The organism is Fructilactobacillus sp. X8R2C1, from assembly GCF_059900955.1.
Genome location: NZ_JBWXVI010000002.1, coordinates 115343 through 346028, shown reverse-complemented (window position 1 = coordinate 346028; position 230686 = coordinate 115343). Strand labels below are relative to the sequence as shown.

The following is a 230686-nucleotide window of genomic DNA, read 5'->3' as shown; positions in this document are numbered from 1 at the left end:
CCTGGTGTCGTCTTGATTGCGGTTCTTTTGTTTTCGGTTATGTACATGTTTCAAGTCTTAAGTGAAGCTCCGATCAATTGGATAATGGTGACTGGATGTTTGGTGGTAGCAGTTATTAGTGGAATTTTATTTTATCGACAGGAGAAAAAAGCGACTGATCCACTAATTCCAATCCAGATGTTTAAAAGTCGAACATTTGTCACCCAGAATTTAATTGCAGCTCTGATTAGTGGTTTTATTTTTGGATATGAGGTTTATTTGCCGGATTGGACCCAGGGTATTTTAGGATTAAAGGCCACCATGGCTGGTTTTGCGATCACACCAAGTTCCGTTCTATGGCTGGTTGGTTCTTTTATTTCGGGAAAAATGATTCTGAAGTACCGGCCACAACAAATTATGAACTTTAGTTTGGCATTTGTTTTGCTAGGAGCAATTTGTATGGTCCTACTTCCGATTACTACGCCATTTTGGGTTTTCTTTGTTCTTTCAGCCGTTTTAGGAACTGGCTTTGGAATTACCATTACTACTTCCACCGTTACGGTTCAAAACGAGGTCTCACCAGAACACGTTGGAGTAGCTTCTTCATTCAATACTCTGAGCCGAACTCTCGGTCAAACAATTATGATTTCTATTTTTGGAATTGTGATGAACACCTCGATGGCAAAAGGAGTTAGTGAACATCCAGGGACTAACTTAAAAATGATGAATACACTAATTAATCCCCAGACGGCGGTTAATTTATCCAAAAAAGTTCTGCCCGTACTGCATGAGATTCTTTACAGTGCCATTCATCATATCTTTATTTTGGCTTTATTATTAGTGATTTTATCGTATGTTGTGAACTGGTTTGACCATAAAAACACGCAAAAGAAAACGAACTAACATTACTTAGCTCGTTTTTGAATTGCCACTAGGATTGGTGGATCATTGATTTGATTGATAAATTGATATTTTAAAACGTGGTAACTGTGTTGATCGAGGCTACTAGCAAATTTTAAAACCTGTTCCTTTTCCTCTTTGCCGCCAGCGTGACCATAGTACAGTACTAAAATGATGATTCCGTTAGGAGTTAAACATTCAAGAATATCACTAATAGCTTTAATGGTGGTTTTGGGTTTTGTTATGATTCTTTTGTCACCAGTGGGAAGGTATCCTAAGTTGAAAATTGCGGCCACAATTGGACTGTTCTGAACGTATTTCTTAACGTTTTCATGCCCATCAAGAATAACTTGACATTGTTTTTGCTCACCATATTTCGTTAAGCGTTGTTTGGTGGCTAAAACGGCATTCGGTTGAATATCAAAGCTAAAAACATGGCCGTTTTTACCAACGAGTTGAGCTAAATAAAGGGTATCGTGGCCTAGTCCGGCCGTTCCATCGATTACGGTTTCACCTGGTTTAACAATTTGTTTTAGTAGAGTATGGCTAAAATTTAATGCTGATTGTAGTTTCATTTGAAACACCTCACTAATTATTATATCAGTTGTTTGTGATTAACTTGTTTTTTTGGATAAAATTTGGTAGAGTTTATTTAATCATATAATATATCATGTAGGTGAAGTATTAGATTGTTTTATTTTTCAGAAACCAAGTGGGTGATGCAAACTTGGAAATAGAATGATTGAACTTATCATCGAAGTTTTAACCGAATTAAAAGTTAAACGTTTTTCCGCGTTATGGAATCAAGGGTCTCTTATGAGAAATTTAGGTGGTACCGCGGAACCTCGTCCTATAGAATTGTTTTTCTATAGGCTTTTTTTATGGTGATTTTTAACGAACTAATAAGGAGTGAATTTGATGGCTTACGATCATTCAAAAATTGAAAAGAAATGGCAGAAGTATTGGGATGATCACCAAACTTTTAAAACCAGTGATAAACAAGAGAAAGATAAATATTACGTGCTAGACATGTTTCCTTATCCATCGGGTCAAGGGCTTCATGTCGGTCATCCAGAGGGCTACACTGCTACTGATATTATGGCACGCTTTAAGCGAATGCAGGGCAAAAATGTCCTTCATCCAATTGGATGGGATGCTTTTGGGCTACCAGCGGAACAATATGCGTTAAAGACGGGTCACAACCCACGTGATTTTACGAAGAAAAACATTGACAATTTTAGACGTCAGATTAAATCACTTGGATTTTCCTATGATTGGGATCGTGAAGTCAATACTTCGGATCCTAATTACTATAAATGGACCCAATGGATTTTTGAACAGTTGTACAAAATGGGATTAGCCTATGAAGATGAGATTGAGGTTAATTGGGCTCCTGATTTCATGGGTGGAACCGTTGTTTCAAATGAAGAGGTTGTTAATGGAAAAACTGAACGTGGTGGTTATGACGTTTACAGAAAACCTATGAAACAGTGGGTTTTGAAAATCACTGCTTACGCTGACCGTTTGCTAGATGATCTTGACGATTTAGACTGGCCTGAAAGCATTAAACAAATGCAACGAAATTGGATTGGTCGTTCCGTTGGGGCTAGTATCTCATTTGATGTAAATGAAGAAGACGAAAAGATCGAAGTCTTTACTACTCGTCCTGATACTATTTATGGGGTCTCTTACCTGGTGCTTTCACCGGAAAGTCCGATTGTAGATAAGATTATGACTCCAGAACAAAAGGCCGATGTAAAAAGTTACCGGGCTAAAATTGCCTCTAAATCAGACCTTGAAAGAACTGATTTAAACAAAGATAAATCGGGAGTATTTACCGGAGCTTACGCAATTAATCCTGTGAATCAAAAGAGAATTCCAATTTGGATTGGTGATTACGTTCTGCCAAGTTACGGAACCGGTGCAGTCATGGCCGTCCCCGCTCATGACCAACGGGATTTTGATTTTGCTAAGAAGTTCGATTTGCCCATCATTCCAGTGATTGAGGGTGGTGATGTTGATGATGCACCTTACACGGGCGATGGGGTTCACATTAATTCCGGTTTTCTTGATGGGTTGAATAAGAAACAAGCTGTCGATAAAATTATCGAATGGTTAAAAGATCATCATGCTGGTAATAAAAAGGTTAATTATCGATTACGTGATTGGATTTTTAGTCGCCAACGTTATTGGGGTGAGCCCATTCCAGTAATTCACTGGGATGATGGCACAACTTCCTTAGTTCCAGAAAACCAGTTACCATTACGACTTCCTAAAGCGGCTGACATTCAACCGTCTGGAACCGGAGAGAGTCCGTTAGCCAATCTTACTGACTGGGTGAACGTGACAGATAAGAACGGTCGTCATGGTAAACGCGAGACTAATACGATGCCACAGTGGGCCGGCAGTTCATGGTACTACTTGAGATACGTTGATCCTCATAATGATAAAATGATTGCTGATCCAGAAAAATTGAAGTACTGGCTTCCAATTGATTTGTACGTCGGTGGTGCTGAACACGCTGTTCTTCATTTGTTGTATGCGCGGTTTTGGCATAAGGTGCTCTATGATTTAGGGGTGGTTCCGACAAAAGAACCGTTCCAAAAATTAGTTAACCAAGGTATGATTCTTGGTACTAATCATGAAAAAATGTCAAAGTCCAAGGGAAATGTAGTTAATCCCGATGACATTGTTAAACAGTACGGTGCTGATACGTTGCGACTGTACGAGATGTTTATGGGACCACTTTCTGAATCTAAACCGTGGAATACCGATGGAATTGTTGGTGCCAACCGCTGGATTAAACGAGTTTGGCGCTTGTACATGAATGATGATGACACGGTAAGTGATGTGATCGTTGATGATAATGACGGAAAGCTTGATAAGATTTATAACCAAACCGTTAAAAAGGTGACTGATGACTTTGAAAATATGCGTTTTAACGTTGCCATTTCTCAAATGATGGTTTTCATCAATGATGCATATAAAGCACAAAGGTTACCTAAAAAGTACGCGGAAGGGTTCATTAAACTTCTTTCACCAATTACGCCACATGTTGCTGAAGAATTGTGGCAAAAGTTGGGTCATGATCATTCCATTGAACTTGCCAAGTGGCCAGAAGCTGACGAAAGTAAGTTAAAAGAAGACCAAGTTGAACTGGTGGTTCAGGTTAATGGAAAAGTAAGAGGTCACATTAAAGTTAGCGTGGATGCTGGGAAGGACGAGTCTGAAAAAGTTGCTTTAAATGATGAAAATGTTAAATCATTCCTGGATGGAAAGACTGTTAGAAAGGTAATCGTCGTTCCAAAGAAAATTGTTAATATTGTTGCAAATTAAGCTTGAATAAATTTGAAATTATTTTTCGAAATGGTTAAAATTTATATTTGTAACGTGAAAGTAGGGGAAATTTGTGAACAACGATTTCGAGCAAGATGAATTAGAAAAAGAAGAAATTGAAGATAGTGAAAGATCACAAGGTAAGATGGTTAAAGGATCAGCCTGGATGACCATTGGAAGCATCCTCTCACGAATTCTTGGTGCCATTTACATCATTCCTTGGCGATTAATTTTTGGAGCGTCATTGTTTCCGCTTGCCAACACGTTGTATACCATGGGTTACAACATTTATAGTGAGTTTTTGACAATTGCCATTGCGGGGATTCCGTCGGCGGTTGCAAAAGAAGTGGCCCATTATAATGCGTTAAATGAGTATGGGGTAAGTGCGCGACTTTATAAGAAAGGAATTACCCTTTCGGTTATTACCGGAGTCGTTTGTGCACTTTTAATCTATTTTTTTGCTCCAATCTTAGCTGGTAGTGGGGGTAAAAATGCGGTTCCGGTGATTCGTTCGTTAGCATGGGCCGTCCTAATTATTCCTGCGATGAGTTTAACTCGTGGATATTTTCAAGGCTTCCAACAGATGGCTCCGTCAGCAATGTCACAATTTGTTGAGCAACTCGCGCGTGTCATTTACATGTTGGCTTCAGCCTTCTTCATTATGATCGTGATCCACGGAAGTTGGGTAACCGCCGTTACCCAGTCAACTTTTGCCGCCTTCATCGGTGCTATTTTTGGTTTTTTAGCACTAGGATGGTATTACTGGCGACGACGTGATCATTTTCAGGGGCTTATTGCTTCAAGTGATAACGCTATTAACGTTAAGACTAACGATCTTTATAAAGAAATTATTAGTCAAGCGGTTCCGTTTATTATTCTTGGTTCTGGCATTACCATTTTTCAATTAATTGACCAATATTCCTTTTTTAGTATTATGCGTTGGGCAACTAATTATACTAATACTAATTTACAGTATATTTATGCTATTTTTGCGGCTAATGCGAATAAATTGATTATGATTGTGGTTTCGTTAGCTTCTGCCTTGGCAATTACCGTAGTTCCGTTGCTTTCTGAAGCCCGAACCAAAGGTGACATTCATTCAATTAGTAAGCAACTTAGTAATGCGTTAATTTTATTTGAATTTGTCATGCTTCCTGCAGCTTTAGGGATGGCCGCTATTGCTGGTCCGATCAATCGAACCTTTTATGGAACTGCCAATATGGATTTAGGAGCGGACATTTTAACCTTTTCTGCCATCATTTCAATTAGTCTAGGCTTGTTTACGGTGGTTACCGCATTAATGCAAGGAATCTCTGAAAATAGACGAGCAGTTAAATACTTTGTGGTTGGAATTGTAATTAAGTTAGTTGCGCAAGTTCCTTTAGTTTACTTCTTTGGAGCTTTTGGAGCCTTAATGGCAACCGCAGTTGGATTTACAGTTGCTAACTATTTGATTGTGCATTCCTTAAGACATGAGTTTGGATTGGAAATGAGTAGTATTAAATCTAATTCTGTTAAAATTTTAGCGTTTGCTTTGATCACATACTTTGTGGCCTTAATTGTAGTTTATGGAGCTAACTTCTTGTTTGGGATGGTAGTTAATTACAATAGTTCACTAATCAGTTTGTTTGTTTCGATTTTGGCTACGTTAGCTGGTGGATTTGTGTACCTATTCTTGGTACTTAAAAGTCGGGTAGCTGATAAGGTCTTAGGAAATAAGATGCAAAGTGTAAGGAAGTTTTTACACATTCGATAAAAAAAGAAGATCCAGTCAGGATCTTCTTTTTTTATCAGTTAAATTCATGCTTCGTGTTCATGCATGAAGCATGGAAGCCGTTGTGAGATTTGATGAGGGAGAACTACATATTGAGTGGCTGCTAGTTCATCGGCAATTGCACTGTGGGAATAAACGGCTGCTAAAACAGCATCAACCTCGTCGTCAAATTGGGCAACGAATCCACCGATAATTCCAGCAAGAGTATCACCCATCCCTCCAGTTGCTTGAGCAGGCGTCCCAGTCGTGTTTTGGTATACTTCATCTGGGGTATAAACCTGAGTACGATCAGATTTAAGAACAACAATCCCACCAATTTTGTCGCGGGCTTCTCGGTTACGTGTCTCAGTTTGATCGGCCATTTTAATTCCGGATAAACGTTGCCACTCCATTTGATGCGGGGTAAAAATTAATTTGGCTTGTGGTAATTTTAACCCACGTTCAGCGATCATCGTGATGGCCGAACCATCAATTAAGAGGATTTGATCAGGGGTGACATTATCAAATACGGTTTCCATAATTTCACAACTATGATCATCGGTCCCAAGCCCAGAGCCAATGGTAATAACTTTCATAGCTTTAATGAGTTGAACCATTTGATCAGTGTCATTATAGTCTGCAAACATTGCTTCGGGTAGCCAAGAGTGGAGCGCACTTTGATTCGTTGGATCCGTGATAGTAGTTGTGAGTCCAACGCCAGAGTAAACTGCTCCAAGCGAACTCATTATGATTGCACCACCAAAGTTTTCGTTTCCACCAACTAAAGCGATTTTACCGTAAGTTCCTTTAAAACTATTTTTGGGTCGAATTCGGATGGTTTTAGTTAGAATTGATTTATCAATTTTCTTCATTTTGTTCACCTCGAATGCATTATATCATGCGTTGGTTGAATGTTGTCCAAATGAGTTGTTACTTTCTTGATTATGTTAGAATAAGGAATAACTAAGTAGGAGGGTATAACATGGCAATTGACTGGAAAGATAAAGCACAAAATTACAAAGATGATTACTTAAATGACTTAAAAAAATTGATTTCAATTGATAGTTCGAGGGACTTGGAGCACGCAACGGACGAATACCCATTGGGCCCAGGTCCAGCTCATGCATTACAACAGTTTCTCTCTTTTGGTGATCGTGATGGGTTTACCACCAAAAACATTGATAACGTAGTGGGATACATTGAGTATGGTTCAGGCGATGAAACCATGGCAATTTTGTCACATGCTGATGAGATGCCAGGTGGCGCAGGTTGGGATTCCAATCCATTCGAACTAAAGCTTGAGGGTGACAATGCAATTGGTCGAGGAGTTTCTGATGACAAAGGACCAGGACTTGCCGCCTATTATGGATTAAGAATGCTTAAAGATGCAGGGATTCAGTCGAAGGTCAAAATTCGCTTGATAATTGGAACGGACGAAGAGTGTGACTGGACTGGAATGAAACGCTATTTTGAGGTTGAACCAGATCCTTCATTTGGATTTTCGCCAGACGCCGAATTTCCCTTGATCAATGGGGAAAAGGGTAATGTGACGCTTGAAACGCATTTTGCTTCCAATAAAAGTGATGGTGAGAACACCCTGATGCATTTTAATGCCGGATTGCGTGAAAATATGGTACCACGTGATGCAGAAGCTGACGTTGTTGCTGCGGATGTCTCCAAAATGGCCGATGAATTTGAAAAATATTTAGATAGGGTTCCCGTAACTGGAAGCTATGAAATCGAAGGGAACAATATTAAAATCAGTGTGGTCGGGAAAGCAGCCCATGGAATGGAACCTAAGAACGGTATCAATGCTGGAACCTATTTAGCTGACTTTTTGGTTGATTATAGTTTTGATACTAGTGGTGCTAATATCCTGAACTTCATCGACGAAAAACTGCATGATGATTCTCGTGCTCATAAATTGGGGCTTAATTTTACTGATGATGTGATGGGAGAACTAACCATGAACGTCGGTCTAATGAATTTTGATCATGAAAATGGTGGGATGGTTAACACTAACTTTAGGTATCCAAAGGGGATTACGACTGATAAAATTTTAGCTAAAGTTCAAGATGCCGCTGATCGGTTTAACGGGTCAACCAAACAAATTTCGCAAATGGTGCCCCACTTTGTTGATGCAGACGATCCCATTGTAAAAACCTTAATGGGTGTTTATCGCGATCAAACTGATCAGGATGACGCTCAACCAGAAGTTGTTGGTGGTGGTACGTATGCGCGAATGATGAAACGTGGGGTTGCCTTTGGAGCACTTTTCCCAGGAACAGAGGACACGATGCACCAAGCTAACGAATACACACCTGTTAATGATTTGATTTTGGCAATGTCGATTTACGGTCAGTCAATTTATGAATTGTCTAAGTAGAGATAAAAAAACTTTGAACATCGTGTTCAAAGTTTTTTTATCGGATCGTTTTTAATTTTTCATCAATTTTTTCCAATACCTTAGAGACGTTTTGGGAATCTTCTAGATCGTATTTTTGAAGATTGATTTTCATCTTAGGACTGACGTTATACTCGTCATACCATTTTTGGTAAGCTTTCCACATTTTGTAATAATATTCTTCTAGTCCTGGATCGTTGTCCCATTGTTCATAGTCACGACCACGCTTTTTGATTCGGTATAGAATGGTGTCGAAATCGCTGTAGGCATAGACTAAAAGGTCAGGACTTGTTTTTGGAAGCTCTTTAAGTTCATCCATCATATTGTCAAGTAGCTTTAAATAAACTTCTAATTCAACGTCAGAAATATTTCCCTCAGCATTATTTTCTTTGGTGAAAAGCGCGTCTTCGTAAATAGATCGATCCAACACGTTGTTGTCTTGTTTTAACGCCTTTTTAATCATCGAAAAGCGTTTATTTAAAAAGTATATTTGAAGTAAGAAACCATACTGTTTTGGATCTTTATAATAAAGTGGCAAAACAGGATTGTCTCCTACTGGCTCGTAGAAGGGCTCTGTTCCATAATGTGCGGCAATTTTTCCCGTTAAGGTTGTCTTACCGACACCAATCATTCCAGCTGTAATAATCACCATGCTTAGCTCCTCTTTTAGTTTAATAACGTCTTTTAGTATATCATTTCGAATCAGTTAGGTTAACGATGGATTTGAACACTAATTTTCCTTCTTTGTTTCAGACGTTATTATTATGGTATTCTATGTTAGTGGAAAAATTTGGAGATGAATTGGATTAATGAAGTGGGAAATGAGTTTAATTAAATTTTTGAAAAGAGCCGTTGTATTTATTGGACTAATTTTTTTGATTTTTGCGGTTCAAGTACCAGTTCAAATGATTGGAATTCACGATTATCATGGATTCAAGGCTTTTCTTTATGGAACTTCTTACATTGTTATTTTTCTTGTCGTAATTAGTTTAGCGCTATGGGCTTATCGAAGTGTGTACAGACAACGAAGTCATCGGCTTACTGGTCACGATTTAAAGATTATTTTATTGTCAATCTTTAGCTTTTTTGTTATTGAGATTGTGCTTCAAGTTTTAAATAAATTGATTTTTAACCAACTGGGAACAAAGAATAATAATGCCATTTTAAGTCTTTTTCAAAGTAACATGACGGTGTTGGTTTTGATGAGCTTTTCGGCAGTTTTTTTATCTCCAGTGTTAGAGGAATTGGTGTTTAGGGGATTTTTTATTAATGCCTTTTTTAATCAAAATGCATTTTGGCTGCCAATTGTTTTTAGTGGGTTACTTTTTTCTTGTGGTCACATGAGTTCTAACGTGATTAGTTTTATGATTTATGCTATTTTGGGAATGATTTTAGCGTATGTATACAAGAAAACGGGGAAAATTGAAGTTTCGATTGGGGTCCACTTTTTAAATAACCTAATTGCAACCGGATTTATGCTAATGGCAGTCTTATAGTGGTGGAGTGAAAAATGGACGTAGTTGAATTTAATTATTTTAATCAATTAAAGAATCAATTAATGGTGGCTGATGAAGAGTTGGAGCAGCTTAAAAAGCAGTATTTACACTGGATCATGAATCTTGATCAACTCAAAAATGATTATGACGTGAACACAATTGATGAATTAGCTAGTGTTTTAAACGATGGGGATGACGATCAAAAGTCAGCGGATTTAAAAAATGCCCTACTCAATAATGATAAGGATTATTTGTTGAATGGGATGAAAGAGTTGAATAATACTGACTTTCAGAAGTGTAACGTAATTAATCAACGAATTCATAATTTAACTCAAAAATTACATGAAGTTGAAATATTTTATAAGAATGTTGTTATTCCGATAGTTAACGAGATGAAGAAGAGTAAAATAATAGAGGTCATTGGCGTTTTAAGTTCTAGAAATAGTAGTGACGTGGTTTTGAACTTTAGATTTTTATCGAGTTTTGCCGAATTTCAAAGAGATTTTCATAAAGAGATGTACGTTGATGCAATTATAAAGGGTCATCTTAAGGATAAAAGTGTAATGACAATGATGATTACTCAAGATAATTATCCAAACGAATATGATATGACCCTGATGAAAGATATGGAGGAAGATTAACTAATGGTAGATCGAGGAGACTATAAATATCCTGACACTCAGGCGTATAATTTTGTGCTTAAGCGACTGAATGAACATGGAGTAACGATTAAAGATATTGCACAGATTGCAATTGATTTACAGAAAAAATATTCAAATGTTCCTGATTTAGACTATGTTTGTGGGATTGTTAATGATATTTTGCATAAAAGGGAAGTATTGAATAACGCAATGGTAGGGCTTGAACTGGATCGTTTAGCACAAGATGGCGAGTTAGAAGAGCCACTTGAAAGCATTGTCTCTCATGATTTAGGGGTGTTTGGCGTTGATGAAACGTTGGCACTTGGAATTGCTTCAATCTATGGGACGATTGGGGTTACTAATTATGGTGAAATTGACACTAATAAAAATGGAATTGTAAAAGAACTCGATACAAACGGTCAAATTGTCAATACTTTTATTGATGATATTGTTGGAGCTATTGCTGGCGCTACTGCCGCTAAAATTGCACATGATAATGCTTAAAAAAAGGTCCTCACTTTTGTGAGGACCTTTTTTTAGTTTGACTTCTTTACTGCTTTGATGCATTTTGAATTAAACCTGAATTCATCATGAATACTGGTTGATTCACCAACGTCATGTCTCACGACTTTTAACCAATCGTCTTGGTTATCACCTAAGCCAGTTGGGTTAACAAATGTAACTTCGACTAAATCGCCAACTTCATAAGGAAGATTTTTATCGTATTCAACTAAATTATAAGTTTCATAAGCTTTTGTTTTCATATTATTTCCTCCATTGGTTAATTATATCAAATTATGTTTTAATCGCTAAAATTATGCAGTAAATTTTTGTCAATAAAGCGACTGATTGGTTATATTATATAATAATAATTATTATATTATGAGACAAAAGTGAATTAATAATTAGGATAAATACTGATGTCAAGGTATTATAATTATGTTTTGTGAAATTTAAGACTCTATTGTCGTTGTTTTTAATAAAGTTTATAATCTAAATTGTGAAGTAAGCAGTAAGAGATTCATAATGAAATATTGAATGTTGAGATTAAAAATAACTAGACAATTTTGTGAATGCTAATGTAGGAAATAGTGTTCACGTGGTGTTAGAAAGTGTGAGAAGCTTTTAACACCGTAATTAATACTGTCATAAATGATAAGTTGGTGGAAGATAAGTGTTATTGAGTACGTGAAAAATCATTTAATGATAGCCTAAGTCTTGTTATAAGATTTGAAATTAAAACAACTATGCGAATTTATTCGTATTTCAATATGATGAATACTCTGAAATACCATTTAGGTCATGCTACTTCGTAGTATGACCTTTTTTGATGGGAAAGGAGGTGAGTCATAATGAAGGAGTTTAAACTAGTAGTTCCAAGTACAGATCGAAGCGTTCGGCTTAGTGGTAGAACTATTTACTATTACAGTATTGGAAATAAAAACAATTACTCCGTTGTTTTTCCATATGATGCCGAATATTTGAACTTACCGAACGGGAAAATGGTTTTTCGCTCGATTACAGACGATTATTTTGGCAAGGCCACAGATGGTAGTTCTTATCACGCTACTATTCGTCTAAACGACTAGTTATTGTAGAGCCAGAAGCTAATACTTCTGGTTCTTACATAGACTCCAATGATTTTTATTGGCATGGTGATAGTTTAATCAATGTTTTTATGGATAGATTATAACTATATAAATCCAATGATATAGATTTATAGAAACTAAAAGAGGGAATAATAACGCACATTATTATTCTCTTTTTACATAATTAATGTAATTATTATGGTATTTTTTTCACATGATAAAGCATAAATGTTGACATGACGGCATTTATGGCCTACTTTAGAAGTGTAAGGAAATATAAGAGAGTGAGATGATCTAATGAAAAAGGTAATTAAGGGAGCATTAATCGCAGGTGTGACCGTTGGTTTATTCTTTGGCTTGCAGATGAATAGTTCAGCAAATCACACTGAAACTACATATGCAGCAGCAACGGATACTAAGGAAATGACCTCACAAGCTAGACCTAGGATTTCTAAATTAAGATATGATAGTGGTACGTGGGGACAGGTCAACTGGAACTATAATGAGATCAATCGGACTTTAACGTTGAGCGGTAAAGATAAAACCTTGGGAACCTATGCATATTCACAACTTGGAGATTTACGTCAGGCTTTAAATGATGCGCAAGTTATTAATATCCAAGATAAGATGTATGCCCCATCAAATTCTGATTATCTTTTTTCTCAATCGGCAGATGATGACCCACTCCACCAGGGCAATCAAGGTTTAAAAAACCTGCAAACTATTAATGGTCTCGATAAATTGGATACATCAAAAGTATCTGGTATGGATTATATGTTTAATGGTGATACAGCACTAAAAAGTATTGATGTCACTCACTTTGACACCTCAAATGTTAATCGTATGAGACTGATGTTTGGTGCCGATATTCTTCTTAAAGACATCGACGTCAGTCATTTTGACACTTCTAAAGTTATTGATATGAGTTCAATGTTTGTTTATGACTATGCTGTTAAAAACATTGCCGGTTTAACGAGTTTTAAAATTAATCCTAATAATCGTAGTTTGAGTAATATGTTTCAGGATGACCATCAGTTACAAAGCCTAGATTTAACTAGCTTCGATACTCAGGCAGCTTCTAAGGGTAAATATAATGGATTGTCCGCTTTCATGAAGGGTGATAATAATCTTCACCAAATTAAGTTAGGTGATAAGACAATCTTAAGGGCTCCTGATGCACCTGGTGCAGGTCCAATTATTCCAGAACCGGTAGTAGGTACCCAGTTTGTATTTGACGGAAAAGATTACACTGTTAAATCACCCAATTGGATGAACATTGATAATAACAATCAATTGCAGAATAATTTAAGTCTTGCAGATGGACAATCACATCCCGGTAATTGGATTTGGGCAACCAATTACAATGTCCCTTCGATTTCCATAACTGAACAAGTTAATTTTGTAAATAAAAAGGGGCAGTACGTGAATGCAACTTCAGTTACTGGTATCCCAGGTGAAAAGCAAACTTTAATTGCTCCAACTGGATATCGATTTGAGAATAATAACGCTACCATTACCATTGGAAGTAAAAATGCGACGGTAAACGTTGTTGTTGTTCGAAATAGATAGGTCATAAAGTGGTCCACTTTTATAAATATCGCTACGAAAATTAGTGATACTTATTTTTACAAGTGGCCAAATAGTTTCAAATATTTTTGAAGGGGATAATGTGTATGATTACAATTGCATCTACTACTGATAACAATATGGCGATACCGCTGGCAGTCAACTATTCGTCAATATTGAACCATAATAAGAATTCAAGTTTCACGTTTTACGTTGTTAATGATCATTTAAGTTCCAACAGTGCTGATTTGTTAAAGGCCTTGGAAAAAGTCTACGACAACTGTAAGGCAATTAACTTTTTGCAACCCAACACCGCTGCATATAAGGATGCTAATGTAAAATCTCCGGATAGTGCAATTAAAGAAAACACTTACTATCGAATTGAGATTCCTGAAGAAGTTCATGAACCTAAGATCCTTTATTTGGATGCTGATATGGTATGTGTGGGTGACATTTCGGATCTTTTTAATACCGATCTTGATGGCAACATTGTCGGTGCTGTTGAGGATTCTGGTTACGTTGACCGGTTAAAAAAGATGCATGTTAGTGATGAACCGGGTCAGTATTTCAATGCCGGATTGTTACTAATTGATACGAAAGCTTGGAATGATAATGACACTTCTGAGAAAGTTAGAAAGTTAGCAATTGATAAACCTGATATGCTGAAGTATCAAGACCAAGATGCTCTAAACGCCATTTTTAATGGACACTGGAAAAAACTTGACCCTAAGTATAATTTGCAAAGTCATCTAGTTAAGGGTGAGAGTGGATTAAATCCTATCCCAGAGCGTCGAGCAGCTGAGGCAAATGCACTTAAGCACCCTGTGATTATTCATTACACTAATTTTGATAAGCCATGGATCGTTAAAAATAACCATCTTCATCCATTACGCAATTATTATTACCAAGCTAAGAACCAATTAATTTACGATCTAGGCGATTATATTAGATAAAAAGTAGTGAGAGAGTGGACAATTGTCCACTCTTTTTGTTTACATAATTTAATTACTATTAATGAAAAAAGACGATATCAATAAGCTTGATAACGTCTTGTTAGTAACGAATGCCCGAGATGAGATTCGAACTCATACTCAGTAAACTGAACAGCGACCTGAACGCTGCGCGTCTGCCAATTCCGCCACTCGGGCAATTACTACCTTTCAATCATACAATAAAAATGTCGTAAAATAAACACTCAATTTTGTAGTATCCTTGTATTTATTATTTAATTGTGTAAAATATAAGATAGTACAAGAGTTTTTAGAAAGAAGAGATTATAATGGTTGAACCACGTAAGATTGAAAGCCAGTTGTGCTTTGGAATCTATAATACAAGTAAAAAGTTTAGTCGGTACTACCAAATCGTTTTATCTCCATTTAATTTAACTTATCCACAATACATTACCATGTTGGTGTTATGGGAACATGCCCCAATGACCGTTCGTGAGCTTGGATCTTACTTAGACTTAGATAGTGGGACTTTAACCCCGTTGTTGAAACGGCTTGAAAAGCAGGGATGGGTGACAAGAACACGTAGTCATAAAGATGAACGAGTTGTCATCGTTGACACTACAGAATACGCTAAGGAACGTCGTGATAAAGTATATGAACACGTTAATCAATGTTTTTCTGTTTTGGATATGAGCCAGGATGATATTGAAAAATGTTTGAAGATGGTGAATGCAGTTGGTGACCGATTGGATAATGTTAGTGAGCAAAAATTAAAAGATGTTAAGTAGTAAAAAGACATTCTGTGTGAACTGGAATTAATTTAGTTTACGCAGAATGTTTTTTATTATATTAATTTATGTTTTCATTATTGGTTTTGAGTTAGTCATTATCTCTTTCTTTTGGTAGAATTGTCTAGGAGTAAATTAAAAACAAAATTAAAGTCCGAATGATTTATTTGGATTTCCATTACAAAAATTAGCGGAATGGAGCTGAATTTTTTGTCACTAAGCATTCAAGAAATTAAAAATATTCTTCGTGAACATGACTTATTAAAATCAGTTAATCAGACTAATGATAATGATTTTAACTACGTTAGTTATGATTCACGAGACATAAAACCGAAAACCTTATTCTTTGGGAAGGGAAACTTTAAGCCTGAATTTGTTACGTTAGCAAAAAAGGCTGGAGCAACTGGAATCGTGTGTGAAGATCATTTATCTGAAAGTAACGGAATGAATGAGATTTTGGTTACTAATATTCAAAAAGCAATGTCCTTGATCTCTGCTGCATTTTTCAATTATCCACAAGACGATTTGTTCATCATTGCCTTTACGGGTACTAAGGGGAAAACGACCTCTTCATATTTCACTCGGGATGCAATTAGGAGGGCGAGTGGGAATAAAACCGCCTTATTTTCAACTATCAATACCGTGGTTGGTAATGAACTAAATCAAACATTTAAGTCACATCTAACCACTCCAGAATCACTAGATATTTTTAAGAATATGAGATCCGCTGTCGATAATGGGATGAAATATCTCATTATGGAAGTTTCGTCTCAGGCATACTTAAAAAATCGGGTTTTTGGATTAAAGTATAACGTAGGTAATTTTTTAAATATTTCTCCCGATCACATTGGGGAAAACGAACATCCGACTTTTGCAAACTATTTGCACTGTAAAGAACAACTCTTGGTTAATTCAAATAAGTGCATTTTGAATGCCGATTCAGACCACCTGATTGATATTTATTATGCTGCCAAAACCACAACTGATCCCCAAAATATTTATTTGTTTGGTAAAAAGGGGACGACTCCACAACTTGAAATCGACCTTGATTTCACGTACGAGCCAGTTTCAGATAGCTTGACTGATAACGATATTCAATTAAGTTCCATTTCTGATAAAGCTAAAAAGTTAGGCTTAGACGGAAATTATCGCATTGGTATTCCAGGTGATTACAATGAATCAAATGCAACCGCTTCGATCATATCGGCTGGACTTGCTGGCTTTAAACGTGGTGATATGTTAGATGGTTTGGCAGGAGCAAAAATTCCTGGAAGAATGGAAATCTTTAAGTCTAAAAACCATGGGAACGTTCATGTGGATTATGCCCATAATTATGCTAGTATGAATGCATTACTAGGATTTTTAAAACGACAAGACCCTAGTGGAAAAGTTATTGTAGTGGTTGGAAGCCCGGGCAATAAGGGAATTGACCGTCGAGAGGGATTTGGCAAGGCGTTGACTCAAAATGCCGATGTAGCGTTTTTAACTACTGACGACCCCGCTTATGAAGATCCCATGAAGATTGCAAAGGAAATTGATAGTCATATCGATCATGATAAGGTTGACGTTCATTTCGAAATGGATCGTGAAAAAGCCATTAAAAAGGCCATTAATTTTGGTAAACGTGGAGATATTATTGTAGTAGCGGGTAAAGGACGCGATCCTTATCAAAAGATTAATGGTGTTGATACACCTTATCCAACCGATTCGGTTATCGTGGAAGATTACTTGGAGGGTTTAAATGGTAATGACAAATGAGAAAGTTCCAGATTTCACTCCGATCTTACTTGGAAGTGACTTTAATGTGTACGGGATGGCGCGTTCTTTCTACGAGTTGTATGGTAAGCGTGTCAAGGCTTATGCCCAGGAACGATTAGCCCCCACAAGATTTACCAAAATTGTGGATCTGACGTTTATTCCCGGCTTTAGTGAGGATCCAGTATGGTTTGAAGAGATGAAAAAGTTAAAAAAGAAGTATGCCAACCACAAAGAACCGGTCATTTTAATTGGATGTGGGGATGGTTATGCTGAGTTAATTTCTAAACATAAGAAAGATTTAGAAGATGTCTTTGTCTGTCCATACGTTGATTATTCGTTAATAAAACAACTTAATAGTAAAGAAAATTTTTATAAAATGTGTGATAAGTATGGAATGCCATATCCCGGCACCAAGATTATTTCCAAAAGCAATTTTGAAGATAATGACTTTGATCAACCATTTGATTATCCAATTGCACTTAAACCAACCAATAGCGTGGAATGGTTGGATATCCGTTTTGAGGGAAGAAAGAAAGCTTTTACCATTAAAAGTGATGCCGAGTATCGTGACATTGTTTCAAAAATTTATAATAATGGTTATACTTCAGACTTGATCGTCCAAGATTTCATCCCAGGTGATGACAGCAACATGCGGGTCTTAAATGCTTATGTTGACAAGAATCATCATGTTAAGATGATGTGTTTAGGCCATCCACTTTTGGAAGATCCGGCACCGTCTGCAATTGGTAACTACGTCACGATTATTCCTGACTTTGATCAACGGATTTATGATCAGATTCAACAGTTTTTAGAGTCGATTGAATTTACTGGGTATGCTAATTTTGACATGAAGTATGATGTTAGAGACGATACGTACAAGTTGTTTGAAATCAATTTGAGACAGGGACGCAGCAGTTTCTTTGTCACCCTAAATGGATATAACCTTGCTCAATGGGTGGTTCGTGATTACGTTCAAGATGACCTAGCGGACCAAAAGACAGTGTATGCCAATCAAGATCCTAAGAAATATTATTTATGGTTAGGGGTGCCCAATCGTGTTTTTCGTAAGTATGCCAAAGATAATGAAGATAAAAAGAAGGCGGAAGAGCTGATCAAAAAAGGTCAGTGGGGAACGACTTTTTGGTATAAAAAAGATGAAAACTTCATGCGTTGGCTACTTATGAAATGGATGGACCATAATTACGCAAAAAACTTCAAAAAATATTTTCATATGAATAAGGAATAAGATAATGAAAAAGTTTTTCACAATTATTGGTGGGATGGGGACCCAAGCGACTGAGAGTTATGTTCATTTACTAAATCAACGGACCCCAGCTCACTGTGATCAAGATTATTTAAATTATATATTAGTTAATCATGCGACGGTTCCGGACCGGACGGATTATATTACTGACCCAAAAAATAATCCGAGCCCACTAGTTCCACTTGAAGAAGATATTAAACAACAGAGCAAACTGGGACCAGAATTTTTTGCGTTACCATGTAATACTGCCCATTATTTTTATGATCAGTTACAGAGTATGACGGATGTTCCAATTTTGCATATGCCTAGGCTAGCGGTAGCTGCAATTGCTAAGAAGTTTCCACACGCTAAAAGAGTGGGGCTAATTGCCACTAAGGGAACTCTAAAGGACAAGGTATATGATAAAGAAATTACTAAAGCTGGATATAAAGTTGTGCACCCGACCGCTGAAATTGCGGACGAGACGATGGATTTAATTTATAAAGGTGTTAAGGAGCACGATTATGTCGATCCAAAATTATACCATCATATTTTAAATCAAATGGTTAATGAATTGGATAGCGATGTAGTGATTTTAGGTTGTACTGAGATTTCGGTAGCAGAAGAGCGAGCTGGTAATCATGACTACCCTGTGATTGATGCGCAAGCGGAGCTAGTTGATGAATCAATTCGATTAGCTGAAAAAATGCAAAAAAATAAATCATCCAAGTAATTGGATGATTTTTTAGTAGTAGTTATTGAATGAAAAACAAAAGCCCAATTGAGATTAAAATCGAAATCAGTGTCAATAAAATTACGTAGGGTTTTAAATTACCTTGGATTTTTCTCTGGTAACAAATATCAATGAAAGAAATCGCGACGATTGTCATTATAAAACTTAAAGAGACCAAATAACGATGCTCGTTAAAGTGATTCAGGGTAAAAACCACTTCACTAATCAACAAAAGAATGTAAAACGCGCGCGTATAGATGACACCCTTAATAATCTTTTTGTCTTGTTTACGCGTGATTCCGATTATTAGTGAGATTAATAAAAGAATCCATAGTAAAGTAATTATGTAGATTAACATGATGTTTAGCCTCCAATCAAATTTTATCATACGGCTCTGTAGAAGTCTTGATGACAAGGGGTATAATTCATGATATAATTATACACGTATTGCGGGTGTAGTTTAGTGGTAAAATTTAAGCTTCCCAAGCTTACGTCGCGGGTTCGATTCCCGTCACCCGCTTTGGGAAGCTACCAACGATGAGAGTGTAGTACTAATTATAATTTCAAAGCAAATCTAAGTTGATGTGAGTTAGATAAATTGTGATTGGGAAGGCGTCCTTTCTAGGTATACAAATTTAATAATGAGTGGGTATTTCCAAATAGAGTGGTACCGCGGGTGATCTCGTCTCTTGCATTGATTTAATTAATGTAAGAGGCTTTTTATTTATGAGGAGGATATTATGGATTACAGACAACAAGTTGCAGACGTAGTTGCTGATGCAACTAACAACCAAATTTCAACGAGTGATATTTACGGAAAAATTGAGAAACCGAAAACTTCAGATAACGGGGACTTAGCATTTCCAACTTTTATTCTAGCTAAGGAGTTACATAAAGCTCCTCAACAGATCGCAAAGGATATCGTCAATAATGTTGATGGAAGTCAGTTTGATAAAGTCGTTGCCGTTGGTCCTTACGTTAACTTCTTCTTGGATAAAGGAAAAGTTAGTAAGCAAGTCATGTCAGAGGTTTTGACGGATAAAGAGCACTATGGTGATAATTACGATGGCAAGGATCAGACCGTGACCATTGATATGTCTTCTCCAAATATTGCTAAGCCAATGTCAATGGGACACCTTCGTTCCACTGTGATTGGAAATTCAATTTCCGAAATTTTAAGAAAAAATGGATATAAAACAATTAAAGATAATCATTTAGGTGATTGGGGAACTCAATTTGGTAAATTAATTACGGCTTACTTAAAGTGGGGAAATGAAGAGGACGTAAAGCGTCATCCAATTCATTACTTAGTTCAGTATTACGTCAAATTTCATAAGGAAGATCAGAAAAATCCTGAACTAGACGAAGAAGCACGCGAATGGTTTAAAAAACTCGAAGATGGTGATCCCAAAGCTACCAAACTATGGAAGTGGTTTAGGGATGTGTCGTTAGAGGCTTTTAATAATACCTATAAAAAACTGGGCGTTAAATTTGATACCTATAATGGTGAGTCATTTTACAATGACAAAATGGATGAAGTGGTTGACATCCTAAAAAAAGATGGATTGCTTCAGGAATCTCAAGGAGCTCAAGTGGTCGATTTAAGTAACGCTAACCTAAATCCAGCGCTGATCTTAAAGAGTGATGGGGCTTCTCTTTACATTACTAGAGACATTGCAACGGCGTTATACCGTGAACGGACGTATCATCCAGTCATGAATCTCTACGTGGTAGGATCCGAACAAACTAATTATTTCCATCAACTAAAAGCTGTCTTAAAAAAGATGGGCATAAAGAATGCGGACGGTGTTCATCATATCCCGTTTGGCTTAATTACGGTTAATGGAAAAAAGCTTTCAACTAGACGTGGGAATATTATCTTATTAAACAAGGTTTTAGATGATTCAATTACCATGGCAAAACAACAAATTGCTGAGAAGAATCCTGATTTACCGAATAAAGATGAAGTGGCTACACAAGTTGGGGTTGGTGCCATTATCTTTGGTGATCTTAAGAGTGAGCGAATCAATAGCATTGATTTCGTACTTAAAGACCAATTAAAATTTGAAGGTGAGACTGGCCCATACGTTCAGTATGCCCATGCTCGTGCTGAGAGTATTTTGCGGAAGTCGGGTAAAAAAGAATTTGATGAATCAGCAAATGAATTGACTGATGCAGGTGCTTTTGAAGTTATTAAGTTACTTCAGGCTTTTCCAGAAGTTGTAAAACAAGCTCGAAATGAATTCGAGCCTTCTGATATTGCTAAGTATTCGCTAAGACTAGCTAAGTCATTCAATAAATATTATGCTCATTCTAAGATTTTAGCGGACGATGATGAGCAAGACGCCCGTCTCGACCTTGTCAAAAGTGTTGCGATTGTATTAAAAGAGTCGTTAAGATTGTTGGGAATTAAAGCACCCGATCAAATGTAGAATAAAGTGGATGTCAATTGACATCCACTTTATCTTTTAAAATCCATTAATGTCCATGTGTTACAATAGCATTTAATGATAAAAGGAGATTTGGACTTTTATGGATAACAACAGCAAAAGTAAGTCAATATTTAAAAGAATTTGGGGTTACTTCAGAAAATTCTGGCGTAGATTTCAAATTACGAGATGGATTATTGTAGTTGTTTTATTCGTTATCTTGGTTTTAAGTAGTTATTTGACGATTGTGGCAAAGACTTCGCACGTTCGTGATCTTCAGTCTAATTTATCAAAATCGACTGTGATTTATGATTCACATCACCAAGAAGCTGGCAAATTGTACGCACAAAAGGGTACTTACGTTCAGATGAATAAGATTTCAAAAAATATTCCTAATGCGATTCTTTCGACGGAAGATCGTAATTTCTATAAGGAACATGGTTATTCGGTTAGTGGTTACGGGAGAGCCATTTTACTTGCAATTAAGAATAGGGTACTGGGTCGTGACTACATTAGTGGTGGAGGAAGTACAATTTCGCAGCAGTTAGCCAAGAATACTTTTCTTTCCCAGCAACAAACTTTAACCAGAAAACTTAAAGAATTATTTATTTCAATTGAGATTGAGAACGTTTATTCAAAGAACCAAATTTTGACGATGTATATGAACAACGCTTACTTTGGTAATGGCGTGTATGGGGTCGAAGATGCCTCGAAGCGATACTTTGGGCAGTCTGCGGAAGATTTACCGGTCCAGGATGCAGCTGTGTTAGCAGGGATGCTATCGAATCCTAGTAATAATCCGATTGATCATCCGGAGGCGGCACGTCAGAGGAGAAATGTGGTTCTTGATTTAATGGCAAAGAACCATAAGATCACTAATTCAGAGGCAAAAAAATACCAAGCCATGCCGTTGAACACTAAAAATTCCTATCGTTCTACTAATGGGTATAAATATCCCTATTATTTTGATGCTGTTATTAATGAGGCTATCTCAAAATATGGATTAACTGAATCTGACATCATGAATCACGGGTATAAAATTTATACGAATCTAAATCAGCAACAGCAGCAAAGCTTTCAGACTGATTTTAAAAATCCTAATTTGTTTCCTAATGATGCTTCGGATGGGACCAAGGTCCAAGCTGCATCAGTTGCTTTGAATCCAAAAAATGGTGGGGTTCAAGCGGTTGTTGGTGGACGTGGTAAGACGGTTTTCCGTGGTTATAATCGTGCGACCGATATTAAACGTCAGCCTGGTTCGACGATGAAACCACTTGCGGTCTATACGCCAGCTCTTGAAAACGGGTATTATTATGATTCTGAACTTGAAAACCAGAAGAAATCGTATGGATCAAACCACTATACTCCGCATAATTACAATGATGTTTATACAGGAAAAGTTCCGATGTACCAAGCTCTGGCACAGAGTATGAACGCGCCCGCAGTTTGGTTATTAAATAAGATCGGAGTAAACAAGGGATACGATTCGGTTAAAAAATTCAACTTACCGGTCACGGATAAGGATAAGAATCTAGCATTGGCCCTTGGGGGCTTGTCCAACGGAGTTTCCCCACAACAAATGGCTGGTGCCTATACTGCTTTTGCTAATAAGGGGGAAATTTCACAGCCGTTCTATATTACTAAGATCGTTGATTCGACAGGGAAGACGGTCGTTGATAATGAACATCCAAGTTCAAAACAAATCATGTCTCCTTCAACGGCACGACAGATGACAAGTATGATGCTTGGTGTCTTTGATAATGGAACTGGTGTTGATGCTAAACCGAGCGGGTATCAAGTTGCCGGAAAAACTGGAAGTACTGAGGCTGATAATACTCCAGATTCCGATGCTACCAAAGATAAATGGATCATCGGATACACTCCTAACGTTGTGGTAGCAACTTGGGAAGGCTTTGATAGTACCAACTCTACGCATCATTTAGAGAATTTGACTGGGACCGACGTTGGTCCGTTGTACAAGACACAAATGCAACAAATTCTTCCGTACACCAAGGGAGCCCAATTTGGTGTCCAAGACGCACAAACGGTGGCACGTGATGGTGATGAAGATAATGATACGCAGAATTCTAAACTATTTAAGGGTATTACTAATGATACTGGTAAAGTCGTTAAGGGAATCGTTAAAGAAGGTGCCAGTGGAATTAAAAAGGGTGCCTCAGAAGTTATTAGCGGTGCGAAAGCTTTACTAGGCCGATAGCTTCACGTATGTTAAAATATACACTGTAACAATATTTAAGGAGGGAAATAATTATGGCAGAAAATGATGTAATGAAAGACGCACAAACTTTACAGGATGCACTAGTAAAGACTGATGAATTTAAAGAACTCCAAGCCACATACGATGAGTTAAAGAAGGACAAAGATGCTTTTAAGACATTTAAGGACTTTCAAACTAATCAAAATGAATTAAGACAAAAGCAAATGGCTGGTCAACAAATTTCGCAAGATGATATGAAAAAAGCTCAAGATCTTGCCAATAAAATGAACAGTCTTGATATCATCAAAAAATTGATGGGTAAAGAAAAAGCAATGGGCAAAGTCATTGATGATGCTAATATGTTAATTACTAAGCCTTTACGTGATATGTATGAAGCTTAATTGACCGTTAATCGGAGCGCCCATTGGTGCTCCGATTTTTTTGTATGGGAGAAATTATAATGAAGTTTATTCATGCGGCAGATTTACATTTGGATAGTCCGTTTTTAGGAATCAGAGAGGATGCTACCACTCCGAGTAAGCTGTGGGACATTTTGCACGAGGCTCCATTCGATTCATTAAAGAAGATTATTGATGATGCCATTTTAGATGATGTTGATTTTGTTTTGCTAGTGGGAGATTTGTTTGACAGTAGTCACCAAAGTGTCAAAGCCATTAGTTTTTTGATTAAACAGTTAGAACGATTGGATGAACATGGTATTCCTGTACTTCTTTCGTTTGGTAATCATGATTATCAAAGTGAAGGTGCTAAAAATTTCAATTTTCCGGCTAATGTTTACGTATTTCCCAAAGAAGTGACGACGCACACATTGACTCTTAAAGACGGAAGAACAGTTGCTATTACAGGTTTTAGTTACGCTACTAGGAATATTTCAGATGATATTATCTCTGGATTTCCAGAACGTTCAAACGCTGACTACCAAATTGGGATGGTTCACGGTGCTATTAAGGGTGGCAAAGACTCACAGTATGCACCGTTTACCATTAACGAAATGGAAAATTTGGGATATGATTATTGGGCATTAGGGCATATTCATAAGCGTCAGCAGTTAGGTCATCATCCTTTAATTGAATATCCGGGAAATATCCAGGGCCGTCATAAAAATGAAATGGGTGAAAAGGGGTACTTATTAGTCAGTGATGAGACTAATGGAGGTTTAAACGTTCAGTTTGAACCCACCTGTCCGCTCATTTGGTCAAATCTTTCAATGAATTTACGGGGAACTGACTCAGAAGAAGCGGTCGTTAATCAAATTATGGAGAAAATTGAGTCGAGTGATTTTTCCAAACTTAATTTATTGAGTGTGAAATTAAATATGAGCGAAGAAGCCAATTTTTCGTCAGAAGAATTGCTCGACCGGGTTAAGGAAAAGTTACAATATGATTTTGAACGATTTAATGCTTGGGTTTATGAAATTGACGTTGTTGATAATTCTGGGATGAAATTTAATGATCTAGATCAGAAATTCTGGGATGACACTAAGCATGAAGTTTATAATGAAGAAAACCTTAAAAATTTGGCGAAGAAGCTTTTTAAGCACTCTTACATTCGTGACAACTTTTTAAGTGATGAAGCCATCTCTAAATTACTTGATGAAAGTATGAATTTAATTACTAGTAAAACGAAAGGGAACGTGAAGGATGAGGATTAAAAAAGTTGAAGTATTCGGCTTTGGAAAACTTCATAATTTAACACTGAACTTTAGTGGGTTCCAGGTTATTTATGGAAGAAACGAGGCTGGAAAAACAACCCTCTTAAATTTCATTAAAGATGTTTTATTTGGCTTTCGGGACAGTCGGAGTAAGCGAGACTTCACTCCCAAAGATGACTATAAAATGGGTGGTCGTTTAACAGTTGAACAAAATGGAACTACTTATCTTGTTCAAAGAAATGAAGGTAAAAATGGTGGGTTATTAACCGTTTTTGATCAAAATAAAAATGAATTACCTGCTGGAATTTTGGATAAAATTTTAGGTCCAATCAATCGGGAATCATATGATAACCTGTTTTATTTTGGCAACGTTGATTTAAATGATATTTCGAGATTAAATCGTGAAGAATTGTCAAAACGAATCCAGCGTGTTGGGGTCGTAGGGATTGATAACTGGATTGAACTAGAGGACGAAAATCAGGAAAATGGTGGTAAGATCTATAAGCCGACTGGTAAAAAGCCTGAGTTAAACCGACTTTTAGTTGATCGAGAAAGATTGAACGCGAAAGTACATGAAGCCAGTAATGAATATCCCAAGTACCATGAATTGACCCTTCAAGCTAAAAAAGAACAAGAAAAAAAGACTCAGAATCGCAATAAAAGAAATAAATTTTCTGAGCGATTAAATCAGGTTAATCAAGATTTAGCGAACTGGGATAAATATGCTCAATTAAGACAATTACAAGACGATAAATTAGCGGTTAAACACGGCTTTTCTGAGCATGACTTTGAAACATTTCAAGACATCCAAAATAAGATTAGTAATATTCAATTAGATGTTAAGAATGATGAACAAAACATTATTGATTTTAAGAATACGCATCAGGAATCCAATTCTGATTTGAAATTTTACAATGATAATGCTGATTTAATTCGTAATTTATATTTAGAACTGGACGGCCAAATCCAACAGGTCAGACGGATTGAACAGCTTGATCATGATATCAAAACATATCAGACTCGTTTGGCTAATGATGAATTTGATGCTGGTGGAAGTGAAAGTATTCCGTTTAATGATGATGAGATTGACAAAATATCGACCTTAATAGATGAGTATCAAAATGTAAAAGCACAAATAAACTATCAGGTTCATGCGATGCCCACAAATGAGAGCGGAGATAATTCGTTATCATTAATTGCTGATACGGTTGGTCTAATAATTATTGGAATTGGAATTTTTATGGGTGGAGTAACTCTTCCTATTTTGGTGGTCATTGGGTTATTGTGTATTGGTTTTGGCATTTATCGTTATGTGCAAAAATCGAACCAACCAGTTAAAGAGGAGAATGATACTGACCATTTAAAGCGAAAATTGACTCAGATTGAGCAAGAGTTGGGTCAAATGGGAAACGAGCATCACATCCAGAGTATTCCATTTAACCAATGGACAAGTGCTTTACAAAACTCCATTAAACGACGTGACTTAGATCGTGATAGTTTACAGAATTTCATTGGAAACCAAAAGACAATGAATGAGAAGGTTGAGAGTTACCTCGATCGTTGGAATTTTGCTTCCAGTAAAATTGGTTTAAGTGATTCCGATAATGAAATGGTAGCGTTAAGTAAAATTAGACAGTTCATCTCAAATGTAAATGATCAAAAGCGAAATGCAGAACAGGTGAGCCATGAATTGAGTAGTTTAACTTCAATGGTTGATCGCCATCGTGAGCAGTTGAAAGAAGTAAGTGATCGTCTTGACCATTTCCTAAAGGAACGAAACGTTGCAAGTAGTAGTGATTTTAAAAAATTATACGATGAGCAGCGGATCGCTACGGATAAAAACAAACGTAAAGTGGAGTTAGAAAACTCACTTGATCAGACAATTGTTGAAAGATTACAAAAATACGATAATGTTAATCAGTTAAAAAACGTGATTAATGATCTTCAGAAACAAATTGGACAGTTGGACGCAGATTTTTCCGATCAATCTGATCGGTTGGCGCAACTTAACGTGCAAATTAATAACATGGAAAAAGATGGGACGCTTGATTCATTGACCCAGGAATTGGCCAGTATGGATACTAAAGTTAACGAATTGGTTCAAAAATGGTTGGTTTACCAGTTAACTAATCAGTGGATTGAAAAAGTACTCGATGCCGCTAGTAGTGGAAGAATTCCTAAAGTTAGAAAGGATGCAGCTAAATTCTTTGAAACACTAACGGACGGTCATTATAGTAAAATTGATTATAATAAGAGAAGTATTACGGTTGTTAACTCTGATGGAGTTAAGTTCAAGGTTGAGGAACTTTCAAAAGGAACCATGCAGCAGTTATACTTATCGTTGGTTTTTGCGTTAACGTTGGCTTTTAGTGATGAATATCCAATGCCAATTATGATTGATGATGGTTTTGCTGACTTTGATCACTTTAGAACTGATAAGGCAATTGAATTAATGAAAGCTTTGGCTAAAAGCACGCAGGTGATTTATTTTACGGCTGATGATCGAATTAGACACGATGTAAGTGGCGATCATTTAATTGAATTAAAGTAGTGGAGGTGGAGTCAAATGAGCAAAAAATTGAAAGAATATCAAATGGATGAAGAAATCGATGCGTTTGTATTGGTTAAGTCGGCCGATACTAGAATTGCTAAGAACGGAAAACAATTCATTTCGTTTGTTTTTGAAGATAATTCCGGAGAGATCGGTGGAAAACTTTGGGGTGCCAGTAATGAGGATGTAAAGACTTTTAAAGCTGGGCAGGTCGTTCACATTAATGGCAAACGGGAAGCTTACCAGGGAAGTCCACAAATTAAGATTAATCATCTTCGACAAACAGAATCTGGTGAACCCAGTGATCCATCTAAGTTTATGCAACATGCTCAAATGACTCGTTCCGAGATGGAAGAATATATTGGTCAGACAATTTTCGAAATTATTAATCCAACGTGGAATCGAATTGTTCGGGTACTTCTTAAAAAGCACCAGGATGAATTCTTTACTTTTCCGGCAGCTAAATCGAATCATCATGCTTATGCAGGCGGATTAGCATTTCACACCATTTCGATTTTGAAGCTGGCCAAGGAAGTCGCTAAGCTCTATCCACAAGTTAATTCTTCACTTCTGTATGCAGGTGCCATCCTTCATGATTTAGGCAAGACTACTGAGCTGTCAGGACCTGTTTCGACATCTTATACTAGTGAAGGTGATCTGTTAGGACATATCAGTATTATTGATGGGGAAATTGTTGAAGCTGCTGACCAACTAAAAATCGATCAGCATTCTGAAGATTTATTACTTCTAAGACATATGGTGCTCTCACATCATGGAATTAAGGAGTATGGATCCCCGGTTACGCCTGAATTGCTGGAAGCGCAGATTCTCCATGATTTAGATGAACTTGATGCTTCAATTAACATGATTACTGGGGCTTTAAATGATACGGAAGCAGGATCATTTAGTAAACGAATTTTTGGAATGGATCGAAATAAGTTTTATAAACCTGATAAAAAAGAAAATGGTCAGTAACTTAAAAGTTACTGACCATTTTCTTTTTATGATTGATTATTTCATTGGTTTTGGAGTTGATGTGTAATCAGCTAAGATGTTTTGTAAGTCTTTGTCTTGGATCTTTACATCTCCATCTTTAAGAACTTTTGAAACGACAGCGTGTAAGACATTACTATCGCTCATGCGTTCAGTTGCCAACTGGTCTTTTAATTCAGCTTTGTGATCCTGATATTTACCCTTGGAAGGGTGGTTGACCATTTGGATTACTTGGTATCCAGCTTTAGTTTTGACAGGTTCTTTGGTGTATTCACCATTTTTGAGTTTAAAGGCAGCATTTTTGAAGTTATTGTCAAGACTTGGATCCATATTATCGAATGGAGCCATCTTGCCGCCGTCTTTCTTGTTAGCATCAGTTGAGTACTTCTTGGCTAAGTCAGAGAATTTTTGACCGTTTTCTAAGCCAGAAATTACTTTTTCAGCGTCACCTTGATTTTTGGTGGTAATCTCATTAACGGTTACTTTAGGTTGATATTTCTTGAATTGGTTTTGCAAATCTTTGTCAGAGAAACTTGTGTTAGCAATCACAGCTTGCTTTAACAGAAGATTATCTTTGATTTGTTCTTTTAAACTTTTCTCAGTTAAACCTTGTTGACTGAGAAGGGTTTTAAATTGAGAACCATATTGTGACTTGTATTGGTTAAATTGGTCATCAACTTGAGATGATTTAACTTTATTACCATATTCTTTGTTAAGAACTTTGTTCAAAATCATAGTTTGGAGAACTGTTTTACCCTGTGGGGTCTTTTTCATACTATTGTAATATTGACTTTCTGTAATTTTACCACCACTAGTAGTAGCAACTGTTTTACTACCACAGGCAACCAGTGAAACACTTAAAAGTAATCCTGCAACTCCAACGAGCCATTTTTTCTTCATATATTAGCACATCCATTTCTTCAAAATATTAAAGTACTCAAGACATTCAGTACTCCATTTATTTTTAATATAACATATATTTGATGCAAATTAATATTTGGTCGAATAATTTAATTGAAATTAAATGTTATTTATTTCGTTAGATAAAAGATCAATTCTAGGCTTTAGCTGAAATTGGGCTTCCTGTACGTCACGATTAAGACCATCTATTATCGGTTTTGCATCATTTAAAGCTTTTGTGAATTGGTTTAAATTTTGTTTAACTGAACTAGCTGAATGAAAAATGTTTTTAAGGTCGGCAGTGGTTACGTTGTCTGTGGGATTAGACTTCCTTTTTAAAAGTAGTAGACCCGTAACAGAAACACCAACTATTATTCCGGCACTAACTAAGCAAGCGGTCTTTTTTTTCATGAGTTAATCCCCCAATTGTTTGGTAATTGAATCGGCAACTTCTTGGTATTTAGTTTCGTCATATTCTTTAGAATTATCAGAAAAGTTAATTGAAAAAGTATCATCCACACTGTAACGGGGAATTAAATGAAAGTGAGCATGTGGAACAGATTGATAAGCAATTTTCCCGTTATCATTGACAATATTCATTCCCTTGATGTTTGGGTTAGAATTTTTGACCGCACGTGCAATTTCTGGTACTTTCGCAAATACTTTACCCGCTGTAGCTGAGTCAAAATGAAAAATATCTTGAATATGTTTTTTAGGAATCACCAGAGTGTGGCCAGGAGTTGTTTGGGAAATATCTAAAAATGCAAGAATTTCGTCATCTTCATAAACTTTATAACTAGGGATTTCACCCTTGACAATTTTACAAAAAACGCAATTTGGATCGTAATCAGTCATATAAATCTCTCCCTTCAAGTTAATCCAATTATACACTAACATTACCTGCATAATAAGTGATAGCAAGCAATTATGGTATACTGATTACAATAATGAAAAGAAATGAAGGGTAAATATGAGTTTGCAAGTAGAAGACTTGACTGGTGGCTACTCTAGTGTGCCAGTCTTAAAAAATGAGACTTTTGATGTTAATGATGGCGAATTAGTTTCTTTAATTGGTTTAAATGGTGCTGGGAAGTCAACTACCATTAATCATATTATTGGACTCATGAAGCCATTTACTGGAACCGTTAAAGTCAATGGTTTGCAGATTGGTCAAAACATTGAAAAATACAAACAACAAATTGCATATATTCCGGAAATGCCAGTATTATACAAAGAATTAACTTTAAAAGAACACATTGATACTACTATCATGGCTTATAATTTGGATAAACAAGTAGCGTGGGAGAAAGCTAATCAGTTACTTAAGACTTTTCGGTTGGATAAACGACTTGATTGGTTTCCTGCCAACTTTTCAAAGGGAATGCGTCAGAAAGTGATGATTGTTTGTGCGTTCATTACTAATGCGTCGCTTTATGTAATTGATGAACCATTTTTAGGTCTCGATCCGCTCGCGGTCGATGATCTTTTGCAGTTGATTGAAGAAAAGAAGAGTAAGGGTGCCAGTATTTTAATGTCGACTCATGTTCTTGATACCGCAGAAAAGTATTGTGATCGTTTTGTGTTAATTAACAAAGGTGAGATTCAAACGGAAGGAACGATGGAACAGATTAGAAAAGAGTATCCCAATGATGGGAAGTCACTTTCAGATATTTATCTGTCTTTAGCAAGGGATGATAAAAATGAATAGGATTTTCCAAAAAAGGTTAAGCAATCATTTAATCGAAATGACTAAATACCTTAAATATGTTTTTAACGATTTTTTTGTGATTGCGATTATGTTCTTTGTGGGTGGTCTGGGCTACGCTTACTCTGGATTTTTAAAGCAATTATCAGGCAATTTATGGTGGGAGCGCCCGATTGCAATTTTGATTTTACTAGTGGTGCTTCAACTTGGTGGACTGGCAACTTTAATCAAGTCCGCTGATAAGGTTTTTATGGCCCCTAGGGAATACCAATTTGCTGGTTACTTTAAGGGAGCATTTCTCTATAGTTTGTTTATGGCATTGCTGATTGATTTAGTAACGTGGTTTGTACTAATGCCATTTTTAAGTGTTTCAATTGGTTGGACAATTTCAGAGTTAATCGGGTTGTTAATCGTAATTTTGCTTTTGAAAACCGGTTGGATGTCATATCAAGTAATCAAACTCTATTTTCAGTTAAATCGACATGTAGTATTAGCCGGTGTAACTGAGTGGGTTATCCCCCTTATTATTCTAGTATTAGCATTGTATTTTAATGTTTTTATAGCTTCACTATTAGCATTAGTTGTGGCTGCATTGTTAATGTATGTCGCTATTCTAACCAAAAATAAGATCTTAAACTGGAATTATGCAATTGAACATGAAGATTCTCGTATGAATCGGATTTATCATTTTTATAGTTTATTCACCGAAGTCCCTGAACTTTCAGGTCGGATTCACCGCAGAAAATACTTGGATCCAATTTTTAAGTTGTTAAAAAAAGATCAAGGTCACGTCTATTCGAATTTGTATCTTCGATCATTATTAAGAGACAGTGGACCAGGTTCACTATACTTTCGCTTAATAATTATTGCCGTTATTTTGGTATTGATTATTCCTAATCAAATTATTGTTTCGTTAATGACAATTATTTTTGTTTATTTAGTCGGATTTCAGTTAATCCCATTTTATGAGCATTTTGAAAGTAATGTGTTTACCCATATTTATCCGGTTAGTCAGAAGATCCAGCTGACGGATTTTCGACAGATCGTTCAAATTTTACTTTTGTTTGAATGCTTTATCCTCCTGATTGCAATGTTAATCGCCCAGATGTCGGTTCCTGTAATCTTAATAACGGTGGTGATTTGGATTGTTGAGGAATATGTCTTAACGATTCCCTATTTAAATAAAAAAGTTAAACAAATTAGAAACTGAGGTTAAATGATGAGAGTTAGAAATAAGCCCTGGGCAAATCAATTTATTTTGGATCATCCTGAATTAATTGTTGATGATCCAGAAAAATACATGGGAAAGTGGGAAACACGTTTTTCTAGAGACGCCCCAATTTATGTCGAAATTGGTTGTGGTAAAGGAAAATTTATTACTGAAATGGCAGAAAAAAATCCCAATATTAATTTTATTGGGATTGAAATTCAAAAGTCAGTAATTGCAATGGCACTAAAAAAAGTCGTAAATAGTCGTTTAGATAACGTTCAATTGATTCATACTGATGGCGGTTTTGTGAACACCATTTTTAAAAAGGGTGAGGTTTCAAAAATTTTTCTAAACTTTTCTGATCCCTGGCCAAAGAAACGACATACAAAACGGCGACTTACCTCGCCGCGTTTTCTTAAGAGTTATCAAGACGTGTTACCTGACCAAGCTAAACTGGAGTTTAAAACTGATAATCGTGGATTATTTGAGTATTCGTTGGTTAGTTTGAATAATTTTGGGATGAAGTTTGAATCCGTTAATCTTGACTTGCATGCTAGCGATGCTGCTAAAGATAATGTAGAAACTGAATATGAAGAGAAATTTAAAGAAAAGGGCCCAATCTATAAGATTGTAGCCCAATTTGTTGATTAACTAATCGACTTTGTGTTTAAAAGTTGAACGTTATCGAGGTTATTTGTGGTCAAATCGAATGTAAATCCATATGATTTAATGTCATGGTTATCATCGTCTAAAATGTTGATTCCGCCAAGGAACTGGCCATCTTCGTTTTGGTTAAAGTCGATCCAGTAACCATACAACTCACTATTATCAAACTTTTTGCTTAATGTATCGGACAAGTGACGTCTAACCCGATCTTGGTCGCGTTCTTGCTTGAATTTAATAAGTGAATACAGCGAAACTCCCGCAATTACGGATCCAGTAATAAAAGCTAGTTTGTGTTTTATGATAATAAAAAGCATCCCTTCGATTGAATTTGTTGAATTTATTATATAACATTTTTAATACGAGTGGGTTATAATATTAATGTTTAGGAGGGATACGATGGAACAATTACCAGTAATGAATCTTAACGAATTAAAGCAAAAAATTAAGCATGGAAAGTACATCCTATTTTTCTCTGCCACATGGTGTCCAGATTGTGCGTTTATCAAGCCTGCTATGCCAGAAATTGTAAAAGATTTTCCAAACTATGACTTTATTGCAGTTGATCGGGATGAAAATATCGATTTAGCTAAGGAAATGAACATTTTTGGAATTCCAAGCTTCGTTGCCTTTGATAATGGGATTGAGACTGGTCGTTTAGTTAATAAAGATCGAAAAACCAAGGAACAAGTAGAAGATTTTATTAAATCTCTTCCACAATAAATTCGGAGGTGAGCTAAATTTGATGATCGCAAGTTATAATCCAAGCCAAATGGGTGATGTTTTGGTTGTCATTCTTGGAGAAGGATTGGAACCACAGAAAATATCAAAATCAAATGATATTGTTCAGATTAAAGATAAGAAGGGACACGTAGTTGGCTATAATTTTTTCAATGCCAGTGAGATTTTAGGGAACTTAAAATCAGAGAATGGAAAAGTTGATCTTTCAAGTAACGATGTTGAAGTTTTAAATGATGCGTTGAAAGAGGCTGGGTTTAAAACTTTCTTACCTACTAGTACCGAACCAAAGTTTGTGGTTGGCTACGTTGAAAAAATGGAAGATCATCCGAAGTCTGATCATCTTCACATAACTCAAACAAAAGTCCAGAATGGGGAAATGCTGCAACTTGTTAGTGGGTCTCCCAATATGAGACCGGGAATCAAAGTTGTCGTAGCGGAAGTTGGAGCCATGATGCCAAATGGACAAATTATTTGGCCAGGAGAGCTTCGTGGGGTAAAAAGTGATGGAATGATTTGTTCTGGGAGAGAATTAGACATTCCTAATGCACCCGATAAACCAGGAGCTTTAGTTTTACCCGATTCTTATGAAGTTGGGCAACCATTTGATTTTGATAAAGCAAAAAATCTTTTTGACGAATAGTTTCTATTCGTTTTTTTATACATAATTCTTTAAGGGTGATTAAATTGGAACATTATGATGGACCGGCATTTTATCGTAAATACTTTAATGGGAAAGTTCCCTTTAAGAGTAGCGATAAAAAAATCAATGATTTTCATAGAACAACAAAAAAATCAAATCAAGAAATTATCCGTAGTGACGATTCTAATGTTAAACAATCAGCCTATCAGTCTCGTTATCAACCAAAGTATCAGAGCGGATTTCAGTTGCGATTTAAAGATGATAAAAAGCACTATGTTGAGTCCCGAAATTCCTTAGTGGAAAGAACAAAAGAATTTACTCCGCGTTCCCGTAACCAAAATAGTAATTTCTATTCCGTTCATCAGTCAGTCGGAAAACCATATCAAGATGCAGCCGTTGAATTGGAGAAGAATGATGATGATTTTGTTCTTTATCTAAATCCTAAAGATCCGACTGCCGTTCCAGCTGATGATCTAGATTTATGGGAAAATGACGTTCAACCAATTGTTAAAGAAAATGTAAATAAGAATGAAAACATTGTGGATAACTCTAAGCCTGTGGATAACTCTGAAGATGATAAAGAATCTTCAGCCAGTAAACGTGAATTAGGCCACTCGCTCGCAGATATCTTTAAAGAGGAGAGTGGCTTAGCGGCTAATCTAGCTTTGTTTAGTGATGATAGAAAAGATAATGATGATCAAAACGCATCAGGTACGGTATCAAGTAATCCCACTTTAAGTGAATCGGAGCCACAAGATAAGTTAAAAGAACCTGATGAAAGAAGCGATAACGAGAAGACGTCTTCTCCAATTGATAGTACTGATAAGCGTCAAGATGAGGAAAAAGCACTTCTTCAACCTGCTAACGAACTTACTGATTCAAAAAGTGAAACCACAACGAATCATAGGCATTTGGCCGACACTTCAAGCAATCAGGAGGGTCAGACTAATTATCAATTTCCTCGTCGTGACCTGCTTAATCCACCAATTTCGACTTCTGATGATGGTTTGAGTGAATGGATTGAAAAGCAAGTTAAAACACTTGATGATACATTAAGGGCGTTTGGGGTTCATGGTCACGTAGTCGATTGGACCGATGGACCGACCGTTACTCAATTTCAAGTTAAGTTGGAACTTGGTGTTAAAGTAAGCAAAATCACTAACCTAACTGATGATTTAAAGATGGCCCTAGCAGCCAAAGATATTAGAATCGAGGCTCCAATTCCTGGTAAGTCGACGGTTGGAATCGAGATTCCTAATCCAAAGCCTAGACCAGTGATGCTTTCAGAGATTCTAGATTCAAATGAATTTGAATCTAGTCATTCACCGTTAGAAGTAGCATTAGGGATGAGTATTGGTGGCGCTTCTAAGACTGCCGATATTCAAAAAATGCCACATGCTTTGATTGCTGGTGCAACGGGATCTGGAAAGAGTGTGTTCATAAACAGTTTGCTTGTTTCATTGTTGTATCGCAATTCGCCTCGTGATTTAAGGATGATTTTAATTGATCCTAAGGCGGTTGAATTAGCGCCATATAATGGGATTCCACATTTGTTAACTCCGGTTGTTTCAGATCCGAAAGAGGCTTCCGCTGCTTTAAAATGGGTTACTGAGGAAATGGACAACCGTTATGAGCGATTAGCTGCTGCTGGGGTAAGAAACTTAACTCAGTATAATCAAGCGGCACATAAAAATGGCCGTGATGCGGATAAGTTGCCTCAAATCCTAGTTGTGATTGATGAACTTGCTGATCTAATGATGGTTGCATCAACAGAAGTCCAAGATTATATTGTTAGGATTACACAAAAAGCTCGGGCAGCTGGGATTCACTTGATTGTTGCTACTCAAAGACCGAGCGTTGATATTGTAACTGGGACCATTAAGAATAATATTCCAACACGAATTGCCTTTATGGTGTCAAGCCAGATTGATTCAAGAACAATCATTGATCAAAGCGGAGCTGAACGACTACTTGGTAAGGGAGATATGCTTTATCTGGGTAGTGGTGCCAGTCAACCAGTGCGACTTCAGAGTGCTTTTGTTACTAACCAAGAAGTTGAGCGAGTTTGTGATCAAGTTCGAAGTCAGGAAACACCAAAGTACGAGTTTCAGCCCAAATCATTGCTTAAAAGTGCAGAACAAGCTCAACAACATGATGACTTGTGGAAATCAGTTTTGAGTTATATCGCAGACGAAGATGGAATTTCAACTTCAAAATTGCAACGAGTGTTTTCCATTGGATACAATCGTGCTGCAAGTATTATTGATGATTTGGAGCAAAATAATTTTATTTCAGGTGAGCATGGATCTAAACCGCGAGATGTTTATTTGACGAAAAATGAACTTGCTAAATTGAATATTTAAATTTTTAGATTTTCATTACTTTAATTGGTATTATTAAACCAGACAATAAAAAGGGGAATTCCAACTAAATGACTAACATAAATAAAGACACTACTTATTTTTTTGTAGGAATTAAGGGTACTGGGATGAGTGCGATGGCACTCATTCTCCATGATCGCGGTTGTAAGGTCATGGGTTCTGACATTGAAAAATATACCTTTACTCAGCAAGGATTAGAAAATGCTGGAATTAAGATTGAACCATTCAATCCTGATAATATTAAAAAGGGAATGACGATTATTAAAGGAAATTCTTTCCCTGATACGCATCCGGAGATTGAAAGAGCCGAAGAGTTAGGACTAAAAATTTATAGTTATCCTGATTTCTTGGAAGAATTAATTGAGGGGTACACGAGCATCGGAGTATGTGGTGCTCACGGAAAAACCAGTACCACTGGACTACTTTCTCACGTATTAGGCGGGATCGCACCAACTGATTATCTGATTGGTGATGGATCTGGGAAAGGAACCACTGATGCGCGTTTCTTTGTCTATGAGGCCGACGAGTATCGCCGCCATTTTCTGGCAACTTATCCGGATTATGCCATTATGACTAACATTGATTTTGATCATCCGGATTACTATACCGGAATTGAGGACGTTTTTGACGCCTTTCAAACCTTTGCGAACCAGGTTAAAAAGGCTATTTTTGCTTGGGGCGATGATCAGAATTTACGGAAGTTAAAAGCTTCAGTTCCAATTTATTACTATGGAACTAGTGATGATGACGATTTTCAGGCGGTGGATATTAAGCGAACAACTGCTGGATCGACTTTTCACGTTAAATATGACGGAAAGGACCTAGGGGAATTCAGTATTCCTTTGTATGGAGAACACAATGTCTTAAATTCTTTGGCGGTAATTGCCGTTGCATATTTTGAAGACGTTAATTTGGACGAAATCAGGCGTGAACTTCAAACTTTCAAGGGGGTTAAGCGTCGTTTTTCTCAAGTTAAAGTTGGCGATATGACAATTATTGATGATTACGCACATCATCCCTCTGAGATTAAGGCCACTTTAGATGCCGCTAGACAAGAATATCCCAATAAGGAGATCATTGCTGTTTTTCAGCCCCATACTTTTAGTCGAACGATTGCCTATCTTGATGACTTTGCTAAAACGTTAAGCAAAGCAGATAAGGTATACGTTACTAAAATTTATAGTTCTCCAAGAGAAAAGTCGGGACACGTTAAGAGCGAGGATTTGGTTAATAAAATTACCAAAGATGGTGGCTTAATTGAGGAAGAAAACATGTCTCCACTGTTGCAATATCACGATGCCGTGGTAATATTTATGGGTGCTGGAGATATTCAAAAGTACGAAAGAGCCTACGAGGAATTGTTAAGTCATTTAAGTAAGAAGGTTAATTAAAGGAGAATAAAAATGAATAATTTTGATGGAGAAAGTGGTCGTCGGGTAGTTGGCGATAATGCTGGACTCAACGCGTTTTTTACCAAAGTATATGGGATTATGGGAATTGCGGTTTTAATTTCTGCTATTTCTGCGTATTTAAGTAGTGTTTTTATGCCAAACATCAGTAGTGGAGCCTCAGGATTAGTAATTTTAATCGTTTGGTTCATAATTTCCTTTGTGATTTCGGGATTTGCACAAAGTAATCCGACGTTAAGCTTTATCGGATTATTGGTTTTCTCGGTTTTAACAGGGCTTTCACTTAGTTACATTTTCATTGCCTTTAATCTTGGTACCATTGGAGCAGCGCTAGTATCCAGTGCTAGTATTTTCTTGGTAATGAGTGCGATTGGTTTCACTACTCACAGAGATTTAACCAAGTTAAGCACGCAATTGTTTGCAGCATTAATTGCTTTAATTATTGCGATGGTAATTAACTTATTCTTGAGAAATCCATGGATTGAGTTATTTATTTCAGCCGTTGGGATCATTATTTTTACTGCGTTGAGTGCTACTGATACACAAAACTTAAAGAAAATGTACATGCAGTACTCTGGTAACATTAATGTAAACGGACTTGCAATTTCTGGTGCACTTCAGTTGTATCTTGATTTTCTAAACCTATTTACATTTCTTCTTGAGGTCTTTGGTATTTTTGGAAATAATCGAGATTAATAAAAAAACATGGTCGAATGACCATGTTTTTTTTCGCAATTGAACTGATTATAAGTGTTAAAATAATAGTAATTAATTCTAAAGGAGAATTTTATGGCAGACAAGAAATTATTATTAATTGACGGAAATTCTTTAACGTATAAAGCATTCTTTGCGTTATTTACTTCCTTGGAACGTTTTACCAATGAAGACGGATTGCACACCAGTGCGATCTATGGTTTTAATCGAATGCTAGATGACATTTTAAAGGATGTTCAGCCAACGTCAGCTCTTGCCGCTTTTGATGCAGGTAAAACAACCTTTAGAACCAAAATGTACGAAGATTATAAAGCCGGACGGGCAAAAATGCCCAACGAATTACGTGAGCAATTCCCGTTTGTAATGGATTTGCTCCATGATCGGGGAATTAAAACCTATGAATTAAAAAACTATGAAGCTGACGATATTATTGGGACGCTTTCAAAGAAAGCGGCTGATGACGGCTATCAAGTTACTATCATAACGGGAGACCGTGATCTTACCCAACTTTGTTCGGATAAAGTTACCGTTGCGATTTCGAAGAAGGGTGTGAGTGAAATTGAGAAATACACGCCAGACTTTGTAAAAGAGACGATGGGAATTACTCCTAGACAGATTATTGACGTAAAGGGTCTTCAGGGAGACAACTCGGATAACTATCCGGGTGTTGAAAAAGTTGGTCCAAAGACCGCGATCAAGTTAATTCAAAAATTTGATAGTATTGATAATCTTTATAATCATATCGATGAAGTTTCTGGTAAAAAATTGAAAGAGCATTTGATTAAGGATAAAGACCAGGCATTTTTGTCTAAAAAATTAGCCACCATTGACTGCAATGCTCCCCTCACAATTTCATTATCAGATTTAAAGTATGATGGTCCCGATAATGATAAGTTAGTTGATTTTTATAAGAAAATGAACATGAAATCCTTTTTAAAGGAAATGGAAGGATCAGAGAGTCAGTCGGCTGAGAAACTTCCAGATGTTAAATATACGATTTTAAATAAAGACAATTTAGCCGAGTTAGATCACTTGTCAGAAGATGTTGTCTTTAACATTGAAATGTTGGATGAAAATTACCATACTGCTCCATTTGTTGGTTTTGTTATTGGGGATAAGGATCATTGGTTTGTAAGTAAGGATATTGATCTTTTAGATGATCCGAAAATAAAAGGCATTTTAGAAAATCACGATATTAAAAAAAATGTTTTCGATGCTAAAGCGCAAATTGTGGCTGCCAATCGCGAACATATTCAGTTAAATAACGTTGATTTTGACATGTTATTAGCTTCATATTTACTGAATACCCTTGATAATAGTAATGACTTGGCCAAAGTGGCTAATCGGCACGGATATTATGGGGTTAAACCGGATAGTGAGGTTTATGGAACTGGAAAGAAAAAACAGCTGCCAGAAAATGATGAGACTTTTTTTGCTCACATTGTCAGGAAAGCATTGGCAATTAATGATTTAAAAGATAAAATGATTGATGATTTAAAGAAACACAATCAATTAGATTTGTACCGTAACATAGAAGTTCCATTGTCTTATGTGCTAAGTGCAATGGAGATTGAAGGAATTACGGTGGACGTAGATACCCTCGAAGCATTGAAGAGTAAATTTACTGAGCATTTATCAGAAATTGAGCAGTCGATTTATCACGAGGCTGGAGAAGAATTCAACATCGGGTCACCAAAGCAGTTAGGTGAAATCCTGTTTGATAAGTTGAAATTACCAGTTGTGAAAAAAACCAAAACAGGGTACTCTACGTCGGTTGATGTGTTAGAAAAAATTGCGGGTCTGAATCCGATTGTCGATAATGTCCTGGCGTACAGGCAACTGTCAAAATTGATTTCAACTTATATTGATGGAATCAAAAAAGACATTTATTCTCGTGATCATAAGGTTCATACCCGTTATCTGCAGACCTTAACTCAAACTGGAAGATTGTCCTCGGTTGACCCAAACCTTCAAAATATTCCAGTTCGAACTGAAGAAGGTCGCAAAATTCGTGAAGCGTTTGTTCCTCGTCATAAGGGATGGCAACTATTTTCATCGGATTATTCTCAAGTTGAATTACGTGTCTTAGCTGCCATTTCTGGAGATAAGAACATGCAGGGAGCTTTTAAAAATGGGGAAGATATTCATGCAGCGACCGCACGACGGATATTTGAACTTCCAAGCAACGAGGATGTTACTCCCGAGTTGAGAAGACAAGCAAAAGCTGTCAATTTTGGGATTGTCTATGGAATTAGTGCTTATGGACTTGCTAAAAATACTGGCATATCACGAAAACGGGCTCAAGCATTTATTGATAAATATTTCAAGGAATATCCAGGGGTCAAAAAATACACCCAAGATAGCGTTAAGTTCGCCGAAGATCATGGGTATGCCGAAACCATCATGAAACGTCGTCGCTACCTGCCGGATATTAATTCTAAGCAATTTCAGAAGCGTTCGTTTGCCGAAAGAACAGCAATGAACTCACCCATTCAAGGGAGTGCTGCCGATATTGTTAAAGTTGCAATGATCAGAATGCAAAAAGAACTTAAGAAACACGGTTTAAAGGCCACGATGTTACTGCAAATTCATGATGAACTAATCTTTGAAGCACCAAAAGAAGAGATTCCAATTTTAGAAAAATTAGTTCCAAGTGTTATGGATTCTGCGGTTGATCTGGATGTACCGCTAAAAGTTGAAAGTCATTACGGACCAAATTGGTATGATATAAAAAAATAATGGGGTGTAGGAATGCCTGAGTTACCTGAAGTTGAAACGATAAGAAGAGGGTTAACCAATCTTGTACAGGGTAAAAAGATTGTTTCCGTGGATGCTTTGTATCCAAAAATGTTGAATTTACCAGTAAAAGAATTTGAAGATTTGTTAGCTGGTAAGGATATTTTACAAATTGATCGGAGGGGTAAATACCTCTTAATCCGGCTAAGTGACGATTATACTTTAGTTTCTCACTTACGAATGGAAGGTAAATATGATGTGGTACCTGAGGGTACTGAGAATCAAAAACATACTTACGTTGTTTTTCATTTAAGCGATGGTCGAAAGCTTCGTTACAATGACACAAGAAAATTTGGAAAGATGAATTTAGTTAAGGATTCTCAGGTTTATGATTTGTCAGGATTGAATAAAATTGGACCGGAGCCAACTGAGAAAGATTTAACGTTTGATTATTTAAAGAAGCAATTGCATAAGTCTCACCGAAAAATTAAGGCATTTTTATTAGATCAATCTAACATTGCTGGGATTGGGAATATTTATGCTGATGAAAGTTTGTGGTTATCTAAGATTCATCCGGAACAGGCTACTAACTATTTAAGTGATCAGGAAATTGAAACTTTAAGGGAAAACATCATTAAAGAAATTCAGTTAGCTATCAAGGGTCATGGAACAACGGTGTTTACTTATAAAAATGCCTTTGGTGAAGAGGGCAGCTTTCAAAATCATCTTCATGTTTATGGTAAAAAGGGACAACCGTGTGAGCGTTGTGGAACTACTATTGAAAAAATCAAGGTTGCACAAAGAGGTACTAGTTTCTGTCCTCATTGTCAAAAAGTTCATGGTGATCTAAGTGAGTAAAGTTATTGGATTAACCGGTGGAATTGCAACCGGCAAATCGGCTGCAAGTGATTATTTAGTTACTTTAGGGGTTTCTACATTAGACCTAGATTCCATCACACATGAATTGGAACAAGATAATCATGAGTTAATTCACCAAATTAGTGAGCAGTTTGGCAGTTTAGTGATTAAAAGTAACGGGCAAATTGATCGAGGTGTTTTGGGTAAGATTGTTTTTTCAAATCGTGATGGTATGAAAAAGTTAGTCCAAATTGTTAACCCATACCTTTTTCGTGAAGTTAATACTCGGCTAAACAAGTTACACGATCAACGTTTAGTGATGTTAAATGCTCCCACCCTTTTTGAAAATGGATTTCAGATTTTAACTGATGCCAATCTGATGGTTACGTGTGATCCAGTTGTTCAGCTGCAACGGTTAGTTAGAAGAAATGATATTTCAATAAGTCGAGCTAGTAAAATGATTGGTGCTCAATGGGCACAACCAATAAAGGCACGACTGTCTGATTGGTGTATTGATAACTCTGGCACTTTCGATCAATTGAAGTCGTCGGTTAAAGATTGGTATGATTTAGTAAGTGTTATGTAATTAGTGAAGGTGAAAAAATGCAATGTCCACGATGTCATCATATCGGTTCAAAGGTTTTAGAAAGTCGTCGGGTCAAAGATGGTGAAAGTATTCGTCGAAGACGGGAATGTGAAGAATGTGGATTTCGGTTTACGACGTTTGAAGTGATTGAATCAAGCCCCTTGTTAGTTGTAAAAAAGAACGGTGATCGAGAAGAATTTAATCGTTCTAAGATTTTGCGTGGAATTGTCAGATCATCTGAAAAGCGTCCAGTTTCGATGGAACAGATGAACCATATTGTTGATAAGGTTGAAAAAATAGCTTATGACGCTGATGATGGCAGCCATGAAGTGGCTAGCCAAACTATTGGTGAGGGTGTTATGAAAGGACTAAAAGAAGTTGACGAAATTGCTTACATTCGGTTTGCAAGTGTTTACCGCCAATTTAAGGATATGTCAGTCTTTTATAATAAACTCAAAGAATTAATGGATGATGAAGACGAAAATAATGAGGATAAGAATAAAGAATGATCAACGGAATTAATCCTAAAACTGATTTTAAAGTTTATCGATCACAGCCCATTAGTGATGTTGAACGTCATTATGTCGATTTGTTGTACATGCCCGTCATTGGTAAAAATGCATATGCCTTATACAATTGTTTATGGTTAATTGATGATGAGAAACACGTTAATTTTGAATTAATGTCTGATCTTAGCATTGATGCCAAAGAACTAGATGATTCACTTATGAAACTTGAAGGATCCGGTTTGCTTAAGACGTATGTTGATCATTCTTTTGAAATCGACTTGTATGAGTATCAACTTTTACTGCCACTTAATCCTGACCAATTCTTTAGTGATAGTCTTTTGAGTCTGTTATTACTTGAAATGGTTGGTGAAGATCGCTATTTACAACTTTCAGATGAACTCTTACCAGAACATTTTGATTTTAGTGGGTTAGATGATCAAACTCGTAATTTCCTGCAAGTATTTTCAGTTAATAATGAGAAAGTAAATGACCAACCAAGTGTAATCAAGGCAGTTCGACACAAGACTAATGTAAAAAAAGATTCCTTTGATGATAAGCTTTCAAACGATCAGTTTGACTTTAAGCTATTGATGAATATTTTGGATAAGTCCTTTGTTGAAAATGAAAGTGTTAAAAAGTATGAGACACTCTTTAGTAACACCAACCGATTATATGGAATTGGTGAACTTGAGATGGCACAATACATTGAGAAGGCCAGTAACTTGGTTAACAATCGTTTTGACCCTAAAAAGTTTAAGATATTAATTTCTAGACGAAATCAAATAAAGGCTCCAGCAGAAAATCAATCCAATCAAAACCATGTCCACGAGGCAGACAAGTTACAAAGTAAGCTAACGGCCAAGGAACAGCAATTGGCCCAAATTGCTGATTCTTCCGCTCCAGTAGAATTTCTTGATTCTTTAAAGAGTGAAAAAGGTGGTTTTACTACTTCCGCTGAAGAAAGGATTCTATCTGAACTTATTAATCGCAACACTTTAAGTAATGGAGTTATCAATATCCTTGTTTATCACATCTTGATTGACGAGGGTAAACCTACCATTAATAAAAATTTAATTGACACCATTGCAAATGATTGGGCGCAAAGAAAAATTAATAGTGCATCGAAAGCGATTGACGATATTAAGCACCGTCAGGAACAGGTTACTGAAAGTAAAAACAATCGACAAAGAAGATACCGAAGACGTACAAATGTCAAAGAAACATTGCCTGACTGGGCTAAGGAAAATAAAAGTCGGGGTAATGAAAAAATTTCGACTACTCAGCGAAAACGAATTGCTGAGAAATTAAATTCATTAAATAAAAAGTCTGGGGATGAGTAATCATGAAGAATGTTAGTGATGAGATGAGCCAATTGATGAAAAAGAAAAATTTGAATCATAATTACCAACAGTTAATGAATTCGGTTTATTCTGATCCAGACGTTAAACAATTTTTAAGTGACAATGAGAGTGAGTTAAGTGATGATGTTGTGAAACGGTCGGCATCAAAACTGTATGAATTTGTCAATGAAAAGAAAAAGTTGGAAGAGGGAAACGCTAACTTTGCTAAGGGATACCAACCAACCTTGGTTTTAAGTGACCATTTGATTGACGTTTCGTACGAACCTACGCAAGCGTTGTTAAACAAGCAGAAGCGAGAACAATTTGCGTCACGCATTAAGTCCATTTCAATGCCCAAAGAAATTAAATCGGCAAATTTAAGTGACTATGAACAGACAGCTGAACGAGCTCAAGCTTTGGAAGGAGCACTTGATTTTATTGGTTCATATGAAAATAATCCTCAGCATTTTCAGAAGGGGTTGTACCTATACGGTCCCTTTGGCGTAGGTAAAACTTATTTACTTGGAGCAATTGCCAATCGTTTGGCCTCTGACGGTTATAGTTCGGTTTTGATTCATTTTCCAAGTTTTGCCGTTGAAATTAAAAATGCAATTGGAAACAATCAAGTTGGCGGTAAGCTGGATGAAATGAAAACTGCTCCAATTTTGATGATTGACGATATTGGAGCAGACTCAATGTCATCTTGGATCAGAGACGACATTCTTGGGGTTGTTTTAGAGTATCGAATGCAAAATGAGCTTCCCACCTTTTTTAGTTCTAACTTTTCCATGGATCAATTGGAACAAGAGCATTTAAAGATTAATGCTCAGGGAGATGTGGAACCACTTAAAGCTAAGCGATTGATGGAACGAATTAAATTTTTAGCAAAGCCCATTGAACTTGATGGTAGGAATCGCAGGAATAAATAATGATTATTCTTGACATGTAACAGGTCGTTGTTTAGACTGTTAATTGTTAAGGACATGAGTGATTACGAATTTCACAGAGAGGATAGGTTTTCTGGAAACTATCTGTTTGGAGTAACTTACTTACCACCTTTATTAAATGACATTAATAAATAGGTTTTAAACGAGATGTCCAAATAAATGGACGAATTTGGGTGGAACCGCGCTAATGGCGTCCCTAGTATTGATTTACTAGGGACTTTTTTTATGAAAGGAATGAGTAAAATGGCTAAATTATCATTTGAGTTTCCAGATGGTAACAAGAAAGAATTTGATTCGGGGGTTACTGCAGCAGATATTGCCAAGTCAATTTCAGTTAGTCTAGCCAAAAAGGCAGTTGCGGCTAAGATTGATGGAAAAGTTGTTGATTTGATGCAACCACTAAAAGATGGTGGCAAGATTGGCATCATTACTTCCGGTTCTGATGAGAGTCTTAAAATCCTACGACAGGGTGCTGCTCAGTTACTGGAAACGGCGGTCAAAGAAAAGTATCATGATATTCGCATTGGTGAAATTGCCGCTGATGAAGATGGTTTCTTTGTTGATACTGACAAGGAAGATCGTCAAGTTAGTTCAGATGAACTAGATGAATTAGCTGATAAAATGAAAAAGATCATCAAAAATAACGCTATCGTCGAAAGGGTTTATCTAAGTAAGGATGACGCTTTAAAAGAAGTTGATGGTGATCCTTATCAAGCACAACTAATTGCCAATATTGATTCTGATAATATTCTTTTTTACAGTATCGATGGGGTTAAAACGCTAGCTCAAGGGGTAGTAGCTCCAAGTTTGAAAGATCTAAAACACTTTAAGCTCTTGTCTGTTGCTGGTGCATATTGGGAAGGCAAATCATCAAACCCAATGCTTCAAAGAATTTATGGCACGGCCTTCTTTAAAGCTGATGACCTAGATGAAGATTTGAAGAAGCGTAAAGAGGCTAAAGAACGTGACCATCGTGTTATTGGGAATAACCTCGACTTATTCTTTGTCGATCCAAAGGTTGGAGCTGGTCTTCCTTACTGGATGCCAAAGGGTGCAACGATTCGTCGTACAATTGAGCGTTATATCACTGATAAAGAGATTGCTCATGGTTACCAACATGTTTATACCCCAGTATTAGCTAATTTGGATTTGTATAAGCAATCTGGTCACTGGGATCACTATCGAGACGACATGTTTCCACCAATGAAGATGGATGATGACGAAATGTTGGAACTACGTCCAATGAACTGTCCATCTCATATTCAGATTTACAATCATCATATTCGTTCTTATAAAGAGCTTCCTCTACGCATTGCTGAACTAGGAATGATGCATCGATACGAAAAGTCTGGTGCACTTAGTGGTCTTCAACGAGTTCGTGAAATGACTTTAAATGATGGTCATACGTTTGTTGCTCCTGATCAAATTCAAGAAGAATTCAAAAAAATCTTGAATTTGATGATGGAAGTTTATCATGATTTTGACATTAATAACTATACGTTCAGATTAAGTTATCGTGATCCAAAGAATACCGAAAAGTACTTTGACGATGATGAGATGTGGAACAAAGCGCAAACGATGTTAAAGGGTGCCATGGATGACTTAGGTCTTGATTACGTTGAAGCCGAAGGTGAAGCCGCATTTTACGGTCCTAAGCTTGATGTTCAAACTAAGACGGCTCTGGGAAATGAAGAGACGTTATCTACCATTCAACTTGACTTTATGTTACCGGAACGATTTGATCTTCATTATGTTGGTGAAGATGGTAAGGAACACCGTCCGGTTATGATTCATAGAGGAATTGTTTCTACCATGGAACGATTTACCGCTTACTTAATTGAAATGTATAAAGGTGCTTTTCCGACATGGCTTGCACCCGATCAAATTCAAATCATCCCGGTTAGTGATGAAAAACACGGAGATTACGCACGTAAATTAAACGAAAAGTTTCGTGCGTTAAACTTACGTTCCAATGTCGACGAACGTGGTGAAAAGATGGGATACTTGATTCGTGACGCACAAACCAAGAAGATTCCATATACACTAGTTGTTGGTGATGATGAGATTAAGAATAATACGGTTTCTGTTCGTAAGTATGGTGAAGACGATAGTAAAGATATGTCAATTGATGACTTTATTTCAGAAGTTCTTCATGATATTGCTACTTACTCACGTAATGATGATGAAGAGTCTAAGTCAGTTGACAAAATTAAATAAAGTTGGTATTATTATGTAGTCAAAAGCAGAAGCTTCCCGCTTCTCGCCTGAGTGATTTTGATCGCTGGGCAATCTACGAATGAAAGTCCTAATGTTTTTAGGTGTAGCGGGTGCTCTGTAGCATCCGCTATTTTTCTGCTTAAAATTACCTGGAGGTGAATTACCATAGCAAGAGATAAGATGGTTAACGAGGGTATCCATGCTCGCGAGTTGAGATTAATCGGTGCTAATGGAGATCAATTAGGAATCAAATCTACTAAAGAAGCTTTGTCAATTGCTGAAGAAGCTAATTTGGATTTAGTTGTTGTTGCTCCCAAAGCAAAACCACCTGTAGCCAAGATTATTGATTACGGGAAATATCGGTTTGATCGCCAAAAGAAAGAGCGTGAAGCTCGAAAGCGTCAAAAAACTGTTAGTGTTAAAGAAATTAGGTTAAGTCCTACGATTGATAGTAATGACTTCAACACCAAACTTAAAAATGCCAAAAAGTTTTTGACAAAGGGTGAACGTGTTCGAGTTTCTATTAGATTTAAGGGACGTGCCATTACCCATAAAAGTATTGGAAGAGATGTCTTAAATAAAATGGCGGAAGCTACTTCTGACGTTGCCGATGTAACTCAACGAGCAAAGATGGATGGCCGAAGTATGTTCTTAATGCTTGCACCAAGTAAGAATGAAAAGAAATAACTCATTTAATTGGGTTATGAATCGATGAGGAGGAATATAATATGCCAAAATTGAAATCAAATCGTGCTGCCGCAAAGCGTTTTAGAAAAACTGCTAATGGTGGTTTAAAGAGTGGTCATGCCTACACTAGTCACCGTTTTCACGGTAAAACTAAGAAACAACGTAGACATTTACGTGGAACACGTATGATGGCTAAGTCAAACTTGAAGACTTACAAAGAATTACTACAAAAATAAGCGAATAATATAGTTTGTATAGGGGGATTTTAATATGCCACGAGTAAAAGGTGGAACTACCACACGTAATCGTCGTAAGCGTGTTCTTAAATTAGCTAAGGGATACCGCGGTGCTAAGCATCGTTTATTCAAAACTGCTAAAGATCAAGTAATGAAGTCACAGGAATATGCCTTTCGTGACCGTCGTGCCAATAAAGGTAATTTCAGAAAGATTTGGATTGCAAGAATTAACGCAGCCACTAGAAATAATGGATTGAGTTACAGTAAATTCATGCATGGTTTGAAACTTGCTAACATCGATATGAACAGAAAAATGTTAGCTGACTTAGCAGTTAACGATGCTGATGCCTTTTCTGCATTAGCGGAAAAAGCCAAAGCAGCATTAAAATAAGCCTAAAAAACTTTCACCGCTCTTGTTTGGTGGAAGTTTTTTTATCGGATTGGGATGCTCCCAATCTATACATAAATGATTTAAAATAGAAACATCAATTCTTATTTACAGAGAGGTCTATATGCTATCATTATTCAAACCGACTTGGATGGTTAACAATATTTATCAAATTTCCCCAGAAAAACTTGAAAGTTACGGGATTAATGTAATTCTGACCGATTTAGATAATACCCTAATTCCGTGGAATAATCCTGAGGGAACCGTAGAACTGCGCGATTGGCTCAAAAGAGTTCGAGATCATGGAATCAGGGTGATTGTGGTTTCAAATAATAATCGGGAAAGACTAGAGAAAGCTCTTACTAGTCTTGAGTTACCATTTATTGCCCGGGCTTTAAAACCACTTACTTTTGGGATTTTAAGGGCTCTTAAAACGTATCGTTTAAAACGAAGCCAAGTGGTAATGGTGGGAGATCAAATTTTAACGGATATATGGGCCGCTAACAATACTCGAATTAGAAGTATTTTGGTAAAACCATTGGTTACTTCAGATGCGTGGAACACACGGATTAATCGTTTCTTTGAAACGTTTGTATATGCACAATTGATGCGAAAGTACAGTGATTTAAAGTGGAAGGATGATATTGATTAATGGATAATGATGAAAATAATGAGCCCTTATATTGCATTGGGTGTGGGGCACAAATTCAAGATACCGATCCGAAACAGGCTGGTTACACGCCTAAATCAGCAATCAAGAAGGGAATTGATTCTGGAAAATTATACTGTCAGCGTTGTTTTAAGCTTCGTCATTATAATCAAATTGAACCAATTAGCATCTCAAATGACGAGTTTGTAAAGTTATTGAGTGAAATTAGCGACACTGATTCGTTAGTAGTATACGTCGTGGATGTATTTGATGTAGATGGAAGTATGATTCCTGGGATTCAGCGCTTTGTTGGTAACAATCCGATTATTTTAGTTGGTAACAAATTAGACTTGTTGCCATCGTCGTTCAACCAGAACAAAGTTAAAGATTGGTTACGTCAAATGGCAAATAAGAATGGAATTAGACCCATTGATATTGAATTAGTATCTGCCAAGACGAATCAATCAGTCGACGATCTGTTAAAAGCCATTTCAAAAAATCAGAAGGGCCGAGATGTCTATGTGGTTGGAGTAACTAACGTTGGCAAATCTACCTTAATTAATCAAATTATCCAACAAAGCACTGGTGAGAAGCAGGTTATTACGACCTCTAAGTTTCCTGGTACTACCCTCGATTTGATCAAAATACCGTTGGAAGATGGAAAAGAATTGATCGATACACCTGGTGTCGTTCATGAAGATCAGATGGCTCACTATTTAAGTTCTAAAGACTTGAAGTATGTTTCACCGCAAAAACGGATTAAACCCAGGACTTATCAGTTGGATCCAGGGCAGACGTTATTCTTAGGTGCGATTGGCCGGTTTGATTTTATCTCGGGGGAACGTCATGGCTTTACCGTTTATGCTGACAATAATCTGATGATTCATCGAACCAAATTAACAAATGCTGATGAATTTTTTGAGAAGCATGCCGGTGAATTATTGACCCCACCAACTGGTAAGGACAACGTCGTTGGGTTAAAACGACATGAATTTAAAATTACTGACAGAAGTGATTTAGTGATTGAAGGACTGGGATGGATTACCGTCCCGAAAGGCTCCACGGTTGCTGGATATGCTCCTAAGGGTGTGTCAGTGTTAGTTAGAAAAGCAATGTTTTAGGAGTATTTAATAATGAATTTAAAGGGAAAACAAAAACGATTTTTAAGAGCAAAAGCGAATCATATGCGGCCCATTTTCTCAGTTGGAAAGAATGGGTTAGATGAGACTTGGATGAATGAAGTTAAAAATGCTGTTGATCACCGTGAATTAATTAAAATTAATCTTCAACAATCTGCCGATGTGGATGTGAGTGACGTTAAACAATTTATTGAGAATAACTCGGACATCCAAGTTGTCCAAACGATTGGTAAGACACTTTTATTGTTTAAGGAATCAAGTAAGGACAATTATCGTAAATTATCGATTGAAGTGGCAAATTTGTAGGAGATTGATTGATGCGCAAAAAGGTTGGAATTTTAGGTGGAACTTTTAACCCCATTCACTATGGTCATTTAATTATGGCTGAACAAGCTTTAACCCAATTAAACCTCGATTTAGTTCTATTTATGCCCGATTATTTGCCACCACATGTTGATCATAAGTCCGCAATTGATGCTTCTGATCGGGTTAACATGATTAATTTAGCCATTAGGGATAACGCTAATTTTAAAATTGAAATGATTGAAGTAAATCGCAAGGGGAAAAGTTATAGCTATGATACGATTAAGGAATTAACTAAAATTCATCCCGATGTTGATTATTACTTTATCATTGGTGGCGATATGGTCGAATATCTGCCAAAATGGTATCGAATTGATGATCTTATTAAAATGGTTAAATTTGTTGGCGTTAATCGTCCGGGTAATTCTGAGTCTTCTAAGTACCCAGTAAGTTTTGTTGACTCACCTGAGATAGCTATTTCATCGTCTTTAATTAGATCACATCTTGAAAAGGGTGAAAGTGTCAGATATTTGTTGCCAGATGCGGTGTTACGGTACATTAAGGAGCATGATTTATATGGATAAAGAGAAAATTAATTATCAAAAATATTCTAAGTATGATCGTGATCAAATTGTTGCCAAACTAAAAGCGACGTTAAAAGAGAAAAGGTTTCAACATTGCTTGCGAGTTGAAGAGACCGCCATTACCTTAGCACGAGAGTTTAATGTGGACGAAACTTTAGCTGGACTTAGTGGTCTGGTTCATGATTATGCCAAACAACGGCCGGATTCGGAATTTATTGACATTATTAAGTCCCATCATTTGAATCCAGAACTACTTAATTATGGAAATGCTATTTGGCATGGCTACGTGGGTTATTTGATTGTGGAATCAGAACTTGGGATTCATGATAGTCGAATTCTAAACGCGATTAAATATCATACGATCGCATCGCCTGACATGGACAAAGTTGCACAGATTACTTATATGGCTGACTACATTGAGCCAGCCCGTGATTTTGATGGGGTTGAAAAAGCTCGTAAGATTACCAATCAAAATTTATGGGATGGTGTTAAATATCAAACTAAAAGTACCATTTCATATTTGGCAAGCAATGGAAAGGCAATTTACCCCGGTGCGATTACAGCTTTTAATGTAATTGTTGCTGGTAAAAAGTAGGGGATTATATGGATAATAATAAAATTTTACAAAATATTGTTGAAACTGCTGATAGTAAACGCGCCCACGATATTGTGGTTTTAGACATTGAAGAATTGTCGTTGGTCGGTCGTTATTTTGTCATTATGGATGCTCCTAGTGTTCGTCAGGTGAAGGCAATCGCAAATGATATTATTGATCGATTGAGTGAGGAGCACGTTGAAGTTTTACGGGTCGAAGGGCTAAATACAGGATCTTGGGTATTAATTGACCTCGGTGATATTATTATTCACGTCTTTAAGAGTGAACAACGGTCCTTTTACAACTTAGAGAAGCTTTGGTCTGACGCTCCTGATCTTGATATAACTGATTGGGTCAGTGAAGACTGATATGATTTATTCTGAGTTTGCGTCATTTTATGATAAATTATTTGACAATTATCTATATCAAAAGTGGTATGAGTTTGTAGCTGATAACGTCCCTAAAGAAAAGCATATTTTAGATTTAGCCTGTGGGACTGGTCGCCTTTTGGTTACTTTAAAAAAAGCAGGTTATGTCGTATCTGGAGCTGATTTATCGGATGATATGCTGGCCATCGCAAATGATCATTTAAATGAAAGCCATGTGTTTGACGTGGCGTTAATTAATGCCAATATGCTAGACCTGGATGGTGTACCCAATTATGGTGCCATTACGTGTTTTGACGATTCGATTTGTTATTTAGAAAATATTGAGCAAGTTAAAACAATGTTTGCTCAGGTTAAAGGACATCTTGTTAAGAATGGTAAATTCTTATTTGATGTAATCACCCCTTATCAGACCGATGTTGTTTATCCAGGCTATATGTTTAACACCAACGATGGTGACCATGCTTTTATGTGGAATACCTTTGTTGGTGATTTTCCTCATTCAGTGGAACATGATCTATCTTTTTTTGATTACAATCGGAATATTAACGGTTTTGATGAATATAATGAAACCCATAAAGAACGAACCTATCCCTTGGTAGAATACATTCAGGCACTGAATGAAATCGGATTTAATAACGTTAAGGTGACGAGTAACTTTGGAAAAGATAAGGTTAAAGATGATACTACCCGTTGGTTCTTTGTATGTAGTGAGGAATAATCCAAATGAAAGCTGTTGGAATAATAACCGAATATGATCCTTTCCATAATGGTCATCTTTATCAATTACAGGAAGCTAAAAGACGAACTGAAGCGGATGTAACGGTAATATTTATGAGTGGTAATTGGACTCAGAGAGGTGAGCCAGCTATCTATGATAAATGGATCCGCACTCAGATGGCTTTAGATAACGGAGTTGATTTAGTAATTGAACTTCCAATATCGGATGCGGTTCAACCTGCCAGTATTTTTGCAGAGCGGTCGATGAAACTTGTAGAAGCTTTGGGCTGTTCATACTTATCGTTTGGTAGTGAGCACAGTGACTGGAATTTTACGAAGTTGGCATCTATTGACGTTCATCCGTCTGATAATTTTCATAATTATAATTTTTCCTATCCAAAATTATTTCAACGAACAATTAAAGAACAGAGTGGAATTGATTTAATTAAGCCAAATGATACACTTGCGTATTGGTATGCAAAGGCCAATCAGGAGTTAGGTTCCCCTTTAAAGCTAGTTCCGGTTAAACGGTACAGTAGTGAGCATAATAGTGGAGAGTTGAGTGGAAAAATTGCGAGTGGCAAAGCTATTCGCGCTTCAATTAAATCACATGATCGTCATTACCAAAAGTTCATTCCCAATTCTTCTGTCGTCTTAGATAACGAAAAACCGGTTTTCTGGTCAGACTTTTGGCCCTTTTTACGTTATGAATTGACTCAAAGTTCGATAGCTGATTTAAATCAAATTTATCAGATGACTGAGGGATTAGAGAATCGTCTAAAGCAAATGGCGGTCAAAGACACAACCTATCAGGCGTTTATTAAAGATGTTAAGACAAAACGGTATACCTACACTAGGATTCAAAGACTGCTGGTCTATACGTTATTTAAAATAAAGAAAACACAAATGATTAGTTATAATCCAGTTGTCCGAGTTTTGGGAATGAACGATACCGGGAAAAGTTATCTGAATCAAGTTAAAAAAGCAATCCCATATCCGATCGTTGATCGAATTGGAAAAGAAGAATTTAATAATACGTTGGAACTTGAATGCCGTTCTGGAATTCTTTATGGAATGATCAATGGTCGAATGCAAGATAAATTTACTTATCCCATTGTTATATAGAAGACCGTGCTATCAAGGATAGGACCTTGACAATGAATTTTATGGTATGTATAATTAGTCGTGTTGCATTGGAGGTTAAATTATGAAGTGGTCATTTGAAAAACTACTAGGATATAAGAAAGAGCCGTTTACAACCCATGAGACAGTGGATTTAAAAGACGATTTAATGAATCGATATCCGAAAAGTATTCTTGATGCCACTTCCTTTGACGTTGATGTATCTGCTACTCCTGACAAGGGAGATGTGATTATAGATGCTCACGTCAAGGGTAGTGTAACAGTTCCTTCTTCACGATCGTTAACCCCAGTTAAGTTACCCATGGATTTTAACATTAGTGAGATTTATGTGTTAACTGAAACTGCGCTAAATCGATATGATAATGAAGAAGTAGTGTTAGTTATTGGTGATGACTTGATGATTGATTTTGATAAAGCAGTTGCTGATAACATAATTGTCAACATTCCGATGCAAGTTCTTTCACCAGAAGAGCAAAAAGGCAAAGCAATGCCTGAAGGAAATGACTGGGAAGTTATTTCTGAAGATGATTTTAATCGACAGGTGGAAGAAGATAAAAATGTTGATCCACGTCTTGCAAAATTAAAGGATTTCAAACCTTCAGACGATGACAAGACTTAAAAATTCACTAGTGGAAATCAAATTAAGAGGAGGTTGTGAATAATGGCTGTACCAAAGAGAAAAACTTCTAAAGCAAGAAGAAACATGCGTCGTTCGCATGACAGTTTATCAGTTCCTGGCATGAGTCCATGTCCTAACTGTGGCGAACTACGTAAGTCACATTTTGTATGTCCTAACTGTGGTTACTATGACGGTAAAGAAGTAGTTGCCAAAAAGGGTTAATTTAAAATAAAGAACTTCAAAAACACCATGGGTTTTTGAAGTTCTTTTTTTGTAATAAAAAACCGACAATTTAATTGTCGGTTTTATTTACTCGTTATGATTATGATGCTGTTGTTTTCCCGCATTACGTTTTCGGTTGTTTTCGTGTTCAATCTCAGTTTCGGATTCTCCAGATTTAGAAACTGTATTTTTGGAGCTGGTTGTTGAACTTGGTTCGGCCCCTGTCTCAATCTCTTCTTCTAATTCCTTTGGAATGACAACTTTGGGAGGATTCTTTTGGGCTTTTTCATTAATTTGTTTTCTAATTCGTGGACGGGACAAATTGATGATAAAGGTCTGAACGCAGGCAAATAATCCGCCAATAAAGAAGTAAATTCCTAATCCAGCTGGGGATGAAAGAGTAACAAATAGAATCATGATCGGACTAATTAACATCATAATCGCCATTTGCTTTTTCTGTTCTTTAGGGATCCCAACGGTTGAAAGGTATCCCTGAAGTGCATAAGCCAGAAACGACAAGACGGCTAATAAGATGCTGGATTGGCCTAGTTTAATGCCCATAAAGACGGTATGAGAAACTTCAGGTGAGTAACGAATAGCTGCATACAGAGCAGCAAACACTGGCAACTGGATCAATAATGGCAAGCATCCAATTCCACCTGTCATACTGATTCCGTTGTCTTTATAGAGTTGCATCATCTGCTGATTTAAGGCAACCTGCTGTTCTTTGGTCGTTGCTTTTTTTAGGAGTTGTTGAATCTTGGTCATTTGTGGTTTAACCAAATTCATTTTTTCCTGTTGAATAGTAGATTTTTTCATCTGACTAATCATCATTGGTAAAAGCAAAGTTCTAACAATTACGGTAATTGCGATCAGGGCCCATCCATAGCCACCAACGTATTGTGCTAGCCAATCCATAACGTGTTGCCCGGGAACGGCTAAATAATGATAAACGAATCCAAAGGGACGTCCCTTTGAATCGGTTCTTACACATCCAGTTAAAAAAATGCCAACCATGGCAATAAAACCGAATAAACCTAGTTTCTTAATTTTTTTCATTTATTTAACTCCTAACTTTTAAGTAACATGTTACATACTAACCTAATAAGAATATTTCAGCAATTTCAAGTTAGATTTTAATTGAAAATGAATTTGGAACTTTTGGAAGTTTAATTGACTGTGTTTTAATGTTTTGGATCTTAGCAAAACTATTGGGTGCAGTTTTAATTGAATGAATAAAATCGTCTAACTCCGATTTAGTCCCATTTGCGATGATTAAAACGGTTCCGTTGGGCATGTTTTGGACACTTCCAGTAATCGAATATTGATCTGCGATTTTTTTAGTACTATATCGAAATCCAACGCCTTGGACAAGTCCTGAAACGATTATTTTGACTGACTGATTGTTTGACAAAATGATTCTCCTTAAAAGCGTTTACCGTAACTGTGATATTATAAGAACAACAATATCAATTCTAATTCATTTTAAGGGGAATATAAATGGAAAGAATTAATTCTAAACAAAACCAAACCATTAAAGATATTAAAAAGTTACATACCAGTAAAGGAAGAAAAAAGAGTGGAGAATATTTAATTGAAAGTTGGCATCTGGTATCCGAGGCAATGAATTATCTTAAAGCAGATCAGTTGGTAACCATCTTAGCAACCGAAGATCAATATTTGGCTCATGGAGATGACCTTTCTGGTGAAAATATCATTGTTATATCAGATGAAGTTGCTACTGAATTAAGTGATACTTCGACAACTCAAGGAATTTTTGCCGTGTGTAAGATTGAAGAACCAAAGATTGATGTTGCTAAAGTTAGCGGAGCTTGGCTTCTGCTTGATAACGTTCAAGATCCCGGTAATATCGGAACGATGGTAAGGACAGCGGATGCCGCAGGTTTTTCTGGAGTGATCTTTGGTGACGGAACTTCTAGTGAATATAACGGGAAGGTTTTACGTGCCATGCAGGGAAGTCAGTTTCATCTTCTTATTATTAAAATGAATCTAGAACATGCCGTTGAGATGTTTAAGAAGCTAAAAATTAAGGTATATGGGACAGAGCTTAATTCCAGTGCCATTAACTATCGAGATGTCCCTTCTAAAAATGATTTCGCTTTAATTATGGGTAATGAGGGGAATGGAATGAGCCCTGGCTTACTAAAATTAACTGATGATAATTTGTATATTCCCATTGAGGGGAAGGCTGAATCTTTAAATGTGGCAATTGCGGCTGCTGTTATCATGTTTCGAATCAAAAATTAAATTGTTTCTTAAAGTGAGTCCTTATGATTGAATGGAACTTATCTAATTGGGTAGAATTAACCTAGAGACGGATTGGAGTAATGTAGTATGGAAACAGAATCGTGGAAAGATGACCCTGAATATGTTTCAATCATTTCTGATTTGTTAGAAAGTCCGCAAATTCAAAAATTAGGTGATTACACCCAACATCACCATTCGACTAGATTGAAGCATTCAATTGCAGTGTCTTATGAGAGTTATAAAATTGCTAAAAAGATGAATTTAGATTATCGAGCGGCTGCCCGTGGCGGATTATTGCATGATCTATTCTATTATGATTGGCGAACCACTAAGTTTGATTTAGGTTCACATGCATATATTCATCCACGTGTTGCCCTAAGAAACGCCAAAAAGATCACTGATATCACTCCGAAGGAACAAGATATTATTCTAAAACATATGTGGGGGTTAACCCTTGCAAGACCCAAGTACATGGAAAGTGTGATTGTTTCACTTGTTGATGATTATTCGGCAGTTGATGAATTTTTCTCACCGATGAAGAAAAAAGTTAAAGGATTATTAAAAAGATAAGTTAGGAGGATATGAGAATGGATTTAACTGATAAAGAAATCATTCATTTGTGTCCTAAATTTCAAGTGGCGTTTCAAATTCTAGGGAAAAAATGGAACGGTTTAATCATTGAATCATTTTTATTGGCCGGACCACTTCGATTTCGCGAATTAGCCAATAAAGTTGAGGAATGTAGTGATCGTGTACTGACCGAACGCTTAAAAGAGTTGGCTAAAGTGGGAATCGTAAAAAGACAAGCTGATAAGAACTCTGGAGTGGTTTATTATCAGTTAACTTCTAAGGGTGAAGAACTTCGTCCGATTATGAAGGCGGTTCATGGATGGTCTGACAAGTGGTGTGATCCTGATCATGCTTGACCAGTGATAAAAATTGCTATAATATTTATTTAAATACAATGATAAAAGAAGTAGTAGACCGACGAACACAGAGAGTTCATGTTAGCTGAAATTGGACGTTACGGTTGAATTCGCTTTTTGATGTTAGCATTGAATATTAAAATGTTCGGTCGATGTCGTTATTCATCATTATAAGTGCGCACTTTGGTGTGAATTTGGGTGGTAACGCGATGCTTCGTCCCTTTTTTGGGATGGAGCTTTTTTTATGGAATTGGAGGTTAGTATGGCTTTAAAAGAAGATTTAGAACAAATTAAATCCAGTGGGTTGCAGGATATTGAGGCTACTAGTGATAGTAAAGCTTTAAATGATTTAAAGGTGAAACTTTTAGGAAAAAAGGGCTCAATTACAAAAGCCCTTCATGGAATATCATCACTTCCAGTCGAAGAAAGACCAAAGATTGGTAGCTTGGCGAATAAAGTTAGAGACGAACTTTCAAAAAAGATTGATTCCAAAAGATTGGAATTAGATCAAGCCGCTCTAAACCAAAAGTTAAAGGATGAAAAGATTGATGTCACCCTGCCAGGTGACTCGGTTCCAAAGGGGCATCCTCATGTTATCCAACAAATTATTGATGAAATTGATGATATTTTTATTGGAATGGGCTACCAGGTTCTTTCGGGTCCTGAAGTAGAAGAGGAAGTTTATAATTTTGAAATGATGAATCTGCCGAAGAACCATCCCGCAAGAGACATGCAGGATACTTTTTATATTACCAAGGATATTTTAATGAGAACTCATACCTCACCGATGCAGGCACGAGCACTTCAAAAACATGATTTTTCTAAAGGCCCCTTAAAGATGGTTTCCCCGGGCGTAGTTTATAGGCGTGATACTGATGATCCAACTCATTCTCACCAATTTCATCAGGTAGAGGGAATTGTGATTGATAAGCACATTACGATGGCCGATTTAAAGGGAACTCTTGAGGTAATGACACACAAATTGTTTGGGGATAAATTTAAAGTCCGTCTCAGACCAAGTTACTTTCCGTTTACCGAGCCATCAGTTGAAGCAGACATTACCTGTTTTAATTGTAATGGAAAGGGTTGCGATGTATGTAAAAATACTGGTTGGATTGAGGTCCTTGGGGCAGGAATGGTTCATCCTAACGTTTTAAAAATGGCTGGAGTAGACAGTAGTGTATATGGTGGATTTGCCTTTGGGGTGGGTCCCGACCGATTTGCCATGCTGAAATACGGAGTAGACGATATTCGAGACTTTTATCTTAATGATCTACGTTTCTTGTCACAATTTGATTAAGGGAGGAAATAAATTTGCTGATATCTTATGAATGGTTGAAAGACTATGTTCAAATTAAGCTTTCTCCAAAAGAACTAGCTAACAAAATTGAAAAAACGTCAGTTGAAGTTGACTCCGTTTTTAAGCGGAGTGATGGATTAAAGAAAATCGTGGTTGGAAAAATCTTGTCCATTAAGGATCACCCCGATGCAGATCACCTTCACATTACGCAGATCGATGTCGGCGAACAAGAACCGATTCAGATTGTTTGTGGTGCGCCAAACGTTCAGGTAGGCAAAAAGGTTATTGTTGCTTTATCTGGAGCGCGAATTGCCAATAACGTTAAAATTAAGAAGTCCAAGATGCGTGGAGTTGAATCAAACGGTATGCTCTGTGCCTTAGATGAGATCGGGTTTGATAAGTCATTGGTACCTGATGAATGGAAAGACGGAATCTATTTCTTACCAGATAATGCCCGAATTGGTGACGAGGTTTATAACTATTTGGGAATGAATGAATCGTTAATTGATTTGGACGTCACTCCTAATCGTGGAGACATGTTAAGTGTTCGTGGAACTGCTTATGATTTGGGGGCGGTATTTAATGAGTCGGTTGACTTCATCGAACATGCTAGTGCTCCAACTGGAACACACGACAGCGAGGAATTTGTTTCAGCAAAGGCTGATACTAATTTAGCGCCAATTTATAAGCTTAAAGTTGTTAAGGGCGTAAACGTGAAGCCTAGTCCACTTTGGCTTCAAATTAAATTATGGAATTCAGGCATTAAACCAATCAATAATGTCGTTGATATTACTAATTTTGTTATGACTAAGGTTGGACAGCCAATGCATGCCTATGATCTTGACAAATTAAAAACTAATAAGGTTGAGGTTAGAAATGCTAAAGATGGTGAGTCAATTACGACTCTAGATGGCAATGACCGTAAATTAACCGACACGGATGTTGTTGTTGCGGCTGACCAGCCAATTGCTTTAGCAGGACTAATGGGTGGAAAAAATTCGGAAGTTACTTTTGACACTAAAAATATTTTATTGGAGGCAGGAGTTTTTGATCCAGTTAAAACCAGGAAGATGGCACAAAAACAGCTCTTACACACGGATGCCTCACAACGCTTTGAACGGGGAATTGACCATGGAAACGTTGAACAAGCACTTGAGTATGCTTCGGGAATGACCCAAGATTTAGCTCTTGGTCAATCTCAACAAGGGGTTGTTAGTGGGAGTGATGTTGAGGTTAAGCCACGAGTGATTTCAATTTCAACTTCTCACATTAATCACGTTCTTGGGACTAATCTTAGTGACGAGGAAATCATTTCAATCTTTAAACGTCTAGGTTTCTCAGTTGAGGCATCTGGAGACGATCTGACGGTCACGGTTCCTACTAGATGCTGGGACATTCAAATTGATGCTGACTTAATTGAAGAGGTTGCCAGAATCTATGGATATGACAATATTCCGTCAACATTACCAATCACTCAAACGACTGAAGGTGGACTAACACCAAAGCAATTAATGATTCGAAAATCTAGAGAAACACTTGAGGGACTTGGATTAACGCATGCTATGTCATATTCGTTAACTACAAAAGCCAAGGCAAAGATGTTTATGATAAATGGTAGTCATGAAACTAATTTGCAGTGGCCAATGACAGAGGATCATGCCGTTTTACGTATGAATTTAATTTCAGGATTATTGGATGATGTGGCATATAACCAGGCTCGAAACGTGCTTAATGTGCCACTTTATGAGCAAGGTCGTGTTTTTTATAAGCAAACTCCTGATCAGATAAGACCAGACGAAGTGGAACATATTGCTGGTGCCATTTCTGGATCGTTAGTTGCTCCAAGCTGGGACCAGAAAGCTAAGTCAGTTGATTTTTATCAAATTAAGGGAATTCTTGAAAAATACTTAGAAAGTCTTTCCTTAAAGGGTGACGTTACTTATGTTGCGACTGATAAAATTCTCGAAATGCATCCAGGTAGAACAGCGCTTGTTAAACTAGATGATCACATCATCGGTTTTTTGGGAGAAGTTCATCCAGAAGTCGCTAAACAATTTAAGATTAAAGAAACCTATGTTTTTGAACTTGACCTTGATTATTTAAATGCGGCTCCTAAGTCTGGACAACAATACCAAAAGGTTGGTCAGTATCCTGCTATTCATCGTGATATTGCTATGTTAGTGGATCGTACCATTACTAATGAGGACATATATAATGTAATTATTAGAAGAGGTGGTGCCTACTTACAAAATGCTACCGTGTTTGACGTATATCAGGGGCAAAATGTGCCTGAAGGCAAAAAATCAATTGCCTATTCATTGATTTTTGAAGATCCTAACGCCACTTTGAAAGACGAGACTGTTGATAAAGCGGTCGATAAAATACAAAAACGTTTGACCACTGAATTAAGCGCTGAGATTAGATAAGGGTGGATTCATAATGAGTGAGAGAAAAAGGCATTTGGGTGGTTTTATTTCCAAAATTAAAACTAGTTCATTTGGGAAGAAAATTATTTATTCTGTGATTGCAATTATTGTAATTTTAGTAATTGCAATTGCGTTATTTGGACATCACTATTTTAAAACTTCACTTCAACCACTGGATCCTCATGATAATGAAGTGACTCAAGTTAACATTCCAAGAGGCGCTTCCACCAAAAAGATTGGGGCAATCTTACAGAAGTCAGAGGTAGTTAAAAGTGGAATGGTATTTAATTACTATGTAAAATCACACAACATCACTAGTTTTAAGTCAGGATATTATCAATTAAAGCCGTCAATGTCCCTAGATACGATTGCCAAGAGTTTACAAAAGGGTGGAAGTTTCGAACCCATTCAAAGCACTGATAGTAAAGTTACCGTTCCAGAAGGAGCTAACATCGACCAAATTGCGGATATTGTGGCTAAAAATACCGATTTTTCTAGGGCAGAATTTATTTCCCTGATGAAGAATCGTAATTTCTTTGATGAAATGACCAAGGATTATCCAGAATTACTGGGGTCCGCTAAAGATGCCAAGGGGACCCGTTATCTTTTTGAAGGATACCTTTATCCAGCGACATATCCCGTCCCTAAACATTCGTCGTTAAAGATGATGGTCAGTTTAATGCTCGCTAAAAGCAATCAAATGTATGGTCCATATTATCAAAGAATGAAAGAGCAAAAGCTGACGGTTCAGCAAACTTTAACGTTAGCATCTTTGATTGAACGTGAAGGTGTAGGTCAAAATGATCGTAATAAGATGGCTGGTGTGTTAAGAAATCGCATTGAAAAAAAGATGCCACTTCAATCGGATGTGGCCGTTTTGTATGCACTTCATAAAAACTCAAAGACACTTTCAAAACGTGATTTAATGGTTAATTCCAAATATAATCTTTATGTTAATAAAGGGTTTGGTCCTGGACCATTTGATAATCCCTCGATAAGCTCAGTTCAAGCTGTGCTATATCCAACTGATATGTCTAAAGGATATTTATATTTCTTGGCCGATCCGAAAACTAAAAAGATTTATTACGCTAAAACCTTAAAAGAACAGCAAAATAACATTAAAACTCATATGGATCGATAGTGGAGGATTAAAATAGTGAAAAGCAAAAAAAGACCTGTAATTATTGGAGTTACTGGAGGTTCTAGTAGTGGCAAAACTACGGTAAGTAGGTCAATCTTGAATCGTTTGCTGGGACATTCAATTGCAATCTTGCAGCAAGATTCTTACTATAAGGATCAATCCAATATGACGATGGACGAAAGAAGACAGGTTAACTACGATCATCCGCTTGCTTTTGACACTGATTTAATGGTTAAGCAATTGAAGCAGCTGTTAAACTATGAATCAATTGAGAAACCGGTTTATGATTATTCCAAATTCACCCGGAGTGGTGAAACTGTCACTCAAGAACCACGTGATGTAATTATTGTTGAGGGGATTCTAATCCTTGATGATAAAAGGCTCCGGGACCTAATGGATATTAAAGTTTATGTAGATACTGATGCTGATATTCGCGTCATTAGGCGGATTGAGCGGGATACCAAAGAACGTGGTCGAACGCTTGATTCGGTAATTCAACAATATTTAGCAACCGTTCGCCCCATGCATCTCCAATTTGTTGAACCCACGAAACGATATGCTGATATAATTATTCCTGAGGGTGGCAAAAATCAAGTAGCAATTGACTTACTAGTTACTAAAATTCAGTCAATTTTAAATGACGTTGGTGACGATCCGATTAGTAATGCAATTGATACGACAATATAATTAAGTTGCCAAACTTTAATTTAAATGGTATTTTAATTTTGAATAAAATAGTGAGGTGTAAGAATGGCTGAAGATGAAATGTACCCGATGACTGAAGAGGGGAAAGAAAAGCTCGAAACTGAATTAAAAGATTTAAAGGTCAATCAAAGACCAAAGATTGTTGATCGAATCAAAGTCGCTAGAAGTTACGGCGATTTATCTGAAAATTCTGAATACGAATCTGCCAAAAACGAACAAAGTATGTTAGAGAGCAGAATTGCTACGGTAGAGCACATGCTACAATATGCTCAAGTGGTTGATAAGGAAGAGACCGACGAAGATGAAGTAACCGTTGGAAAAGAAATTCAGTTTAAGGAACTACCTGATGAAGAGCCAGAGACATTTACAATTGTCGGAGCTGCTGAAGCTGACCCGATGAGTGGAAAAATCTCGAATGATTCTCCAATTGCACAGGCTTTGCTTGGCCATAAAGTAGGGGAAAACGTTGATATTGATATTCCTGCTGGCGTAATGCATGTCAAGATATTATCAGTTAAATAATAATTTTAATTTAAAATAGGGCAATCGTCTCCAGTGACGATTGCCCTATTTAGTATATCTTTTTTTAAACCAACTTCTTAAAATTAAGGTGAGAAGTGTCAAAGCACTAATGATTATTCCCATATTTAAGAATGGTGGCCAATATGAAAGCTGAATGTGCTTCATTCCTTTTCCAGTTTTAAGTGCAATGAAGTAATGATCCCATTTCGTGATTGAATGTTTCTTTCCGTTTATTTGGGCACTCCAGCCTTTCGAGTACGGGATACTTGAAGCAATTACTGAATTAGAACTGTTTGTCTTTATATCAGCCTTTACCGTTCGTGCGTTTGGGCTGGATATTTTTTTGGTTCCCGATTGAAGTTTTTGATCGGTTTGCTTAAATAAAGAATTATTTAGCTGGTATAAAGTAAAGTTTTCTAACCAAAGTGATGACTTTTTCAAGCTGATTTTTACTTTAATCTTTTTGTTTTTTGCGTTATTGGCAATATTAATGACCTTAATCGAATTAGATTCAGGACTAAGTGACAGTTGGTTACCATCAACTGACAAATCACAGTTACCGTTATTTAACGCTGTTCCCATCGTTAAGTAGTAAGAGTCATTAGTTTTTGGCTTAAACGTGAGATCAAGAGAGGCCGGCTGTAAGACGTTGACTTTGTTGAAGATGGTGCCAGTAAGTTGATTGTGTTTGGTTACGTTATTGTATCTAACGTGATTGAAGTTACTGCTCGAAAAGAGGTGACTTTGGACTTGGTTGTCCCCCGCTAGATTTGACCATAGCTGTGCTTGGTATTGAATGGGATCTGGACTGGCAGCATTTTTGTGGATTGATTGGTTACTGGCTCTAAACATCATTGGTAACGCATACGGGTCTCCGTATATTGAGAATCCCTCAGATGATCCCATGTTTTTGTATGAGTTTTGGTCATATCGTTCTGGGAATTCTCTAATACCTGGAACGTCAACTGAAGCTGTGTAGGGACGAGCCAGATGGTATTTCATTGAGAGCAGTGCATCTGAAACCATGGTTCCACTGGAATATTCGATTACGCCATCGCCATTTGGCTGACCAATTTTTCCAACTAGATCAGACATTTTAGGATTCATGACGGATGAAAATAAGGAAGCACCATAAAAATTAAAGTTAAAGGGGTCGTTTTTAGTTCGGGAAAAGTCCTTGCTGATTCGATATGGGCCATCTAAAGAATGATGTTTCAGGTAAGTTGTGACATGATCTAATTTATTTACGTAACCACGGTATTCTGAGTTACTTAAGTATGAGATGTTATTTAAAGAGAGAATAAGATTAATGGTAATCCCAAAGACAATTAGTGAAAAAACACCCAAATTAAACCATTTTTCATTCCGGAAGTGGGTTAATAAAACGATGATGGCGGCTAAAATCATAAGTCCCTCAATCACAATTGTGAACCATTTAAGGTAGTTATATTGAGGCATTCTAATGGTGGTATAAGCGACCATTAGTGCAAGCAATAAAATTATGAGCCACGTTCCAATTTGCTTAAAACTAATTGCCTGAATGTGAGATAAGCTAACTAGCGCGACCATGATGAACCAAAAACATATTACAAACGAAAAACGGTAGGGGTACCAGATTGGAAACTGAAATGCATGCCAAAATAAGTCGAGTGGCTGAAAACACGTTGACAACAGTAAAAAGATGGTCATTACCAAAGTGAAAATTCGAGTTTTTTTGGAGAAGGTTTTATTAACAAAGAAGAACAAAAATAGTACCAAAATCGTTTCTGAAATAAAAAGGTTTGGTAAGCCCTTGGGCATTTGGTCAAAATTAAAGGCCCCAGGAGCAAATTTAGTTACTAAGTCAAGCATTGGATATTCAAATTTAAAGTTCAATTTATCAGAAAATCCCTGGCCCTTGGAGTTAATCAGTGAATAAATGGTTGGCAGAAGAATGAAAGCAGCTAATCCCACCGAAATTAATCCATTTGCGACTAGTCGCAAAAATCCAACAAACATATCTTTGATATTTGAAACATTGATGGCTAAATAGTAGATAGTTAGTGCTACGATAAAAATCGTAATCATGTATGCCATATAATAGTTAATGATCAACATAGCGGTATATGATGTAATGAAAAGTAGTTTTTGGTTGTTTTTTAAGAGTTTAACTAAACCAAGCACAATTAAAGGAAGTAAAATCATGGCATCAAGCCAAATGATATTTAGGTTATTTGCAATCATCCAACCATTTAATGCATATGCAGTTGCAAATGATGACAGTATGAGTGAAGAATTAGTAAGATGAAGTTTGCGAACTAGAATGGTAAAGGTCAAACCAGATAAGCCAATCTTTAAAAGTAATAGGATGAGAATCCCTGATGGGAGGGATGCGTTATTAAAAAAGAGTAAGATAAGGTTTAATGGACTCATTAGATAGTAAGCCCAAGTCCCGATCATTTCATTCCCTAGTCCGTTAGAAAACGAATAAAGAATTGATGAAGGATGGTGCAAGATGGCTCTTCTAAAATATGCAAAAAAATCAACGTACTGTTGTCCTAAATCAACCGTTAGAATCGTATTATTTCCGAAGGGTGCCATATTGCGATATGCTGCGTATAATGCCATAATAACTAGTGGTATTAAAAAGCTTAGGATTAATGCGAAGTTTTTAGATAGGCTCTTTTTTATTTTTTGGTTAAGCATTTAATTACCTCATTAATTTATAAAGCAATGAATTATAATAAGATTAGGTTTGTCGTTTTTCTAATAAATAGAGTATCATATATAAATTAAGAAAAGCGCCATAAGTGATGAATTCGAGTTATTAATTAGTTAAGGAGCGTTAGCATCGTGAGAAACTTTTTTGATCGGTTATTTAGAAGAAGGAGTCGGGATTCAAGCCGGCGAAACGGTAATTCCAAAATTCCATTTCGACTGAATTTTATCTTCGCAATTGTTGGAATATTGTTTGCAGTTTTAGTATTTCGACTAGCATACATGCAGATTTTTCAAGGATCAGTTTATAAATCTGATGTTAATCAGAGCGATAATTCAGTTAAGTATGGTAATGTTCCGCGTGGGATGATCTATGACTCAACCGGGAAAGTTTTAGTTGGTAACAAAACTCATCGGGCCATCACCTATACTAAAGGATTAAGCGTAATGCCCCAGGAGATTTATAATGATGCCAATAAACTTGGGAGTTACATCACCCTCCCAACTAAAGGGCTTACTAAAAAGCAGATTGGTGAATACTACTTGGCCGATAAGACTAACCTTGCAAACGCTACTAAGGAAGTTCCTAATGGAACAAAGTTAGCGCCACAAGCAGCCTACAATAAGGCTTTAGATATGATCCAGAATGGAAAAATTGTAAAGGTTACCCCTCAAATGAAGAACGCAGCTGCTATTTTTACGGAAATGAGTGGGGCTTATCAATTATCAACTACCAACATTAAAACGGATGGTGTAAGTAACAAAGAAATTGCTGAAGTTGGTGAACATGCTTCTGAAATGCCTGGAGTTCAGGTTGGAACAAGTTGGTCTCGTGATTATCCATCTGGAAATGAGATTCAAAGTATTGTTGGAAATGTTTCATCCAGTAAAACTGGGTTACCTTCTGATCGGGTTAATGAACTTTTAGCTGAAGGGTATTCAAGAAATGATTCAGTTGGACAAAGTAATTTGGAACAACAATATGAACCAATTTTACGTGGCTCTAAGTCCCAGACCGAGGTTAAAGTTGGAGGGGATAACAAGATTGTTAAAGAAGTTAAGAAGTATCCAGGCCAACGGGGCCAGAATCTTCAGTTGTCCATTAACTCTAAGTTTCAAAATAAACTCCAAGATTTGGTTAAGGGTGCAGAGTCTGGTGGCGTTGGTGATTCAACGGGAGCTTATGCCGTTGTTATGAACCCAAAGACCGGTGCGGTAATTGGAATGGCTGGTGTTAACCGTGATCCTAAGACTGGTAAAGTAACACCAAACGAATTAGGAACCATCAACAGTGCCATTGTAATGGGATCGGTTGTTAAGGGTGCAATGGTTTCAGGTGCCCTAATGGATAAGGTTATTACACCGAATAACAGTACAATGGAAGATATGCCAATTGATATTGGTGGAGCTAAGAAGAGTTCTTGGTTTAATAAAAATGGTGAGGCCAACATGCCGGTTAACGCCCAGGGTGCTCTAGAGGTTTCCTCTAACTCTTACATGATGCAACTTGCTATGAAAGAAGGGGGCTTCAGGTATAAAGCAGGAGGATCACTTAACATGAGTCCCAACATTTTTAACATCGAACGAAACTACTTCAATCAGTTTGGTTTAGGTGTTAAGACTGGGATTGATCTACCGGGTGAAACTGCCGGCATTCAAGGACCATCAACGTTTGCTAATATTGGGAAATCTTTGGATGAATCATTTGGTAACTATGATTCGTACACTACGATTCAATTAGCCCAATACATGTCCACTATTGCTAATGGCGGATATCGTTTGAAGCCACATGTGGTTCAAAATGTAAGATCAACCAATACCAAGAACGGACAACTTGGAGATGTTCAGAATACGACGATGCCAACGGTGTTAAATGAAATTCCAATGACACAACAAGAACGAAACGTTGTTACACAGGGATTGTATCAAGTAGTTCATGGTACCAATAAATATAAAACCGGTGGAGATTTGTCAAGCCTATCTCCCGAAGTATCTGCTAAGACGGGTACTGCCCAAACATTTTACAATGGAAAACCAACTGTTACTCTGAGTTTGGCTTCCTATGCACCATCAAAGGATCCACAGGTAGTGGTTGCATTAGCCATTCCTAATCTCCCGGTTGACGCTGAAAGTAATAATTTGAATCTTGCTAAACAAATTTATCAAGCATACTGGGATGATGTTCAGAATAAGCCATAAAATACTGTTAAGTAAAATTACTTAACGTTCTTTAAATGAGACTGGATATATAGTGCTAAAGATGTTAATATTATGATTGTTGAATTAGTTATAAAAAACGAATATGTTTGGAGGTATTTGACATGCGTGTTTATATCACTTTGGAATGTACTGAATGCCACGAACGCAATTACTTATCAACTAAGAGTCGTAGAAATAATCCCGATCGCTTAGAATTAGAAAAGTATTGCCCACGTGATAGAAAAGTTACTTTACATCGCGAAACAAAATAAGATTTTGGGTTTTTACCCAAAATCTTTTTTATTATAAAATTAATGGGTGATGTAAATGAATAAAAATAAAGTTAGAGAATTAGTTTTAAAAAGAATGAAAAATGCTAAGCCATCGGATCAATTCTTTTATGGGTTGTATGAAGCGCTCTTTAACCTTCAAGAATGGCAGAACGCTAAGGTGGTTGCCACAACCATGAATACCGCCATTGAGATTCCCACAGCTCCCATCATTTTTGCGGCTTTAAATGATGGGAAAAAGGTGGTGGTTCCTCATACACTTCCTAAGCATCAGATGGAGTTTGTTGAGCTTAGCCATACTTTAAAGTTTCAAAAGACTAAGTTTGGGATCTGGGAGCCCGTTAATGGAAAGACGATCATCAGTAATTTGATTGATTTGATGGTGGTTCCAGGAGTTGCTTTTAATCCTGATAGTAATCAGAGAATTGGTTATGGTGCGGGATTTTATGATCGTTATTTATCTCGATTTGACGGCTATAAGGTTTCACTGGCCCAAGAAGCACAAATCGTTTCTGAGTTAAATTGGAAGCCAGATCCATTTGACGTTAGATTGGATCGGATTATTTTTTAGAGGATTTAAGATGATCAAACAAAAACTTAAAAGAGTCAATAATTATCCCTGGGTAACGTACTTATTACTGTTCATCATGGTAGTTGTATATTTAATGATGACTTTAAGTGGTGGCTCAGAGAACACCGTTAATCTACTAAAGTTTGGTGCGCAATATAACCCCTTAGTAAAAGATGGTCAGTGGTGGCGCCTAATTACTCCCATTTTTGTTCATATTGGTTTTCAACATATTTTAATTAATGGAATCACCTTATACTATTTGGGGAAATTAATTGAACCAATCGTTGGTCATTTAAGATATTTTGTCATTTTTATGGTTGCAGGATTTTGTGGAAATTTAATGAGCTTCGCGTTTGGAAGTGGAATTTCAGCAGGATCCAGTACCGCTATTTTTGGATTATTCGGTGCCTTTTTGATGATTGCTTTTCAGTATCGTGGTGATTCATTTGTCAGAAGTACTGCAAAGACGTTTATTCTTTTTGTGGTAATTAACCTTGTGTTTGATATCTTTACACCTGGTATTGATATTTTTGGTCATATTGGCGGATTCATTGGTGGTTACCTGATTAGTTTTGTTGTAGGATTAAAGCACAATATCAATTTAAATAAAATTATGAGATTATTTTATGCAACCGCTTTAATTATTGGTATAATAATAATGTACTATTTAGGTTCTGTTCGTTGACACGTTGTACATAGTTAATTTAGGATGATGATTAAAATGACAACTCTATATGATGTTCAACAACTGTTAAAAAAATTTGGAATATATGTATATGTCGGTAAACGACTTTGGGATATTGAAGTAATGGCCTTAGAACTCGACCATCTTCATGATGCTCATGTAGTTAGTGATCGAGAGTTTACATCCGCAAAACTAGTATTAACACGTGAACACAGGATTGAAGAAAAAAACTTAAAATCTAAAAATGAGACGGGAGGTCTATAGAATGGCAAAGAATTTGATTGGAATTGACTTAGGTGGTACCACTACTAAAATGGCTTTTTTGGACGAAAATGGTGAGGTCCTTGATAAATGGAGAGTACTCACTGATACTAGTGATAAGGGCGCTCACATCGTTGAGAACATTGTTAAGTCAATCAACAAACATATCGAGGATTCTGACAAAACCATTAATGATTTTGTTGGAATTGGAATGGGAACACCAGGAACTGTAAACCGTGAAAAGGGGACAGTTTCCGAAGCTTTTAACCTTAACTGGAAAGATGAACAACCAGTTCGAGAATTGATTCAGAATGGGGTTGGATTACCATTTCAATTAGACAATGATGCCAATGTGGCTTCCTTAGGTGAATACTGGAAGGGTGCAGGTAGTACCGAAGACGACGTAGTCTTTGTTACGTTAGGAACTGGAGTTGGTGGTGGAGTCATTGCTAACGGTAAACTCCTTCATGGTGTTAATGGTGGAGCAGGTGAAGTTGGACACATTGCTGTTCAACCAAATGGTTACCTTTGTACCTGTGGCAAAAGGGGTTGCTTAGAACAGTACGCTTCAGCAACTGGAATTGTTCACGTAGCTAAGGATATGTCTAAAGATTTTAAGGGACATTCACGGTTAAAGGATCTCGAAAATACTGATGAAAAAATCACTTCAAAAATGGTTTTTTACCTAGCAGATAATGGCGACATTTTTGCTAATCAGGTTGTGGATAAGATTTGTTTTTACCTTGGATTAGCCTTATCTGATATTGGAAATACTTTGAACCCAGCAAGTATCATTATCGGTGGTGGAGTTTCGAATGCTGGAAACACTTTGCTTCAACCAACTACTAGATATTTCCAGGAAAATGCCTTTCCATCAATTAGAGATTCAACTAAAGTTAAATTAGCTCAGTTGGGTAATGATGCTGGGGTAATTGGTGCAGCTTCGTTAGCATTACAATTTAGATAAAAGTATTGGAGAGATTTTAATTGAGTAGTGTGATAGTTTCAGTTCTTTATTTTCTGATCACTCTAGGAGTGGTTCTGTTAATTTGGTGGTTATACCATGAATTTACTATTTTAATGGCCAAACGTTATTGTAAGTTTTTAAATGAAGATGAATTTCAAAGTGGGATTCGCAAATCGCAAGTTATTGACTTACGTGAAAGTAAAGCTTTTAATGATGGTCATATTCTTGGTTCAAGAAACATGCCATATTCAACTTTTCGAAGTTTTTATCAAGAACTGAGACCAGATCTACCAGTTTATTTGTACGATCAGAATAAGACTTTGAGTATGAAAGCTGCCAAATTCCTTCACAAAAAGGGTTTTAAAAATATTTCAATTCTTAACCAGGGTTACCAGCGATGGGATGGCAAAATTAAAAAGGGTTAACTAAAAAGAGAACTCGATCGAGTTCTCTTTTTATTATTAATAATTAACTTAAATGAGCTGAATGACTTTTTCTGTTTGCTCTTTTACGGTTTTCATTAATTTTGGACTCTTGTTCCTCCATTGGTTGAACCACCGTTTTCTTGAATGAAAGCCAAACTCCTGCAGCGATTCCAATACATGCTGCAACTCCCGTAGTAAATCCTTGTGTAAATTTACTCATAGTCATTGCCTCCTTTTTTATTATCTACTTGTCTATTATGCGTTATTTGCGCTAATATATCCAGTATAGAACATCATTAATTAGGTGAATTTATGAACAAATTATTAGCGATTGTTGGTCCAACGGCTGTTGGAAAAACGGACTTGTCAATTAAAATTGCAAAACAGTTTAATGGAGAAATTATTTCTGGCGACTCAATGCAGGTTTACCGTCATCTAGATATTGGTACTGCCAAGATTTCTCGAACGGAGCAGCAGGGAATTCCTCATTATTTAATAAACATCATTGATGTTAACGAACAATATTCGGTGGTTGATTTTGTTGAAGCTGCTGAAAAATTAATTAAGGAAATTACGAATCGAGGGCATCTTCCAATTATTGTTGGTGGCACTGGATTTTATCTTAATTCACTCTTAAGGGGATTAAATTTAGGAAGTAAGAATGATCCTGAAATTAGAGCAACATTGATTAATGAACTTAACGAATTTGGTCCAATGAAAATGTGGGATAAATTAAATCTGGTTGATCCTGTAACGGCATCAAAGACACCTATGCAAAACACACGACGCATTTTACGGGCTCTCGAAGTATACCTTGTTAGTGGAAAGCCAATTTCCAAGCAGGATAATCAGGGACAGCAGTATGATGAGTTGATTGTGGGACTTAATACGCGTCGTGATGTCCTATACCAGCGGATTAATCAACGAGTAGACCAGATGATGGAAAACGGGTTAATTAAAGAAAATAAATGGCTTTTTGAAAATGGTGGGAGTAAAATTCCTGCTAGTAAGGGAATTGGGTACCGCGAATTCATCCCTTATTTCAAGGGTAACGAAAGTTTGGATCAAGTAGTAGAAGATGTTAAGCAAGACTCAAGACACTACGCTAAGAGACAACTAACGTGGTTTAGGAACAAGATGGATGTTACTTGGTATGATTTAATTCAACATCCTGAAGAAATTACTCAAATTGAACAACAAATTAAGGAGTGGCAAAATAATGATGGATATTGACAAAATGGTTTCTGATACAGTCAACTTATATCGGCAATTAGATGCTAAAAATCAAACAATCTGGAAACCCGGAACTCATGTTTCAAGTTCTTACGTTTCGTTAGACATTCACTTTTCTGAATTGGCTAAAAATTCTGGGATGCTTCAAACAGACATCACTAGTTCCGAGAACAATCGTGACAACCAGCTCGAAAGTTACATTAGGACTCTCAGGGATTTTTTGCTAATTGCTAACCTACAAAGTTGGGTGGATGTGATTACTGTAGATGACGAGATGTTAAATAAGTTATTAGGAATGAAAAAGACTGATGACCTTAATTCTTTATATTTATCAATGCTGAATATGTTACTAAAAAGTTATTATGAGAAAAGCAAGATCGGATATAAGCACGCTTGGACTTTATTCTTAAAGTTCGGCCTTGTTGATTTAGGCTTTAGTTCAGATACAATCACCGATAGATTTAACAGTCTACTGCAAGATGATTTAAAGCTGGTTTTAAATGATCATTAAATCAAGCAATGTACTAAAAACCATTGACTTATAGTTCGATATTCAATATAATTATTCTTGTTGTTTGAGTTTATGTCGCAGTAGCTCAGCTGGATAGAGCAACGGTCTTCTAAACCGTAGGTCGAGCGTTCGAATCGCTCCTGCGACATCTCGAGAAAGGGGCACACGCTTAATATCTGGTGTGTCCCTTTTTCATTTGACTTATAACATTAATTTTTATATACTTATGATGTTGTAATTGTGGACTTCCACAGCTACAACCGCTCAGTTTGAGTTTTAAGGCCCATTGGGCACTTAATACTGGCGAGTCTAAGCAAATTATAAGGAGGTGCACTACATGTACGCAATTATTGAAACAGGTGGCAAGCAATACAAAGTTTCTGAAGGTGAAGCCATCTTTGTTGAAAAACTTGATGCTAACGAAGGTGACAAGGTTACTTTTGATGATGTTGTCTTTGTTAGTGGCAAAACCCCTAAGGTTGGTTCACCATTAGTCGATGGTGCTTCAGTCGAAGGAAAAGTTGATAAGCAAGGTAAGGGTAAGAAGATCCGTATCTTTAGATACAAACCTAAAAAGGGTGCTCAATCAAAGAAGGGTCATAGACAACCTTATACTAAGGTTACTATCAACAAGATTAACGCTTAAGTCGTATGATTAAAGCTACATTTGATTTAAATCATAATTTAATAACTGGATTTAAAGTGACTGGCCACGCTGATTCTGGTGAGTATGGGCATGATATCGTCTGTGCAGCAGTATCAGCGTTAGCAATTTCTTCTGTGAACGGGTTAATTACCGTTTGTGACATTGATCCATATGTAGAACAGGATGAAAAAAATGGAGGATATCTCCAAGTTAAGATTCCGGTTGAACATTTGAATGATGTTAAGGTCCAAACGTTACTTAAAAGCTTTATGAATGGACTTATGGATATTTCAAAACAGTATTCGAATTACGTTGAAGTAAAATAACACTTTTAATTTGGAGGTGTAAACGCATGTTAAAAATGAATCTACAATTTTTCTCTCACCATAAAACCGGTGGTTCATCATCTAACGGTCGTGACTCAGCTGGACGTCGTTTAGGGACTAAAGCTGCTGATGGCTCATCAGTAACAACTGGTACAATTTTATACCGTCAACGTGGAACTCATATCTATCCAGGTAAGAACGTTAAACGTGGTGGAGATGACACATTATTTGCTTTAGTTGATGGGATTGTTCGTTTCGAACGTTTAGGTCGTGACAAACGTCAAGTTTCTGTTTACCCTGAAGCAGAAGTAGCAACTAAGTAAATCCAAAGAGGCCTAGCGTTAACGCAGGGGTCTCTTTTTTTATCAATATCGTAACTTGCTTTTACGTGATCAATATTGATATGATAGGAACATAAATATGTGGGAGGCATGAAAATGTCAATTTCAATTGTAAAAGTAAAAAATGGTATGACCATTCAAGCTGACAATAACATCTGGAAGATTGTTAGTTTTCAACACGTAAAGCCCGGTAAGGGTGGAGCATTTGTTCGTACTAAGTTAAAGAATTTAAGGACGGGAGCCGTTCAGGAAAAAACTTTTCGGGCTAGTGCTAAAGTTGAAAAAGCTAACATTGAAACCAAAAAGATGCAATACCTCTATGATGATGGTAGTGGACTTGTCTTCATGGACATGGATAATTATGAACAACTAACGATTCCAAGAGAGCAAGTTAAAGAAGAAATGAACTACTTACAAGAAAATATGGAAGTTCAAGTTATTCAGTATGGCGGTGAAACTCTGGGAGTTGAAGTGCCTAAGACGGTCACACTTGAAGTAGCGGATACTGAACCTGGGATTAAAGGTGATACTGCTTCCGGTGGTTCTAAACCCGCTACTATGACCACTGGTTTAACGCTTCAAGTTCCATTCTTTGTAGATAAGGGTGATAAGTTAGTGATCAATACTGATGACGGTACTTACATTTCTCGGGCATAATGGTCAGAATGATCTGATTGTTTAGCCAATTGGGGGTTATATTATGGCAGCAGACGAAAGTTTCATTACACTCGACAATAAGAAATCAGACCTAGGGTCGATTAAAATTGCACCTCGTGTGATTGAGGTCATTGCTGGAATTGCGGCCGTGCAAGTTGAAGGAGTTAACCGGATGCGTGGTAGTTTTTCTTCCAGTGTTAACGAATTATTTGGAAGAAAAGAGCGCGGTAAGGGCATCAGATTAGCAATTAAGAATGGCAAATTGAATGTTGATATTTTTGTATACCTAAATTACGGGGTTTCGGTTCCTAAAGTTGCTTTAGAGATTCAAAACCAAGTAAAACAACAGTTGTTGTTTATGACTGACCTTCGTATCGGTTCCGTAAATGTTCACGTTGAGGGAATGATTCCTCCAAAGAGTACTGGCAAAGTTGATACTGATAAATTATTCGATAATGAGGATAAAAAGTGAAAATAAGTCGACATCAAATTAGAGAGTTAGCTTTTCAAACCTTATTTGCGATGGAAAGTAATGATGCTGTTGAACCAAGTGAATTTTTTGATTATCTTACAAATGAAGATGTAAGGGCACCAGAATATTACTTGGGAATCGTTAATGGGGTAAGAGAGCATAAGAGTGAACTTGATAAGATCATTACGGATCACTTAGCGAATAAATGGTCGATTGATCGAATTAGTAAAGCTGACCTAATTATCTTAAGAATTGCGCTGTATGAAATTAAGTATGAAGAAGCAACGCCAAATAAAGTTGCCATTAATGAAGCTTTAGAATTAGCTAAAAAGTTTTGTGATGATAAGTCACGAAACTTTATTAATGGCGTTTTAGATAGTGCGATTGAAAAATAGGAACCCGTTATGGGTTCTTATTTTTTTACATTTAGCTAGAACAAAAATAATATGCTAGAATTGTACTAATAATGTATCGGGAGATGTTTTCGTGGTTAGCATAATTGATGGCAGAAAGGTTGCAAAAGACCTGAACTTAAAAACAAAAAAGCGAGTTTTTAAACTAAAACAAGCTGGAATTAATCCGGGATTAGCGGTAGTAATCGTTGGAAATGACCGGGCAAGTCAAAGATATGTTCGAAGCAAAGAAAAAAAGGCAACAGAGTTAGGCATCTATTCCGTTAAGAAAGCTTTACCTGAATCAACCACGCAAGACGAATTGATCCAAATTGTGAGAAGTTTGAATGAGAACCCTGAAATCAATGGAATCTTAGTTCAATCGCCACTTCCTGATCATATTAACGAAGACAAAGTGATTGAGGCAATTGATCCTACAAAAGATGTGGATGGTTTTCATCCCGTTAATGTCGGCAAGTTATTTCTTAATCTTAAGGAGAATTACCCGGTTGCATGTACTCCGAAGGGCATTATGACTTTACTATCGGAGTACCATATTGACTTAGATGGTAAAAACGTTGTGATTGTTGGCCGTAGTTCAATTGTTGGAAAGCCAATGTTAGCGTTGATGCTTAACGCCGATGCAACCGTGATTGACGTTCATAGCCACACTGATGATGTTTCAAAGTACACGAAGCAAGCTGATGTAGTTATTTCAGCGGTCGGCAAGTATGCCATATTAAATGATGATGATTTTAAACCAGGTGCCGTTGTTATTGACGTTGGTCAAAATATGGATGAGAATGGTAAATTGGCTGGCGACGTCGAATACAAATCAAAAAGTGACAATATCGAATATATCACTCCGGTGCCGGGTGGCGTGGGACCAATGACAATCGCAACCTTGATGCAACAAACTGTTGATATGTGTGAATGGAGCAAAAAGAGTGGCAAGTAAATATTTAACTGTATCAGCTTTGACACAGTATATCAAAAAGAAATTTGACGTTGATCCATACCTAGGACGAGTTTATCTTACCGGTGAAATCTCCAACTTTCGCTTGCGACCAACTCATCAATATTTTAGTTTAAAGGATGATAACTCAAAAATTAACGTTACGATGTTTAAATCAGCCTTCTCTAAGATTAAATTCATGCCAGAGGAGGGAATGAAAGTCCTTGTTACTGGACATGTTTCCGTGTATGAAAAAACCGGAATGTATCAGTTTTATATTGATCACATGGAACCGGATGGAGTGGGTCAACTTTATGAAGCCTACGAACAGTTAAAAAATAAACTTGCCAAAGAGGGCTTGTTTGAGGAAATTCATAAAAAACCTCTTCCAATGTATCCTAAGAGAATTGCTGTAGTCACGTCTCAAAGTGGTGCAGTTATTAAGGACATCATCACCACCGTTAGACGGAGATTCCCGATTGCTCAAATTGTCCTGTTTCCAGCAGCTGTTCAGGGTGAGAATGCAGCGAGTGAGATCGCTCATCAAATTAACCGAGTCAACGAAATTGGTGGATTTGATACTCTTATTATTGGTCGTGGTGGTGGTTCTATTGAAGATTTATGGCCATTTAATGAAGAAATTGTAGCAAGAGCTATTTATGATAGTAAAATTCCAGTGATTTCATCAGTTGGACATGAAACTGATACAACGATTGCTGATTTAGTTTCTGACAAACGGGCAGCAACCCCGACCGCAGCTGCTGAGTTGGCAGTTCCTGTGCTTAGTGATGTAATTCTTGATTTAAAGACTAAACAGACTAGGATTTATAATGCCATGGATAACATTTTTGCCCGTTCGAGGTCACAATACGATAAAGTAATGAATTCTTACGTTTTTAACCAGCCCGAACGTCTTTATGAATCCTATGTCCAGCAATTAGATACTTTAAATACCAAACTGGGTACTAACATGAAAGATTTACTAAATCATTACCATAATCAACTTCAAGCTTATTTAGAACAACTAAAATTAAATTCACCGGTTCATAGCATCAATGCAAACCAAAAACAGGTTAATTATTATCTTGAATCGATGAAAAAGTCCGTTCAAGTGATTTTGAAAACAAAACGGAATCAGTTAAATTCAAACGTCAGTGCACTCGACCATCTAAGCCCACTACGTTTAATGAGTTCTGGATATGGGATGGTTACAAACGATCATGAGAAATTAGTTAAGTCGGCTAAGGATTTAAAAAAGGATGAACACATTCGTATTCAGTTCAGTGATGGAAGTGCTAGTGCAACCGTTGATCATGTTGGACTTAAAGGAGACAGTAAATAATGGCAGATAAAAAACCAACTTTTGAAGAAAATATGGATAAATTAGAAGAAATTGTTAATCAACTTGAACAGGGGGACGTACCTTTAGAAAAAGCCCTTTCAGAATTTAAAGATGGAGTTGAGTTAAGTAACGAAATGCAAAAGACACTTTCAAATGCACAAAAAACGCTTACTAAAATGATGGATGACAGTGATAATGAAATCCCATTTGATCGTGATCAACAAGGTGGAGACAGTGATGACACCCAATAAACAAACTCTTTCAGAATTTAAAGATAAATATATTCCGAAAATCGATCGAACTTTAGAAACAAACATTGATAAGTCGAGCTCGATAAAATTAATTGTAGATGCCATGAAATATTCTTTGATGGCTGGTGGAAAACGATTACGACCATTATTGACGTTAGCCACCCTAAAAACTTTGAATTACGAAGTTGACGAGTCCACCATTAAAACCAGTTCTGCGGTTGAGTTAGTTCATACCTATTCTTTAATTCATGATGATCTACCAGCCATGGACAATGATGATTATCGTCGTGGTCAACTCTCCAATCACAAAAAATTTGGCGCTGATATTGCAACTTTAGCTGGAGACGGATTGTTGACGTTAGCGTTTAACTGGCTTTCAAGAGCTGATTTGTCAGCTGTAAAAAAAGTTCAATTGATTCAGTTATTGTCCCATGCTGCTGGTCCAGACGGAATGGTAGCTGGTCAAACTGTAGATGTTAGTTCAGATAACCAACATTTGAATCTGGATGAATTAATGCATTTACATAGAAACAAAACCGGTGAGCTGTTTCATTATTGTGTTATAGCAGGAGCGACCATTGCTGATGCTGATCAAGCAAGTCGGAAATGTTTATCTGCGTTTGCTTGGAATTTTGGGCTAGCATTTCAAATATTTGATGATATTAAAGATGCTCCTAACCTTGAAAATCAGGATGATGTTGATAAAAATACGTATGTAAATTTGTTGGGAATTAATGGAGCAATTCAAAAATTAGATGAGACTGTTAGTAAAAGTCAAGAGGCATTAAGTAAGTTGCCGGATGAATTTTCACCCGATTTGTTAGATTCATTTTTATCTTATTTTGTGGTGAAAAAGTGAGGTTATAATGGCAAAGGATAAAGAGCGGGTTGATGTCTTACTTGTCAAGCAAGGATTGTTTGACACACGCGAAAGGGCAAAAAGAGCCGTCATGGCTGGTGAAGTACTTGGAAAAAATGAACAACGCATGGATAAGCCTGGGGTGAAGATTCCAGTTGAAACCAAGCTGCATTTAAAGGGCAATGCACTTCCCTTTGTCAGTCGGGGTGGATTAAAATTAGCAAAAGCACTCAAAAGTTTTAATATTAGTGTTCGTGATAGAATCGTTTTGGACATCGGATCCTCCACCGGGGGGTTTACGGATGTAATGTTACAAAATGGAGCTAAATTGAGTTACGCCTTAGATGTTGGGACAAACCAATTAGTTTGGAAGCTTAGAAACGACCCTCGTGTTGTTGTAATGGAGAATACTAATTTTCGGTACAGTAAACCAGAAGATTTTACTTGTGGAGAACCTAGTTTCGCCTCAATTGACGTTTCTTTTATTTCTCTTAAATTAATTTTAAAGCCCTTAAAATCAATTTTAGCTAAAAATGGGGAAGTAGTGGCATTAATAAAACCCCAGTTTGAGGCTGGTCGTGGAAACGTTGGTAAGCATGGCATTGTAAGGGACAAAAACGTGCATAAACAGGTGATTAATAACGTCATTCAGTTTGCGACTGAGGCTGGTTTTTCTGTTTTAGGACTTGATTTTTCTCCCATCAAGGGTGGTGAAGGGAATATCGAATTCTTGATTTATCTAAAGTCATCTGATGACCCTGAAGTAGGAAACGATGTTGCAGTTGATGGTGTCATGGATCGGGCTTATAAAAGTTTAAATGATTAAGAAGGTGAGAAGTTGTTACAGGAAATTTCAATCAAAGACTTTGCGATTATTGATCAATTGGAAGTTAATTTTTACTCAGGGATGACAGTTCTGTCAGGAGAAACTGGTGCAGGAAAGTCGATTATTATTGATGCCGTTGGTCTACTTGCTGGTGGTAGGGGATCGTCTCACTTTATTAGAAAGGGTGCGAACAAATCAATTTTACAGGGAATGTTTGCTATTCCTAAAGATGGTCTTACTGCTCATGTGTTGGATAAATTTGGGATCGAACATGATGATGATACGGTAATTTTACAGCGTGAATTATATCGTAATGGCCGCAACGTATGTCGCATCAATGGTATATTGGTGAATACAAATACGCTAAAAAAAGTTGGCGAAACTTTGGTTGATATTTATGGACAAAATGAACATCAAGCGCTGATGCAACCTGATAAGCACATTGGGTTACTTGATGAATTTGCTCGCGACAGCCTCAAACCTACGCTTAAGCTTTATCAGGAACAATATGAAAAATACCTTAAATTAAAGAAAGAATTAAATAATAAAAATAAAAATGAAAAAGAATGGGCTCAACGCATTGATATGCTTAAGTACCAGGTAAATGAAATTGAAACGGCTGATTTAACGGATGGCGAAGAAGAAGATCTGATAGCCGAAAGGGATCGTTTAAATAATTTTCAAGCCATTAGCGATAGTCTAGGAAGAAGTTTTAATGATATTAATGGTGATGAAAGTATTAGTCCGATTGATATGATCGGGGATGCCATGAATGCTCTTGAAGATTTAGAACGGTTAGATGATGAGTTTAAGTCAATTTCTGAGAATGTTAAAAATGCTTATTATACGCTGCAAGATGCTTCTGGAGAGATTAGTAATCAGATGGATAATTTGGAGTTTGATCCTGACAGATTGAACGAAGTTGAGCAACGCTTAAATACTATTTTTGAGTTAAAACGAAAATACGGTGATTCGATTAAACAGATTTTAAAGTATTACGATAAAATCTCTGGTGAATTAACTGATATGGAGACGGATGAAAAGAGTGGCAATAATTTAGAAGAACGCTTCAATGCTTCTGTCAAAGAATTAAATAAACTTGGGAAAAAGTTAAGTGATATTAGACATCAGCAAGCCGAAAAGTTAACGGATGAAATTCATCAACAATTAGCTGATTTGTACATGGATAAAACGCAGTTCGAAGTTCGTTTTTCCAATTTACCTAAAGATACTTTTAATCGAAATGGAATTGAAGAAGTTGAGTTTTACATCCGAACGAATCCGGGTGAGGACATGGCACCGTTATCCAAAATTGCCTCTGGTGGTGAACTTTCTCGAATTATGTTAGCTCTTAAAACGATTTTTTCCCGCGTCCAAGGAGTAACTTCAATCGTGTTTGACGAGGTAGATACGGGGGTTTCGGGAAGAGTGGCTCAAGCAATTGCTGATAAAATTAGTGCAATTGGTAAGAAATCCCAGGTTTTGTGTATCACCCATCTGCCACAGGTTGCCGCCATGGCTGATAATCATGATTTCCTCTCGAAGCATGTTGATTCTAATAATCGAACGGAAACTTCTGTTCAACCCTTATCAGGTGAGCAACGAGTTAAGGAACTTGCTAGAATGTTAGCAGGAACCACAGTTACTAAGTTAACCATGGAACACGCTTCTGAACTTTTAAACTTGGCCAATCAACAAAAAAGACAAAAAATTAAATAGCATTCATTTTATCTCTTATTGATTAATTGATTTATAAATTGCATAATATATATAAAGAAGTTACGAAAAAGGAGCGGTTTAAGTGAGTGAAAGAGGAATGTTAATTGTTCTTTCTGGTCCAAGTGGAGTGGGGAAGGGAACGGTTAGAAAAGCCCTTTTTAATGAGCCTGATGTCGATTTCAAGTATTCAATCTCGATGACTACCAGAAAACCCCGTGAGGGAGAAGTTAACGGGGTTGATTATTACTTTGTTTCAAAGGATCAATTTGAACAGAATATTAAAAATGGTAAGATGCTGGAGTATGCTAAGTATGTTGACAATTATTATGGCACCCCGTTACAATACGTAAACGAGACATTAGATTCAGGAAGAGATGTTTTTCTGGAAATTGAAGTTAATGGTGCCATGCAGGTGCGTGCCAACTGCCCCGATGGAGTTTTTATTTTCCTAACTCCACCTGACATTGATTCACTTAGGGATCGTTTGGTTGGCCGTGGGACTGATGATATTGAGGTTATCAACAAACGAATTGAAAAAGCTTCTAAGGAAATCCGAATGATGCAAAACTATGATTATGCAGTTGTGAATGATAAGGTTTCAAATGCGGTAGACCGAATTAAAACAATTGTTAAAAGTGAACGTTTAAAGGTAAACCGTGTTATGCCAAATTATCTTAATAAATTAGGAGATGAAGTTTAATGTTTATTTATCCACCACTTGAAGATTTATTGCAACACGTTGATTCAAGATATTCGCTCGTTATGTTAGCAAGCAAAAGAGCTGAAGAACTTGATCAGGGTGCGAAGCCATTGCTTCCCCATTATAAGTCAGTAAAATCAGTTGGAATGGCGTTGGAAGAAATTGCTGCCGGCGTGTTAACCATCGCTCCAAAAAGTAAGTAAGAAAGGACTTTTGTGATGAATCTCATCACAGGGTCTTTTTTTATTAAATGAATAATAAGGGATGTGTAGTATAATTAATAAGAAATACTTTGGAGGGTATAATTTTGTTAAACGGGAAGCAAATTGTCTTATTTGTATCTGGTAGCGTTGCTGCTTATAAGGCAGTTTATTTATTGAGACTTTTAAAAAAGAATGGTGCTAGTGTCAAAGTTGTAATGACACCGTTTGCCAAACGATTTGTCTCGAAATTAACTTTTCAAGTTTTATCGAAGAATGATGTCTATGATGATCAAAGTTATTTTGATGACTCAACAACGATTAATCATATTGGGCTAGCTAAATGGGCCGATTTGGCAATTGTTGCCCCAGCTACCGCTGATTTTATTTCTAAAACAGCAAATGGGATTGCGGATGATTTTGCAAGTACGACTATGTTAGCCATGGAGTGCCCCAAGTATTTTGCGCCAGCAATGAATGATGTCATGCTAAAAAATCCAGCTACCCAAAGAAATCTTCAAAGATTAAAAGATGATGGTATCGAATTTATTGAGCCACAAGTTGGTCCACTAGCCGAAGGATATTCAGCTCTAGGTCGACTTGCTGAACCAGAAGAAATTTATCAGTTTGTGGTTAGTCAATTAAGTGATCATGATGACCAACCTCTTTCTGGGGTTAATATACTAGTAACTGCTGGTGGTACTAGAGAACCAATTGATCCGGTTAGGTACTTATCAAATAATTCATCAGGAAAGATGGGATATGCAATTGCTGAGGTTGCTAAAGAAATGGGGGCTAAAGTGACACTTGTAAGTGCCAACAGTCAGTGCCAGATTCCAGATGGTGTGAAAGTTATCAAAGTTAGTTCTGCTGATCAACTGGAGCACCAGGTACAACGCTTATTTTCAGATAATCAGGTTTTGATTATGGCTGCTGCAGTTAGTGATTTTAAACCTGCTCATGCGGAAAAACAAAAAATCAAGAAGGATCAAGACCATGATTCTTTAGATCTCCATCTAATTAAGAACGATGATATTGTTGCAAAAGTGGCACAACAGAAGAACCCTAATCAGGTGGTGGTCGGTTTTGCGGCCGAGACCAATGATCCTCTTAAAAATGCTAAGCAAAAGTTGATGAAAAAGAAATTAGATCTAGTGGTATTAAATGATGTTTCCAATTCATTAATTGGTTTTAATAGTGATGATAATCAGGTTTCAATCATCTCAAAGGATGGTTTGGTCAAAAAGACAGAAGTTGAGTCTAAATTAAAAGTTGCTAGTGAAGTGTTAAATGTCGTTGTTGACCTTTTATAGCTAATCTGTAATATGCAAGAATGGAAAGAAGGGGTAATTTGAAAATTGCAAAAGTGATTGTTGATGTTCCGACCATGCAAACAAATGTACCCTATTCATACTTAATTCCTACTGGATTAGAAGATCAACTGAAACGAGGCATGAGGGTCATTGTTCCATTTGGGAATGGAAACAGAAAAGTTGAAGGTTTTGTCGTTGATATTACAGATGAGAAACCGGACCAGCTTAAGCAACTCAAAAAGATTGATAGTACCATGGATTTGAGCCCAGTGTTGAACGACGAAATGATTGAACTTTCTAAGTGGTTGGCTGATACAACTTATTCTTTTCGAATTAGTTGTCTTTTGACCATGCTTCCTAATGCGATGAAGGCAAGATATACAACCTATGTAAAAGCAACTGGAAATCTTGCCGATCAAGAGCTTAATGATAAGTTTAAGGACCAGAGTATGGTTCCGTTTGACAAGGAGCATTTTAATAGTACTGAGATGGGGAAACTTGCTAAGTTGCGTAAGAACAATAAAATCCAAGTGATTTACAAAGTTCAAAATGAAGCCAAAAAGAAAACGGAAACGGCCATTTTAAATCAATTAAGTGATTTTGGTCAGGCAAAAAAACAGCTTCGTAAGAATGCCACTTCTCAATTAAACTTACTTTCTGTTTTAGAGCACCATACTGATCAACCAATTATTCAGACCCACCTCGTTAATGATCTTAAAATATCCAATTCAGCGATTAGCAGTTTTGAAAAGAAGAATTGGATAAAAAAAGTTCAGGTTGAGAAGTATCGTGATCCGTACAAACATGATATTACAATTGATCAACCAAAAAAGTTAACCGTTGATCAAGCACATGCCGTTCGTGAAATTGATCGTTCCATTGAAGCCCATCGAAATGAAACCTATCTACTTGAAGGAGTAACTGGATCAGGTAAGACTGAGGTTTATCTTCAATCCATCCAAAAGGCTTTGGATTTAGGTGAGACGGCGTTGATGTTAGTTCCAGAGATTTCTTTAACCCCCCAGATGGTTAATCGAGTTAAAAATCGGTTTGGTAATCAAGTTGCTGTAATTCATAGTGGTTTGTCAACTGGGGAAAAGTATGATGAGTGGCGTAGAATTAATAATGGAAAGGCAAAGGTAGTAGTAGGGGCAAGATCAGCAGTTTTTGCTCCTCTTTCTGATATTGGGCTTATTATTCTTGATGAGGAACACGATACAAGTTACAAGCAGGATGATAATCCGCGTTATCACACGCGGGATGTTGCCATTTGGCGTGGCAATTATCATCATTGCCCAGTCGTACTTGGGAGTGCAACACCTTCGCTTGAGTCAAGGGCTCGTGCCGGAAAGGGAGTTTATAAATTTTTACGCCTTCCCGATCGCATTAATCAAAGGCGTTTACCAGAAGTTTCAGTTGTTGACATGACCAGAGAGGAAGAGACTCATGATGGAATCTTTTCGCACCAATTACTTAGTGCGATTAAGCAAAGAATTGAAAAGCACGAACAAGTAGTGTTAATGCTTAATCGTCGGGGATTCTCGTCTTTTCTGATGTGTCGAGATTGTGGCTATGTTTTAAAGTGTCCCAACTGTGATATTTCTTTGACGCTTCACATGGATTCTCATACGATGAAGTGTCACTACTGCGGATTTGAGGAACCAATTCCTAAGTATTGTCCCAACTGTCACAGTAAAAATATTCGTTACTTTGGTACTGGAACTGAAAAGGTAGAGCGACAATTACATGAACTCGTTTCAAAAGCGCGAGTAATCAGAATGGATGTCGATACAACCCGGAAAAAGGGTTCTCATGAGAAGTTACTTCGTGAATTTGGTGAACATCATGCTGATGTTTTACTAGGAACGCAGATGATTGCTAAGGGACTGGATTTTCCGAATGTAACTTTGGTGGGGGTATTAAATGCTGATACCGGATTGGATTTACCTGATTTTCGTTCTAGTGAACGAACGTTTGATTTATTAACTCAAGTTTCCGGACGAGCTGGACGAGCTGATAAGGATGGAGAAGTCATTATTCAGACCTATAATCCAGATAATTATGTGATTCAATTGGCTAAAGACCAGGATTATGAAGCATTTTATCAAAAAGAAATGCAATTAAGACATTTAGCTGATTATTCTCCATACTTCTTTACCATTAAAGTTTCAATTAGTTCACTAAATGAGAGGCAGGCGGCTAATGAATCTTATGAGGTTGCTAATTATCTTAAAAAGTCGCTTGATCAAACTACCATTATTTTGGGGCCAACTCCTAGGCCGATTGCTCGAATGAAAAAACGTTATTATTTCCAAATCATTATTAAGTACAAACGTGACTTAAAACTCAATGAAAGCTTAAAGCATATTTTACAAATATCACAAAAAGAAGTTAGAAAGGGTTTACGGATCGGGATTGATCCAGAACCAGTCAGTTTTATGTAGGTGAATTATTATGAAATCAATTGTATTTATGGGAACGCCTGAATTTAGTGTTCCAATCCTAAAAGCTTTAAATCAGAACTACAAAGTGTTGGCAGTGGTAACCCAGCCAGATCGACCGGTGGGGCGAAAACATCAAATTGAAGAATCACCGGTTAAGAAAGCTAGTCAAGATTTAGGGTTACCGGTACTACAACCGCAAAAATTAGGTGGAAGTCCCGAAATGGAAGAAATTATTCAAATGAAGCCAGATTTTATTATTACTGCTGCATTTGGCCAATTTTTGCCGACTAAATTGCTTGAAGCAGCACAAATTGCGGATATCAATGTTCATGGATCTTTACTGCCGAAATATCGTGGTGGGGCTCCGGTTCAATATGCCATTATGAACGGAGATAAAGAAACCGGAATTTCGATCATGTACATGGTCAAAAAGATGGATGCTGGTGATGTTTTAGCTCAACAATCTGTGAAGGTTGAAAATACTGACGATACTGATAGTATGTTTAAAAAGTTAAGTTTAGTGGGACGTGACCTTCTCTTAAAGACTTTAAAAGAAGTTATTAATGGAACTGCACATCCCCAAAAACAGGATGAAGAGCAAGTTGTGTTTTCGCCAAACATTAAGCGAGAACAAGAAGAGTTAGATTTTTCTCAACCTGCTAGTTTGGTTGATGCAAAAGTCAGAGCGTTAAGACCCGATCCGACCGCATTTGCAATGGTAAATGGGAAACCAAATAAGATTTGGAAAACAACGGTTATTGATGAGCAGACTGATTTAGATCCTGGTCAGGTGGTTAGTAAAGATAAACACCATTTAAAAATTGCTGCTGGGAACGGAACGGTTTTGGGAATTGAAGAAATTCAACCGTCTGGGAAGCCAAAAAAATCAATTACCGAATATTTGAACGGCAACCAGAAATTAGAAATTGGAGATCAATTTATTGACAGAAAATAACTCAAGTAATCCACGATACTTAGCCGTAAGAACACTAGAGCGTGTTCATGGCGGTGCATATTCTAATCTTCAAATCAACAATGTGATCGATTCTAGCACGATGAGTCCCAAAGATATTTCCCTGTATACTAATATCGTTTATGGTGTGATTCAGCACCGGTTAACGTTAGCTTATTATGTTGACCATTTAGTAAAAAGATCTGACAAACTTGATGGTTGGGTCAAAGAATTACTGTATACGGCAATTTATCAAATGCAGTATTTAGACAAAATACCAGATCGTGCGATTTTTGATGAATCAATTAAGATTGCCAAAAAGCGTGGGCATGATGGTATTAGACGACTTGTTACCGGAGTCCTTCACCACATCCAACGAAATGGATTGCCTCCAATTGATAAAATTAAAGACACTGCCACTTACGACTCAATCTTTTATAGTGTTCCGCTGTGGATTGTAAAGCAACTTAATGAGCAACTTGGTATGGATAAGACGGTTGATATACTTAAAAGTATTAATCAGCCAGCTAAGCAATCAGTCCGAGTGAACCATCGTAAGATTTCTGATGATGATTTAAAGAAGAAATTTTTCCAAGAGGGATATGAGGTTAAGAGTAGTGAAGTAGCTGATCATGCGCTTATCTTATCTGGTAAAAGTGCTAGTGGTAGTCCTCTGTTTAAAGAGGGTTTGTTTACGATTCAGGACGAAAGTGCCATGTTGCCAGTTCAATCCATGGACATTAGAAATGATGACTATGTACTAGATGCTTGTGCGGCTCCTGGTGGTAAAACCACGCAAATTGCTGAATATTTGACTACTGGTAAGGTTGAAGCTTTAGATCTGCACCTCAAAAAATTAACCAAAATTGAGCAAAATGCAGCCCGAATGGGTGTGAAAGATAATATTGAAGTTCATGCCATTGACGCTCGTAATGTTTCTGAATTATTTGGTGAAAGTACTTTTGATAAAATCCTGGTTGATGCTCCCTGTTCGGGACTTGGATTGATGAGGCGTAAACCAGAGATTAGATACGATAAGACACTTGATGACGTTTTACATCTTGTAAAGATTCAAACTGAAATTTTGAATGCTGTGGCACCAACACTCAAAGTGGGCGGACAGTTGGTATTTAGTACATGTACCATCATGAATCAAGAAAATAGTGAGAATGTCAGCAGGTTTTTAGATCAGCACCAAAACTTTGAACCGGTTTGGGTCAAGACAAGAAAAGACCTAAAGCCAAGTCGTGATACAGATGCTTTAAAAATTTATCCAGACGACTATGATTCTGATGGCTTCTTTATCGCGGGCTTTCAGAGGATTCAATAGGAGATTAATGTGAGAAAAGGCAAGATTTATCAATCTTTGAGTGGGTTCTATGACGTTGAGTCCGATGAAAAAATGTACCGGACGAGAGCACGAGGGAACTTTAGAAAAAGAAATATTAAACCCATCGTTGGCGACCTGGTTGAGTTTGATGAAACTAATGTGAACGAGGGATACATTTTAAGGGTTTTACCACGGTTTAATCAATTAGTTAGACCACCAGTTGCTAATACTGATCAAGCAATTGTAGTTAATTCAGCCATTGAACCTGCTTTTTCTTTCTCACTATTAGATAAGCAACTTGTGGCCCTCGAAAAGCAGAAGATTATCCCAATTATTTATCTTAGTAAGACTGACTTGTTAACGTCAAAAGCGCAGGTTGATTTTTTTAAAACGGTTGCGGCTGATTATAGGAAAATTGGTTATGAAGTTGTGTTGCCTGATAAAAAAGATGATGTAAATGCAGTGAGCGATGTTTCGAAGTTACTTCCTCACAAACAATCAATCGTAATGGGTCAGACTGGGTCAGGAAAATCAACACTGCTTAACGAAATTGACCCTAAGTTAAAGCTTAAAACTGGAGTCGTATCTAAGTCTTTAAGTCGAGGGAAGCATACCACTAGGAAGGTGTCTTTACTAACGGTAAATGGCGGCTTGATTGCTGACACACCAGGCTTCTCTTCTTTTGATACTTTGGAAATTAAGTCAAATGAATTAAAAAATTATTTTCCGGAATTTGTACGTGCTTCACCCAACTGTAAGTTTCGTGAATGTCTGCATGTTAATGAACCTGGTTGTGCCGTGAAAGCTGGGGTTGAAAGTGGTACAATTCTATCGAGCAGGTATGATGATTATCTGCAAGAATATCATTTATTAAAAGCACAAAAGCCAATTTATAATAAGAAAAGAGGAAATTAAACATGATTAAAGTTGCTCCTTCAATTTTAAGTGCGGATTACGTAAACCTACAAAAAGACATTGAAAAGGTCGATAAGGGTGGTGCGGAATTACTACATATCGATGTTATGGATGGGATGTTTGTTCCAGCGATTGCCTATGGTCCAGGCTGGGTCAAAGAGATTCGCCCTATTACTGGATTAACACTTGACTGTCATTTAATGATTGAGAATCCTGAAAGATATATTGATACTTTTGCTGATGCTAACGCAGATATTATTGGGGTTCATGTTGAATCAACTCCCCATATTCATCGTGCTCTTCAAATGATTAAAGATAAAAACGTTAAAGCTGAAGTGGTAATTAATCCGGGAACCCCAGTGGAGATGATTAAGCCAGTCTTGTACATGGTTGATCAAGTTCTTGTGATGACTGTTAATCCCGGATTTGGTGGTCAAAAGTTTATTCCTGAAACGATTAGTAAGGTTAGAGAATTAAATAAATTACGTGAAGAAAATGATTCATATTCTTATGACATTGAAATTGATGGTGGTGTTAACAATAAGACGGTGGTTGACGCCTATAAAGCTGGCGCAAACGTCGCTGTAGCTGGTTCATATGTTTTTGATGCAAAAGATCCTGCTGCTCGTATTCAGGCTCTTAAGAACGCTACTAATTTTTAGTTATGAATAAGGTAAATGTCGTTGTTGGGGGACCAATTGAGTTATGGCCATCTAACTTAAAGACTAAAAAAATAAAGGGTCCCTTCATTGGGGTTGATCGAGGAAGTTTACGACTAATCAAATTGGGCATTATTCCTGAATACGCTGTTGGTGACTTCGATTCGGTTTCAGATTCGGAATTTAAAATAATATTACAAAAAGCCAAGCACGTTATTCGGGTTGATCCGGTAAAGGATGAGACTGATACTGAATTGGGTATCAGGACCGCTGGCAAGTATTTTCCTAAGAATGAGATCGATATTTATGGCTTTTCAGGCGGGCGTCTTGATCACTTGCTGACCAATTTTTTGATGGTCTTAAAGCCAAATATTAAACCCTATCTTTCAAGGCTGAGACTCATTGATAGTCAAAATGTAATCCGATACTTTCTAAGTGGGTCGTATCATATTAAGAAAATCACTGGAATGAAATATTTAGACTTTTGTCCGCTGTTACCAATGCATTTAACGCTTAGTGATGAAAGATATCAATTAAATCATCATTGGGTGGGGTATCCAACTTCTTATTCAAGTAATGAATTTATTGGAGATAGTGCTTCGTTTGTTTTTGATGAAGGAGTATTGATGGTGATTCAAAGCCGAGACTAAAAAACAGTACAACCATTGAATGGTTGTACTGTTTTTTAATTAATTAATTAAAATAATAATGATTATACTCTGGTAATCTTACCAGATTTTAAAGTTCTGGCACTAACCCAAACACGTTTGGGCTTACCATCAACTAAGATGCGTACCTTTTGTAGGTTTGGCTTCCAACTTCTTCTTGATGAGTTTAAAGCGTGAGAACGACGATTACCGAAATGAGTTCTCTTACCATTAATTTGATCCTTAGCCATAATATCCCTCCTTACTTTGGAATTCTTTTATATTCAATAGTTCACCTAAATAACTTACCATAATACCGTCATAAATGCAAAGTTTCTTTCAAGTAAATGTCCTTGACACCATGATTCATGTTTTTGTTTTATAATGGGGTGTGGTAACATTAGATATCGTTATGAGCTCGAAAGGATAAGGGGGATGCAAACGATGGCTGTAAAGTTAAACACTCAATATGGATCAATTGATATTGATAATGATGTAATTGCTACAGTAGTCGGCGGTGCCGCAACTGATAATTATGGAGTTGTTGGCATGGCTAGCAAAAACCAATTTAAAGATAATATGAATGAAATTCTTCGAAAGGACAGTTACTCAAAAGGAGTAGTTGTCAGAGAAGTTAACAAGAAAGTTCAAGTTGACGTCAACGTCATTGTGAGTTATGGAACTAAGATCTCTGAAGTTTCTCGTAATGTTCAGTCAAAAGTTAAATATAATTTGGAATCAATGTTAGGGATTAATGCGGATTCAGTAAACGTAATTGTTCAGGGTGTTAAGGTTATTAACGACTAGTGGTTTGAGTATAAGGAGGATTTGATAATAGTGTCATTAACTAAGATTACTACTAAAGAGTTCGACCAAATGGTTCAAGCCGCCGCGGTCGTTCTTAATAATAATACGGATTTTATTAATTCGTTAAATGTTTTCCCAGTTCCAGACGGAGACACTGGAACGAACATGAGTTTGTCATTATCAAGTGGGGAAAGTTACGTCGATAAATCAAATGATGATACGATTGGAGGTAAAGCTTCTGCACTTGCTAAGGGGCTATTAATGGGAGCTCGAGGTAACTCTGGTGTCATTATGTCTCAGATTTTCCGTGGTTTTGCAAAAAACGTTGAAGGTAAAAAGGATCTTGATGCTCAAGAATTTGCAGATGCTATTATCGCTGGAGCTAAGACTGCTTATAGTTCGGTCATGAAGCCCACTGAAGGGACCATCTTGACGGTAGTTAGACTAGCTGCTAAAGCTGGTGAAAATACTGCTTCAGATACTGATGATGTTATAAAGGTAATGGACTCAATTCTTGATGCTTCTGAGAAAGCTCTTAAAAAAACTCCAGATCTTCTCCCAGTATTAAAGCAAGTGGGAGTGGTGGATTCTGGTGGACAGGGATTGGTATTTGTTTTTCAAGCTTTTGATGATGTTTTAAATGGTCGAAAGATTGAAGATAAGGGCGAACATCAACCTAATTCTGAAGAAATGAACGAAATGATTGATGTTGAGCATCATAAGAGTGCTCAAGGTAAATTAAACCCAGCAGACATTGTTTATGGGTATTGTACCCAAATTATGGTGCGAATTGGGAAGGGAAAGCAGGTTACCCAGAAATTCGACTACGATACTTTTTATAACTATCTGGCGAAATTAGGGGACTCACTTTTGGTTATTAATGATGATGAAGTGGTTCGCGTTCACGTTCACACGGAGCATCCTGGCAAGGTCTTATCGTGGGGACAACAATTTGGTGACTTAGCAACCGTTAAAGTTGATAACATGCGACTGCAACAAGAATCAATCATGGAAAGCGATGAAAAAGCTCAAAAGACCGATGATTTAAAGGAAGAAAAAGAGCATAAAAAGCCGCGTGACTTAGCAATTATTGCGGTGGTTGCGGGAGCAGGTTTAGAGAAGCTCTTTAAGAGCTTAGGAGTAACTAACATTATTAGTGGCGGACAAACGATGAACCCTAGTACGCAAGATATTGTTGACGCTGTTAATAACAGTAATGCTAAAAAAGCGATCGTTCTCCCTAACAATAAGAATATTTTCCTATCGGCAGAGCAAGCCCAGGGAATCACAGACATTCCGATGGAAGTTGTCCACACCAAGACAATCCCACAAGGATTAACCGCGATGTTCTCATTTGATCCTGATAGTACTTTTAAAGAAAACCAGAACCAGATGGACGACTCTTTAGATACCGTTAAAAGTGGCCAAGTGACGACTGCCGTTCGTGATACAAAGATTAATGGAATGGACATTAAAAAGGGTAGTTACATGGGAATTATTGATGGAGACATTCAGGTCCTTGGTTCTTCTTTAGATGATGCAGCTATTAAGATGCTGAAAAAAATGTTAGATGATGATAGCGAAAACGTTACGATTATTTTTGGAAAAGACGCTGATCAGGATGATGCTGATAAAGTTTCGAATGCTGCCTTATCAGTGGACGATGAATTAGAAGTTGAGACTCATGAGGGGGATCAACCAGTTTATCCGTTGATTATTTCCGTTGAATAGGTAATATTATATAGATAGATACTTAATAAGACTGCTAGTCCTTGTGGATTAACAGTCTTTTTAGGAGGTGAATTTGATGAGTGGGTTAGATGACCATGTGGAAACGCTTAGAGGAGTCGGTCCCAAAAAAGTTGAAGCTCTAAATGATTTGGGGATTGTGACCATTTATGATTTACTGACATACTTTCCATTTCGTTATGAAGATTTTCGAACTAAAGATCTTTCTGAAATTTCTGATCAGCAGGTGGTCACTCTGAAGGGTAAGGTTGCTATCAATCCAACGGTTAATTTTTTTGGAAGACGTAGAAGTCGTTTAACTATTAAGTTACTAGTTGGTAATGATGTGATTCCGGTGTCTTTTTTTAATCAGCCGTGGCTAAAGAAACAGGTTGAAGCCGGGGATGAAATTTTGATTTACGGAAAGTTTGATGCAAATAAAAAATCGATGGCCGGAATTAAAATTTTGAAAGCTGGTGATGGCGAAAAATTTGGTTCAATTTATCCTGCTAACCATAAGATTACCCAGAATACCATTCGCCAATTGGTAACCGAAGCCTATGATCAGTACCAAGGTCAAATTGAAGATTTCATCCCCAATTGGGTTTTAAAAAAGTATAAATTAGAAAATTTAAAAAGTGTCATTTCTAACATGCACTTTCCAAAAAATCAAAGAGCAGCAGCACTCGCACGTAGAACCGCAAAGTTTGATGAATTTTTCTTGTTTCAAATGCGAATGCAAACTTTAAAACATCAGAAAAATCAGGCCCCTAATTCTGCGATAACCATTAATCGTGCTAAATTACAGACGTTTGTGAGTTCTCTTCCGTACGAATTGACCCTGGCACAAAAAAAGGTTATTTCAGAAATTTTATCTGATCTAAAGCGTCCATATCAGATGAATCGGCTTTTACAGGGAGATGTTGGGAGCGGAAAAACGGTTGTAGCGGCTATCGCAATTTATGCTGCGGTTCTTTCTGGGAAACAAGCCGTAATAATGGCTCCCACTGAAATTTTAGCCGAACAACATGCTGACGGACTTGCTGAGCTTTTTAAGGATACTAGTGTTAACATTGGACTACTGACTGGTGATACTTCTAGAGCGGCTCGAAATGAACTTTTACCCCGTATTGAAAGTGGCGAGATTAACTTGGTGGTGGGTACTCATGCATTGTTTCAAAAAGAGGTTAAATACCATAATTTAGGATTAGCTGTCATTGATGAGCAGCATCGGTTTGGAGTTAACCAAAGAAAGGCCATGCGAGAAAAGGGTAAATCAACGAACGTGTTATCGATGACCGCTACGCCTATTCCACGAACTCTATCGATCACAGCGTATGGTGAAATGGATGTCTCGGTAATTGATGAGTTGCCAGGTGGTAGAAAACCAATTAAAACGGCTTGGATTAAGAATCAACAGATTGATGCAATGCTTAATTTTGTCAAAAAGCGCTTAAATCATGGAGAACAAGTTTACGTGGTAGTACCCCTTATCGGTGAATCTGAAGCAGTGGATATGAGAAACGTGACTGATACATACCAAAACTTTCAGCAAGAACTTGGTGATAAATACACGGTTGGCTTACTCCATGGTCAAATGAGTGATGAAGACAAAAATAAAGTAATGGATGCTTTTAAGACTAATAAGGTACAAGTTCTAGTTTCTACAACCGTAATTGAAGTCGGAGTTGACGTTTCCAACGCAAGTACCATTGTGATTTATGATGCTGACCATTTTGGGTTGGCTCAACTACATCAACTTCGGGGTCGTGTGGGGCGAGGGGACCAGCAAGCTTATTGTATTTTAATTGCTAATCCTAAAAATGAAACTGGTAGAAAACGAATGAATGTGATGTGTTCATCAACTGATGGTTTCTTTATTTCACAAAAAGATTTAGAATTAAGAGGTCCTGGGGACATTCTCGGTAAAAATCAGTCTGGAATGCCAACCTTTAAAGTTGGAGATCCAGTTGCTGACATTAATATTTTGAGCACAGCGCAGACCGTTGCAAAAGAAATTGTTGATGATGTTAACTGGGAACAGGAACCGCAAAATCGAAAGTTAGTAAAAAGACTTAAATCTTTAAATCAAGATGTTAAGTTTGATTAAGGAGCTTTGCCTATAATGATAAAAATTGCTGTTGATGCAATGGGTGGCGATAATGCACCTGATGAAATTGTCAGAGGGATTGAGCTTGCTCGTGATGAAATGGATCACGTGGAGTTTCAACTCTTTGGTGATTCTGATAAAATCAATTCGTTGTTAAATAACAAAGAAAATATCAAAGTGATTCAATCAGATGAAGTTATAAAAATGGAAGATGAACCCGTTAAAGCAGTAAAAGAAAAAAAGGGATCAAGTCTGGTCATGGCTGCTCGAGCTGTTAAAGATGGAACAGCTGATGCATTTTATTCCTGTGGAAATACTGGTGCCATTCTAGTTGCTGGTTTATTGATAATCGGTAGAATCAAAGGAATTGATCGTCCGGGACTGGTTACTACTTTACCAGTAATTGATAACGATACTGGTTTCACGTTAATTGATTGTGGAGCAAATGCTGATGCTAAGGTTGTTAACGTTTATCAGTATGCACTACTAGGTAAGTATTATGCTGAAAGAGTTTTAAAGATTAAAAATCCACGGGTTGGGTTGATTAATAATGGCACTGAGTCTGACAAAGGAAATAAGATTCATCAAAAAATGTATCGTGCTTTAAGAAAAAATGATGACATTAATTTTATTGGTAACATCGAATCACGAGGGTTGCTGAATGGAGTTACCGATGTAGCGGTAACCGATGGCTTTACCGGTAATGCGGTTTTAAAGAGTATTGAAGGAACTGCATTGTCAATGATTAATATGTTAAAAGACGGCATTATAAATGGTGGAGTGAAGTCCAAAGTGGGTGCTTTATTACTCAAGAATACTTTAAGAAAGATTGCCCACAAGATGGATTACACTAAGTATGGGGGTGCCGTCCTACTTGGATTGAAGGCCCCAGTGGTGAAGAGCCACGGTAGTAGTAAGGCTAAGACAATTAGAAATACGATACTTCAAATTCAGCAAATTATTAATTCTAATTTTGTTGATTCAGTGAAAGGATATTTTTCTAATCATACTGATGAAATGGATAGTATTAAAAATGGTGAGCAGTAGGAGGGATCACTGATGGATAGAGAAACAGTATTTAAAAAAGTAGCAGAAATCACCTCAAGTCGTTTTAAGGTTCCGGTTGATAAGGTAACGAATGACTTAAACTTTACTAATGATTTAGGCGCTGATTTTATTGATATGGCGGGATTTATCGTTGAATTAGAGGATGAATTTGGCGATGTTTTCACCAGTGAAAATACTGAGAATATCAGTGATGTCGGCGATCTAGTGAATGTAATTATGCGAGATATTGATCCAAAAACGAAAAAACACATTGCAAAGAAATAGATGATTCGTTGTTATGACGGGTCATTTTTTATTATGCAATTATCGTAATTTAGGCATTAATGATATAATTAAAAGAAAAAATGTTACCTTTGGAGGAAATAGAATTGCAAAAGCAGTTTGATGACTTGTTAAAAGACAAGTTTAATATTAAGTTTAACGATGAAGCACTTTTAGATGAAGCAATGACCCAAGCATCATACGTGAACGAGCATCCCGGTCAAGGATTAAAATTTTATGAACGTCTGGAGTTTTTAGGGGATGCTGTCTATCAATTAGTGGTTTCAGACTACATCTTTAGACGTTTTCCTGAATTACCACAAGGTCGACTGACTAGATTAAGAGCTGCTATGGTTAATGAGCATAGTTTTAGTCGTTTTGCCCGTGAATGTCATTTTGACAAGTATATTCGACTCGGCAAAGGTGAAGAAAAGGCGAATGCCAGACAACGTGACTCACTTTTATGTGATATTTTTGAATCATTTATTGGAGCGGTGTATCTCGATCAAGGAATAGAAACGGTGAGGAATTTTTGTCAGATTGTGATTTTCCCTAAGCTTGATGAGGGTTGGTTTGACGAATTCTTTGATCATAAAACTGAATTACAGGAAGTTGTTCAAGAAAATGGACCAGTTGATTTAGACTATGAACTAGTTAGTGAAGATGGTCCTGATAATGACCGTAAATTTAAAGTTGCGGTAAAAATTAACGGCAAAGAAATGGGAGTCGGGTTAGGACATTCCAAGAAAGATGCAGAACAGAAAGCGGCAAAGAAAGCACTCAATGAACTGGGAGTAAGCACAAGTATTAAGTAAATGAGGCATTAAGGTGAAGTTAAAATCAATTGAGATTGCAGGATTTAAATCTTTTGCAGATAAAACCACAATTGACTTTCAGGATGGGCTTACTGGAATTGTTGGTCCAAATGGTAGCGGAAAAAGTAATGTCATCGAGGCAATTCGTTGGGTTTTAGGTGAGCAGTCGGCCAAAACTTTACGTGGTAAAAAAATGTTAGACGTCATTTTCTCTGGGTCCAAGGGGCGCAGAGCTCTTAGTCGTGCAGAAGTTAGCATTTATTTTGATAATTCTGATCATTTTTTGGATTCTGATTATACCGAAATTAAAATCACACGTAAAGTTTATCGAAATGGTGATAGTTCTTATTCAATCAATGATAAAGATTGTCGTTTGAAGGATATTAATAATCTTTTTATGGATACTGGATTAGGTGAAGGTTCCCTTTCCATTATTTCTCAGGGGAATGTTGATGAAATTCTCAATGATGATGCTGAAAAAAGGCGATCAATTATTGAGACAGCTGCTGGAGTTTATCGATATAAAAAACAAAAGGTGGAAACTGAACAAAAGTTAGCTGATACTCAAGGAAATTTGGATCGAATCTCAGATATTATTAACGAGTTGGACAAACAAATTGGGCCTCTAAAGGAGCAAAGTGATGCTGCGTCCCTCTATTTGGATAAGAAAAAATATCTTGATCAATTGAAGTATTCTAAATTAGTGATTAAGATTAAAAATCATGAAGACGCAAAATTGAATCTAGAAAATGAACTTAAAAAGCAAGACACTACTTTTACTAATTTAAAAATAAAAGTTAAGGAAGTTAAAGAACGCAAACAAGGGTTAACGAATAAGATTAAAAGTTTGGGTCAAAAGCGTGAACAACTTCAAAATCAACTTTTAAGTGACACTAAATCACTCGAATCAGCTCATAGTGATCAGCAGTTATCTCAGCAACGACGTGAATTTAATCAACAAAAGATTAACGACTTAGAAAGTAAAGTAAGTGATTTAAAAGAGCAACTGGAAAACGTCAAAGACAATATTACTGACAACCAAAGTCAAATTAGTAAAAAGCAAGCTCTCATTTCCGACTATTCTCATAAGATGAAGCAGCTTGAAGCAGCTTCTATTCGGCAAAATTTATTAGAAAAACAAACAGAACTTGAAAATATAAGAAATGATTACATAGATTTGATGCAGTCATTAGCCAGTGCCAAGAATAATTTAAAGTTAATGCAAAAATTATCCAAGCGTAGTGATAGTGAGGTAAAAGAGAAGTACCAGCAAATTAATGCGATTGAAGATCAAAGCAACCTTTTAAAGCAAGAAATCACTTCAGAAGAGACCGAATTATCGAAACTTCAAAACAACCAGAAACAAATGGTGGATGAATTAAAGCAAGTTGATAAGAAGTTGTCAGATTCAAGGGACAAAGAAAAAGAATTAAAGGCAAGCTGGTATGCTGCATTACGTGTTTTTCAGGAGACTAAAACGGAACGAGATAGTATTAAGTCAATCTTGGAAAATCATAATTCGCTTTATCGCGGGACGCGAAACTTATTAAAAAGCAAAGCGAATTTAACTGGTATTAAAGGAACAGTAAGTGATTTTATTGAAGTTCCTGATCGTTATGTTATAGCCATTGAAACAGCACTGGGAAGTCAGATTCAGCAGGTTATCACCGGGAATGTTAAAGATGCTAGAGATGCAATTCACTATTTAAGCGAGAAGAAACTGGGAAGAGTTACGTTCTTGCCTATGAATGCCGTTAATGAACGTTATTTATCCTCTAATGTGTTAAATGTGGTAAAATCGATTTCTGGCTTTGTTGGAATTGCTTCGGACCTGGTCAAAATGCCAACGGATATGACACGGGTTAAGAATCACCTGATGGGTGGTACGATGATTGCGGTTGATTTAAAAAGTGCTACAAAGATCAGTAAGACAATTGGTCATAAGGCTAAAGTGGTAACTTTAGATGGGGATGTCGTTAATGCTGGAGGTGCAATCACTGGTGGATCAAATCACAACCAGTCCACTGGCTTACTAAGTCAAAAAGAAAAATTGGTCCACTTAAATCAGCAAGTTGAAGAAATGAGCCAGGAGATGAATGCTGGTGAGGAGACTATCAAAAAATTCCAAGATCAGCACACAATAAAGCAGGATAAGCACGATGAACTTCGTCAAAAATTAAATGAATTAAAAGGAGAGATTCAAGCTAAACAAAAAAGCATTAGTATGAATCAAAGTAGTTTAAAGGAGTCTCAAAGAAATGCTGATGCAATTCGATTACAATTAAAAAACACAACTAGTGATGATGGTGTAAATGAGATTGATCTTTCTCATAAGATTAATGATTTAAAAATGCAAATTAAGCAAAATCAGTCTAAGAATACCTCAATCAAAAGTCAGATTGAAAAACTTACTCGGAATGTTAACGAAAATAATATCAAATCATCTGAAATCAAAGAAAAGTTGATTCGCTTAAAGGAACAAAATAGTCAACTCAAGTCCAGCAGGGAAAGTCTTTTAAAACAAAGGTTGAATTTTGAAACTCAATTAAAAAGCTTAGCCAATAGTATAAATGGACTTAAGCAATCAATTAATCAAGAAGTGGTGGCAGTAAAAACTAATATTCCCGAACTAGAACAACAAATCCAAAGTACTAAGCGGGATATTAACGATCTTAATTCAAAAATTGATAAGTTTAACCAAGATGATCAAAAATATGATCATCAAGTTTCCGATCTTCAGGATCGTTTAATTTCTCAAACAGAAATAGTTCAAAAGCTAGAATCGAATTTAAAAACTGCTATAGATAACCTTGATTCTGAGCGTTATCAACGCGATAACATGATTAAAGGAACTAGCTCAATGAAGAAGGTGGAACTTGCATTACCCGAAATCGATTCATTGATTAAATCCATCCAATCTAAAATTGACGAGTTGGGTCCGATTAATGTTAATTCAATTGATGCCTATGCAGAAGTGAAAGATCGTTACGAATTTATGAATCATCAACTTGATGATTTAATTGAATCTAAGAGCCAACTGATTGGGATAATGAATGAAATGGATCAAACGGTAAAAGTTAAATTTAGCGAAACTTATGATAAAATTGCAACTGCGTTTAGTCATATTTTTCGCAATATTTTTGGTGGTGGGGAAGCCAAACTAAAAATGGATGACCCGCATCATTTACTTACAACCGGGATCGATATCTTGGTAAAACCACCCGGAAAGAAATACCGTAATCTCAATTTACTTTCTGGTGGTGAGAAAGCTCTAACGGCTTTGGCACTGCTTTTTTCAGTTCTTGAGGTAAAACCAGTTCCGTTTGTAATATTGGATGAAGCTGAATCTGCTCTTGACCCTGCTAATGTGGATCGTTTTGCGCGGTATATGCAGAGTTTAAAGAATAATACACAATTTATTGTAATTACTCACAGAAAGGAAACGATGGTCTATGCGGATCATCTTTATGGAGTTACAATGCAAGATTCGGGTGTATCTAAGGTTGTTTCGGTCAACTTGGATGAATCTAAAAAGCTAGGAGAATAATTATGGGTTTATTTGATATTTTTAAAAGTAAGAAGAAGGAATCTGACGACAAAGAGAACGAAACCAAGCAGTCTAAAAGAGAAGATGAGAAAGCAAAGGCTACTGGTGACGACACCTCTGATCGAGGTGACCACTTTCAACAAACTGAAGAAAATGAAGTTAGTCAGAAAAATGATGGATCAAGTGAGAGTAAGAATGATGGAGCTGATGTTTCTGAAGAACCGGAAGAACAAACGCAAACATCAAAAGATGGTGTTCGAAGCACTGACGATAACAAGTCAGATGAAAAAGGCCAGTCTATGGTTGATACAGATCATTCTTCTAATAAAAATGAAGATGTCAAAGAGTCTACTGATGATGTAACTAAGCAGCCTGAATCAACTGAAAAAGCATACGAACATGGTCTGGCAAAATCACGGTCTTCGTTTGGACAAAAATTAAATGCGCTATTTGCTAATTTTCGCTCAGTTGATGATGATTTCTTTGATGATTTAGAAGATACGCTGGTTGAATCCGATGTTGGATTTGAAACTGCAATCCAACTAACTGATGAACTAAAAGAAGAAGTTAAATTAAAAAATGCCAAGAAACCAAAAGAAGTTCAAAATCTAATCGTCCAAAAGATGATCGATTTGTATGATGCACCAAGTGATAAAGATAGTTCAATCAAATTATCTCAAACTGGCCCAACTGTGATTTTATTTGTTGGTGTCAATGGAGTTGGAAAAACGACAACCATTGGTAAGATGGCCAATAATTTTAAAAAGCAAAATAAAAAGGTGCTTTTAGCGGCTGCTGATACATTTAGAGCGGGCGCCATTGAACAATTAGATGAATGGGCTAAACGTGATGGTGTTGATATTGTTAAAAAGTCCGCTGGTAGTGATCCAGCTTCGGTTGTTTTTGAAGCAGTAGATAAAGCCAAAAAAGAAAATTATGATGTTTTATTTGTTGATACAGCTGGAAGATTGCAAAATAAAGTTAATTTAATGAATGAACTTGCTAAAATTGATAAGGTCATTAAGCGTGAAATTCCAGACGCACCTCAAGAAGTGTTGCTGGTGATTGATGCAACTACTGGTCAAAATGCTTTGAATCAAGCCAAGATGTTCAATGAAATCACTAACATTACGGGAATTGTTTTAACAAAGCTTGATGGAACTGCCAAGGGTGGAATTGTAATTGCAATCAAAAATAAGTTTAATATTCCGGTAAAGTTCGTTGGACTTGGAGAAACGGTTAATGATTTGCGTAAATTTGATTCTAAGAGCTTTATTGACGGTTTATTTAAGGGATTAATTCAAGACAATTAGTGGTGACTTTAGATGGACATTAAAAAGAATAATCGGATTAATGCTTTGTATGATTTTTATGGTGAATTACTCACTAAGAAACAGGCAGAGTACATTCAAGAATACTATGCAGATGATTTTTCGTTAGGTGAGATTTCAGAAAATTTCAATATTAGTCGCCAAGCGGTTTATGATAACATTAAAAGAACTGAGCAAATTCTCGAAGATTACGAGGGGAAAATGCACCTATATCAATTGTTTGTATTACGCAATCGGCAAACCGATGAAATTAGAGATTACGTTAAGAAGTATTATCCAAATGATGAACACTTAAATGAGTTGGTGGATCACTTAGAAATTACGGAAGAAAATTAGGGGTGAAAAGATGGCTTTCGAAGGTTTAACCGATCGATTACAAAAAGCTTTTAAAAACTTAAGAGGAAAAGGCAAGGTTAGCGAATCTGATTTGCGTGAAACGATGCGGGAAATTAGATTAGCATTACTAGAAGCGGACGTTAACTTTAAGGTGGTTCGTCAGTTTGTAAAGAAGGTTCAAGAAAAAGCTAAGGGAGCTGACGTCCTTGAAGGACTAAATCCAGCCCAACAAATTGTTAAGATCGTTAACGATGAACTGACTAACATGATGGGTGAGTCTGCGACTCCACTAGTTAAATCAGACAAGATTCCTACAATCATTATGATGGTAGGACTTCAAGGAGCAGGTAAAACTACTTCAGCGGGTAAATTAGCTAAAAGGCTTAAATATGAAGATAATGCGCGTCCATTAATGATCGCTGCCGATGTTTATCGTCCCGCAGCAATTGAACAGTTAGAAAAGGTGGGCGAACAAGTTGATGTTCCAGTATTTCAAGAGGGAACGGATGTTGACCCAGTACAAATTGTTCAAGATGGTTTAAAGGAAGCTAGCAAGAAGAATAACGATTATGTGTTAATTGATACGGCCGGTCGGCTTCAAATTGACGAAAACTTGATGGATGAATTAAAGAATATTAAAGAGGTGGCCAATCCAAATGATATTCTTTTAGTTGTTGATGCTATGACAGGTCAAAATGCCGTTGATACGGCGGTCGGATTTAACGATGCTTTAGATATTACCGGGGTTATTCTAACAAAGTTAGACGGAGATACTCGTGGTGGAGCTGCTTTGTCAATCAGGGCTGTGACTGACAAACCAATTATGTTTGTGGGTCAAGGTGAAAAATTAGATGATTTGGACGTATTTCACCCAGATCGAATGGCTTCTCGAATTTTGGGAATGGGAGACATGCTCTCGTTCATCGAAAAGACTCAGAAAGAGTATGATGAAAATCAAGCTAAGGAATTAACCGAAAAAATCAAGGAAAATTCTTTTGATTTTGATGATTTTGTTGATCAATTAGAACAAATTCAAAAGATGGGTCCAATTCAAGATTTGGTTAAAATGATTCCAGGAATGGCTAATAATCCGGCATTGAAGAATTTAAACGTTAATCCCAAAGATTTAGACCATATTAAAGCGATTATCTATTCAATGACTGATGAGGAACGATCCAATCCGGATGTGTTAAATCCTTCAAGGAGACGTCGAATTGCTCGCGGATCGGCTCAACCGATTCAACAAGTCAATCGACTCATTAAACAATTTGATCAAATGAAGAAAATGATGAACAAAGTGTCTAACGGAAATATGTCGGGTTTGTCAAATATGATGGATTCTGCTGGAATGGGTGGAGGAATGACTGGTAAATTGTCGAATCTCGCCATGAAGCGGATGAGTCGCAAGATCAAAAAGAATAAAAAGAAGCGACGAAAAAATAAAAAAAGACATTAATTTCAGACTGTAAAGAAAAAAGCCTTTACATCACTAATATTTATTGGTAATATTAGTAACTGTTAAGAAAACTATTAGGAGGTGTGTTTATGTCATTAAAAATTAGATTAAGAAGAATGGGTTCAAAGAAGCGTCCATTTTACCGTATCGTGGTTGCTGACTCACGTAGTCCTCGTGACGGTCGTTTTATCGAAAATGTTGGTACTTACAATCCATTAACTGAACCTGATCAAGTAACTTTAAAAGAAGAATCAATCATGGACTGGTTGGAAAAAGGTGCTAAACCTTCTGATACTGTTCGTAATATTTTGTCAGATGCAGGTATTATGAAACAATTACATGATGCTAAATTAGCAGCTAAGAAATAAGTGATTGATTATGGTTAATTTTGATAATTTAATTAAAACAATCGTTAAGCCATTAGTTAAATTTCCTGATGATATTAGTATTAATCATCAGGATACTGATCAATTTAGCGAATATATATTGTCTACCAATCCTAATGACGTTGGACGTATTATTGGAAAAAAGGGTCGAGTTGCTCAGACGATTCGAACCATAATTTATAGTGTTCACGTTAATGATGGAAAGCGAATTAAACTCGTTATTGATGATGGCAAAGATTAGCTCTTAGATAAAACTCGTTTTTATTTAAGAGTTTTTTTATAGAAATAGGTGAACTATGGATTACTTAGAAATTGGAAAATTAGTAAATACTCAGGGAATTAAAGGTGAAGTACGAATAAAACCTACTACTGATTTTATTGATCAACGCTTTAAAGTTGGTAATCTTGTTTATGTATTCCCCAAAGACGGAAAAATGGAAGAATTGAAGATTGACGGGGTTAGAAGCCATAAGGGATTTATTCTGTTGCATTTTGCTGGTCGCAATTCCATAAATGATGTTGAATACCTTAAACCTGCCATCCTAAAAATTACGTCGGAGCAAAGAAAAAATACTGACTTACAACCAGGCGAATATTTCTATCAACAAATTATCGGCATGGATGTTATCGATAAAGATGATAATAAAATTGGTGTAATAAGGGATATTATGGATATGCCTGCCAATGATGTCTGGGTAGTGGAGCGTAAAAATAAAGATGATTTGTTACTTCCAAAGATTGATTCGGTCGTAAAAAAAGTGGATATTCCTAATCATAAAGTAGTCGTTGAGTTAATGGAGGGAATGCAGTAACGATGAAGATCGATATATTGAGCCTTTTCCCTAATATTTTAAAGGGCCCTTTGAGTGAATCTATTATCGGTAAGGCCATTGAAAAAGAAATCATAAATATTGATATTATTAATTTTCGTGATTTTTCGACTAATAAACATCATAACGTGGATGATACCCCCTTTGGTGGGGGAGCTGGAATGTTACTTAAGCCTCAACCAATGCTTGATGCTTTTACGCATTCTCAAGAAGTTTCAGAAAAACAGGGTTATTCATCTGGTAGAGTCATTTTAACTGATCCGGCAGGGAAAAGATTTGATGAAAACGATGCTGCAAAACTCTCCGGGGAGGACCATTTAACCTTTTTGTGTGGTCACTATGAGGGGTTTGACGAACGAATTAAATCTGTAGTAACTGACGAGTACTCAATTGGTGATTTTGTCCTGACGGGTGGTGAATTGCCTGCGCTAGTAATGATTGATGCGACCGTTCGACTCATTAAGGGTGTCCTTGGTAATCAAGAGTCAGCTCCAGGAGATTCTTTTTCAAGTGGATTGCTTGAATATCCTCAATACACGCGACCAGCAGACTTTAGGGGGTTAAAAGTTCCACCGATTTTAACTAGTGGTGATCATCAAAAAATTGATGATTGGCGACAGAAGGAATCTTTAAGAAAGACATATTTAAGACGACCAGATCTGATTAATTACAACAAACTGTCAAAAAGGCAAAAGGAATTATTGGCGGACGTTAAAATTGAGGAAGAAGATCTGTAAGTATTGAGTTTTTTGGTTTGTATGTTATAATTTTAAGTGGTCTTTTATGGCTAAATAAAACGGTATTCCGCTGTCGAGAAGATAAGAATGCTAGTTAGGAGAAATGATTATGCGTCAAAATAAATTGATTGATAAGATCAATAGTGATCAACTTCGTTCAGATATTCCTGAATTTCGTGTCGGTGATACCGTTACGGTTTCCGTAAAGGTTGTTGAAGGTAGTAACGAACGTATTCAGAAGTTTACTGGTGTTGTAATTAAACGTCATGGTTCAGGCATTCAAGCTACTTACACAGTAAGAAGAATTGCCAGTGGAGTTGGGGTTGAAAGAATCTTCCCATTACATTCACCACGAATTGCTAAGATTGATGTTGTTAGACGTGGTTCAGTTCGTCGTGCTAAGTTGTATTACTTACGTGATCGTTCTGGTAAGGCTGCTCGTATTAAAGAAGCAAGTCGTAAGCATTAATTTTATGTAAAAAAAAGAGTTCGCATTGCGAACTCTTTTTTTATTGGTCATCAACTTCTTTAGCAGTTTTAGTACCTCTTCGACTGTTGTATTCATACATTAACCAACCAACCAATGCAAAAGCTAGTGGTCCCACAATGGTCCAGAAGGCGGTGGTGTAATCATGAGTCAAGATTGGTTGAATAGCAGTAAAACCAATTCCTAACACTAGTACAACCAAGATAATGGTTACCATGATGTTAGTGACAATTCGGTTCTTGTAAAAGACAAAGGGACGAGGAACATTTTTTAGTTTCTTGAAGAATGGAAAAGCTCCAACTAAGAATAAGTAGGGGAAAGTTGTCGAAATATTAGCCATATCAGTTAAAATTAAGTAAAATTGTTGAGCATTATTGCCACTGAAAGAAATGACAAAGATAACGGCAACAACGACGAATGCTTGAATCCACATTGCAAACCCTGGCATGCCATGTTTGTTTAATTTAACCACTTTTTTAGGCCATAAATCTGGATTAGATCCCTCAATAAATGATTTGATTGGGGAATATATCAGAACAAAGAAAGAACCTAAGTATGGAATAAACATCCCTAAACCGGCTACTCGGGCCATGAAGCGACCAAATTCCATTGCTGATCCAGCTGAAAAGCCAAGGGTTTTAGCGAAAACATAACCAAGGTTATTCATTAAAACGTAAGTGATGTTACCCAAGTTGACCGAACCCTTTCCGACAACTTCATGCCAGTTAGCTGTAATACCAACCAAAAAAATGGATCCAGAATAGATGACTGCCATGATGATTGCCGCAATGATGACCCCACGGGGGAAAGTCTTCGTAGGATTTTTGACCTTATCAACGACTCCACCAATTGATTCCATTCCTCCATACGCAAAAATCGCATAAACAACAAATGACATGATGGCGATTGGGGTTACGAATAATGGATTAGGGGATTGAATGAAACTTTTAGCGCCATTGACTGGTTCAGCAAGTTGGCCCTTATTTAAGACCCAAACAATTACTGATAAGATAGCAAAGATCAGTGGCAAAGCAATTGATAATACTCCCCCGATGTTTGCAATCTTAGCAATTGAATCAAAACCATGAGTCGCACACAAAGTAATAATTAAAATCCAGGCAATCCCGAGGATTCCAATTGTTTGCATTGGGGTAAAAATTCCGAACAAATGCCATGTTTGGGTTTTGTCCGTTCCGAAAATAATGTTAGAAAATGGGATCCAAACCTTAGAAGAAGTCGAGATCATCCAAATGATCCATGATGATAACCAGATAAAGGTTCCGATGAAGGCTAAGCGTTCACCAATTGACTCTTTAAGCCAGGAATAAATTCCACCTTTAGCACTACTGAAAGTCGAACCATATTCGGCAAACATTAATGAAACCGGTAAGAAAAATACTAGTGCTCCAAATATGTACCAGATAATACTGGCGTAGCCCATTTGATCATAGGCGACGGTCGTATTACCAAAGCCAAATATCGCAGTGAGTATCATTAAAACTAAAGACATTAAGCCTAATTTACTTTGCTTTTTCCCTTTAGACATAAAGTCACTCTCCTTGATTAAATTTAATGGAAATACTAATAAAGTATACTCTCTTTTTTTATAGATTTAAATCTTGGTGATAGTTAAGAGGAGAGAAGTCCGTTGAGTTTGTAATCAAGTATTGACCAAGGTTCTTAAAGCTACGCAAAGCGAGTTTACTTGTCTTAGAACTGGCCTCATTAGCAAGCTGAGTTAGTTCTGTTGAATCCAAGCCGTGGGACTCCTGTTCTACCCGCTGTAAAATTTGTTCGTATTGTTCGATTAAACTTTGTTGCACGTTTTTAAGTTTGTCACCAAATTCAAGGTAGTGGGGGTCAACTAAGATTCCAACTAGCTTGAAGATCCAGTAAGCCGATTTAGGATCAAAATCCATCTTGACGTGGTACTTATATGCTTTGGGAGTATCAGAAATTCCCTCAAGAAATGGGACGTAAGTACTCTGAGCCGCTACACCCATGGAAAGCCAGTGAATTCCACCAATTTCAATTGGTAGATTAGGTTTGATTTGGAGCACGTGTGATTCTTGGGTTTTGGCTAAACTCACGGGACGAAATCGAGTTCGATCAGCTTCTTCGCCTGCACCAATTGGATCGAACTGAGTTCCCTGATAGTGTGAACTGAGCAACTTTTGGGCATCGAGTGCCGATATTAATTCTTCACTTTTCCTTGTAAAGGGGAGGTCTTGGGAAGTGGGATCCTGCTTGATTTCTGGGTTAAACATTTTTTGTCCGTACCAAACTCGAGGGATGTTGTAGTAGGTGTCTGATAAGTCATGGGTTCCAAAAATGTGTCTAAAGTTAAAACCAGAACGATCCGGATTTAAATTGTTTTTTGATACAAAGTCCCTAATCCCTGGTGACCACATGAAGTGATCATTATCTTTAAAGTTAACTTCTTCAATGGCCATTTGATTAGCAACGATGGCGTATTCATCGTCAGGAATTCTTTCAGCGATCCATTGGTGTCCGGAACCGATCTCTAAGTACCAAACTTCTTCTTTATCAGACATAAGGACTCCGTTGTTTTCACTGGCCCCATATTTTTCAACAATGTTACCAAGACGTTTGACGGCTTCTTTTGCGGAATGGACATAAGGCAAGACTACGGTTACCATGGCTTCTTCGCCGATTCCATCTTTTACAAGGGGATCATAACCTAGGACACGTGCGTTAGCGTACGTACTTTCAGTTGCACTCATAGCAACCCCATATTCGTTAATACCATCCTCTTCAAATAAACCATCTTGGTCGGTCCATTCGGGAGTGGCAGTGTATTTTCCCCGTGTTTTTGGTAGCGGCATTTTGAAGCCGTTATCAGTTGATTTGAATTCCTGATCATCCTGATGCTCCTTATGTTCATGGACAACAAATCGTTTTGGCCATGATGCTTTAGCATCTTCATTGCGACCAATTAAAGTGCTGCCATCAACCGTGGCATCTTTTCCAACTAAAATGCTGGTACATGCGGAATATTCATTAAAACTTGTCATTTAGATTGCCTCCTATTAAATCACATGTAAGTATTCTACCATATTGCCTTTGTTATGGTATAACTTCACGTTTGGTATGCTAAATTACTTAGGGTATAATTAACACATAACATTTATTTGAAAAAACGAGGGAAAATATGAGTAGCAAGCAATACATAATGGCAATTGATGAAGGAACGACCTCTGCTCGAGCAATGTTATTTGATCATGATGGCCAGATTGTGGGAAAAGTGCAACGTGAGTTTAAACAATCTTTTCCTCATCCAGGGTGGGTAGAACAAGATCCAATTGAAATTTGGAATGCCGTTGAATCTGTGATTTCTGAGGTATTGATTAACTCTGAAGTTCCTCCCTATAAAGTGCGAAGTATCGGCATTACTAATCAACGTGAGACGACTGTAATTTGGGATAGACGAAGTGGAAAGCCCATCTACAACGCTGTGGTGTGGCAATCAAAACAGACCAGTGAAATTGCTGATCGGTTAATAACTGATGGTTACGCTGATTTAATTCACCAAAAGACGGGACTGATTGTTGATTCTTATTTTGCTGGTACGAAAATTAGATGGATTTTAGATCATGTAAAGGGATCCCAGAAACGGGCAGAGAATGGAGATTTATTATTTGGAACCATTGATTCATGGTTGCTATGGAATCTGACCGGCGGAACCGTTCATGCCACTGATTATACTAATGCTAGTAGGACAATGTTATATAACATCAACGATTTGAAATGGGATGATGATCTGTTAGAGCTCTTCGATATTCCTAAGAAAATGTTACCTAAAGTGAAACCATCGTCACACTTCTTTGGATATACGAAGGGATACTCATTTTTAGGGGTACAGATTCCAATTGCCGGAATTGCTGGTGACCAACAAGCATCATTATTTGGACAATTAGCATTACAACCCGGAATGACGAAGAATACTTATGGAACGGGTGCCTTTATTATGATGAATACAGGAAAAACGCCAAGGTTTTCTAGTAATGGATTGTTAACCACAATTGCCTACGGATTGAATGGAGAAGTTAAATATGCTTTAGAAGGTAGCATTTTTGTGGCTGGATCGGCAATTCAATGGTTAAAGGATGAGATGGGTTTAATTTCATCGGCTAAGGCCTCTGAGCAAATGGCTTATGATGCCAAAACGAGTGACGGAGTTTACGTAGTGCCAGCGTTTACTGGACTAGGGGCACCATATTGGGATCAGGAAATTCGTGGATCGATTTTTGGCTTGACATCATCAACGACACGTAATCAATTAGTTCGTGCGACCATTGAATCGTTAGGATTTCAAACAAAGGATGTTCTTGATACGATGGTAGAGGAGACTAAGATTCCGGTTAAATCACTAGTAGTAGATGGTGGAGCTGCTAAAAATGATTACTTAATGCAGTTTCAAGCCGATATTTTAAATGATCAAATTGAACGGTCATTAATTTCAGAGACTACGGCACAGGGAGCAGCTTATCTGGCTGGTTTGGCTGTTGGATTTTGGAAGGATATTGATGAAATTAAAAGAAGTAAGCGTGTTGGTACTTTTTTTGAATCACATATGAGTGGCGATAAAAGAAAAAAACTATACAAGGGATGGAAGATGGCCGTGAGAGCTGCCAAGCAATTTGAATAATAAGGACTTATCAGTATGAAATTACCTGAAGATTTTAAAAGTAAATATCATAATCTGTTAAAAGATGATTATCAAAGTTTTATTGATTCTTTTGATGAAGACTCTTACAATGCCTTTCGAACTAATCCGCTCAAAACTAAAGCTGATGTTCGTTTGGATATGACAAGCCCGATTTCCTATACCCAAAATGGTTATTACGGAAAAATTAGCGGGAAAACCGTCGAGCATCAGAGTGGTTACGTTTACAGTCAGGAGCCATCTGCCATGTACGTAGCAGAGGTGGTTGATCCTAGTGCGGGAGATCAGGTATTAGACTTGTGTGCTGCCCCAGGAGGAAAGTCGACTCATTTGGCTGGTATGATGAAAAACAAGGGCTTACTTGTATCAAATGAGATTGACCGGAGCCGAGCTAAGATTCTAGTTGAAAATCTTGAACGGTTTGGGGTGTGGGATCCTTTAATCTTGAATGAAGATCCACATAACCTGTCAAAGCATTTTCCAAGGTATTTTGATAAGATCTTGATTGACGCACCATGTTCGGGTGAGGGAATGTTTAGAAAAAATCATGACGCAACAAAATACTGGTCAATTGATTATCCGAAAGAGTGTGCTGTGCGGCAAAAAGACATTGTAAGAGAAGCCGTTAAGATGTTAAAACCAGGTGGACAATTGATTTATTCAACTTGTACTTTTTCACCAGAAGAAGACGAACAGATAATTGCTTGGATCTTAGCTAATTATGATTTTAAGGCTCTCCCGATTAAGAAGTATGATGGGATGATCGACGGAAAACCGGAATGGGCGGATGGAAGCGAAGAGTTAACTAAAACGGCTCGTCTGTTTCCTAACTTATTTAAAGGTGATGGGCATTTTATTGCCAAGTTGCAGAGTACAGATGTTGGAAAATCCAAAAAGATTAAGCATCAAAGAAGTAACGTCTCAAGTAGTATAAAAAAAGAGTGGAAAGAGTTCTGTAACGTTAACTTTAAGCGCGATTTTTTGACAAAAGATTTTCTAGAATTTGGGAGTACCCTGTATTCATTTAATCCGGCAATCCCCGATTTAGATGGTTTAAAAGTAATGCGACCCGGAACGCCACTTGGAACGATTAAAAAGAATCGGATTGAGCCTTCGTATGCATTGGCATTGGCAATTAATCCTAATGACGTAAAAAACATCGTTAAAATTACTGATCATCAGTGGCAGAGTTATGTCCATGGTGACACCGTTGCCGTGGATCCCAACTTAAAGAAGGGGTGGTACTTAATTCAATGTCGCGGAATGAGTGTTGGATTTGGTAAAGTCGTGAATGGGACGTTAAAAAACTTTTTCCCTAAGGGATTAAGGTTTAAAGCATGAGAAAATAAAAAGACCTTCGTTTAAAAAACGAAGGTCTTTTTATTTGCGCTGATTTAAGTAATTTTGTAATTCTGGACTGGTTACTGATTCACATTGACGCAGTTCATTAATGTTGTGTGCGCCTAGTGCGGTGAAAATGGATTTAATGCCAATAATCCAATCGTTAATCATTTTCACGGTCTCGTCTTCACCGTCATCAATTAGTTTCACCAAAATCTGACTCGCAATGCCAACGGCATCGGCACCCAAATACAAGGATTTGACGATTTCCATGGGATTAGTGATGCCACCAGTTGCTACGATGTTCATGCTAGGAACTTTTTGGGATTCAAAGAGAGATTCCACCGTGGTAATTCCCCAGTCTTTAAAATAGTCCATTTCTTTTTGATGACGACGGAAGTTCTCAATTTGAGCAAAGTTAGTTCCGCCACGACCCCCAATGTTTACATATTCAACTCCAAGGTCCAAAAGGGTTTGAATTGATTTAGAACTCATCCCGAATCCAACTTCCTTGACGATTACTGGTACTTTAATATTTTGGACAATGTTTGAAATATTGGATAGCCAGTTAAATGAATTTGATCCCTCGGGCATGATGAGTTCTTGAACTGAATTAACGTGGATCTCTAATGCATTAGCTTGAAGAATATCAATTGCTTGCTCAGCCGCTTTTGGGGTTGTCCCAGCACCAATGTTAGCAAAGATCAGTCCATCTGGGTTTTGCTTTCTAATGATCGAAAAGGTATCGATTAGTTCCGGATGTTTGATTGCTACACTCTCTGATCCCGAAGCCATTGCGATTCCGCATCTTTTGGAGATAGCGGCTAGGTGATAATTTAGTTTTTTGGTATACTCACTGCCACCAGTCATCGCTTCAATGTAAAAGGGGACCCTTAAAGACAGCGAGCCTAATTGAGTCGAGATATCTACATCCTGATATGTCATTTCAGGGAATGTTACTGGCATAAAATGAACCTGATCGAATCCAGCTTCAGATTCTATGTGGTGAAATTTTTTAGCAAGCGAGACGTGTTCATCTTTTCGATGTGACTGTTGGTTAGTCATTTGTTTCTCCTAATTATTATGAATATTAAGGTCTAGTAGCTTAATTCCATGGCGGTTCCAATCGCTAACAAGATCATCGATATTATCATCCTTATTAATAATGACGATCCCACAATCACCACCACCTGCTCCCGAAGTTTTGGCTGCACCACCAAAATGATCGGCAATGTCAATTAATTCTTTTAGCTTGGGGGTTTCAATTTCAACGTTGGCAAATTCACCGAGTTTTAAAAGGAGTTTGCGGTTGTTTTCAATGTTCCTTTGGATCATTTCCAGATTAGAACTTTTAAAGCCATTAACAATATTTAAGACACACTCCTGACTGAAGTGAAGAAAGTCTTGATAAAGTTCAGAATTTCTGGCTTTTTTTAGCTCCACTCGATCAACTAGATTTGAAGTTGAAGCGGGTGAACCTGACCATCCAATTAATAATTGTAAATTCTTTGGTGCTGTTAGCGGCATAATTTTTAAACTAGGCCACTTTAAATCTAACAGTTCCACTAAATCCACATCTTTACGGGCATTGGCTAACCACTGTCGGTCAAATGAATGGTAAGCAATCCAACCGCCGAATACACTAGCAGCTACATCGCCTAATGAACCATTTCCTTGAACTTCAAAATGAGCAATTGCGGCTAGCTTGAAGAGCTGCATCGTTGAAAGGTTAATGTCGTAGAATTCGCATAAGGCTTTAACGGTTGCAACCGTGACGGCAGCTGAAGAACCTAATCCGTACTTACGTCCGTCGGCACTATCGAGTTCACTATTTACGATGATATCGTATGTTTTTAAACTTTTATTGAGAGTTTCAACGTATTCTTCAGTTACTTTAATCGCTGAAATGATGTACTGAAAAGGATTATCACGATTATCGAAGACCATGCGATGGCCTAATCTCTTCCAATGGAGCATATTTTCATCGTACTGTTTTGAATAGATGCTTCCAAAATCTGAACTTGCTTTAATGCCAACCCTAACAAAGCGATCACATGCAGCGATGATAGCAGGGTAGCCGGTCTCAACTACTGCATATTCACCAGCTACGTACAATTTGCCCGGTGCTTTTGCGGAAATCATGTAATTAATTACTCCCTTAATTTAAATATTCGATTCCAGGACCTGGAGTGGTAGCAACCACGTTTGATGATCCAAAAGTGCTTTTAAATCGATTTACAACTTGGTTTAAATTATCATGTTGGACTAACACTTTTACATTTGGACCAGCGTCAATTGTAAAATAGCAACTGATGCCATTGTCTCTTAATTCGTGAACAATTTGAATTGCTTTAAGTGTATCTCCATTAAAATATGTAAAAGCTGGATCGGAACTGAACGTGAGGGCGTGCATTTTCATGGCATTTTCCTCAGCAGTGTGGCCCATTAAGTCGAAGTTATGAGTACGAATTGCTTTTCTCATCGTGGTCATGTCATGACTAGTAACTTTTTTCCATGATTGATAGTAAGGGGAGGTGGACTTAGAAATTTTCATACCCTCTCTACTAGAAATCTTTTTTTCGTTTCGATTAATAATAACAGCTACTAGGTTAATGTCCCAATCAATGTCTTCTTCAATTGGAATGGCAAAGGAAGTTTCGTCACTATGACCCTTTTCCCATTTGACGAAACCGCCAAAAATAGAGCGCGTTGCTGAACCTGATCCTCGTCTAGCGAGCCTAGAAAGATCTTTTTTAGAAAGATTCATTCCAATGGCTTTACTAGAAGCGGCAGCGAGAGCAGCAAACCCTGAAGCAGATGAAGCAAGCCCAGCAGCAGTAGGGATATTGTTATTTGTCTTAACGTGGGCGTGAATATCAACATTGGCTTTTTTTCGAACGATGTCAAGAAAACTGACAATCTTTTTTCCTTCCGAATCATTAATTAGATGATTGTTAAAAGTGATTTGATCAGAACTTAGAGATGGGTCAAAGCGAACTTCAGTATCGGTATAGAAGTCATTTAAAGTTAAAGACAGGCTACTGTCTTCTGGAATAATGAGTTGACTATTGGCCTTCCCCCAATATTTGATTAGTGCAATATTAGTATGAGCACGAGCCTTCTGGGTTCTATAGATATTAGTATTGTCGGACATAATAAATCTCCTTACTTCATTTCATTTAATGATTGGACCCAAACTCCTTGTGCTCCACTTTGTTTAAGGGTTGTCTTGATTTTTTGCGTGGTGGTTTTAGAATCTGACAGAGCAATAATGCATCCACCGAGTCCGCTTCCCGTTAGTTTAGCACCGAGGGCACCCGCCTGATTAGCAGCATTTACCAGGGTATTAATTTCCGTTGAACTAACTCCCAATTTTGAAAGATCATTTTGGGCCAGATTCATTAATTTGCCGGTTTGTTTGAGTTTATTGTATGTCAGAGAATGTTTAGCTGCTTCAGCTAAATCCCCGAGGTCGTTAATTAAATCATTCGTATTTTGAAAGTTATGGTCCATTTCATCTCTTACCATTGAAACTGCCGTGGAAGTATTACTTGAGATACCAGTATCAGCAATGATGAGATTTCCTGCGTTTGAAACAGGAAAATCGTAAAACTGACCCTTTTCAAATAAGATTGGATTAAGCGCACTGACGGTTTTAGCGTCAATTCCACTTGGATTACCATGAGTTATCTTTTCTTCTACATCGGTAAATTTCTTAAGCTGGTCGGCGTTCAACTGGTGATTAAAGAAATGAAAAAAGGCTTTGGTAACTGCACTAGCGGTTGCAGCGGATGAACCCATCCCTCTCCCCAACGGAATTGCACTATCAATTTTGATATTAATTGGGATGTTATTAGGATTTAATGATTGGTTAAGACGATTAATAAGTGTCTGTAATCCATTCATTGAAGAAGGGAGAGCACTAATTGGACCATGGTAGTATTTACTGAATAGTTGATTGTTACCATCAGAAGTAATGGTGGTTTTCACTTTAATTTGTGGCACAGGAAAAACAATCGCAGGCTTTTGGTAGACGGCACTGTGCTCACCTAAAAAAATTATTTTTGCATGACTCAACCCGGTTGCAGTCGTGTTCATATTTCAATCGCTCACTTTCCAAACATACCTATTTTATCATAATTTAGAACATGACCAATATATTTTAGAATACTTTACTAATGATTAAATGTTGGTTTATATAAATATTAAGATAAATGTAGTAGTATTATAGTGGAATTAGTTTTAAAGGTAGGTGAGACAGGTGCCCAAGAATACAAAATATGCAGTCGTTGACATGGAGACAACTGGAACGGATGTCTCTAATGGTGACCAAATTATTCAATTTAGTTGTACTTTTGTTCAAGGTGGTCAAGTGGTCGATTCCTACTCAACATATGTTAATAATGGTGAAGCGATTCCTAAAGATATCACCCACTTAACTGGCATTAACGCCCAGACAATTAAAGGAGCACCAACGTTTGATCAGGTTGCTCCCCATATTTATAAGATACTGAGTGGTACTGTCTTCGTTGCCCATAACGTTAATTTTGACTTTCCGTTTTTAAATGCGGAATTAGAAAGAGTGGGTTATCCTGAGTTAGATATTAAAGCCATTGATACGGTCACGTTGAGTCAAATCTTTTTTCCGGAATTAACGGGATATCGATTAAAGGACTTAAGTCATTATTTTGGGATTTCACACACCCATCCGCATTCCTCTAAAAGTGATGCTGACGCAACTGCTCATTTACTGTTAACAATCATGAAGAAGATTGAAAAATTGCCCTTAGTGACAATTCAGTCTATTCTTAAGGTTCATCCTGATCTCCCTAGAGATACGGTTCAATTTATTGGAGATCGCGAAGAGATTAAGCGGGAACATTTAAAGAATTTGAATTCGCAATATGTGGTTGTAAATGGGATTGCGCTAAAAAACCAAGTACCATCCTATTCAATCTCAGAGCACAATTTGATAAAGTATCCTAGGACTAAGAAGCAGAAGGAACGCCAATTTATGGGTAAGTTAAATTGGCGAAGTTCACAAAGTAAAATGATGAACTTAATTTATAATAATTATCATGATAAAGAAAAACCCACCTATAATTTATTAATTGAAGCACCAACCGGGAGTGGGAAAACCCTGGGATACATGGTTCCAATGGCTTATTTGGTTAATGAAGGTGAACAGCTAGTGGTCAGTACTTCTACCAATGGACTTCAGGAACAGTTGTATTCTACAATTAAGAGTCAACTAGAACCGTTACTTAATACTAGTTTTGATGTTGCCATGTTAAAGGGTGTCAATCATTATATTAATCTAGAACGGTTTAGCAAAACACTTCAATTTCACGATAAATCTAAACAGTCACAATTCATGAAAGCACGAATCTTGGTCTGGCTCACTGAGACAAGCACGGGTGATCTTGACGAATTAAATCTTCCCAATGAAGTTCCCTTTATTGATCAAATTAATTATCAAAATTCTCATGTGGAGACGGATAAGAAGAATTCTTTTCTAGATGTTGACTTCTTACTTGCTCAATTGAAGCGGGTGGAACGTGCTGATATTGTTATCGTTAACCATAATTATCTTTTTGAGAATAGTCATCAATTAAGTAGTTACATGACTTCAAAGCCATACTTAGTGGTTGACGAAGCTCATAAGCTGGCTGACGTTGCGTTTTCATCGCAAGAAAAAGTCATTAAATTCAATACTTTAAAGAAAAATATTGGAAGGGTTAAGAATGATTTATTTCAAACCCACGGGTTAAATTTAAATGAAATCTTTTCTGACGATATTGATGAGTTAAATCGACTTAATGGGTTAGATTCCCGGCTAGATGCTATTTTTGATACGAATCAGTTGATTTTACAGGATTTTAAGGTCAAATTCATGAAACCCGTTACTACTAGGCGTTCTGAGTCTTCGATTAGTGCAAAAGAACTACTTCAATTTGTGAAAGACCATCAGGGTCAAATAAACCATTTGACTCATATTAACGTAAAATTGGAAGAATTTATAAATACTTTCAAAAAGTTAGTTAAGAAGGAAAAGAATCGTTGGACGATTTCTGATGAAGCTTTGATTGAAAAGTTTGAACGTCATTTACTTACAATTACTGATTACATTGATAGTGTTAATGTGGATCAAGTTAAGCAAAGGGTTAGTGAGCGATCCTCTTTTTACTGGATCTATTATACAGAGGATCTAGATCCTAATCATGTCATCCTCATGACTGGCGATTTTGCTTCCAAAAATAAGTTAAAGGAAAATATCTATCACTATTTTAAGCCAGCAATTTTTACCGGTTCGACGTTGTTTACATCAAAAAAGTCACAGTATATTTTTGATCAGCTTGATTTAAGTCGGAGTGATACGAGAATGAAACGGCTAAAATCTTCTTTTGATTATTCCAAGCAAACTGAAATGATGATTTCTGAAACGACACCGATGCCGCCTAGTGTAGATAATGATGAATATATCTCTTATCTGGCTAACTCAATTTGGAAGCTTATCAACGCTAATGCAGTACCAACGCTAGTACTGTTTAACTCATTGGATATTTTAAAAAAAGTGTACGAAAAATTAGATCAGAACAATAACGGTAATTTTATGATTCAAGCCGCCGGTGTTTCTGGGAGTCAAGAAAAAATGATCAAAAGGTTTGAGTCAACCAAGGATGCAGTTCCGGTAATACTTGGAGCTAATGGTTATTTTGAGGGTGTTGATTTTTCGGATAATTTACTCAAGCAACTCATTATTACCCGGATACCGTTTGAATCTCCCAATAATCCGGTTGTTTCAAGTCGGGCTAAGTTTTTAAAGGAACAAAACAAGAATCCATTTTATAATTTTGACTTACCAGAAGCTATTATCAAGACTAAACAAGGTGTGGGAAGATTGATTAGAAGCTCAACTGATTATGGTATCATTAACTTTTTGGACAGTCGTTTGATTGACAAACGGTATGGTAAGCAAATCATCGATGCGCTTCCCTCTGATTTACCAATTAAAACGGGGTCGATCGCTAAGATTGTTAAAGATGGTCAAGATTTCTTTAATAAGAGGGATTAATTAATTATTAAACAAGGAAAGTTTGCTATAATGATGCATGTAAAAGCTAAATAAAAGAGGAATTTTCATGTACAGAGAACAATTAAAACGAAAAAGGACTCATCGGATTCGATGGATAACTGTTGCGGTGATCGTTCTAATCATTCTGGGTGTTATTATTTTCTTTCATGTTGCTAAAGCACCCCAATTACGCGCTCGTTCTCATGTCACTACGGTAGCAGAAAATAGTGCTGGATTTCATGATATTAATCATTTCTACTCGTCTAATTTAAATAAGACATACTATTCAGTTGGTGGTTATAATAAACAGAATCAGTATGCGTATGCCATCTTACCTAAGAACGGGAAAAGTATGCAGGTCGTTACCCAAAAGAGTGGGATTACACAACAGGAAGCAGAAAAGACGGCTCAAAAAATTGGGAAAGCCTCTAAGATTATTAACACCGGACTTGGGATTTATCAGGATCAGCCAGCCTGGGTGGTTTCCTATTTAAATCAGAACAATCGAATGAATTATGTCACGGTAAATTATAAGACGGGCAAGATTGTGCAAACCATTAAGAATTTGTAATGATGAATTATTGAAGGAGGAATAAAATGAGTGAAAATTTAGAGCGCTATTTAGAAAGTGGTTCAATTAGCGTTTCTGGTTTTTTATTGCAGCATTTCTCTGAGTTGGGGATGACCCCAACTGAATTAGTGGTCTTCTTGGAGTTAGTACTAGCTCGTTCTAAAGGGGATTTGTTTCCAAGTGCTACTGAGTTGTCGAAAGCAACTGGTTTAAAAGAAGACGATATTTATAATTTATTACATCAATTAGTTACTAAAAAGATTATCAACATTTCTAGTACGAAGTCTGGGAAGGACGAATATAAGTTTGATCTTTTAAATCATAAAATGGACAAGTTGCTTGATTCTACATCGTTAGTAAACACTAATAATCATGCTCAAAAAGAGCGTAACAAACAAAGTAATGATATTAAGGAACGAAAAGGATTATTTAAAAAAATTCAAGAGGAATTTGGTCGGCCATTATCTTCAATCGAGTTGGAAACAATCAATCAATGGCTTGAACAAGATCATTACTCACCAAAGATTATTGAATTAGCCCTCAAAGAGGCGGTGCTAAGTCAGGTTTATAGTTTGAAGTATATGGATCGAATTCTTTTGAATTGGCAGCATCGCAACATTAAAACCGCTGCACAAGTTCAAGAGGCAAATGAGCGACGTCAACGAAGTTTAAATAATGATCAACCAAGAAAACCAAAACAAAATATTCCGATTTTTAAAATTAATCAATAGTGCGTAGATAAAAAATATCTACGCATTTTTTTGACTAGGGTGATAAAATTTAAATAAAAAGTTAAAAGTTACTTTAACTTAATCAAAAAAACAAAAAAGACCCAAACAATAAAAACGGATGGGTCTTAAATGAATATTTAATTTATTGATTTGGAGTAGAAGTACTTGAAGCTTGGCTATTATTAGGAGATGGGGCGCTCTGACTATTATTGTTATTATCGACATGACTTTCAATATTTTGTTTAGCATTGTCAATAGCACTATTGGTCCTTTGATTTGCAGAATCATCGTTAGGCTCTTCAACCTTAGAACTAGACCCCGATGACGTCTGACTTGAACTAGAATTATCGTCAGATGATGATGAACTGTTGGAGTCTTTTGAACTTGATGAATTTGAGACAACTGAACGATTCTTGGATGCTTGTCCAGATTGACTAGCATTATTAGCTGAAACCGCGGTTCCCATGTGGCCTTCGATATAGTATTCGTTTACGCCATCTCGTTTGGTTTCAATCACATTATCCGGCTTCTGCCAATCAATATTAGGTTTATTAGCAGATGCCTGTGACATTACTTCTTTGTAGTAGGTTTGAGCAATTCGTGTTTGTGGCTCGGAAATATAGTTTCCGGGTTTAAATTGATGGTCATATCCGGTCCAAATAGAAAGTGAGAAATTCTTCGTGTATCCACTAAACCATGAATCCATTGATGATTGATCAGGAACTTTCTTAATCCAATCATCCGGATATTGGGTAGTACCGGTTTTACCGGCTTGGTAAAGTCCAGGAATCTTAGCAGCAGTTCCAGAACCATTAGGGGAAGTCATGACGCCTTTGAGCATGTCATTTATCATAAAGGCAGTATCTGGTGACATGGCTCGATGCCCCTTAGGGCTGTATTGCTTTTCAGCTCCGTTGACATTAACTACTTTATTGATTAAATATGGTTTGTAATACGTTCCACCATTTGCAAATGCAGCATACGCAGCTGCTTCCTGCTCTGATGAGATATAGGCACCAATTCCGTTTTGTAGTTCAAGTGGTTTATTAAATGTCATTCCTAATCCAGCCAAAAAGTCTTGTGATCGTTGGATTCCAACCTGTTGAAGGGTCCTGATTGCAGGAATATTACGTGATTCAACAAGTGCTTTTCGCATCGTGATGGTACCTTCATGCTTATTGTCAAAGTCTTGAAGTTCTTTATTTGTTCCGGGATACGTGAAGGGCGTGTCTTGAACAGCTTGATAAGTTGGCCATTTCAAGTATTCAATTGCTGGTCCATAGTCCATTAGTGGTTTCATAGTTGATCCACTTGAACGATCGATTTGAATTGCACGATTTAATCCAAAGGCAATTTTTTGTTTTCTTGATCCAAGCATCGAAACCACTTTACCGTTATTGGAATTTACCATCGTGGCACCAATTTGGAAGTTATTGTTAGGAAATTGAATAGGTGAGTTGGGATCGTTGGCCAGTTTATACATTTGTTTTTGAGTGTCCATATTCAAGTTTGTATAAACCTTATTTCCAGCATTTAATTTGTATCCCTTTTTGTCTAGTTCTTGAACAACTTGTTGGATATAGGCATCGGCATACTTCTCATTTTTTGCGTATGGAGACGAATTTGAATTGTGTTGTTTAACCAGACCATCTTGAATACTGGTCTTTTCAGCTTCACTAGCTTGCTCCTTGGAAATCACTTTATTGTTAGCCATTGCTTCTAGAACTTGATTTCTTCGTTCAGTTGCTAACTTAGGATTTGTATAAGGATTATATTGAACAGGAGCTTGAGGTAAACCAGCCAAAAAAGCCGTTTGTGGGAGGTTAATCTTCTTTAATGGTTTATTGAAATAATAATCGGAAGCAGTTTGCATTCCGTAAGCATTATTACCCATGTAAACCTTGTTGATATAAAACTCTAAAATTTGTTGTTTACTATAATCATGGTCGACTTTGACCGCTAACCAGGCTTCTTGAGCTTTTCGTTTTAGCGTTTGGTCGGATGCCTTAGTCGAAAAGACTGATAATTTGACTAATTGTTGAGTAAGGGTACTGCCACCCTGTAAACCACCTTGGCCACGAAGATTTGAAAATGCTGCTTCAACAATTCTAGCAGGATCAATCCCATGATCCTTATAAAAATGACGATCTTCAATTGAAATAATCGCATTTTTTAGATTATCAGGAATCTGATCTTGTTTTACGTAATCCCGATTTTGGGCACCTAAACGCGAAATTATTTTACCACTTGAATCATAAATCGTCGTTGAATTATCGCTTGAAAGGGTATTATAAGATATCTTTGGAGCACTAGCTGCATAGTAAGTAAAAAGCCCTGCTCCACAAATAAATATGGCAACGATTACTGCTAAAATCCATAAAATGATTTTTTTCCAAAGTTTCATCTTTTTCCTTCTTGGTCGCTGATGATGCTTAAACCTTTGTACCCTAGAAATATTTTCATCTGAATCAGCCATTAGACTTCTCCTTTACATATTGTTCTTATTATCGATAATTTGATCAACCGCTCTGAGGTACGGAATCAAGGGTTGAAGATGGTACTTAATTTGGTATGCATTATCCTGAAGCTCTATTTTTGAAATTGACTTTCTTCCGCCCTGATTTTGTCGGTCCCAATAATAGAATAGATTCGGTCCTTCAAGCACAAAAAGTTCATTACTTTTAACAAATTTTATCATTGCAAAGGTGATCCCACCTAATTTGGTGCATTTTTTCATGTGTTCAATTTGATGTTTATGAAAGTTACTAAGAGGAAAAGAAGTGGTACTAGTAGTTTCTTTAGCATCAAAATCAATATATTTGCCACGATAAATACCGTTATAGTCGGTTGTAGAAGCATGCTGGAAATATGCCTCCCTAATAACGGCTGCACTACGTTTGGGGTAGTCAACATTTACAATTTGAATTGGGGTAGGCTTTTTATGAACCACTGCAATATCCCTTTCCAAATAATATTGGTTGCTTTCATTTAATTCAGCTTCAAGGGACATCCCCCGATCACCGTATTTAATGGTAGATTTATTTTTTTTAATGATAAGTTTACTTGATTTACTGGTACTTCGATAGGAATTACCGTTAGGATAATGGAAATTCATTGTATAACCTCAATCCATTTATTAAAAGTGATCATGTTATCATATACGTAGTATATTATAGCAATTGTAGGTAACTTGGAGAAATAATTATTGAAAGGTGGATAGAAATGAGCCGCGTTTGGGTATCAGGGTACCGGAGTTATGAATTAGGAATCTTTCAAAATGATGATCCTAAGTTAAAAATTATTAAGCAAGCTTTGTTTGATCAACTTTCACAGTTAATTGAAAATGGATGTGACTGGATTATCACCGGCGGACAGCTCGGGATTGAGCAATGGACGGTTGATGTTTCTAAAGAACTTCAAAAAAAGTATCCACATGAATTTCAATTAGCAGTAATGTTACCATTTAAAAAATTTGGGTCAAACTGGAATGAAGATAATCAAGCAAAATTAAATCGAGCAGTTTCTAAAGCTGATTTTGCAAGTTCAGTAAGTGACCATCCGTATGATTCACCTAAACAATTAAAAAATTATCAACGATTTATGCTAACGCATACAGACCAGTCGTTATTAGTGTATGATCCAGAAAATGAAGGTAAAACTAAATATGACTATCAAGCTATTCACCAGTTTCAAAAAAATCATGCATATCCGATGCAATTGATCGATTTTGATCAGTTACAAGATCTTGCTGATGATTATCAAAGACAGTTAAATGATGACTTTTAGTTTTATTTCTGATAGAATAGAATTATGCGGAAATGATTGGTGAGGTGTGCATTAATGGAAAATATTAATTTTACTCCAAAACAAATTCTACAAAAGGAATTTAAGCAAAAAATGCGGGGTTACGATCCTGCTGAAGTTGATACTTTCTTGGATAGTATCATTAAGGACTATGAGACTTTTCAACGTGAGATTGATCAGTTAGATCAGGAAAATCAAGATCTAAAGTTAAAAGTTGACGAATTATCTCGTCAAGTATCAATGGGATCGAGCACACAAAGTACTCAACGTCCTATCGAACGTTCAAGTGCTCCACAACGGGCACCAGAAGAAACAACTGCTGAGCCAACTAAACCTGCTGAGGAAGCATCAAAGAATACTGCTTCAAGTCAGCCGGCTCAAGGTCAGAATCCTACTGACATGGATATCTTAAAACGGTTATCCAGCTTAGAGCGTCGTGTATATGGCGAGGATTCAGATAAATCTAATAGGTTTTAAAGACTTGGTGCAGGTCCTGAGTAATCGCGGTCAACAATTGTTGGCTGAGGAAAGTCCACTCTCGCACAAGCTGAGATGCTTGTAGTGTTCGTGCTCGGTGAAAAAATAAGCCGAGGGATCATTGATTTGATTACGGCGAAAGAAAGAACTAAGGCAATTGCTATGCTCTAGTATTTCATAAAGTGCCACAGAAACGACTAATTTGAGAAATCAAATTATTGGAACGCAGTAAACCCCGCGAGCGGGAAACCCAAACTTTGGTAGGGGAGCTTCACACACGGAAATTGAACCAAGTGTGGGGGAAGAACAATTTGTTCTTGAGATAGATGATTACTACTTAACCACTTTTTCCTGAAGTTGTGGTTAAGCACAAAACATGGCTTATAGGGGCCTGCACCATTTTTCAGGTTGAGTGGGATCTTCCCACTCTTTTTTTATATAAAAGGGAATGAATAAAATGAAAAAATTTAATTTAATGGCAACTTGTTCTGCTGGTTTAGAAGGCTTAGTAGGAGATGAGTTGCGGGAATTGGGATACGATTCAGAAGTTAAGAACGGAATGGTTCTTTTTACTGGAACGATTACTGACATTATTAAGGCTAATTTATGGTTAAGAACTGCAGATCGAATTAAAATTATTGTGGGTCGTTTTAAAGCGACAACTTTCGACGAGTTGTTTGAGAATACTAAGAGGTTGGATTGGGAAGACCTTATCCCGATGGACGGAAAGTTTCCAGTTGAGGGACGTTCACAAAAATCAGTTCTTCATAGTGTTCCAGACATTCAAGCCATTACTAAAAAAGCAATCGTTGAGAAGATAAGTAAATTTTATCATCGTCGCACCAGATTACCTGAATCAGGTGCACTCTATCCACTTGAAGTTCGGGTTAATAAAGACGAAGTTATGGATACATTAGACACTACCGGTCCCAGTTTGTTTAAACGTGGATATCGGGTCGCAAAGGGTGAAGCACCCCTAAAAGAAAACATGGCAGCTGCTCTAATTCTTTTAACAAATTGGCATCCAGAACAAATGCCATTTCTTGATCCAATGTGTGGGTCTGGAACCATCCCCATTGAGGCGGCTTTAATTGCTAGAAATATTGCCCCGGGTTATAATCGTGAGTTCGTATTCGAACACTGGGATTGGGTGGATCCAGAACTTGTAAAGAAAGTGCGTGCCGATGCAGATTCAAAAGCTGATTATGACACTGAGTTTGATATCATGGCCTCTGATGTTAATGAAAAAATGATTAATTACGCCAAAGTAAACGCTGAGGAAGCTGGTTTACTTCATGATATTCAGTTCAAACAAGTGGCCGTTCAAGATTTTCATACCGATAAACAAGACGGGGTTTTAGTTACCAATCCGCCATATGGTCAAAGAATGGGTGATACTAAAGAAGCAGCCCAGCTTTATCATGACATGGGGAAGGTATTTATTCCTATGAAAACTTGGTCTAAGTATTACTTAACCAGTGACTTAAATTTTGAAAAAGAATATGGCAAAAAAGCCACTAAACGACGTAAATTGTATAATGGGCGAATCAGAACGGATTATTTCCAATACTGGGCTGAGCAAACTTTTAACAAGAAGGATAAGTAATTGAAAAAGAAAATCGCGATTATTGGTGGTGGAATAGTTGGTTCCACCCTTGCATATTACCTAAGTCAACTTCCAAATGCTGATGAACGAGAGGTAACGATGTTTGACGATAGTTATGGGCAAGCAACCAAAGCTGCTTCAGGAATCATATCACCATGGTTGTCGAAACGTAGAAATAAACAATGGTATAACTTAGCAAAGGCTGGAGCTAAGTTGATTCCTAAAATTGCTGATCAAACTCAAATGAATTCAGCAACTTTTAATAGTAGTGGGACCATCATTACAAGACAAGATAATAACGATTTAGATGACCTCTATGCTTTAGCTAAAAGAAGGTCTCAAACAACTCCTGAGATAGGAAACATAATGAGGTTAGATAAAAAAGAAGTGCAAAATAAAATTCCCATTCTTACGATTACTCACCCAGGAATTTTTGTTTCCGGAGGTAGTCGGATTAATGGGAATCTCTTCTGCAAGTATTTAGTTGCAATCGCCCAAAAACGAAATTTGACTCTTTATAAGGGCAGAGTGATACTTACTAGTGACCATACCATTAGTTTTAAAGATCAACTATTAAGTTTCGATCAAATTGTCATAGCTACCGGTGCTTGGGTAAAAGAAACACTTGCTCCTCTTAACATTAAAGTAAAAGTCAGACCTCAAAAGGGACAACTGGTAGAATTAAAAGTATCTGATATTCCAGCCCATGAGAACATGCCGGTGATGATGCCAGAAGGAGAATATGACTTTATTCCGCTTGGACACGGAAAATTGATTATTGGAGCTACTCACGACGATGAAAAGGGCTTTGATTTAAAAGAGGAACCAAAGGTTAATGATGAATTGCTTAATTCAGCCAAAAAATTAATTCCTACCTTGGATTATTCTGATATTATTGGTAGTAGAGTGGGAACGAGAGCTTATACAGATGACTTTGCTCCCTTCTTTGGTTCAGTCCCCAATTACAAAAAATTGTTGATCGGTAGTGGTCTTGGATCGTCGGGTCTAACTACTGGACCAATGATTGGAAAATTATTATCGGATTATATCGTTTTTGGCACTACTAAAGACTGGGATATGTACGAAAAACCAATCTCTAACTACGTTAATTAATTAGAATGAAGAGCTTGAAAAGCTAATTCGTGAGCACCTAGATTTTGAGTGTCTGGAATCCATTTAGTTAACACCATTGCGAAATGATTTTGTAATTTAACGATTTCATCAACGTATTTTTGATAATGTTTGGCGTATTGTTTATTAAGACTGTCGCTTAAAATGGAACTGTCAGTGTAGTACAGGACAGTAATATCACTTGGATGCTTGTTAATACTATTTAAATGATCACAAAGCTCTCTTAGGGCAGTGAGGCATGCTTTGAATTCACCAATATGATTATTCTTTGCTTTACATTGCTTTTTAATTTGAATTTGTTGTTTTTGATGAAGAATTAAAATTCCAATTCCACATTGATTACTTTTAGGTTTAATAGCTGCATCAGAATATAATTTATACATTAATAAATTACTCCATTCGTTTAATAAAGAGGTTTAGACTATGATAACTCAAAAGAGAAAATTTTTGTATCAACCAAATATCACTACTAGTATTATCTGCTGGAGTTGGACGTTTATTGTTTTGCTAATTGGGGTGATCATTTGGTTAGAAATAACTCACTTTCAAGAAATTACATTAGGTTTTTTTATTGTTTTTATCCTACTATCATGGATTCAAATTCATTTTAGAAAGTTAATCTTATCAAATAAGACATTAACAGTGCGGAGCGTGTTTCATCCCAAGGGGATTCAAATGAATATTAAGGACATTATTGATATTCATTCCAAAAAATTTCAATTATCTTTCAACTATAAGAATAAAAACTATAATTTTATACTTCCCAACAATTCTATCATCGAATTAAAAGAAGCTTTTAGCACTGAAGTAAAAAAATAGAGGGTGTATGAATGAAAACTGACATTGAAATATCACAGGAAAGTCAATTGGATCCGATTCAAGATATCGCAAGTAAACTTTCGATTCCCAAAAACGAAGTTGATCCATATGGAAAGTACATGGCAAAAATATCAGGTAATACTCGTGATCGACATACTAAAAAGAAACTGATTTTAGTAACTGCTATTAATCCCACTCCGGCTGGAGAAGGGAAATCCACTGTATTAATTGGTCTTGGCGATGCGTTAAATCAACTAAATAAAAAAGTTGCCATTGCTTTGCGGGAACCTTCTATGGGTCCTGTGATGGGAATGAAAGGTGGAGCAGCCGGAGGCGGATTTGCTCAAGTTGAACCAATGGTTAACATTAATCTTAATTTTACGGGAGATATTCATGCTTTAACTTCTGCTAATAATACTCTAGCAGCACTGATCGACAATTCGATTCAACAGGGAAATCCTTTACATTTAGATCCACGTAAAATTCAGTGGCACCGAGCGATGGATGTTAACGATCGTGAACTAAGAAATATGGTGATTGGACTAGGTGGATCTAAGTCCGGCGTTCCTAGAGAAGAGCATTTCGAAATCACAGCTGCAAGTGAATTAATGGCCATTTTGTGTCTATCAACTGATTTAAATGATTTAAAAGAACGTATTAAGAATATTTTAATTGGATACACTTATGATAATGAACCAGTTTTTGTTTCAAATCTGGGGGTTGAAAGTGCTTTAACAATTATTTTAAAAGATGCGATTAATCCTAATCTAGTTCAAACATTAGAACATACCCCAGCGTTTGTTCATGGGGGGCCGTTTGCTAATTTAGCTATGGGGTGTAACAGTGTTCAAGCTACTAATGTGGCTCTTAAAGTTGCTGATTATACGTTAACTGAAGCAGGATTTGGTTCTGATCTAGGTGGTGAGAAATTCATGGATTTGGTATCACCACACTTAAATGCAGATCCGAGTGCAGTCGTTATGGTTGCATCAATTCGTGCTCTAAAGTTCAATGGTGGGATTAGTAAAGAAAACTTAGCTATACCAAACGTTAAAGCATTAAAATCTGGAGTAAAAAATCTTGATCATCATATTAAGGCAATGAAATCCTTTAACAAACCAATTATCGTCGCCATTAATCAGTTTACTGATGATTCCCCTGAAGAAATTAAGTGGTTAAGTGATCATTTAAGAAAACAAGACGTTGAATTTGGTATTAGTAAGTCATTTCTTGAGGGTGGTAAGGGTTCAATTGACCTTGCTCGAAAATTAATCAAACTTGTTGAGAATAATGCATCCATTAAGCGAATTTACAATGATGAAGATTCCTTGATTGATAAAATTAATAAGGTCGCTAAAAAGATTTATGGAGCAAAGGACGTTGTCCTTTCTGGGAAAGCCATGAAGCAATTAAAGGGCATTGAAAAAAATGGATGGGATAAACTACCGATCTGTATTTCTAAAACTCAATATTCTTTATCAGATAACCCCAAAAGATTAGGCTATCCAAGTGGGTTTACTTTGCATATTACTGAATTATTGCCGAAACTAGGAGCAGGATACATTGTGGCGATGGCTGGAAAAGTAATCACTATGCCGGGATTGCCTAAGCATCCAGCTGCAGCAGAAATGGATATTGATAAAAATGAAAAAATCACCGGATTATTCTAAAAAACAAATCTTGGCATGGATATGTTTGGCACTAATGTTCTTGGTCCTTCTGATCTTTGATCAAATTTCAAAATGGTGGATTCGGATTAACGTTCCACTTGGAAAAGAAATTTCATTCATTCCTGGAGTCATATCACTGACTAATATCAATAACACTGGTGCTGCTTGGAGTTTTCTTGCTGGGGAATCTGTCATTTTTGAATTCATCGCCACTGGGGCTGTTTTGGTTTTTATGATATTTATTTACATCGAAAGATATCATATCGGATACTTGTTTGGTTTAACGTTGATGTTGGTTGGAACGATTGGTAATTTGTTAGATCGGCTGTTTTTAGGAGCAGTTACCGATATGATTCAATTAGATTTTATAAATTTTCCAATTTTTAATATAGCTGACTCCTGTGTAACGATTGGTGTGATCGTCCTGTTCTTAGTTATCGTATTAGCAAAACCTGAGAGTGAGAAAAATGCAAAATAGAGAATTTAGAGCTGATAATGAAAACGAGCGACTTGATAAATTGGTTTCGGATCACTATGAAGATTTAAGTCGTAGTCGTGCAAATGAATTGATCAAGGATCATTTAATTTTAGTTAATGGTGATACTAAAAAGCCGAAATACCAATCCCAAAATAATGACCTCATTCAAATTTCTATCCCTGAGCCTAAACAAATGAATTTAGTACCAGAAAACATTAAGCTGGATATTATTTATGAAGATGATCAGGTGATTGTGGTCAACAAACCACAAGGTATGGTAGTCCATCCAGCTCCCGGTCATCCTGATCATACGTTAGTTAACGCGCTGTTATATCATACAAAATTATCTTCTATTAATGGAACAGTCAGACCAGGAATTGTTCATCGCATTGATAAGGATACTTCTGGATTGTTGATGGTAGCTAAGACCGATATTGCTCATAGATCATTGTCCAAACAACTAAGGGAAAAAACTAATCGCAGAAAGTATTTAGCGTTGGTTCATGGTAATATTAATGAAGAACGCGGTACCATTGATGCTCCGATTGGTAGATCTTTTAAAGACCGCAAGAAACAGGCAGTAATTCCCGGCGGAAGGAATGCCATCACTCATTTCCACGTTCTTGAACGGTTTGGTGGGAAATATACTTTAGTGGAATGTCAGTTAGAAACCGGAAGAACTCATCAAATTAGAGTCCATATGAAATATATTGGTCATCCACTCGTTGGCGATCCACTTTATGGACCTAAAAATACCATTAAAGGGAAAGGACAGTTTTTACATGCTGCTGAACTGGGATTTAAACATCCAGTTACACATGAAGAACTCAATTTTAAAGTTCCAGCACCACCAATTTTTCAAAAAACAATCGATCAATTAAGAAAACAGTATTCTGATATCAGTTAAGGAGTGACATTTATGGCAAAAGAGAAAGTTGTAGTTGATGGCATGGCCATGCAACGTGCTTTGACACGAATCACTTATGAAATTATTGAGAAAAATAAAGGTATCAACGACTTAGTTTTAGTTGGTATTAAGACTCGTGGAGTTTATTTGGCAAGAAGAATTGCTAAACGCTTGGAAAAACTTGAAAATGCTAAAATTCCGGTTGTGGAACTAGATGTAACCAAATATCGTGATGACTTAAAGAACCGAAAAACAAAGCCTAATCCAACTAATAATGATGGGGTAGACATTAATAATAAAAATGTAATCCTAGTTGATGATGTGTTATACACTGGCCGGACTGTCCGGGCAGCATTAGGAGCAATCAATGAAATGGGAAGACCGAAGAGAATTGGTTTAGCTGTATTAGTTGATCGTGGTCATCGTGAACTACCAATTCGGGCTGATTTTGTTGGGAAAAATATTCCTAGTTCAAAGGACGAAAAAGTTAATGTCTTGGTTTCAGAAATTGATGATCGTGATTCTGTCGAAATCGTTTCTAACAAGTAAGGGACCTTCATTATGACTAAAAGATATTTAATCCTAAATGATGGCACTTCATTTGTGGGAAAATCGATGGGGGCTGAATCAACCGTAACGGGCGAGATTGTTATGAATACGAATCTTAATGGCTACCAGGAATCAATCACAGATCCAATTTATCACAATCAAATCGTGGCATTCACACAGCCTTCAGTTGGAAATATCGGAATCAATCGAAAAAACTATGAGTCTATTTTGACATCAGCTAAGGGTGTGGTTGTTCATCATAGTGAAGATATTTCAACTAGTTACTTAAAAAATATATCTTTAGATACATTTCTTAAGCAACGTAATATTCCGGGGATAACTGCAATTGATACTCGTTATCTTTTGAAATACATTATGGCACATGATATTTCAAAAGCGAGTCTCGTTGATGTTAATGATGAACATGCATTTGATCAGTTAAATGCAGCCGTTTTAAATAATCAGCAGATTCAACAGGTTGCCACACCCAAACCTTATTTGGTCCCTGGGAATGGCAAAACCGTTGCGGTACTTGATTTTGGCTTAAAAGAAGGGATTATTCGTCAATTATCTCAAAGGAATTGCAATGTAATTGTGCTTCCCTTTGACACTTCATACCAAGAAATCATTGATCTTGACCCAGAAGGAATTATTTTATCAACAGGGCCTGGATCTCCGCACGAAATTGATGAAAGTGTTTTAAAGACGATTGCTAAATTAGAACAGGCACTTCCAGTTTTTGGTATGGGATTAGGGCATGAATTGTTAGCTATGGCTAATGGAGCCAGTGTTTATCGAATGAGACTTGGACACCATGGAAGCAATCATCCCATTCAAAAAATTATTACTAATCAAATTATTTATGCTAATCAAGCTCAGGATTATGCCGTAGATCCAAATTCTATCGACACATCAAAACTAATTGTGACATACATAGACTTAATCAATGGAACAGTTCAGGGAATTAGGCACCGTGACTATCCAAGTTTCTCAGTTCAATTTTCTCCGGATGGGTCTAGTGGTCCAACTGACAGTATTGACTTATTTGATGAATTTCTAGAAAGTATCACAGCTCATGGGAGATAGCCTAATGAAAGACGATATCAAAAAAATCTTAATAATCGGAGCAGGACCGTCTGGAATTGGTCAAGAATGTGAGCTTGATTCCGCTGCATTTCAAGCACTAAAGGTTTGGAAGAAACTTGGGATTACTACTTTTCTTTTGGATAATAATCCATATTCAGTAATATTACAGGAAATGAATCCTGATAATGTTTCCATTAAACCTGTTAATACTGAAAATGCTAAACATGTTATTGAAACAGAGAACATTGATGCAGTTACCTCAGTTTTCGGCGGAGTTAATGCACTAAAGGTTATTCAACGCTTAAATAAAAATGGAATATTAAAAGAAAATAATGTAAAAATTATTGGTTTAAATGATGATAATATTGATCTGTTTAACAATGAAAATCGATTGAATCAAAGATTAAAAGAATATGGGATTCCCACCCCTGATTATTATATTGTTGATAATTTTGATGATTTAAGGAATGTAATTGATAAAATTTCATTTCCAATTTCTGTTAGACCGTTAGATCCTAAAGTTCGACAACAACGGTTGATTTTTCAAAACATGGAACAAATAACTAACGATGCTGATACCATCTTTGAGGAGTCAAAGTCTAGTAAATGCCTAATTGAACGGGAAATTGTCGGCTACAAAGAAGTTGGAACGGTTTCACTGCGTGATACAATGGGGACAAAATTGATGGTATCTTCTTTAGAAGATATGAATCCAGTCGGAGTGAACTCAAATGATTCGGTCGTTTATACCCCGGCACAAACTTTAAGTGATACCCAGATTCAAATGATGCGATCAATTTCATTTCAGGTCATGGACGTTTTGGGAATCAAGGGCGTTTGTCATGTACAATTTGCTCTGAATACTGAAACAAATGATTGTTTTGTTCTAAAGGTAAATCCTAGTTTTAACATGAGTACTACCTTAGCAGCAAGATCAACGGGATATCCAATTGCCTTAGTTACCTCACAATTATTATTAAATTATCCAATTACTAAAATTAAGTTACCAGCACGTTTTCATAAATTTACGACGGTGCTTCAACCAATCAGTGATCATATCACGGTAAAAATCCCCATCTGGCCGTTTGAGCAATTACCTGATGCTGATTCACGACTTGGAACTAAAACCAAATCCATTGGATCAGTAATTGGGGTAGGTCGTAGTTGCGAAGCCGCTTTGTTAAAGGCCATTAGAAGTTCGCAATCGAGTCCAAAAGATGTTTTGCCAAGTTATTCTGAACTTTCCGAAGATGAACTAATTTCACAATTAATTCACCCAACCGATATCCAACTCCCAATTCTATTTGAAGCCCTCTCACGTCATTATAGTATTGAAGATTTACAAGAATTGACCAAAATTGATCAATTTTTCTTTGTGATCATGGCAAATATTGATAAAAGTCGATCGTATATTTTTAAACACCAAAATGACGCTAAAGCTTTCAGGTTAGCTCATGAAATGGGATTTGGTGATGGAATGTTGTCATCCATTTGGCATACAGATATCAATCAACTTCGTCAAAAGGATTCTTATAAAACCTATAAAATGATCGAACCAACGGCTGGAGAATTTCCCGAAAAAATTAATTCCTTTTATGCTAGTTATGAAATTGACAACGAATCTAATCAAATCGGGAATAACACCGCACTAGTAATTGGAAAGGGTAGAAATAAAATTGGCCCCAATATTGCTTCTGATTTCTATACTAGTGAAATATTAATTCAACTTAAAAAGATTGGATTTGACACTGTAATTTTAAATAATAATCCTAATTCTGCCTCCTTAGCGCCAATGATGAGTGACAAGCAGTACATTGAACCAATTCAACTGGGAGAAATTTTAGACGTCATTCAAACTGAGAAACCCCAATACGTCTTTCTGCCGGGTAATCGTCACTTCCTAATTCGTGAACTTAGCAAGTATCATGATTTCAAGTTGGTGGTTTTACCACCAAATCAAAAAGATGCAGTTTGGTATGGATCTCATGTTGATTTTGCGTTTGATTTATTAGTAACGGAGAACAAAATAGTTCCAATTTCAACCGTGGGGTTTAAATCCGGTGATGGAAACGATGACGATATCAGTCTTCAAACAGATTATTATGTTCCTTATGGTAAAGATGTTTTGAACGTGGAAGGGCTAGTTGAACGAGCTAAGGTAGCGGTGAAAAATCAGAGTCTTCATGGACTAGTTCAGGTTCTTTTTTACAGGGATCAAGACAAGATTAAAATTACTGGTGTGAGACCACTTCGAATTACCGAGACCGTTCTTTTAAATATGTCCACTGGAATTAACTGGATTGGGGTGCTGGTCAGGATGGCCACCGGACATTTAAATATTGATAAAATTGTAAATACCGTTCCCAAAATTGATTCTTCAACACACTTTACGGTGATGCAGGCTTCTTTCCCATTTAAGCAACTTGGAGTGTACGATTATCAAAAAGACCGATCACTCGAGTCAGGGGCTAAATTATCAATTGGTCATACTATTAACGAAGCAACCAACAAGTTATTGAAGTAAAAAAACAAGATACTAATTAGTATCTTGTTTTTTACTATTCTCTCTTAAATGTTTAACAATTGCTTCCGTTGGCGTTACGTAAATCGTATTTTGCCCCCGATAGGTAACAAAACCGGGTTTCCCTCCATTGGGCTTTTTTACAGCTTTTACTTTAACGTAATCAACTGGCACGTTGGCAGATGCTCGTGCTTTGGAAAAATAAGCAGCCAGTTCAGCAGCTTGAAGAATTGTCTGTTCAGTTGGATTGAAAGATCTAATTATTACATGAGATCCGTGGATATTTTGGACATGAAGCCAAGTATCACGTTTATCTGCTGTCCGAAGGGTAAGTTGATCATTTTGTAAATTATTTTTACCAACCAAAATTATCTCACCATCATCTGAGACAAACTTTTCAGGTTTGCTAACTTTAGTTTTATGATGTTTACTGTTACCTTTTTTTGGCTTCCTAATGTATCCACCATTTTTTAATTCTGTCTTAATGTCATCTAAATCACGTGGATCCGCGATTTCAATTTGGGATTCAATACTCTCAAAATAATCAATTTCATCCTGACATTCCTTGATTTGCTTAACTACATATTCCTTTGCATTTCGCTTTTTATCGTATTTTTTAAAGTATTTTTGAGCATTTTCAGAAGCTGAGAGGGAAGGATCTAGTGAGATAATGATCTCCTTATTATTATTGTAAAAATTGGGTAGTTTAATCTCTTTAGATCCAACTTTAACTTGATTTAAATAAGTCATTAAAATCTCACCTTTAACCCGTAGGTCATCTGCATGCTCAGATTCTTCTAAGGTATTTTGTAATTTTTTAAGCTTTTTCCGATTCTTTTTTAATTCATTTTTGGTAATTCGAATTAATTGTGACCCTTGTTCTCGAACTCGCTCACGTTGAACCTTAGTTTGGTAATATTCATCTAACATTTCGCTTAAAGTTTTAAATCTTTTATCCGGCTGAATGCCGATATATTGAAATGCTGAAAATTGTAATTTTCCCTTCATATCATCTCCAATAATAGGTTCTGGATTTTCGAAATGATTAAAAAATTTCCAATATTTTTGTTTTAAAGTTGATCCAGATACATGAAGGGCACTTGCGAGCGCATAGGACGTATCAGTCCCAAGTCCTTGAAGATATTTACGTAATTGAGTAGCAAATACATCTACATTTGGAAACTCACGATTGATTTTTTCAATTTGTGTAAATTCTTTTTTGTTAACTTGAAATGGATCAACCAGATCTTGTTTTGGGGGTTGAATATATTTAGATCCTGGAAGAATGGTTCGGTATCGATTTTGAGCAGATGAAATTCTTCTAACTGAATCAATTATTGATGAATCTTTAGCTTGAACTAAAATGATGTTACTATGACGTGCCATTACTTCAATGACAAGGACTAATTCCTCAATATCACCTAATTCATTCCTTGTATTAAAATGAATGTGAATAATCCGATCATTGTTTACTTGATGAATTTTGCTAATAAAACTTCCACTTAAATGTTTTCTTAACGTCATTGCAAAGTTAGTTGGAACTTTCGGATTTGTAAAAGGGACGTTTGTAATTTGTACTCGAGCGTATGAGGGATTCGCTGATAATAATAACTGATAATTATTATGATTAGAACGAATAGTTAAAATAATTTCATTAGGGTAGGGCTCGTTTATTTTTGAAACACGTCCGTTTAGTAATTTGTTATTTAATTCATGACTCATTGCATGTGTAAATGATCCGTCAAATGACATATATAACACTCCTTTTTGCTTCATTGTCCAGTATAACTTATATTGTTGAGTGGTAGCACATAAATATTAAATCCGTAATCTTGTATTAGGCAATTAATGGTATAATATTTTACGGAGGAATATCAATGAAAAATAGTTTAACTGCTCTTAGAGTTGTTGGAAAAATGCATCAACAACAGCTCCAAGCTCTTACCAAAAAATCAAATCTTACTATTTCAGAATGGCAATTGTTAATTGCCATTGATGATGGCTATACGACCCAAGAATCGCTTTCTAAGTCAATGAAATTAGATACATCAACTTTATCGCGACAATTGAAACGATTAGTTGTAAAAGAAATGATTCAAAAGAAAGCCATTGGGCAGGATAAACGCCAGTTAATATACAGTATTACTGATAAGGGTAAGAAGACATGTCATCAAATTAGTAATGACTACGAAGATCTTTCCACACAAATTTTTAATCAGTGGACTGATGAAGAAAAGAATCTTTTAAAGATTCTCCTCAATCGATTAGAAACAAGTATGAAGAAAATCCGTAAATAGGTTAGGTGAAAGAAATGAAGACAGCGATTGTTACTGATAGTACATCGTATTTATCTAAGGAAGATATCAAAAAATATAATGTTCATATTATTCCAATCTCCGTAATCTTCAACGGTAAAAGTTACCGCGAAGGAATTGACATTACAAATAAGGAATTCTACCAAAAGCTTAAAGAGTCACCCAAATTACCGACGACTTCACAGCCGCCAATTGGAGCACTAATTGAAGAATATAATAAATTAGCTGACGATGGTTATGATGCAGTGATTAGTATTCATTTAGCTTCAACCATTTCTGGCATGTATCAAGCAGTTTGTAATGTAGCCAAAATGATGGATAACATCAAAATTTATCCTTTTAATTCTGGAATTACTGTTGATCCAATGGCTGCTTTAGTGAAATATGCAGCTAATTTAGCACAAAATAATGTTCCTCCAGAAGAAATTATTCAAAAACTTAAACTTCTTCGGTCAACCATTGATGAGTTAATTGTTGTCGATGATTTAGATAACCTAGTTAAGGGTGGGCGTTTATCAAATGCAACAGCGTTTGTAGGTGGACTATTAAACATAAAGCCCATTTTAACTTTTGATAACCAAACTGATGAGATCGTAGCATTTGATAAGGTTCGTTCTAAGAAAAAGGCACTTAAACGTGTTGAAGATTTATTTTCTCAAGCAGTATCAAAAGCCAATTATCCAATTGAAGTTGCTGTAATTGATGCCAATAACCCCAAAGAAGCTGATGTTTGGCAGAAATCCATTCAAGAAAAATATCCAAATATGAAAGTTACCCGCGGATCATTCGGACCAGCAATTGGAACCCATTTAGGTAGCGGAGCTCTTGCATTGGGATGGATCAAAGATATTAATAGATAAAATAAGTTGGAAATTAAAGAACACCAAAAATGGTGTTCTTTTTAATATATATTTATAGAGGGAAACACTTAATTATTTATTCTTTTTTCTAGTTTACATAATATATATTATACGAAGTAGACTTAATATTAATAAAAGACCAATTCATACTTATTTTAGATTATCATCATTTGTATAACTTTAAATTGATTTTGCAACTTCATCATTTGGATTCACAATAATTTGATCTGACTGTAGATTCATCTACTTTTAAAAGTTTTCGCGAGTAATTCTTGATCGTTACTATCGTTTCCAAACGCAATCTAGTTTCTAATAGTTGCTATCGGTTATAATTCTTAATGTACTGAATTTGTTAATATTTTGAGCTGTCAGATCAATATTCTTTTCGCCAAAATGACGTATTTTGTTTAATGAATACTGTATTTTATCAATTAAGTCACTATTTATGTCCAATAAAATGATTTTAACGGCTTTTTTGATTGATGAGATAGCTACATTTTCAGCTAATTGATTTGAGTCTAGTTGCTTAAATATTTGATTTAAAGCGCTTACTTTATCACTGTAATTCCAATTATCATCAATTATGTAATTTAAATCGTATTTTTTAATGATATTTTTAGTCAATTGTATATCACAATTACTAATGGGTTTTATTGAATAAGTATGACCATTTCTTGATACAAGCGCCCCGTTTGCACCTACTAATGTCTTATTTTTAAATGTTGGTACGCTTGAAATTAGATGTCTGATTGGCCTGGTTGAATCAAAGATAATTTCATTACGTTTTGCTAGTTGTTTAATTGCATTTACAATTTCTGAATTTATTTCAACACCATTAAAGCTCAACGTTCCGTCAACATCAAAGTTTTATTTAAATAGTTTCTATACTCAATGATACGCTATTAATGAGTGCTTTTAAATAATCCTCATTATTGGCTTGTTTTCAAAAAAATAACAACAGCATTTGTTGTTATTTCATCGATTAAGCTTTTGATTATTTTCAGTGGTTAAACCGGTCTAATCTAAATGGTTCTAAGTTATAAGAATTTGATTTTCCAAGAGCTTGATCACTTAATAGTTTACCAAGTACACTGGAAAATTTGAATCCGTGTCCACTTAATCCAGTTACAATTTGAATCTTATTCATGGATGGAATGCGATCAATAATAAAATCACCGTCAGGAGAAAGATCATACGAACATGTACCACCATGGTCAATACCATCAGTCCCTGTCAAATGATGCTTTAGTAATGGATCGATTTCATCTAAATCTTCAGAATAATCGCCAAAATTGCCCCTTTCTTTTCTATTTTTAATCTTTTGACCACCCTGGTGACGTCCAATTTTAATGGTGCCATTACTTCCTGGGAAACCGTAATACTGAATAGCATCTGCAAGTTCTACCGTAAAAGCTGGGAACCCTTCATTTTCATTTAAACCGTTATCGGCGACGTTAAACCATGCAAATACTTTTCTTGTTGGCGTGATTGGTAAATTTGGCAATAGTTGTTTGACCCAGGTTCCTACTGATAAAATGACATTTTTGGCATAAAAAGTATAATCTTGTGTTTTAATCTTAACAATTCCGTTGTCTTGCTGATCAATCTTTCTAACAAAACTATCAAAGCTTTGGGTAACGCCATTATTTTTAGCACCTTCGATATATGTTTTAATAATTTCCTCTGATTCTAAATACCCTGCACCTGGCTCTAAAATCCCTTCGTATTGGTCGTTAAAATTCCAGTTATGCCATTGATCGTGAATTTCAGTTGAAGTATAAGGAACAATATCAATATCATAGTCATTGGCAGATGCTTTGATATTATTTAAAAATGCTGAATCTTTTGGCCCAACGGTCAGAACGCCAGTTTTATGGAAAAGACGTTTGCCCGTCTGTTTCTGGAGTTTATCCCATAATCTTTGAGCTTCTAGTAGTAGCGGGATATACTTCTCTCCCTCACCATAGGCATGCCGGATAATTCTAGTCTGCCCGTGATGTGATCCTAGTGTATGTGGGGGTTTAGCAATATCTAGCTCTAAAATATTGCTATTATTTTGACTGGCGTAATATCCTGCCGCCGAACCAACTGATCCTGTTCCAATGATTGCTAAATCAAAAATATTATCAGACATATTATGCCTCCGTTGTTTTATTATATTAAAAGAAAATACAAAAAAGCTCTTGAAACAAAAGTTTCAAGAGCTTGGACGAATAAACGCGGTACCACCGAGCCTTGATTGTCAGTTTTCTGCCAATCCTCAGTAACATTGCTAATTATATCTAGAATAAATTAAGCAGTGTATAGCGCTCTAATGGACGCCATCCAAATATGACTTGTAAATAACTTGTCTATATATGCTCCAAGACCATTTTCCTAAATGCCAATATGCAAGCATCTCAGCGTCGCTTGCTTTCTGTATCATGGTTGATTCAGTACTCATCTTTTCTTAGCATTTTCTTTAGACAGTACATTATGCTTAACCAACGTTTTTGTCAATAATAATTAATAAATAATTTTTAAAAATTTACTGATGACTAATTCAAATCCCCATCAGCAATCTTTTCAAGCATTGGTCTTGAAGGAATGAAAAACGTTTGACCAGTCAATAAGGTTGAGAACGTTAACAAGAAATCATCTTCATCAACCATCTGTTGAAGCATGCCCTTAATGACGTGCCAGTATCGTGAATACGCAATAAAGTAAGTTCCTGTATCATTGTTAGCAGGATCAGAATAAGGAACATTCATCCTGACAATTTTTTGTTCAACTCCGTCAACGGATGTGTTTGAAGTTACATTATGGGCATTTTTAAATTTTTCTTCATCTGGTAATTCTAAGTCAGAAAATTTTTCTCTCCCGATGGCTTTATCTTGAGTAGTAGTATCTAGGTGATTCCAATAGTCCATGTTATGATGCCATTTTTGTGCAAAAGCATATGAACCATTGATAAATTCAGGATCTTCATCACCAATAAGCGCGTATGGAGCAACATCTTCAACTTGTGGAACTTCAGTCCCATCAATGAAACCGATGATAGCTCTTCCCTCTAAATATCTAAAACCATGAGTTTCGTTCACTACTTTAGTAAAATCTCTTAAAAAGAGCATGAATTGAGTAGTAACTTCGTATACAACGGCTTCAGTATTAGCACGAATATGAAGAAAGATGTCTCCTTCAGACGATGGCATCGAATAGTTTGGACCTTTAACACCAGTAAAATCTTCTAATTCTTTAGGTTTATTAGCCTTCGGAAACAAGTAGCCCCAAGCTTTGCTACTAAAGCCAATGGCAACTCTAAGGTTTGCTTTAGGTTCTCTAATTCTCATTGATCTAATAATAGATTGTGAACGATCAGCAAAATCTTGGATTCCTTCTTGAGCCGCCTTTTGATCTTTTCTAGTTAGCTCTAAAGTGGCAAATTCAACGTTTTCACCGGTATCTTTCCAAACGTCTTGCGATTTATTTGGTCTTATCTTTTCTTCAGTCATTATAATACCTCCCAGAATATACTCAGTATTAGTATGAGATTAGAATCACTTTATTACTAATCTCATACCACTTTTATTTTACTACATATAACTAGTCATTAAAAAAGAATGTCAAATTGGCATTCTTTTTGTTAACTTATTTACTTCTTCCAATGATCATCAATGAATTTTTTCCGTCCGCCACTTTCTTCGATGGCGTATCGAAGTGGATTCTTCTTGTAGAAGTCTTGATGATAGTCTTCAGCCGGATAAAACGGTTGAGCGTCTTCAATTTTCGTTACAATTGGTTCATCAAACTCGCCACTATTTTCTAACTCTTTCTTAGATTCTTCAGCAATTTTACGTTGTTCGGGACTATTCACGTAAATTACGGGACGATAAGAATCACCACGATCTTGGAATTGTCCCATTGCGTCGGTTGGGTCAGTTTGATGCCAATAGATTTCAACTAATTTTTTATATGAAATGATGCTCGGATCAAAAGTAATTTTAACTGCTTCTGTGTGACCGGTAGTACCTGAAGCAACTTGCTCATAAGTTGGATTTGGGACATGACCACCTGTGTATCCAGATACAACGGAAATAATTCCTGGCATCTGATCAAATGGTTGGACCATGCACCAGAAACAACCACCGGCAAAAATTGCTGTTTCTTTTTTATCATTCATTAATAAAGACCTCTATTTCAGTTATTTGTATTATTCAACAAACTTTTTGTATTTGCCATACCCTTCTTCGTCCATCTTATCATAAGGGATGAACTTAAGAGCGGCAGAATTAATACAGTAACGTAAACCACCCTTATCTTGCGGTCCATCTGGAAAAACATGTCCTAGATGGGACTTAGAGTCTGCGCCACGAACTTCTTGTCTAATCATACCAAAAGAAGTATCAGTATCATTATTTAATTCGTCTTCACTAATTGGTTTAGTAAATGATGGCCAGCCACAACCAGCGTCATACTTATCAGCAGAACTAAATAATGGCTTACCATTTACAACATCAACATAGATTCCCTTTTTATAAAAATCATCATATTTGCCAGTAAATGCAGGTTCAGTTCCAGCATTTTGAGTTACGTTGTACTGCTCAGGTGTTAAGCGGTTTCTCAAATCATCTTTATTATTTTCAGCCATAATATAAACCTCCTATTTGTTTCTATATTTAATTTATATCTTATCCAATTAAATAGCAAACAATTTGTTTTAAACCAAAAAATCCACAATTAAGTGGATTTTTTATAACTATTCTTTTTCTAATGCATCAGTTAATGGGGGAACAACTTGCTTTTTTCTAGAAACGACTCCAGGCAAATTCATAATGTCATCATCATTGAATTTGTTATCAAAAGCTTGTTCGACCACACTCTTTGGTTCCCCAACAACAATTAGTTCTGAATTACTATCAAGAATGTTGGTTACAAGCACTAAGAATAAATCATAGCCCTTATCCTTAGATTCAGCCTTCATAGCTTTCTTAATATCATCAGCACGTTTGGTAATATCATCTAAATCGACAACGTTAATTTGGTCGATCCTGACATTCTTACCACCTAATGTAAATGACTTAGCATCTCCGTCAATAAGCTGTTGATCAGTTTTTGCGTCAACGTTAGTCCCGGCCTTAAGCATTTTAACGCCATAATCTTCGTAATCATCGATTCCGGCAATGTCAGCTAAAGCTTTGAGTGCATCGCGATCAAAATCAGTAGTAGTCGGTGATTTTAACAATAAAGTGTCAGAGATAATAGCTGACAACATTAAACCGGCTAATTTCTTGGGAATTTTAATACCCTCTTCTGAAAACATCTTAGTAATAATTGTACTGCAGCATCCATAAGGTGCAGCACGATAATACAAAGGTGCAGCAGTGTTAAAGCCATTAATTCGGTGATGATCAACAACATCAGTTACGGTTAATTGATCAATATCACTTACACTTTGTTGAGGTTCGTTGTGGTCGACTAGCATTACTTTATCAACTTCAGGTTTTGCACGTTCAATCACACGTGGTGCCTTAGTATCAAAGTAATCAAGCACATACTTAGTTTCAGCATTGGGATTGCCTAAAGCGACTGCTTCTACATCATACCCGTCTTGTTTCTTCAAATATGCGAGTGCCATTGCAGCCACAATTGCATCCGTATCCGGTACTTTATGTCCAAAAACTAGTTCTTTACTCATGATTCTCTCTCCTCTTTTTCCATATTTCCAAGAGTCTCTGACGATCTCTAACTTCTATATTAATACTACTTAAGTATACATCTTTAGCCTGCTCATATTCTCCTACAAAACCACTAAATTCGTCAAATAATTTATTTAACCGCGGAATACCATCTTTAGTATCACGATAGACGGCAACGGCTTGAAGAGAAAAATCAGGAATAATATCAGTATAATAAGTATTCTTTTGAGCCATTTTAGTTCGATCACGTGTCATCATAAAGGTCTTCGGTAGAATGGTATTTAACCCAGATGATAAAGCAAATTCTATGATTTGTACTGGTCTTGTAAAACATGCTTCCATTTTTGGCATTTCATAGCGCTTGGCGCTGTAAATGTTCTTTAAAAATTGATTAAAGTAATAACCATTGGGAAAACCTACCATTGGCCCAACAACTTTTTTAAGATTAATTTTACTTCCAATTTTACTTTTATCATGATGAACATAGCACAAAGTATCGTGAGTAATCGGTTTAATGGCCATTCCCTTCCAATTATGCAATTTCTCGTTTGGTAGGTACATAATGGCTAAATCAATTCTTCCACTTTCAAGATCAGAGATTAATGTTTGTTGAGTCAACATGTACATTTCAATTCGCAAATCTGGATTCTTCTCATAGAAATATAGGGCAAAATTTTCAAATATTTCATCTTCAATTGCAGAAAGAATTCCAACCTTAATTGTTCCACGGATTGAGCTTGAATATGATTCAATTTCATCAGTAGCATTATCAAGGATTCCATATACTTCCTCGGTAGCATTTTTTAAAGTATAACCCGCATCGGTTAAATGAATTTGTTTACCAACAGAATAAAATAAGTTAGCATGGAGCTTATTTTCTAATTTTTTAATTTGTTGGGATAGTGCAGGCTGTGTAATTCCTAAAATACCCGCAGCTTTTGTATAGTTCAGCGATTCAGATAATTGTAAGAAATATACCAAAGCCTTGGATGAAAATAATGATTCCCTCTTAGATTCTCTCAAAACTAATACCTCGCACTAACATTTATTATTATATTGTGTATATTATCACGAAATCACTATATTTACTATAGCAAATTATCAACTTGAGATTGTTTTAAAGTGTCATGGGCAATTAAAATTGGAGTTCCAATCATCTTCGTATTCATTACGGACGACCCGTTTGATAAACGACCTGACGTACCATAGTCACCCAAGACCACTTCGTGTGAAGTCGCGTGATCAGTATAAATTTTAAGCGTTTCATCACTAGAATCAATTTTGATAAAATCAGCTAACAGATTACTTTTGGTTTTAAATTCCTTTAAGACTTTAATTCCTTTTCGTGCGCGGCTAGTCACTGGAATGTCGCTTACTCTCATCTTTTTAAAGTTCCCATTTTGGAAAACAACTCCAATTTCAGACTCATCATTTACAAATTGCATGTTAACGACGTGATCATCATCAGCTAAACTAATTGCCTTCACTCCTGTGGTCCTCGGACCATTCAACGAAACTTCCTGCAAGTCGTATCTAAGGGCCATTCCCTTTTCTGTCATCAATAAGACACTACCAGGATCTTCAACCCGATTGTATGAGACATTGACTACTTTTGATAGCGGTTCCTTCAATTTTTCATACATTGCAGCGCGACTTTTATAGGTACGACTGGGAAGTAATTTACTAAATTCAGTGCGCTTAATATGGCCAGCACTAGTTGTAATTACAAATTCACCATCTTGTTTACTTAGATCAGAGAAGTCATAAACCGCAATGATTTTTTCATTGGCATCAAGCCCATTCATTCTTGAGATATGTTCTCCCGTGTCTTTCCACTTAACGTCTTCGACTTCATAAACACGGCGATAAATCATATTACCCTTGTCAGTGAACATAAACAGCGAATCACGAGTGTTTAATTCATTTAGGTAAACGGCATGGTCATCGTCTTTTAAGCCGTTATCAGTGATCTCAGACGCATTAAATGAGCGAAGACTACTGCGTTTTAGATAACCATCATTACTTACCATTACCATTACATTTTCGTCCGGAAGCGTAACTTCCTCACTAACTTCCAGATTTTGAATTTTGTCTTCAATTTTAGTACGACGTGGATTACGGTAACGTTTTGCAATATCTCTAAGTTCGCTTCTTAAAACAGAGTCAAGTTCATCTGGACTTGCTAAAATAGTCTCATATTCAGCAATTTTAGCTGCCAAATCAGCGTTTTCTTTTTTTAATTCAGTAACATCTGTATTAGTTAAACGATACAATTGTAAGGCAACAATCGCATCCGCTTGTTTTTCGGAAAAATCGTATTCAGAAATTAAATTATTTCGTGCATCTTGTTTATCTTTACTAGCACGAATGGTTTTAATCACCTGGTCTAGGATTGATAATGCCTTAATCAAACCCAAGACAATGTGTTGTCGTGCATTGGCTTTATCTAAATTAAATTTAGTTCTTTTAGATATAACATCGCGTTGATAATCCAAGTAAGCAACTAAGATTTCTTTTAGAGAAAGCCTTTTTGGTGCCATATTGCTAATAGCAACGACATTAAAATTATACGAAATTTGCAGGTCAGTATTTTTGAACAAGTAATTTAAGATACTAGTACTATCAACGTCCCGTTTCAATTCAATTGCAATCGTCAATCCTTCGCGATCTGATTCGTCTCTTACTTCGGCAATTCCATCGATTTTTTTGTTGATCCTAACTTCGTCAATTTGTTTGACTAATTGAGCCTTATTAACTTCATAAGGAATTTCGGTTATCTTGATCATCTGTTTATTTCCACGTAATGCTTCGATTGAAGTTTTAGAACGGATCATGATGCGTCCCTTACCAGTTTCGTAGGCCTGTTTAATTCCGTCAAGTCCCTGAATGATTCCGCCAGTTGGAAAGTCTGGTCCTTTAACGTACTTCATCAGACTATCAAGTGTGGCATTTGGATGCTTTTGTAGATAAATTAATGCATCAATTACTTCACCGAGATTGTGTGATGGGATTTCGGTGGCATATCCCGCTGAAATTCCAGTAGCACCATTTACTAGTAAGTTAGGAAATCTAGAAGGAAGAACGACAGGTTCATACTCCGTATCATCAAAGTTTAAAACCCAATCAACGGTATCCTTATCGATATCCCGCAACATTTCATCTGATATTTTACTTAAGCGAGCTTCTGTGTAACGCATGGCTGCTGGAGGGTCACCATCCATTGAACCATTGTTTCCGTGCATCTCAATCAACGGTTCCCGTAGTTTCCAGTCTTGACTCATACGAACCATAGCTTCATAGATTGAACTATCGCCATGAGGATGAAAATTACCCATGACGTTACCAACTGATTTAGCTGCTTTTCTAAATCCTTTAGAAGAAGTATTGCCATCCTTATTCATGGCATACAAAATCCGTCTTTGAACGGGTTTAAGTCCATCACGGACGTCTGGCAATGCTCGCTCTTGAATAATTGATTTAGAATAACGACTAAACCGTTCGTCCATAACTTCTGAAAGAGTTAAATCTTTAATTTTAGATCTATGTGCCATTTCATCACCTCCAAGCTAATTTTTCTCAGTATTATCTAAAATACTTCCGTCTTCTTCGAGATTAAATTGAACGTTATTTTCAATCCATTTTCGACGTGGTTCTACTTTATTACCCATTAAAGTTGATACTTGTCGTTCTGCATCAGCTGCATCATCGATTCGAACTCGAATTAAAGTCCTTTTGGCAGGATCCATCGTAGTTTCCCATAATTGATCCGCGTTCATCTCGCCCAAACCTTTGAAACGCTGTAACGAATATCCTGATTTAAAATCTTTAATGTCTTGATCACGTTCTTCATTGGTCCAAGCATATTCTACTTTGGATCTCTTCCCCTTACCATGTTGCAATTTATAAAGTGGCGGTAATGCAATATATACCTTACCTGCTTCAATCATTGGCCGCATGTATTTATAGAAGAAAGTTAAAAGGAGGATCTGAATGTGGGCACCATCATCGTCCGCATCTGTCATGATAATAATTTTGTCATAATTTGATTCCTCGATCTTAAAATCAGTTCCTACACCCGCTCCTACTGTGTAGATAATCGTACTAATTTCCTCATTTTTCATAATATCGGGAAGTTTAGCACGTTCAGTGTTTAGAACCTTCCCACGTAACGGTAAAATTGCTTGATGCTTTCGATCTCGTCCTTGCTTAGCGGAGCCTCCGGCCGAATCTCCTTCAACTAGAAATAATTCGTTTTCACTCGTATCTTTTGACTGAGCTGGGGTCAGTTTCCCAGAAAGGAGTCGTTCTCGTTTCTTTTTCTTTTTACCGTGTCGACTTTCTTCCCGAGCCTTTTTAGCAGCCTCACGCGCTGTGCGCGCATTGGTGGCCTTTTTAATCAAAGTTTTAGCAAAGTCACTATTTTCCATGAGGTAATAAAGTAATTGTTCTGAAACAACACTATCAACAACTGACCTTGCAATCGGGGTTCCCAACTTTTCTTTAGTTTGACCCTCAAATTGGAGCAGTTCTTCAGGTACTTTTAACGCTACGACAGCAGTTAACCCCTCACGAACATCGTTTCCCTCCAGGTTCTTGTCTTTATCTTTTAATAAATCAACTTTTCTAGCGTATTCATTGAAGGACTTGGTCCATGCACTCCTAAAGCCGGCTTCATGACTCCCACCGTCCTTAGTTCTCACATTGTTAACAAATGAAAGCATATTTTCGGTATAGCCGTCATTGTATTGAGCAGCAACTTCAACTTCGATGCCATCTTTTTTACCATCGAAATACATAACTTTCCCAAGGGTACTTTTACCCTCGTTTAAATAATCAACAAATTCTTTGATGCCATCTTTGAACTGGAACTCATCTTCACGAATCTTTCCGGGTCTTTCATCTTTAAGCGTTATTTTAACGCCCTTCAGCAAAAAGGCAGACTCACGAAGCCGTTCTGCCAAGATATCATAATTATAAGTTGTAGTAGTAAAGATGTCCGGATCAGGTTTAAATGTGACAGTCGTTCCGGTATGTTTATTGGTTTTTCCAATTTTTTTTAGGGTTCCAACAGGATGCCCACCATTTTTAAAATCTTCTTGATAAAGAGTACCATTACGGACAATTTGAACCGTTAAATGAGTTGAAAGTGCATTAACAACACTTGACCCAACTCCGTGCAATCCCCCAGAAGTTTTATATCCTCCTTGGCCAAATTTCCCACCAGCATGAAGAACCGTTAAAATTACTTCAGGAGTTGGTTTTCCAGAAGAATGCATTCCAGTTGGCATACCACGCCCATGATCAACCACTGTGATACTATCATCTTCGTGAATGGTAACGTTGATTTCATCACCATAGCCAGCTAATGCTTCATCGACTGCATTGTCAACAATTTCGTAAACTAAATGGTGCAATCCCTTTGAATCAGTAGAACCTATGTACATACCAGGTCGTTTTCGAACTGCTTCTAAACCATGTAAAACTTGAATTGAAGAGTCATCATACTCTTGCTTTTTTGCCTGTGTCATTAGGAAAGACTCCTTCTTTTAGTCATCGTTTTTAATAATAACCTATTTAAACTTGATTGCAAAGACGTTTTAAAGTTAGCTCATTTTTCCAAACTAAATTTTAAAATCATCTTTTTAATGATAGAATAAACTTTTGGGACTTATATATTACATTAATAATACGGAGGAAGATATGGTTAAATTTATTATTCTCCTAATCTTTGCTTATTTATTGGGATCAATTCCCAACGGAATTTGGATTGGCAAAGTATTTTTTCATATCGACATTAGACGACATGGCTCCAAAAATATTGGAGCTACCAACACTTATCGGGTACTAGGATGGTTTGCAGGAACCATTGTGATGATTCTTGATATTGCTAAGGGCGCCATTGCTACTTGGTTACCAATGCAGTTTGGAATCCATTCATGGTACCCACTCATTTTTGGACTGGCAGCGATCTTAGGCCATACTTATTCAATTTTTGATCATTTTCGTGGTGGTAAGGCAGTTGCAACTAGTGCCGGGATGCTTTGGGCATATAACTTCGTCTTTTTCTGCATTGCGGCCGGAACTTGGATTATCTGTATCTTTGTTACTAGTATGGTAAGTCTTGCTAGTATGCTAGGCTTTACCATTATTGTTATTGCATCATTATTTGAAAACGATCCAGCACTGACAATTCTAGCAATTTGTTTAACAATATTTACTTTCTATCGCCACCGTAACAACATCATTAAGATTATTCATGGAGATGAAAATCTCGTTCCGTTTGGTCTTTATTACTGGTACTTAAAATACGTAAAGAAATCCATTCCTTCAAAAAAACAGCATAAATAAGGGGCACTCAACGAGTGTCCCTTATTTAATTTAATCTTATTTAGAAGAAAGTAATATCAAAATCAGCATTTAAGCTTTCGTTCGGGTCAAGTTTACTTATATCGGCCTTATCTTTTAAAAATCCAGTACTGCCTTCCTCATCAGCAATTCCCCACCATGGTTCTAAACACACAAAGGGAGCATTTTTAGGATAAGTTGACCAGATACCAATGTACTTACAGTCGTAAGCAGTCAAAGCGACTCCATGCTCGGTGACATCTGATTGGAGCATAACGGTAGTTTGCTCATTATCAGATACATCAAGCACCTTTGCATCATGAATAAATAGGTTACGATTTAACTGTAGTGGATTGTTCAGCGTTTTTTCAATTGGATGTTTAATATTACTGTATCCATTCTGATCAATTCTAACAGTTTTATAGTCATGCTTTGGAGCAATCGAGACCGAATAATCATCAAATGTTTCTTTCTTAGGAAACAATGGGACGTTGAATCCTGGATGAGCTCCTAATGAGAAATACATTGGATCTGGATTGATATTTTCTACTACCATTTCAACCGCAATGGTGTGTTCATCTAGCTCATAGTGAATAGATAAATTAAAGTTAAAGGGATAAATCTTTCTAGTAGCCGCACTCGAATGCAACATAAAATTGACTTCGGTTTGGTTGTGAGATTCGATCTCAAACTCACTATCTCTAGCAAAACCATGCTGATACATATGATAACTGTTTCCATCGTAAATATAATCATCATCTTGAAGTCGACCAACGATTGGAAACAAGATCGGTGCATGACGCTTCCAGTACTTTTTATTAGCACCCCAAATATATTCAGTACCGCTTTGATCCTTAACCGAAACAATCTCAGCACCTTTTTGATTAATTCGAACCGTTAAGTAATCATTTTTTAGTGTAACTGGCAATTTAATCCCTCCCTTTCTTTATATATTATTTCACAAAATGTAGAAACTATAAAATATATCGTGCTATATTTTCATCAGCCGCAAGATTACCAACTTTGTCTTCAACGTATTGTTGGTTAATCGTAATATCACCCATATGCATATCTGGTCCTTCATACAAAATATCTTCAAGTAATTTTTCTAGAATTGTGTGAAGCCGTCTAGCCCCGATATTATCAGTATCATGGTTAACAGAATATGCAATATCAGCAATTTTTTCAATTGCTTCCTTAGTAAAAGTTACTTTAATATTATCCGTCCCAATTAATGCTACATATTGCTTAATTAATGCATCACTCGGTTCAGTTAAAATTTTAACAAAGTCATTCTTACTTAGATCATTTAATTCTACTCGAATTGGAAATCGACCTTGCAGTTCAGGAATTAAATCTGAAGGCTTACTATCAGCAAAAGCACCGGAACCGATAAACAAGATGTGATTGGTATTTATGACTCCATACTTAGTATTTACATTTACACCTTCAACGATTGGTAAAATGTCTCGTTGAACACCTTCTCTTGACACTTCTCCACGAGTTTGTTTGTTTCCACCAGTCAATTTATCAATTTCATCTATAAAAATAATCCCGGTATTTTCGGCACGTTTAATTGCTGAGCCATTCACTTTGGCATCGTCAATTAGTGTTTCTGATTCTTGATTGATTAATGCTTCACGAGCTTCTTTTAACGGAAGGACTCTTTCAACTTGCTTCTTTGGCAGCATACTCTCTAATCCCTGCAAGTTAATTCCCATTTGTTCCATTTTGCTGTTGTCCGCGTTTAGTGCAGTTGCTGGGTCATCAATGGAGATTTTAACTTCATGGTCCTCTAACTCGCCGTTTTCAATTTGATTTAAAATTTGATCGGCATCATTTTTAATTTTATTCTTTTCGTCATTATCCATGAAGGGATCTTTTTGAGTTAACCAAGATAGATCAATTGGCTTACCCTTCTTAAACGCCTTATTAAACTCTTTGACCGTATCTTCTAATTTTTTATCGTTATTTGCGATTGCTTCTGGATCATCTACGTGATTTTCTTCGCGTGAAATGATCTCAGCCAAGTCCTTATTCGCTTTCTTTTCAGCTTCACGTCTAACGTTTTTAAACTCAATTTTCTTTTCCATTTGAACTGAGCTCTCAACTAAATCACGAACCATTGAATTAACATCTCCACCAACGTATCCAACTTCAGTGAATTTGGTTGCTTCTACTTTGACAAATGGAGCGTCTACAATCTTAGCCAAACGACGTGCAATTTCTGTCTTACCAACTCCAGTGGGACCGATCATCAATAAGTTTTTAGGAGTAATGTCCTCTTGCATCTGTGGGCTTAATTGAAGACGACGGTAACGATTACGCAACGCGATTGCTACAGACTTCTTAGCATCGTCCTGTCCAACAATATAATTATCTAATTGGGAAACAATTTCTTTTGGTGTCATTTGTTCTTCTTTTGTCATTAATTAATACCTCGGTTTATAGTTCTTCAGAAATTACATTGTGATTAGTAAAAATATCAATGTCAGCAGCAATGTTAATAGCAGCTTTGGCAATTTCTTCAGCTGACATTTCAGGCGCCTTATGTTTCATTGCAGTGGCTGCTGCTAATGCAAAATTACCACCAGATCCAATTGCTAAAATATCATCGTCTGGCTCAATTACTTCTCCTGAACCAGATACTAAAAGCAAATTATCATGATCGGCAACAATTAGCATGGCCTCAAGTTTTTGTAACTGTTGATCGCCGCGCCATTCTTGAGCTAATTTTACTGAAGCTCTTTTTAAGTTGCCGCTATATTCTTTCAACTTTTTTTCAAACTTTTCTTCTAGGTTAAATGCATCAGAAACACTTCCAGCAAAACCGACTCCAACTTTCCCATCAAAGATCCGACGGATTTTATGTGCGGTTCCCTTCATGATAACTTTTTCTCCCATAGTAACTTGACCGTCACCAGCTAGTGCAACGTGACCATTATGTCTGATGGCGCAAATTGTGGTAGCTTCAAATTTTACTGTCATAATTAAATTCCCTTCAAAAGTTAGTTTGGATTATCTTCATCAGGACGCTTAAAGAACTTCTGGTAGTTCTTAAGTAGTCCTTCTTTGGTAACATGAGTATAAATTTGGGTTGTAGATAAATCAGAATGACCAAGCAATTCCTGAACAGTTCTAAGATCAGCTCCATTATTCAACATTTGAGTGGCAAATGTATGACGAAGCATGTGAGGATGAATTGAACTATTAAGACCACTTCTTTTCATAATTCCATCTAAAATGTATTCAATACCGCGGCTTGACAGTTTATCACCATGCTGATTGATAAATAAGTAAAGATGGTCTTTATGATATTTACGCATAATTGGCGTTCGGCATTTCTCCATATATCGTAAAATAGCACTTTTAGCATACCTTCCAAATGGCAGATAACGTTCCTTGTTTCCCTTACCTAAAACAAGCATGATTCGATTATCAAAATCAATGTCGTTAATATCAAGATTGGAGCACTCACTGACTCTCATTCCCGTCCCGTATAGAACCTCAAGAATGGCACTGTCACGAGTAGCAATTCGTTTGTCCTGATTACTTGCGGCTGTTTTAAAAAGAATGTCTAATTCTTTTTGATAAAAGAATCTTGGTAAATGCTTATTATGCTTTTTTATGTGAACATATTCAAACGGATTGTCCGAAATTAGTTCATTGTTTAGCAAAAAATTAAAAAAAGACCTTAATGAAGAAATTTTACGAGCGATGGTGCTATTCTCATCTCCTCTATCGTGCAAAGTACCTAAGAAAACTTCAACGTCAAAATTGTCGATATTTTTAAAGCTTTTAGCATTTCCTGACGTCTGTAGAAATACATTAAATTCCTCAAGATCGTCTTCGTAAGCTTTAGCCGTGTCTTTTGAATATTGACGTTCGTTTACAATATATTTTACGAATAGTTTGATTAGTTTTTTGTTTTGCATTAGTTTTTCCTAAGTTAAAGTAACTTTTTACATTTTACCTTATAAATAAAACCGTTCCGAGGAACAGCTATTTTAATTATTTCTGAATGTCTTCTTTATAATCGCCGTTTGGACAAATAACTTGCATGCCACCACGAACCTTTTTTTCAACCAAGAAATGACCACACTTTGGACAATCTCTTCCAATTGGCTTGTCCCAGGAAACAAAGTCACATTCAGGATAACGTGAACACCCATAAAACAACCGATTCTTTTTTGTTTTACGTTCAATAACTTGGCCCTTCTTACACTTCGGACAAGTTACCCCAATTTCTTTGACAATTGCTTGAGTATTGCGACAATCTGGAAAGCGTGAACAAGCGTAAAATTTACCATACTTCCCCATCTTTACGACCATCGGTGCACCACATATCTCACAGTTAAACCCGGCTAATTCATCCTTAATTTGAACATCTTCCATAAGTTGTTCCGCATGGTCCACTTCTTTTGAAAATGGTTGATAGAAGTGATCTACAACTTCAACCCATTTTTCTTTAGCTTCTTCGATCTCATCCAATTTTCCTTCGACATCAGCCGTAAAATCAACGTTGACAATGTCAGGAAAGTACTCTTCAATAATTTTATTCACAATCTCGCCGAGTTCGGTTGGTTCAAACCGTTTTCCAACTAGTTTAACGTAATAACGTTTTTGAATTGTACCTAATGTTGGCGAATAGGTAGATGGACGTCCCACTCCATTCTCTTCTAAAGTTTTAATCAGATTGGCTTCAGTGTATCGAGCTGGTGGTTGAGTAAAGTGTTGGTCTGGATTATTTTTAGATAATTTAACGGTGTCACCACTATTTAAATCAGGCAAGATATTATCTTTCTCTTTACCATTTGAATAGACTTTCAAAAAACCTTCAAATTTCATCTTTGAGCCGTTAGCACGATACGTTACACCATTTTGTTCAATGGTTACTGTTTCAGTATCCATAATTGCTGGAGTCATTTGACTAGCTACAAATCGTGACCAAATTAAATTGTAAAGTTTATATTGATCCTTAGTAAGATATTGTTTAATGTTTGCAGGAGTCCGATAAACAGATGTAGGTCGGACTGCTTCGTGCGCATCCTGAGCGCCTTCTGGCATTTTCCCCTTAATTGGTTTATTAGCAGAGTATTCTGCCCCATACTTTTCATGAAGAAAGGTAGCTGCCTCATGCTTAGCAATTGATGAGATTCTTGTTGAATCAGTTCTCATATAAGTAATGAGACCCTGGCTTCCTTCTTTGCCAATATTAATTCCCTCATAAAGTTGCTGGGCAGCCATCATTGTTCGTCCAGTCTTAAAATTTAATTTCCGGTTGGCGTCTTGTTGAAGAGTACTGGTTGTGAATGGTGCGTTTGGTTGTCTCCGTCGTTCTTTTTTAGTAACTTTTGTAATATCAAAATCAGCTTTTGGATCAATTTGTTTTAAAACTTTTTGCACATCATCATTATTCGCAAGTTTCGCTTTCTTGCCATTAAGACCGTAGAAACTGGCTTTAAACTTTGAACGCCCAGACTTAAATTCAGAATCAATTGTCCAGTATTCTTCTGGCTCAAATTTTCTAATCTGACGTTCCCGATCAATCACTAACCACAATGCCACTGACTGCACCCGTCCGGCACTTAATCCCTTTTTTACTTTTTTCCAAAGCAGTGGAGAAATTGAATATCCCACTAATCGATCCAAAACCCGACGTGCTTGTTGGGCATCCACGAGATTCATATCAATCGTTCTTGGATGTTTGAAAGCATCCTTAACGGTATCTTTGGTAATTTCGTTAAAGACCACCCGATTTTGATCATTAACGTCAAGATTCAATACGTGAGAAACATGCCAGGCAATTGCCTCACCCTCACGGTCAGGGTCAGATGCTAAATAAATCATCTTCGACTTCTTAGCCTCAGACTTTAGCATTTTAATTACGTCACCCTTCCCCCTAATTGAAATGTAATCAGGTTTAAAATCGTCTTCAATGTCCACGCCCATCCTACTCTTAGGGAGATCACGAACGTGTCCTTTACTTGCTACGACCTTATAGGTACTTCCTAGATACTTTTGAATTGTCTTTGCTTTAGCTGGCGATTCGACAATCACTAACTTTTTCTTTCTTGAACTTGCTTTACGTTTTTTTGTTTTAGTTGTTTTCTTTGTCTTTGCTACAGAAGTTGTGGCCATTAAAATTATCCTCGTTATTTTTTTCTTCATTAATACATGATAATTTCCGTTTAAATTTCTTCCATATCATATTGCAGTTTTAAAGACCTGTCAAACTAAAGAATCTTCCAAAACATCATTATCACTCAAACAAGGACGTGCTCCAGAAGCAATTAGTTGATTACAACCCTTAGAAAGTGGAGAAGTAATATTACCTGGTATGGCAAGGACATCCCGATTTTCGGTCAAAGCCAAACTAGCAGTAATTAAACTTCCTGACCTTTGCTTTGCCTCAACAACAATTAATTTTTCGCAAAGACCAGCAATGATGCGATTTCGTTCCACAAAATGGTATTTTAAGGGTTTACTTCCTAATGGATACTCACTGATAACCAGGTTGGTCCTCATCAAATTATCCTGAAGCTGCGTACATTCAGCGGGATAAAAACGGTCGAGGCCTGTTCCAATCACCGCAATTGTACGGCCATCATGTGCTAAAGCACACTGATGACTTAAACAATCAACTCCCTTAGCCAGACCAGACACAATCGTAAACTTTTTAAGTACCTGACGTGTAATAATTTCCTTAATTGCTGCAATTGAATAACTTGTACACTGTCGTGCTCCTACCACAGAAATCGAACGTGTTGTAAGTAACGACACGTCACCCACATAAAAGAGCACAATTGGCGCGCAATAAATATCAGCAAGTTGTTCAGGATAACCATCATCAAGAATGGTTATCCAATGACACTTTTGGTTCAAACGAAAAGATCGCTCTAACTCACTACTTAAAAATGAATTCTTAAACTTCGTTGTCTGCAAATGATGACGTTTTAATAGATTGATTAATTCATCTTCAACCTCAGATAAAGACATGTTTTCAACTGAAGTCCCCTTAACCCACCGTGCAAGAATTGCTTCGCCTTTAATCCCAATCCCACGACATAACTTGATTCTAAGCAATAATTTCCGTTTATCCATTTTCTACCTCCTGGTTTGTCTATGGATAAATACGTAAATTAATGATTGATTGTTTTTAATACTGGTGAAAAAGTCTTGCGATGAATTGGGGTCGGACCAAGTTTATCTAAAGCCCGTAAATGTTCTTTGGTTCCATAACCCGCATTTCGTTCGAATCCATATCCAGGATACTTACGAGCGTATTCATTCATTAAATCGTCTCGAAAAACCTTAGCAAGGATACTAGCAGCAGAAACACTAACTGATTTTGAGTCTCCCTTAATCAACCTAGTCTGCGGAATACTGTCATCAATTGTCATGGCGTCCACAATAATATGACCTGGCTGTGGATCTAACATACTAATTACGTTTTTCATGGCAATTCTGGTTGCTTCATAAATATTGACTTGATCAATCATCTGACTTGAAACCGCAAAACAGTTGTAAGCAATCGCTTCCTTTTTGATTTTTGGAACTAGTTCTCGTCTTTTTTCATCACTTAATTTTTTGGAATCATTGACGGCAATAAGATCAAAGTCAACTGGTAAAATTGCCGCACCAGCGACTACTGGACCAGCAAGCGGCCCTCTGCCCACTTCATCAACGCCAGCAATATACTTCACCCCGCGTTGCCATATTTCTTTTTCATATTTAAATCTGGTTAAAAAATCACGTTTTTTCTCGGTCTGGGTATTAATTCGCTTCAACGTTCTCTTAATAATTCTTTGAACTCCAATTCGTGGATCATCCCCAAAGCGGACAAAAAGCGGATCACTAACATTATCAACGTTAGCAAACCGCTCAGAAATTTCTCTAATCGTCATTACCATGCTCATTTCTTTCCACCAGTTCAAGGGAATCTAACGTAAAACGTCCTAATTTTCCCCTTTGAACATCATTAATAATCCTGACGCTGGCTCGGTCGTAATCGTCTTTCATTCCAATCTTTTCAGTAATTTTAAATAATAACTCAACATCACTTAGATTTAAATCGGACGGACCCAAATGATAACGTTTCAAGATCTCGTCGCTATGGTGACTACGAAAAAAATGAAGCGCAAATAAAGCAATATCATCAGGATGATAAATACTCTTCTTAATTGCTCCCGTTAACGCTAATTTATCAGCAATCTCTTGATTTTGAAACTTTGGCCACAATATTCCGGGAGTATCCAATAATTCCATCGTTTTACTGGAGGTTAACCATTGTTGACCCTTAGTTACTCCCGGACGATTGCCAACCGCTGCTGATCTCTTACTAACTAACTGGTTCAACAAAGTTGACTTGCCAACGTTCGGAACCCCAACACAGACAGCCTTAATGATGTCTTTTTTTAATCCCTTTGCTTGCGATTGCTCTAACTTATCCTTCAGAACTTTCCGAGCAGCAGTCTCAATCTTATTTCTGACCCCACGTGATTTTGAATCGATTGAGATGGCCGATAATCCCGTACTATTAAAGTAATCTAACCATTCTTTAGTCATCTTTGGATCAGCTAAATCAGATTTAGTTAAAATAAACAAGCGTGGTTTACTACCTGATACTCGCTTAATCTCTGGATTAATCGATGAATACGGAATCCTTGCATCAACCAATTCAAAAATAATATCAACAACGTGGACATTTTCCTCAAACTGACGAATAGCTTTCGCCATGTGTCCAGGAAACCATTGTATATTACTTCCCATTTACTGCTCCTTTATCGTTAATCGAGGTAGGCAAGATACTCTTTCCATGCATCATCAAAAATTGTCATGGATGGTAAATAACCAGCATTTTCCTCCAAGTACTTAGAAAGCCTTTCAAAATTATCCTCTTGCTTTGGAAATAATTGATCAAAGAACGCATTATTAGCAAACTCCGCAATCGGATCGGAACTCCCTGGATGTCTTCTAGTCATTAAAAATTCATAAAAACTTTTTCTCAATTTCTTACCTCTTATTTCTTACGCTTAAATATCTCAAAAGTATGCGAATAAACATTATGTTCATCAACTTTTCCAGAAATCTTCTTTTCTAATTCAAATTGAGAATAATCAATATCAATCATTTTAACATCCCCATCAAAATCATGATTGATACTAGTGCGATACAGATAATCAACAAACGGCAACAAATCTTCAAATACAGACGTTCCACCAACCACAAAAATCATTTCATTAGGGTATCTTTTTGCATACTTCAAAAATTCATCAACCGTTTTAAAGGTCACAACCCCACTCGGAAAATCACTCTGCGGGCGGTGAGTCAAAACCAAATTTTTGCGTCTTGGTAATGGTCTTTTAAAACTATCATACGTGGTTCTACCAGCTAGAATTTGATGATCGATCGTATTACGTTTAAAAAATTGCATGTCATCCGGCAAGTGCCAGGGTAATTTACCATCTTTTCCAATGACATGTCCGTTTGACTCTGCCCAAATATAAGCTAACATAATAATCTCCTATACTGCCACTGACGCTTTAATTGGCTTGTCGTGGTGATAATCAACCACCTTAATATCATCCATATCATAATCAAAAATACTTTCCTTATCGGGATTTAGCCATAGATGTGGAGCTGGGTGTGGCTTTCTCGTTAACTGCTCTTTGACTTGATCAATGTGATTACTGTAAATATGAGCATCACCCAACGTATGGACAAAGTCTCCAGGAATTAATCCGACCTCTTTGGCAATTAAACTAGTAAGTAAAGCATAACTTGCGATATTAAATGGAACTCCCAAAAAAATATCACCACTACGCTGATACAATTGGCAACTTAACTTGCCATCGTTTACGTAAAACTGAAACATTACATGACAAGGGGGAAGAGCCATACTAGGAATATCTTCTGGATTCCAAGCACTCACAATCATTCTTCTGGAATCAGGATTAGTTTTAATGGTATTAATAACATTTTTAATCTGGTCAATGGCCTTACCATTGCTCGTTTTCCAGTTGCGCCATTGACTCCCATAAACCAAGCCTAGATCGCCATATTTTTTGGCAAAATCATCGTCATTTAAAACTCGTTCACAAAATATTTTCTTCTGCTTTTGGTATTCTTCATTAAATTCGGGATCACTTTGTGAACGCAAACCAAAATTAGTCATATCTGGTCCATGATATTCATCAGAATTAATCCATTTTTCAAACGCCCATTCATCCCAAATATGATTATTATGTTTAAGTAAATAACGAATGTTAGTATCACCCCGCAAAAACCAGAGTAATTCTGATTTAATCAACCGAAAGGGAACCGCCTTAGTGGTTAAAAGTGGAAAGCCGTCCTGTAAGTTAAAACGCATTTGATAACCAAAGGTACTAATGGTTCCGGTACCAGTTCGATCTGATTTTTTGTGACCATTATCTAAAACGTAACGTTCTAGATTTAAATATGCATCCTCTAACATTTTAATCTCTTCCTTTTTTAATAAAAACAACTACTCATCAACGTACTGGCTCAAATATTCCCATCGGTTCATTAATTGATCCAATTTCTGATTTAATTCATCAAGATTTCGTTGTAACTCTGCTAACTTATCGTAATCCGAACTATTTTCTTGCATCTGTTTTTTTACATCTTTAGTCTGACGATCTAAAGAATTAATCTTGCCATCGATCTTATCCCACTCAATTCTTTCAGCATACGTTAACTTGGTTTTCGATTTAGTGCTTTTTTTCTCGGAAGTGCTATCTTTAGCTTCATCTAATCGGCTATTGGTTTGGTTCTTACTATCATGATGAACCTGTTTCCTTTGCATTTTCATTTTTTGTAGATAATCAGTAAATTGACCAGTATAACGCTCAATTTTAGCATTCCCATCAAAAATCAATAATCGATCAGCTACTTTATCAAGAAAGTAACGATCATGAGATACTGTAATCGTTGTCCCATTAAAGTGCTTGATGTAATCCTCTAGAACCGTTAAGGTCCCAATATCGAGATTATTAGTTGGCTCATCAAGAAGAAGCACATTTGGTTGCTCCATCAATAATTTCAGTAAATAAAGGCGCCTTTTTTCTCCACCTGAAAGCTTGCGGATCAAAGTTCCATGCATAAATTTAGGAAAAAGGAACTGTTCTAATAAATTAGTAACGCTGACCTTATTTCCATCCTTATCAACCACATTTTCACCGATATCAGTTAAATAACTAATAACACGTTTGTCTTCCGGGATTTTCTCCATTTTTTGTGTATAATACGCCATTTTAACGGTTTCACCAATATCAATGGTACCGGACTGAAGTGGAAGCTTTCCAGCAATTACATTTAAAAAGCTTGATTTTCCAGCACCATTTTCACCACTAATTCCGATTCGTTCACCATTTTGAATTAACATGTTGAAATCTCTTAGAATTGGCTTATGAGCAATTGTTAAGTTAGCGTGTTTAATGTCAATCACTTTTTTACCAAGCCGTTTTTGACCCATCGTGATATCGACATCTTCATCGATTGGATTGTCCTGATCAACATCAGCTTTTAAATCGTTAAATCGATTAATTCGTGCTTGTTGCTTAGTGGAACGAGCTTTAGCGCCTTTTTTCATCCACTTTAACTCTTGTTTGTAAAGCCGTTGCTGCTTATGAGAGGCAGCCTCTTGCTCTTCATCAAGTTCAGCTTTCCTCTGGACATAATCTTGATAATTACCGGGATACTTATAAAGTTTACCAAATGATAATTCCCATATTTGATTAGCAATTTGATCCAAAAAATAACGATCATGGGTAACAAATACTAAAGCTCCCTTGTATTTACTCAAAAATCGTTCCAACCAGTCAATCGAGTCAAAATCCAAGTGATTGGTAGGTTCATCTAATAAAAGTAAATCAGGTGACTGAATTAAAACCTGAGCTAATCCAACTCGTTTCTGCTGGCCACCCGACATGCTTCCCACCTTTTGATCTAAATCGGTAATTTTCAGTTGATTAAGGATGTTTTTAACGTCCACTTCCGCCGTCCAGGCATCCTCTTCATTCATTTTTGCTTCTGCATTCTCAAACTTTTTTTCAAAATCTGAATTTTCCGGATGCTTAGAGTAATTTTTAAGTGCATGTTCATAGGATCTGATGATTTTAAAAATCTTTTGATCACCAGCAAAAACAGCGTCAATAACGGTTAGGTTTTCATCTAAATCTGGAACCTGCTTTAGGTATCCAATTGTGTACGACTTAGAAGTGGTAATTATCCCATTAACATCATGATCAATTCCAGAAATAGTATTTAAAAGGGACGATTTACCACTTCCATTCGTTCCAATTAATCCAATTCGGTCATGTTCATTGATAATAAAGTCAAGATTTTTAAATAAAGTCTTTTCACCATACGTCTTCGTCAAGTTTTCTGCTTTTAATGTTTGCACAATATCTGCTCCAATTATTTTTAATCATTATTTATTTGCTTCGATGCAGAAAGTAGTGAATCTGAATCATTTTTAATTTGGCCACTTATAACGGAACGTTCCAGTTGATTAAGAACATTTCCTAATAATGGACCTGGTTTAAAACCTCTATCAATCAACATTTTACCGTTAATTTTTAGTTCACTTTTACTTTTAATCGGAAGGCGATCATATTCATTTTCTATTTGGTCAATATTGACTACCTTACCTAAGGTCATGGCTACTTGACATGCGTTATCAAGATTGATGCGACCAACTTTATACGACGTTACTGGATCTAAAACATCACTTACAATCTTGTAAGTTGCTTTAACCGTTAGTTTAACGTTCTCGGTTAACCTATTTGATCCCTTCCAACTCTTCATCAGATGTCCAATCTGTTCACTATTTAATTCGCACTGACATGCAATTAAGGACCAAACCTGAACTTCATTATTAATGTATTCTGAAATGGGACGTGACCCTAACCTAGCTATTTCAGAAACATAATCACCCAAGACGGGAACATACTTAATTAAATTCGTTTGGATCATCTGTTTAAGCCCCCTGCCAGGAGCCATCCCTAGCATCATCTTTACAAATTCCACGTTAATTCGTTCCACAGCAATCTTTTTTAATAGATAACTATGTTTACTAATCGCATTAAAAGTGTTCTTTTCAATTGCAAAATTCAGTTTACTAGCAAAGCGAACAGCACGCATCATTCGTAAAGCATCCTCATTAAAACGTTGTTCTGGATCTCCAACAGCCTTAATTAGATGATTTCTTAAATCATTTAAGCCACCAAACAAGTCAATGATTTCACCATTTTCTTTCATGGCAAGCGCATTGATAGTAAAATCACGACGCTTTAAATCATCTTCAAGTGATCGAACAAAGGTAACTTGATCGGGACGCCGATAATCTTGGTATCCTGATTCAGTCCGAAACGTCGTGATTTCATAAGATCGACCATCGTGCACCACCGTGACGGTTCCGTGTTCAATCCCAGTATCAATTGTCTTTTTGAAAATGGTTTTAATTTCTTCAGGATACGCACTACTTGCAATATCAACGTCATGAATTGGTGAATGCAAAATAGTGTCACGGACTGATCCGCCAACAAAATAAGCTTGAAATCCCGCTTCTTCAATTGTCTGAAGAACCCTTCTAGCATCATCAAATTCACTTGGTAAGTTGTCTATTTTCATGATCCACACACCTTCACTGATTTCATTCTACCAAAATTATCATATAAAAGTTAGGCTTGGGTCTGTTTCTTGTGTTATGATTAGGTTAAAGTAACTTATTACAGGAGACAAATCATGAGTAACAATTATCCATATCAAGATCATTTTGAACGTTATCTAAGAAAAAAAGAACTCTCAAATGTAACCATTCGCGAGTATTCCAAAACCTTATCGGATCTTTTTAATTATTTATCTAATTTTAACGTGGGATACCAAGCGGATCACCGAGTTAGTCAAATCTTTGATCGAGACATCGAGCAATATCTAGATATGATCATTTCTAAGCGTAATAACGGAAACAATACCTATAACAAGGTTTTATCTCAGATCAACGTCTACTTTAAATTCTTATTTAACAATCATCTTAATACCCATCTTCCTACAATTAACATTAAAAGTAAGGAAAAAAACGAACATAATTCATACATTACCAAGTGGATCTATTCTTTACCAACTATCCTCGAAGATCCTGAGGTTCACTACTACACTAGAATGACACTGTTACTTATCAGTAAGGGATACCAATCTTCAGAGTTTCTCTTACCTGGCTTTTATCATGAATTAAACCACGTTGACTTTTCATCTGAAGAAAAATCCTTTTTATCTAATTTTCAAAAATTTGTTACCCCGCTTCAAATTCGTCATCATTCAAAGGACCTCTTTTTAAAGCAAAGAATCGCTTCCAACTGCCATATTACATCTGCAGGTCTTCACAAATACTTAAAGCCAGATAGTGAATACCTAGCAATGAATCTTAATCCCAAATCACTATACCAAGCATTCGTCGTTAACTACCTCAATCAACATCCAAATGATAGTGACAAAACTCTTGCACAGGATTTAAGAATGGATCCAGCGTCACTAATCTATTATCAAAAATTAGCACAAAAATAAGGATCAGAGTATCAAATCCAACTCTGATCCTTATTTTTGTTACTCGTAATCTTCTAAATCTTCAAGCATGTATGCCATTTCATCATCAGTCGGGACAAGTTTCACATAATGTTTTAACAATTTAATGGTTTCCTTAATTTGACCATTCTCTCTGAACAATAAAATCGCCTCACGTAAGAAATCAGGATTATCATCAAAGTACGGAAGAGCTCGCTCATAGTACTTTTGAGCATCATCATACTTTTCAAGATGAGCATAAGACACCGCCAAATTCCAGTAAATTTGTGGATCGGTTTCTTCTTCTTTTACGTATGGGCTCAAAAAATCAACATTTTTTTGATATTCACCCTGCTTAACGTACAAATTAGATAACTTAATAACTAATTCCATGTTATCCGGATCAACCTGATGTCCCTTATTAAGATACTTCAGGGCTAGATCTTCTTTTGAAAGTTTAGCAGCAACGTCTGCGGCTTTAATGTCCATATTGACATTATACTGATCAACGCTCATACCCTCCTGATAAACCTTTAAAGCATTTTCAGGTTCATTCATTTGAATGTATGCTTCCCCTAAGTAAGGATATAGTGAGGCATACTGAGGATCCTCTTCTCGCAACTGCTTGAACATCTCAATCGCTTTAGCATAGTTCTTCAACTGTAAGTAAGTAAAACCCGTTTCAAATTTGACGTCTGGCGTCATATCAGTGGGCTTAATCTGTTCAAGGTATCCAATAGCCTGTTCAAAATGACCTGCATTAGCATATGCCACCCCTAACCTTTCAACCAAATTAACTGAAGAAATGTTCAAAACACCTTGTTTAATTATTCCCAAGTATATAGGAATGGCTTTATCAAATTGTCCGGTAGAAAAATACAATTCAGCCAGGGCAAATTTAATTACGTTTTCGTCTGGATCAATTTTTTCAGCTTCAAGTAATTTTTGTTCACTAACGTTATACATTTCCTGAGTTTGATAAAGATCAGCTTCAACCATCAAAGCATTAACATAATTTGGGGAATCAGGTTTAATCTCACTTAAATAATTAAGCGCTTTATCAATCTTGCCTTCAGAAATCAAAATATCTGCAATACTTGTTCTTAACTCGTCTTCCTCAGGATATTTTTTTAAAAGATCTTTATATATATCAATCGATTCGTTTAAAAAACCTAATGAATAAAGTTCTTCTGCTAACGAATAAATCATATCATCACTATCATTTACCTTGGCTTTTTTGATGTCATCATTAAATTGACTCATATCACCCTTTTTTAGGGCGTCTAAGGCTTGCTCTGAATAAGTCATTACACATGTCCTCCTACTAATAAAAAAACCAGTACGCATAAGCGCACTGGTTAAACCATTAAATAAAACTATTTAACAGCTTCCTTTAAAGCCTTACCGGGTTTAAAGGCAGGTACTTTACTTGCAGGGATTTGAATTTCTGCACCAGTTTGGGGGTTACGTCCCTTACGAGCGGCACGATTACGTACTTCGAAATTACCAAAACCGATCAATTGTACCTTTTCACCGTGAGTCAACTTGTCTTGGATTGAGTCAAAAACTGCATCCAAAGCTGCGGTGGCATCTTTCTTAGTTAAACCAGTTGCCTTTGCGACATCATTAACTAATTCTGCTTTGTTGGCCATGTGTATTCACCTCCTGAATAGATGTTTTTTATGTAAAAAACACCCAATAAGTTAAAGATTAAGCCAGGGGAAATGATGTACTACTACATCATTTCTAGTCTTAATTTAGCATAAGAATGGTGTCATTGCAACAAATAATGGAAGTATAATTAACATTTACTAAAAAAATTTTAATATAATTATGATTAGAAGGTTGTTACCATTACTCATTACTTTCGACGCCTTGCTATCAAGTGAATTGGTGTCCCAGCAAAGTCAAAATTTTTTCTAATTTGATTTTCCAAATAACGTTTGTACGAAAAATGAAGTAGTTCTGGATCATTTACAAACAAGACAATCGTTGGCGGTCCAACAGCAACCTGGGTAGCATAGTAAATCCGAAGTCGCTTCCCATTTCTGGTTGGTGTTGGAGTAATTGCGATTGAATCCATGATAACATCATTTAAGGTTGACGACTGGATTCGACGTTGATGGTTTTCGTTAACTCGTTTAATCAAAGATGGTAACTCACTAACATGTTGTTTGGTCGTTGCGGATACAAAAATAATGGGTGCGTAAGCCAAATACTGAAATTGCTCACGAATATCAGCTTCAAATTGTTGTTGCGAGTGATTATCCTTTTTTAAAGCGTCCCATTTATTAACGACAATGATGACACCCTTTCCAGCCTCGTGCGCATATCCAGCAACCCGCTTGTCTTGCTCTCTAATGCCTTCTTCTGCATTAAGAACCATCAATGTCACATCACTTCCATCAATTGCTCTCATAGCTCGCATTACGCTGTATTTCTCGGTCTTTTCATAAACCTTACCACGTTTCCGAATTCCTGCGGTATCAACAATGGTGTACTCTTGACCATCATTTTCAAACTTAGTGTCAATCGCATCGCGAGTAGTGCCAGCTACATTTGATACGATCACCCGATTCTCTCCTAAAATAGAATTGACAAGTGATGACTTGCCAACATTTGGTCGGCCAATCACACTAAATTTAATACTATCATCGTCAGCTTCGTTAACATTTTCTGGGAAATTCTTAACAACAGCATCTAACAAATCCCCTAAACCAAGTCCGTGAGATCCCGAAATGGGGTATGGGTCACCAAACCCCAAAGCATAGAAATCATAAATGTCGGCCCGACTTTCGGGATTGTCAATTTTATTAACCGCCAATACAACTGGTGTATCAGATCGATACAATAATTGGGCCACTCGTTCATCAGCGTCAGTCATTCCCTGCTTACCATTTACCATAAATATAATTACATCAGCTTCATCAATCGCAATTTCTGCTTGATCAGTAATTTGCTTAATAAATGGTTCATCAGCAACTTCAATTCCACCAGTGTCGATCAAATTAAAATTGTGACCAAGCCAACTCCCATGAGCATAAATACGATCACGGGTCACTCCAGGAGTATCTTCAACAATTGAAATTCGTTCACCAGCAATTCGATTAAAAATTGTTGATTTACCAACGTTTGGTCTTCCAACAATTGCTACAGTAGGTTTTGCCATTTTATATCACCTCTTATTTTTGAGAATAAAAAAAATCCTTCATAAATATGAAGGATAATTTTCTAATTACTCATTGTCATCATCATTTAATTCATTTCCAACAATGTCACCTAACGTAAAACCATTCTCTTCTTCAGGAGCATTATTAGTTGAATTATCACTCACATTTTTCTTTGGAGTTTTTTGATCATCTCTGGGGTCTTTTTCGAGAGCTTTCATTGACAATGCTAATCGATGTTCTTCAGGTTGAACGTCAAGGACTTTAACTTTAACGTCTTCGCCAGACTTCAAAACATCACTTGGCTTGTCAATATGCTTATGTGAAATTTGTGAAATGTGAACTAATCCTTCAACACCAGGGAAAACTTCAACAAAAGCACCAAAATCAACTAAGCGCTTAACTTTTCCGTCAAGGACACTTCCCTTAGGAGCTTTTTCTTCAATGTCACTCCAAGGACCTGGTTGAGTTTGTTTAATTGATAATGAAATACGATTACGATCAGGATCAACTGAAAGAACTTTAACCTTAACCTCTTCGCCAACCTTCAAAACATCACTTGGTTTGTTAACATGCTCATAAGAAATTTCTGAAACGTGAACAAGTCCATCAATCCCACCAAGATCGACAAAGGCACCAAAATTAGTCAAACGAGCAACTTTCCCTTCAACAACATCTCCGGGTTTTAGTGTGCTCATAATTCTATCACGAGCTTCTTTACGTTCTGCTTCAGCAATCGCTCTATGTGATAAAATCAAACGATTCTCTTCAGGAACAACTTCAATAATCTTAACTTCGAGTTCTTGACCTTTAAATTGATTTAAATCATCAACAAAGTGATCAGTAATCATGGAAGCTGGAATAAATCCACGAACTCCGTCAGCATTTACCACTAAACCACCTTTTACCGCACGAGTAACAGTAACTTTGATGGTGTCACCCTTATCAGCTTTTTCCTTGATGTCATCCCAAACCTTGAGAGCCTCAAGTCTTCTGATTGAAAGAAGGTAACTTCCACCTTCCTTATCATCACCAATTCGAGATACAACAACAACCTTAACTTTGTCTCCAACTTTGTAGTTTGAAGTTGGGTTATCTTCCCTTTGTGCGGAAATTTCTTTCCTTGGAATAACTCCTTCAACACCAGCGCCTTCGATTCCCACGACTAATTGCTGGTCATCATCAATGGCCAAAACTTCACCATTAACAACATCACCAACGTTTACCTGCTTAATATTATCGAGAGCGGCTAATAAATCTTTGTTTGCATTAGTATCGTTTTCACTCATCAAACATTTCCTCCTTGCAACAACTCTAATTGCTATTTTATCTTAGTTGGAAATAAAATACCAGTTAATCGGCTTTATTATTTGAAAGTTGTTGAATTTTATTTTCGATTAATTGCGAAATTGCCGCAACCACGTCATCAATCGACATTGAAGTGGTATCAATTTCAAAAGCATCAGATGCTTTTTTTAATGGGGATATCTTTCGATGGGAATCCTTATAATCCCGTTCCTCAATATCTTTTTTAAGTTTATTGAGATTAACCGAAATTCCCTTTGCTTGATCCTCTTTATATCTCCGCTCAGCTCGCTCCGTAACACTGGCAATTAAAAAGACCTTTACATCTGCCTTTGGTAGAACCGTCGTGCCAATGTCTCTACCATCCATAACGATTCCACCATTTTTTGCCAAATTCTGTTGTCTTTTAACTAATTCGAAACGAATTGATCCAAGTGCTGAAACTGCTGAAACATTGCTAGTTACCTGAGGACTGCGAATATCATTTGTAACTTCTTTACCGTCAACAAAGACTTTTTGAACTGGATCACCCGGTTCAAAAGTAATCGTGGTTTTTTTTAAAAGATCAAGAATGGTCTTCTCATCATTTAAATCCAATCCTAGTCTAATTGCTTTTAACGTAATTGATCGATACATTGCACCGGTATCACAATATATGTAATGAAATTTTTTTGCAACTAGTTTAGCTACCGTGCTTTTACCCGCTGAAGCAGGTCCATCGATTGCAACTTGTAAGCCGTTCTTACCCAAATGTAATCAATCCTTATCATTTATTTGTAATTATTTAACCCTTAAACTTTGTCCTGGATGAATCTGGCTGGATGAACTAAGTCCATTTAATTTTAATAACTGTTGCATACTAATACCCGCATTAGTAGCTACGCGATAAACTCCCTGACCTTTTTGAACCTTAACGTAATCATTACTACCAGCATTATCAGTGCCATTCGTTGTTTGGGCTGGTTTTTGTTGCTGCGAGTTATTAGCAGTAGATGATGAATCACTACTTGGAGTCGTACTACTTTGGTTACTTCCCATTTCGTTTTGAACGGATGAAGATGAAGCCTCTTCAGATCCAGCATCAGATGAAACAGTATTATCATTTGTAGTATCCTCACTTTGAACACTACCTGAGTTTGCTTTCGGTTTCTTTGATTTCTGATCTTTATTCTTTTTGGGCTTTGCGTGGTGCATCTTACTACTCTGTGTCTTTTGACTGGTACTCCCATTTCCAACCGCACGTTCCTTAGAAAGCCCAAAAACAAGTGCAACAAGGGCAATAATTACAATAACAGAAACCAGCATAATCACGACTAATGAATTACTACGGTGGTGCTTACGGTACTCTGTCCTTGAAAGATTTCCATCTGGATCGGTGTCATCTGAAAATGAATCATCCCATGGATCATTTTTTTTGTTATCTTTATGTTTGTCGTCCCTCATAAATACATCCCTCCAAAACTTCTATGGTGATTATATCATTTTTTGCGCCTAATTATTATTAAAAAAGTTTGTCCAAAATCTCATACCAAGTACCAGTTAAATTGGACTTTTCACTATTAACGTTTTTTAACAAACCAAGACTCATTAAATCAAACTTTTCACTTCCAAAGTCACAACAATCATCAGTGTGGTCATCAAAGTTCACATCAAATAAAGAAAGCAGAAGTTTTCGCCGACAGCCAGTATGATTAATGTACCGGACAACTTGCTTTAAACTTTGATCCTTTTTAAGGGTGACCTCAGAAAAAATCTGTTTGACGTCATCATTACCATACCCATGATTTAAATAGAACTGAAGGAGTCTCTTATTCTGCTCACTCATTTTAGCTTTGGGATTTGAAAAGAAATTATCAATCTGTTGATCATTAGGAATGGACCTAACAATTAAGCTCTGTGCAATTTGTTCATCACCATTAGAGTAAAGTAACACTGCGATACTCTGTTTACCGTCTCTTCCAGCTCTGCCAATTTCTTGAACATAACTTTCCATATCAGTTGGCATATGGTAATGGACTACAAATCGGATGTCTGATTTGTCAATCCCCATTCCAAAGGCGCTGGTTGCACAGATGACCTGAAGCTCATTATCCATAAACTGATGCTGAATCCGATACCGATCATCGTTACTAAGACCGGCATGATAAGCTGCCACTTTGATATCAGTTTGTTCTCTAAGTTTCAAAGCAACTTTCGAAGCCTTATCTCGGCTAGAGAAATAAATTATACCGGGATACTTGAGTTTCTCAATTAAATTAAAAAGATAGGCTTGCTTATCTTTTTCACTTGAACTTTTATGCACCGCAAGAAAAATGTTAGGCCGATCCACATTTTCAATTATTTCTTGAACGTCAGTTAACTTCAAATAATTAATGATATCTCTTTGAACTTTTTTTGAAGCAGTTGCCGTTAGCATTAGCGTTTGCGGATGTCCTAACGTACGAATCACCTGTCTTAATGACAGGTAATCAGGACGAAAATCAAGCCCCCACTTAGAGATACAATGTGCTTCATCAATCACCAATAAGCCAATTTTCAATTGCTTAATGCGGTTAAGCACATCAGAATTAGATAATAGTTCTGGAGAAACAAAAATATAACGAAACTGATCAAGATGATTCAATAGCCGGTGTCGCTTCGACCAATCGTTCATTGAATTTAAAGCACACACCCGCTTTTCTCCCATAAAGTTCATTCGACCAACCTGATCTTCCATAAGAGAAATAAGTGGCGAAACAATCACAACCGGCCGCTTAACTAAATACCCATATAACTGGTATATTAATGATTTGCCTGCCCCAGTTGGCATGACTGAAAGAACATTTGCGCCATTTAATAGTGCAGAAATAGTCTTATCTTGACCAGGCTTAAAATCACTAAAGCCAAACTTGTTTTTTAATATTTGTTTAGCAAGTTTCATCTTATTCATTATGAATTCCCTGTTTTGTCTGTTTGATTTCAAGTAATCTAAATTGAAAAAAACTAAACTGCTCTAAAACGTCAGTTGGTAATTGATGATAGTCCCAGTCATCAACGTCCGTTCCAAGTAGAATACGCCTAACTTTTCTTTCCATTTGAAGGGAAATGAAATTTTGATAAGGAAACTTGTCATAATCAACGTAAATTGCAACTTCCAGAAGATGTTCTAGGACAGTTGACTCTCGTAGATTTCGCAGTTGTTCAACCTTTTTTATATTACCCAATCGTTCATATTCATCAAAAGTCCTTTTAGCACTACCAGAAATTGGATTTTTGAAAAGACCATTAAGTAATGGAACCATTACAGATTGGTCACTTTGCTCAACAAAGTTCGCTAATTTTGCATAATTGATAAAATCATCAATATAACTTTTGACTAACGATTGGTTTAAATTATGTGCAATCTGCTGGATTGTGAATCCATTAGTATTAAATCCAACTAATCCTTGAGCAAATAAATCAGCGTCATTTAGATCGAGTAAGGATAAAAATCGTTTCAACTCTTTCTTTAAATCTGTGCCAACTTGCTTGCGATCAATCAGTCGATAATATTTTTTAATAAAATCTTTATTAACTCCATCAACATTGACTGGATAATAGTGTCTAACGTTATGGACATGCTCTGATATAATCTGAACAAACAACTGCAATCGTTGCTTAAAACTAACTAAATCAATTCTTTGAAAAGTATGTAATGAAAAAGAAAGATTAGAATCATCAATCATTTTAATTAATTCTGCTCTTTCTTTTTCTCCTTCAGACGTTAATTTAAACTGACCATGTTCAACTTCTTCCAGCAAGTTCGCACTAATCAGAGACTTAACATCTAATTCGTTTTTATTAAAATATCGTCCAACTCCAAGAAGGTCTAAAAGACCATATCTCATCGCCCAGTATAAGGTGGCTACCGTTTTCTTGCCTAACAGTAAGTTTTCAATTAATCGAGCCCTTCGTTTTTGGGTTGCACTAAAAACGAAAAGACCAAGAGCTTCATTTGTATTATTAATCATTTTTGATAAGATCGCTTATTAATCCATTTCTGCATTTGTTTTGCAATAATCACAAAAATCAATCCAATCACAATACCCTTGATTAAGTTAAAGGGAACTACTCCGTAAAGAATCGTTTTGGCAAGCGAAAAATCTAACTTTAAATTTGTTAGTTTCACATACAGTGGAGTACTAATGAACAAATTGGTAATACTCATGACAATTGTTAACGCCAGCGTTTCAACCAAAACAATCAAAAAGTCAATCCAGTGACTTTTAAATAAATATTTTCTCAAAAAGTAAAACACCAAAATCATTGTTAATGAGGCTAAAAGAGAGGTGGTCAACCCAATTAACTCAAGTGGTGAAAAACCCATCACCATCCAGTAAATAAATAGTTTAAGTATCACAGCTTCAATGGCTGCACCCGGTCCCAATAATAACAAACAAATCAAAATTGGAATATCCGAAAAATCCAATTTCAAATAACTCATGTATGGGATGATTGGAAATGAAATCAACATTAACAAAAATGAGATCGCACCAATCACGGCAGTTATAGTAATTCTTTTAATTCGATCGTTTTTAGCTATCATCACAATTCCTCCAATTAAACGTTCTTCAAAGTCAATTAGGGTAAATTGCGCCATAAAAAAACTCATCTTCTTTATACCAGACTTTACTGTCGGCAATGGGATTTCACCATCTCAACCAATTTTCATTGGGTAGTGGGCTGTAACCACCGATTGGGAATTTCACCCGACCTTGAAGACGTTTTATTAATTATTTAGTTAAAGCATACAAATCTCGTATTTCTCTTTTTCGGAGCCTACGAAACTCACCAGGTTGTAAGTTTTCTAAACCGATCCCAGCAAACTCTTCCCGTTTTAATTTTTCAACAGGATGACCAACTGCTTTCAGCATATCTTTAACTTCATGATTCTTACCCTCGTGAATCGTCAAACGTAGCGCCGAATTATTCTTTGAATTACCAGCCTTATAAATCACCTCGACTTCCGCGGGTGCACTCTTATACTTGCCATTAATTAAAACACCCTTTCGAATTTTATTCAACTCATTGTGATCGAGTTTCCCAATCACCTTAACTAAGTACGTCTTTTTTACTTCATATTTAGGATGAGTTAACTGGAAATCAAGCGTTCCGTCGTTAGTTAAAATAATTATCCCACTCGTATCATAATCTAATCGTCCAACCGGGTATATTCGTTCAGGAACCTTTTTAAAAAAGTTCAAAACGGTCTTTCGATCCCTTTCATCCCTCACAGAAGAAATTACCCCACGTGGCTTATACAGGGCAAAATATACTAGATCTTCTTTTCTTAACGATGTTCCATCCACCTCAATCTTATCAGTGGGTTCAACTTTTATCCCTAACTGATTAACAATCTTACCATTAACCTTCACATGTCCAGTACTAATGAGTTCCTCAGACTTTCGTCTCGAAGCCACCCCATCATGCGCCATAACTTTTTGTAATCTTTCACTCATCTTGCTGATCCTCCAATGGTTTCATTTTGTCATCAAACATCTGACCATAATCTTTTGGATCTCTTTCTGCGTCTAAAGCTGGTAAATCATTAATGCTTTTAAGGTTAAAAGCGTTTAAAAAAAGGTCGGTAGTAACATATAGCTTAGGTTTGCCTGGTTCATCACGCTCACCCTTGATGGTAATTAAATTTTGTGCCAAAAGATTTCTAATTGAAATCAAACTATTTACGCCCCTCACTTCATCAATCTCAACGCGCGTTATTGGCTGTTTATACGCAATAATCGTAAGCGTCTCAAGTGCCGACTGCGTTAACAACTCTTCATCGGATTTAACAAACTTTTGAATTACTTTTGAATAATCCTTTTTAGTTGTCATATGGATAATGTCACCATTTTGTAAAATGCAGATGCCAAATTGATCACTTGAATAACGCTCACTCAACGAAGCGATACAGCTACGAATGGTGGAATCATTTGCGGAAGTTAATTTTTTCAACCGTTCAATTGTCATTCCAGACTCTCCCGAAACATACAAGAGAGCTTCAATTTCTGCCATTAAATTCATTAATTAGATTTCCTTAATAAGATTTCTCCGTCATTACTGGTTTGCACAACCATAATACGATGATGTTTAACCATTTCCAAAAGTGCCAAAAAATCGGTCACTAATTCTTCTAAAGGAGAATTGGCCTCAAACAACTTGGAAAAATAGATTTCATGACTACTAGCTCTATTTATTCGTCTCATAATTACTTCACTTTGCTCATTAACGCTAAAATTCCATTCTGAAACTTGATGAACTGGCGGTTTAGAAGTTAACTGATGTCGCTTAATGATCTTATTCCATGCTTGTTCCAGCAAGCTAATTTCAAACTCATTTTCACCAATTGCAATCTCCGACTTATTAAAAGAACGAATCCTAGAATGATAATGATTTCGTTCTACTTCTTTTTTTTGCAACTTTTTCGACGCTTTTTTATACCGATTATATTCAACCAACTGATCAACCAGATCATCCCGTGGATCATCATCTAATTCATCATCAGTTTCTTTAGCTAACAACATTTTAGATTTAATTCGCATCAAATTAGCCGCCATTACAAAGAAATCACCAGCAATATCAAAATTTAAACGTTTCATTTTATTTAAATATTTAAAATATTGCTCAGTAATATCTTTAATGTCAATATCATAAATATCCATCTTTGCTTGTTTGATTAGATGCAGTAGAAGCTCTAGTGGACCATCAAAGTCATTAACGTGAATCTGTAGATTGTCTCTGTTCATGACCTAACTCCCATTTACTAATGACATCTTGCGTATTAAACGTTCCCATGATTTTTTTGTCAGGATATTCATTTTCAACACTATCAAGAATTCGAAATTCATTAAAAATATTGTTAGCATCTGGCGTAAGGGTAATCCTTCTAACAACCACGTTTTTTGGGTTGGTTTCAACTCCTACAATTCCAGCCCAATTTCCAAATCGATCCTTCCAAAGAAAAATGTCACGATTGTCAGCATTTCGATACCAATTCATTTCCTCCACAAGATGTTTCGTTTTATCGTTACTTTTAGAAAGTGACAACATCCCCATCACAATCTTTTCATAATCATTTCGATACCTGAATAGCATCGACATCACCTCAATTACTTGCTGTCATTATTATTCCATCTCATTTTATGCTCTTGGATGATATTTATCATACACCTGACTTAACCGCTCGTGGGAAATATGAGTGTAAATTTGCGTCGTGGAAATATCAGAATGTCCAAGTAATTCCTGCACAGTTCTAAGATCGGCTCCATTTTCTAAAATGTGCGTTGCAAAAGAATGTCGTAATGTATGTGGAGTAACGTTCTTTTTAATGCCAGCTAAACTAACGTAACGTTTAATCTTTTCCCAAATGCTTTGTCGACTAATTCGTCCACCATGCGCATTCAAAAAAACGTACGGAGATGTCCGCTGCTTAAGTAACTGTAATCGACTATCATTTAAATACTTAAATAGCCAATTCTGAGCAACTTCTCCAATTGGAACAATTCGTTCCTTATCTCCCTTTCCAATGGTCTGAATCAGATTCATTTCTAAATGAAGATCAGATAACTTTAAATTAATCAATTCAGATACTCGAAGCCCAGTAGCATACATCACTTCTAAAATGGTTCGATCTCTTACCCCATACTTGGTGTTCACATCCGGCATTTTAAGTAATCGATCAACTTCATTAACGGATAAAACATCGGGTAAGTGCTTGCCCTTTTTAGGAGTATCAATCTTGTTCATGGGGTTCTTTTTAATCACCTTAAATTCCATTAAATATTGAAAAAATTTACGAAGCGTTGATACAAATCGAATGATTGTATTACGAGACTTACCACTATTTTTCATTGTTTCCATGTAATTTAAAATTGCATACTGGTCGACATCTTTAAACGAACTGATGTGATTTTTTTCTAAATCCAACTCAAATTCCCTTAAATCTTGTCGATAACTTTTAATGGTATTGTCAGATAATCCTCTTTCTACTAGTAAATAGTGGAGATAATCTTCAATTTGATCATTCACTTACTTTCATCTCGTTTCAGTTAATTTAATTCCATCTGGGGTTTCGGAAATAACATGAGCCTTTAATAAATGCCCCAGGGCTCGTTTAAACTGAGATTTGCTGATTCCAAAGTAATCCTTAATTACTTGAGGGTCACTTTTATCGTTATAAGGTAATTCATTATTAGGCTTATGCTCAAGAATTGTCTGAATCATCTTGGCGTCCTCACCAATCACTTCATAAGACCGTGGTCTAAGTGATAAATAAAGCGTTTTATTGGGTCGGATTCCAATAATCCTAGCGTTTACTTTCTCTCCTAGTCGTGGTTGTTCTTCCTCTTCTGATTTGTCAATGAACCCTAAATTGTAGTGATCCGTTATTACTTGCGTTCCCATCAGTTTAGGGTTAATGACCCAAGCGTTAACATCCCGATTTTTCAATTTTGGATCATTAACTGGCTGAGAAATCGCTTTATATATCTGAGGATCAGCTAATTTACCCCAGATTCGATTCTTACTATCCTTTTTTAAAGCAATTAAAAGTTGGTCACCAACTTCTGGCCATAATGACTTAATATCCGGCAAATCATCAAGAGAAACAGCAACATCCTTATCTGGTAAACCGATGTCAACAAAGATTCCCAATCCAAATTTAATTCCAACCACTTTTCCCCATGCATAGCTGTCAATTCCAACATCAGGAACGTTTCGCGTGATTTTCATTTGATGCTTTTCATTTTCGTAGACAAATCCCTTAAAATTTCCACCTAATTTAATTGGCTTTTTTAACTCGCCCTTGTTTAAAGAATAGGTAATTCCGTTATTTTGAATGAAACACTCCTTATCGTTTTCATCAGTGACTTTTCCCGTAATTACGGTTCCCAAATCTTCATTCATATTAATTCTCCATCCCAGTGCTTTTAATGAATATTATACCAAATAAAAAAAGCATCCGATAATAATCGGGTGCTTCATTCTTAATAATTATTATTTAGCTTTTGATTGGTTCCCAGCGTAAACAACACCGCGACGACCGTCAACAGTAACTAATTGACCATCTTTGATGTTTTCAACTGCATCAGTAGCACCCACAATTACTGGAATGTTAAGTGAGATACCAACGACAGCAGCGTATGAGGTCAAACCACCGTTTTCAACCACGATTGCACTTGACTTCTTCATTGCTGGTAAGTAGTCCTTGTTTGTATCCTTAACAACTAGAACGCCACCATCAACGGCTTTATCGTTAGCTTCCTTAGCATCTTTAGCAACTACTGTCTTGCCAATGACAGTTTCACCACCAACACCTTGACCTTGAGCTAATTTAGTTCCAATCAACTTAACGCGAATTGTGTTAGTAGTTCCTTGATCACCTAATGGTACACCTGAAGTAATCAAGATCATGTCGCCTTCCTTAGCGAGTCCAGTTTCAACTGCCTTTTTAGCAGCCAATTCGAACATTTCATCTGGATTTGATGGTTTATCAACTAAGATTGGTTGAACACCATAGTTAACCGTCAAGCCACGACGAACACGATCGTTAAACGTTAAAGCAAGAATATCAGCGTCTGGATGATATTTTGAAATCATTCTTGCAGTGTAACCTGAACCAGTTGCAGCTACAATCGTGTGAATTCCCATATCCTTAGCAATCCGTGCAACTGCTTCACCAAGTGACTCAGTGACGTCACCAGTACCGAACTTAGGACGTGGAGTACCAAATTCAAAGAAGTGTTTGTCAGCTTCGATATCAATCTTGCTCATCATTGCAACTGACTTAACTGGGTAATCACCGTTAGCACTTTCACCTGAAAGCATAGTTGCATCAGTACCATCATAAACAGCATTAGCAACATCAGATACTTCGGCACGAGTAGGTCTTGGTTCTTCTTGCATGGAATCAAGCATTTGAGTAGCAGTGATAACTGGTTTACCTAAATCATTACAAATCTTGATTAAATGTTTTTGAACGGTTGGGACATTTTCTGGTGGAATTTCAACTCCCATGTCACCTCTGGCAACCATCAAACCATCAGATACTTTGATGATTTCGTTAAAGTTGTCGATTCCTTCTTGTGATTCAATCTTAGGAAAAATTTGAACGTCTTCCATATTCTTGCTTTCAAGTAAGGCACGGATATCTAGGACATCTTGTGGCTTTCTAACAAATGAAGCAGAGATATAGTTAATACCATGGTCACATCCGAAAAGGATATCATCAGTATCTTTTTCAGTAATACCAGGTAAGTTAATTGAAACTCCTGGAGCATTAACACCCTTACGTGAGCCCAAGACCCCGTTATTTTGGGCAGTAACCACTAACTCTTTGTTGGCATCATCTTTTTTGTCAATCTTGGTATCCAAAAGACCGTCATCAAACAGAACGTGTCCGCCAACTTTAACGTCGTCATACAAGCCTGGGTAAGAAACAGCAATCTTGTCTTTAGTTCCCTCAAGGTTACCATCCATTGAAATTCTAAATTGATCACCAGTGTGGTATTCAATCTTTCCGTCTTTTTGTACCGTGGTTCTGATTTCAGCACCCTTAGTATCTAAGACAATTCCAACAACCTTACCAGTTTTCTTTTCCGCTTCTTTTACTTTATTCATACGGTCTAAATGTTCCGCATGGTCTCCGTGTGAAAAATTGAAACGAAAAACGTTTGCTCCTGCTTCAATAAGCTTAGTGATGGTATCAACATCAGTACTTGCAGGACCAAGTGTACTTACGATCTTTGTTCTCTTCATAAGTAAAGCCTCTCCTTTTTGCATGGCACACATCTGCGTACCAAGCATTATTTGATTTCAAGTGTATTGTATCACTTTTTATAAGGATTGTCGTTAGTTTCACAGGCAAAATTTATCATTGTGTAACAACGTTTCCCGCTCCTAAAATGTCACGTAAATCATGCATTAAATCAGAATTAATGGCCACGTTATATGCTTTATCTAATAGTTGCTTTCGATCATCGGAAGCTCGATAAAGCAAAATTGGTGTTGAACCAGGATATCTTTTTATTATCCGGATTAAATCTTGATAGATTGAATCTCGATCATGATCTAACGCAATCTTTAAATAAAGCTTTTTTTGATGATCAACTTTTTTTAAAGACTGATGAACGACATTAGCAGCTGGTTCAATTGAATTTGCCACTAATTGAAGTCCCCGTTGAACCTCAATGTTTCCAGACACCAAAACCACTATTCCACTTTTTATCCATCCACTAATTTTAGCGTAAAGATTAGGAAAAATGGTTACATCAATATCACCAAACTGATCATTACCATCTATGAAAGCCATAAGTTGCCCCTTTTTCGTTCGGATCGTCTTTACATGAGATACAAACAAAATCATTTTCACGTTTTTACTGGGCTCATGAATATCATTAGTAGTTAAAGCATGCACTTGTTCTTGTAAATCAGTATAGTGACCAACTGGATGCCCGGTTAAATAAGTTCCAAGGTACTCATTTTCCTTGTTTAGTTTCTCCCAATCAGAAAAATCATCAGTTCTTTTAATTTTGGGAGCCAACGCTTGAATTAATTCAATTGAGTTTCCACTTAATTCAGTAGAACTAATAAATTCTGGAATGGCATTAATTAATTCTTTTCGGTTATACCCAAAACCATCAAGCGCCCCTGAATAAGCAAGTGCATTTAAAAGATCAATTTTTCTAAACCTGGGATCGATTCGACTGATTAATTCCTGTAAATCATGAAAATTACCATTTTGTTTTCGTTCTTCCTCAACATTCTTAATAAAATCGGTTCGTAATCCTTTGATGGTACGAAGTCCAAACCTGATTTTACCATCCTGATAAGTATAAACATCTTTACTCTCATTGATATCAGGACGCTCAACTTGAATATCTGATTCTTTGGCTTCTTGAACGTAATTCTTGGTCTTACGTGAATTACCGATCACCGAATTTAGCAACGATGTAAAAAATGGACCAGGAAAATGAACTTTTAAATAGGCCAACTGAAACGCCATTTTGCTATATGCAACTGCGTGAGACTTATTAAATCCATAGTCGGCAAATCGTTCCATATAGTCAAACGTTGTCTTTGAAACGTCTTTAGAATATCCTTTTTTACTAGCGCCATCAATGAACTGGATCTTCATGTTATCCATTTCTTTTTTATGCTTTTTGCTCATCGCACGGCGCAAAATATCAGCTTGTCCCAGTGTAAAACCACCCATTGCCGATGCAAGTTGCATAACCTGTTCCTGATAAACAATAATGCCAAAGGTTGAACCCAAAATGTTTTTAATGGTTTCATTTGGATAGTTAACCGTCTGAGTCCCATTCTTTCTGGCAATAAACATATCAATATTCTTAATGGGACCGGGTCGATACAAAGCATTCACGGCTGCCACCATATCAAAATCATTTGGTTTTAATTTACGTAACACGTTTTGAATCCCAGATGATTCAAATTGAAAAACCCCATTAGTCTTACCAGATTGAAAAAGCTTCAAAGTATCCTGATCATTTAAATTGATGTCAGTTATTTCAAAATTACGATCAACTTTTGAATGAATAATTTCTAAAATGTTAGCCATTGTAGAGAGGTTTCTCAAACCCAAAAAATCAATCTTTAAGAGCCCCACGCTTTCAACATAATACTTGGAGTACTGGGTCATCAACAATCCATCATTTCCGGATTGAAGTGGAGCACGATCAACGATGGGATCTTCACTTAAAATTAAACCAGCAGCGTGAGTGGAAAAATGGCGTGGTAGTCCCTCTAGTTTTTCAGCAATATCAAATAGCAACCGATTGGTTTTACTATCAGCTAATAAATTTCTTAATTTCTGTGATTCTGATTCGGCCTTAGCCAGGGATTCATGAAGCTGATTTGGAATTGCAGATGACCACTTTGCCATTTGAGTTGGAGTCATTCCAAATACCCTGCCAACATCTCGAAGAGCTTGTTTGGCAGCTAACGTTCCAAAAGTCACAATTTGAGCAACATGTTCATTTCCATATTTTTGATGAACATACTGTAAAATATCATCACGCCGATTATCGGGAATATCTAAATCAATATCCGGCATCTGTGCTCGTTCTTCGTTTAAAAATCGTTCAAATAGCAAATTATACTTAATCGGATCCACATCGGTAATTTTTAAAGTGTACGCAACTAATGATCCCGCTGAAGATCCCCGACCAGGTCCAGTTATAATTCCTTGGTGATGAGCAAAATTTAAAACATCCCATACAATCAAGAAATAATCATCAAATCCCATCCGATTAATAACTTTTAGTTCAGAATCTAACCGGTCCTGATACTCATTACGATTAAGATGCGATTCATCCTTCAATCTTTCCTTTAAACCAAGTTCACATAATTGACGTAAATAGTCCATTGAAGAAAGATTATCTGGAGCTTTAAACGTCGGTAGTTTAGGTTGCTCTTTGGGAATCGCTACGTCAACTTCATCAACCATTTTCTGGTTATTTAAAACCGCTTGATCAAGCCCTAGATTGTGATACTGAGTCTCAATATTATGACGATCTTTCAACCATTTGGTTCCAACCTGGTGCCGTTCTTCCATTGGATTTTTGATCACGTCACCAGTTCCAATCGACTTTAAAACTTCATTTGAAAAATAATCATCTGCATCAAGATATTCAACCGAATTAAGCGCCACTAAATCAACATCAGCTTGGACCCCTAGGTTCTTAAGCTCATTTATAATTATCTTAGTTCGATTTAAGCTAATTCCAACTTTTACTGCATTTGAATCGCTAACGCTCTTTACTTTAGCAATTAAGGTTTTAACCTCGCTCATTCTTCCTACTTCAATCAGTTTATTTAACTCACTATTCTCTGGAAAAATGACAAATAGATGGTGGAGTTTATCCTTGATTTTTTCAATAACATTAGTTTGCTCATTACTCATCAAAAGTGATGAAATTTTCATCAAATTCTTGTACCCATCCTGATCTTTAGCAATCAAAATCAATTCGGACTTGTTTTCTTTAAAAAACATCCCGTCCAAAACTGCCGTTAAACCAATAATTGGCTTAATACCCTGCTTTTTTGCCTCATTATAAAAAGCTACCGACCCATACATCACATTCCGATCAGTTAGTGCCACACTTTGATAACCACGCGCACGAGCTTTTTCAATTAACTTAGGAACCGTATTGGTACTTTGAAGCAAACTATACGATGTAATGTTTTGTAACGGATTGTATCCCAAAATTTGTCATCTCCTTTCCTAATTTCATATTCATTATAGCAAATGGACCCGATAAATTTTATTCGAAGTTTGTAATTGATTTTTTCTACTGTAGTGATAAACTACTGGTATTGAGAGGTGTTAATTATGAAGACGTTTGCTGCTAACTTAACTGGTGCTTTCTGGGGATTTGTATATGGCGAAATTATTGGTTATATTGGATCGGCCTTGGTTGGCGCACCTTATAATTGGATTCAAGTTGGAGTAATCGGCGCTGTTGTTGCCCTTATTGCCTTCAACGGAATTAAACTAATTAGTCGTTAATTAGAAATAAAAATAACCTGCAGGTTGAACCTGCAGGTTATTTTTTTAGTCTTTTGAAACATCCTCTGAAATCTTAATAATTAAATCGACAGCCTTTTCCATCGTTTGAAGCGACACATATTCAAAGCGGCCATGCATGTTTTCTGGTCCAGCAAATAGGTTGGGAGTTGGAATCCCAAGAAAAGAAATCTTAGAACCATCAGTACCACCACGAACCGGATAAATATTTGGCTTAATGTTAACTTCATTCATGGCATCCTTAGCAATATTGACGGGTGTCATATCTTTCTTAATGATTTCCGCCATGTTGTAATATTCATCATGCATCTCAAGTTCAACTCTCCCATCACCATATTTATCATTAAACTTATTAACTAAGTTTTGAATGAATTGCTTGCGTTCGTTGAACTTACTCTTATCATGATCACGAATGATGTAATCTAATTTAGCATGATCAGTTACCCCATCAATCGCAAGCAGATAATAAAAGCCTTGACGATCTTTGGTATTTTCCGGTCGTTGGTCCTTTGGTAATTGATTATGAAAATCAATTGCAAGCTGAGAGGCATTTACCATCACACCATAGGCGTCACCAGGATGAACATCAGTTCCGTTGAATTTTATTGTGGCAGACGCCGCATTAAACGTTTCGTACTCTAAGTCTCCAAGTGGACCACCATCAACCGTGTATGCAAAATCAGCACCAAAATCAGTAACGTCAAATTGATCGGCTCCGGTACCAATCTCCTCATCTGGTCCAAACCCAACTACGATATCGCCATGCTTAATTTCGGGATGATCAACTAAGTATTTCATTGCCGTCATAATTTCAGTCACTCCCGCCTTATCGTCAGCTCCTAAGAGAGTTGAACCATCGGTAGTAATTAAAGTTTGACCAGCATACTTTTTAAGGGTTGGGAATACGCTCGGATCCAGCTGGTATTTGCCATCTTTATCAAGTTTAATAATCGATTTTCCATCGTAATTTTTAACTACTTGTGGATTGACGTGTTCTGAATTAAAGTCTGCCGTGTCTATATGAGAGATAAATCCAATCTTAGGAACTTTTTGCTTAACATTACTTGGTAAATCAGCAAAAACATAACCACTTTTTTCATTGGTTCGTACGTTTTCCATCCCAATATCCTTTAATTCATAAGAAAGTTCGTTTAAAAAATCAACTTCTTTAGGATCAGACGGAATTGTGTCAGAATTCGGATTAGATCTCGTATTCACCTTCACATATTTCAAAAAGCGATCCAGTAACTGCTTGCTATCAGCCATAACTATTCCTCCTATATAAACTCAAACGGATCCGTGTTTAGTTGCGATGCAAATACATTGATATCCCAACGATTTTCATCAGACCAGCGCGTAAACATTTCAGCTAACTTATTTTTACATATACTTTCAATATGGTGCCCGGGATCAATCGCAGACAGACCACTTGAAAGCATCTCTTGAGAAGTATGATAATACAAATCGCCAGTAATATAAACTTGAACGCCTTGTTCAATCGCTTGTCGATAGAACTTGCCACCGTCTCCACCTAAGATAGCAATCCGCTTAACACGCTCTTGATCATCATTTGTTACCATTCGTAAACCACTAATTCCAAACACTTGTTTACATAGTCGACCTAAATCAATGATTTTCATTGATTGTTTCAAGTTGCCAACACGTCCCATCGAATAATTAGTAGGAAAACCATTAGTATCCAAATGGGGTACCAGTCCAACGGTATTTTGAAGACCGATCGCATCTGCTAGCCAGTCATTCATTCCACCATTTGCATTATCCAAGTTCGTATGAGCCGCATAAACGGTAATATTATGTTTCAAAATATTAGCGTACATTTGATTTTGGGGATCAGCTAAATCTAAATTCTTTGCAGGATGAAACATCACGGGATGATGGGCAAAAATAAAATCAACGTTCTTGTTGATCGCTTCATCAACCACTTCAGGTCTAACGTCTAAAGTGGTCATGACGTTTTTAATACTTCGCTTTTTAGAACCAATTTGAAATCCAGTTGGGTCTTTTGGTTCAGCAAGTGAAAGTGGTGCGAATCGTTCAAATCTAGTAATTAAGTCATTAACGGTTGTCATCTAAAATCTCCTCTAATTCTTCGTTAATCTTTTGGATGTGTTGAATTTTTTCAAGAGGTGGATTAGTAGCATTATGCAGATTATCCAAAACAATCTTATTTTTCCGCATCCGATCAGTCCATTTTGCAATAAATGCTTGTTTTTGTTGTTTTAAAAGAATCGGTCCAAACCTTAGTTCCTGATTAGAATACTTAATCGGATTCGTTGATGGAGTTGCCAAGATCATTTCATAAAAATGCCCAGCATCAAAAACAATGTTTTCAATATCAATCTTATACTGATTTGTAACTAACCAACTTCTTACCCGAATTTCATCAACGTTTGGTTGCAGAATTAGGGCCGTTTGTTTAGAAAGTTTCTCTTTGCCACGTTCAAGGATCTGAGTGATTAATTCACCACCCATCCCAGCAATCACAATTGCATTCACGTGGTCACTTGATTTAATCACATTAAGTCCATCTCCCAACCGGGTCACCATTTTATCACCTAAGTGTTGTTCTTTCATTTCCAATGTTGCGTTATGCAGTGGTCCAGGAGCAACCTCACCGGCAATCGCAAACTTAATCAAATTCCGTTTTAACAAATAAGCCGGAACATAAGCGTGATCCGAACCGATATCAGCTATTGTTGCCCCATTAGGAACTAAATCAGAAACTGCTTGTAAACGTGGCGATAACTTTTTTGCCGTCATCGTTTCCCTCCTAATCCAATAAAAAAGCAGCGATCCAGCTGGATCTCTGCCACATCTTTAATCTAAGAAATCTTTTAATTGTTTACTGCGTGATGGATGTCTCAGTTTTCTTAATGCTTTAGCTTCAATCTGTCGAATTCGTTCTCTAGTGACACCAAAGACTTTCCCAACCTCTTCTAAGGTTCGAGTTCTTCCATCATCTAACCCGAATCTAAGTCGTAAAACGTTCTCTTCACGGTCAGTTAACGTATCTAGGACACTTTCAAGTTGTTCTTTTAAAAGCTCATAAGCAGCATGATCAGCAGGACTAGTGGCATCTTCATCTTCAATAAAGTCACCTAAGTGGGAGTCATCTTCTTCACCAATTGGAGTTTCAAGTGAAACTGGTTCCTGAGCAATCTTAAGGATCTCTCTAACCTTTGAAGTTGGCATATCCATCTCAGCACCAATCTCAGATGGTAACGGTTCTCTGCCAAGGTCTTGGAGTAATTGACGCTGAATTCGAATCAGTTTATTGATGGTTTCAACCATATGAACGGGAATTCGAATGGTTCGAGCCTGATCCGCAATGGCTCGAGTAATTGCTTGTCTAATCCACCACGTAGCGTACGTTGAAAACTTAAATCCTTTACGGTAATCAAACTTCTCAACGGCCTTCATTAAACCCATGTTCCCTTCTTGAATCAAATCAAGAAATTGCATGCCACGGCCAACGTAACGCTTGGCAATTGAAACAACTAATCGCAAGTTTGCTTCAGCTAATTCTTGTTTAGCTGTTTCATCACCCTGCTCGATTCTGAGAGCTAATTGTACCTCTTGATCAGCGGTAAGTAATGGAACTCGACCAATTTCCTTTAGGTACATTCTGACCGGATCATTAATTTTAACTCCCTTTGAACTGGAAGCATTTTTTAGTTCTTTTTGAGTAACTTTTTTAGCTGCTTTTAAAGCTCTGGGATCTGGTTCGCCACTTTCATCAACAATACTTATTCCTGAGTCTTCAACCTTTTCCATCAATTCGTTCATTTGTTTTTTATTCAAACTAAATGGAACCTGGAGTTCTTCCTCTAAGACCCCATAGGTGATGTGACCAACCTTCTTGTGCTTCTTTACAACGGCGTCAAAAACCTTCTTATATCCAGTTTTATCAAATTTTTCTTTACTCGTTGTCTTCTTTGCTCTAGTTGCCTTAGTTTTAGTCGTTTTCTTTGCAGTAGTCTTTTTAGTGCTCTTATTTTTAGGAGCACCGCTCTTTTTGGGAGCTGCTTTCGCAGTCTTATTTGTGGAATTTACTTCATTTTTCTTAATGTCTTTTTCTGCCATAAAAATTGCCTCCCATTACTGTATTCTTATTGATACTTCTTTTGCAGGTCCTGGTATTCTTTACCCAATTGGGCAGCCTTATCAGTATCACCAAGTTTAACTGCATCTAACATTTCTTGATACTTTGATTTAAGGGATACCCCACCAGTTAAAGCCTGCTTTATTATTTTAACACAATCGTCAACTTCTTTTTCACTTGGCTCATTAGATAAAGCAGCCATTTCAATATTAGCAAAAGTTGATTGCAAATCAGATTCTTTCAAAAAGTCACTAAATTCAGCAGTAACGTACTCGTCATGCGACTGAAAATAATGTTGTGCAAGTAAATAAATCGTTTGATACCCATCATGAACAAAACTAAAATCAGGATCATCGGTCACCTTTAACCAAACATCATGATTATTCAACATTCGTGACAAAAGTAAGCGCTCCGCACTTTCAACTTTAGTAATCTTCTTTGGATTTCGATTCAAAACTTCAGGAGATGAGTCAGTCTTCAACCTACGGATTTGTTTTCTTTGCTGTTTATTGATGAAGGTCGAACGAATTTGTTTACATTGAACCGACAAAGCATTGAGATCCAAGTCAAACTCATCAGCTAAATGTTTTAAATAAACACTACGTTCAACGGGTTTGTCAATTTTTGCAATCACATTAACGGCTTCATCTACATAATTTAGTTTTTCTTCATCATTACTTAAATCATACTGCGTTTTAAGAAAATGCAATTCAAAGGAAGTTGTGGTTTCTCGAGCACTTTTGATAGCATCTTTAAACTTGTCATTTCCATTTTTTCGTCGATACTCATCAGGATCAACCCCGTTAGGCATTTGAATCACGCCAACTTTAAACTTACCTTCACTACTTAAAAGGCTAATCGCTCGCTTAGTAGCCTTCTGTCCAGGTTCATCGCCATCATAACAAACGTATATCTGATTCGTTAACTGATTGAACTGATAAATTTGTTCGTTCGTCAAACTCGTTCCCATTGAAGCAACGCCGTTTTTAACCCCGGCCTGAAAAGCAGAAATAACGTCCATAAAACCCTCAAACAGAATTAAATTTTGCTCATTTCGAATACTAGACTTGGCAAGATCGAGATTATAAATAATCCTTCGTTTATTAAAGATGCTAGTTTCAGGACTATTTAAATATTTTGGAAGATCAGGATCTCGATGTAAGATTCTACCGGAAAATCCAATGGTCTTAGAATTAGGATCCCTGATAGGATACATGATCCGATTCGAAAATCGATCATTCAATTCACCACTCGAATTTTCAACAAACAATCCCGATTTTCGTAAAAGTTGAAAATCAGTTTTTTTGTTCTTAAAGAACGGTTTTAAGAGTCTTTGGCTAGGGGCAAATCCTAAGTTAAAAGTTTCAATCATTTCATCCGTTATTTTTCGTTCATGCAGATATTTTAATGCGGGAACTCCAAGCTCAGTGTTAACCAATACATGATGATAGAGTTTACTGGCTTCCTCATGAAGATTAATGAGGCTGTTCTTTTCTGAATTTACTGGAGATTTACTATTATCATTTTGAACTGAGTCAGGAAGAGTAATTCCCTCATCTTCTGCCACAGCAATAACAGCTTCTGGAAAGGAAATTCCTTGCAAATCCATGAGGAATTTAAAAACATTTCCACCGCGTCCACAACTAAAACAATGAAAAATCTGTTTACTTTCTGACACAGAAAAGGATGGTGTTCTTTCCTCATGGAACGGACACAAACCGAATAAATTATTTCCTGACTTCTTTAGATTGACATACTTACTAACAACGTCAGTAATGTTGGTCTTACTTAAGACATCATCAATTACCGTTTCAGGAATTTTTGCCATGAGATCACCATCCTTTCTCGGAAATCTATTCTAATATTAATTTTTTTATTTAACAATTATTTCGTCGACATCAGCAAAGTGATCAATCATTCTTGCTAAATTAGTCAATTCTGCCAGACGATTATTGCGAACTTTCGTGTCGTCTGCCATTACCATGGTTTTATCAAAATACTCATCAATGAGTGGCTTTAAAGAAGTTAATTCATTAAAAGCTTGGTTAGCATTCAATTCATTAAAGTTTGGGCTGATAAGTTTGATTTTATCATTAAGGACTTTCTCTGAATCATTTTCAAACAACTTTTCATCAACTTTAACACTACCAGCTGGAAAATGACCTTTTTGAGCAATCCGAACCACTCGTGTCAGTGCTTCAATTGATTCTTTAAAATTAGGATCATCTTTATGATCATTTAATGTCATTGCGGTTTCAACGTTAAAGTAAATATCACTGTCAGTTGATCCCACCGCCGCATCAATTAGATCATAGCGAATATCTTTCGACTTGAGTTGTCGTTTAATTCTTTCTTTAATAAACGCAACCACGTCAGAAACAATCTTAGTTTGATCTACTTTTGGTAAGACCGCTTTAGCTTTCTCTTCAGCAATCACTTGATTCATTAATGGCATAAGTGGTACTCGCCACTTTTCACTAACAACAATTCTAACAATTCCAGCTGCCTGCCTTCTTAATGCATACGGATCATTTGAACCACTAGGAATCATATCTGCAGCAAAGAAGGTCATCACACTGTCAAGTTTATCTGCCACTGACAAAACAGCACCTACTTTAGTTTTGGGAAGTTCCCCGTCGGATGAAATGGGAAGATAATGTTCACGAATTGCAGTAGCAACTTCCGGATCTTCACCCGCAAGCAATGCGTATTTTTCACCCATTACTCCTTGTAATTCAGCAAACTCTCCAACCATCCCGGTAACTAAATCAAATTTATAAATTTCTGAGGCACGTTGTAAGTGTTTTAATTGAGTTTCATCTAATCCAACATTTTTCCCAATTATCTGGGAAATAACTTGAACGCGCTGCATCTTATCGTATTCAGAAGAAATCTTATCGTGAAAGCTAACTGTTTTGAGCTTATTAACATAATCGTCAATTGATTGCTGTTGATCCTCATTATAGAAGAAATCAGCATCATCAAGTCTAGCAGTCAAAACTTTCTCGTTTCCGGCAACTACGTTATCAAGATGATTCTCATCACCATTTCTAACGGAGACAAAATAAGGTAAAAGATTACCATCCTGATCTTCAACGTAGAAGAATCGTTGGTGGTTTCTCATTGAAGTAATCAATACTTCACGTGGAATTTTTAAGAAACGGTCGTCAAATTTTCCAGCAAAACTAGTTGGCCATTCCACTAAATTATTAACCTCTTCAAGAAGATCATTATCAATATTGACCTTCCAATTGTTCTTTTTCGCAATTGCTTCAATCTGTTTACGAATTAAATCTTTTCGCTTGTTAGCATCGGCAATCACGTGTTGGCTGGTTAAAGCTTCTTCATAATCATCGGCATTTTTTAACTCGACGTCTTTTCCAAGAAAGCGGTGTCCCCAGGTGGTCCGTCCAGAATGAACATCAACAATCTGCATTGGGATCACTTCATCGTCCAGTAAAGCCACAATCCATTTAATGGGGCGAATAAATTCAAACTTGTTGGTTCCCCACTTCATTAACGTTGGAAAAGTCATTGATTTTACAACATCATTAAGACCACTTAATACTTCTTGAACTGGTTTTCCCGCTACGTGTTTTTCAACAAAAGCATACTTAGTTCCCTTAACATCCTTAAAGACGATATCATCAGGCGTTAATCCTTGTCCTTTAGTAAAACCAATTGCCGCCTTACTCCAATTGCCATCTTTGTCCTTTGCAATCTTTTCGGCCGGACCTCGAACCTCTTTATCAACATCTGGTTGTTTGTTAACTAAGCCAGTAATTTGAATTGCCAGTCTTCTAGGAGTAGAGAACTTTTTAATTTGGTCATAAGAAATTCTTTGATCTTTTAAATACTGAGCCGCTTTTTCTGCCAATTGATTAACACTTGGCGTCACGACATGAGCGGGCATTTCTTCTAATCCAATCTCCAACAAAAATGTCTTAGCCATCTACTTATCCCCCTTGCCATCATGATGCTTTTTGTTTTTCTTCTTACTATTTTTTGAATCATCTTTTAAAAGCTCTTGTCGTTTTTGCTCATCCTTAATAAGTGGAAAACCACGCTTTTTACGCTCAGCAACAAATGCTTTGGCGATCGCGTGTGCCATTTTTCGAATTCGTGAAAGGTAACCAGCACGTTCAGTGACAGATACGGCTCCTCTTGCATCTAGTAGGTTAAAAGTATGACTACATTTCAAAATATAATCATAGGCTGGATGAACTAAGCCAAGTGATATTAATCGTTTAGCCTCTTTTTCGTAAGCATCAAACATTTGGTGCAACATTTTTTGGTCTGATTCTTCAAAACTATACTTAGAATGCTCATATTCGGGTTCTTTAAAAATATCACCGTACTTAACTCCGTTACCCCATTCCAGGTCAAAAACATTGTTGACGTCTTGAATGTACGAAGAAAGCCGTTCCAATCCATAGGTGATTTCAACCGCAACTGGATCCATAGTTAATCCACCGACAACCTGAAAATAAGTAAACTGAGTTACTTCCATGCCATCGAGCCATACTTCCCATCCAACACCGGCACATCCCATTGATGGATTTTCCCAGTTATCCTCAACAAACCGAATATCATGTTCAAGTGGATTAATTCCTAGTTGTTCAAGCGAATTAATGTACAATTCTTGGATGTTGTCCGGAGATGGCTTCATTAATACCTGAAACTGATGATGCTGATAAAGCCGATTAGGATTTTCTCCATACCTACCATCAGCTGGACGTCTTGATGGTTCAACGTAACAAACATTCCATGGCTCTGGTCCAATCGCACGCAAAAAAGTGTACGGACTCATTGTTCCCGCACCTTTCTCAGTATCATATGATTGCATCCGCATGCAACCAAGCGAACTCCAATATGACTCTAGAGTACTGATAATATCTTGGACTGATAGTTTTTCTGTCATTAACTTCTCCTCCTAATCAATAAGCAAATAAAAAAACCTATGCAAAAGTACAATGACTTTCACATAGGGACGATTTATTCGCGGTTCCACCCTACTTCTGAACTTAATCAGCAACTCGAGATTAAATGGCTCCGAAAGTGCCAATTTATACCCACATTAACCATTTCCCACTAACATGGTTTCACTGAAATGTGATAAGCATAAAACTTCCTTCATCAACACCAATTATTTAACTACTATAATTATAAAATTATCACACAAAACAGTCAACGGTTAACCATCAATTAAGGTTGATTTTCCAATTGTTCATCTGATCTAAAAATTTTTTACTCTTTAAATTTAGTCCAACAGAACTATCGTAAATTTTATCAATCACACTGCGAATTTTCTTTTTAGTTTTGCTATTAACCTGAATGTTACCGATTTTTTTCAGGTCAATCGCAGAAAACAAGCGAAGATAGTAAATTGTTTTTTGGTCGAGATGCATTCGATGAGGATCAAGATGAAAATGATCCTCACAAATAATTCCTCCATACTCTTCTGAATAATCAAACTTTTTATTGGTTTGATGACAAATAACACAGGATTTAAATTCAGGTGCTACCCCAAAAGCAGGAAGAAGTTGAATCTCAATGATATTGGTAATTACTTCAGCATCAAAACCACTGTTAATCATATTTAAAGCATAGTATAAACGATTAAACCAATCGTTTATCTTAACTCCCTCAGGAAATGCCGCATCCACTAACGTCATAATGTAAGTAGCATATGCATCTAAATAAATATCATTTGCAATCTGTTCAAAATGCTTAACCTCATTACCACTACTAATGTACGACAATCCTTCTGATTTGAGCGTGCCCTCGTACGTACCAAAGCTAAATGGCAAAATATCACCTGCCATTTTAAAGTTCGCTTTATTGGCTCCTCTAATAAAAAACATTTTGAGCCCAGCTTCTGCCGTCAAAAATTTCACCAACATATCGTGCTCGCGATAGTTCTTACGATACAATAAAATTCCATGAAAAGTTTGACTCCTTGGATTTACTGACAAAATATCACCTAGTAACTATCTTTTCGGTATCCTAATTGTCTTAAAGCTGATTCTTTTTCACGCCAACTTGGTTGAATTTTTACCCACAATTCAAGATAAACTTTGCTTCCAAGTAGAGTTTCAATCTCTTTTCTGGCCAATGTCCCAATCTTTTTCAGCATTCCACCATTCTTCCCAATCAAGATCCCGCGTTGGCCCTTTCGTTCAACAATAATATTAGCGTCAATATGAACGTTTCCATTATCTTGGGTCTTCATTTTTTCAACTTCAACTGCAACAGAATGTGGAATTTCTTGCCTCGTTAGTTCTAAAACTTTTTCGCGAATTAATTCGGAAACGATGAAACGTTCGGGATGATCGGTAATTTCATCGTCAGGATAATACTGCGGTCCTTCTGGCAACTTAGAAACCAAAGTAGTCAGTAATTCATCAACATTGTTCCCTTGAAGAGCAGAAATAGGAAACACATCAGCCCATTTATAAGCTCGTTTGTACGTGTCCATGATTGGTAATAAACTGTTCGGATTGACTTCATCAATCTTATTGATAACTAAGTAAACCGGACAATCCACTTTTTTTAATTGATCGATGATGTAATTATCACCAGCACCACGAGTTTCAGTAGCACTAACCATAAAAAGGACTGCATCGACCTCCTTTAAAGAAGAGAGAGCAGCGTCGTCCATATAATCATCCAACTTGTTTTTTGGTTTATGAATTCCGGGAGTATCAATGAAAACAATTTGTGCATCATCAGTGGTATAAATTCCCTGAATTTTGTTACGAGTGGTTTGTGCCTTGTCAGACATAATCGCAACCTTTTGCCCAATCACTCGATTTAAAAAGGTTGATTTCCCAACATTTGGACGTCCTACAATTGCTACAAATCCTGACTTATACTGTGCCTTTTCTGCCATATTTTCCCCTTTAGCTCATTAAATCAATAATTTTTGGAACGAAAACAATTAAACCTACAATGATCGCAAAAATTGCCGTTAAAACAACGCCACCAGCCGCAACGTCTTTAATTACCTTAACTCGTTCGTCGTAATGATGGTCCGCCATAAAATCCATGATCCTCTCAACAACGGTGTTAAGAATCTCACCGACAAGAACTAAAATAATTGCGGTAAACAGCCACATAAATTGTTCCAAACTAATTTTCAAAAGAAAACCAATTATTAGGGTAATAATGGCACTAGTTATATCAAACTTAAAGTTTCGTTCATGAACAAAAACCCATTTAATGCCATCAAACGCATGTCCAAAAGCCTGAAATATATTTTTATTTTTCCCAGTCTGTTTATTATTTTGTGAGTCCATAAGAGTCCATAATCTTTCTTTGAAGTGGGAACATGATGGCTTCATCCTCAGGCTTCATATGGTCATAACCATTTAGATGCAAAAATCCATGTACAACTAAAAAACCAAGTTCTCGATCATTTGAATGATTTAAAAAATCAGCCTGTTCAGCAACTTTATCAACACACACAAAAATATCCCCAATATTTTCAGGAATATCTTTTTTCATTTCATCATTCATGATTACGGGAAAATCATCATCACTCTGATCTTCAATCGCAAAACTAATCACATCAGTGGCCCGATCTACACCACGGTAGTCCCGGTTAATTTCCTTGATGCGATCATTGTTGACCAAAGTAACCGACATTTCGGTATTATTTTTTAAATCAATATACTTAGCGGCATAATTTAGAATATCTCTAATCAAATCAATTTTTTTGGGGTCGACCCCATCCTTAGTTTGATCATATATTTCCAGATCCATATCTATTCCCCATTATCATTTTTTTCGTAGGCATTAATGATTTTAGCCACAACTGGATGTCTAACTACATCATCAGCACTAAAGTTTACAAAATTAATATCATCAATATTTCTCAGGATTTTAGGAGCGGTGACTAATCCACTCCGGATTCTTCCGTTTAAATCAATTTGAGAAATATCACCATTAACAATCATTTTAGAACCAAAACCCAACCGGGTTAGAAACATTTTCATCTGAGCATTAGTAGTGTTTTGAGCTTCGTCTAAAATAACAAAAGAATTATCGAGGGTCCGACCACGCATATAAGCTAATGGCGCAATTTCGATAACGCCACGATCCATTAGCCTTTCAGTGTGATCAGATCCAAGGGTCGAATTCAGTGCATCGTACAGTGGTCGTAAATATGGATCAACTTTTTCTTTTAGGTCGCCAGGTAAAAAGCCTAAACTCTCACCCGCTTCAACAGCTGGTCTGGTTAAGACAATCTTATCAACGTCACCCTTTTTTAAAGCGGCAACTGCCATTACAACTGCTAGATAAGTCTTTCCCGTCCCAGCAGGTCCGATTCCAAAGGTAACATCATTATGCTTGATGGACTGAACGTACTGACGCTGCCCAAAATTCTTAACTCGAACCGGCTTCCCCTTATTATCCTTTAAAAGGACTTGATTATATAATTCTGGGAGAAAACCTAGAGTTCCTTTCTCAGCCATCTTCATTGCCGAAACAAAATCACTACCATTCAAAGTGATCCCAGAATGAACAAGTTCAATCATTCCATTTAAAATATCAATGGTATTTTGAACCGCTTTCTGAGTGTCACCTTCAACCGTAATCTTACCACCAGAATGGCGAATAGAAGTTTCCATCCCCTGTTCTAGAATATCTAAAAAGGCATCTTGAGCTCCAAATAAAGCTGATTCATCATTTGGATTCTTTAACGTTAATTCTTTTTTAAATTCAAAATTATCTGTCAATCAAACAGGTTCCTTTCATATCAACTCAACTTTTACTTAAAATACTAGCATATAATTTGCCACTTACAAAGTAAAAGAACAAAAAGAACCCATTGACCATTCAATGAGTTCCCTTCTTAACTAAGCGCTTTATTAACAAGTTTATTAACAGTGTTGCCATCGGCTTGTCCTTTAACTTTACCCATGACAGCACCCATTACTTTGCCAAAATCGCTCTTGTTTGCCGCACCAAGTTGCTTAACCGTTTCGTTAACAATTTTTTCAAGATCAGCTTCTGACATTTGCTTTGGGGCATAATTTTCAAGAATCTTTAGCTCATCTTCTTGCTCCTTCACCAAATCATCCCTGCCACCATCTTTAAACTCAGCAATCGAATCTTTGTGTTGTTTAACTTCTCGATTAACAACAGCCGCTTCTTCACTATCAGAAAGATCATGACCTAATTTAATCTTTTCATTCATTAAGTTCGACTTAAGCATTCTGACAATTGTCAGCTTAGTCTTATCATGATTCTTCATTGCATCTTTTAGATCATTATTTAATTCATTTGATAAAGTCATATTGGACCTCTTTTCGTCAATATAAAAAACGCTCCTAATCAGGGGCGTTTAATATTAGAAGCTGCGACGCTTCTTTTTCTTATTGTTACGTTTACGAGCTGCTTCTGATTTTAATTTACGTTTTACGCTAGGTTTTTCGTAAAATTCACGTTTACGGAATTCCTGAAGGGTACCGCTTTTTGAAACCGTGCGCTTAAAGCGTCGAAGAGCATCATCAAGAGATTCGTTTTTACGAACGACAGTTTTTGACATGATAAAATCCCTCCCTCCGAGCTTAAATGATACCGTCTGTAATCCTTAACGGTCAATATTAATTATACATTATGGCACGGAGCCCGTCAACGAGTCTGAACAAGAAATATGATAAAATGTTAACAAAGTAGGAGGTAATATTATGGCAACTAATTTTAATGCATTTATCATTTCTGATTCAAGTGGTGCCACGGCAACTTCGATCGCCCGAACCGCTGCTTCTCAATTTCCAGAAGCAAACGCTAATTTTAAACGATACCCATTTACTCAAACGCAATCCATGCTCGATGGAATACTCAAACTTGCTAAAAAACAGGACGCCATCATTTTTCACACTTTAGTTGATCCGGGCCTGAGTAAAATGGTATCTCAATTTGCACTAGAAAATAACCTGTATAGTTTTGACTGCATTCAAAAACCCATTCAAATCATTTCTAAAAAACTCCATGAATCGGCTGCAGAAGTACCTGGCCTAGTTCACAACTTAAATGAAGACTACTTCAAACGGATCTCAGCAATCGAATTTGCGGTAGCTAATGATGACGGAAAACGACCTAATGACCTCAAAAAAGCTGATATCGTTCTTTTAGGAATATCAAGAACATCTAAAACGCCATTATCGCTATACCTTGCCAATCAAAACTTCTTGGTAGCAAACGTCCCAATCGGTCCTACCATCCAATTACCAGAAGAGGTTTATCAGATCGACCACAATAAAATATTTGGTTTAACCAATTCAGTTACCAATCTAAAAAAGATTCGGCAGGAAAGAATGATTGCTTATGGGTTAGACCCAAACACTCCATACTCGGACTCAAATCAAATAAAAAAAGAGCTTGACTATGCCAAGCAACTTTATCGAAAACTAAATTGTCTTCAAATTAACGTGTATAACAAGTCAATTGAAGAAACGGCCACCATCATAACTCAAAGTCTTAATATTAACGAACAAGATCATTAATCTTTTTAGCTTGATAATCTTCTTTAATATCCTCAATCATATCAGAATTAAACTTTTGTTCTTTTAACATTTTAATTTCATATTGATGAGGATCAATTTTAACATCTCCAATCTTAACAACCGGCGTCTCTAAAATCTTAGGAACTTGATCAAACTTGGGATACCGGGCTACATAATTTAAAGCATCAAATCCAATGGTCCCGAAACCAATGTTAGTATGACGGTCTTTATGGGATCCCATTGGATTTTTAGAATCGTTTAAATGAATCACTTTGATTCGATTAATACCAATAACTTGATCGAACTCTTCCATAACCCCATCAAAATCATTTTTAATGTCATAACCAGCGTCGCTAGTATGACAGGTATCAAAGGTAACCGATAACTTATCATTCAAATTAACACCGTCAATAATCTCAGCAAGTTGTTCAAAAGTCGACCCGATTTCAGTCCCTTTTCCTGCCATTGTTTCAAGTGCAATTTGAATCTTTTGTTCTGGGGTGATTACTTCATTTAACCCTTTAATGATCTGCTTAATTCCCGCTTCAACGCCAGCACCAATATGTGCACCGGGATGCAAAACAATTTGATCAGCTCCCATTGCTTCAGATCGATCAATCTCTTGTTTAAGAAAATCAACCGCAAAGTGGAAACTTTGTGGCTTTTTTGTGTTACCTAAGTTAATGATGTAAGGTGCATGAACTACCACCTCACGTAAATCATGATCAGCCATGTAGTCGTGTGCTTGATCAATTTTAAGATTTGCAATCGGGGTCCTTTTTGAGCTCTGAGGAGCACCAGTGTATAACATAAAGACATTCTCACCATCGCGTTCGGCTTCTTTTGCGGATCCTAACATCATCTCTGGCTTTTTCATTGCAACATGTGAACCAATCAAAAATTCATCATTACTCATGTTTATCCCCCATTACTTTAACAACTTGATTAGAAGCATCTCCATGCTCCCAACTACAAAACTTACCATAAAATTTCTTCATTTTCTGATGATACCCAGCAAACTTACCATTTTCATTAAAATTAGACAACTCTTCATAAAAAGAATTTTGATTTTGAACAATTGGACCAGGAGCATCGCTTAGAAAATCAAAATAAAATCCACGTAGTTCATCCTTATAATGCTTTAAGTCGTAAGTATAAAACAACATTGGCCGTTTTAGATTGGCATAATCAAACATTACTGAAGAATAGTCAGTAATGAGTAAATCTGAAATTAAGTATAACTCATTAATATCACGATCAGCTTCAATGTAAACTCGCTTTTCATACCCAGAAATATCAATTTGGTCCTTGACTAAGTAATGCGGACGAATAATTAAAACAGTGTCACTAGATACATACTTAAAGAAACCCTTTAAAGAAAACGGTAACTCAAAGTTATAACTGCCCTTCTTTTGATAATCATCATCACGCCAAGTTGGTGCATACAAAATAACTTTAGAAGTCGAGTCACCAATAATTTTTTCTTTTAATTTTTTAATCTCACCTGAAGTATTTTTATGATATAAGACATCGTTTCTGGGATAACCAATTCGTAACGGAATATTTCTAAAATCAAAGGCGTGATCAAAGATTCGTTCTGAATACTGATTAGGCATAATTAAATAGTCCCACCGCTTGGCTTCTTTGACAAAATCATCATGGTATTGATTAGTGGAAATACCTGGAATCGCAACGTGTTTGATATCAATTCCTAATTTTTTTAACGGGGTTCCATGCCATGTTTGGATATAGGTGGTCCGCTTATTCTTTTTCCACCACTTCGGAAATCGGGAATTAAAAACCCAAAAGTCTGCCCTAGCAATGTGCCAAACCCACCTTGGAAAAAAACGCCGTAAAATCTTTATGTTGGGATACTTTTCGTGTAATTGTTTGTATTTGGAAGCTTTGACACCAAAATAGGCTTTTTTAGCATCATGAGGATGTTGCTTCACCCACGCAAGGTAAATGGCGGCTGGATTATCGTTTATATCCCTACCATTAAAACTTTCAAACATTACTTCATTTTTTTTAGTTGGTAAACAAATAAACCCATCGTTTAAAACGATGAGCCCAGTGCGAATAGTCAACTTAATCCCATTAATTAACTTGTTTTTAATTTGTTTTCCATTCATGTTATTTTTACCTATACTAAATCAACAAAATGCGATCTAAATTTAAAGTGAAGATGAGATCCAATTAAAAAGAAAAATAACGTCATCAACCAAAAAATCACGGTTAACAGTGGCTTCTCCCAAAACCAGCTACTCGATAACATTGAATCCCTGAATCCTTGAACAATGTAAAAAAACGGATTCAACTCCAAAATTCTGATTAAAAATGGCGGAAATGATGCAGACGATTCAAAGTTAAATAGAACTCCTGAGATGTAGAACAGCATTCTCATAAACGATTGCAACATGACATGATAATCTCGTACCAAGACGGTAATGGTCGAATTAAAAATGCCAAAAGCAATTAACCAAGCAATCATGGCAATAAAGTAATAAATCCACTGGAACCAGAACAAACTCGGTCGAACTCCATAAAGATAACCAATTACAATTGAAAACGCCAACATTGTCCAAAAAGAACTCAAGTTACTGACTAACTTAATCGAAGGTAAAATGCTAATTGGAAACTTCATCTTTGAAACTAACCCAGCTCGTTGATAAATACTCTTAGAGGCGTCTAGTGTAACTCGGTTCATAAAAAACCAAGGAGTAATCCCAATGACCATCCATGGGAGATAACTGCCGTTGTGTCCGGTACTACCCTTTAACCCAACACCAAAGACTAACCAGTAAATTGCAATTTGAATCAGCGGATAAAGATACTCCCAGACTAAGCCCAAATAATGACTTTGATACGTAGCCTTATCTTCATACTTTGAAATTCGAAAAATAATGCCCAAATTTTCAAATTGTTCCTTAAGTAAGGCCCAAACTTCCTTCAAGCTCAGCACTCTCCCTTTTCTGTTTATCTAATTATTTTGTAAAACATACTTTTTAATAACCCGTTCGGTTGCATACCCATCATTATAAGTGTTCCAGTGTTTATTAAAATTAGTAAAATCAATTTTTTGATTATCCACAATGGCTTTATTCAACTGATCAACCTTAGTGATTGGTTTAGATGGTAACCACTGTAAGAAATCCTTTTGAATTCCTGGGTCTTTTTCGTATTGTTCTAAATCAAACATAAAGAAAATCATTGATCGTGCTTGTGGCAATAAACTAAAATCAAAGGCAACTGAAGAATAGTCCGTTACAAGTGTGTCACAAACTGAAAGTAAATCAGACGTTGAAAGTTGATTATAAAAACGAATATTTCCGTTTGAAAACTTTCTAATACGTGCTTCCTGATCCCTGAGTAAGGGATGAAGTTTAACCACTGTAATCGCATTTGGATCGGCGGTCAATGCTTCGCCAATACTTTTTGGAGGTTCAAACTCTAAGCCATCCCGATATGTTGGAGCATACAAAATGACCCTTTTACCCTTTAATTCTGGAGCAACCTGATAAACACGATGTCTGGCAACTCTTCTCCAGCGTTCCTTAAACAATCGATCCGAACGTGGATAGCCTAAATATTTCATTTTACTAGGAACTTCATGATAACTGCGTTCAAAGATCTTTCCCATCGCTTTTGAAGCTACCACAAAGTCATCAAAATGATTGTATACACTTTGAAATCTAAGTCTATCGAAAAACGATCTTTTCTTGGTCGTGGGATCTTCCCATCCAAAACATTTAATGGCACCATCAGCATGCCACAATTGAACAATTCTCATCTTACTCTTTGGTCGTACTAAACCAGCCAAAAATGGGAAGTAATTATCACAGAACAAAACTCGAGCTGACATTAATTGAGGAACGGTAAATAACGCAAATTTAGCGTTTTCATTAAAGGGAATCGTCTTGATTCCAAATGCACTCAAATCAGTTGCTGCAGCTTCAATTTCGGGTTCGTATAATACGACTAATTCTTGTCCAATGGGCGTGTTAGTGGCAATCTGTTTAATCAACCTAAGGTTATTATCGAAACTCATAACATAATATATATTTTTCTTTGGTCGAAAATAAAAAATTGCAGAAACTATTTTAATTAACCATGTATACATGACTTTCACTTAAACCACCATTTTCAATAATTACAATGAGACATTATATCATAAAGAAAAAACCGGGACACTCTAACTTAATAAGCTATTTTCGCTTCTTTTCATAGAAATTCCCTAGTACCTTATCAACATCCACAACCACTCCAAATGAATCTGGATCAGATTCATTTAAAGCCGCTTCAAATTCGGTCATTTCATATCGTGAAATTGAGGTGAACAAAACCGACTTTTTTTTATGGTTATAGGCTCCCTCAGCATTATGAATAATCGTAATACCTCTCCTAAGGTGATTTTGAATACTATCAACCACCGTCTTAGGACGATCAGTAACTACCATTACTTGCACGATTTGTTGCCTTGTATATGCCAGATCCATCGCTTTCGCGTTAACTAGGACTCCAATTGCTGAATAAAAGGCATAGGGCCAACCATAAAAGAATCCCGCTGATAAGATGATAAAAGTATTGAATATCAGATTAATTGTCCCAATTGATTTACCGGTTTTACGTTGGATAACAATTCCTAAGATATCTAACCCACCAGTAGAAATCCCATTTTTAAGCGACAGACCCACTCCAAATCCGTTAATGGCACCACCAAAGATAGCACAAATCAATGGATCCGTTGTCAGAGTCAGTGGCCGTAATATTTTGATCATAACACTGGCAACCACAACGGAAACGAACGTAAACATGGTAAACTGATGACCAATTTGTTTCCAAGACAAAATAAACATTGGAATGTTCAGTAAGAAAAGTCCCAAAGCAGCTGAAATTGTAAATGGAAAATACCGTTCTGTAAGAGTATCCAATAGCTGTGCAAAACCGGTAACTCCTGAAGAATAAATGTGTCCGGGAGTCCAAAAGAAATTCATCGCAATTGAAACCATGATTCCGTACACGAAGGCGGTCGAGAACTTAGATATGTACTGATGTCGCTTTAAAATTTTCTGTACGTCGTCCATTTAAGTAACCCCTGATCATTTAGAAATTCATAACTAGTATACCATTCCAAAATTTAAAAAAAATAAAAAGTTGTGGGGTTACCACAACTTTTAGCTAATATTTAATTATCCCTTTTATCAACTGAAATGCCTAATTCATCTAACTGTTTGTCAGAAACAGGTGTAGGAGCACCAGTCAATGGTTCAACTGCCTTTGAATTCTTAGGGAAGGCAATTACATCTCGAATATTACCACGATGTGCTAATAACCTAGCAAAACGATCTAATCCAATTGCCAAACCACCATGTGGTGGAAAACCATAATCCAATGCTCTAAGGAAATACCCAAATTGATTCTCCGCACTTTCCTTAGTAAATCCGAGGGCTTTAAACATCTTTTCTTGAAGATCACGGGTATGAATACGAATTGATCCTCCACCAAGCTCCAGTCCATTCAGAATAATATCATAACTTTGAGCATGCGCTTTGTGGGGATCTTCTCCATCATTTAGGTAATGTTCGTCACCTACATTTGGCATCGTAAATGGATGGTGAGCAGCAACCCAACGCCCAGCACCCTCATCATATTCAAATAGTGGCCAATCAACAATCCAAAGGAAATTATACTTGTCTTCTGGAATCATATTTAACTCATTGGCAATGGCAACCCGGAGATATCCTAAAGTATCAGCCACTACCTTACTCCGATCAGCAGCAAATAATAACAAGTCACCGTCTTTTGCCCCAGTGGCTTTTTTAATTTTACTTACCATTTCTGGATCTTTGAAGAATTTAGCGATTGGGCCAGAGAATCCATCATCAGTGACTTTCATCCATGCAAGTCCCTTAGCGCCAAAACGCTTTACGTATTCACCGTACTTATCAATATCTTTTCTTGAGAAGTTTGCTGCACCACCAGGAACAGCAATGGCTTTAACCTGACCACCATCTTTAATTGCTGAATCAAATACCTTAAAGTCCGAATCAGTCACTACGTCCGAAAGATCCTTTAATTCCATCCCAAAGCGAGTATCCGGTTGATCTGTACCAAATCGGTCCATTGATTCCTGCCAAGTAATCCTCTCAAAAGGCAGATTAACATCAACGTCAACCGTATCTTTCATGACCTTTTTAATTAATCCTTCTGTGATTTCTTGAATTTCTTCAGCAGAAAGAAATGAAGTTTCCATATCAATCTGGGTAAATTCTGGTTGACGATCACCCCGTAAGTCTTCATCTCTGAAGCACCGTGCAATTTGATAATAGCGATCAAATCCAGCTCCCATTAGTAATTGTTTAAACTGCTGCGGAGATTGAGGTAATGCATAAAATGATCCCGGATATACTCTTGATGGGACTAGGTAGTCTCTTGCTCCCTCTGGAGTCGAAACCGTTAGATCTGGGGTTTCAATATCGATAAATCCATTCTCGTCAAAATACTTGTGAGTAGACTGTAAGATCCGATTTCGGATCAATAATCCCTTTTGCATCACTGGACGTCTAAGATCAAGATAACGATACTTTAATCTTAAGTCATCAGATGCATTGATATCATTTTTGATTTCAAATGGGGTTTGCTTGGAAGTACTTAAAACCTTAGCGTCAGAAACATCAACTTCAACTTTTCCGGTATGGATATCCGGATTAATTTCTTTTTCTGCTCTAGCAACCACTTTTCCTTTAATCTGGATAACATACTCATTTTTAACTGATTCGGCTACTTTAAAGGCTTCTTTGCCATTTTTTTCATTAAAAACCAACTGAACGATCCCAGCACGATCACGTAAGTCAATAAAAATAAGACTTCCCAGGTTACGCTTTTTAGCAACCCATCCATCTAAGACTACTTCTTGATCTAAATAATCCTCGTTAACGTTTCCAGCATACGTTGTTCGCTTCATGTACTAATCTTCCTCTCATTTAATTGAGTCAAAAGCATAAAAAAAGCGCACCATGTAATTACAAGGGCGCAATTAGCACGGTACCACCTTTTTTAGTTTCTTTTGTTTATTCATTTTACCTCGATGCGTCTTTACCATTTATAGGACACGCCCTCTCAGCACTTGGACGTTCTCTTCAGACCACTAAACGGTTACTATTCATCGTCAACAGCATTTTAAATCACTTTAAGACTAATAAAACCCACATAAATTGTCAAGATTCTAGTGAATATTTTTATTATATGCTTAAACAAAAAGTCAAAAAGTTATACTATTATGAGTAATCGTATCATTAATGAGGTCGAAAAGATGAATATAAATTTATACATAAAAAATAAACGCGGTTTTTACACTACTTTGATAATTGTTGGCGCAACCTTGATCATTCTTTTAGTTATGTTAATAAAAAATAATGTCAGTATTGGCTTTAATAACCTGGACATAAAATCCGGTCCAGGGATTGAATATCGTACGGTCAAAACCATTAACCGAGGAACTAGACTTCAAATTCTAAGTGAAAAAGACAACTGGTACAGAGTTGTATATCAAAACCAAAAGATTGGTTGGGTACCTACTTGGTTAGTCAATAATCGTAAGCTTAATAAAGCCACTAAACTATCAGAAACAACCATCGTCTTAGACCCTGGTCATGGAGGAAGTGACTCGGGTGCACTATCAACCAGCGGGCAAAAAGAAAAAAACTACACCCTTAAACTAGCCCAACAAGTCGCAAATAAGCTGCGTAATCGTGGTGCGCATGTTATCATGACAAGGGATTCAGATAAGACGGTTAGTCTATACAAACGACCCGATTTTTCAACTGATAATCATGCCAATTTCTTCGTGAGTTTCCATTTTGATTCATCCAGTACCGATAATACCGCAAGTGGATTTACCAGCTACTACTATCATTCAGGAAAATCAAAACAACTGGCATCTGACATCAATTCCAATATGGATGATGTTCCCCTTAATAATCGTGGTGTCCAAGTTGGTAACTATTTAGTGATTAGGGATGTCTCAATCCCATCGGTTTTACTCGAAATGGGATACATTAATAATGACCATGACTTTAGTAAGATTAAAAATGCTAGTTACCAAAATCTCGTTGCAAATGATGTAACCAATGGAATCAATAATTATGTAAACAAGACTTATTAGAAGGGAGTTTACTATGAAAAAATTAAATCAAGATTGGATTACTCAATTACCATTAAAGAACGTTGAATCGTTAACTCCGGTTTCAGGCGGAGACATCAATGACTCATATCAAGTTAAAACTCCAGATAAAACTTATTTTATGAAGGTCCAGCCTAATCGTGGAAAAGTATTCTTCGATCATGAAGTTGAAGGAATTCACTTGTTATCGAAAGCGGCCAACGTCCCAACGGTAGTAGCATCTGGTGAAATTGATGGTGACGGCTTTTTAATCCTGGATTGGATTGACGTTGGTTCTGGAAACCAATACGATCTTGGCAAAATGGTCGCAAACGTTCATAAAATTCATAACGATCAGTTTGGATTAGACCAAAACTTTGATGCTGGAAAAATACCAAAAAATAACACCTGGCAAGACACTTGGCAAAAATTCTACGTCGAACAACGAATTGATCCGTTGGTAAAAATAGCAAAAGAAAAGGGCCGCTGGAATGATTCCAGAGACCAACATTATCAAGTTATGAGACAACAAATTATTGACTACTACACAAAACATCCCAGTATCCCAAGCCTGCTCCACGGAGACCTCTGGTCTGGGAATGCTATTTTTACAGCTAATCATGAGCCCATGTTGATTGATCCAGACGTCTACTTTGGCGACCGTGAGTATGACCTTGGTGTAACAACCGTCTTTGGTGGATTTAACCGCGATTTCTACCGCGGTTACAATGACACCTATCCAATTGAACCGGGTTTTGAAAACCGGGTCGGTTGGTACCGCTTCTATTACTCACTAATGCACGTTGTATTATTTGGGGAAACATTTGGGCCCTTATTAGACGGCGTGCTAAGTTCATTTAATTAAACTTAACATATCGTTAAAATCATGAACTACGTAATCTGGGTCTCCTGGTTCAACAATTACGTAGTCAGGATCGAAAAGGATGGTTTTAATTCCGGCATTATGACCAGCATCAACATCTAAACGTCGATCACCAATCATAAAAGTATCAGAGCGATCTAAATTCATCTTTTCAATTAAATAATTCAAAGACCCCGGATCAGGTTTCCTTTTAAAAGACTGTTTGCTGGTAACAAAACCAGTAAACAGTCTTTTTAAGTCAAAATGATCAAGTAGAGTTAATGCTTGGTCATCTCTATGAGTTAAAAGTCCGTTCTTTCCATCCGTTTTTAAAACTTTTAACAAAACAGATTGAACCCCTTTAAATGGCTTTGCTAACATAACTTCATCAACTTCAAACTTTTTATAGTCTTTTAGAAATTGATCTCGATTAAGATTAAATTCAGCGCAATATTTGGTCTCAGCCGAGCCCAATGAATGAACTCGCATATCTTCATAGATTGACTCAGGATCAAAGTTAACATCACTCACTCCATTCTCAGCTAACGCCTTACAAAACGAAGTCACCATGTACGGGTAAGTATTAAAAAGTGTTCCATCAAAATCCCAAACTGCATTTGTCATGTTAAATCTTTCCTTTTTTCTGATAATTCAAAATAAATGTGGCAGGACCATGGTTCTCTAAATCAACGTTCATATCGGCACCAAACACGCCAGTTTCAACTTTCAATCCGATCTCTTTGAGTGCGTCATTAAACTTTTCGTAAATGAGTTTAGCGTGCTCAGGATTACCAGCTCCAGTGAAAGTTGGGCGATTTCCCTTTTTGGTGTCAGCAAGTAATGTAAATTGCGAAACAGAAAGAATTGAGCCGTTAACTTGCTGGATGTTTAAATTCATCTTGCCATGCTCATCTTCAAAAATCCTTAGATGAGCAACCTTATGAACAAGATGATTAATTTCCACTTGTCCATCGGATTCTGTAACACCAACTAAGATCATATATCCGTTACCTATTTTCCCGTTTATTTTACCATCAATACTTACGCTTGCATGATTAACTCGTTGAATCACTAATTTCAATCTTCCTCATCCTTCCGTTCGTTTAACTTCATAAACATCAGGAACAGCACTCACACTATCAATAATGCGATTTAGTTGTTGAATATTTCTTACGCCCACAGAGACTCGGATAGAAACAAGGTCTTCGTGAATGACCTTTCCTTCAACTGAATTCAAATTCTTAGTAGCAGAATTAACTCGTTTTAAGATATCGTTTAAAAGACCACTTCGGTTGTACCCTTGAATCTCTAAATCACTACTATAAGTAATGACATTATTATCAATTTTACGCCAACTAAGATTAATAATTCGATTATTACCATTCTTTGCTTGAATTAAGTTAGGACAATTACTTCTATGAACTGAGATACCATTTCCCATTGTGATGTATCCCTCAATGTCATCTCCTGGAACCGGATCACAACAACGACTGATATGAACTAATAGGTTGTCAACGCCTTGAATCTTGATGTTATCTTCTGGTTTCTTTCCTTGTTCTGCGTCCTCACTCTCATGTGAGATGGTTTTATGACCTTCTAATACATCACGTTCGGCATCTTTTTGTCGTTTCTTCTCAATTTCATCTTTTTCTGGTTCTAGTAAACGATTAACAACTCCGTTAGGTTGAATATCACCAAACCCAATGGCTGCATATAAATTATCGATACTTGTATAATGCATTTCATTGATAACACGGGATAAATTATCATCAGTTAAAATGGTAGCCGGATCAAATCCAGAATCGACAATTTCTTTTTCAAGTATTTCTCTTCCAGAATTAATGTCATCATCGTGACTACTCCGTTTGAAAAATTGCTTAATCTTATGCTTAGCACGACGCGTTTTAACCATGCCCATCCAGTTCTTGCCAGGACCGTCGGAGCTACTGGAAGTGATAATATCAACAATATCTCCATTTTTAATTTCATAATCTAGGGGAACTAATTTACCATTAACTCGTGCCCCTGTGGTTGAATTACCAACATCCGTATGAATTGAGTAAGCCATATCAATCGGAATTGACCCCTTGGGTAATTCAATAACATCACCTGATGGAGTAAAGGCATAAACTCGGTCGCTAAATAAATCCCCTTGGACACTATCCATGAAATCAGAGGCGTCCTCTGACTCCTCTTGAATTTCAATGATCTTTTTAAAAAGATTGAGTTGAACATTGTTTTTATTACTTTCAACCTCGTCCTTTTTACCTTCTTTGTAAGCCCAGTGAGCAGCAACACCATATTCAGCAATTCGATGCATTTCCTCAGTTCGAATTTGAATTTCAAGTGGTTTGCCTTCAGGACCAACAACTGTAGTATGCAACGATTGATACATATTAGGCTTGGGCATTGCAATGTAATCCTTAAACCGATCTGGGAACGGTTTCCATTCAGTGTGGATTGCACCTAAAACTGCATAACAATCCTTTACCGATTTCACAATCACCCGAACAGCTAGTAAATCATAGATTTCTTTAAAATCTTTATGTTTATCATGCATCTTACGATAAATGGAGTAGATATGTTTAGGCCTTCCATAGACTTCTCCCTTGATTTCCAGGCCCTTAATCGCTTGTTGAACTTTTTTTACGGCATTATCAACGTATGCCACTCGCTCATTCCGCTTGGAATTCATCAAATCAACAATTTGATAATAATCATCAGGCTTTAAGTAACGCAAAGAAAGATCTTCTAATTCCCACTTAATCGTTCCAATTCCGAGCCGATCAGCTAAGGGGGCATAGATATCTAAAGTTTCTTGAGCAATTCGCTTTTGCTTGTCTGGGCGAAGAGCATCTAACGTTTCCATGTTATGCAATCGATCTGCTAATTTAACAATCATTACTCGAATGTCTTTGCACATTGCTAGTAATAGTTTCCGGTGATTTTCAGCAAGTTGTTCTTTACTCGATTTATACTTAATCTTACTAAGCTTTGAAACTCCATCAACGATTAATGAAACGTGTTTACCAAAAAGTTCAGTAACATCTTCAATCGTTGCACCGGTGTCTTCAACCACATCATGAAGAAAACCAGCCGTGATCGTTTCTGCATCCATATGAAGATCAGTTAAAATGCCTGCTACCTCAACAGGATGATTAATATAAGGCTGCCCAGAAGCACGTTCTTGCCCCTCATGAGCAATTTTGGCAAATTTATACGCTTTTTTTATCATTTGAACATCACTATCATCAAGATACTCAGAAGCATCACGAAAGATTTCTTGTGGTGTCCATTCTTTAATTTTCGACATTATATCCTACTCACCTTGTTTTAATTCTAATATAGTTGAAACGGCTGATAAAAAATATAAAGGCGCTGATTCAGTTCGCAAAATCCTCGGCCCCAATCCGACGGGAACAAAACCATCTTGCTTTAATTGTTCGATTTCTTTAAGTGAAATTCCACCTTCAGGTCCAAAAAAAGCGGTCAAGCTTTTGCCAGGCTTCATTTCCGACACACATTCATACAATTTACTGTTTTCACCCTGTTTAGCCGATTCTTCATAGGCCACAACTTTTTGATCACTACTAAGTTTTTTTACCTTAGTGATTGAATCGGTGTACTTCACCATTGGAATAATATTTCGGTGAGATTGTTCGGCAGCACTTTGAGCGATTTTTTGAAGTCTCTTAATCTTCTTCGGTGCCTTATTCCCCCATTTAGCAATTGACCACTCAGTAGGCACAAAAATAATCTCACTGACCCCCATTTCGGTTGCCTTTTGCGTGATGAGGTCGGCTTTGCTCGCCTTCGGGATTCCACAAATAATCGTTACTTTAACCGGAAGTTCAGTATTTTGACTAGTTACATGAACAATCTTAATTGTTGAGGCCGTTTCATCAACTAATTCCCCAATATAAATAATATTTTGACTAGAAACAAACTCAGCCTTGGTTCCAGCTTTTGCTCTCATAACCCCAACAAAATGATGTGTCACATCGTTTGGAAGTTTAACAATTTGACCCACTTTTAGTGGCTTATCTAAAAAGTAGTGTTGCAATTAATTAACCTCAATATCTTTCTTTGCAATTACTGATCGCCAATCATCCATACTTAAAACTTGATCAACCTTAAAATGATGTTTTTTTAGCGCGTCAATCACTAGCTCTAATTTATCGGCAATAATACCGGAATTAATGAACATGCCACCTTCATTTAAACATTGTTCTGCTTGCGGGATTAACGGAATGATAATCTCAGCTAAAATATTAGCTACCACAATATCTGCTTTTTCATCGATTCCATTTAACAAATTATTAACACTAACGTTGATTCCCTTCATCCCAGAATTTAATTCAATGTTTTTTTCAGCTGATTTAACGGCCACCTTATCGACATCATAAGCATTTATATTGCCAGCACCAAGTTTCCTCGCTGCAATACATAGCACTCCAGATCCAGTTCCAACGTCAAACACTCTTTCGTTTCCTCTAATAACAATCTCAAGTGCTTGCATGGCAAGTTTAGTAGTAGGATGGGTGCCGGTTCCAAATGCCATTCCAGGGTCTAATTTTACCATCAACTCGTCAGAGCTTTTGACATCATAGTCTTCCCAACTTGGGACAACGGTTAAAAATCGTGTCACCCGTTCTGGATGATAATACTTTTCCCAAGATGTCGCCCAATCCTCATCTTTTACATCATGAACATTTATCACATTTTTACCAGGATTCAAACCGAACCGCGTTAAATCAGCAACTTTTTCATGAATCTTTTTTACGGTCGCATCTACCTCAATATCATCCTGAAAATAAGCACTTACTTTAGCGTTAACTAGATCGTTATCAGCTTTAGAATCTCCCAATTCATACTGATCCCAATTAGATTCTCGTTTTAAAACCTCATAATCATTTCTATCATTAATCTGAACTCCATTTGCTCCAAAGTCCATTAAAATATTAGCGACCGCATCAACTGCTTCGTGACTGGTTTCAACTGAAATCTCGACTAAGTTCATTGTTACCCCTCATTCTTTTTATAAAAAAAGCACCCGTTAATTGGATGCATTATTTTTATTGTCCTCAATTTTTTTAAGCTTCTGCTCGTGTTGTTTCAAATGACCAGCCAAATACTTAAGCAATCCTCGTTCTGTCTTAAAAATCCGAGGATGCTTTTGTTTATGCAATCGAAGATCAATTTCCTTAATTCTTTGTCGCCCTGTCCATCCATGGCCATAACGAATAATGAGCCGATTATTTAAATTATCTTTACCGAAGCGAAATACATAGACGTTATCTGGAGTAATTAACGGTCTGATATATGTTTTTTTGTAATGATATCCTTGATCGCGCAAAAATCTTTTAGTTTGATCTAACATATTCATCCTCCTCTCATATTTTTAATAAAACTCGTTCTTAAAACCTTTAGTCTATATCATAATGGAGATATATTTAATTGGCAAGCATCTAACTTCCAGCAAACAAAAAGACGTGTATCGCCACGTCTTAATATAAACATTCAAACTATAAACTAAACAATTTGACAGAATTCAATTTTTTCGTGGTTAGGCCCATAAATGTTAAAGAAACGGATTCCCTTATCCCAGAATGGACGAGTATCAATTTCATCTTCCTGAACATCTAAGCCCATTTTCTTAGCTTCTTTAAACGCTGCGTCAGCATCAGTAGTGTTTAATGAGATATGGTTAATAGCGCCATCTTTATCAGCAACTGGATCGCCCTCCCATGTCTCAATCATTAAATTGCCATACTTCATAAAAGCACAACGATTTCCTTGATACATGAATTGACCAGCTTTATCAAAACCTAACTTCTTATAAAAATCAATCGTTTCATCTAAATCTTTTGCTGGAATACCAACATGTTGGATGCCGGTAAAGTAATTACTAAGTGCCATAATAATTCTCCTTATGATATATTTTTCACCATATGTGAAATCTCTAACAACTACATTGTAAGACATTAATGATAAATAATAAAGCCATCATCCTAGTTTATTTTATTAATTTAGCACTCACAATTTCATTCCATTGAAGAATTTGGTCTCCCACAATTACTAAGTTCTTATAATACCCTTTCATCCTACCGATAATTTGTTCCACTTTTAGTTCGTTTTTGTCATAATAAGCATACTGTAGTTCCACTCTCAGTCGACTGACAAACGATTTTTGCAGAATTTCATCAATTTTTGAGTGATCCATCTGATCATCTAATTTTCTGGTTTGCTCATTATCCTTTTCTTTCTTTATTTGATTTAGTTTACTGGTATGATCTGATAAAAAATAACCCTGCCATTTTTTAATCCCACGATCATGATAATCAAACTTAAAAAAATCATGTACAGCTTCTTCGTTCATAACGTTCTCCTAACTTTAAGTTAATCTTGAATTTTCTTCTGTGAATCAGGCCAAACCATGTCATCAAAATTACGATAATAAATGGTTAACAGGTTATATTCAGTTACATAGTTAACTACTTTTTCTAAAAGTTCCAAGTCGTAATCAGAAATAACATAGATTGGTTGCGATCGCTCCTGTTGATACTTCTTCTTAGAACTCAAAAACCAATCGTACTCTTTATCAAAAGTGTTATTAACAATCATTATCCAGTAGCGGGTCTTAGGAATTCGCAAAAATAGATGATTAATATGGGATAAAACTTGATTCCCAATAAAAATCACATCATTATTCATAAGAATTGCCTCCATTGTGTCCGCCAACCAAATTAGATCTTGAAATTGCGGTAGCACCGACACACAAACTATTGGCATTTAATAAAGCCGTGTTACCAAACCGTTTTCGAATTTGATCACCGGTTTTATTTAACACATTTTGTTTAATCATATTTTGATTATCCTTAAATAGGTTTAATTGTTCTCCAACCTTATTTGAGAGATGACTGTAGTCAACTCCAATATTTCGCACAACTTCACCGTGCCAGTTCCTTTCAAACAATTCAATTAAATAACGACCAAGGTCATGATCATCATCTGTTGGTTCAACTTTCATTGACTGAGAAAAACCATTGCTACCAATAAGCTGTTTTATTGAAAAAGAAAAGCCAACCCATAACGTCACACATCCGGCTTGCAGTCCATGATTACGAATTCGTGAAGCAACCTGACTCGCAATTTCTCTAATAACAACTTCAATCTCATCCCGCTTAACGTAATCACGTGGAAGTACCTGAGAATTACTGTAACTTTTTTCTTTAGTATGCAGGGGTTGTCTCAAGTTACTTCGATCAATTCCCCATGCAGTGGCAAATAGCTGTAATCCAATGACTCCCCTTTTTTCTTTCAACAGATACGGGTTAGCATGCGCCAATTCATACATATTATTAATATGAAGTCGCTTTAGATGGACTTTTGTTCTTTTTCCAATTCCCCAAACATCCGTTAATCTATTGATATTCCAAATCTTATCAGGAACATCTTCGTAATGAATCTCACCAATCAGGTCGTAATCATGCTTTGCATAAACGTCTAACGCTAGCTTAGCTTGAACGGGATTGTCACCAATCCCAACCGTTGTATACAGTCCTAAACGGCTTCTGACCTCCTCTTGAATTTTAAGGGCCACTTCCCTCAAACTACTACCAAACAATCTCCAAGTATGAGTCATATCCAATAATGACTCGTCAATTGAGTATGGCAAAATGTCGTGTTCATCAGTAAATTCAGCAAAAATATCATTAATTTGTAGATTCTTTTTAATGTATAAGTTCATTCGTGGAGGAACAATCAACAACCTTTCATCATCAGGAAGATCACGCTGACGACTAACGTTGCTAATCCCAAATAACTTTTTTGCCATAGGAGAAGCGGCCAGTATTAATCCTCCATTTGTATTAGCTTGTTCCGACATAACCACCAAAATCGAACGAAGTGGATTAAGTCCACGTTTAACACTCTCACAACTTGCATAAAAAGACTTATTATCAATGAAAAAGTAAACACCATGAGGTTCATCATCATAATTCAAAATATCACCTGCCCGAACATCTGTTCGTATTAAATATTACTATCTTTCATTTGCTTTGTAAATATAATTTTTTGCTTTTATTTTTTATGATATTCTAATTATATTAAGTAGAAACGGAGCATAATAACCATGCATCGAATCAAGAAAGCAATAATATTAATCGGCTGTACCTCATTACTATTCACTACTCCGGCAGTAATTCTGTCTGCTTCAAAATCTAGTAGATCAGAATTAATTTCCCAGAAAAAAGCACTCATTGAACAGAATCAACAACTATCAAAACAAATCAATCATACGGAAAATGATCTAAACAGTAGATATGTATCGATTAATCCAGTCTCAAATGTCAAAACAAACGACTCCGATACCTTAAAAACAAAACCTACACCAAATCATCAAGATCAAAGTAATAGCAATGACATCAATACTTCAAACGCTCAGCGAATCGTTGGAAATAAAAATTCACACATTTATCATGTCCCTGGCCAAACGGGTTACAAAATTAACAGCCAAAACGTCATCTACTTTAATTCGGAGGCAGACGCACAAGCAGCTGGATATCGGAGGGCTAAACGATGAAAAAGTTCCTGCTATTTCCAATCATGGTATTATCCTTATTACTTGCTGGATGTTCACAACAAACCAATTCAAAAGAACATAAAAGCCCCCATGATAATGAAAGTACCCAGCAACTTGAAAAAAGCATTAATCAACTTCAAGGGCAAGTTGATACTAAAAGATCAAAGCTTAAAAAACTTCAATACCAATTGAAGCATGCACCAGATTTAAAATTAAGTGACTTAAATTACGACGGAAATCAAGAAGTAGAAGTTGATCACAATAATCCTAATTTTTCTACTGAAGAATTGCGTAATGAACGCCCCTGGTTACGATTTAGTAACCTTGATCATCTTAACCGAGCCACCGATGCTAACGGTATGTTAAACGTTAAAACAATGCCCACTAAGAAACGTGAACCACTTACCTTTAATCCCACTGGATGGCACAATAAACACACCAACAGTGGTTGGTTATATAACCGAAGTCATCTGATTGGTTACCAACTATGTGGTGAAAACAATAATCCCAAAAACTTAATAACTGGGACAAGGACGTTAAATTCCCCATTAATGCTTTATCATGAGGATGATATTGCTACTTATCTAAAAGAAAATCCAAATAACTACGTTAGATATCAGGTCACTCCGATTTATCGAAATAATGAATTACTTAGTCGTGGTGTCCAAATGAGAGCCCAATCAGTCGGAAGTAATCAAATTCACTTTAACGTGTACATTTTTAACGTCGAGCCAGGATACAATATTAATTATCAAACTGGATACAGTACCAAATCATAAAAAAAGGACAGTGACCATCTAGTCACTGTCCTTTCAATTTAAATATTAATGATTGGTTGGTTTCGTATGAAACCATGCAATGTTTTTGTCAAAGAAGCTTAACAAGTCATTACATAAGTACAAAATGTAAGTTAAGAATAACGTCCAATTGGCACCACCCTGATATGCAGTAATGCCCCACAGAATAATCGAGAAAATCCCTTGGGCAAGCCAGAAATAATAAGTATCTCGAAACCTTAAAGTCGTAAGTAAAGCACCAGTAATTCCAATTGTGGCCGCAAAACTATCTACAAAAGGACGAGGGCTGTCACTGTATCCATGCTCCCAGGCATATAAAGCTCCTAGTACAACAACAAAGAAAAGAGCTGTCAACCCCCAATTCATAAACGTTTTTTTAAGGTTACCCTTAACAGTCAATTTCTTAATATGTTCATCAACATTAGTAGCCCAACTAGGAATTAACAAGACCGGAATATCCAAAAGTACAATGTATGTAGTTTGGAGAATAATATCATTGTAATTCTTAGCAGTGAATGCAACATAGATATAAATCAAAGCACTAATCAAACCAAAAATTCCATTTAATGGTTTCGTATTAGTAATTGAAATGGTAGTAGTAAATCCGAGCATCCCCGCTAACATCGTCATAATCGCAATAAACGAAAGTGGTTGTGTGACAGTTGATCCAGCAATGACTCCCAAACCAAATAGGAGCAACAAATAGCTTTTAAAGCTCCAACCTTTCATCTGATTGACATACCAATTAGGCTTTAATATGTCATAAGCCGCAATGTTGTTTTTCTCTGACATAAATAATCATCCCTTCGACAAATTTGAATTCACTTTTCATCATTACACACTTATAATCTCTAAACAAATTTGCTAACAACCCTAACTTTTATAAATTGGCCCAACATTGGTCCATAAAAAAATTTTTTTATTTTTATAGCTTCATTTTTTATTCGATCATAAGAGAGAAATTGATAAAAAAATTCAAAGTGTGACAAATTAAGATAAATGTATCATTTATAAAATATAAAAGATATTGTAAATGCAAACAAAAAATATGTATAATGAATAATGAAGTATAAAGGAGGAAATAACATGCTAGTAAATGTCCCATTTGCAATCAAAGCCGATGGAGTTCATGATCTTAGAAAAGTTACCGTAAAAATGCCATCTGGTGAAAAAGTAGAATTAGACGCCGTCACCCTTGACGATATTGATCGTGATCATGAACATCTTTTAACCATTACAAAAGACGCTAAACATGAATTGGGAGCTCCTGGTGAAAGTATTTCCTTTGATGAATTCGGTGAAAAGAACTCATTCCCATCAAATAATAAGGTTGTGTTCATGGCAATTCCAAAATAAAAAGAAGTACTACCTAACAGATAGTACTTCTTTGGTAAATAAGCATCATAATTATGAGAATCCACTGGTAAAATTTCGTAAAGTGTGATTAAATATAGAGTGTAGATTAGAGAGGTAATAAATTTCTGTTACATTCTCAACATTCACATCAGCTAAGGCTTTCCACTCCTACTGCTTATTAGTCTTAGACACGTGTGCTCTTTTATTTCATAGATCTTTACTTATTAGATTGTTACTTCTCATAACTATGCTACAGTTCTTGAACCTCTCTAATCGTAGAAAGCACTCAATTTGAGTGCTTTTTTTGTACATTCAAATCCCCTGGCGTGAATTCTTTAATCTTTACCTTACTTTTACAGTATATTATATTAGCTGTTACTAATCAAGTATATAAGTAAAAAATATCAAAATATACTCCTTATAAGAGAACACAAAGACTAATCATAAAGCAATTTTTATCTTATAAAAAATTTTTCTAAGAAATTTTTACAATTATATTGTTTCCCATATCACATATCTTAACACCCATGACAACGGGATTAATAGTGGCAATTCATAATTAAAAACAAAGAACCCTTTCGTTTGATAGTTGGAAAAGTTAGTCATATCACTTCATTAGTGTACTCAATCCAATTGTGTAATCCATAACATTAACTAATGATTTTCATAATCATAATACCGGCATTTCATGAAATTTATTAACAATTAACGGAAAGAATAATATCATTTAAACTAAAAAACCACTATTCTATAATAGTGGTTTTTAGTACTAAATAAAATAATAAATTTTAATTTTTAAAATATCATAATTATTATTTAAAAAGCGGTTCGTGGGCCATATTTACATGTTCAACATTTCCCTCCATGAAAACTTCTCCTTCTGGTCGAAAACCAAATGAAGCATATAAATTTTCAACGTATTTTTGTGCCTCAATAATAATCTCTTTATGAGGATATTTTTCCTTAATAACCCTCATCACTCTTTGAACTAATTTTGTTCCCAAATGTTTCCCACGTTGTTCGGCAGAAACAGCAATTCTTCCAAAAGTTATATAGTAATCTTGTTTATATATTCGACCATAAGCAATAACGTGATTTTGATCGTTAAGCAAAAAAACATGCCATGCCTTCTTGTCATTATCATCAATATCCTGCAAAGTAATCTTTTGTTCTACTACAAACACTTCGCATCTCAGTTGATAAATATCAAATAATTCGTTCAAAGTTAATTGATCAAATGACTTTACCATCCACATATATTCACTTCCAATCATCAAATTTAACTTATTATAACCCATAATTGTTAGTATCAAAAAAGCGGCAACTACTATTTGTCGCTTTTTTGGTCTTCATCAGTTTGTAAGACAGCCATGAAGGCTTCTTGAGGAATATCAACCTTTCCAACCGCTTTCATCCGCTTTTTCCCACGTTTTTGCTTCTCAAGTAACTTCGCTCTTCGATCAGGGTCACCAGTATGAATTCTAGATGTCACATCTTTTCGATAAGCTTTAATATTAGTCCTAGCAATAATGGTAGCGCCAATTGCTGCTTGAATTGGAATTTCAAAATTTTGTCTTGGAATAATACTCTTGAGTTTTTTAACAATTTCACGACTTCGGCCAGCAGCAAACTGTTTATGGGAAATAAAACTTAAAGCATCGACCTTATCACCGTTCAATAGAATATCCACTTTAACTAAATCACTTTGTCGATACTCAGATAATTCATAGTCAAGTGATGCATAACCATGCGTACTTGATTTTAATTTGTCGAAAAAATTAAAAATAATTTCCGATAATGGCATTTGATAAATGACATTCACTCTGGCATCGTCTAGATACCCCATCGTGACAAACTGACCACGTCGATCTTGACACATTTCCATCACAGCACCAACATAATCGTTTGGCACCATGATACTAGCCTTAACAAATGGTTCCTTAATATCCTTAATTGCTGATACATCTGGCATTTCAGATGGATTTTCAACTTCAAGTGTACTTCCGTCATTTAAATCCACATGATAAGTTACTGATGGAGCCGTAGTAATTAAATCCAGCCCAAACTCACGTTCCAGACGTTCCTGAACCACGTCCATGTGAAGTAATCCAAGGAACCCACAACGAAATCCAAAACCCAGTGCTTCAGACGATTCCGGCTCAAATTCAAGTGAAGCATCGTTTAATTTAAGTTTTTCAAGTGCTTCCCTTAAATCACCAAACTTCGCATTATCAGTTGGATACAATCCAGCATAAACCATGGGAATCATTTCACGGTATCCTGGTAGAGCTTTATCAGTTGGATTGTTTGCGTCAGTAACTGTATCGCCAACTCGCGTTTTAGTGATATCTTTAATGCTGGCAGTAATGTATCCCACATCCCCAGCCATTAAGTACTTTCGTTGAAGTGGCTTCGGCGAGTTAACACCAACTTCTGTGACTTCATATTCACTTCCACTGTTCATCAAGCGAATTTGATCTCCAGGCTTTACGACTCCATCATACAAACGAACACTTAGTACTACGCCACGATAATCATCGTAAACTGAATCAAAAACCAACGCCTTAAGCGGACCCTCAATATTTCCCTCAGGAGCAGGAATCTTTTTAACAATTTCCTCTAATAAGTTCTCAACCCCGAGTCCAGTCTTGGCACTAATCTCAACCGCATCAGAGGTATCCAATCCAATCACATCTTCAATCTCTTTTTTAGTTTTCTCGGGCTCTGCTGAAGGCAAATCAATTTTATTAATGACAGGAATAATTTCAAGATCATCATCCAAAGCCAAATAAACGTTAGCTAAGGTTTGGGCTTGAACTCCTTGAGTGGCATCAACAACCAGTAAGGCACCCTCACAAGCAGCCAGACTTCTAGAAACTTCATAAGAAAAGTCTACGTGTCCGGGAGTATCAATCAAATGAAATACATAATCAATCCCATCCTTACCATGATAAGTTAACTCAACCGCATTTAACTTGATGGTAATTCCACGTTCCCGTTCCAAATCCATATTATCCAAAATTTGATCTTGCATGTCCCTTTTAGAAACAGTGTCAGTCAACTCCAAAATTCGGTCGGCTAAAGTTGACTTACCGTGATCAATATGAGCAACAATAGCAAAATTTCTCGTCCGACGTTGCTTTTCCTTCATTTTTTTATAATCCACGATATTTTCCTACTTTCATTATTAATTCGTCCAAGTCGTTACTATTATTATAACAACCCGATATATGTATAACAAACAAATAAAGGAGCGGTTATTAAACCGCTCCTTTATTTGTTTATTTAAAAGCATCTTTCATTTTATCAAAGAAATTCTTGCCTTCTTCAACATTAGTATCACCACTAGCTTCAGCTAAAGCTTGTAAAGCAACTTTTTGTTTAGAGTTAAGTTTTTTTGGCGTCTGAACCTTAACTTTTACCATTTCGTCACCATTACCATTTCCATGAAGTTTAGGCGCACCCTTTCCTCTTAAACGGAAGACCGTCCCAGTCTGGGTGCCTGCAGGAATTTTCAAATCAACGTCACCATGAACGGTTTTAACTTTAATTTCTCCACCTAAACCAGCAGTGGCAAATGAAATTGGTTGATCAAAATAGATGGTAGATCCGTCTCTTCTAAAGTACTTGCTTTGAAGAACTCTAAAGATCACGTACAAGTCACCATAAGGACCGCCATTTTCACCGGCATCACCTTGACCCTGCATGTGCATTTGCTGTCCCTCTTCAACACCAGCAGGCACCGTAACTTCAAGAGAATGTTGTTTCTCAACTTTTCCAGTACCGCCGCAGGTTGGGCACTTCTCTTTAATTACTTTTCCAGTGCCGCCACAAACGGGACATGGTTCCTGGGTCTGCATCTGACCGAGCGGGGTATTAACCGTTTTAGTAACATAACCACTTCCATGACAGTTAGAACAAGTCTCTGGTTTAGTCCCGGGCTTAGCCCCAGTGCCATGGCAGGTCGGACAAGTTTCTTCACGATTATACTTAATGGTCTTTTTAGTCCCAAAAACAGCTTCATCAAATGTAAGTGTCATCTGATATTGCAAATCTCGTCCACGACGTGGTGCAGTTGGGTCAGCTTGACGACGTCTTCCGCCACCACCAAAAATATCATTGAAAATATCAGAAAAGTCACCAAATCCGGCACCTTGTCCGCCTGCACCAGCACCGGCTCCGCCACCAAAGCCTCCAAATCCTTGGGGACCATCAGCTGAACCATACTGGTCATAATTGGCTCGTTTCTTTTTGTCGCCTAAAACTTCATATGCTTCGGTTATTTCCTTAAACTTTGCCTCTGCATCTGGAGCTTTATTAATATCTGGATGGTATTTTTTTGATAATTTTCGATAGGCATGCTTAATGTCATCTTCACTGGCGCTTTTGTCCACGCCTAATACTTTGTAATAATCTTTATTAGCCATTAGTTCGCCTCCAAGCTCAAATAATACAACAAAAAGCCAAAGCCCATCAAACTGACTTTAGCTTTTCATCAATTGTTAATAGCCTCAATTGCCACAATTATTTGTTGTCATCATCATGGACTTCATGGTAGTCACCATTAACAGTATTATCATCATTTCCATTAGATGATCCACCGTTAGCATTATTTCCACCTTGTTGTCCTTGATCAGCTTGGCCTTGGTTTTGTTGATACAATTTAACTGCTAATGCTTGAACCTTTTCGTTCAAAGCATCCTTTTTAGTCTTCATTGCATCAGTATCGCCATCTTCTTTAGCTTTTTTGAGTTCGTCTTCAGCATCCTGAGCGGCTTTAATCTCATCATCTGAAACTTTGCCTTTAACATCTTTCAATGTCTTATCAGTCTGGAAGATCAATTGGTCAACTTCATTATCTAGATCAACCTTGTTCTTCTTTTCCTTGTCGGCATCTTCATTTGCTTCGGCTTCTTTCATCATCTTATCGATTTCGTCGTCTGATAGACCATTGGAATCTTTGATGGTGATTTTTTGCTGTTTTCCAGTTCCCTTATCTTTAGCAGAAACATTTACAATTCCGTTTTTATCGATATCAAAGGTAACTTCGATTTGGGGAACACCTCTTGGTGCTGCAGGAATGTCAGTTAATTGGAAACGACCTAATGATTTATCATCAGCAGCCATTGGACGTTCACCTTGCAAAACATGAATGTCAACGGCCGTTTGATTATCAGCAGCAGTTGAGAAAGTCTGTGACTTGGAAGTTGGGATGGTTGTATTTCTATCGATTAACTTAGTGAATACACCACCCATCGTTTCAATACCAAGTGATAGTGGAGTAACATCAAGTAAAACAACGTCTTTAACGTCACCAGTAATTACTCCACCTTGAATAGCTGCACCTAAAGCAACAGCTTCATCGGGGTTGATTGAATGACTTGGTTCTTTACCAGTCCACTTTTGAACTTCCTCTTGAACAGCAGGAATTCTAGTTGAACCACCATTAAGAATTACTTGGTCAATATCACTAGCTGAAAGTCCAGCATCCTTCAAAGCATTGTCTAAAGGAGCTTTAGTCTTTTCAACTAAGTCAGAAGTTAATTCGTTAAACTTAGCACGTGTAAGCGTGGTTTGTAAATGAAGCGGACCATTTTCACCAGAAGAAATAAATGGAAGTGAGATTTCAGTTTGAGTTACACCTGACAAGTCTTTCTTAGCTTTTTCAGCAGCGTCTTTCAAACGTTGTAAAGCCATCTTATCCTTTGAAAGGTCAACCCCATTTTCCTTCTTGAAGTTATCGATTAACCAGTCCATGATTCTCTTATCAAAGTCATCCCCACCTAAGTGAGTATCACCATTAGTTGAAAGAACTTGGAAGACACCGTCACCTAATTCAAGGACGGAAACATCGAAAGTACCTCCACCTAAATCATAAACCAAGATTTTTTCATCTTTATCTTTTTTGTCTAAACCATATGCAAGTGAAGCAGCAGTAGGTTCGTTAATAATTCTCTTAACATCAAGCCCAGCAATTTTACCAGCGTCTTTAGTAGCTTGACGTTGTGCATCATTAAAGTAAGCAGGAACGGTAATAACAGCTTCATTAACAGTGTCACCAATGTAATCTTCCGCATAGCCTTTGATGTACTGAAGAATCATAGCTGAAATTTGTTGTGGAGTATATTCTTTTCCGTTTGCCTTTACTTTGTAACCTTGCTCACCCATGTGACTCTTAATTGATACAACAGTATCTGGGTTAGTAATTTCTTGACGCTTAGCAACTTCACCAACTTGAATCTCACCATCTTTAAAAGCAACTACTGATGGGGTCGTTCTTGATCCTTCTGGATTGGTAATGATTTTTGGTTCATTACCTTCCATAACGGCTGCAGCTGAATTAGTTGTTCCTAAATCAATTCCAATAACTTTATTACTTGCCATAACTTAAACCTTCTTTTTATATATTTAATAACTATTTAATTACTGTGCCACTACTACCATTGCTGGTCTTAAGACCCGATCAGCAATTTTATAACCGCTTTGAAGTACCGATACTACGGTTCCTTTTGGATGTTCATCACTTGGAGCAACCGTTTGAACAGCTTGATGAAAACTAGGATCAAATTCCACTCCATTAGCATTAATTTCCGAAATATCATTATCCTTCAGAGCTTTTTCAAGATGTTGTTGGACCATTTCGATCCCCCTTTTGAGTTGCTTACCGTTTTCGTCAGAAACGTCAACGTCAAGAGCTCTTTTTAAATCATCCATCACAGGCACAACGTCTTTAGCAAGATCTTGTGCACCATACTTTGCTAAATCAGCACGCTCTTTTTTGTTTCGATTTTGAATGTTCTGAATCTCAGCTTCTGCTCGTAAGTAGTTGTCTTGAACTGAATCTAGTTGTTGATTTAGTTCATCAATCTTTTTTGCAGAATCATCCTTTTCGTCCGTTTTGACTTCTTGCTCTGACTTATTCGATTCATCAACCTTTTCCGTTTTATCATCTAAATCTTTACTTTGCTTTTCCTTCTCGCTCGCCATTTTGAACCTCCTTTTTATTTATCATAATTATCATAGTATCCATTGATTCGTTTCTGAAGTTCATCTTTAAACGCATCAACTAGGCCCAAAACCTTAGGATAAGACATTCTGGTAGGGCCAATTACGGCAATCCTACCAACACCATGAATTCCAACATCATAAGTTCCAGAGATAATACTATAATTTTTCAATAAATCATTTCGTAGCTCAGAACCAATCATAACTGAAATGGGTTTGGATTCATTATCTAAAATTTTTGCCATATTCGAGTTATTTCCAAACATTGAATAAAGTGGCTTAATATTTTTTAGATCGTTCTTATCATCCATTGTATCCAATAAATTCATTCTTCCACTAACAAAGAAATGGTCTTTAAGCGATTTATTAATGACGTATTCAAAGGCTCCAACAAAGTTTTCTGAAGAAGTTAAATAGTGTCTAATTTCGTCAGGAATTGTACTTTTAAGTGCCGCTAAAACTTCCGGAATTGTCTTACCAAAAAGCTTGTCATTAACTAAATTAGTTACTTGAAGTAACTTATCTTCATCAATTTGGTGATTAGTTATAAAGGGCTGACTTTCAACTTGCCCATCATTCATCACCATAATTGCCATCACTTGGTGATCGGCTAACTTAATTAGTTGAAAATGTTGTAAAGTTTCGGTATTAGTCTGTTCTGGACTCAAAGTCATCGCGGTATAATCGGTCAAGCTGGACAAAATATCAGCAGATTGTTTAACAATATCATCAATTTGTTGAAATGTTCCTCCCAGAGCATTATGAATCAAACTTTTTTCTTCATTGCCAACCAGTACAGGATTAACCAAATTATCAATGTAATATCGATATCCTTCATTTGAAGGAACTCTTCCAGACGAAGTATGAACTTTTTGAATCAAATTTTGACCACTTAAAACTGCCATCTCATTACGAATGGTAGCCGAACTAACATTCATTGGGAGTTGATCAGCCAAGCGTTTTGATCCAATTGGAACACCATTGTTAGTATAGTCATCAACAATGTACTTTAGAATCATATCTTGTCTCTTTGTGAGCATTCTTACCACCTCTTTTAGCACTCTTTATTATCAAGTGCTAACGTACATTTATACCTTACCAAAGGTATTAAAGAACGTCAAGAAATAAGTTTACTGGTGAGAATTAATGTATTTCTTAAAATAAGATCGGGTGTTACTTTCATCAATTTTTAATTGATCAATCAACGGTTTCCGCCCCTGATATTTGACCTCGTCTCTCATTTTCGATAACCATCTAACTCTGACGTGATTACCATAGATATTTTGATCGAAATCCAAAATATTAATTTCTAAAGTAACTGGATTATCATTTCCAAACGTCTCATTTTTGCCAATTGATGCCATCGCTTTGTACCACGTACCATTAACTTCAAGCTGGACCACATACACCCCAAGTTTGGGCAACTGCTGTTTTGCCGAATACTCAACGTTAGCAGTGGGAAAGCCTAATTCACGACCACGAGCAAATCCATGAACAACCACTCCGTCATTTTCGAATTCATATCCCAAAAGATCGTTAACCGTCTGGATGTGTCCCCGTTCAAGATTTCGACGAATCCTAGTAGAACTAACCTTCTTGTCGTCCATTTCATCAGCTGCCACACTGACTACATCAAATCGCTCCCTGGCATATTGAGGGAGCTCCTTCATGCCCGCATTTTGTTCCCCATAAGTATGATCAAATCCTGCTATAACCGTATCAGCATTCAATCCAATCAAATAATTATCAACGAATTCTTGGGGATTTTGATTTTGAAAAGCAAAGTTGTAATTGATGACATAGACCACATCAACCCCCAG

228 protein-coding genes, 3 tRNA genes, 1 other RNA gene, 1 pseudogene, 1 riboswitch and 3 other annotated features (2 of these 237 cut by a window edge) are annotated in these 230686 nt (G+C 36.7%); of the genes and pseudogenes, 131 read left to right on the top strand and 102 right to left on the bottom strand.

All coding sequences use genetic code 11. The features are described from left to right. Window positions 1–882, top strand: partial view of an MDR family MFS transporter gene (locus AC6UD6_RS03885; protein ID WP_500695743.1) — the 3' portion only. 588 nt of this gene lie to the left of the window's left edge; the window shows 882 of its 1470 coding nt (coding positions 589–1470); its start codon lies off the left edge, out of view; its stop codon occupies window positions 880–882. Between the two features lie 2 nt (window positions 883–884). On the opposite strand, the gene mnmM is transcribed toward AC6UD6_RS03885, so the two are convergent. After that, window positions 885–1454, bottom strand: a complete 570-nt coding sequence (gene mnmM / locus AC6UD6_RS03880; protein ID WP_500695742.1) for a tRNA 5-(aminomethyl)-2-thiouridylate-methyltransferase MnmM — start codon at window positions 1452–1454, stop codon at window positions 885–887. A gap of 87 nt (window positions 1455–1541) precedes the next feature. Beyond that, window positions 1542–1735, top strand: a binding site (T-box leader). 62 nt (window positions 1736–1797) lie between these two features. Here mnmM and leuS point away from each other — a divergent pair. After that, on the top strand, window positions 1798–4215 hold the full coding sequence (leuS, locus tag AC6UD6_RS03875) for a leucine--tRNA ligase (protein ID WP_500695741.1): 2418 nt from the start codon (window positions 1798–1800) through the stop codon (window positions 4213–4215). A gap of 73 nt (window positions 4216–4288) precedes the next feature. Continuing rightward, on the top strand, window positions 4289–5971 hold the full coding sequence (locus tag AC6UD6_RS03870; protein WP_500693626.1) for a putative polysaccharide biosynthesis protein: 1683 nt from the start codon (window positions 4289–4291) through the stop codon (window positions 5969–5971). 44 nt (window positions 5972–6015) lie between these two features. Here AC6UD6_RS03870 and AC6UD6_RS03865 read toward each other — a convergent pair whose 3' ends face one another. Beyond that, window positions 6016–6840 (bottom strand): NAD(P)H-hydrate dehydratase, encoded by an 825-nt coding sequence (locus AC6UD6_RS03865; protein WP_500695740.1) that lies wholly within the window; start codon window positions 6838–6840, stop codon window positions 6016–6018. A 110-nt stretch (window positions 6841–6950) separates the two neighbouring features. Between AC6UD6_RS03865 and pepV the strand changes: the two genes are divergently transcribed. After that, a complete protein-coding gene (gene pepV, locus AC6UD6_RS03860; protein WP_500695739.1) occupies window positions 6951–8354 on the top strand; it encodes a dipeptidase PepV in 1404 nt (467 codons plus the stop codon). Between the two features lie 37 nt (window positions 8355–8391). On the opposite strand, the gene AC6UD6_RS03855 is transcribed toward pepV, so the two are convergent. Continuing rightward, window positions 8392–9024, bottom strand: a complete 633-nt coding sequence (locus AC6UD6_RS03855) for a deoxynucleoside kinase (RefSeq protein ID WP_500695738.1) — start codon at window positions 9022–9024, stop codon at window positions 8392–8394. A gap of 169 nt (window positions 9025–9193) precedes the next feature. Here AC6UD6_RS03855 and AC6UD6_RS03850 point away from each other — a divergent pair, with 169 nt between their 5' ends. The 3 genes from AC6UD6_RS03850 to AC6UD6_RS03840 are packed head-to-tail and all read left to right on the top strand — an operon-like array spanning window position 9194 to window position 11013. Continuing rightward, window positions 9194–9868, top strand: a complete 675-nt coding sequence (locus tag AC6UD6_RS03850) for a CPBP family glutamic-type intramembrane protease (protein WP_500695737.1) — start codon at window positions 9194–9196, stop codon at window positions 9866–9868. A gap of 14 nt (window positions 9869–9882) precedes the next feature. Continuing rightward, complete coding sequence (locus AC6UD6_RS03845; RefSeq protein WP_500695736.1) at window positions 9883–10509, top strand: hypothetical protein; 627 nt, start codon at window positions 9883–9885, stop codon at window positions 10507–10509. Window positions 10510–10512: 3 nt separating this feature from the next. Continuing rightward, complete coding sequence (locus tag AC6UD6_RS03840) at window positions 10513–11013, top strand: phosphatidylglycerophosphatase A family protein (protein ID WP_500693632.1); 501 nt, start codon at window positions 10513–10515, stop codon at window positions 11011–11013. A gap of 32 nt (window positions 11014–11045) precedes the next feature. On the opposite strand, the gene AC6UD6_RS03835 is transcribed toward AC6UD6_RS03840, so the two are convergent. Continuing rightward, window positions 11046–11273 (bottom strand): SH3 domain-containing protein, encoded by a 228-nt coding sequence (locus AC6UD6_RS03835; protein ID WP_500693633.1) that lies wholly within the window; start codon window positions 11271–11273, stop codon window positions 11046–11048. Window positions 11274–11861: 588 nt separating this feature from the next. Between AC6UD6_RS03835 and AC6UD6_RS03830 the strand changes: the two genes are divergently transcribed. The 3 genes from AC6UD6_RS03830 to AC6UD6_RS03820 all read left to right on the top strand — a co-directional run bounded on the left by AC6UD6_RS03830 (window position 11862) and on the right by AC6UD6_RS03820 (window position 14617). Continuing rightward, window positions 11862–12098, top strand: coding sequence for a hypothetical protein (locus tag AC6UD6_RS03830; RefSeq protein ID WP_500693634.1), 237 nt, complete (start codon window positions 11862–11864; stop codon window positions 12096–12098). A gap of 297 nt (window positions 12099–12395) precedes the next feature. Next, complete coding sequence (locus tag AC6UD6_RS03825) at window positions 12396–13667, top strand: BspA family leucine-rich repeat surface protein (RefSeq protein WP_500695735.1); 1272 nt, start codon at window positions 12396–12398, stop codon at window positions 13665–13667. Between the two features lie 104 nt (window positions 13668–13771). Then, window positions 13772–14617, top strand: a complete 846-nt coding sequence (locus tag AC6UD6_RS03820) for a glycosyltransferase family 8 protein (RefSeq protein ID WP_500695734.1) — start codon at window positions 13772–13774, stop codon at window positions 14615–14617. A gap of 111 nt (window positions 14618–14728) precedes the next feature. On the opposite strand, the gene AC6UD6_RS03815 is transcribed toward AC6UD6_RS03820, so the two are convergent. Then, window positions 14729–14812, bottom strand: a tRNA-Leu gene (locus AC6UD6_RS03815). Between the two features lie 131 nt (window positions 14813–14943). On the opposite strand from AC6UD6_RS03815, the gene AC6UD6_RS03810 reads away from it, so the two are divergent. The 4 genes from AC6UD6_RS03810 to AC6UD6_RS03795 all read left to right on the top strand — a co-directional run bounded on the left by AC6UD6_RS03810 (window position 14944) and on the right by AC6UD6_RS03795 (window position 19136). Continuing rightward, complete coding sequence (locus tag AC6UD6_RS03810) at window positions 14944–15402, top strand: MarR family winged helix-turn-helix transcriptional regulator (RefSeq protein ID WP_500693637.1); 459 nt, start codon at window positions 14944–14946, stop codon at window positions 15400–15402. A gap of 210 nt (window positions 15403–15612) precedes the next feature. Then, window positions 15613–17160 (top strand): UDP-N-acetylmuramoyl-L-alanyl-D-glutamate--2,6-diaminopimelate ligase, encoded by a 1548-nt coding sequence (locus AC6UD6_RS03805; protein ID WP_500693638.1) that lies wholly within the window; start codon window positions 15613–15615, stop codon window positions 17158–17160. After that, window positions 17150–18406 carry a carboxylate--amine ligase gene (locus AC6UD6_RS03800; protein WP_500695733.1) on the top strand — a complete coding sequence of 419 codons (1257 nt, stop codon included), beginning with the start codon at window positions 17150–17152 and terminating at the stop codon, window positions 18404–18406. Before AC6UD6_RS03805 ends, AC6UD6_RS03800 begins: the two co-directional genes overlap by 11 nt. A gap of 4 nt (window positions 18407–18410) precedes the next feature. Continuing rightward, a complete protein-coding gene (locus AC6UD6_RS03795; RefSeq protein WP_500693639.1) occupies window positions 18411–19136 on the top strand; it encodes an aspartate/glutamate racemase family protein in 726 nt (241 codons plus the stop codon). A gap of 22 nt (window positions 19137–19158) precedes the next feature. On the opposite strand, the gene AC6UD6_RS03790 is transcribed toward AC6UD6_RS03795, so the two are convergent. Further along, on the bottom strand, window positions 19159–19494 hold the full coding sequence (locus tag AC6UD6_RS03790) for a DUF1516 family protein (protein ID WP_500695732.1): 336 nt from the start codon (window positions 19492–19494) through the stop codon (window positions 19159–19161). Window positions 19495–19585: 91 nt separating this feature from the next. Between AC6UD6_RS03790 and AC6UD6_RS03785 the strand changes: the two genes are divergently transcribed. The 7 genes from AC6UD6_RS03785 to AC6UD6_RS03755 all read left to right on the top strand — a co-directional run bounded on the left by AC6UD6_RS03785 (window position 19586) and on the right by AC6UD6_RS03755 (window position 28981). Continuing rightward, window positions 19586–19656: transfer RNA gene (locus AC6UD6_RS03785), tRNA-Gly, on the top strand. A 220-nt stretch (window positions 19657–19876) separates the two neighbouring features. Further along, window positions 19877–21568: an arginine--tRNA ligase gene (gene argS, locus AC6UD6_RS03780; protein ID WP_500695731.1), complete on the top strand. Its 1692-nt coding sequence runs from the start codon at window positions 19877–19879 to the stop codon at window positions 21566–21568. A gap of 100 nt (window positions 21569–21668) precedes the next feature. Continuing rightward, a complete protein-coding gene (locus AC6UD6_RS03775) occupies window positions 21669–23783 on the top strand; it encodes a transglycosylase domain-containing protein (protein WP_500695730.1) in 2115 nt (704 codons plus the stop codon). 53 nt (window positions 23784–23836) lie between these two features. Further along, window positions 23837–24184, top strand: a complete 348-nt coding sequence (locus AC6UD6_RS03770; RefSeq protein ID WP_500693643.1) for a YlbF family regulator — start codon at window positions 23837–23839, stop codon at window positions 24182–24184. Between the two features lie 59 nt (window positions 24185–24243). After that, window positions 24244–25455, top strand: coding sequence for a metallophosphoesterase family protein (locus AC6UD6_RS03765; RefSeq protein ID WP_500693644.1), 1212 nt, complete (start codon window positions 24244–24246; stop codon window positions 25453–25455). Then, entirely contained in the window at window positions 25445–28006 is a 2562-nt protein-coding gene (locus AC6UD6_RS03760) for an AAA family ATPase (protein ID WP_500695729.1), read from the top strand. The genes AC6UD6_RS03765 and AC6UD6_RS03760 overlap by 11 nt, the downstream gene beginning before the upstream one ends. A gap of 15 nt (window positions 28007–28021) precedes the next feature. Beyond that, window positions 28022–28981, top strand: coding sequence for a 3'-5' exoribonuclease YhaM family protein (locus AC6UD6_RS03755; RefSeq protein WP_500695728.1), 960 nt, complete (start codon window positions 28022–28024; stop codon window positions 28979–28981). Window positions 28982–29017: 36 nt separating this feature from the next. Here AC6UD6_RS03755 and AC6UD6_RS03750 read toward each other — a convergent pair whose 3' ends face one another. From AC6UD6_RS03750 to AC6UD6_RS03740, 3 genes are all read right to left on the bottom strand, one after another. Next, window positions 29018–29899, bottom strand: coding sequence for a peptidylprolyl isomerase (locus AC6UD6_RS03750; protein WP_500695727.1), 882 nt, complete (start codon window positions 29897–29899; stop codon window positions 29018–29020). 120 nt (window positions 29900–30019) lie between these two features. Beyond that, window positions 30020–30310: a hypothetical protein gene (locus AC6UD6_RS03745; protein ID WP_500693648.1), complete on the bottom strand. Its 291-nt coding sequence runs from the start codon at window positions 30308–30310 to the stop codon at window positions 30020–30022. A gap of 3 nt (window positions 30311–30313) precedes the next feature. Further along, on the bottom strand, window positions 30314–30754 hold the full coding sequence (locus AC6UD6_RS03740; protein ID WP_500695726.1) for an HIT family protein: 441 nt from the start codon (window positions 30752–30754) through the stop codon (window positions 30314–30316). 115 nt (window positions 30755–30869) lie between these two features. On the opposite strand from AC6UD6_RS03740, the gene AC6UD6_RS03735 reads away from it, so the two are divergent. The 3 genes from AC6UD6_RS03735 to trmB are packed head-to-tail and all read left to right on the top strand — an operon-like array spanning window position 30870 to window position 33465. Then, window positions 30870–31607: an ABC transporter ATP-binding protein gene (locus AC6UD6_RS03735; RefSeq protein WP_500695725.1), complete on the top strand. Its 738-nt coding sequence runs from the start codon at window positions 30870–30872 to the stop codon at window positions 31605–31607. After that, window positions 31600–32814 (top strand): ABC transporter permease, encoded by a 1215-nt coding sequence (locus AC6UD6_RS03730; protein ID WP_500695724.1) that lies wholly within the window; start codon window positions 31600–31602, stop codon window positions 32812–32814. The genes AC6UD6_RS03735 and AC6UD6_RS03730 overlap by 8 nt, the downstream gene beginning before the upstream one ends. A gap of 9 nt (window positions 32815–32823) precedes the next feature. After that, the gene (gene trmB / locus AC6UD6_RS03725; protein ID WP_500695723.1) at window positions 32824–33465 is read left to right on the top strand and encodes a tRNA (guanosine(46)-N7)-methyltransferase TrmB; all 642 of its coding nucleotides are present in this window, start codon (window positions 32824–32826) and stop codon (window positions 33463–33465) included. On the opposite strand, the gene AC6UD6_RS03720 is transcribed toward trmB, so the two are convergent. After that, window positions 33462–33794, bottom strand: coding sequence for a hypothetical protein (locus AC6UD6_RS03720; protein ID WP_500693653.1), 333 nt, complete (start codon window positions 33792–33794; stop codon window positions 33462–33464). The two genes, trmB and AC6UD6_RS03720, sit on opposite strands and share 4 nt — an antisense overlap. Before the next feature lie 82 nt (window positions 33795–33876). Here AC6UD6_RS03720 and AC6UD6_RS03715 point away from each other — a divergent pair, with 82 nt between their 5' ends. The 25 genes from AC6UD6_RS03715 to rpmF all read left to right on the top strand — a co-directional run bounded on the left by AC6UD6_RS03715 (window position 33877) and on the right by rpmF (window position 56226). Further along, entirely contained in the window at window positions 33877–34200 is a 324-nt protein-coding gene (locus tag AC6UD6_RS03715; protein WP_500695722.1) for a thioredoxin family protein, read from the top strand. Between the two features lie 19 nt (window positions 34201–34219). Further along, window positions 34220–34858 carry a YtpR family tRNA-binding protein gene (ytpR, locus tag AC6UD6_RS03710; RefSeq protein WP_500695721.1) on the top strand — a complete coding sequence of 213 codons (639 nt, stop codon included), beginning with the start codon at window positions 34220–34222 and terminating at the stop codon, window positions 34856–34858. Between the two features lie 44 nt (window positions 34859–34902). Continuing rightward, on the top strand, window positions 34903–37221 hold the full coding sequence (locus AC6UD6_RS03705) for a DNA translocase FtsK (RefSeq protein ID WP_500695720.1): 2319 nt from the start codon (window positions 34903–34905) through the stop codon (window positions 37219–37221). 77 nt (window positions 37222–37298) lie between these two features. Next, window positions 37299–38630 (top strand): UDP-N-acetylmuramate--L-alanine ligase, encoded by a 1332-nt coding sequence (gene murC, locus AC6UD6_RS03700; RefSeq protein WP_500693956.1) that lies wholly within the window; start codon window positions 37299–37301, stop codon window positions 38628–38630. 12 nt (window positions 38631–38642) lie between these two features. Further along, on the top strand, window positions 38643–39344 hold the full coding sequence (locus AC6UD6_RS03695) for a Bax inhibitor-1/YccA family protein (RefSeq protein ID WP_500693657.1): 702 nt from the start codon (window positions 38643–38645) through the stop codon (window positions 39342–39344). A 93-nt stretch (window positions 39345–39437) separates the two neighbouring features. Then, complete coding sequence (polA, locus tag AC6UD6_RS03690; protein WP_500695719.1) at window positions 39438–42101, top strand: DNA polymerase I; 2664 nt, start codon at window positions 39438–39440, stop codon at window positions 42099–42101. 12 nt (window positions 42102–42113) lie between these two features. Next, window positions 42114–42956 carry a DNA-formamidopyrimidine glycosylase gene (gene mutM, locus AC6UD6_RS03685; RefSeq protein WP_500695718.1) on the top strand — a complete coding sequence of 281 codons (843 nt, stop codon included), beginning with the start codon at window positions 42114–42116 and terminating at the stop codon, window positions 42954–42956. Beyond that, window positions 42949–43542 (top strand): dephospho-CoA kinase, encoded by a 594-nt coding sequence (gene coaE / locus AC6UD6_RS03680; RefSeq protein ID WP_500695717.1) that lies wholly within the window; start codon window positions 42949–42951, stop codon window positions 43540–43542. Before mutM ends, coaE begins: the two co-directional genes overlap by 8 nt. A gap of 17 nt (window positions 43543–43559) precedes the next feature. Continuing rightward, window positions 43560–44051: a transcriptional regulator NrdR gene (gene nrdR, locus AC6UD6_RS03675; RefSeq protein ID WP_500693661.1), complete on the top strand. Its 492-nt coding sequence runs from the start codon at window positions 43560–43562 to the stop codon at window positions 44049–44051. After that, the gene (locus tag AC6UD6_RS03670) at window positions 44048–45391 is read left to right on the top strand and encodes a DnaD domain protein (RefSeq protein ID WP_500695716.1); all 1344 of its coding nucleotides are present in this window, start codon (window positions 44048–44050) and stop codon (window positions 45389–45391) included. The genes nrdR and AC6UD6_RS03670 overlap by 4 nt, the downstream gene beginning before the upstream one ends. Before the next feature lie 2 nt (window positions 45392–45393). Next, window positions 45394–46320, top strand: coding sequence for a primosomal protein DnaI (gene dnaI / locus AC6UD6_RS03665; protein ID WP_500695715.1), 927 nt, complete (start codon window positions 45394–45396; stop codon window positions 46318–46320). Between the two features lie 261 nt (window positions 46321–46581). After that, a complete protein-coding gene (gene thrS, locus AC6UD6_RS03660) occupies window positions 46582–48555 on the top strand; it encodes a threonine--tRNA ligase (protein ID WP_500695755.1) in 1974 nt (657 codons plus the stop codon). 17 nt (window positions 48556–48572) lie between these two features. After that, window positions 48573–48697: a sequence feature (ribosomal protein L20 leader region), on the top strand. A 38-nt stretch (window positions 48698–48735) separates the two neighbouring features. After that, window positions 48736–49242, top strand: a complete 507-nt coding sequence (gene infC, locus AC6UD6_RS03655) for a translation initiation factor IF-3 (protein WP_500693664.1) — start codon at window positions 48736–48738, stop codon at window positions 49240–49242. Window positions 49243–49283: 41 nt separating this feature from the next. Then, window positions 49284–49478 (top strand): 50S ribosomal protein L35, encoded by a 195-nt coding sequence (gene rpmI, locus AC6UD6_RS03650; protein WP_010021583.1) that lies wholly within the window; start codon window positions 49284–49286, stop codon window positions 49476–49478. A 34-nt stretch (window positions 49479–49512) separates the two neighbouring features. Continuing rightward, window positions 49513–49869 carry a 50S ribosomal protein L20 gene (rplT, locus tag AC6UD6_RS03645; RefSeq protein WP_010021582.1) on the top strand — a complete coding sequence of 119 codons (357 nt, stop codon included), beginning with the start codon at window positions 49513–49515 and terminating at the stop codon, window positions 49867–49869. A gap of 103 nt (window positions 49870–49972) precedes the next feature. Next, window positions 49973–50518, top strand: a complete 546-nt coding sequence (locus AC6UD6_RS03640; protein ID WP_500695754.1) for a YqeG family HAD IIIA-type phosphatase — start codon at window positions 49973–49975, stop codon at window positions 50516–50518. Beyond that, window positions 50518–51636 (top strand): ribosome biogenesis GTPase YqeH, encoded by a 1119-nt coding sequence (yqeH, locus tag AC6UD6_RS03635; RefSeq protein WP_500695714.1) that lies wholly within the window; start codon window positions 50518–50520, stop codon window positions 51634–51636. The genes AC6UD6_RS03640 and yqeH overlap by 1 nt, the downstream gene beginning before the upstream one ends. Before the next feature lie 12 nt (window positions 51637–51648). Next, window positions 51649–51960: a ribosome assembly RNA-binding protein YhbY gene (gene yhbY, locus AC6UD6_RS03630; RefSeq protein WP_500695713.1), complete on the top strand. Its 312-nt coding sequence runs from the start codon at window positions 51649–51651 to the stop codon at window positions 51958–51960. A gap of 11 nt (window positions 51961–51971) precedes the next feature. After that, complete coding sequence (locus AC6UD6_RS03625) at window positions 51972–52541, top strand: nicotinate-nucleotide adenylyltransferase (protein ID WP_500695712.1); 570 nt, start codon at window positions 51972–51974, stop codon at window positions 52539–52541. Next, on the top strand, window positions 52534–53136 hold the full coding sequence (gene yqeK / locus AC6UD6_RS03620; RefSeq protein ID WP_500693668.1) for a bis(5'-nucleosyl)-tetraphosphatase (symmetrical) YqeK: 603 nt from the start codon (window positions 52534–52536) through the stop codon (window positions 53134–53136). The genes AC6UD6_RS03625 and yqeK overlap by 8 nt, the downstream gene beginning before the upstream one ends. Window positions 53137–53144: 8 nt before the next feature. Further along, complete coding sequence (rsfS, locus tag AC6UD6_RS03615; RefSeq protein WP_500693669.1) at window positions 53145–53504, top strand: ribosome silencing factor; 360 nt, start codon at window positions 53145–53147, stop codon at window positions 53502–53504. Between the two features lies 1 nt (window position 53505). Then, window positions 53506–54243: a class I SAM-dependent DNA methyltransferase gene (locus AC6UD6_RS03610; RefSeq protein ID WP_500695753.1), complete on the top strand. Its 738-nt coding sequence runs from the start codon at window positions 53506–53508 to the stop codon at window positions 54241–54243. A gap of 5 nt (window positions 54244–54248) precedes the next feature. Further along, entirely contained in the window at window positions 54249–55367 is a 1119-nt protein-coding gene (locus tag AC6UD6_RS03605; RefSeq protein ID WP_500695711.1) for a nucleotidyltransferase, read from the top strand. Between the two features lie 82 nt (window positions 55368–55449). Next, window positions 55450–56004 (top strand): YceD family protein, encoded by a 555-nt coding sequence (locus AC6UD6_RS03600; RefSeq protein ID WP_500695710.1) that lies wholly within the window; start codon window positions 55450–55452, stop codon window positions 56002–56004. Window positions 56005–56046: 42 nt separating this feature from the next. Beyond that, window positions 56047–56226, top strand: coding sequence for a 50S ribosomal protein L32 (rpmF, locus tag AC6UD6_RS03595; protein WP_010021570.1), 180 nt, complete (start codon window positions 56047–56049; stop codon window positions 56224–56226). An 87-nt stretch (window positions 56227–56313) separates the two neighbouring features. On the opposite strand, the gene yidC is transcribed toward rpmF, so the two are convergent. Then, window positions 56314–57285, bottom strand: a complete 972-nt coding sequence (gene yidC, locus AC6UD6_RS03590) for a membrane protein insertase YidC (protein ID WP_500695709.1) — start codon at window positions 57283–57285, stop codon at window positions 56314–56316. Between the two features lie 70 nt (window positions 57286–57355). Next, on the bottom strand, window positions 57356–57640 hold the full coding sequence (locus tag AC6UD6_RS03585) for an acylphosphatase (protein ID WP_500693673.1): 285 nt from the start codon (window positions 57638–57640) through the stop codon (window positions 57356–57358). Between the two features lie 86 nt (window positions 57641–57726). Between AC6UD6_RS03585 and AC6UD6_RS03580 the strand changes: the two genes are divergently transcribed. The 8 genes from AC6UD6_RS03580 to greA all read left to right on the top strand — a co-directional run bounded on the left by AC6UD6_RS03580 (window position 57727) and on the right by greA (window position 65514). After that, window positions 57727–58494 carry a TrmH family RNA methyltransferase gene (locus tag AC6UD6_RS03580; protein WP_500695708.1) on the top strand — a complete coding sequence of 256 codons (768 nt, stop codon included), beginning with the start codon at window positions 57727–57729 and terminating at the stop codon, window positions 58492–58494. Between the two features lie 87 nt (window positions 58495–58581). Further along, window positions 58582–59064 (top strand): HDIG domain-containing metalloprotein, encoded by a 483-nt coding sequence (locus AC6UD6_RS03575; RefSeq protein ID WP_500693675.1) that lies wholly within the window; start codon window positions 58582–58584, stop codon window positions 59062–59064. Between the two features lie 17 nt (window positions 59065–59081). Then, window positions 59082–59420, top strand: a complete 339-nt coding sequence (locus tag AC6UD6_RS03570) for a winged helix-turn-helix transcriptional regulator (RefSeq protein ID WP_500693676.1) — start codon at window positions 59082–59084, stop codon at window positions 59418–59420. Between the two features lie 262 nt (window positions 59421–59682). Beyond that, a complete protein-coding gene (gene pheS / locus AC6UD6_RS03565) occupies window positions 59683–60720 on the top strand; it encodes a phenylalanine--tRNA ligase subunit alpha (RefSeq protein ID WP_500695707.1) in 1038 nt (345 codons plus the stop codon). 14 nt (window positions 60721–60734) lie between these two features. Continuing rightward, window positions 60735–63146 carry a phenylalanine--tRNA ligase subunit beta gene (gene pheT, locus AC6UD6_RS03560; protein WP_500695706.1) on the top strand — a complete coding sequence of 804 codons (2412 nt, stop codon included), beginning with the start codon at window positions 60735–60737 and terminating at the stop codon, window positions 63144–63146. 13 nt (window positions 63147–63159) lie between these two features. Next, window positions 63160–64287: an endolytic transglycosylase MltG gene (mltG, locus tag AC6UD6_RS03555; RefSeq protein WP_500695705.1), complete on the top strand. Its 1128-nt coding sequence runs from the start codon at window positions 63160–63162 to the stop codon at window positions 64285–64287. Between the two features lie 12 nt (window positions 64288–64299). Continuing rightward, window positions 64300–64974 carry a uridine kinase gene (gene udk, locus AC6UD6_RS03550; protein ID WP_500693960.1) on the top strand — a complete coding sequence of 225 codons (675 nt, stop codon included), beginning with the start codon at window positions 64300–64302 and terminating at the stop codon, window positions 64972–64974. A gap of 63 nt (window positions 64975–65037) precedes the next feature. After that, window positions 65038–65514 carry a transcription elongation factor GreA gene (greA, locus tag AC6UD6_RS03545; protein WP_500693680.1) on the top strand — a complete coding sequence of 159 codons (477 nt, stop codon included), beginning with the start codon at window positions 65038–65040 and terminating at the stop codon, window positions 65512–65514. 45 nt (window positions 65515–65559) lie between these two features. Here the strand turns inward: greA and AC6UD6_RS03540 are convergent, their stop codons facing one another. Continuing rightward, a complete protein-coding gene (locus AC6UD6_RS03540) occupies window positions 65560–68199 on the bottom strand; it encodes a YfhO family protein (protein WP_500695704.1) in 2640 nt (879 codons plus the stop codon). A 147-nt stretch (window positions 68200–68346) separates the two neighbouring features. Between AC6UD6_RS03540 and AC6UD6_RS03535 the strand changes: the two genes are divergently transcribed. The 7 genes from AC6UD6_RS03535 (at window position 68347) to AC6UD6_RS03505 (ending at window position 73609) form a co-directional block, all read left to right on the top strand. Then, window positions 68347–70410 carry a peptidoglycan D,D-transpeptidase FtsI family protein gene (locus tag AC6UD6_RS03535; RefSeq protein ID WP_500695703.1) on the top strand — a complete coding sequence of 688 codons (2064 nt, stop codon included), beginning with the start codon at window positions 68347–68349 and terminating at the stop codon, window positions 70408–70410. Window positions 70411–70532: 122 nt separating this feature from the next. Then, window positions 70533–70682 (top strand): 50S ribosomal protein L33, encoded by a 150-nt coding sequence (gene rpmG / locus AC6UD6_RS03530; protein ID WP_500695702.1) that lies wholly within the window; start codon window positions 70533–70535, stop codon window positions 70680–70682. A 55-nt stretch (window positions 70683–70737) separates the two neighbouring features. Continuing rightward, window positions 70738–71271, top strand: coding sequence for a 5-formyltetrahydrofolate cyclo-ligase (locus AC6UD6_RS03525; protein ID WP_500695701.1), 534 nt, complete (start codon window positions 70738–70740; stop codon window positions 71269–71271). A gap of 10 nt (window positions 71272–71281) precedes the next feature. After that, complete coding sequence (locus AC6UD6_RS03520) at window positions 71282–71956, top strand: rhomboid family intramembrane serine protease (protein WP_500695700.1); 675 nt, start codon at window positions 71282–71284, stop codon at window positions 71954–71956. Window positions 71957–71992: 36 nt separating this feature from the next. Beyond that, a complete protein-coding gene (locus AC6UD6_RS03515; protein WP_010021549.1) occupies window positions 71993–72220 on the top strand; it encodes a YqgQ family protein in 228 nt (75 codons plus the stop codon). Window position 72221: 1 nt separating this feature from the next. Beyond that, entirely contained in the window at window positions 72222–73184 is a 963-nt protein-coding gene (locus tag AC6UD6_RS03510) for an ROK family glucokinase (RefSeq protein ID WP_500693686.1), read from the top strand. A 20-nt stretch (window positions 73185–73204) separates the two neighbouring features. Beyond that, window positions 73205–73609, top strand: coding sequence for a rhodanese-like domain-containing protein (locus AC6UD6_RS03505; RefSeq protein WP_500695699.1), 405 nt, complete (start codon window positions 73205–73207; stop codon window positions 73607–73609). A gap of 43 nt (window positions 73610–73652) precedes the next feature. Here AC6UD6_RS03505 and AC6UD6_RS03500 read toward each other — a convergent pair whose 3' ends face one another. Beyond that, window positions 73653–73829, bottom strand: coding sequence for a DUF3042 family protein (locus AC6UD6_RS03500; protein WP_500693688.1), 177 nt, complete (start codon window positions 73827–73829; stop codon window positions 73653–73655). 92 nt (window positions 73830–73921) lie between these two features. On the opposite strand from AC6UD6_RS03500, the gene miaA reads away from it, so the two are divergent. The 24 genes from miaA (at window position 73922) to AC6UD6_RS03380 (ending at window position 93302) form a co-directional block, all read left to right on the top strand. Continuing rightward, a complete protein-coding gene (gene miaA, locus AC6UD6_RS03495; protein ID WP_500695698.1) occupies window positions 73922–74842 on the top strand; it encodes a tRNA (adenosine(37)-N6)-dimethylallyltransferase MiaA in 921 nt (306 codons plus the stop codon). Further along, window positions 74829–75353, top strand: coding sequence for a hypothetical protein (locus tag AC6UD6_RS03490; RefSeq protein ID WP_500695697.1), 525 nt, complete (start codon window positions 74829–74831; stop codon window positions 75351–75353). Before miaA ends, AC6UD6_RS03490 begins: the two co-directional genes overlap by 14 nt. Window positions 75354–75427: 74 nt before the next feature. Further along, a tRNA-Arg gene (locus tag AC6UD6_RS03485) sits at window positions 75428–75501 on the top strand. Between the two features lie 100 nt (window positions 75502–75601). Beyond that, window positions 75602–75674: a sequence feature (ribosomal protein L21 leader region), on the top strand. Window positions 75675–75690: 16 nt separating this feature from the next. Then, window positions 75691–75999 carry a 50S ribosomal protein L21 gene (gene rplU, locus AC6UD6_RS03480; protein ID WP_500693691.1) on the top strand — a complete coding sequence of 103 codons (309 nt, stop codon included), beginning with the start codon at window positions 75691–75693 and terminating at the stop codon, window positions 75997–75999. A 5-nt stretch (window positions 76000–76004) separates the two neighbouring features. Continuing rightward, entirely contained in the window at window positions 76005–76325 is a 321-nt protein-coding gene (locus AC6UD6_RS03475; protein ID WP_500693692.1) for a ribosomal-processing cysteine protease Prp, read from the top strand. A 26-nt stretch (window positions 76326–76351) separates the two neighbouring features. After that, window positions 76352–76648: a 50S ribosomal protein L27 gene (gene rpmA / locus AC6UD6_RS03470; RefSeq protein ID WP_010021538.1), complete on the top strand. Its 297-nt coding sequence runs from the start codon at window positions 76352–76354 to the stop codon at window positions 76646–76648. 114 nt (window positions 76649–76762) lie between these two features. After that, entirely contained in the window at window positions 76763–77323 is a 561-nt protein-coding gene (efp, locus tag AC6UD6_RS03465) for an elongation factor P (RefSeq protein ID WP_500695696.1), read from the top strand. A gap of 43 nt (window positions 77324–77366) precedes the next feature. Continuing rightward, window positions 77367–77795 carry an Asp23/Gls24 family envelope stress response protein gene (locus AC6UD6_RS03460; RefSeq protein WP_500695695.1) on the top strand — a complete coding sequence of 143 codons (429 nt, stop codon included), beginning with the start codon at window positions 77367–77369 and terminating at the stop codon, window positions 77793–77795. After that, window positions 77792–78190, top strand: coding sequence for a transcription antitermination factor NusB (gene nusB / locus AC6UD6_RS03455; RefSeq protein WP_500695694.1), 399 nt, complete (start codon window positions 77792–77794; stop codon window positions 78188–78190). Before AC6UD6_RS03460 ends, nusB begins: the two co-directional genes overlap by 4 nt. A 91-nt stretch (window positions 78191–78281) precedes the next feature. After that, window positions 78282–79145, top strand: a complete 864-nt coding sequence (locus tag AC6UD6_RS03450; RefSeq protein ID WP_500695693.1) for a bifunctional 5,10-methylenetetrahydrofolate dehydrogenase/5,10-methenyltetrahydrofolate cyclohydrolase — start codon at window positions 78282–78284, stop codon at window positions 79143–79145. After that, window positions 79135–80484, top strand: coding sequence for an exodeoxyribonuclease VII large subunit (gene xseA / locus AC6UD6_RS03445; RefSeq protein ID WP_500695692.1), 1350 nt, complete (start codon window positions 79135–79137; stop codon window positions 80482–80484). Before AC6UD6_RS03450 ends, xseA begins: the two co-directional genes overlap by 11 nt. Further along, window positions 80484–80735 (top strand): exodeoxyribonuclease VII small subunit, encoded by a 252-nt coding sequence (locus AC6UD6_RS03440; protein ID WP_500693697.1) that lies wholly within the window; start codon window positions 80484–80486, stop codon window positions 80733–80735. The genes xseA and AC6UD6_RS03440 overlap by 1 nt, the downstream gene beginning before the upstream one ends. Further along, window positions 80722–81594: a polyprenyl synthetase family protein gene (locus tag AC6UD6_RS03435; protein ID WP_500695691.1), complete on the top strand. Its 873-nt coding sequence runs from the start codon at window positions 80722–80724 to the stop codon at window positions 81592–81594. Before AC6UD6_RS03440 ends, AC6UD6_RS03435 begins: the two co-directional genes overlap by 14 nt. Before the next feature lie 7 nt (window positions 81595–81601). Then, a complete protein-coding gene (locus AC6UD6_RS03430) occupies window positions 81602–82420 on the top strand; it encodes a TlyA family RNA methyltransferase (RefSeq protein WP_500695690.1) in 819 nt (272 codons plus the stop codon). A 12-nt stretch (window positions 82421–82432) separates the two neighbouring features. After that, entirely contained in the window at window positions 82433–84139 is a 1707-nt protein-coding gene (gene recN, locus AC6UD6_RS03425; protein ID WP_500695689.1) for a DNA repair protein RecN, read from the top strand. 82 nt (window positions 84140–84221) lie between these two features. Next, entirely contained in the window at window positions 84222–84839 is a 618-nt protein-coding gene (gene gmk / locus AC6UD6_RS03420) for a guanylate kinase (RefSeq protein WP_500693701.1), read from the top strand. After that, the gene (rpoZ, locus tag AC6UD6_RS03415) at window positions 84839–85042 is read left to right on the top strand and encodes a DNA-directed RNA polymerase subunit omega (RefSeq protein ID WP_500695688.1); all 204 of its coding nucleotides are present in this window, start codon (window positions 84839–84841) and stop codon (window positions 85040–85042) included. The genes gmk and rpoZ overlap by 1 nt, the downstream gene beginning before the upstream one ends. Before the next feature lie 104 nt (window positions 85043–85146). Further along, on the top strand, window positions 85147–86352 hold the full coding sequence (gene coaBC / locus AC6UD6_RS03410) for a bifunctional phosphopantothenoylcysteine decarboxylase/phosphopantothenate--cysteine ligase CoaBC (RefSeq protein ID WP_500693703.1): 1206 nt from the start codon (window positions 85147–85149) through the stop codon (window positions 86350–86352). Between the two features lie 20 nt (window positions 86353–86372). Continuing rightward, window positions 86373–88796: a primosomal protein N' gene (gene priA / locus AC6UD6_RS03405; protein WP_500695687.1), complete on the top strand. Its 2424-nt coding sequence runs from the start codon at window positions 86373–86375 to the stop codon at window positions 88794–88796. 10 nt (window positions 88797–88806) lie between these two features. Next, window positions 88807–89751, top strand: a complete 945-nt coding sequence (gene fmt, locus AC6UD6_RS03400; RefSeq protein ID WP_500695686.1) for a methionyl-tRNA formyltransferase — start codon at window positions 88807–88809, stop codon at window positions 89749–89751. Next, a complete protein-coding gene (rsmB, locus tag AC6UD6_RS03395) occupies window positions 89738–91078 on the top strand; it encodes a 16S rRNA (cytosine(967)-C(5))-methyltransferase RsmB (protein ID WP_500695685.1) in 1341 nt (446 codons plus the stop codon). The genes fmt and rsmB overlap by 14 nt, the downstream gene beginning before the upstream one ends. A 9-nt stretch (window positions 91079–91087) precedes the next feature. Continuing rightward, entirely contained in the window at window positions 91088–91993 is a 906-nt protein-coding gene (rsgA, locus tag AC6UD6_RS03390) for a ribosome small subunit-dependent GTPase A (protein WP_500695684.1), read from the top strand. A 2-nt stretch (window positions 91994–91995) separates the two neighbouring features. Beyond that, window positions 91996–92655: a ribulose-phosphate 3-epimerase gene (rpe, locus tag AC6UD6_RS03385; RefSeq protein ID WP_500695683.1), complete on the top strand. Its 660-nt coding sequence runs from the start codon at window positions 91996–91998 to the stop codon at window positions 92653–92655. A 2-nt stretch (window positions 92656–92657) separates the two neighbouring features. Further along, window positions 92658–93302: a thiamine diphosphokinase gene (locus AC6UD6_RS03380; protein ID WP_500695682.1), complete on the top strand. Its 645-nt coding sequence runs from the start codon at window positions 92658–92660 to the stop codon at window positions 93300–93302. 62 nt (window positions 93303–93364) lie between these two features. On the opposite strand, the gene rpmB is transcribed toward AC6UD6_RS03380, so the two are convergent. Further along, on the bottom strand, window positions 93365–93550 hold the full coding sequence (rpmB, locus tag AC6UD6_RS03375) for a 50S ribosomal protein L28 (protein ID WP_500693710.1): 186 nt from the start codon (window positions 93548–93550) through the stop codon (window positions 93365–93367). 193 nt (window positions 93551–93743) lie between these two features. Here rpmB and AC6UD6_RS03370 point away from each other — a divergent pair, with 193 nt between their 5' ends. The 15 genes from AC6UD6_RS03370 to rplS all read left to right on the top strand — a co-directional run bounded on the left by AC6UD6_RS03370 (window position 93744) and on the right by rplS (window position 109180). After that, window positions 93744–94106, top strand: a complete 363-nt coding sequence (locus AC6UD6_RS03370; RefSeq protein ID WP_010021513.1) for an Asp23/Gls24 family envelope stress response protein — start codon at window positions 93744–93746, stop codon at window positions 94104–94106. Window positions 94107–94136: 30 nt separating this feature from the next. Then, complete coding sequence (locus tag AC6UD6_RS03365; protein WP_500695681.1) at window positions 94137–95837, top strand: DAK2 domain-containing protein; 1701 nt, start codon at window positions 94137–94139, stop codon at window positions 95835–95837. Between the two features lie 76 nt (window positions 95838–95913). Further along, window positions 95914–97944, top strand: coding sequence for an ATP-dependent DNA helicase RecG (gene recG, locus AC6UD6_RS03360; RefSeq protein ID WP_500695680.1), 2031 nt, complete (start codon window positions 95914–95916; stop codon window positions 97942–97944). 15 nt (window positions 97945–97959) lie between these two features. Continuing rightward, window positions 97960–98991: a phosphate acyltransferase PlsX gene (gene plsX, locus AC6UD6_RS03355; RefSeq protein WP_500695679.1), complete on the top strand. Its 1032-nt coding sequence runs from the start codon at window positions 97960–97962 to the stop codon at window positions 98989–98991. A gap of 12 nt (window positions 98992–99003) precedes the next feature. Next, window positions 99004–99276, top strand: a complete 273-nt coding sequence (locus AC6UD6_RS03350) for an acyl carrier protein (RefSeq protein ID WP_500693715.1) — start codon at window positions 99004–99006, stop codon at window positions 99274–99276. An 80-nt stretch (window positions 99277–99356) separates the two neighbouring features. Then, window positions 99357–100088, top strand: coding sequence for a ribonuclease III (rnc, locus tag AC6UD6_RS03345; protein ID WP_500693716.1), 732 nt, complete (start codon window positions 99357–99359; stop codon window positions 100086–100088). 13 nt (window positions 100089–100101) lie between these two features. Next, window positions 100102–103635, top strand: a complete 3534-nt coding sequence (gene smc, locus AC6UD6_RS03340; RefSeq protein ID WP_500695678.1) for a chromosome segregation protein SMC — start codon at window positions 100102–100104, stop codon at window positions 103633–103635. 2 nt (window positions 103636–103637) lie between these two features. Then, window positions 103638–104948 (top strand): signal recognition particle-docking protein FtsY, encoded by a 1311-nt coding sequence (ftsY, locus tag AC6UD6_RS03335; RefSeq protein ID WP_500695677.1) that lies wholly within the window; start codon window positions 103638–103640, stop codon window positions 104946–104948. A gap of 12 nt (window positions 104949–104960) precedes the next feature. After that, complete coding sequence (locus tag AC6UD6_RS03330; protein WP_500695676.1) at window positions 104961–105302, top strand: putative DNA-binding protein; 342 nt, start codon at window positions 104961–104963, stop codon at window positions 105300–105302. Between the two features lie 10 nt (window positions 105303–105312). Then, entirely contained in the window at window positions 105313–106758 is a 1446-nt protein-coding gene (gene ffh, locus AC6UD6_RS03325) for a signal recognition particle protein (RefSeq protein ID WP_500695675.1), read from the top strand. An 89-nt stretch (window positions 106759–106847) separates the two neighbouring features. Further along, window positions 106848–107126: a 30S ribosomal protein S16 gene (rpsP, locus tag AC6UD6_RS03320; RefSeq protein WP_500693721.1), complete on the top strand. Its 279-nt coding sequence runs from the start codon at window positions 106848–106850 to the stop codon at window positions 107124–107126. Between the two features lie 10 nt (window positions 107127–107136). After that, on the top strand, window positions 107137–107385 hold the full coding sequence (locus AC6UD6_RS03315) for a KH domain-containing protein (protein ID WP_500693722.1): 249 nt from the start codon (window positions 107137–107139) through the stop codon (window positions 107383–107385). Window positions 107386–107440: 55 nt separating this feature from the next. Continuing rightward, a complete protein-coding gene (gene rimM, locus AC6UD6_RS03310; protein ID WP_500695674.1) occupies window positions 107441–107956 on the top strand; it encodes a ribosome maturation factor RimM in 516 nt (171 codons plus the stop codon). A gap of 2 nt (window positions 107957–107958) precedes the next feature. Further along, on the top strand, window positions 107959–108711 hold the full coding sequence (gene trmD / locus AC6UD6_RS03305) for a tRNA (guanosine(37)-N1)-methyltransferase TrmD (protein ID WP_500695673.1): 753 nt from the start codon (window positions 107959–107961) through the stop codon (window positions 108709–108711). Between the two features lie 109 nt (window positions 108712–108820). Then, window positions 108821–109180, top strand: a complete 360-nt coding sequence (gene rplS, locus AC6UD6_RS03300; RefSeq protein WP_500695672.1) for a 50S ribosomal protein L19 — start codon at window positions 108821–108823, stop codon at window positions 109178–109180. A gap of 40 nt (window positions 109181–109220) precedes the next feature. On the opposite strand, the gene yjeM is transcribed toward rplS, so the two are convergent. Continuing rightward, entirely contained in the window at window positions 109221–110744 is a 1524-nt protein-coding gene (gene yjeM / locus AC6UD6_RS03295) for a glutamate/gamma-aminobutyrate family transporter YjeM (RefSeq protein WP_500695671.1), read from the bottom strand. 58 nt (window positions 110745–110802) lie between these two features. Then, the gene (locus tag AC6UD6_RS03290) at window positions 110803–112233 is read right to left on the bottom strand and encodes a C69 family dipeptidase (protein WP_500695670.1); all 1431 of its coding nucleotides are present in this window, start codon (window positions 112231–112233) and stop codon (window positions 110803–110805) included. Window positions 112234–112370: 137 nt separating this feature from the next. Between AC6UD6_RS03290 and glpK the strand changes: the two genes are divergently transcribed. Together glpK and AC6UD6_RS03280 are read left to right on the top strand one after the other, a co-directional pair. After that, window positions 112371–113867 carry a glycerol kinase GlpK gene (gene glpK, locus AC6UD6_RS03285; RefSeq protein WP_500695669.1) on the top strand — a complete coding sequence of 499 codons (1497 nt, stop codon included), beginning with the start codon at window positions 112371–112373 and terminating at the stop codon, window positions 113865–113867. Window positions 113868–113882: 15 nt separating this feature from the next. Further along, window positions 113883–115226: an RsmF rRNA methyltransferase first C-terminal domain-containing protein gene (locus tag AC6UD6_RS03280; RefSeq protein ID WP_500695668.1), complete on the top strand. Its 1344-nt coding sequence runs from the start codon at window positions 113883–113885 to the stop codon at window positions 115224–115226. Between the two features lie 39 nt (window positions 115227–115265). On the opposite strand, the gene fni is transcribed toward AC6UD6_RS03280, so the two are convergent. From fni to mvk, 4 genes are read right to left on the bottom strand one after another with little or no spacing between them, the layout of a single operon-like run. After that, entirely contained in the window at window positions 115266–116291 is a 1026-nt protein-coding gene (fni, locus tag AC6UD6_RS03275) for a type 2 isopentenyl-diphosphate Delta-isomerase (protein WP_500695667.1), read from the bottom strand. Between the two features lie 9 nt (window positions 116292–116300). Continuing rightward, window positions 116301–117368 (bottom strand): phosphomevalonate kinase, encoded by a 1068-nt coding sequence (locus AC6UD6_RS03270; RefSeq protein ID WP_500695666.1) that lies wholly within the window; start codon window positions 117366–117368, stop codon window positions 116301–116303. Window positions 117369–117384: 16 nt separating this feature from the next. Beyond that, window positions 117385–118380 carry a diphosphomevalonate decarboxylase gene (mvaD, locus tag AC6UD6_RS03265; RefSeq protein WP_500693732.1) on the bottom strand — a complete coding sequence of 332 codons (996 nt, stop codon included), beginning with the start codon at window positions 118378–118380 and terminating at the stop codon, window positions 117385–117387. A gap of 11 nt (window positions 118381–118391) precedes the next feature. Continuing rightward, window positions 118392–119324, bottom strand: a complete 933-nt coding sequence (mvk, locus tag AC6UD6_RS03260; RefSeq protein ID WP_500695665.1) for a mevalonate kinase — start codon at window positions 119322–119324, stop codon at window positions 118392–118394. 163 nt (window positions 119325–119487) lie between these two features. On the opposite strand from mvk, the gene AC6UD6_RS03255 reads away from it, so the two are divergent. The 3 genes from AC6UD6_RS03255 to AC6UD6_RS03245 all read left to right on the top strand — a co-directional run bounded on the left by AC6UD6_RS03255 (window position 119488) and on the right by AC6UD6_RS03245 (window position 123603). Continuing rightward, window positions 119488–122301 carry a helicase C-terminal domain-containing protein gene (locus tag AC6UD6_RS03255; protein WP_500695664.1) on the top strand — a complete coding sequence of 938 codons (2814 nt, stop codon included), beginning with the start codon at window positions 119488–119490 and terminating at the stop codon, window positions 122299–122301. 67 nt (window positions 122302–122368) lie between these two features. Continuing rightward, window positions 122369–122872 (top strand): cell wall elongation regulator TseB-like domain-containing protein, encoded by a 504-nt coding sequence (locus tag AC6UD6_RS03250; RefSeq protein ID WP_500693735.1) that lies wholly within the window; start codon window positions 122369–122371, stop codon window positions 122870–122872. Between the two features lie 26 nt (window positions 122873–122898). Beyond that, window positions 122899–123603 carry a DnaD domain-containing protein gene (locus AC6UD6_RS03245; protein WP_500695663.1) on the top strand — a complete coding sequence of 235 codons (705 nt, stop codon included), beginning with the start codon at window positions 122899–122901 and terminating at the stop codon, window positions 123601–123603. Between the two features lie 142 nt (window positions 123604–123745). Here the strand turns inward: AC6UD6_RS03245 and AC6UD6_RS03240 are convergent, their stop codons facing one another. Together AC6UD6_RS03240 and recU are read right to left on the bottom strand one after the other, a co-directional pair. Then, complete coding sequence (locus AC6UD6_RS03240) at window positions 123746–126079, bottom strand: PBP1A family penicillin-binding protein (protein WP_500695662.1); 2334 nt, start codon at window positions 126077–126079, stop codon at window positions 123746–123748. Between the two features lie 12 nt (window positions 126080–126091). Then, a complete protein-coding gene (recU, locus tag AC6UD6_RS03235; RefSeq protein ID WP_500695661.1) occupies window positions 126092–126718 on the bottom strand; it encodes a Holliday junction resolvase RecU in 627 nt (208 codons plus the stop codon). Window positions 126719–126825: 107 nt separating this feature from the next. Between recU and AC6UD6_RS03230 the strand changes: the two genes are divergently transcribed. From AC6UD6_RS03230 to AC6UD6_RS03210, 5 genes are all read left to right on the top strand, one after another. Beyond that, entirely contained in the window at window positions 126826–127389 is a 564-nt protein-coding gene (locus AC6UD6_RS03230) for an SLOG family protein (RefSeq protein ID WP_500695660.1), read from the top strand. Window positions 127390–127443: 54 nt separating this feature from the next. Beyond that, window positions 127444–127884, top strand: a complete 441-nt coding sequence (gpsB, locus tag AC6UD6_RS03225; RefSeq protein WP_500693740.1) for a cell division regulator GpsB — start codon at window positions 127444–127446, stop codon at window positions 127882–127884. A gap of 12 nt (window positions 127885–127896) precedes the next feature. Further along, an RNA gene (gene rnpB, locus AC6UD6_RS03220) (RNase P RNA component class B) lies at window positions 127897–128273 on the top strand. Between the two features lie 68 nt (window positions 128274–128341). Then, a complete protein-coding gene (locus AC6UD6_RS03215) occupies window positions 128342–129490 on the top strand; it encodes a THUMP domain-containing class I SAM-dependent RNA methyltransferase (protein ID WP_500695659.1) in 1149 nt (382 codons plus the stop codon). Next, window positions 129491–130603: an NAD(P)/FAD-dependent oxidoreductase gene (locus tag AC6UD6_RS03210; RefSeq protein ID WP_500695658.1), complete on the top strand. Its 1113-nt coding sequence runs from the start codon at window positions 129491–129493 to the stop codon at window positions 130601–130603. Here the strand turns inward: AC6UD6_RS03210 and AC6UD6_RS03205 are convergent. After that, window positions 130600–131004, bottom strand: coding sequence for a reverse transcriptase-like protein (locus AC6UD6_RS03205; RefSeq protein ID WP_500695657.1), 405 nt, complete (start codon window positions 131002–131004; stop codon window positions 130600–130602). The genes AC6UD6_RS03210 and AC6UD6_RS03205 overlap by 4 nt on opposite strands. A gap of 40 nt (window positions 131005–131044) precedes the next feature. Here AC6UD6_RS03205 and AC6UD6_RS03200 point away from each other — a divergent pair, with 40 nt between their 5' ends. From AC6UD6_RS03200 to AC6UD6_RS03170, 7 genes are read left to right on the top strand one after another with little or no spacing between them, the layout of a single operon-like run. Beyond that, window positions 131045–131440 carry an EbsA family protein gene (locus AC6UD6_RS03200; RefSeq protein WP_500695656.1) on the top strand — a complete coding sequence of 132 codons (396 nt, stop codon included), beginning with the start codon at window positions 131045–131047 and terminating at the stop codon, window positions 131438–131440. A gap of 11 nt (window positions 131441–131451) precedes the next feature. Further along, window positions 131452–133110, top strand: coding sequence for a formate--tetrahydrofolate ligase (locus AC6UD6_RS03195; protein ID WP_500695655.1), 1659 nt, complete (start codon window positions 131452–131454; stop codon window positions 133108–133110). Beyond that, a complete protein-coding gene (gene lspA, locus AC6UD6_RS03190; RefSeq protein ID WP_500695654.1) occupies window positions 133085–133588 on the top strand; it encodes a signal peptidase II in 504 nt (167 codons plus the stop codon). The genes AC6UD6_RS03195 and lspA overlap by 26 nt, the downstream gene beginning before the upstream one ends. Continuing rightward, entirely contained in the window at window positions 133578–134495 is a 918-nt protein-coding gene (locus tag AC6UD6_RS03185; RefSeq protein WP_500695653.1) for an RluA family pseudouridine synthase, read from the top strand. Before lspA ends, AC6UD6_RS03185 begins: the two co-directional genes overlap by 11 nt. Before the next feature lie 12 nt (window positions 134496–134507). Further along, window positions 134508–135044, top strand: coding sequence for a bifunctional pyr operon transcriptional regulator/uracil phosphoribosyltransferase PyrR (pyrR, locus tag AC6UD6_RS03180; RefSeq protein WP_500693748.1), 537 nt, complete (start codon window positions 134508–134510; stop codon window positions 135042–135044). 12 nt (window positions 135045–135056) lie between these two features. Further along, window positions 135057–136130 (top strand): carbamoyl phosphate synthase small subunit, encoded by a 1074-nt coding sequence (locus tag AC6UD6_RS03175; RefSeq protein ID WP_500695652.1) that lies wholly within the window; start codon window positions 135057–135059, stop codon window positions 136128–136130. A gap of 4 nt (window positions 136131–136134) precedes the next feature. Continuing rightward, a complete protein-coding gene (locus AC6UD6_RS03170; RefSeq protein ID WP_500695651.1) occupies window positions 136135–138654 on the top strand; it encodes a carbamoyl phosphate synthase preATP-grasp domain-containing protein in 2520 nt (839 codons plus the stop codon). A gap of 12 nt (window positions 138655–138666) precedes the next feature. Here the strand turns inward: AC6UD6_RS03170 and AC6UD6_RS03165 are convergent, their stop codons facing one another. After that, window positions 138667–140403 (bottom strand): Rqc2 family fibronectin-binding protein, encoded by a 1737-nt coding sequence (locus AC6UD6_RS03165; RefSeq protein ID WP_500695650.1) that lies wholly within the window; start codon window positions 140401–140403, stop codon window positions 138667–138669. A 125-nt stretch (window positions 140404–140528) separates the two neighbouring features. Between AC6UD6_RS03165 and AC6UD6_RS03160 the strand changes: the two genes are divergently transcribed. Together AC6UD6_RS03160 and AC6UD6_RS03155 are read left to right on the top strand one after the other, a co-directional pair. After that, complete coding sequence (locus tag AC6UD6_RS03160; protein ID WP_500695649.1) at window positions 140529–140948, top strand: MarR family winged helix-turn-helix transcriptional regulator; 420 nt, start codon at window positions 140529–140531, stop codon at window positions 140946–140948. 14 nt (window positions 140949–140962) lie between these two features. Further along, window positions 140963–141826: a DegV family protein gene (locus tag AC6UD6_RS03155; RefSeq protein WP_500695648.1), complete on the top strand. Its 864-nt coding sequence runs from the start codon at window positions 140963–140965 to the stop codon at window positions 141824–141826. Window positions 141827–142135: 309 nt separating this feature from the next. Here the strand turns inward: AC6UD6_RS03155 and AC6UD6_RS03150 are convergent. From AC6UD6_RS03150 to parE, 9 genes and pseudogenes are all read right to left on the bottom strand, one after another. Next, window positions 142136–142678, bottom strand: a pseudogene (locus tag AC6UD6_RS03150) (HAD family hydrolase); the annotation flags it as partial. A 148-nt stretch (window positions 142679–142826) separates the two neighbouring features. Further along, window positions 142827–143960: an N-methyl-L-tryptophan oxidase gene (gene solA, locus AC6UD6_RS03145; protein ID WP_500695647.1), complete on the bottom strand. Its 1134-nt coding sequence runs from the start codon at window positions 143958–143960 to the stop codon at window positions 142827–142829. A 403-nt stretch (window positions 143961–144363) separates the two neighbouring features. Continuing rightward, entirely contained in the window at window positions 144364–145317 is a 954-nt protein-coding gene (locus tag AC6UD6_RS03140; protein ID WP_500695646.1) for a Dyp-type peroxidase, read from the bottom strand. 140 nt (window positions 145318–145457) lie between these two features. Further along, a complete protein-coding gene (msrA, locus tag AC6UD6_RS03135) occupies window positions 145458–145985 on the bottom strand; it encodes a peptide-methionine (S)-S-oxide reductase MsrA (RefSeq protein ID WP_500695645.1) in 528 nt (175 codons plus the stop codon). 30 nt (window positions 145986–146015) lie between these two features. Then, window positions 146016–146453, bottom strand: coding sequence for a peptide-methionine (R)-S-oxide reductase MsrB (gene msrB, locus AC6UD6_RS03130; RefSeq protein WP_500695644.1), 438 nt, complete (start codon window positions 146451–146453; stop codon window positions 146016–146018). Between the two features lie 108 nt (window positions 146454–146561). Then, window positions 146562–147500 (bottom strand): manganese-dependent inorganic pyrophosphatase, encoded by a 939-nt coding sequence (locus tag AC6UD6_RS03125; protein ID WP_500695643.1) that lies wholly within the window; start codon window positions 147498–147500, stop codon window positions 146562–146564. Beyond that, window positions 147493–148524 (bottom strand): LysR family transcriptional regulator, encoded by a 1032-nt coding sequence (locus tag AC6UD6_RS03120; protein WP_500695642.1) that lies wholly within the window; start codon window positions 148522–148524, stop codon window positions 147493–147495. The genes AC6UD6_RS03125 and AC6UD6_RS03120 overlap by 8 nt, the downstream gene beginning before the upstream one ends. A 65-nt stretch (window positions 148525–148589) precedes the next feature. Further along, on the bottom strand, window positions 148590–151052 hold the full coding sequence (gene parC, locus AC6UD6_RS03115; protein WP_500695641.1) for a DNA topoisomerase IV subunit A: 2463 nt from the start codon (window positions 151050–151052) through the stop codon (window positions 148590–148592). A 15-nt stretch (window positions 151053–151067) separates the two neighbouring features. After that, window positions 151068–153029, bottom strand: coding sequence for a DNA topoisomerase IV subunit B (gene parE / locus AC6UD6_RS03110; RefSeq protein WP_500693762.1), 1962 nt, complete (start codon window positions 153027–153029; stop codon window positions 151068–151070). Between the two features lie 172 nt (window positions 153030–153201). Between parE and plsY the strand changes: the two genes are divergently transcribed. Beyond that, the gene (gene plsY, locus AC6UD6_RS03105) at window positions 153202–153849 is read left to right on the top strand and encodes a glycerol-3-phosphate 1-O-acyltransferase PlsY (RefSeq protein ID WP_500693763.1); all 648 of its coding nucleotides are present in this window, start codon (window positions 153202–153204) and stop codon (window positions 153847–153849) included. Between the two features lie 40 nt (window positions 153850–153889). Here the strand turns inward: plsY and AC6UD6_RS03100 are convergent, their stop codons facing one another. The 13 genes from AC6UD6_RS03100 to AC6UD6_RS03040 all read right to left on the bottom strand — a co-directional run bounded on the left by AC6UD6_RS03100 (window position 153890) and on the right by AC6UD6_RS03040 (window position 167502). Further along, complete coding sequence (locus AC6UD6_RS03100; protein ID WP_500695640.1) at window positions 153890–154774, bottom strand: aldose 1-epimerase family protein; 885 nt, start codon at window positions 154772–154774, stop codon at window positions 153890–153892. A gap of 46 nt (window positions 154775–154820) precedes the next feature. After that, a complete protein-coding gene (hslU, locus tag AC6UD6_RS03095) occupies window positions 154821–156275 on the bottom strand; it encodes an ATP-dependent protease ATPase subunit HslU (protein ID WP_500695639.1) in 1455 nt (484 codons plus the stop codon). A 16-nt stretch (window positions 156276–156291) separates the two neighbouring features. Next, window positions 156292–156834, bottom strand: a complete 543-nt coding sequence (gene hslV / locus AC6UD6_RS03090) for an HslVU peptidase proteolytic subunit (protein WP_500695638.1) — start codon at window positions 156832–156834, stop codon at window positions 156292–156294. A 20-nt stretch (window positions 156835–156854) separates the two neighbouring features. Further along, complete coding sequence (xerC, locus tag AC6UD6_RS03085) at window positions 156855–157781, bottom strand: tyrosine recombinase XerC (protein ID WP_500695637.1); 927 nt, start codon at window positions 157779–157781, stop codon at window positions 156855–156857. 76 nt (window positions 157782–157857) lie between these two features. Beyond that, window positions 157858–159987, bottom strand: a complete 2130-nt coding sequence (gene topA / locus AC6UD6_RS03080; RefSeq protein WP_500695636.1) for a type I DNA topoisomerase — start codon at window positions 159985–159987, stop codon at window positions 157858–157860. 90 nt (window positions 159988–160077) lie between these two features. Beyond that, window positions 160078–160950 (bottom strand): DNA-processing protein DprA, encoded by an 873-nt coding sequence (dprA, locus tag AC6UD6_RS03075; protein WP_500695635.1) that lies wholly within the window; start codon window positions 160948–160950, stop codon window positions 160078–160080. Window positions 160951–160988: 38 nt separating this feature from the next. Continuing rightward, window positions 160989–161753, bottom strand: a complete 765-nt coding sequence (gene rnhB, locus AC6UD6_RS03070) for a ribonuclease HII (RefSeq protein ID WP_500695634.1) — start codon at window positions 161751–161753, stop codon at window positions 160989–160991. Next, window positions 161743–162618 (bottom strand): ribosome biogenesis GTPase YlqF, encoded by an 876-nt coding sequence (gene ylqF / locus AC6UD6_RS03065; RefSeq protein WP_500695633.1) that lies wholly within the window; start codon window positions 162616–162618, stop codon window positions 161743–161745. Before ylqF ends, rnhB begins: the two co-directional genes overlap by 11 nt. Before the next feature lie 17 nt (window positions 162619–162635). Then, a complete protein-coding gene (locus AC6UD6_RS03060; protein ID WP_500693772.1) occupies window positions 162636–162857 on the bottom strand; it encodes a YozE family protein in 222 nt (73 codons plus the stop codon). Between the two features lie 11 nt (window positions 162858–162868). Then, complete coding sequence (locus AC6UD6_RS03055; RefSeq protein WP_500695632.1) at window positions 162869–163363, bottom strand: dihydrofolate reductase; 495 nt, start codon at window positions 163361–163363, stop codon at window positions 162869–162871. A gap of 9 nt (window positions 163364–163372) precedes the next feature. Continuing rightward, window positions 163373–164323 carry a thymidylate synthase gene (locus tag AC6UD6_RS03050; RefSeq protein ID WP_500695631.1) on the bottom strand — a complete coding sequence of 317 codons (951 nt, stop codon included), beginning with the start codon at window positions 164321–164323 and terminating at the stop codon, window positions 163373–163375. A gap of 30 nt (window positions 164324–164353) precedes the next feature. Then, a complete protein-coding gene (locus AC6UD6_RS03045; RefSeq protein WP_500695630.1) occupies window positions 164354–166273 on the bottom strand; it encodes an ABC-F family ATP-binding cassette domain-containing protein in 1920 nt (639 codons plus the stop codon). A 20-nt stretch (window positions 166274–166293) separates the two neighbouring features. Continuing rightward, window positions 166294–167502 (bottom strand): CCA tRNA nucleotidyltransferase, encoded by a 1209-nt coding sequence (locus AC6UD6_RS03040; protein WP_500695629.1) that lies wholly within the window; start codon window positions 167500–167502, stop codon window positions 166294–166296. Window positions 167503–167616: 114 nt separating this feature from the next. On the opposite strand from AC6UD6_RS03040, the gene AC6UD6_RS03035 reads away from it, so the two are divergent. Next, window positions 167617–168435 (top strand): site-specific integrase, encoded by an 819-nt coding sequence (locus AC6UD6_RS03035; RefSeq protein ID WP_500695628.1) that lies wholly within the window; start codon window positions 167617–167619, stop codon window positions 168433–168435. Window positions 168436–168474: 39 nt separating this feature from the next. Here AC6UD6_RS03035 and AC6UD6_RS03030 read toward each other — a convergent pair whose 3' ends face one another. The 17 genes from AC6UD6_RS03030 to dnaE all read right to left on the bottom strand — a co-directional run bounded on the left by AC6UD6_RS03030 (window position 168475) and on the right by dnaE (window position 187143). Continuing rightward, window positions 168475–169740: a tetratricopeptide repeat protein gene (locus AC6UD6_RS03030; RefSeq protein ID WP_500695627.1), complete on the bottom strand. Its 1266-nt coding sequence runs from the start codon at window positions 169738–169740 to the stop codon at window positions 168475–168477. Between the two features lie 68 nt (window positions 169741–169808). Further along, window positions 169809–170084, bottom strand: coding sequence for a non-specific DNA-binding protein Hbs (gene hbs, locus AC6UD6_RS03025; RefSeq protein WP_010021419.1), 276 nt, complete (start codon window positions 170082–170084; stop codon window positions 169809–169811). Between the two features lie 209 nt (window positions 170085–170293). Next, window positions 170294–171601, bottom strand: a complete 1308-nt coding sequence (gene der / locus AC6UD6_RS03020; RefSeq protein WP_500695626.1) for a ribosome biogenesis GTPase Der — start codon at window positions 171599–171601, stop codon at window positions 170294–170296. A gap of 66 nt (window positions 171602–171667) precedes the next feature. After that, window positions 171668–172888, bottom strand: coding sequence for a 30S ribosomal protein S1 (gene rpsA, locus AC6UD6_RS03015; protein ID WP_500695625.1), 1221 nt, complete (start codon window positions 172886–172888; stop codon window positions 171668–171670). 64 nt (window positions 172889–172952) lie between these two features. Further along, window positions 172953–173654: a (d)CMP kinase gene (gene cmk / locus AC6UD6_RS03010; protein ID WP_500695624.1), complete on the bottom strand. Its 702-nt coding sequence runs from the start codon at window positions 173652–173654 to the stop codon at window positions 172953–172955. 30 nt (window positions 173655–173684) lie between these two features. Next, the gene (locus AC6UD6_RS03005) at window positions 173685–174347 is read right to left on the bottom strand and encodes a LysM peptidoglycan-binding domain-containing protein (RefSeq protein WP_500695623.1); all 663 of its coding nucleotides are present in this window, start codon (window positions 174345–174347) and stop codon (window positions 173685–173687) included. A gap of 58 nt (window positions 174348–174405) precedes the next feature. Continuing rightward, window positions 174406–175833, bottom strand: a complete 1428-nt coding sequence (locus tag AC6UD6_RS03000; RefSeq protein ID WP_500695622.1) for a RecQ family ATP-dependent DNA helicase — start codon at window positions 175831–175833, stop codon at window positions 174406–174408. Then, window positions 175826–176893, bottom strand: a complete 1068-nt coding sequence (locus AC6UD6_RS02995) for a helix-turn-helix domain-containing protein (protein ID WP_500695621.1) — start codon at window positions 176891–176893, stop codon at window positions 175826–175828. Before AC6UD6_RS02995 ends, AC6UD6_RS03000 begins: the two co-directional genes overlap by 8 nt. Beyond that, window positions 176890–177522 carry an ECF transporter S component gene (locus AC6UD6_RS02990; RefSeq protein WP_500693785.1) on the bottom strand — a complete coding sequence of 211 codons (633 nt, stop codon included), beginning with the start codon at window positions 177520–177522 and terminating at the stop codon, window positions 176890–176892. The genes AC6UD6_RS02995 and AC6UD6_RS02990 overlap by 4 nt, the downstream gene beginning before the upstream one ends. Before the next feature lie 6 nt (window positions 177523–177528). Next, a riboswitch (FMN riboswitch) is annotated at window positions 177529–177649 on the bottom strand. Window positions 177650–177655: 6 nt separating this feature from the next. Next, a complete protein-coding gene (locus tag AC6UD6_RS02985) occupies window positions 177656–178381 on the bottom strand; it encodes a pseudouridine synthase (protein WP_500695620.1) in 726 nt (241 codons plus the stop codon). Beyond that, window positions 178374–178946 (bottom strand): SMC-Scp complex subunit ScpB, encoded by a 573-nt coding sequence (scpB, locus tag AC6UD6_RS02980; RefSeq protein ID WP_500695619.1) that lies wholly within the window; start codon window positions 178944–178946, stop codon window positions 178374–178376. The genes AC6UD6_RS02985 and scpB overlap by 8 nt, the downstream gene beginning before the upstream one ends. After that, window positions 178946–179668: a segregation and condensation protein A gene (locus tag AC6UD6_RS02975; RefSeq protein WP_500695618.1), complete on the bottom strand. Its 723-nt coding sequence runs from the start codon at window positions 179666–179668 to the stop codon at window positions 178946–178948. The genes scpB and AC6UD6_RS02975 overlap by 1 nt, the downstream gene beginning before the upstream one ends. After that, window positions 179637–180017, bottom strand: a complete 381-nt coding sequence (locus tag AC6UD6_RS02970; RefSeq protein WP_500695617.1) for a riboflavin biosynthesis protein RibT — start codon at window positions 180015–180017, stop codon at window positions 179637–179639. Before AC6UD6_RS02970 ends, AC6UD6_RS02975 begins: the two co-directional genes overlap by 32 nt. Window positions 180018–180062: 45 nt before the next feature. Continuing rightward, window positions 180063–180950: a site-specific tyrosine recombinase XerD gene (xerD, locus tag AC6UD6_RS02965; RefSeq protein WP_500695616.1), complete on the bottom strand. Its 888-nt coding sequence runs from the start codon at window positions 180948–180950 to the stop codon at window positions 180063–180065. A 6-nt stretch (window positions 180951–180956) separates the two neighbouring features. Beyond that, on the bottom strand, window positions 180957–181826 hold the full coding sequence (locus AC6UD6_RS02960) for a CvfB family protein (protein WP_500695615.1): 870 nt from the start codon (window positions 181824–181826) through the stop codon (window positions 180957–180959). Window positions 181827–181916: 90 nt separating this feature from the next. Beyond that, window positions 181917–183677, bottom strand: coding sequence for a pyruvate kinase (gene pyk / locus AC6UD6_RS02955; RefSeq protein ID WP_500695614.1), 1761 nt, complete (start codon window positions 183675–183677; stop codon window positions 181917–181919). A gap of 115 nt (window positions 183678–183792) precedes the next feature. Next, a complete protein-coding gene (gene dnaE / locus AC6UD6_RS02950; protein WP_500695613.1) occupies window positions 183793–187143 on the bottom strand; it encodes a DNA polymerase III subunit alpha in 3351 nt (1116 codons plus the stop codon). A gap of 126 nt (window positions 187144–187269) precedes the next feature. Here dnaE and AC6UD6_RS02945 point away from each other — a divergent pair, with 126 nt between their 5' ends. Next, window positions 187270–187446 carry a YjzD family protein gene (locus AC6UD6_RS02945; protein WP_500693794.1) on the top strand — a complete coding sequence of 59 codons (177 nt, stop codon included), beginning with the start codon at window positions 187270–187272 and terminating at the stop codon, window positions 187444–187446. A gap of 45 nt (window positions 187447–187491) precedes the next feature. Here the strand turns inward: AC6UD6_RS02945 and pepT are convergent, their stop codons facing one another. The 14 genes from pepT to rpsU all read right to left on the bottom strand — a co-directional run bounded on the left by pepT (window position 187492) and on the right by rpsU (window position 201140). Further along, window positions 187492–188730, bottom strand: coding sequence for a peptidase T (pepT, locus tag AC6UD6_RS02940; protein ID WP_500695612.1), 1239 nt, complete (start codon window positions 188728–188730; stop codon window positions 187492–187494). Between the two features lie 11 nt (window positions 188731–188741). Continuing rightward, window positions 188742–189554 (bottom strand): Nif3-like dinuclear metal center hexameric protein, encoded by an 813-nt coding sequence (locus tag AC6UD6_RS02935; protein WP_500695611.1) that lies wholly within the window; start codon window positions 189552–189554, stop codon window positions 188742–188744. Continuing rightward, window positions 189541–190245: a tRNA (adenine(22)-N(1))-methyltransferase gene (locus AC6UD6_RS02930; RefSeq protein ID WP_500695610.1), complete on the bottom strand. Its 705-nt coding sequence runs from the start codon at window positions 190243–190245 to the stop codon at window positions 189541–189543. The genes AC6UD6_RS02935 and AC6UD6_RS02930 overlap by 14 nt, the downstream gene beginning before the upstream one ends. 57 nt (window positions 190246–190302) lie before the next feature. After that, window positions 190303–191568, bottom strand: coding sequence for an RNA polymerase sigma factor RpoD (gene rpoD / locus AC6UD6_RS02925; RefSeq protein ID WP_500693798.1), 1266 nt, complete (start codon window positions 191566–191568; stop codon window positions 190303–190305). 26 nt (window positions 191569–191594) lie between these two features. Further along, window positions 191595–193415 carry a DNA primase gene (gene dnaG, locus AC6UD6_RS02920; RefSeq protein ID WP_500695609.1) on the bottom strand — a complete coding sequence of 607 codons (1821 nt, stop codon included), beginning with the start codon at window positions 193413–193415 and terminating at the stop codon, window positions 191595–191597. Between the two features lie 45 nt (window positions 193416–193460). Continuing rightward, window positions 193461–195539, bottom strand: a complete 2079-nt coding sequence (gene glyS, locus AC6UD6_RS02915) for a glycine--tRNA ligase subunit beta (RefSeq protein WP_500695608.1) — start codon at window positions 195537–195539, stop codon at window positions 193461–193463. Continuing rightward, window positions 195540–196508: a glycine--tRNA ligase subunit alpha gene (gene glyQ / locus AC6UD6_RS02910; protein ID WP_500693801.1), complete on the bottom strand. Its 969-nt coding sequence runs from the start codon at window positions 196506–196508 to the stop codon at window positions 195540–195542. 280 nt (window positions 196509–196788) lie between these two features. Next, window positions 196789–197562 carry a DNA repair protein RecO gene (recO, locus tag AC6UD6_RS02905; RefSeq protein ID WP_500693802.1) on the bottom strand — a complete coding sequence of 258 codons (774 nt, stop codon included), beginning with the start codon at window positions 197560–197562 and terminating at the stop codon, window positions 196789–196791. 8 nt (window positions 197563–197570) lie between these two features. Beyond that, a complete protein-coding gene (gene era, locus AC6UD6_RS02900) occupies window positions 197571–198479 on the bottom strand; it encodes a GTPase Era (RefSeq protein ID WP_500693803.1) in 909 nt (302 codons plus the stop codon). A 10-nt stretch (window positions 198480–198489) separates the two neighbouring features. Beyond that, complete coding sequence (locus AC6UD6_RS02895; protein WP_500693804.1) at window positions 198490–198885, bottom strand: diacylglycerol kinase family protein; 396 nt, start codon at window positions 198883–198885, stop codon at window positions 198490–198492. After that, window positions 198869–199351, bottom strand: coding sequence for an rRNA maturation RNase YbeY (gene ybeY / locus AC6UD6_RS02890; RefSeq protein WP_500693805.1), 483 nt, complete (start codon window positions 199349–199351; stop codon window positions 198869–198871). The genes AC6UD6_RS02895 and ybeY overlap by 17 nt, the downstream gene beginning before the upstream one ends. A 2-nt stretch (window positions 199352–199353) precedes the next feature. After that, window positions 199354–200328, bottom strand: a complete 975-nt coding sequence (locus AC6UD6_RS02885; RefSeq protein WP_500695607.1) for a PhoH family protein — start codon at window positions 200326–200328, stop codon at window positions 199354–199356. A gap of 116 nt (window positions 200329–200444) precedes the next feature. Next, on the bottom strand, window positions 200445–200888 hold the full coding sequence (locus AC6UD6_RS02880; RefSeq protein WP_500695606.1) for a GatB/YqeY domain-containing protein: 444 nt from the start codon (window positions 200886–200888) through the stop codon (window positions 200445–200447). A 54-nt stretch (window positions 200889–200942) separates the two neighbouring features. Further along, window positions 200943–201140, bottom strand: coding sequence for a 30S ribosomal protein S21 (gene rpsU / locus AC6UD6_RS02875; RefSeq protein WP_039142968.1), 198 nt, complete (start codon window positions 201138–201140; stop codon window positions 200943–200945). A gap of 142 nt (window positions 201141–201282) precedes the next feature. Here rpsU and AC6UD6_RS02870 point away from each other — a divergent pair, with 142 nt between their 5' ends. Further along, entirely contained in the window at window positions 201283–202101 is an 819-nt protein-coding gene (locus AC6UD6_RS02870) for a pyruvate, water dikinase regulatory protein (protein WP_500693808.1), read from the top strand. Here AC6UD6_RS02870 and AC6UD6_RS02865 read toward each other — a convergent pair. From AC6UD6_RS02865 to aspS, 6 genes are all read right to left on the bottom strand, one after another. Beyond that, on the bottom strand, window positions 202082–203017 hold the full coding sequence (locus AC6UD6_RS02865; protein ID WP_500695605.1) for a deoxyribonuclease IV: 936 nt from the start codon (window positions 203015–203017) through the stop codon (window positions 202082–202084). The genes AC6UD6_RS02870 and AC6UD6_RS02865 overlap by 20 nt on opposite strands. After that, complete coding sequence (locus tag AC6UD6_RS02860; protein ID WP_500695604.1) at window positions 203010–204233, bottom strand: CDP-glycerol glycerophosphotransferase family protein; 1224 nt, start codon at window positions 204231–204233, stop codon at window positions 203010–203012. Before AC6UD6_RS02860 ends, AC6UD6_RS02865 begins: the two co-directional genes overlap by 8 nt. Window positions 204234–204244: 11 nt before the next feature. Further along, window positions 204245–205054, bottom strand: a complete 810-nt coding sequence (locus AC6UD6_RS02855; RefSeq protein WP_500693811.1) for an ABC transporter permease — start codon at window positions 205052–205054, stop codon at window positions 204245–204247. Between the two features lie 27 nt (window positions 205055–205081). Then, on the bottom strand, window positions 205082–206149 hold the full coding sequence (locus tag AC6UD6_RS02850) for a CDP-glycerol glycerophosphotransferase family protein (protein ID WP_500695603.1): 1068 nt from the start codon (window positions 206147–206149) through the stop codon (window positions 205082–205084). 157 nt (window positions 206150–206306) lie between these two features. Continuing rightward, window positions 206307–207185: a YitT family protein gene (locus AC6UD6_RS02845; protein WP_500693813.1), complete on the bottom strand. Its 879-nt coding sequence runs from the start codon at window positions 207183–207185 to the stop codon at window positions 206307–206309. 101 nt (window positions 207186–207286) lie between these two features. Then, window positions 207287–209065, bottom strand: a complete 1779-nt coding sequence (aspS, locus tag AC6UD6_RS02840) for an aspartate--tRNA ligase (RefSeq protein ID WP_500695602.1) — start codon at window positions 209063–209065, stop codon at window positions 207287–207289. A 348-nt stretch (window positions 209066–209413) separates the two neighbouring features. Here aspS and AC6UD6_RS02835 point away from each other — a divergent pair, with 348 nt between their 5' ends. After that, window positions 209414–210265, top strand: a complete 852-nt coding sequence (locus AC6UD6_RS02835; RefSeq protein ID WP_500695601.1) for an N-acetylmuramoyl-L-alanine amidase family protein — start codon at window positions 209414–209416, stop codon at window positions 210263–210265. Window positions 210266–210278: 13 nt separating this feature from the next. After that, a complete protein-coding gene (locus tag AC6UD6_RS02830) occupies window positions 210279–211127 on the top strand; it encodes a fructosamine kinase family protein (protein WP_500695600.1) in 849 nt (282 codons plus the stop codon). On the opposite strand, the gene AC6UD6_RS02825 is transcribed toward AC6UD6_RS02830, so the two are convergent. The 10 genes from AC6UD6_RS02825 to AC6UD6_RS02780 all read right to left on the bottom strand — a co-directional run bounded on the left by AC6UD6_RS02825 (window position 211116) and on the right by AC6UD6_RS02780 (window position 219129). After that, window positions 211116–211748: an HAD-IA family hydrolase gene (locus AC6UD6_RS02825; protein ID WP_500695599.1), complete on the bottom strand. Its 633-nt coding sequence runs from the start codon at window positions 211746–211748 to the stop codon at window positions 211116–211118. The two genes, AC6UD6_RS02830 and AC6UD6_RS02825, sit on opposite strands and share 12 nt — an antisense overlap. 1 nt (window position 211749) lies before the next feature. Continuing rightward, a complete protein-coding gene (gene dtd, locus AC6UD6_RS02820; RefSeq protein WP_500695598.1) occupies window positions 211750–212205 on the bottom strand; it encodes a D-aminoacyl-tRNA deacylase in 456 nt (151 codons plus the stop codon). Between the two features lie 6 nt (window positions 212206–212211). Then, window positions 212212–214437 carry a RelA/SpoT family protein gene (locus tag AC6UD6_RS02815; RefSeq protein WP_500695597.1) on the bottom strand — a complete coding sequence of 742 codons (2226 nt, stop codon included), beginning with the start codon at window positions 214435–214437 and terminating at the stop codon, window positions 212212–212214. A gap of 6 nt (window positions 214438–214443) precedes the next feature. Further along, window positions 214444–215187: an RsmE family RNA methyltransferase gene (locus AC6UD6_RS02810; RefSeq protein WP_500695596.1), complete on the bottom strand. Its 744-nt coding sequence runs from the start codon at window positions 215185–215187 to the stop codon at window positions 214444–214446. Continuing rightward, a complete protein-coding gene (gene prmA, locus AC6UD6_RS02805) occupies window positions 215188–216144 on the bottom strand; it encodes a 50S ribosomal protein L11 methyltransferase (protein ID WP_500695595.1) in 957 nt (318 codons plus the stop codon). 36 nt (window positions 216145–216180) lie between these two features. Then, window positions 216181–216504, bottom strand: a complete 324-nt coding sequence (locus AC6UD6_RS02800) for a hypothetical protein (RefSeq protein WP_500695594.1) — start codon at window positions 216502–216504, stop codon at window positions 216181–216183. Window positions 216505–216656: 152 nt separating this feature from the next. Beyond that, window positions 216657–217043, bottom strand: a complete 387-nt coding sequence (locus AC6UD6_RS02795; protein WP_500693823.1) for a VOC family protein — start codon at window positions 217041–217043, stop codon at window positions 216657–216659. Window positions 217044–217140: 97 nt separating this feature from the next. Beyond that, window positions 217141–217503: a hypothetical protein gene (locus AC6UD6_RS02790; RefSeq protein WP_500695593.1), complete on the bottom strand. Its 363-nt coding sequence runs from the start codon at window positions 217501–217503 to the stop codon at window positions 217141–217143. A gap of 20 nt (window positions 217504–217523) precedes the next feature. After that, window positions 217524–217838 (bottom strand): hypothetical protein, encoded by a 315-nt coding sequence (locus AC6UD6_RS02785; protein WP_500695592.1) that lies wholly within the window; start codon window positions 217836–217838, stop codon window positions 217524–217526. Continuing rightward, window positions 217831–219129: a Y-family DNA polymerase gene (locus AC6UD6_RS02780; protein WP_500695591.1), complete on the bottom strand. Its 1299-nt coding sequence runs from the start codon at window positions 219127–219129 to the stop codon at window positions 217831–217833. The genes AC6UD6_RS02785 and AC6UD6_RS02780 overlap by 8 nt, the downstream gene beginning before the upstream one ends. A 129-nt stretch (window positions 219130–219258) precedes the next feature. Between AC6UD6_RS02780 and AC6UD6_RS02775 the strand changes: the two genes are divergently transcribed. Then, window positions 219259–219708 carry a sunset domain-containing protein gene (locus tag AC6UD6_RS02775; RefSeq protein ID WP_500695590.1) on the top strand — a complete coding sequence of 150 codons (450 nt, stop codon included), beginning with the start codon at window positions 219259–219261 and terminating at the stop codon, window positions 219706–219708. Continuing rightward, window positions 219705–220487 carry a DNA/RNA non-specific endonuclease gene (locus tag AC6UD6_RS02770; RefSeq protein ID WP_500695589.1) on the top strand — a complete coding sequence of 261 codons (783 nt, stop codon included), beginning with the start codon at window positions 219705–219707 and terminating at the stop codon, window positions 220485–220487. Before AC6UD6_RS02775 ends, AC6UD6_RS02770 begins: the two co-directional genes overlap by 4 nt. Before the next feature lie 45 nt (window positions 220488–220532). Here AC6UD6_RS02770 and pnuC read toward each other — a convergent pair whose 3' ends face one another. Then, window positions 220533–221297, bottom strand: coding sequence for a nicotinamide riboside transporter PnuC (pnuC, locus tag AC6UD6_RS02765; RefSeq protein WP_500693829.1), 765 nt, complete (start codon window positions 221295–221297; stop codon window positions 220533–220535). 294 nt (window positions 221298–221591) lie between these two features. Here pnuC and AC6UD6_RS02760 point away from each other — a divergent pair, with 294 nt between their 5' ends. Beyond that, window positions 221592–221861, top strand: a complete 270-nt coding sequence (locus AC6UD6_RS02760) for a hypothetical protein (protein WP_500695588.1) — start codon at window positions 221592–221594, stop codon at window positions 221859–221861. 812 nt (window positions 221862–222673) lie between these two features. Here the strand turns inward: AC6UD6_RS02760 and AC6UD6_RS02755 are convergent. The 7 genes from AC6UD6_RS02755 to ribF form a co-directional block, all read right to left on the bottom strand. After that, complete coding sequence (locus tag AC6UD6_RS02755; protein WP_500695587.1) at window positions 222674–223159, bottom strand: GNAT family N-acetyltransferase; 486 nt, start codon at window positions 223157–223159, stop codon at window positions 222674–222676. Window positions 223160–223188: 29 nt separating this feature from the next. Beyond that, window positions 223189–225027 carry a translation elongation factor 4 gene (gene lepA / locus AC6UD6_RS02750; RefSeq protein WP_500695586.1) on the bottom strand — a complete coding sequence of 613 codons (1839 nt, stop codon included), beginning with the start codon at window positions 225025–225027 and terminating at the stop codon, window positions 223189–223191. Between the two features lie 115 nt (window positions 225028–225142). Beyond that, a complete protein-coding gene (dnaJ, locus tag AC6UD6_RS02745) occupies window positions 225143–226288 on the bottom strand; it encodes a molecular chaperone DnaJ (protein WP_500693833.1) in 1146 nt (381 codons plus the stop codon). A gap of 97 nt (window positions 226289–226385) precedes the next feature. Next, on the bottom strand, window positions 226386–228245 hold the full coding sequence (gene dnaK, locus AC6UD6_RS02740) for a molecular chaperone DnaK (RefSeq protein WP_500695585.1): 1860 nt from the start codon (window positions 228243–228245) through the stop codon (window positions 226386–226388). A gap of 39 nt (window positions 228246–228284) precedes the next feature. Further along, window positions 228285–228848 carry a nucleotide exchange factor GrpE gene (gene grpE, locus AC6UD6_RS02735; RefSeq protein WP_500695584.1) on the bottom strand — a complete coding sequence of 188 codons (564 nt, stop codon included), beginning with the start codon at window positions 228846–228848 and terminating at the stop codon, window positions 228285–228287. A 14-nt stretch (window positions 228849–228862) separates the two neighbouring features. Further along, a complete protein-coding gene (gene hrcA, locus AC6UD6_RS02730) occupies window positions 228863–229906 on the bottom strand; it encodes a heat-inducible transcriptional repressor HrcA (protein ID WP_500695583.1) in 1044 nt (347 codons plus the stop codon). 90 nt (window positions 229907–229996) lie between these two features. Next, a protein-coding gene (ribF, locus tag AC6UD6_RS02725) for a riboflavin biosynthesis protein RibF (RefSeq protein ID WP_500695582.1) crosses the window boundary here: on the bottom strand, window positions 229997–230686 show its 3' portion. The gene runs 261 nt beyond the window's last position; 690 of the gene's 951 nt are visible here — the last part of the coding sequence; the start codon falls outside the window, past its right edge; it ends in the stop codon at window positions 229997–229999.

Coding starts and splice junctions, on each gene's coding strand:
- mnmM (WP_500695742.1), bottom strand. CDS start 1,454: ATGAAACTACAATCAGCATTAAATTTTAGCCATACTCTACTAAAACAA.
- leuS (WP_500695741.1), top strand. CDS start 1,798: ATGGCTTACGATCATTCAAAAATTGAAAAGAAATGGCAGAAGTATTGG.
- AC6UD6_RS03865 (WP_500695740.1), bottom strand. CDS start 6,840: ATGAAGAAAATTGATAAATCAATTCTAACTAAAACCATCCGAATTCGA.
- pepV (WP_500695739.1), top strand. CDS start 6,951: ATGGCAATTGACTGGAAAGATAAAGCACAAAATTACAAAGATGATTAC.
- AC6UD6_RS03855 (WP_500695738.1), bottom strand. CDS start 9,024: ATGGTGATTATTACAGCTGGAATGATTGGTGTCGGTAAGACAACCTTA.
- AC6UD6_RS03850 (WP_500695737.1), top strand. CDS start 9,194: ATGAGTTTAATTAAATTTTTGAAAAGAGCCGTTGTATTTATTGGACTA.
- AC6UD6_RS03845 (WP_500695736.1), top strand. CDS start 9,883: ATGGACGTAGTTGAATTTAATTATTTTAATCAATTAAAGAATCAATTA.
- AC6UD6_RS03840 (WP_500693632.1), top strand. CDS start 10,513: ATGGTAGATCGAGGAGACTATAAATATCCTGACACTCAGGCGTATAAT.
- AC6UD6_RS03835 (WP_500693633.1), bottom strand. CDS start 11,273: ATGAAAACAAAAGCTTATGAAACTTATAATTTAGTTGAATACGATAAA.
- AC6UD6_RS03830 (WP_500693634.1), top strand. CDS start 11,862: ATGAAGGAGTTTAAACTAGTAGTTCCAAGTACAGATCGAAGCGTTCGG.
- AC6UD6_RS03825 (WP_500695735.1), top strand. CDS start 12,396: ATGAAAAAGGTAATTAAGGGAGCATTAATCGCAGGTGTGACCGTTGGT.
- AC6UD6_RS03820 (WP_500695734.1), top strand. CDS start 13,772: ATGATTACAATTGCATCTACTACTGATAACAATATGGCGATACCGCTG.
- AC6UD6_RS03810 (WP_500693637.1), top strand. CDS start 14,944: ATGGTTGAACCACGTAAGATTGAAAGCCAGTTGTGCTTTGGAATCTAT.
- AC6UD6_RS03800 (WP_500695733.1), top strand. CDS start 17,150: ATGACAAATGAGAAAGTTCCAGATTTCACTCCGATCTTACTTGGAAGT.
- AC6UD6_RS03795 (WP_500693639.1), top strand. CDS start 18,411: ATGAAAAAGTTTTTCACAATTATTGGTGGGATGGGGACCCAAGCGACT.
- AC6UD6_RS03790 (WP_500695732.1), bottom strand. CDS start 19,494: ATGTTAATCTACATAATTACTTTACTATGGATTCTTTTATTAATCTCA.
- argS (WP_500695731.1), top strand. CDS start 19,877: ATGGATTACAGACAACAAGTTGCAGACGTAGTTGCTGATGCAACTAAC.
- AC6UD6_RS03775 (WP_500695730.1), top strand. CDS start 21,669: ATGGATAACAACAGCAAAAGTAAGTCAATATTTAAAAGAATTTGGGGT.
- AC6UD6_RS03770 (WP_500693643.1), top strand. CDS start 23,837: ATGGCAGAAAATGATGTAATGAAAGACGCACAAACTTTACAGGATGCA.
- AC6UD6_RS03765 (WP_500693644.1), top strand. CDS start 24,244: ATGAAGTTTATTCATGCGGCAGATTTACATTTGGATAGTCCGTTTTTA.
- AC6UD6_RS03760 (WP_500695729.1), top strand. CDS start 25,445: ATGAGGATTAAAAAAGTTGAAGTATTCGGCTTTGGAAAACTTCATAAT.
- AC6UD6_RS03755 (WP_500695728.1), top strand. CDS start 28,022: ATGAGCAAAAAATTGAAAGAATATCAAATGGATGAAGAAATCGATGCG.
- AC6UD6_RS03750 (WP_500695727.1), bottom strand. CDS start 29,899: ATGAAGAAAAAATGGCTCGTTGGAGTTGCAGGATTACTTTTAAGTGTT.
- AC6UD6_RS03745 (WP_500693648.1), bottom strand. CDS start 30,310: ATGAAAAAAAAGACCGCTTGCTTAGTTAGTGCCGGAATAATAGTTGGT.
- AC6UD6_RS03740 (WP_500695726.1), bottom strand. CDS start 30,754: ATGACTGATTACGATCCAAATTGCGTTTTTTGTAAAATTGTCAAGGGT.
- AC6UD6_RS03735 (WP_500695725.1), top strand. CDS start 30,870: ATGAGTTTGCAAGTAGAAGACTTGACTGGTGGCTACTCTAGTGTGCCA.
- AC6UD6_RS03730 (WP_500695724.1), top strand. CDS start 31,600: ATGAATAGGATTTTCCAAAAAAGGTTAAGCAATCATTTAATCGAAATG.
- trmB (WP_500695723.1), top strand. CDS start 32,824: ATGAGAGTTAGAAATAAGCCCTGGGCAAATCAATTTATTTTGGATCAT.
- AC6UD6_RS03720 (WP_500693653.1), bottom strand. CDS start 33,794: ATGCTTTTTATTATCATAAAACACAAACTAGCTTTTATTACTGGATCC.
- AC6UD6_RS03715 (WP_500695722.1), top strand. CDS start 33,877: ATGGAACAATTACCAGTAATGAATCTTAACGAATTAAAGCAAAAAATT.
- AC6UD6_RS03695 (WP_500693657.1), top strand. CDS start 38,643: ATGAATAATTTTGATGGAGAAAGTGGTCGTCGGGTAGTTGGCGATAAT.
- polA (WP_500695719.1), top strand. CDS start 39,438: ATGGCAGACAAGAAATTATTATTAATTGACGGAAATTCTTTAACGTAT.
- mutM (WP_500695718.1), top strand. CDS start 42,114: ATGCCTGAGTTACCTGAAGTTGAAACGATAAGAAGAGGGTTAACCAAT.
- nrdR (WP_500693661.1), top strand. CDS start 43,560: ATGCAATGTCCACGATGTCATCATATCGGTTCAAAGGTTTTAGAAAGT.
- AC6UD6_RS03670 (WP_500695716.1), top strand. CDS start 44,048: ATGATCAACGGAATTAATCCTAAAACTGATTTTAAAGTTTATCGATCA.
- dnaI (WP_500695715.1), top strand. CDS start 45,394: ATGAAGAATGTTAGTGATGAGATGAGCCAATTGATGAAAAAGAAAAAT.
- thrS (WP_500695755.1), top strand. CDS start 46,582: ATGGCTAAATTATCATTTGAGTTTCCAGATGGTAACAAGAAAGAATTT.
- infC (WP_500693664.1), top strand. CDS start 48,736: ATGGTTAACGAGGGTATCCATGCTCGCGAGTTGAGATTAATCGGTGCT.
- rpmI (WP_010021583.1), top strand. CDS start 49,284: ATGCCAAAATTGAAATCAAATCGTGCTGCCGCAAAGCGTTTTAGAAAA.
- rplT (WP_010021582.1), top strand. CDS start 49,513: ATGCCACGAGTAAAAGGTGGAACTACCACACGTAATCGTCGTAAGCGT.
- yqeH (WP_500695714.1), top strand. CDS start 50,518: ATGGATAATGATGAAAATAATGAGCCCTTATATTGCATTGGGTGTGGG.
- yhbY (WP_500695713.1), top strand. CDS start 51,649: ATGAATTTAAAGGGAAAACAAAAACGATTTTTAAGAGCAAAAGCGAAT.
- AC6UD6_RS03625 (WP_500695712.1), top strand. CDS start 51,972: ATGCGCAAAAAGGTTGGAATTTTAGGTGGAACTTTTAACCCCATTCAC.
- yqeK (WP_500693668.1), top strand. CDS start 52,534: ATGGATAAAGAGAAAATTAATTATCAAAAATATTCTAAGTATGATCGT.
- rsfS (WP_500693669.1), top strand. CDS start 53,145: ATGGATAATAATAAAATTTTACAAAATATTGTTGAAACTGCTGATAGT.
- AC6UD6_RS03610 (WP_500695753.1), top strand. CDS start 53,506: ATGATTTATTCTGAGTTTGCGTCATTTTATGATAAATTATTTGACAAT.
- AC6UD6_RS03605 (WP_500695711.1), top strand. CDS start 54,249: ATGAAAGCTGTTGGAATAATAACCGAATATGATCCTTTCCATAATGGT.
- AC6UD6_RS03600 (WP_500695710.1), top strand. CDS start 55,450: ATGAAGTGGTCATTTGAAAAACTACTAGGATATAAGAAAGAGCCGTTT.
- rpmF (WP_010021570.1), top strand. CDS start 56,047: ATGGCTGTACCAAAGAGAAAAACTTCTAAAGCAAGAAGAAACATGCGT.
- yidC (WP_500695709.1), bottom strand. CDS start 57,285: ATGAAAAAAATTAAGAAACTAGGTTTATTCGGTTTTATTGCCATGGTT.
- AC6UD6_RS03580 (WP_500695708.1), top strand. CDS start 57,727: ATGGAAAGAATTAATTCTAAACAAAACCAAACCATTAAAGATATTAAA.
- AC6UD6_RS03575 (WP_500693675.1), top strand. CDS start 58,582: ATGGAAACAGAATCGTGGAAAGATGACCCTGAATATGTTTCAATCATT.
- AC6UD6_RS03570 (WP_500693676.1), top strand. CDS start 59,082: ATGGATTTAACTGATAAAGAAATCATTCATTTGTGTCCTAAATTTCAA.
- pheS (WP_500695707.1), top strand. CDS start 59,683: ATGGCTTTAAAAGAAGATTTAGAACAAATTAAATCCAGTGGGTTGCAG.
- mltG (WP_500695705.1), top strand. CDS start 63,160: ATGAGTGAGAGAAAAAGGCATTTGGGTGGTTTTATTTCCAAAATTAAA.
- greA (WP_500693680.1), top strand. CDS start 65,038: ATGGCTGAAGATGAAATGTACCCGATGACTGAAGAGGGGAAAGAAAAG.
- AC6UD6_RS03540 (WP_500695704.1), bottom strand. CDS start 68,199: ATGCTTAACCAAAAAATAAAAAAGAGCCTATCTAAAAACTTCGCATTA.
- rpmG (WP_500695702.1), top strand. CDS start 70,533: ATGCGTGTTTATATCACTTTGGAATGTACTGAATGCCACGAACGCAAT.
- AC6UD6_RS03525 (WP_500695701.1), top strand. CDS start 70,738: ATGAATAAAAATAAAGTTAGAGAATTAGTTTTAAAAAGAATGAAAAAT.
- AC6UD6_RS03520 (WP_500695700.1), top strand. CDS start 71,282: ATGATCAAACAAAAACTTAAAAGAGTCAATAATTATCCCTGGGTAACG.
- AC6UD6_RS03515 (WP_010021549.1), top strand. CDS start 71,993: ATGACAACTCTATATGATGTTCAACAACTGTTAAAAAAATTTGGAATA.
- AC6UD6_RS03510 (WP_500693686.1), top strand. CDS start 72,222: ATGGCAAAGAATTTGATTGGAATTGACTTAGGTGGTACCACTACTAAA.
- AC6UD6_RS03500 (WP_500693688.1), bottom strand. CDS start 73,829: ATGAGTAAATTTACACAAGGATTTACTACGGGAGTTGCAGCATGTATT.
- miaA (WP_500695698.1), top strand. CDS start 73,922: ATGAACAAATTATTAGCGATTGTTGGTCCAACGGCTGTTGGAAAAACG.
- AC6UD6_RS03490 (WP_500695697.1), top strand. CDS start 74,829: ATGATGGATATTGACAAAATGGTTTCTGATACAGTCAACTTATATCGG.
- rplU (WP_500693691.1), top strand. CDS start 75,691: ATGTACGCAATTATTGAAACAGGTGGCAAGCAATACAAAGTTTCTGAA.
- AC6UD6_RS03475 (WP_500693692.1), top strand. CDS start 76,005: ATGATTAAAGCTACATTTGATTTAAATCATAATTTAATAACTGGATTT.
- rpmA (WP_010021538.1), top strand. CDS start 76,352: ATGTTAAAAATGAATCTACAATTTTTCTCTCACCATAAAACCGGTGGT.
- efp (WP_500695696.1), top strand. CDS start 76,763: ATGTCAATTTCAATTGTAAAAGTAAAAAATGGTATGACCATTCAAGCT.
- AC6UD6_RS03460 (WP_500695695.1), top strand. CDS start 77,367: ATGGCAGCAGACGAAAGTTTCATTACACTCGACAATAAGAAATCAGAC.
- AC6UD6_RS03440 (WP_500693697.1), top strand. CDS start 80,484: ATGGCAGATAAAAAACCAACTTTTGAAGAAAATATGGATAAATTAGAA.
- AC6UD6_RS03435 (WP_500695691.1), top strand. CDS start 80,722: ATGACACCCAATAAACAAACTCTTTCAGAATTTAAAGATAAATATATT.
- AC6UD6_RS03430 (WP_500695690.1), top strand. CDS start 81,602: ATGGCAAAGGATAAAGAGCGGGTTGATGTCTTACTTGTCAAGCAAGGA.
- rpoZ (WP_500695688.1), top strand. CDS start 84,839: ATGTTTATTTATCCACCACTTGAAGATTTATTGCAACACGTTGATTCA.
- priA (WP_500695687.1), top strand. CDS start 86,373: ATGGAAAGAAGGGGTAATTTGAAAATTGCAAAAGTGATTGTTGATGTT.
- fmt (WP_500695686.1), top strand. CDS start 88,807: ATGAAATCAATTGTATTTATGGGAACGCCTGAATTTAGTGTTCCAATC.
- rpe (WP_500695683.1), top strand. CDS start 91,996: ATGATTAAAGTTGCTCCTTCAATTTTAAGTGCGGATTACGTAAACCTA.
- AC6UD6_RS03380 (WP_500695682.1), top strand. CDS start 92,658: ATGAATAAGGTAAATGTCGTTGTTGGGGGACCAATTGAGTTATGGCCA.
- rpmB (WP_500693710.1), bottom strand. CDS start 93,550: ATGGCTAAGGATCAAATTAATGGTAAGAGAACTCATTTCGGTAATCGT.
- AC6UD6_RS03370 (WP_010021513.1), top strand. CDS start 93,744: ATGGCTGTAAAGTTAAACACTCAATATGGATCAATTGATATTGATAAT.
- recG (WP_500695680.1), top strand. CDS start 95,914: ATGAGTGGGTTAGATGACCATGTGGAAACGCTTAGAGGAGTCGGTCCC.
- plsX (WP_500695679.1), top strand. CDS start 97,960: ATGATAAAAATTGCTGTTGATGCAATGGGTGGCGATAATGCACCTGAT.
- AC6UD6_RS03350 (WP_500693715.1), top strand. CDS start 99,004: ATGGATAGAGAAACAGTATTTAAAAAAGTAGCAGAAATCACCTCAAGT.
- rnc (WP_500693716.1), top strand. CDS start 99,357: ATGTTACCTTTGGAGGAAATAGAATTGCAAAAGCAGTTTGATGACTTG.
- ftsY (WP_500695677.1), top strand. CDS start 103,638: ATGGGTTTATTTGATATTTTTAAAAGTAAGAAGAAGGAATCTGACGAC.
- AC6UD6_RS03330 (WP_500695676.1), top strand. CDS start 104,961: ATGGACATTAAAAAGAATAATCGGATTAATGCTTTGTATGATTTTTAT.
- ffh (WP_500695675.1), top strand. CDS start 105,313: ATGGCTTTCGAAGGTTTAACCGATCGATTACAAAAAGCTTTTAAAAAC.
- rpsP (WP_500693721.1), top strand. CDS start 106,848: ATGTCATTAAAAATTAGATTAAGAAGAATGGGTTCAAAGAAGCGTCCA.
- AC6UD6_RS03315 (WP_500693722.1), top strand. CDS start 107,137: ATGGTTAATTTTGATAATTTAATTAAAACAATCGTTAAGCCATTAGTT.
- rimM (WP_500695674.1), top strand. CDS start 107,441: ATGGATTACTTAGAAATTGGAAAATTAGTAAATACTCAGGGAATTAAA.
- trmD (WP_500695673.1), top strand. CDS start 107,959: ATGAAGATCGATATATTGAGCCTTTTCCCTAATATTTTAAAGGGCCCT.
- rplS (WP_500695672.1), top strand. CDS start 108,821: ATGCGTCAAAATAAATTGATTGATAAGATCAATAGTGATCAACTTCGT.
- yjeM (WP_500695671.1), bottom strand. CDS start 110,744: ATGTCTAAAGGGAAAAAGCAAAGTAAATTAGGCTTAATGTCTTTAGTT.
- AC6UD6_RS03290 (WP_500695670.1), bottom strand. CDS start 112,233: ATGACAAGTTTTAATGAATATTCCGCATGTACCAGCATTTTAGTTGGA.
- glpK (WP_500695669.1), top strand. CDS start 112,371: ATGAGTAGCAAGCAATACATAATGGCAATTGATGAAGGAACGACCTCT.
- AC6UD6_RS03280 (WP_500695668.1), top strand. CDS start 113,883: ATGAAATTACCTGAAGATTTTAAAAGTAAATATCATAATCTGTTAAAA.
- fni (WP_500695667.1), bottom strand. CDS start 116,291: ATGACTAACCAACAGTCACATCGAAAAGATGAACACGTCTCGCTTGCT.
- AC6UD6_RS03270 (WP_500695666.1), bottom strand. CDS start 117,368: ATGATTTCCGCAAAAGCACCGGGCAAATTGTACGTAGCTGGTGAATAT.
- mvaD (WP_500693732.1), bottom strand. CDS start 118,380: ATGTCCGACAATACTAATATCTATAGAACCCAGAAGGCTCGTGCTCAT.
- mvk (WP_500695665.1), bottom strand. CDS start 119,324: ATGAACACGACTGCAACCGGGTTGAGTCATGCAAAAATAATTTTTTTA.
- AC6UD6_RS03250 (WP_500693735.1), top strand. CDS start 122,369: ATGTACAGAGAACAATTAAAACGAAAAAGGACTCATCGGATTCGATGG.
- AC6UD6_RS03245 (WP_500695663.1), top strand. CDS start 122,899: ATGAGTGAAAATTTAGAGCGCTATTTAGAAAGTGGTTCAATTAGCGTT.
- AC6UD6_RS03240 (WP_500695662.1), bottom strand. CDS start 126,079: ATGGCTGATTCAGATGAAAATATTTCTAGGGTACAAAGGTTTAAGCAT.
- recU (WP_500695661.1), bottom strand. CDS start 126,718: ATGAATTTCCATTATCCTAACGGTAATTCCTATCGAAGTACCAGTAAA.
- AC6UD6_RS03230 (WP_500695660.1), top strand. CDS start 126,826: ATGAGCCGCGTTTGGGTATCAGGGTACCGGAGTTATGAATTAGGAATC.
- gpsB (WP_500693740.1), top strand. CDS start 127,444: ATGGAAAATATTAATTTTACTCCAAAACAAATTCTACAAAAGGAATTT.
- AC6UD6_RS03215 (WP_500695659.1), top strand. CDS start 128,342: ATGAAAAAATTTAATTTAATGGCAACTTGTTCTGCTGGTTTAGAAGGC.
- AC6UD6_RS03205 (WP_500695657.1), bottom strand. CDS start 131,004: ATGTATAAATTATATTCTGATGCAGCTATTAAACCTAAAAGTAATCAA.
- AC6UD6_RS03200 (WP_500695656.1), top strand. CDS start 131,045: ATGATAACTCAAAAGAGAAAATTTTTGTATCAACCAAATATCACTACT.
- AC6UD6_RS03195 (WP_500695655.1), top strand. CDS start 131,452: ATGAAAACTGACATTGAAATATCACAGGAAAGTCAATTGGATCCGATT.
- lspA (WP_500695654.1), top strand. CDS start 133,085: ATGAAAAAATCACCGGATTATTCTAAAAAACAAATCTTGGCATGGATA.
- AC6UD6_RS03185 (WP_500695653.1), top strand. CDS start 133,578: ATGCAAAATAGAGAATTTAGAGCTGATAATGAAAACGAGCGACTTGAT.
- pyrR (WP_500693748.1), top strand. CDS start 134,508: ATGGCAAAAGAGAAAGTTGTAGTTGATGGCATGGCCATGCAACGTGCT.
- AC6UD6_RS03175 (WP_500695652.1), top strand. CDS start 135,057: ATGACTAAAAGATATTTAATCCTAAATGATGGCACTTCATTTGTGGGA.
- AC6UD6_RS03170 (WP_500695651.1), top strand. CDS start 136,135: ATGAAAGACGATATCAAAAAAATCTTAATAATCGGAGCAGGACCGTCT.
- AC6UD6_RS03165 (WP_500695650.1), bottom strand. CDS start 140,403: ATGTCATTTGACGGATCATTTACACATGCAATGAGTCATGAATTAAAT.
- AC6UD6_RS03160 (WP_500695649.1), top strand. CDS start 140,529: ATGAAAAATAGTTTAACTGCTCTTAGAGTTGTTGGAAAAATGCATCAA.
- AC6UD6_RS03155 (WP_500695648.1), top strand. CDS start 140,963: ATGAAGACAGCGATTGTTACTGATAGTACATCGTATTTATCTAAGGAA.
- solA (WP_500695647.1), bottom strand. CDS start 143,960: ATGTCTGATAATATTTTTGATTTAGCAATCATTGGAACAGGATCAGTT.
- AC6UD6_RS03140 (WP_500695646.1), bottom strand. CDS start 145,317: ATGACTGAAGAAAAGATAAGACCAAATAAATCGCAAGACGTTTGGAAA.
- msrA (WP_500695645.1), bottom strand. CDS start 145,985: ATGAATGATAAAAAAGAAACAGCAATTTTTGCCGGTGGTTGTTTCTGG.
- msrB (WP_500695644.1), bottom strand. CDS start 146,453: ATGGCTGAAAATAATAAAGATGATTTGAGAAACCGCTTAACACCTGAG.
- AC6UD6_RS03125 (WP_500695643.1), bottom strand. CDS start 147,500: ATGAGTAAAGAACTAGTTTTTGGACATAAAGTACCGGATACGGATGCA.
- parC (WP_500695641.1), bottom strand. CDS start 151,052: ATGGCACATAGATCTAAAATTAAAGATTTAACTCTTTCAGAAGTTATG.
- parE (WP_500693762.1), bottom strand. CDS start 153,029: ATGACACAGGCAAAAAAGCAAGAGTATGATGACTCTTCAATTCAAGTT.
- plsY (WP_500693763.1), top strand. CDS start 153,202: ATGGTTAAATTTATTATTCTCCTAATCTTTGCTTATTTATTGGGATCA.
- hslU (WP_500695639.1), bottom strand. CDS start 156,275: ATGACAAAAGAAGAACAAATGACACCAAAAGAAATTGTTTCCCAATTA.
- hslV (WP_500695638.1), bottom strand. CDS start 156,834: ATGACAGTAAAATTTGAAGCTACCACAATTTGCGCCATCAGACATAAT.
- xerC (WP_500695637.1), bottom strand. CDS start 157,781: ATGCAAAACAAAAAACTAATCAAACTATTCGTAAAATATATTGTAAAC.
- topA (WP_500695636.1), bottom strand. CDS start 159,987: ATGGCCACAACTTCTGTAGCAAAGACAAAGAAAACAACTAAAACAAAA.
- dprA (WP_500695635.1), bottom strand. CDS start 160,950: ATGGATAAACGGAAATTATTGCTTAGAATCAAGTTATGTCGTGGGATT.
- rnhB (WP_500695634.1), bottom strand. CDS start 161,753: ATGACGATTAGAGAAATTTCTGAGCGGTTTGCTAACGTTGATAATGTT.
- ylqF (WP_500695633.1), bottom strand. CDS start 162,618: ATGGGAAGTAATATACAATGGTTTCCTGGACACATGGCGAAAGCTATT.
- AC6UD6_RS03055 (WP_500695632.1), bottom strand. CDS start 163,363: ATGTTAGCTTATATTTGGGCAGAGTCAAACGGACATGTCATTGGAAAA.
- AC6UD6_RS03050 (WP_500695631.1), bottom strand. CDS start 164,323: ATGTTAGAGGATGCATATTTAAATCTAGAACGTTACGTTTTAGATAAT.
- AC6UD6_RS03040 (WP_500695629.1), bottom strand. CDS start 167,502: ATGAAAATAGACAACTTACCAAGTGAATTTGATGATGCTAGAAGGGTT.
- AC6UD6_RS03035 (WP_500695628.1), top strand. CDS start 167,617: ATGAGTAACAATTATCCATATCAAGATCATTTTGAACGTTATCTAAGA.
- AC6UD6_RS03030 (WP_500695627.1), bottom strand. CDS start 169,740: ATGACTTATTCAGAGCAAGCCTTAGACGCCCTAAAAAAGGGTGATATG.
- hbs (WP_010021419.1), bottom strand. CDS start 170,084: ATGGCCAACAAAGCAGAATTAGTTAATGATGTCGCAAAGGCAACTGGT.
- der (WP_500695626.1), bottom strand. CDS start 171,601: ATGGCAAAACCTACTGTAGCAATTGTTGGAAGACCAAACGTTGGTAAA.
- rpsA (WP_500695625.1), bottom strand. CDS start 172,888: ATGAGTGAAAACGATACTAATGCAAACAAAGATTTATTAGCCGCTCTC.
- AC6UD6_RS03005 (WP_500695623.1), bottom strand. CDS start 174,347: ATGAGGGACGACAAACATAAAGATAACAAAAAAAATGATCCATGGGAT.
- AC6UD6_RS03000 (WP_500695622.1), bottom strand. CDS start 175,833: ATGAATAAGATGAAACTTGCTAAACAAATATTAAAAAACAAGTTTGGC.
- AC6UD6_RS02995 (WP_500695621.1), bottom strand. CDS start 176,893: ATGATTAATAATACAAATGAAGCTCTTGGTCTTTTCGTTTTTAGTGCA.
- AC6UD6_RS02990 (WP_500693785.1), bottom strand. CDS start 177,522: ATGGCGCAATTTACCCTAATTGACTTTGAAGAACGTTTAATTGGAGGA.
- AC6UD6_RS02985 (WP_500695620.1), bottom strand. CDS start 178,381: ATGAGTGAAAGATTACAAAAAGTTATGGCGCATGATGGGGTGGCTTCG.
- scpB (WP_500695619.1), bottom strand. CDS start 178,946: ATGAATTTAATGGCAGAAATTGAAGCTCTCTTGTATGTTTCGGGAGAG.
- AC6UD6_RS02975 (WP_500695618.1), bottom strand. CDS start 179,668: ATGAACAGAGACAATCTACAGATTCACGTTAATGACTTTGATGGTCCA.
- AC6UD6_RS02970 (WP_500695617.1), bottom strand. CDS start 180,017: ATGCTATTCAGGTATCGAAATGATTATGAAAAGATTGTGATGGGGATG.
- AC6UD6_RS02960 (WP_500695615.1), bottom strand. CDS start 181,826: ATGAATGAAGATTTGGGAACCGTAATTACGGGAAAAGTCACTGATGAA.
- pyk (WP_500695614.1), bottom strand. CDS start 183,677: ATGAAGAGAACAAAGATCGTAAGTACACTTGGTCCTGCAAGTACTGAT.
- AC6UD6_RS02945 (WP_500693794.1), top strand. CDS start 187,270: ATGAAGACGTTTGCTGCTAACTTAACTGGTGCTTTCTGGGGATTTGTA.
- pepT (WP_500695612.1), bottom strand. CDS start 188,730: ATGGCTGATAGCAAGCAGTTACTGGATCGCTTTTTGAAATATGTGAAG.
- AC6UD6_RS02935 (WP_500695611.1), bottom strand. CDS start 189,554: ATGACAACCGTTAATGACTTAATTACTAGATTTGAACGATTCGCACCA.
- AC6UD6_RS02930 (WP_500695610.1), bottom strand. CDS start 190,245: ATGACGGCAAAAAAGTTATCGCCACGTTTACAAGCAGTTTCTGATTTA.
- rpoD (WP_500693798.1), bottom strand. CDS start 191,568: ATGGCAGAAAAAGACATTAAGAAAAATGAAGTAAATTCCACAAATAAG.
- dnaG (WP_500695609.1), bottom strand. CDS start 193,415: ATGGCAAAAATTCCTGAAACGGTAATTGATGATGTCTTAAGTAAGACC.
- glyS (WP_500695608.1), bottom strand. CDS start 195,539: ATGGCTAAGACATTTTTGTTGGAGATTGGATTAGAAGAAATGCCCGCT.
- glyQ (WP_500693801.1), bottom strand. CDS start 196,508: ATGACAGAAAAACTATCAGTCCAAGATATTATCAGTACTCTAGAGTCA.
- era (WP_500693803.1), bottom strand. CDS start 198,479: ATGGCAGAAAAGGCACAGTATAAGTCAGGATTTGTAGCAATTGTAGGA.
- AC6UD6_RS02895 (WP_500693804.1), bottom strand. CDS start 198,885: ATGGACTCACAAAATAATAAACAGACTGGGAAAAATAAAAATATATTT.
- ybeY (WP_500693805.1), bottom strand. CDS start 199,351: ATGGATCTGGAAATATATGATCAAACTAAGGATGGGGTCGACCCCAAA.
- AC6UD6_RS02880 (WP_500695606.1), bottom strand. CDS start 200,888: ATGACTTTATCAAATGAATTAAATAATGATCTAAAAGATGCAATGAAG.
- rpsU (WP_039142968.1), bottom strand. CDS start 201,140: ATGTCAAAAACTGTCGTTCGTAAAAACGAATCTCTTGATGATGCTCTT.
- AC6UD6_RS02870 (WP_500693808.1), top strand. CDS start 201,283: ATGGCAACTAATTTTAATGCATTTATCATTTCTGATTCAAGTGGTGCC.
- AC6UD6_RS02865 (WP_500695605.1), bottom strand. CDS start 203,017: ATGAGTAATGATGAATTTTTGATTGGTTCACATGTTGCAATGAAAAAG.
- AC6UD6_RS02860 (WP_500695604.1), bottom strand. CDS start 204,233: ATGAATGGAAAACAAATTAAAAACAAGTTAATTAATGGGATTAAGTTG.
- AC6UD6_RS02850 (WP_500695603.1), bottom strand. CDS start 206,149: ATGAGTTTCGATAATAACCTTAGGTTGATTAAACAGATTGCCACTAAC.
- AC6UD6_RS02845 (WP_500693813.1), bottom strand. CDS start 207,185: ATGGACGACGTACAGAAAATTTTAAAGCGACATCAGTACATATCTAAG.
- aspS (WP_500695602.1), bottom strand. CDS start 209,065: ATGAAGCGAACAACGTATGCTGGAAACGTTAACGAGGATTATTTAGAT.
- AC6UD6_RS02835 (WP_500695601.1), top strand. CDS start 209,414: ATGAATATAAATTTATACATAAAAAATAAACGCGGTTTTTACACTACT.
- AC6UD6_RS02830 (WP_500695600.1), top strand. CDS start 210,279: ATGAAAAAATTAAATCAAGATTGGATTACTCAATTACCATTAAAGAAC.
- AC6UD6_RS02825 (WP_500695599.1), bottom strand. CDS start 211,748: ATGACAAATGCAGTTTGGGATTTTGATGGAACACTTTTTAATACTTAC.
- AC6UD6_RS02815 (WP_500695597.1), bottom strand. CDS start 214,437: ATGTCGAAAATTAAAGAATGGACACCACAAGAAATCTTTCGTGATGCT.
- prmA (WP_500695595.1), bottom strand. CDS start 216,144: ATGAACTTAGTCGAGATTTCAGTTGAAACCAGTCACGAAGCAGTTGAT.
- AC6UD6_RS02800 (WP_500695594.1), bottom strand. CDS start 216,504: ATGTTAGATCAAACTAAAAGATTTTTGCGCGATCAAGGATATCATTAC.
- AC6UD6_RS02795 (WP_500693823.1), bottom strand. CDS start 217,043: ATGGCACTTAGTAATTACTTTACCGGCATCCAACATGTTGGTATTCCA.
- AC6UD6_RS02790 (WP_500695593.1), bottom strand. CDS start 217,503: ATGAACGAAGAAGCTGTACATGATTTTTTTAAGTTTGATTATCATGAT.
- AC6UD6_RS02785 (WP_500695592.1), bottom strand. CDS start 217,838: ATGAATAATGATGTGATTTTTATTGGGAATCAAGTTTTATCCCATATT.
- AC6UD6_RS02775 (WP_500695590.1), top strand. CDS start 219,259: ATGCATCGAATCAAGAAAGCAATAATATTAATCGGCTGTACCTCATTA.
- AC6UD6_RS02770 (WP_500695589.1), top strand. CDS start 219,705: ATGAAAAAGTTCCTGCTATTTCCAATCATGGTATTATCCTTATTACTT.
- pnuC (WP_500693829.1), bottom strand. CDS start 221,297: ATGTCAGAGAAAAACAACATTGCGGCTTATGACATATTAAAGCCTAAT.
- AC6UD6_RS02760 (WP_500695588.1), top strand. CDS start 221,592: ATGCTAGTAAATGTCCCATTTGCAATCAAAGCCGATGGAGTTCATGAT.
- AC6UD6_RS02755 (WP_500695587.1), bottom strand. CDS start 223,159: ATGGGTTATAATAAGTTAAATTTGATGATTGGAAGTGAATATATGTGG.
- dnaJ (WP_500693833.1), bottom strand. CDS start 226,288: ATGGCTAATAAAGATTATTACAAAGTATTAGGCGTGGACAAAAGCGCC.
- dnaK (WP_500695585.1), bottom strand. CDS start 228,245: ATGGCAAGTAATAAAGTTATTGGAATTGATTTAGGAACAACTAATTCA.
- grpE (WP_500695584.1), bottom strand. CDS start 228,848: ATGGCGAGCGAGAAGGAAAAGCAAAGTAAAGATTTAGATGATAAAACG.
- hrcA (WP_500695583.1), bottom strand. CDS start 229,906: ATGCTCACAAAGAGACAAGATATGATTCTAAAGTACATTGTTGATGAC.